This is a genomic window from Shewanella amazonensis SB2B (assembly GCF_000015245.1).
In the GTDB taxonomy this organism is placed as follows: domain Bacteria; phylum Pseudomonadota; class Gammaproteobacteria; order Enterobacterales; family Shewanellaceae; genus Shewanella; species Shewanella amazonensis.
Map to the genome: position 1 here is coordinate 1,478,086 of NC_008700.1, position 230,686 is coordinate 1,708,771.

Annotated in this window: 202 protein-coding genes, 3 tRNA genes and 1 other RNA gene (2 of these 206 running past the window's edge); 121 read left to right on the forward strand and 85 right to left on the reverse strand. The window is 53.4% G+C overall.

Going from position 1 to position 230,686, the window contains the following annotated elements; all coding sequences use genetic code 11:
- The 9 genes from SAMA_RS06310 to SAMA_RS06350 form a co-directional block, all read right to left on the reverse strand.
- Positions 1-421, reverse strand: the 5' portion of a protein-coding gene (locus tag SAMA_RS06310) for a M35 family metallo-endopeptidase (RefSeq protein WP_011759321.1). Its footprint begins 671 nt before the window's first position; 421 of the gene's 1,092 nt are visible here — the first part of the coding sequence; it begins with the start codon at positions 419-421; its stop codon lies off the left edge, out of view.
- A gap of 321 nt (positions 422-742) precedes the next feature.
- The gene (locus tag SAMA_RS06315; RefSeq protein WP_011759322.1) at positions 743-2,824 is read right to left on the reverse strand and encodes an MtrB/PioB family decaheme-associated outer membrane protein; all 2,082 of its coding nucleotides are present in this window, start codon (positions 2,822-2,824) and stop codon (positions 743-745) included.
- 12 nt (positions 2,825-2,836) lie between these two features.
- Entirely contained in the window at positions 2,837-3,763 is a 927-nt protein-coding gene (locus SAMA_RS06320) for a DmsE family decaheme c-type cytochrome (protein WP_232280541.1), read from the reverse strand.
- A 122-nt stretch (positions 3,764-3,885) separates the two neighbouring features.
- Positions 3,886-5,856 carry an OmcA/MtrC family decaheme c-type cytochrome gene (locus SAMA_RS06325; protein WP_011759324.1) on the reverse strand — a complete coding sequence of 657 codons (1,971 nt, stop codon included), beginning with the start codon at positions 5,854-5,856 and terminating at the stop codon, positions 3,886-3,888.
- Positions 5,857-6,173: 317 nt separating this feature from the next.
- Positions 6,174-8,363: an OmcA/MtrC family decaheme c-type cytochrome gene (locus tag SAMA_RS06330; protein WP_011759325.1), complete on the reverse strand. Its 2,190-nt coding sequence runs from the start codon at positions 8,361-8,363 to the stop codon at positions 6,174-6,176.
- A 327-nt stretch (positions 8,364-8,690) separates the two neighbouring features.
- Positions 8,691-10,874, reverse strand: a complete 2,184-nt coding sequence (locus SAMA_RS06335; protein WP_011759326.1) for an OmcA/MtrC family decaheme c-type cytochrome — start codon at positions 10,872-10,874, stop codon at positions 8,691-8,693.
- A 94-nt stretch (positions 10,875-10,968) separates the two neighbouring features.
- A complete protein-coding gene (locus SAMA_RS06340) occupies positions 10,969-12,888 on the reverse strand; it encodes an OmcA/MtrC family decaheme c-type cytochrome (protein ID WP_011759327.1) in 1,920 nt (639 codons plus the stop codon).
- A 26-nt stretch (positions 12,889-12,914) separates the two neighbouring features.
- Complete coding sequence (locus SAMA_RS06345; RefSeq protein ID WP_011759328.1) at positions 12,915-15,011, reverse strand: MtrB/PioB family decaheme-associated outer membrane protein; 2,097 nt, start codon at positions 15,009-15,011, stop codon at positions 12,915-12,917.
- Positions 15,012-15,021: 10 nt separating this feature from the next.
- Entirely contained in the window at positions 15,022-15,978 is a 957-nt protein-coding gene (locus tag SAMA_RS06350) for a DmsE family decaheme c-type cytochrome (RefSeq protein WP_011759329.1), read from the reverse strand.
- Positions 15,979-16,373: 395 nt separating this feature from the next.
- Here SAMA_RS06350 and SAMA_RS06355 point away from each other — a divergent pair, with 395 nt between their 5' ends.
- The 3 genes from SAMA_RS06355 (at position 16,374) to glnS (ending at position 20,743) form a co-directional block, all read left to right on the forward strand.
- Complete coding sequence (locus SAMA_RS06355; protein ID WP_011759330.1) at positions 16,374-16,628, forward strand: FeoA family protein; 255 nt, start codon at positions 16,374-16,376, stop codon at positions 16,626-16,628.
- Positions 16,621-18,915, forward strand: a complete 2,295-nt coding sequence (gene feoB / locus SAMA_RS06360) for a Fe(2+) transporter permease subunit FeoB (protein ID WP_011759331.1) — start codon at positions 16,621-16,623, stop codon at positions 18,913-18,915. Before SAMA_RS06355 ends, feoB begins: the two co-directional genes overlap by 8 nt.
- Before the next feature lie 160 nt (positions 18,916-19,075).
- Positions 19,076-20,743, forward strand: a complete 1,668-nt coding sequence (gene glnS, locus SAMA_RS06365) for a glutamine--tRNA ligase (RefSeq protein ID WP_011759332.1) — start codon at positions 19,076-19,078, stop codon at positions 20,741-20,743.
- 72 nt (positions 20,744-20,815) lie between these two features.
- Here glnS and SAMA_RS06370 read toward each other — a convergent pair whose 3' ends face one another.
- A complete protein-coding gene (locus tag SAMA_RS06370) occupies positions 20,816-21,412 on the reverse strand; it encodes a Yip1 family protein (RefSeq protein WP_011759333.1) in 597 nt (198 codons plus the stop codon).
- Positions 21,413-21,595: 183 nt separating this feature from the next.
- On the opposite strand from SAMA_RS06370, the gene miaE reads away from it, so the two are divergent.
- Complete coding sequence (gene miaE / locus SAMA_RS06375) at positions 21,596-22,363, forward strand: tRNA isopentenyl-2-thiomethyl-A-37 hydroxylase MiaE (RefSeq protein ID WP_041410194.1); 768 nt, start codon at positions 21,596-21,598, stop codon at positions 22,361-22,363.
- Positions 22,364-22,386: 23 nt separating this feature from the next.
- On the opposite strand, the gene SAMA_RS06380 is transcribed toward miaE, so the two are convergent.
- A complete protein-coding gene (locus tag SAMA_RS06380; protein ID WP_011759335.1) occupies positions 22,387-23,103 on the reverse strand; it encodes a UDP-2,3-diacylglucosamine diphosphatase in 717 nt (238 codons plus the stop codon).
- A 10-nt stretch (positions 23,104-23,113) separates the two neighbouring features.
- On the reverse strand, positions 23,114-23,608 hold the full coding sequence (locus tag SAMA_RS06385) for a peptidylprolyl isomerase (protein WP_041409708.1): 495 nt from the start codon (positions 23,606-23,608) through the stop codon (positions 23,114-23,116).
- A gap of 141 nt (positions 23,609-23,749) precedes the next feature.
- Here SAMA_RS06385 and cysS point away from each other — a divergent pair, with 141 nt between their 5' ends.
- A complete protein-coding gene (gene cysS, locus SAMA_RS06390; RefSeq protein ID WP_011759337.1) occupies positions 23,750-25,129 on the forward strand; it encodes a cysteine--tRNA ligase in 1,380 nt (459 codons plus the stop codon).
- A gap of 112 nt (positions 25,130-25,241) precedes the next feature.
- Here cysS and folD read toward each other — a convergent pair whose 3' ends face one another.
- On the reverse strand, positions 25,242-26,096 hold the full coding sequence (gene folD, locus SAMA_RS06395; RefSeq protein ID WP_011759338.1) for a bifunctional methylenetetrahydrofolate dehydrogenase/methenyltetrahydrofolate cyclohydrolase FolD: 855 nt from the start codon (positions 26,094-26,096) through the stop codon (positions 25,242-25,244).
- Positions 26,097-26,333: 237 nt separating this feature from the next.
- Between folD and SAMA_RS06400 the strand changes: the two genes are divergently transcribed.
- The 9 genes from SAMA_RS06400 to SAMA_RS06440 all read left to right on the forward strand — a co-directional run bounded on the left by SAMA_RS06400 (position 26,334) and on the right by SAMA_RS06440 (position 35,323).
- Positions 26,334-26,410: transfer RNA gene (locus SAMA_RS06400), tRNA-Pro, on the forward strand.
- Between the two features lie 64 nt (positions 26,411-26,474).
- Positions 26,475-26,551, forward strand: a tRNA-Arg gene (locus tag SAMA_RS06405).
- A gap of 12 nt (positions 26,552-26,563) precedes the next feature.
- Positions 26,564-26,639: transfer RNA gene (locus SAMA_RS06410), tRNA-His, on the forward strand.
- 252 nt (positions 26,640-26,891) lie between these two features.
- Positions 26,892-28,196 carry a trigger factor gene (tig, locus tag SAMA_RS06415; RefSeq protein WP_011759339.1) on the forward strand — a complete coding sequence of 435 codons (1,305 nt, stop codon included), beginning with the start codon at positions 26,892-26,894 and terminating at the stop codon, positions 28,194-28,196.
- Between the two features lie 89 nt (positions 28,197-28,285).
- Entirely contained in the window at positions 28,286-28,894 is a 609-nt protein-coding gene (gene clpP / locus SAMA_RS06420) for an ATP-dependent Clp endopeptidase proteolytic subunit ClpP (protein WP_011759340.1), read from the forward strand.
- A gap of 85 nt (positions 28,895-28,979) precedes the next feature.
- Positions 28,980-30,257 (forward strand): ATP-dependent protease ATP-binding subunit ClpX, encoded by a 1,278-nt coding sequence (gene clpX / locus SAMA_RS06425; RefSeq protein ID WP_011759341.1) that lies wholly within the window; start codon positions 28,980-28,982, stop codon positions 30,255-30,257.
- A 128-nt stretch (positions 30,258-30,385) separates the two neighbouring features.
- The gene (gene lon, locus SAMA_RS06430) at positions 30,386-32,743 is read left to right on the forward strand and encodes an endopeptidase La (protein ID WP_011759342.1); all 2,358 of its coding nucleotides are present in this window, start codon (positions 30,386-30,388) and stop codon (positions 32,741-32,743) included.
- Between the two features lie 259 nt (positions 32,744-33,002).
- The gene (hupB, locus tag SAMA_RS06435) at positions 33,003-33,275 is read left to right on the forward strand and encodes a nucleoid-associated protein HU-beta (protein ID WP_011759343.1); all 273 of its coding nucleotides are present in this window, start codon (positions 33,003-33,005) and stop codon (positions 33,273-33,275) included.
- 200 nt (positions 33,276-33,475) lie between these two features.
- Positions 33,476-35,323: a SurA N-terminal domain-containing protein gene (locus SAMA_RS06440; protein ID WP_011759344.1), complete on the forward strand. Its 1,848-nt coding sequence runs from the start codon at positions 33,476-33,478 to the stop codon at positions 35,321-35,323.
- 118 nt (positions 35,324-35,441) lie between these two features.
- Here the strand turns inward: SAMA_RS06440 and ung are convergent, their stop codons facing one another.
- The 8 genes from ung to pspF form a co-directional block, all read right to left on the reverse strand.
- Complete coding sequence (gene ung / locus SAMA_RS06445; RefSeq protein ID WP_011759345.1) at positions 35,442-36,098, reverse strand: uracil-DNA glycosylase; 657 nt, start codon at positions 36,096-36,098, stop codon at positions 35,442-35,444.
- Positions 36,099-36,192: 94 nt separating this feature from the next.
- Entirely contained in the window at positions 36,193-37,395 is a 1,203-nt protein-coding gene (gene fabV, locus SAMA_RS06450) for an enoyl-ACP reductase FabV (protein WP_011759346.1), read from the reverse strand.
- A 96-nt stretch (positions 37,396-37,491) separates the two neighbouring features.
- Complete coding sequence (locus tag SAMA_RS06455; protein ID WP_011759347.1) at positions 37,492-38,277, reverse strand: peptide ABC transporter ATP-binding protein; 786 nt, start codon at positions 38,275-38,277, stop codon at positions 37,492-37,494.
- Positions 38,258-39,265: a peptide ABC transporter ATP-binding protein gene (locus SAMA_RS06460; protein WP_011759348.1), complete on the reverse strand. Its 1,008-nt coding sequence runs from the start codon at positions 39,263-39,265 to the stop codon at positions 38,258-38,260. The genes SAMA_RS06455 and SAMA_RS06460 overlap by 20 nt, the downstream gene beginning before the upstream one ends.
- A 2-nt stretch (positions 39,266-39,267) precedes the next feature.
- On the reverse strand, positions 39,268-40,158 hold the full coding sequence (locus SAMA_RS06465) for an ABC transporter permease subunit (protein ID WP_011759349.1): 891 nt from the start codon (positions 40,156-40,158) through the stop codon (positions 39,268-39,270).
- On the reverse strand, positions 40,145-41,176 hold the full coding sequence (locus tag SAMA_RS06470; protein WP_011759350.1) for an ABC transporter permease: 1,032 nt from the start codon (positions 41,174-41,176) through the stop codon (positions 40,145-40,147). The genes SAMA_RS06465 and SAMA_RS06470 overlap by 14 nt, the downstream gene beginning before the upstream one ends.
- Entirely contained in the window at positions 41,176-42,804 is a 1,629-nt protein-coding gene (locus SAMA_RS06475) for an ABC transporter substrate-binding protein (protein WP_011759351.1), read from the reverse strand. Before SAMA_RS06475 ends, SAMA_RS06470 begins: the two co-directional genes overlap by 1 nt.
- A 70-nt stretch (positions 42,805-42,874) precedes the next feature.
- Positions 42,875-43,948, reverse strand: a complete 1,074-nt coding sequence (gene pspF, locus SAMA_RS06480) for a phage shock protein operon transcriptional activator (protein WP_011759352.1) — start codon at positions 43,946-43,948, stop codon at positions 42,875-42,877.
- A gap of 175 nt (positions 43,949-44,123) precedes the next feature.
- Between pspF and pspA the strand changes: the two genes are divergently transcribed.
- From pspA to ffs, 8 genes are all read left to right on the forward strand, one after another.
- Positions 44,124-44,807, forward strand: a complete 684-nt coding sequence (gene pspA / locus SAMA_RS06485; RefSeq protein WP_011759353.1) for a phage shock protein PspA — start codon at positions 44,124-44,126, stop codon at positions 44,805-44,807.
- A gap of 24 nt (positions 44,808-44,831) precedes the next feature.
- Positions 44,832-45,071: an envelope stress response membrane protein PspB gene (pspB, locus tag SAMA_RS06490; protein ID WP_011759354.1), complete on the forward strand. Its 240-nt coding sequence runs from the start codon at positions 44,832-44,834 to the stop codon at positions 45,069-45,071.
- Entirely contained in the window at positions 45,058-45,453 is a 396-nt protein-coding gene (gene pspC, locus SAMA_RS06495) for an envelope stress response membrane protein PspC (protein WP_011759355.1), read from the forward strand. The genes pspB and pspC overlap by 14 nt, the downstream gene beginning before the upstream one ends.
- An 88-nt stretch (positions 45,454-45,541) precedes the next feature.
- The gene (locus SAMA_RS06500) at positions 45,542-46,963 is read left to right on the forward strand and encodes a YcjX family GTP-binding protein (RefSeq protein ID WP_011759356.1); all 1,422 of its coding nucleotides are present in this window, start codon (positions 45,542-45,544) and stop codon (positions 46,961-46,963) included.
- Positions 46,964-46,987: 24 nt separating this feature from the next.
- The gene (locus tag SAMA_RS06505; RefSeq protein ID WP_011759357.1) at positions 46,988-48,076 is read left to right on the forward strand and encodes a TIGR01620 family protein; all 1,089 of its coding nucleotides are present in this window, start codon (positions 46,988-46,990) and stop codon (positions 48,074-48,076) included.
- A 111-nt stretch (positions 48,077-48,187) separates the two neighbouring features.
- Positions 48,188-49,366 (forward strand): trans-sulfuration enzyme family protein, encoded by a 1,179-nt coding sequence (locus SAMA_RS06510; protein ID WP_011759358.1) that lies wholly within the window; start codon positions 48,188-48,190, stop codon positions 49,364-49,366.
- A gap of 96 nt (positions 49,367-49,462) precedes the next feature.
- Positions 49,463-49,774: a ComEA family DNA-binding protein gene (locus tag SAMA_RS06515; protein WP_011759359.1), complete on the forward strand. Its 312-nt coding sequence runs from the start codon at positions 49,463-49,465 to the stop codon at positions 49,772-49,774.
- Positions 49,775-49,925: 151 nt separating this feature from the next.
- Positions 49,926-50,022: signal recognition particle sRNA small type (gene ffs / locus SAMA_RS19265), an RNA gene on the forward strand.
- A gap of 10 nt (positions 50,023-50,032) precedes the next feature.
- Here ffs and SAMA_RS06520 read toward each other — a convergent pair.
- The 6 genes from SAMA_RS06520 to dinG are packed head-to-tail and all read right to left on the reverse strand — an operon-like array spanning position 50,033 to position 55,481.
- Complete coding sequence (locus SAMA_RS06520) at positions 50,033-50,317, reverse strand: late competence development ComFB family protein (RefSeq protein ID WP_011759360.1); 285 nt, start codon at positions 50,315-50,317, stop codon at positions 50,033-50,035.
- Between the two features lie 13 nt (positions 50,318-50,330).
- The gene (locus SAMA_RS06525) at positions 50,331-51,248 is read right to left on the reverse strand and encodes a histone deacetylase family protein (protein WP_011759361.1); all 918 of its coding nucleotides are present in this window, start codon (positions 51,246-51,248) and stop codon (positions 50,331-50,333) included.
- Position 51,249: 1 nt separating this feature from the next.
- Positions 51,250-51,954: a DUF2057 domain-containing protein gene (locus SAMA_RS06530; protein WP_011759362.1), complete on the reverse strand. Its 705-nt coding sequence runs from the start codon at positions 51,952-51,954 to the stop codon at positions 51,250-51,252.
- Positions 51,955-51,963: 9 nt separating this feature from the next.
- Entirely contained in the window at positions 51,964-52,626 is a 663-nt protein-coding gene (locus SAMA_RS06535) for a primosomal replication protein (RefSeq protein ID WP_011759363.1), read from the reverse strand.
- The gene (locus SAMA_RS06540) at positions 52,623-53,396 is read right to left on the reverse strand and encodes a TSUP family transporter (RefSeq protein ID WP_011759364.1); all 774 of its coding nucleotides are present in this window, start codon (positions 53,394-53,396) and stop codon (positions 52,623-52,625) included. The genes SAMA_RS06535 and SAMA_RS06540 overlap by 4 nt, the downstream gene beginning before the upstream one ends.
- Positions 53,397-53,405: 9 nt before the next feature.
- Positions 53,406-55,481, reverse strand: coding sequence for an ATP-dependent DNA helicase DinG (dinG, locus tag SAMA_RS06545; protein ID WP_011759365.1), 2,076 nt, complete (start codon positions 55,479-55,481; stop codon positions 53,406-53,408).
- Positions 55,482-55,582: 101 nt separating this feature from the next.
- Here dinG and SAMA_RS06550 point away from each other — a divergent pair, with 101 nt between their 5' ends.
- The 10 genes from SAMA_RS06550 (at position 55,583) to SAMA_RS06595 (ending at position 69,568) form a co-directional block, all read left to right on the forward strand.
- Positions 55,583-57,988, forward strand: coding sequence for a DNA polymerase II (locus SAMA_RS06550; protein WP_011759366.1), 2,406 nt, complete (start codon positions 55,583-55,585; stop codon positions 57,986-57,988).
- 218 nt (positions 57,989-58,206) lie between these two features.
- Positions 58,207-59,415: a porin gene (locus SAMA_RS06555; protein ID WP_011759367.1), complete on the forward strand. Its 1,209-nt coding sequence runs from the start codon at positions 58,207-58,209 to the stop codon at positions 59,413-59,415.
- Between the two features lie 354 nt (positions 59,416-59,769).
- Positions 59,770-62,493 (forward strand): TonB-dependent receptor plug domain-containing protein, encoded by a 2,724-nt coding sequence (locus SAMA_RS06560; protein ID WP_011759368.1) that lies wholly within the window; start codon positions 59,770-59,772, stop codon positions 62,491-62,493.
- A gap of 69 nt (positions 62,494-62,562) precedes the next feature.
- Positions 62,563-64,344, forward strand: a complete 1,782-nt coding sequence (locus SAMA_RS06565) for a tetratricopeptide repeat protein (RefSeq protein ID WP_011759369.1) — start codon at positions 62,563-62,565, stop codon at positions 64,342-64,344.
- Between the two features lie 265 nt (positions 64,345-64,609).
- A complete protein-coding gene (locus SAMA_RS06570) occupies positions 64,610-65,392 on the forward strand; it encodes a DUF3450 domain-containing protein (RefSeq protein WP_011759370.1) in 783 nt (260 codons plus the stop codon).
- Positions 65,392-66,747, forward strand: coding sequence for a MotA/TolQ/ExbB proton channel family protein (locus tag SAMA_RS06575; protein WP_011759371.1), 1,356 nt, complete (start codon positions 65,392-65,394; stop codon positions 66,745-66,747). The genes SAMA_RS06570 and SAMA_RS06575 overlap by 1 nt, the downstream gene beginning before the upstream one ends.
- Positions 66,747-67,274, forward strand: coding sequence for a MotA/TolQ/ExbB proton channel family protein (locus tag SAMA_RS06580; protein WP_011759372.1), 528 nt, complete (start codon positions 66,747-66,749; stop codon positions 67,272-67,274). The genes SAMA_RS06575 and SAMA_RS06580 overlap by 1 nt, the downstream gene beginning before the upstream one ends.
- A 13-nt stretch (positions 67,275-67,287) precedes the next feature.
- Entirely contained in the window at positions 67,288-67,692 is a 405-nt protein-coding gene (locus tag SAMA_RS06585; protein WP_011759373.1) for an ExbD/TolR family protein, read from the forward strand.
- Between the two features lie 2 nt (positions 67,693-67,694).
- On the forward strand, positions 67,695-68,315 hold the full coding sequence (locus tag SAMA_RS06590) for an energy transducer TonB (RefSeq protein WP_011759374.1): 621 nt from the start codon (positions 67,695-67,697) through the stop codon (positions 68,313-68,315).
- 2 nt (positions 68,316-68,317) lie between these two features.
- Complete coding sequence (locus SAMA_RS06595; RefSeq protein WP_011759375.1) at positions 68,318-69,568, forward strand: tetratricopeptide repeat protein; 1,251 nt, start codon at positions 68,318-68,320, stop codon at positions 69,566-69,568.
- 42 nt (positions 69,569-69,610) lie between these two features.
- Here the strand turns inward: SAMA_RS06595 and SAMA_RS06600 are convergent, their stop codons facing one another.
- Complete coding sequence (locus tag SAMA_RS06600; RefSeq protein WP_011759376.1) at positions 69,611-70,120, reverse strand: GGDEF domain-containing protein; 510 nt, start codon at positions 70,118-70,120, stop codon at positions 69,611-69,613.
- A gap of 78 nt (positions 70,121-70,198) precedes the next feature.
- On the opposite strand from SAMA_RS06600, the gene SAMA_RS06605 reads away from it, so the two are divergent.
- The 10 genes from SAMA_RS06605 (at position 70,199) to SAMA_RS06650 (ending at position 80,677) form a co-directional block, all read left to right on the forward strand.
- Positions 70,199-72,028 carry a DUF885 domain-containing protein gene (locus SAMA_RS06605; RefSeq protein ID WP_011759377.1) on the forward strand — a complete coding sequence of 610 codons (1,830 nt, stop codon included), beginning with the start codon at positions 70,199-70,201 and terminating at the stop codon, positions 72,026-72,028.
- A 124-nt stretch (positions 72,029-72,152) separates the two neighbouring features.
- A complete protein-coding gene (locus SAMA_RS06610) occupies positions 72,153-72,431 on the forward strand; it encodes a peptidylprolyl isomerase (RefSeq protein ID WP_011759378.1) in 279 nt (92 codons plus the stop codon).
- 126 nt (positions 72,432-72,557) lie between these two features.
- The gene (locus SAMA_RS06615; RefSeq protein ID WP_011759379.1) at positions 72,558-73,100 is read left to right on the forward strand and encodes a GNAT family N-acetyltransferase; all 543 of its coding nucleotides are present in this window, start codon (positions 72,558-72,560) and stop codon (positions 73,098-73,100) included.
- A gap of 69 nt (positions 73,101-73,169) precedes the next feature.
- Entirely contained in the window at positions 73,170-73,400 is a 231-nt protein-coding gene (locus SAMA_RS06620; protein ID WP_011759380.1) for an RNA-binding S4 domain-containing protein, read from the forward strand.
- A gap of 11 nt (positions 73,401-73,411) precedes the next feature.
- Positions 73,412-73,813 (forward strand): ribonuclease E inhibitor RraB, encoded by a 402-nt coding sequence (locus SAMA_RS06625; RefSeq protein WP_011759381.1) that lies wholly within the window; start codon positions 73,412-73,414, stop codon positions 73,811-73,813.
- 253 nt (positions 73,814-74,066) lie between these two features.
- Positions 74,067-74,837, forward strand: coding sequence for a TSUP family transporter (locus SAMA_RS06630; RefSeq protein WP_041410201.1), 771 nt, complete (start codon positions 74,067-74,069; stop codon positions 74,835-74,837).
- A 99-nt stretch (positions 74,838-74,936) separates the two neighbouring features.
- Positions 74,937-76,082: an exonuclease SbcCD subunit D gene (locus SAMA_RS06635; RefSeq protein ID WP_011759383.1), complete on the forward strand. Its 1,146-nt coding sequence runs from the start codon at positions 74,937-74,939 to the stop codon at positions 76,080-76,082.
- Complete coding sequence (locus SAMA_RS06640) at positions 76,079-79,141, forward strand: AAA family ATPase (RefSeq protein ID WP_011759384.1); 3,063 nt, start codon at positions 76,079-76,081, stop codon at positions 79,139-79,141. The genes SAMA_RS06635 and SAMA_RS06640 overlap by 4 nt, the downstream gene beginning before the upstream one ends.
- A gap of 49 nt (positions 79,142-79,190) precedes the next feature.
- Positions 79,191-79,373, forward strand: coding sequence for a hypothetical protein (locus SAMA_RS06645; RefSeq protein WP_041409710.1), 183 nt, complete (start codon positions 79,191-79,193; stop codon positions 79,371-79,373).
- A 44-nt stretch (positions 79,374-79,417) separates the two neighbouring features.
- Positions 79,418-80,677: a peptidoglycan DD-metalloendopeptidase family protein gene (locus SAMA_RS06650; protein WP_011759385.1), complete on the forward strand. Its 1,260-nt coding sequence runs from the start codon at positions 79,418-79,420 to the stop codon at positions 80,675-80,677.
- A gap of 115 nt (positions 80,678-80,792) precedes the next feature.
- Here the strand turns inward: SAMA_RS06650 and SAMA_RS06655 are convergent, their stop codons facing one another.
- The 4 genes from SAMA_RS06655 to SAMA_RS06670 form a co-directional block, all read right to left on the reverse strand.
- Positions 80,793-81,221, reverse strand: a complete 429-nt coding sequence (locus tag SAMA_RS06655) for a hypothetical protein (RefSeq protein ID WP_011759386.1) — start codon at positions 81,219-81,221, stop codon at positions 80,793-80,795.
- A gap of 346 nt (positions 81,222-81,567) precedes the next feature.
- A complete protein-coding gene (locus SAMA_RS06660; protein WP_011759387.1) occupies positions 81,568-82,065 on the reverse strand; it encodes a M48 metallopeptidase family protein in 498 nt (165 codons plus the stop codon).
- Positions 82,062-82,499: a DUF3010 family protein gene (locus tag SAMA_RS06665; protein WP_011759388.1), complete on the reverse strand. Its 438-nt coding sequence runs from the start codon at positions 82,497-82,499 to the stop codon at positions 82,062-82,064. Before SAMA_RS06665 ends, SAMA_RS06660 begins: the two co-directional genes overlap by 4 nt.
- An 80-nt stretch (positions 82,500-82,579) precedes the next feature.
- Entirely contained in the window at positions 82,580-83,950 is a 1,371-nt protein-coding gene (locus SAMA_RS06670; protein ID WP_011759389.1) for a DEAD/DEAH box helicase, read from the reverse strand.
- A 235-nt stretch (positions 83,951-84,185) separates the two neighbouring features.
- On the opposite strand from SAMA_RS06670, the gene SAMA_RS19680 reads away from it, so the two are divergent.
- The 6 genes from SAMA_RS19680 to SAMA_RS06695 all read left to right on the forward strand — a co-directional run bounded on the left by SAMA_RS19680 (position 84,186) and on the right by SAMA_RS06695 (position 90,066).
- A complete protein-coding gene (locus tag SAMA_RS19680; protein WP_198134305.1) occupies positions 84,186-84,359 on the forward strand; it encodes a hypothetical protein in 174 nt (57 codons plus the stop codon).
- Positions 84,360-84,453: 94 nt separating this feature from the next.
- A complete protein-coding gene (gene rssA, locus SAMA_RS06675) occupies positions 84,454-85,389 on the forward strand; it encodes a patatin-like phospholipase RssA (RefSeq protein ID WP_011759390.1) in 936 nt (311 codons plus the stop codon).
- Positions 85,390-85,662: 273 nt separating this feature from the next.
- Positions 85,663-87,780: an anaerobic ribonucleoside-triphosphate reductase gene (nrdD, locus tag SAMA_RS06680; RefSeq protein ID WP_011759391.1), complete on the forward strand. Its 2,118-nt coding sequence runs from the start codon at positions 85,663-85,665 to the stop codon at positions 87,778-87,780.
- Between the two features lie 40 nt (positions 87,781-87,820).
- Complete coding sequence (gene nrdG / locus SAMA_RS06685) at positions 87,821-88,318, forward strand: anaerobic ribonucleoside-triphosphate reductase-activating protein (protein WP_011759392.1); 498 nt, start codon at positions 87,821-87,823, stop codon at positions 88,316-88,318.
- Between the two features lie 252 nt (positions 88,319-88,570).
- On the forward strand, positions 88,571-89,188 hold the full coding sequence (gene ribA, locus SAMA_RS06690) for a GTP cyclohydrolase II (RefSeq protein WP_011759393.1): 618 nt from the start codon (positions 88,571-88,573) through the stop codon (positions 89,186-89,188).
- A gap of 53 nt (positions 89,189-89,241) precedes the next feature.
- Positions 89,242-90,066: a hypothetical protein gene (locus tag SAMA_RS06695; protein WP_011759394.1), complete on the forward strand. Its 825-nt coding sequence runs from the start codon at positions 89,242-89,244 to the stop codon at positions 90,064-90,066.
- 71 nt (positions 90,067-90,137) lie between these two features.
- On the opposite strand, the gene SAMA_RS19925 is transcribed toward SAMA_RS06695, so the two are convergent.
- The 4 genes from SAMA_RS19925 to SAMA_RS06715 form a co-directional block, all read right to left on the reverse strand.
- Positions 90,138-90,773: a VF530 family protein gene (locus SAMA_RS19925; RefSeq protein WP_011759395.1), complete on the reverse strand. Its 636-nt coding sequence runs from the start codon at positions 90,771-90,773 to the stop codon at positions 90,138-90,140.
- Positions 90,774-90,896: 123 nt separating this feature from the next.
- Positions 90,897-92,330, reverse strand: a complete 1,434-nt coding sequence (locus SAMA_RS06705) for a carbon starvation CstA family protein (protein WP_011759396.1) — start codon at positions 92,328-92,330, stop codon at positions 90,897-90,899.
- A gap of 120 nt (positions 92,331-92,450) precedes the next feature.
- Complete coding sequence (gene btsR / locus SAMA_RS06710; protein WP_011759397.1) at positions 92,451-93,161, reverse strand: two-component system response regulator BtsR; 711 nt, start codon at positions 93,159-93,161, stop codon at positions 92,451-92,453.
- The gene (locus SAMA_RS06715; protein ID WP_011759398.1) at positions 93,158-94,867 is read right to left on the reverse strand and encodes a sensor histidine kinase; all 1,710 of its coding nucleotides are present in this window, start codon (positions 94,865-94,867) and stop codon (positions 93,158-93,160) included. The genes btsR and SAMA_RS06715 overlap by 4 nt, the downstream gene beginning before the upstream one ends.
- Before the next feature lie 128 nt (positions 94,868-94,995).
- Here SAMA_RS06715 and SAMA_RS06720 point away from each other — a divergent pair, with 128 nt between their 5' ends.
- Positions 94,996-95,238 carry a YecH family metal-binding protein gene (locus SAMA_RS06720; RefSeq protein ID WP_011759399.1) on the forward strand — a complete coding sequence of 81 codons (243 nt, stop codon included), beginning with the start codon at positions 94,996-94,998 and terminating at the stop codon, positions 95,236-95,238.
- Here the strand turns inward: SAMA_RS06720 and SAMA_RS06725 are convergent.
- The 6 genes from SAMA_RS06725 to suhB form a co-directional block, all read right to left on the reverse strand.
- Positions 95,235-95,582, reverse strand: a complete 348-nt coding sequence (locus SAMA_RS06725) for a ribbon-helix-helix protein, CopG family (protein ID WP_011759400.1) — start codon at positions 95,580-95,582, stop codon at positions 95,235-95,237. The genes SAMA_RS06720 and SAMA_RS06725 overlap by 4 nt on opposite strands.
- On the reverse strand, positions 95,569-96,237 hold the full coding sequence (locus SAMA_RS06730; RefSeq protein ID WP_011759401.1) for an AAA family ATPase: 669 nt from the start codon (positions 96,235-96,237) through the stop codon (positions 95,569-95,571). The genes SAMA_RS06725 and SAMA_RS06730 overlap by 14 nt, the downstream gene beginning before the upstream one ends.
- 75 nt (positions 96,238-96,312) lie before the next feature.
- Entirely contained in the window at positions 96,313-96,615 is a 303-nt protein-coding gene (locus SAMA_RS06735; RefSeq protein WP_011759402.1) for a PilZ domain-containing protein, read from the reverse strand.
- A 132-nt stretch (positions 96,616-96,747) separates the two neighbouring features.
- Complete coding sequence (locus SAMA_RS06740; RefSeq protein ID WP_011759403.1) at positions 96,748-97,152, reverse strand: phosphate-starvation-inducible protein PsiE; 405 nt, start codon at positions 97,150-97,152, stop codon at positions 96,748-96,750.
- Positions 97,153-97,251: 99 nt separating this feature from the next.
- Complete coding sequence (locus SAMA_RS06745; protein WP_011759404.1) at positions 97,252-98,421, reverse strand: NnrS family protein; 1,170 nt, start codon at positions 98,419-98,421, stop codon at positions 97,252-97,254.
- Between the two features lie 129 nt (positions 98,422-98,550).
- Positions 98,551-99,354 carry an inositol-1-monophosphatase gene (gene suhB, locus SAMA_RS06750; RefSeq protein WP_011759405.1) on the reverse strand — a complete coding sequence of 268 codons (804 nt, stop codon included), beginning with the start codon at positions 99,352-99,354 and terminating at the stop codon, positions 98,551-98,553.
- Positions 99,355-99,509: 155 nt separating this feature from the next.
- On the opposite strand from suhB, the gene trmJ reads away from it, so the two are divergent.
- The 12 genes from trmJ (at position 99,510) to ndk (ending at position 108,537) form a co-directional block, all read left to right on the forward strand.
- Positions 99,510-100,232 (forward strand): tRNA (cytosine(32)/uridine(32)-2'-O)-methyltransferase TrmJ, encoded by a 723-nt coding sequence (trmJ, locus tag SAMA_RS06755; protein WP_011759406.1) that lies wholly within the window; start codon positions 99,510-99,512, stop codon positions 100,230-100,232.
- Positions 100,233-100,264: 32 nt separating this feature from the next.
- Positions 100,265-101,086 (forward strand): serine O-acetyltransferase, encoded by an 822-nt coding sequence (cysE, locus tag SAMA_RS06760; RefSeq protein ID WP_011759407.1) that lies wholly within the window; start codon positions 100,265-100,267, stop codon positions 101,084-101,086.
- A gap of 192 nt (positions 101,087-101,278) precedes the next feature.
- Positions 101,279-101,740 carry a Fe-S cluster assembly transcriptional regulator IscR gene (gene iscR, locus SAMA_RS06765; RefSeq protein ID WP_011759408.1) on the forward strand — a complete coding sequence of 154 codons (462 nt, stop codon included), beginning with the start codon at positions 101,279-101,281 and terminating at the stop codon, positions 101,738-101,740.
- A 77-nt stretch (positions 101,741-101,817) separates the two neighbouring features.
- Positions 101,818-103,032, forward strand: a complete 1,215-nt coding sequence (locus SAMA_RS06770) for an IscS subfamily cysteine desulfurase (protein WP_011759409.1) — start codon at positions 101,818-101,820, stop codon at positions 103,030-103,032.
- Between the two features lie 30 nt (positions 103,033-103,062).
- Complete coding sequence (gene iscU, locus SAMA_RS06775) at positions 103,063-103,446, forward strand: Fe-S cluster assembly scaffold IscU (protein WP_011759410.1); 384 nt, start codon at positions 103,063-103,065, stop codon at positions 103,444-103,446.
- 12 nt (positions 103,447-103,458) lie between these two features.
- Complete coding sequence (iscA, locus tag SAMA_RS06780) at positions 103,459-103,782, forward strand: iron-sulfur cluster assembly protein IscA (protein WP_011759411.1); 324 nt, start codon at positions 103,459-103,461, stop codon at positions 103,780-103,782.
- Between the two features lie 9 nt (positions 103,783-103,791).
- Entirely contained in the window at positions 103,792-104,316 is a 525-nt protein-coding gene (hscB, locus tag SAMA_RS06785) for a co-chaperone HscB (RefSeq protein WP_011759412.1), read from the forward strand.
- A 54-nt stretch (positions 104,317-104,370) separates the two neighbouring features.
- Positions 104,371-106,230: a Fe-S protein assembly chaperone HscA gene (gene hscA / locus SAMA_RS06790; protein WP_011759413.1), complete on the forward strand. Its 1,860-nt coding sequence runs from the start codon at positions 104,371-104,373 to the stop codon at positions 106,228-106,230.
- An 8-nt stretch (positions 106,231-106,238) separates the two neighbouring features.
- Positions 106,239-106,574, forward strand: a complete 336-nt coding sequence (gene fdx / locus SAMA_RS06795; protein WP_011759414.1) for an ISC system 2Fe-2S type ferredoxin — start codon at positions 106,239-106,241, stop codon at positions 106,572-106,574.
- 157 nt (positions 106,575-106,731) lie between these two features.
- Positions 106,732-107,637: a 30S ribosomal protein S6--L-glutamate ligase gene (gene rimK / locus SAMA_RS06800; protein WP_011759415.1), complete on the forward strand. Its 906-nt coding sequence runs from the start codon at positions 106,732-106,734 to the stop codon at positions 107,635-107,637.
- A gap of 154 nt (positions 107,638-107,791) precedes the next feature.
- Positions 107,792-107,953 carry a hypothetical protein gene (locus tag SAMA_RS19685; protein WP_011759416.1) on the forward strand — a complete coding sequence of 54 codons (162 nt, stop codon included), beginning with the start codon at positions 107,792-107,794 and terminating at the stop codon, positions 107,951-107,953.
- Positions 107,954-108,105: 152 nt separating this feature from the next.
- Positions 108,106-108,537 (forward strand): nucleoside-diphosphate kinase, encoded by a 432-nt coding sequence (gene ndk / locus SAMA_RS06805; protein ID WP_011759417.1) that lies wholly within the window; start codon positions 108,106-108,108, stop codon positions 108,535-108,537.
- 141 nt (positions 108,538-108,678) lie between these two features.
- On the opposite strand, the gene SAMA_RS06810 is transcribed toward ndk, so the two are convergent.
- Positions 108,679-109,032 carry a TraR/DksA C4-type zinc finger protein gene (locus SAMA_RS06810; RefSeq protein ID WP_011759418.1) on the reverse strand — a complete coding sequence of 118 codons (354 nt, stop codon included), beginning with the start codon at positions 109,030-109,032 and terminating at the stop codon, positions 108,679-108,681.
- 187 nt (positions 109,033-109,219) lie between these two features.
- Entirely contained in the window at positions 109,220-110,173 is a 954-nt protein-coding gene (dusC, locus tag SAMA_RS06815; RefSeq protein WP_041410205.1) for a tRNA dihydrouridine(16) synthase DusC, read from the reverse strand.
- 280 nt (positions 110,174-110,453) lie between these two features.
- On the opposite strand from dusC, the gene SAMA_RS06820 reads away from it, so the two are divergent.
- The 14 genes from SAMA_RS06820 to tnpA all read left to right on the forward strand — a co-directional run bounded on the left by SAMA_RS06820 (position 110,454) and on the right by tnpA (position 125,024).
- Complete coding sequence (locus SAMA_RS06820) at positions 110,454-110,897, forward strand: HvfA family oxazolone/thioamide-modified RiPP metallophore (protein ID WP_011759420.1); 444 nt, start codon at positions 110,454-110,456, stop codon at positions 110,895-110,897.
- Positions 110,898-110,959: 62 nt separating this feature from the next.
- Complete coding sequence (locus tag SAMA_RS06825) at positions 110,960-111,796, forward strand: HvfB family MNIO-type RiPP peptide maturase (RefSeq protein WP_011759421.1); 837 nt, start codon at positions 110,960-110,962, stop codon at positions 111,794-111,796.
- On the forward strand, positions 111,793-112,551 hold the full coding sequence (locus tag SAMA_RS06830; RefSeq protein WP_011759422.1) for an HvfC family RiPP maturation protein: 759 nt from the start codon (positions 111,793-111,795) through the stop codon (positions 112,549-112,551). Before SAMA_RS06825 ends, SAMA_RS06830 begins: the two co-directional genes overlap by 4 nt.
- A gap of 313 nt (positions 112,552-112,864) precedes the next feature.
- Positions 112,865-113,236 carry a YbaN family protein gene (locus SAMA_RS06835; RefSeq protein ID WP_011759424.1) on the forward strand — a complete coding sequence of 124 codons (372 nt, stop codon included), beginning with the start codon at positions 112,865-112,867 and terminating at the stop codon, positions 113,234-113,236.
- Positions 113,237-113,400: 164 nt separating this feature from the next.
- Positions 113,401-113,946, forward strand: coding sequence for an adenine phosphoribosyltransferase (gene apt / locus SAMA_RS06840; RefSeq protein ID WP_011759425.1), 546 nt, complete (start codon positions 113,401-113,403; stop codon positions 113,944-113,946).
- Positions 113,947-114,071: 125 nt separating this feature from the next.
- Entirely contained in the window at positions 114,072-116,801 is a 2,730-nt protein-coding gene (gene dnaX, locus SAMA_RS19350) for a DNA polymerase III subunit gamma/tau (protein ID WP_011759426.1), read from the forward strand.
- A gap of 140 nt (positions 116,802-116,941) precedes the next feature.
- On the forward strand, positions 116,942-117,271 hold the full coding sequence (locus SAMA_RS06850) for a YbaB/EbfC family nucleoid-associated protein (RefSeq protein ID WP_011759427.1): 330 nt from the start codon (positions 116,942-116,944) through the stop codon (positions 117,269-117,271).
- 13 nt (positions 117,272-117,284) lie between these two features.
- Positions 117,285-117,884, forward strand: a complete 600-nt coding sequence (gene recR, locus SAMA_RS06855; protein ID WP_011759428.1) for a recombination mediator RecR — start codon at positions 117,285-117,287, stop codon at positions 117,882-117,884.
- 181 nt (positions 117,885-118,065) lie between these two features.
- Complete coding sequence (htpG, locus tag SAMA_RS06860) at positions 118,066-119,979, forward strand: molecular chaperone HtpG (protein ID WP_011759429.1); 1,914 nt, start codon at positions 118,066-118,068, stop codon at positions 119,977-119,979.
- Between the two features lie 70 nt (positions 119,980-120,049).
- Positions 120,050-120,925 (forward strand): tetratricopeptide repeat protein, encoded by an 876-nt coding sequence (locus tag SAMA_RS06865; RefSeq protein WP_011759430.1) that lies wholly within the window; start codon positions 120,050-120,052, stop codon positions 120,923-120,925.
- Positions 120,926-121,066: 141 nt separating this feature from the next.
- Positions 121,067-121,711, forward strand: coding sequence for an adenylate kinase (gene adk / locus SAMA_RS06870; protein WP_011759431.1), 645 nt, complete (start codon positions 121,067-121,069; stop codon positions 121,709-121,711).
- A 119-nt stretch (positions 121,712-121,830) separates the two neighbouring features.
- Positions 121,831-122,814 carry a ferrochelatase gene (gene hemH, locus SAMA_RS06875; protein WP_011759432.1) on the forward strand — a complete coding sequence of 328 codons (984 nt, stop codon included), beginning with the start codon at positions 121,831-121,833 and terminating at the stop codon, positions 122,812-122,814.
- Between the two features lie 251 nt (positions 122,815-123,065).
- On the forward strand, positions 123,066-124,370 hold the full coding sequence (locus tag SAMA_RS06880; RefSeq protein ID WP_011759433.1) for an inosine/guanosine kinase: 1,305 nt from the start codon (positions 123,066-123,068) through the stop codon (positions 124,368-124,370).
- 207 nt (positions 124,371-124,577) lie between these two features.
- Positions 124,578-125,024: an IS200/IS605-like element ISSham1 family transposase gene (gene tnpA / locus SAMA_RS06885; protein WP_011758714.1), complete on the forward strand. Its 447-nt coding sequence runs from the start codon at positions 124,578-124,580 to the stop codon at positions 125,022-125,024.
- 145 nt (positions 125,025-125,169) lie between these two features.
- Here tnpA and SAMA_RS06890 read toward each other — a convergent pair whose 3' ends face one another.
- A complete protein-coding gene (locus SAMA_RS06890; RefSeq protein ID WP_011759434.1) occupies positions 125,170-126,483 on the reverse strand; it encodes a dicarboxylate/amino acid:cation symporter in 1,314 nt (437 codons plus the stop codon).
- Positions 126,484-126,704: 221 nt separating this feature from the next.
- Between SAMA_RS06890 and SAMA_RS06895 the strand changes: the two genes are divergently transcribed.
- Positions 126,705-129,170, forward strand: coding sequence for an Ig-like domain-containing protein (locus SAMA_RS06895; RefSeq protein ID WP_011759435.1), 2,466 nt, complete (start codon positions 126,705-126,707; stop codon positions 129,168-129,170).
- Positions 129,171-129,410: 240 nt separating this feature from the next.
- Here the strand turns inward: SAMA_RS06895 and astB are convergent, their stop codons facing one another.
- The gene (astB, locus tag SAMA_RS06900; RefSeq protein WP_011759436.1) at positions 129,411-130,745 is read right to left on the reverse strand and encodes an N-succinylarginine dihydrolase; all 1,335 of its coding nucleotides are present in this window, start codon (positions 130,743-130,745) and stop codon (positions 129,411-129,413) included.
- A gap of 336 nt (positions 130,746-131,081) precedes the next feature.
- Here astB and topA point away from each other — a divergent pair, with 336 nt between their 5' ends.
- On the forward strand, positions 131,082-133,700 hold the full coding sequence (gene topA / locus SAMA_RS06905) for a type I DNA topoisomerase (RefSeq protein WP_011759437.1): 2,619 nt from the start codon (positions 131,082-131,084) through the stop codon (positions 133,698-133,700).
- Between the two features lie 98 nt (positions 133,701-133,798).
- Here the strand turns inward: topA and SAMA_RS06910 are convergent, their stop codons facing one another.
- A complete protein-coding gene (locus SAMA_RS06910; protein ID WP_011759438.1) occupies positions 133,799-134,572 on the reverse strand; it encodes a hypothetical protein in 774 nt (257 codons plus the stop codon).
- Between the two features lie 218 nt (positions 134,573-134,790).
- On the opposite strand from SAMA_RS06910, the gene cysB reads away from it, so the two are divergent.
- Complete coding sequence (gene cysB, locus SAMA_RS06915; protein ID WP_011759439.1) at positions 134,791-135,765, forward strand: HTH-type transcriptional regulator CysB; 975 nt, start codon at positions 134,791-134,793, stop codon at positions 135,763-135,765.
- A 57-nt stretch (positions 135,766-135,822) separates the two neighbouring features.
- On the opposite strand, the gene SAMA_RS06920 is transcribed toward cysB, so the two are convergent.
- Positions 135,823-137,199 carry an L-serine ammonia-lyase gene (locus tag SAMA_RS06920; protein WP_011759440.1) on the reverse strand — a complete coding sequence of 459 codons (1,377 nt, stop codon included), beginning with the start codon at positions 137,197-137,199 and terminating at the stop codon, positions 135,823-135,825.
- 339 nt (positions 137,200-137,538) lie between these two features.
- Here SAMA_RS06920 and nagZ point away from each other — a divergent pair, with 339 nt between their 5' ends.
- The 3 genes from nagZ (at position 137,539) to SAMA_RS06935 (ending at position 139,952) form a co-directional block, all read left to right on the forward strand.
- Positions 137,539-138,564, forward strand: coding sequence for a beta-N-acetylhexosaminidase (gene nagZ / locus SAMA_RS06925; RefSeq protein WP_011759441.1), 1,026 nt, complete (start codon positions 137,539-137,541; stop codon positions 138,562-138,564).
- 108 nt (positions 138,565-138,672) lie between these two features.
- A complete protein-coding gene (gene ycfP / locus SAMA_RS06930) occupies positions 138,673-139,215 on the forward strand; it encodes an alpha/beta hydrolase YcfP (RefSeq protein WP_011759442.1) in 543 nt (180 codons plus the stop codon).
- 461 nt (positions 139,216-139,676) lie between these two features.
- Entirely contained in the window at positions 139,677-139,952 is a 276-nt protein-coding gene (locus SAMA_RS06935; protein ID WP_011759443.1) for an acylphosphatase, read from the forward strand.
- Here SAMA_RS06935 and SAMA_RS19135 read toward each other — a convergent pair.
- The 3 genes from SAMA_RS19135 to SAMA_RS06950 form a co-directional block, all read right to left on the reverse strand.
- Positions 139,943-141,127 (reverse strand): peptidoglycan binding protein CsiV, encoded by a 1,185-nt coding sequence (locus tag SAMA_RS19135; RefSeq protein ID WP_011759444.1) that lies wholly within the window; start codon positions 141,125-141,127, stop codon positions 139,943-139,945. The two genes, SAMA_RS06935 and SAMA_RS19135, sit on opposite strands and share 10 nt — an antisense overlap.
- Positions 141,127-144,594 (reverse strand): transcription-repair coupling factor, encoded by a 3,468-nt coding sequence (gene mfd, locus SAMA_RS06945; RefSeq protein ID WP_011759445.1) that lies wholly within the window; start codon positions 144,592-144,594, stop codon positions 141,127-141,129. The genes SAMA_RS19135 and mfd overlap by 1 nt, the downstream gene beginning before the upstream one ends.
- A 68-nt stretch (positions 144,595-144,662) precedes the next feature.
- Positions 144,663-145,238: a hypothetical protein gene (locus SAMA_RS06950; RefSeq protein WP_157608312.1), complete on the reverse strand. Its 576-nt coding sequence runs from the start codon at positions 145,236-145,238 to the stop codon at positions 144,663-144,665.
- A 91-nt stretch (positions 145,239-145,329) separates the two neighbouring features.
- Between SAMA_RS06950 and SAMA_RS06955 the strand changes: the two genes are divergently transcribed.
- The 3 genes from SAMA_RS06955 to lolE all read left to right on the forward strand — a co-directional run bounded on the left by SAMA_RS06955 (position 145,330) and on the right by lolE (position 148,578).
- Positions 145,330-146,565, forward strand: a complete 1,236-nt coding sequence (locus SAMA_RS06955) for a lipoprotein-releasing ABC transporter permease subunit (protein ID WP_011759447.1) — start codon at positions 145,330-145,332, stop codon at positions 146,563-146,565.
- Between the two features lie 64 nt (positions 146,566-146,629).
- Positions 146,630-147,319: a lipoprotein-releasing ABC transporter ATP-binding protein LolD gene (gene lolD, locus SAMA_RS06960; RefSeq protein ID WP_011759448.1), complete on the forward strand. Its 690-nt coding sequence runs from the start codon at positions 146,630-146,632 to the stop codon at positions 147,317-147,319.
- Positions 147,316-148,578 carry a lipoprotein-releasing ABC transporter permease subunit LolE gene (lolE, locus tag SAMA_RS06965; RefSeq protein WP_011759449.1) on the forward strand — a complete coding sequence of 421 codons (1,263 nt, stop codon included), beginning with the start codon at positions 147,316-147,318 and terminating at the stop codon, positions 148,576-148,578. The genes lolD and lolE overlap by 4 nt, the downstream gene beginning before the upstream one ends.
- A gap of 197 nt (positions 148,579-148,775) precedes the next feature.
- On the opposite strand, the gene SAMA_RS06970 is transcribed toward lolE, so the two are convergent.
- Positions 148,776-149,285 (reverse strand): DUF2062 domain-containing protein, encoded by a 510-nt coding sequence (locus tag SAMA_RS06970; protein WP_011759450.1) that lies wholly within the window; start codon positions 149,283-149,285, stop codon positions 148,776-148,778.
- 30 nt (positions 149,286-149,315) lie between these two features.
- On the opposite strand from SAMA_RS06970, the gene SAMA_RS06975 reads away from it, so the two are divergent.
- The 5 genes from SAMA_RS06975 (at position 149,316) to SAMA_RS06995 (ending at position 155,685) form a co-directional block, all read left to right on the forward strand.
- On the forward strand, positions 149,316-151,613 hold the full coding sequence (locus SAMA_RS06975) for a DNA internalization-related competence protein ComEC/Rec2 (RefSeq protein ID WP_011759451.1): 2,298 nt from the start codon (positions 149,316-149,318) through the stop codon (positions 151,611-151,613).
- 33 nt (positions 151,614-151,646) lie between these two features.
- Positions 151,647-153,446 carry a lipid A export permease/ATP-binding protein MsbA gene (gene msbA, locus SAMA_RS06980; RefSeq protein WP_011759452.1) on the forward strand — a complete coding sequence of 600 codons (1,800 nt, stop codon included), beginning with the start codon at positions 151,647-151,649 and terminating at the stop codon, positions 153,444-153,446.
- A gap of 2 nt (positions 153,447-153,448) precedes the next feature.
- A complete protein-coding gene (gene lpxK / locus SAMA_RS06985; protein WP_011759453.1) occupies positions 153,449-154,498 on the forward strand; it encodes a tetraacyldisaccharide 4'-kinase in 1,050 nt (349 codons plus the stop codon).
- Positions 154,488-154,673, forward strand: coding sequence for a Trm112 family protein (locus tag SAMA_RS06990; protein ID WP_011759454.1), 186 nt, complete (start codon positions 154,488-154,490; stop codon positions 154,671-154,673). The genes lpxK and SAMA_RS06990 overlap by 11 nt, the downstream gene beginning before the upstream one ends.
- A 262-nt stretch (positions 154,674-154,935) precedes the next feature.
- Positions 154,936-155,685 carry a phosphotransferase gene (locus tag SAMA_RS06995; protein ID WP_011759455.1) on the forward strand — a complete coding sequence of 250 codons (750 nt, stop codon included), beginning with the start codon at positions 154,936-154,938 and terminating at the stop codon, positions 155,683-155,685.
- Here SAMA_RS06995 and SAMA_RS07000 read toward each other — a convergent pair whose 3' ends face one another.
- From SAMA_RS07000 to SAMA_RS07060, 13 genes are all read right to left on the reverse strand, one after another.
- Positions 155,686-156,156: a carboxymuconolactone decarboxylase family protein gene (locus SAMA_RS07000; RefSeq protein ID WP_011759456.1), complete on the reverse strand. Its 471-nt coding sequence runs from the start codon at positions 156,154-156,156 to the stop codon at positions 155,686-155,688.
- Positions 156,157-156,595: 439 nt separating this feature from the next.
- Positions 156,596-157,111 (reverse strand): arsinothricin resistance N-acetyltransferase ArsN1 family B, encoded by a 516-nt coding sequence (locus SAMA_RS07005; RefSeq protein ID WP_011759457.1) that lies wholly within the window; start codon positions 157,109-157,111, stop codon positions 156,596-156,598.
- A 532-nt stretch (positions 157,112-157,643) separates the two neighbouring features.
- Positions 157,644-158,060, reverse strand: coding sequence for a hypothetical protein (locus SAMA_RS07010; RefSeq protein ID WP_011759458.1), 417 nt, complete (start codon positions 158,058-158,060; stop codon positions 157,644-157,646).
- Between the two features lie 93 nt (positions 158,061-158,153).
- Positions 158,154-158,546, reverse strand: coding sequence for a hypothetical protein (locus SAMA_RS07015; protein WP_011759459.1), 393 nt, complete (start codon positions 158,544-158,546; stop codon positions 158,154-158,156).
- A 92-nt stretch (positions 158,547-158,638) separates the two neighbouring features.
- Complete coding sequence (locus tag SAMA_RS07020; RefSeq protein WP_011759460.1) at positions 158,639-159,121, reverse strand: hypothetical protein; 483 nt, start codon at positions 159,119-159,121, stop codon at positions 158,639-158,641.
- A gap of 71 nt (positions 159,122-159,192) precedes the next feature.
- Complete coding sequence (locus SAMA_RS07025) at positions 159,193-159,711, reverse strand: YcxB family protein (protein WP_041409713.1); 519 nt, start codon at positions 159,709-159,711, stop codon at positions 159,193-159,195.
- 114 nt (positions 159,712-159,825) lie between these two features.
- Entirely contained in the window at positions 159,826-160,278 is a 453-nt protein-coding gene (locus tag SAMA_RS07030; RefSeq protein ID WP_041409714.1) for a hypothetical protein, read from the reverse strand.
- Between the two features lie 92 nt (positions 160,279-160,370).
- The gene (locus tag SAMA_RS07035) at positions 160,371-160,901 is read right to left on the reverse strand and encodes a hypothetical protein (RefSeq protein WP_011759463.1); all 531 of its coding nucleotides are present in this window, start codon (positions 160,899-160,901) and stop codon (positions 160,371-160,373) included.
- Positions 160,902-161,002: 101 nt separating this feature from the next.
- Positions 161,003-161,764, reverse strand: coding sequence for a protein-tyrosine phosphatase family protein (locus tag SAMA_RS07040; RefSeq protein WP_011759464.1), 762 nt, complete (start codon positions 161,762-161,764; stop codon positions 161,003-161,005).
- A 23-nt stretch (positions 161,765-161,787) separates the two neighbouring features.
- Positions 161,788-162,117: a hypothetical protein gene (locus tag SAMA_RS07045; RefSeq protein WP_011759465.1), complete on the reverse strand. Its 330-nt coding sequence runs from the start codon at positions 162,115-162,117 to the stop codon at positions 161,788-161,790.
- Positions 162,118-162,142: 25 nt separating this feature from the next.
- On the reverse strand, positions 162,143-163,297 hold the full coding sequence (locus tag SAMA_RS07050) for a serine hydrolase domain-containing protein (RefSeq protein WP_011759466.1): 1,155 nt from the start codon (positions 163,295-163,297) through the stop codon (positions 162,143-162,145).
- Between the two features lie 458 nt (positions 163,298-163,755).
- Entirely contained in the window at positions 163,756-164,778 is a 1,023-nt protein-coding gene (locus SAMA_RS07055; protein ID WP_011759468.1) for a hypothetical protein, read from the reverse strand.
- Positions 164,779-164,859: 81 nt separating this feature from the next.
- Positions 164,860-165,342: a hypothetical protein gene (locus SAMA_RS07060; RefSeq protein ID WP_011759469.1), complete on the reverse strand. Its 483-nt coding sequence runs from the start codon at positions 165,340-165,342 to the stop codon at positions 164,860-164,862.
- A gap of 327 nt (positions 165,343-165,669) precedes the next feature.
- Between SAMA_RS07060 and SAMA_RS07065 the strand changes: the two genes are divergently transcribed.
- Entirely contained in the window at positions 165,670-166,629 is a 960-nt protein-coding gene (locus tag SAMA_RS07065) for an integron integrase (protein ID WP_408640219.1), read from the forward strand.
- A 477-nt stretch (positions 166,630-167,106) separates the two neighbouring features.
- Here SAMA_RS07065 and SAMA_RS07075 read toward each other — a convergent pair whose 3' ends face one another.
- From SAMA_RS07075 to SAMA_RS07110, 8 genes are all read right to left on the reverse strand, one after another.
- Positions 167,107-167,763, reverse strand: coding sequence for a CoA transferase subunit B (locus SAMA_RS07075; protein ID WP_011759471.1), 657 nt, complete (start codon positions 167,761-167,763; stop codon positions 167,107-167,109).
- Positions 167,764-167,773: 10 nt separating this feature from the next.
- On the reverse strand, positions 167,774-168,475 hold the full coding sequence (locus tag SAMA_RS07080; RefSeq protein ID WP_011759472.1) for a CoA transferase subunit A: 702 nt from the start codon (positions 168,473-168,475) through the stop codon (positions 167,774-167,776).
- 106 nt (positions 168,476-168,581) lie between these two features.
- Positions 168,582-169,472 carry a hydroxymethylglutaryl-CoA lyase gene (locus SAMA_RS07085; RefSeq protein WP_011759473.1) on the reverse strand — a complete coding sequence of 297 codons (891 nt, stop codon included), beginning with the start codon at positions 169,470-169,472 and terminating at the stop codon, positions 168,582-168,584.
- A gap of 1 nt (position 169,473) precedes the next feature.
- Complete coding sequence (locus SAMA_RS07090) at positions 169,474-171,495, reverse strand: acetyl/propionyl/methylcrotonyl-CoA carboxylase subunit alpha (RefSeq protein WP_011759474.1); 2,022 nt, start codon at positions 171,493-171,495, stop codon at positions 169,474-169,476.
- Positions 171,496-171,505: 10 nt separating this feature from the next.
- Positions 171,506-172,336 carry an enoyl-CoA hydratase-related protein gene (locus tag SAMA_RS07095; RefSeq protein ID WP_011759475.1) on the reverse strand — a complete coding sequence of 277 codons (831 nt, stop codon included), beginning with the start codon at positions 172,334-172,336 and terminating at the stop codon, positions 171,506-171,508.
- Positions 172,337-172,346: 10 nt separating this feature from the next.
- Entirely contained in the window at positions 172,347-173,954 is a 1,608-nt protein-coding gene (locus SAMA_RS07100) for a carboxyl transferase domain-containing protein (RefSeq protein WP_011759476.1), read from the reverse strand.
- Positions 173,955-174,071: 117 nt separating this feature from the next.
- Positions 174,072-175,241, reverse strand: coding sequence for an isovaleryl-CoA dehydrogenase (locus SAMA_RS07105; protein ID WP_011759477.1), 1,170 nt, complete (start codon positions 175,239-175,241; stop codon positions 174,072-174,074).
- Positions 175,242-175,325: 84 nt separating this feature from the next.
- The gene (locus SAMA_RS07110; protein ID WP_011759478.1) at positions 175,326-175,730 is read right to left on the reverse strand and encodes a MerR family transcriptional regulator; all 405 of its coding nucleotides are present in this window, start codon (positions 175,728-175,730) and stop codon (positions 175,326-175,328) included.
- Positions 175,731-176,102: 372 nt separating this feature from the next.
- Between SAMA_RS07110 and SAMA_RS07115 the strand changes: the two genes are divergently transcribed.
- Both SAMA_RS07115 and gndA read left to right on the forward strand, forming a co-directional pair.
- The gene (locus SAMA_RS07115; protein ID WP_011759479.1) at positions 176,103-178,037 is read left to right on the forward strand and encodes a propionyl-CoA synthetase; all 1,935 of its coding nucleotides are present in this window, start codon (positions 176,103-176,105) and stop codon (positions 178,035-178,037) included.
- 182 nt (positions 178,038-178,219) lie between these two features.
- Complete coding sequence (gene gndA / locus SAMA_RS07120; RefSeq protein WP_011759480.1) at positions 178,220-179,755, forward strand: NADP-dependent phosphogluconate dehydrogenase; 1,536 nt, start codon at positions 178,220-178,222, stop codon at positions 179,753-179,755.
- Between the two features lie 149 nt (positions 179,756-179,904).
- Here gndA and SAMA_RS07125 read toward each other — a convergent pair whose 3' ends face one another.
- On the reverse strand, positions 179,905-180,786 hold the full coding sequence (locus tag SAMA_RS07125) for a 1,4-dihydroxy-2-naphthoate polyprenyltransferase (protein ID WP_041410210.1): 882 nt from the start codon (positions 180,784-180,786) through the stop codon (positions 179,905-179,907).
- Positions 180,787-181,002: 216 nt separating this feature from the next.
- On the opposite strand from SAMA_RS07125, the gene SAMA_RS07130 reads away from it, so the two are divergent.
- The 5 genes from SAMA_RS07130 (at position 181,003) to ompW (ending at position 184,991) form a co-directional block, all read left to right on the forward strand.
- Positions 181,003-181,899: an SDR family NAD(P)-dependent oxidoreductase gene (locus tag SAMA_RS07130; protein ID WP_011759482.1), complete on the forward strand. Its 897-nt coding sequence runs from the start codon at positions 181,003-181,005 to the stop codon at positions 181,897-181,899.
- Between the two features lie 65 nt (positions 181,900-181,964).
- Positions 181,965-182,834, forward strand: a complete 870-nt coding sequence (gene tesB, locus SAMA_RS07135) for an acyl-CoA thioesterase II (protein ID WP_011759483.1) — start codon at positions 181,965-181,967, stop codon at positions 182,832-182,834.
- Positions 182,834-183,241, forward strand: coding sequence for a YbaY family lipoprotein (locus SAMA_RS07140; protein WP_011759484.1), 408 nt, complete (start codon positions 182,834-182,836; stop codon positions 183,239-183,241). The genes tesB and SAMA_RS07140 overlap by 1 nt, the downstream gene beginning before the upstream one ends.
- A 6-nt stretch (positions 183,242-183,247) precedes the next feature.
- Positions 183,248-183,835, forward strand: coding sequence for a nucleotidyltransferase family protein (locus SAMA_RS07145; protein WP_011759485.1), 588 nt, complete (start codon positions 183,248-183,250; stop codon positions 183,833-183,835).
- A 511-nt stretch (positions 183,836-184,346) separates the two neighbouring features.
- The gene (gene ompW, locus SAMA_RS07150; RefSeq protein WP_083766400.1) at positions 184,347-184,991 is read left to right on the forward strand and encodes an outer membrane protein OmpW; all 645 of its coding nucleotides are present in this window, start codon (positions 184,347-184,349) and stop codon (positions 184,989-184,991) included.
- A gap of 86 nt (positions 184,992-185,077) precedes the next feature.
- On the opposite strand, the gene SAMA_RS07155 is transcribed toward ompW, so the two are convergent.
- Entirely contained in the window at positions 185,078-185,818 is a 741-nt protein-coding gene (locus SAMA_RS07155) for an SDR family NAD(P)-dependent oxidoreductase (RefSeq protein ID WP_041409718.1), read from the reverse strand.
- Between the two features lie 121 nt (positions 185,819-185,939).
- On the opposite strand from SAMA_RS07155, the gene SAMA_RS07160 reads away from it, so the two are divergent.
- The 11 genes from SAMA_RS07160 (at position 185,940) to SAMA_RS07210 (ending at position 197,943) form a co-directional block, all read left to right on the forward strand.
- On the forward strand, positions 185,940-186,350 hold the full coding sequence (locus SAMA_RS07160) for a YbaY family lipoprotein (RefSeq protein ID WP_011759488.1): 411 nt from the start codon (positions 185,940-185,942) through the stop codon (positions 186,348-186,350).
- Positions 186,351-186,411: 61 nt separating this feature from the next.
- On the forward strand, positions 186,412-187,362 hold the full coding sequence (gene metA / locus SAMA_RS07165; RefSeq protein WP_011759489.1) for a homoserine O-acetyltransferase MetA: 951 nt from the start codon (positions 186,412-186,414) through the stop codon (positions 187,360-187,362).
- Positions 187,363-187,633: 271 nt separating this feature from the next.
- A complete protein-coding gene (locus SAMA_RS07170) occupies positions 187,634-188,812 on the forward strand; it encodes a thiolase family protein (protein ID WP_011759490.1) in 1,179 nt (392 codons plus the stop codon).
- Positions 188,813-188,926: 114 nt separating this feature from the next.
- Positions 188,927-190,420 (forward strand): CoA-acylating methylmalonate-semialdehyde dehydrogenase, encoded by a 1,494-nt coding sequence (locus SAMA_RS07175; protein WP_011759491.1) that lies wholly within the window; start codon positions 188,927-188,929, stop codon positions 190,418-190,420.
- Between the two features lie 109 nt (positions 190,421-190,529).
- The gene (locus SAMA_RS07180) at positions 190,530-191,687 is read left to right on the forward strand and encodes an acyl-CoA dehydrogenase family protein (protein WP_011759492.1); all 1,158 of its coding nucleotides are present in this window, start codon (positions 190,530-190,532) and stop codon (positions 191,685-191,687) included.
- Positions 191,688-191,740: 53 nt separating this feature from the next.
- Entirely contained in the window at positions 191,741-192,514 is a 774-nt protein-coding gene (locus SAMA_RS07185; RefSeq protein ID WP_011759493.1) for an enoyl-CoA hydratase, read from the forward strand.
- Between the two features lie 38 nt (positions 192,515-192,552).
- Entirely contained in the window at positions 192,553-193,659 is a 1,107-nt protein-coding gene (locus SAMA_RS07190; protein ID WP_011759494.1) for an enoyl-CoA hydratase/isomerase family protein, read from the forward strand.
- A gap of 83 nt (positions 193,660-193,742) precedes the next feature.
- On the forward strand, positions 193,743-194,648 hold the full coding sequence (gene mmsB / locus SAMA_RS07195; protein WP_011759495.1) for a 3-hydroxyisobutyrate dehydrogenase: 906 nt from the start codon (positions 193,743-193,745) through the stop codon (positions 194,646-194,648).
- Positions 194,649-194,657: 9 nt separating this feature from the next.
- Positions 194,658-195,416, forward strand: coding sequence for an SDR family oxidoreductase (locus SAMA_RS07200; protein ID WP_011759496.1), 759 nt, complete (start codon positions 194,658-194,660; stop codon positions 195,414-195,416).
- Between the two features lie 106 nt (positions 195,417-195,522).
- On the forward strand, positions 195,523-195,828 hold the full coding sequence (locus tag SAMA_RS07205) for a hypothetical protein (protein ID WP_332249032.1): 306 nt from the start codon (positions 195,523-195,525) through the stop codon (positions 195,826-195,828).
- Positions 195,829-195,882: 54 nt separating this feature from the next.
- The gene (locus SAMA_RS07210; RefSeq protein ID WP_011759498.1) at positions 195,883-197,943 is read left to right on the forward strand and encodes a S9 family peptidase; all 2,061 of its coding nucleotides are present in this window, start codon (positions 195,883-195,885) and stop codon (positions 197,941-197,943) included.
- A gap of 94 nt (positions 197,944-198,037) precedes the next feature.
- On the opposite strand, the gene SAMA_RS07215 is transcribed toward SAMA_RS07210, so the two are convergent.
- Together SAMA_RS07215 and SAMA_RS07220 are read right to left on the reverse strand one after the other, a co-directional pair.
- Complete coding sequence (locus tag SAMA_RS07215) at positions 198,038-198,718, reverse strand: Vat family streptogramin A O-acetyltransferase (RefSeq protein ID WP_011759499.1); 681 nt, start codon at positions 198,716-198,718, stop codon at positions 198,038-198,040.
- A 74-nt stretch (positions 198,719-198,792) separates the two neighbouring features.
- Positions 198,793-199,305: a GNAT family N-acetyltransferase gene (locus SAMA_RS07220; protein WP_011759500.1), complete on the reverse strand. Its 513-nt coding sequence runs from the start codon at positions 199,303-199,305 to the stop codon at positions 198,793-198,795.
- A gap of 182 nt (positions 199,306-199,487) precedes the next feature.
- Between SAMA_RS07220 and SAMA_RS07225 the strand changes: the two genes are divergently transcribed.
- Together SAMA_RS07225 and SAMA_RS07230 are read left to right on the forward strand one after the other, a co-directional pair.
- Positions 199,488-201,083, forward strand: a complete 1,596-nt coding sequence (locus tag SAMA_RS07225) for an ABC-F family ATPase (RefSeq protein ID WP_011759501.1) — start codon at positions 199,488-199,490, stop codon at positions 201,081-201,083.
- A gap of 176 nt (positions 201,084-201,259) precedes the next feature.
- Positions 201,260-201,640, forward strand: a complete 381-nt coding sequence (locus tag SAMA_RS07230; RefSeq protein WP_011759502.1) for a VOC family protein — start codon at positions 201,260-201,262, stop codon at positions 201,638-201,640.
- An 89-nt stretch (positions 201,641-201,729) separates the two neighbouring features.
- Here SAMA_RS07230 and SAMA_RS07235 read toward each other — a convergent pair whose 3' ends face one another.
- A complete protein-coding gene (locus SAMA_RS07235; protein WP_011759503.1) occupies positions 201,730-202,623 on the reverse strand; it encodes a LysR family transcriptional regulator in 894 nt (297 codons plus the stop codon).
- Between the two features lie 146 nt (positions 202,624-202,769).
- Here SAMA_RS07235 and SAMA_RS07240 point away from each other — a divergent pair, with 146 nt between their 5' ends.
- From SAMA_RS07240 to SAMA_RS07255, 4 genes are all read left to right on the forward strand, one after another.
- Entirely contained in the window at positions 202,770-203,210 is a 441-nt protein-coding gene (locus tag SAMA_RS07240; RefSeq protein ID WP_011759504.1) for a DoxX family protein, read from the forward strand.
- 9 nt (positions 203,211-203,219) lie between these two features.
- Positions 203,220-203,915, forward strand: a complete 696-nt coding sequence (locus SAMA_RS07245; RefSeq protein ID WP_011759505.1) for a pirin family protein — start codon at positions 203,220-203,222, stop codon at positions 203,913-203,915.
- Positions 203,916-204,085: 170 nt separating this feature from the next.
- On the forward strand, positions 204,086-204,679 hold the full coding sequence (locus tag SAMA_RS07250) for an NAD(P)H-dependent oxidoreductase (protein ID WP_011759506.1): 594 nt from the start codon (positions 204,086-204,088) through the stop codon (positions 204,677-204,679).
- Positions 204,676-206,601: a monovalent cation:proton antiporter-2 (CPA2) family protein gene (locus tag SAMA_RS07255; RefSeq protein ID WP_011759507.1), complete on the forward strand. Its 1,926-nt coding sequence runs from the start codon at positions 204,676-204,678 to the stop codon at positions 206,599-206,601. Before SAMA_RS07250 ends, SAMA_RS07255 begins: the two co-directional genes overlap by 4 nt.
- Before the next feature lie 48 nt (positions 206,602-206,649).
- On the opposite strand, the gene SAMA_RS07260 is transcribed toward SAMA_RS07255, so the two are convergent.
- Together SAMA_RS07260 and SAMA_RS07265 are read right to left on the reverse strand one after the other, a co-directional pair.
- The gene (locus SAMA_RS07260) at positions 206,650-207,210 is read right to left on the reverse strand and encodes a DUF1415 domain-containing protein (protein WP_011759508.1); all 561 of its coding nucleotides are present in this window, start codon (positions 207,208-207,210) and stop codon (positions 206,650-206,652) included.
- Positions 207,211-207,351: 141 nt separating this feature from the next.
- The gene (locus SAMA_RS07265; protein WP_011759509.1) at positions 207,352-209,493 is read right to left on the reverse strand and encodes a TonB-dependent receptor; all 2,142 of its coding nucleotides are present in this window, start codon (positions 209,491-209,493) and stop codon (positions 207,352-207,354) included.
- 252 nt (positions 209,494-209,745) lie between these two features.
- Here SAMA_RS07265 and SAMA_RS07270 point away from each other — a divergent pair, with 252 nt between their 5' ends.
- The 3 genes from SAMA_RS07270 (at position 209,746) to SAMA_RS07280 (ending at position 216,469) form a co-directional block, all read left to right on the forward strand.
- Positions 209,746-210,189, forward strand: coding sequence for a hypothetical protein (locus SAMA_RS07270; RefSeq protein WP_011759510.1), 444 nt, complete (start codon positions 209,746-209,748; stop codon positions 210,187-210,189).
- A gap of 512 nt (positions 210,190-210,701) precedes the next feature.
- Positions 210,702-213,353, forward strand: coding sequence for a family 16 glycosylhydrolase (locus SAMA_RS07275; RefSeq protein ID WP_408640222.1), 2,652 nt, complete (start codon positions 210,702-210,704; stop codon positions 213,351-213,353).
- A gap of 89 nt (positions 213,354-213,442) precedes the next feature.
- The gene (locus SAMA_RS07280; RefSeq protein WP_011759512.1) at positions 213,443-216,469 is read left to right on the forward strand and encodes a TonB-dependent receptor; all 3,027 of its coding nucleotides are present in this window, start codon (positions 213,443-213,445) and stop codon (positions 216,467-216,469) included.
- Positions 216,470-216,552: 83 nt separating this feature from the next.
- Here the strand turns inward: SAMA_RS07280 and SAMA_RS07285 are convergent, their stop codons facing one another.
- The 5 genes from SAMA_RS07285 to SAMA_RS07305 all read right to left on the reverse strand — a co-directional run bounded on the left by SAMA_RS07285 (position 216,553) and on the right by SAMA_RS07305 (position 224,480).
- On the reverse strand, positions 216,553-217,371 hold the full coding sequence (locus tag SAMA_RS07285; protein ID WP_041410220.1) for a DUF2797 domain-containing protein: 819 nt from the start codon (positions 217,369-217,371) through the stop codon (positions 216,553-216,555).
- A gap of 189 nt (positions 217,372-217,560) precedes the next feature.
- The gene (locus SAMA_RS07290; protein WP_011759514.1) at positions 217,561-220,464 is read right to left on the reverse strand and encodes a TonB-dependent receptor; all 2,904 of its coding nucleotides are present in this window, start codon (positions 220,462-220,464) and stop codon (positions 217,561-217,563) included.
- Between the two features lie 280 nt (positions 220,465-220,744).
- The gene (locus tag SAMA_RS07295; RefSeq protein ID WP_011759515.1) at positions 220,745-221,743 is read right to left on the reverse strand and encodes a LacI family DNA-binding transcriptional regulator; all 999 of its coding nucleotides are present in this window, start codon (positions 221,741-221,743) and stop codon (positions 220,745-220,747) included.
- 26 nt (positions 221,744-221,769) lie between these two features.
- A complete protein-coding gene (locus SAMA_RS07300) occupies positions 221,770-223,104 on the reverse strand; it encodes a glycoside-pentoside-hexuronide (GPH):cation symporter (RefSeq protein WP_011759516.1) in 1,335 nt (444 codons plus the stop codon).
- A gap of 17 nt (positions 223,105-223,121) precedes the next feature.
- Positions 223,122-224,480 (reverse strand): GH1 family beta-glucosidase, encoded by a 1,359-nt coding sequence (locus SAMA_RS07305; RefSeq protein ID WP_011759517.1) that lies wholly within the window; start codon positions 224,478-224,480, stop codon positions 223,122-223,124.
- Between the two features lie 227 nt (positions 224,481-224,707).
- Here SAMA_RS07305 and SAMA_RS07310 point away from each other — a divergent pair, with 227 nt between their 5' ends.
- The 4 genes from SAMA_RS07310 to SAMA_RS07325 all read left to right on the forward strand — a co-directional run.
- Positions 224,708-225,955 (forward strand): sugar MFS transporter, encoded by a 1,248-nt coding sequence (locus tag SAMA_RS07310; protein ID WP_011759518.1) that lies wholly within the window; start codon positions 224,708-224,710, stop codon positions 225,953-225,955.
- Positions 225,952-228,531 (forward strand): glycoside hydrolase family 3 protein, encoded by a 2,580-nt coding sequence (locus SAMA_RS07315; RefSeq protein WP_011759519.1) that lies wholly within the window; start codon positions 225,952-225,954, stop codon positions 228,529-228,531. Before SAMA_RS07310 ends, SAMA_RS07315 begins: the two co-directional genes overlap by 4 nt.
- 65 nt (positions 228,532-228,596) lie before the next feature.
- Positions 228,597-229,529, forward strand: a complete 933-nt coding sequence (gene mak / locus SAMA_RS07320) for a fructokinase (protein ID WP_011759520.1) — start codon at positions 228,597-228,599, stop codon at positions 229,527-229,529.
- A gap of 317 nt (positions 229,530-229,846) precedes the next feature.
- Positions 229,847-230,686: the 5' portion of a DMT family transporter gene (locus tag SAMA_RS07325; RefSeq protein ID WP_041410222.1), read on the forward strand. Its footprint extends 45 nt past the window's final position; the window shows 840 of its 885 coding nt (coding positions 1-840); the start codon lies at positions 229,847-229,849; its stop codon lies beyond the right edge, outside the window.

Here is a 230,686-nt window from a genome sequence, read left to right on the forward strand (position 1 = left end):
GGGCAAAAAGTTGCAGTGAACTGACTTGGTAAGCGATTTCATAATTGCCCTGTTCGGTCATGTCGTACAGGGAAGACAGCTCTACGTCGTAACTGACGCTCTCGCCGGCCTTGAGCTTGATGTAATCTTTGCTTTGTGGCGCCGGACGCTTGAAATGGGCGCCAAGGTAATGTTTTTCTTCACCATTAACCGACACTTTAAACAGTGACTCTTCCACACCGTCTGCCGCGGTGTACCACTTGAGTACCTTCACAGGCACTTTTTCATCGTTTGTCAGGGTAACGCGCACGGTCACGTCTTCGTTGGCGGCGAAGTTTTGCTTGCTCATTTCGAGGCTGGCACGGATCCCATCTGCCAGCGCTGAAGTGGAAAACAACATTCCTCCCAGCAGTGCGCCGGTCAGCAGAGTTGAGTGTTTCATGTTTGCGAGTCCTTTAGCTTGTTATCAGGTTTGTAACTTGCATTGTTATATATGTTATAAAAATGTAGCGCTGGCAGTGTAAGACTTTTGTCTTTGGCGATGCAACAGGTATTTTTGTCTTTTTGGCAGCTTATGGCGTAATTCGCTGTCAAACGATTGTTTTTATGGGTTGTCGTTCTGTAATGCATTCACGCACCACAATTGACCGTATCCGGTATGAGGAGACCAGGTTTGCAGAAACCCGCAGAGATTTGAGGGCGGAAAAGGTGGTGCCGGACCAATAAAAAAGCCCGCAGCAGCGGGCTTTTTCGGGCTTGCGCGTTAGAGCCGATAGCTCATGCTAAGCATAACCAGGTGGGCGTTGTAATCATGGTTCATGGAGCCAAAACTCACCAGATTCCAGATGCCATCCACGGCAATATCCCGGGCTTCATCGTTATCACGGTAGTTTTCCATGCGATAGTCGAGGCGCACGGCTATGCGCTCACTGGCCTGGAACTGGGCGTACAGGTTCAGATTGTGCACCTTGGCAAAATAATCGCCGTAGTCGCCGGTGATCCCCTGACGTACCTGAGTTGTACTCTCTGAATCCGAGAAGCTGTAATCGGCGCCGAGTTTCAGCCTGCCATCCATCAATTGGTTGTAGGCCAGACCCAGACCATAGACATCTACCTTGTCTTCGATATCGGAGAACCAGTTGGCGGTGGCAAAGTTGCTGCTGCCAGCCTGGGCCGAGTCGATGGTTTGGTGGGTGTAAAAACCACTCAAAAGCAGACGTTCAGTGAGCTGCCAACTAAGGCTGGCATCGTAGCCCAAATCCTTGGATTCGGTCAGACCAATCTGGGTAGCATCGTAATCATCGAGGGCATAACGCACTCCGAAATCGAGACTCAGGGTGTCGAGCGGTGTGTGGGACACGCGCATTTCAGCCTGGGTGCGATTGCGATCTGCCAGATAGTACTTACGCAGCAGGGCATTGTTCTCCGACGAGGTCCATTCGCTTGCCTGGTATTCACTGCCGCCGCGGGTGCCGTAACTGCCTTTGAGCGAGAAATCCCAGTGTTCGAAGTTACCCAGGCGCAGTCTTGCCCAGCCGGTGGTTTCTTCAGTGGTCTCTCTGTCCTGGTAGTTGCGCTCATCTACCCTGTAGTCCACACCGCCATCGAGCTTGATACCGCGGCTGACACGGTAATCGGCACCGGCCTTGAATCTGTGGCTGGTGTGGTCATAGGGGGTGTTGTACGCCACCTTGCCGGACACATTGTTGATGCTGATCTGCGTCCACTCTTCGACCTGAGTCTTGTTGTCACGGTCACTGTAATCGTAACTGCCTGACAGACGCAGGTCCTTGTTGACGCGGCTGGACGCTTTCAGGGTCATGCCAATGATGTCCACTTTGGCATCCACAGCTTCCACAGGCAGGGCATAACCATAACCCGTGGTGACCAGCGGCTCATCCTGGCTCATCTGACCTGCCATCAGACGTCCGGTAAGCTGACTCTTGCCATCGTTGTAGAGTCCCTGCAGCGACACCGTGTGGGCCTGATTATCAGGATCCAGCGCCATAGCGCCACTTCTGGCCGCACCAAAGGTGGGATGGAAGGGGTTGTCAAAACTCAGCTCGCTGTAGCCATTTGAGAAACGGCTGCCGTTGTACACCAATGCCAGGAAGCCATTATCGCCCTTGAGCTTGACACCGGCTTCCACTGTATCTGTGGTGTAATCCACAGGCTCTGGCAGCATGATGGACTGGTTGAAGAAACTGCCGGAGGCGGTTTTCAGCCCCGTCTTTTCTTCCCGCTGATAATGCACATAGGTGGCAAAGGCGGACTCGCTTTGATAGGCAAAGCCCAGGCCAGCCTTCTCGCGTTTGAGTGATATTTCAAAGGGATTGGCCGAGGCCAGACCGCTCATACCGTCACTGGAGCCTGAGTATACCCAGTCACTGGGCAGGGTTAGGGTACCCGAGCCAATGCCTTCAAATGGGCTGACCAGGGTATCAGACTCATAGGTCTTGATGCTGCGATAGTCCAGACTCACGTTGTAACTGCCGGGGCGACCGGTTTTCAGGCTGGCATTGGCGTTATCCATGCCAAGATTCTCGGCATTGAACTCGGTGCGATAGCCTGATTCCGTCACGTGGCGCACGTCGGCATCCACTTTGTACGGCACTTCCTCGTCGCTGCCAAAGCTGTTGGCGGAGCGAACATCATCTGTGTCCTGATAACCTACACCTATGCCGATGTTACCCTGAGTGCCTGTTTCCAGCGTACAGCCCTTACAGGCCCAGGCATCGAATTTCACCTTGTCGGTGTTGGCATTGTTCAGGCTGTAGCCACCGGCCAGTGCCGGAGCTGAGGCCGCCAGCAGCGCCAGGGTGATCATATTGAGTTGAAATCTCATGATGGCGCCTCCTTAACGTTGCAGCAGCTTGCCGGATGGATGATTGGAACCATGCACCTGGCTGTGACAATTCAGGCAGCTTCTGCCACCGGTGAAGGCGTTATCGCCCACTTCGCTGCCAAAGCCTGTGTTGCCCAGGTTGGCACGGCTGGCGTGGCCATCGCTTGCGTGACATTCCTGACACAGCATGGGGGCACGAGCCTTGAGCATGGCGTCATTCACACTGCCGTGGGGATTGTGGCAAGCGGCACAATTCTCAGTGACGGGCGCATGCTCCCACAGTTTTGGGCCCCGTTTCTCCGTGTGGCAGGCATAGCAGGTTTCGTTTACCGACGGTTTCACCAACGCGGCATCGCCCAGGCTGCCGTGGGGGTTGTGGCAGTCACTGCACACCATCTGGGCCCATTTGAGCGGATGGCTGGAGCGCTTGTTCAGTTCAGTCTTTTGCTTGGTGTGACAGCTGGTGCACACTTCCATCTCTGTGCTCTTGGACAGCACAGGGTCTTTGGCAGTGTGCACACTGTGGCATGAGGCGCAGGCTACATCGGCATTGTCGTGGTGACCGCCATTCCAGGCCATGCGCTTGTCATCCTGGTGACATGACATACACACACTGTTTTGCTTTTCGGCGCTCAGGGTGGAATCCTTGCCGAAGGTGATCATCGGTTCGTTACCACCCTTGTTGTGTTTGCCCATGGGGCCGTGGCAGGACTCGCACTGCAGCCCGGCCATGGGGCTTTTGCTTGAGTCAGTTGCACCATGGACACCCTTGAAGAGATCCATGACTTTTTCAGACTTTTTGTGGCACATCAAACAGGAATCGGCCCCTTTGGGCGAGTAGTCGCCTTCGGCGAACTTCTTGTCCAGTGTGGCCTCAACCTCGTCGGGAGTCATCTTGGCGTCCCATTTTGCGGCCTGTGCGGGGCTGTGCATCAGCATCCCCGAGACAAGCAGCGAGCCAAGGATGGCGCTGAGGGTTAGTGTTTTCATCATCTCGTTTCCTTATTTGACCGGTCTCCAGAGGGGAAGGGGAGAGCGGACTCTCCCCGGGATAGGGTCAATTACATTTTCACCACAGTGTGGTCGGTAACACTTGGCTGGTGACAGAAGAAACAGGTTTCCTGCTGCGCCGCCTGGTTGGCTTCCACATAGTCACCGTCGACGATGGCACCCATGTTGGTCAGACCGTGGCCAATGCTTTCCTGGCTGTGGCAAGAGGTACAGGTGGCCGTGATGGGCGTGGTGTACTTACCGGCAGATGTGGCCAGAGCACCCTTCATCTTGAAGGCATCCAGGTTGAAGTCGTTGTGACACTGACGGCAGTCGTTGAAGACGCCTTCTTTACCGTGCACCACGTGCAGCTTCATCTCGAACGCACCTTTGTTGGCGCCACCGGCATATGTACCGTCAGGGGTGTGACAGGCCACACAGGCATCGACGCCCACAGTCAGCTTACCGTTCACTTCGCGGCCCAGCTGCTCACTCATGATAAAGCCGGCGTGATAGCCCTTGTGAATGTCAAAGGTTTCACCGTGACAGCCCTGACAGCTGGCAAAGTTCACCGAGTCGATATGGCGGAAGTTTGCAGTCTCGCCTGCCTTGGTACCGTGGGCCAGTTGAGCCTTCATTGACTGGGTAGCAACACCGTCGCCACAGTCAACAAACTCGGTGCCGCTGACACACATTTCCAGACCAACGAAGGTAAAGGCGGTATTGGTATCGCCAGCACCGAAAGGCAGGGCAGGTATGGTGTATACCAGCTTGCCGTCAACCACAGTCACATCGGCTTGCAATGCGCCTGACTTCACCAGATCTTTGGTCACTTTCTTCTGACCATTTCCTGGGCTTGGGTTGTAGCCCATGATGGGGAAGTTAGGGCCCACGTTGGTGATGGTTTCAATACGCTGGATTTTGGTCATCAGGCTATTGGCATCTACCGCATTGCCGGCAGCATCGGTAATCACCAGAGTCAGCGTCGCGCTATTGTCCTCATTACCGACCAGAGTGGTGCTCATGCCAAGCTTGGCGACCAGCTCTTTTGCGGCCTTACCCTGAGCGGTGTGCAGCTCGGCGGTCCAGTCGCTGTTGTGACAGGCTACGCAGTTGCTGTTATCGGCCTGCATGGAGTGGCCTTTCCCGGCGGCAAAGTCGATATTGGTGTGGCAGCTGCCACAGCTTTGAGCGGTAGGGATACGGGTCCAGTTGGCCCAATCGGGGGCAACTTCGGTCTCAACGTGGCAGCTCTGGCAGTTTTCCAGTGCGGCAACGCCAAAGGCGGGTTTAATCTTGTTGTCGGCGTCATCCAGGTTGAAGTGGATGTCGTGGATGAAGACGTTGAACTCTTTGCCTTCACTCACGCGACCGGGGGTGTGGCAGCTGGCGCAGAAGTTAACATCACCAGTCATGTGGCCAGCTTCCTGTACGTCACCGTGACAGGCGTTACAGCTTTCGGTGGCAACAATTTTGCGGCTGTAGAAGGCATCAGCACCTGAGTCGCCCATAAAGTCGGTCAGGGCGGTGGTGCCGGGCACTGTGGTGCCATCTGGCAGGGGCACGTTGTAGTTACGGATCACCAGACGCTGGGCCAGCTGAGCCTTGTATTCTGAGCGGGTAGAGTCGGCCAGGTTGGCACCGAAGGTGTAGCTGTAGCGACCATTTTTGTGGTCTACGAAAGTGCCTGGACACTTGGCGGCTGGCAGGTCACAGGTTTCGTCCAGCAGGTATTCCCACTGGGAGCTGTTACCTGCACCGGTTGCACCTTCAGGTAGCAGCTGCTCGGCATAGAAGCGCATTTTTTGCAGACCAACAACGGGTTTGTCTTCTTCGTTGGTCACGGTGAATTCGACCTTGGTGATACCGTCGTTAATGCGGGTATCGTTGAAGGTGAAATGCAGTTCGGCAATGGAACCTGCAGGCTCTCCGCCCGGGTTACCTGGGTTGCCGTCGCTGCCATCACTGCCACCACAGGCGGTTAAGCCCAGGGCGCTGGCTGCTATCAGCAGTGCGATTTTGGTTTTTTGTGTGTTCATCATGATGTTCCCTGCATAGGTTGACATTGCTTCGCGGCCGGGCGGCTTACCATTTGGGGTGCCGTCTAGTGGGTTGGCCATCTAAGTCAATGTTGGAAATAGCATTCCCCAGGGAAAAGTTACCTCATAGGGGGTAGAAAATCTGTCTTGGCGTGTTCAATGTGTGAACTGGATCCGGCTATTTCAAAAGGGGTATCAGCGGCGGGGGAATAAAGCTGTTTCAGATCAAAAAATACGTGATTTTATTGCACAATTTGCATCAAGTTGCATCAAAAAAGGGGGAGCATAAGCTCCCCTTTTTTTCACATTAAGGCTAAGCCTTATTTGTTGTGCAGTCCACGTATCTGCTCTGCAGTGTGGCAGGTAGAGCAGCTTTCCTTGGCACGGGTGCGCACATCATCAGCACTGGTACCATCGACAATACCGCCGTTGGTTTCGATGTGTGCCTTGGCCGCGTCACCCATGTACTTCTGGTGACAGCTCATGCAGGCACCGGCATCGGAAGATACCCAGACATCCACGCCGCCGTTGTCCTTGTCGCCATAGCGCCATACACGGTCAGGTGCACGTCCCAGAGTAATACCCTTGTCGGTGTGACATGTGCTGCAGTCGGTCTTGAGTACAGTACCAGTCTGGGCGCCGGCATACTTAAGGTAGTGACCAGAAGCGCCGTGAGCCTTGTAGGCAAAGCTGGTTGGCTTCTTGCCACCTGGGTATGCAGCGTCATCTTTGGTCGTCTTGTCAGAGGTGTGGCAAGTCTGACAGTTCACACCGTTATCGTAGTGATACACCTGCTGGTTGTGACAACCCTGACACTTGGTCGAGTCGATAATTTCACGGCGCATGACGGCTTTGGCTGCATCGTCCACGCCACCGTCTTTCCAGACGAAGTGCAGTGGCGCGTCTTTCACTTCAATCTTACGCACACCGTCGGTGGCGCAGTCAGTCATCACCACGTCGGGACGACCATAACCGCCGTTGTTGAAGCACACCTTCAGTGCTGACCACAGCTCAAAGGTCTTGCCGTTGGCATCCGCAGGCAGGTTTATCTTGCTGGCCGTCAGGGTGTAGCTCTTGTCAGTGGCATCGTAGGTGCCTTCTTTCAAGGCGATACGACGGTTACTGTAGGAGCCTTCATAGTAGCCGGGGTAATCTTTGTCGCTGTCCCAGGCCATAACTACGCGGCTGCTGGTGTCGAGGAACTCAGTGCCAACGGCGTTGCCGTCTTTATCCAGCACCTGCACCTTGAAGGTGAACTTACCGTTAGTGTCTGCGCCTATGTTACTGAACTTGACTGACATCCCCTTGGTGGTGTCATAAGCCTTGAGCACATCACCGTGCGCTTCGGCGCCGCTGCGTGAGTAACCATCTTCGATGTGGCAACTCATACAGTCTGTGCCCGCACCGTACTTGTAGTGGGTGTCGGACGGCAGCTCGCTGTGACACGCAATACAGGCGGTGTTGCTGAGGTTGGCTTTAAAGAGATCCGCATTGGCAGGGGCGCCAGCACCTTCTACGTGACAGGCAGCACAGTCCGCGGCGGGTCCCTGTGGATACATGACCTTGCTGTAGTCATGCATACCGCCACCATATCCAATCACCTTGTATGGCGCCTGTACCATTTTCTCCTCGGTTGGAGAGTAGGTCATGCGATGTTCGCCTTTATGGATGGCGTGGATCATATAGGTAAAGTCGACACTGTTGCCTGACTCAGGATCGCCGGATGTGGCAGTGTGGCAAGAGGCACAGTTTTCAAGGTCGATACGACGACCACCGTGGAGCTTGAGGCTCTCAGGTTGGTGGCAGGTGTAACAGGTCTCAATACTGACCACATCACGGGTTTGAATGCCTTCGGTTTTGCCGGAGGCAGGCTGCCAGTCATAGTGGGCGTTGGCGGTGACCTGGGGCAATTCCAGCTCCAGGGTGGCTCTTTGAGTGTTATTGGCGTCAAACACAACCGGCAGAGGCTCGGTAACGTTGGCGATATTAATCTGGAAAGTATAGCTGTAGCTGCCGTCACCATGGTCAACCAAGCAGGTATCGCACTTATTGGCGGCTTCTACGTTGGCCTGATACTGAGCTGAGGGATTGATATCGGCATCGCCCTCTGGCAACCAGGCTGGATTGGGCTCTTTTTTGCTGTTGATGTAGGCTTGCCACTGGTAGCCGCGATTGGCTTCGGTGGCCTGGTCGCCTTCACCCACTGTCTCTGTCACTTCGGCGAGTTGGGCAATACCAAAGCGCAGGTCGTGATCCTTGGTCAGCCCCAACACGGCAACGCCGTTGGCGTTTTCCAGGGTGAAGTCAACGCTCAGTACACCGGCATCGATGCTGGCATTGGTAAAGGTGGCTTTGAGGGTTGATGTTTTGTCAATGCTGACGCCAATGACACCATCTTTGCCGTCTTCACCATCTTTGCCGTCGCTGCCGCAACCGACGAGCGTTAAAGACAGTAATCCGGCACCCAATATCGCTTTTGTCGCGGCATTGAAGTTGAACCGTTTCATCATAATATTTCCCTGCAAGTGTATTTGTCATCGCCATTAACTTGCGGTTAATCAAAACAAATCTCATTAACTACAGTGAATGGGTGGATTTATGTTTCCAAGGTTAAGGCTAACCAAGTGATGCAGAATAATCAGTCACTTTCGCCGGGTTATGTGATTGAGATCGGACTATTTCTTTAGGGGTAGAATGGGTGTCGGGGCAAAACATAATCTTGATCAATAAAAGCGGATTTACCCAGTGCGGATTACAAAAAGACACAACAAAAAGGGAGGCGATTGCCTCCCTTTTGGGTGTTTACCATTTAAGGGGTATCAAACTGCTGATACACCTCAGTTGCCGTGAACTTCCATTAGCTGCGTTGGCGTATGGCAGGTAGAACAGGTTTCTTTGGCACGATTGCGGACATCGGCCTCATCCATTCCATCCAGAATACCGCCGTTGGCCGTGATGTGTGATTTGGCGGCATCACTCAAGTATTGTTGGTGGCAGCTCAGGCAACTTCCTGCATCGGAAGAGACCCAGATTTCGGCACCATTGTTTTGAGTGTCACCATAGCGCCACACACGTTCAGGTGCTCGACCAAGGGTGATGCCGGTAACGCTGTTGCCAGCTTCGGTGTGGCAGGTGGCGCAATCGGTCTTGAGCACGGTTCCCGATTGCAGCCCGCCATACTTGAGATAGTGGCCTTCACGCTCGTGTGCCTTCCAGGCAAAGCTGCTGGGCATACGACCACCGGGATAGGTTGTACTGTTTCTCAGTGTTTTATCCGAGGTGTGGCATGTCTGGCAATTGACGCCGTTGTCATAGTGGTGAATTTCCTGACCATGGCACGCCTGGCACTTGGCGGTGTCGATAATGGCACGGCGCATAGCCGCTGGCTGCGAGCTGTCGATACCATTATTGCCCCAAACAAAGCGATAGGGGCTTTCTTTAATGGCAACGGTTCTGACCCCATCAGCACTGCAATCAGTCAGTTGTATATCTTCAACCCCATAACCACCGTTATTGAAACAGGCCTCCAGTGTGGACCAAATCTCAAAGCTCTTTCCGTCCGGCATTGCAGGCAGAGCCGCACTTGGCGTCAGCGTGTAGCTTTTCTCGGTGGCATCGTAGCTGCCTTCGCTCAAGCGAATGCGACGATTGCTGTAGGAGGCTTCATTGTAGGCGGGATAGTCTTTATCTACATCCCAGGCCACGACCATGCGGCTGCTTTGGTTGATAAACGTCTGGTCCATCGGTGCGCCATTTTTGTCCAGCACCTGCACCTTAAAGGTCATTTTGCCTGCATTGGCACTGACATCGAGTACTTTGACGCTCAGCTCGCTTGCCAGAGTGTAGGCCTTCATTACATCGCCGTGGCGTTTGGTAGGGCTGCCGGTGCCATGGTAAGTGTTGTCGGTATTGTGGCATGCCATACAGTCAGTGCTGGCGTGATGGGAGGAGGGCTTTTCCGAGTGGCAGGCCACGCAGGCGGTGTTGCTCTTTTCGGCTTTGAAGAGCGCGGCGTCTGCGGGTGCACCTGTGCCTTCCTGGTGACACACACTGCAGTCGGACGCCGGTTTTCTCGGGAAGTGCACCAAACCATAGTCATGCACACTGCCGCCGAATCCCACAATCTTGTACGGGTCGTCTACCTGATTGCCATCGGCATCAAAGGTATGACGTTCTGCACCACGGTGGATGGCGTGAATAAGGTAGGTGAATTCGACACTGTTGCCCGATTCAGGATCGCCGGAGGTTGCCGTATGGCAAGCAACACAGTTTTCCAGATCCAGCCTGCGTCCACCGTGTAACTCCAGGCTTTCCGGTTGGTGACAGGTATAACAGGCCTTGATGGTGACCACATTTCGGGTTTGAATGCCTTCGGTGTTGCCGCTGGAGGGCTGCCAATCGAAATGACCGTTTGCAACCACCTGAGGCAGCTTCAGCTCCATGGTGATCCTTTGGGTGGCATCCGCATTGTAAACTACCGCCAGTGGTTCTGTGACCTGGGCGATGTTCACCTGAAAACTGTAGCTGTAGCTGCCGTCGCCATGGTCAACCAAGCAGGTATCACAACCGTTGGCGGCTTCCACGCCCGCCTGATATTGGGGGGACGGGTTAAGGCCATCCACACCTTCCGGCACTGTGCCTGGCTGGCGAAGACTGTTGATATAGGCCTGCCACTGATAACCCAGGTCGGCTTCTCTGGCCTCGTCTCCCGTACCTATGGTTTGGGTAACCTGGGTTAACTGGGCGATGCCAAATCGGAGGTCGTGCGCCTTGGTTAACCCAAGCACAGCAACGCCATTGGCATTGGTCAGTATAAAGTCGGCAGTGACTTTGCCATCTTCGACCCTGGCATCGGTGAAGTTCACCTTAAGCGTGGCAGTAGAATCAATATTGACGCCAACAACGCCGTCCTCGCCATCTTTACCGTCCTCACCGTCGCTGCCACAGGCAAATAGTGTCAGCGATATCAGGGCGGCCAACGCCAGGCGGGTAGTCCTGTACACCTGTCTTTGGAAGTTCATCTTTGTATCCCTGCATTGCGTTTATTGCACGAATGGGACCGATGACAGCTGGCCCCCTAATTATCGCCGCCCAAAAAGGGCGGCTTTTTAATCATCAATGAATTGGGTGAACCTTAAGCACATCGGCCATGCCACCCTGGCTGTGACAGGTGTTGCAGCTTTCGGTGCCCGCGCTGGCATCGGCCTTGGTTCCGGCAAACACGCCACCCTGTTGGGTCATGTGGTTTTTGGCGCTGTCGGACTCGTGGCAGTTACTGCATATGGCTGCGGTGGGACTGGTAAAGCTGCCATCATTCAATGCCATGGGCTGCACCGCTGCAGAAAGCGGCAGCGCTATGCTGAGTACGCCATCGGCGTTGTTGGTGTGGCACTGGGCGCAGTTGCCAATGTTGCCGGGATAGTTGAGGGTCTCGAAGCCTTCAAATTTGCCCCTGTGCAGTGCATGAATGAGCTGCTTGAAGTCAGCCGTTGTATGGGCAGGGTTGGCGGCAGTGGCATCCGCCTGCATATTGTGGTTGTGACACAGCTGGCACTGGCCCTCCAAATCGTTGCGGGCACCATGGAAGTTAAGCTTCTGATCGCCATGACAATTACCACATGTTTCGTTGGTCACCACGGTGCGACGTCCGGCAGTGGTCAGCATGGAAGCATCAAAGAAGCGGTGCGATGATTTGATAACCAGCACATCTACACCATCACCACAGGCAACCAGCTTGCCATCGGCAGCGCAAACGCGGCCTTGAACAGCAAGGGTGCCGGTGTCTGCTTCTGTACCCGCAGGCACGGTCAGCCCGGTGATCTGATAGCTGTTTACTCCATTTTCAGAGGCCACAGCCGCCGTGCTTTGCAGTCTTATTGAGCGGGCGCTGCGGGTGGTGTAATCCATGCTGCCGCCCCAGTTGGCGTAGAGGCGCAAATCCGACACGAAGTCCAGGCTGTCGGCGGCGCCGTAGACTTCACCACTTTGCGGATTGACGAGTTTGACGCCCACAGTGACAGTACCTGCGGCCATGCTGGCAGATGTCAGCTGTACCTCAAAGGCGGCCAGTGCATCGTCGTTTGCTTTATCGGAGTGCACCTCGGCAGTCCAGTCTGCGTTGTGACAGGCTACACAATTGGCGTTGGTTGGCTGTGCAGGGTGTCCTTCACCTGCGGGGAAATTAATGTTGGTATGACAGCTCCCACAGGCCTCCATGGTGGGGATTTTGTGCCAATTCTGATTGTCGGCGAGCGCCGCATCGTTTTTGTGGCATGTCTCGCAATCGGCCAATGGCTGGGGAAACCCTGCCAGGTGTTTGCTATGCACCATGGGCGCAAACACATTCGCGGGATTGGATACCCGGGTGGCATTGTGGCAGGTGACACAGGTTTCGACTTGATTGTATCTGCTGCCATGGAAGGCCAGATTGCTGTGACAACTGTTACAGGTGTCGATACTGACAATATTACGGGTATAGGCAGGTTCGCCAGCGCTTTGCCAGTCCTTGTGGGCATTGGTAATGGGCAACGGCGTGCCGTCGGGCAGGCTATCGCCGCCAAGCTTGATCACCAAACGTTGGGTGGCGCCGTCTATCAGGCTTTGACCGTTCATGCCATCAAAGGGGGCGCTGAAACTGTATGTATAGATACCGGTTTTGAGGTCGGTATAGCTGCCGGGGCAGGTGGCGGCGCAGTTTTCAGAGCCGAAGTATTGCCAGGTGCTGGCATTGCCAGCGCCGGTATAGCCTTCGGGTACCAACTGGGCTGCGATAAAGGTGGCTGATGGTATGCCCACTACCACTTCATCATCCTGGTTGGTCACCCGGTATTTTACCGAGGCAACGCCATCGGTGAAACCGACGTCCATAAATTCCACGTGCAGGCTTTGAATCGTCATCGCCGGTTCGCCGCCCGGATCGCCGGGCTTTCCGGAATCGCCATCACTGCCGCCACAGGCGGTCAGTGCCAGCAGAGTTGCTCCCGCCAGTGGCAGGCGGCAAAGGCGTTTAATACTTATTCTTTTGCTGATACTCATGGTTGCGTTCCTTCCTTGCGTGCCTGTTACCACTGATAACTGAAACTGAATCCGAGATAGTGCGCCTGATAATCGTGGCTCAGTGAACCAAGCAGGATCAGGTTGGGTATGCTGTCCGGTGTGAGTCCGTCGTTGCCCCAATCCATGTCGCTGTAGTTCTCATAAAGCCAATCGATGCGGAGCGACATGGCATCGCTGAGCTGGTAATTGGCATAAGCACTGACGTTATGGCGGGTTGCGCTGTAGGGACCGTAGATGTTTGACAGGCCCAGGCTGACTTCGGTGTCACTGTTGCCATCGCTGTAACCATAGTCGAGCCCTAGGCTGAGTTTGTTGTCCATCAGGTTTTGCCATTTCAGCCCAAGGCTGGCGGATGTATGCTCATCCCGGTTTTCGCCGGTCCAGCGGCTGACGCCGGAGTTGCTGCCAAACTGGGTGGTATCACGCCAGTCCATGCCCAAAAATCCGTTCAATAGCAGATGTTCAGTCAATGGATAGCCGGCATTCATGCCAAAACCTGTGTATTGCACTTCGCCAAGGCCAAGCTCACTCTCGCTGTAGTCTTCGTTGCCCGAGTGGACATTGAATTGCAGCGATACATCCGCGAAATAATGGTCTGTCATCAAGCGAAGTTCGCGCTTGTCCCTGTCGGCAAGAAAATACTGGCGCATGGCGCTCTGATTTGGCATCTGGGTGTTGCTGCTGGTCTGGTAGCTATCACCACGACGGGCGCTGACTTCGCCTTTAAGACTGACGCGCCAGCCTGCCATAATCTGCCCCCGAACAGTGGCCTCGACGTGGTTTTCGAATACCGAGTCCCGGCTTAGTTCGCTGTAACTGTTGTGGTCGTAGCGGTATAGGGTGTCCAGATCCCATTGGCGGCTGAAGCGGTATTTTGCACCCAGTTTCAGCAGCTGGCGGGTTCTGTCGTAGCCTTTGTTGTAGTACTCACCACGATAGATGCTGTCGGTTGTGACCAGTGGGTAGAGGTACTCGGGGGTTTTATTGTCGCGGTCGCGAAAATCATATGAGGCGCGCACCGAGAATTCCCGGCTGAGCCTGTTGCTGTATGCAAGCCCCAGCTCCATCAGGTCCACCTGAGTATCCGGGCTCATGACAGGCAATGCAGGAGATGGGCCGGTTACTGTGGCATTCAGCAGCGGCTCATCCTGGGTCAGGTGGCTGAAGCGTGCTCGCATAATGGCCTGCTGCGCCCCTTCAAAAAACTGCAGGTCGGTTCCCAGGCTAAACGCCTGATTATCTGGATCAACCGCCATTTGCCCGTTATAGGCTGCACCAAAGGTAGGGTAGAAGGCGTTGTCGAATGCAAGACGCTGATGATCGTTACTGTATTTGCTTATCTGGCCGTTGATGCCACCCAAAAACCTGTCACCGCGCCAATATACCTTGGCATCGAGGGTGTCTGTGCTGTCGTCTATGGGTTTGGCAACCATGGCAGCATTGGTCAGCAGGTTAACGCTGCTTCGCTGGGCGCCTTCGCGGGTTTCGTGCCGAAAGTTGAGTTCACTGGTAAAACTGTCACCGGTAACGGCACCGCCAAGTTCAAAGCGCTGACGTTTTTTCTCCAGTTTCACCGTGTGTGCATCCTGCAGCCGTGTCATGCCTGCGGTGGTGCCGGCGGTTTGCCAGTTATCCGGCAATACCAGCAGGTCGCCCTCAGCGCTGTAAGGCGTTACGCCTTGATTGGTGTCGTACCGGGCGAGCGCACGATAGTCGAGATAAAACTGGTAGTGGCCGGGCTTTTTGATGGCGAGCCTGGCGCTGGATGCATCAAATCCCAGCTTGTCGGCCTGGAAGTCGAGTCGGTAATCCTTGTCGCCGCGGTGTTGAATGTCGGCGCTGACAAAACCGGTGGCTCCATCGGCGTCTGTGCCTGTGGTGTTGGCAAAGTGGCTGTTTTCGCCGTCCTGCCAGGCTACGCCGGCGGTGATGGCTGAGGTGGATTCCGACTTGATTTCACATCCTTTGCAAACCCAGGCTTCTTTTTTTACTGTGCTGCGGTTGGCGTCTTTCAAGCCGTAACCCGCCAAGACCTGTCCGGACATCCCCAGGAGTATGGCGGAAGCTATCAGGCTCAGCGTGGGGGAGAAATGGGGTTTCATTTGAGTCTCCTTAGCGCTGCAGCAGCTTGCCGGATGGATGATTTGAGCCGTGGACCTGACTGTGGCAGTTCATACAGCTCTGTCCGGCGGTAAAGGCACTGGGTGCCGTGCCGAACTGGGCATTGGCGGTGTGGCCAACACTGGCATGGCATTGCTGACACAGCTGAGGTGCCTTAATCGTCAGCATGGCTTCGTTGACGCTGCCATGCACCTGATGGCAACTGGCGCAGTTATCTGTTACCGGGGCGTGTTCCCAGAGTTTGGGACCGCGTTTTTCGGCGTGGCAGGCATAGCAATTCTCATTGATGCTCATCTGCTTAAGGCTGGACTCACCCAGGCTTCCGTGGGGATTGTGGCAGTCACTGCACACCATCTGGCCGTTTTCGACTGGATGACTGGAGCGCTTGTGGATATCGGCCTTTTGTTCGAGATGACACGCAGTACACACCTCGACTTCGGTGGCTCTTTGCTGAACCGGATCCTTGGCAGTATGGATCAGGTGGCAGCTTGCGCAGGGAATGTCAGCGCTGTTGTGATGGCTGCCTTCCCAGGCCATACGCTTGTCGTCCTGATGGCAGGAAAGGCACACGCTGTTTTGTTTGTCGGCGGCGACCGGGGCGTCTTTACCGAAGGTGATCATCGGTTCCTTACCGCCCTTGTTGTGGTTGCCCATAGGGCCGTGGCAGGCTTCGCATTGGAGATCGGCCATGGGGGACGCGCTGGAGTGGGTACTGCCGTGGACGTTGTCGAACAGCGCCATGACGGTTGCGCTCTTCTTGTGGCACATCAAACAGCTGTCAGCACCCTTTGGGGAGTACTTGCCTTCGGCGAACTTTTTGTCGAGCGTCGCCTCAACCTCTGACGGCGGCATGTCTTTCCAGGGCGTTGCTGCTGCCTGAAACGAAAACAGCAGGCTCAGCAGACACAGGGTCAGCATCCTGCATTGCAAGGGGATTTCCATCTTCATTCTCATACTTCCTGAGGCGCGTTCGGGTTTATAGTTATTTATGGTTCGCTAATTGAGTAATTGAGCGAAGCACTAATGCAAAAGTGTAGTTTAAATTTGCGACAAGTCATTAACACCGCCGCATCCAGTTATTAATAATTAGTCTGATTTTTCAAGGATTATGGAGAAAGTGTGATGAGTGTCACGCCGTGAATCTCTGGTTGGTCTAGGTGCTGTTCCGAATTAGTTCATATCAGGCATTTATTCTGCGTATCTTTTGCCGCATAATTGGCGACTAATTGAAAATTATTATCGTTACCAGTCAGAAAGTTGATCCAGGTACGATTATCCACTGATGGACTTGGTTAGAATGCCTGTCAGTCGATGATTGAGATTAAGCAGGGTGGACCTTGTTAATGAAATTGAGTGACCTTCGCCCGGGCGATAAAGCCGTAATCGCCGAAGTAGGGCATTTGGACCTGCCTCAAACAGTTAAACGTAAATTGCTGTCGATGGGGATAACACCCAACACCCGTTTGACTTTTATCCGTAAGGCACCCCTGGGCAGTGGTATAGAGCTCGATATCCGCGGCAGTAAGCTTTGTATGCGTCTGGAGTTGGCTCAAATCATTGAGGTCAATCCAATTGAGGCGGGAGTCGTTCATGGCTAAGCAATTTCACTGTGTCACCGTTGGTAATCCCAATGCCGGTAAGTCCACCCTTTTTAATGCCTTGACCGGTGCCAACCAACAAGTGGGTAATTGGTCAGGGGTAACGGTAGAAAAGAAAACTGGCCATTTCAGTCTGAGCGGCGCTGATGTATACCTCACTGATTTGCCTGGTATTTATGACATTCTGCCTGCGGGTAAGAGCTGCGATTGTTCCCTCGATGAACAAATCGCCCAGCAGTATCTGGCTGAACAGCATATGGATGGCATTATTAATCTGATAGATGCCACCAACATTGAGCGCCATCTGTATCTCACCGTGCAACTGCGCGAGCTTGGCATCCCCATGGTGGTGGTGGTCAATAAAATCGACATCGCCCTGAAACGTGGTGTCCATGTCGATATTCAAAAGATGTCTCAGGAGCTGGGCTGTCCCGTGATTGCCGTATGCGCCAGAGAAGCGAAAGACGTTCTCAAGGTGCAGGAGCAGGTTGTTGCTCTGTTGGAAGGCAAGGTCTCAGAAGCCCCCTTGATGCTGGGTTATGAGAGTGCCATTGAGCGCGCCGTCGCTGAACTTATGGAAAAAGATAACGGCCTTAGCCGTGGCCGTGCGCTTGCCATGCTGGGCAACGGTTTGGGCTGTGGCCAGTGCAAGAACAGCGAGTTTGAATCGGAAGTAAGCCGCTGCGCCGATGGTCTTAAGGCCAAGGGGCTGGACATCGAATTGATGGTGGCCACGACACGCTTTAATTTTGTTGAGCGCGTTTATCGTGCGGCTGTTGCCAATGATGACGCGCCTACCTTAAGTGACCGTCTGGACGGACTGGTGTTACACCCGGTGTTGGGCGTACCCGTGTTCCTGCTGGTCATGTATCTGATGTTCATGTTCGCCATTAACGTGGGCAGTGCCTTTATTGATTTTTTCGATATTACCGCCGGCGCCTTGTTTGTTGACCACTTTGGCGCCCTGCTTGGCAATTGGGGCGCGCCAGAGTGGCTTGTTACCCTGCTGGCCGGTGGTATTGGTCAGGGCATTCAAACAGTCGCTACCTTTATTCCGGTGATTATGGCGTTGTTTCTGGCGTTGTCGGTGTTGGAAAGCTCTGGCTATATGTCCCGCGCCGCCTTTGTAGTGGACGGACTGATGCGCCGCATCGGTTTGCCAGGCAAGGCGTTTGTGCCCATGATTGTTGGCTTTGGCTGCTCAGTACCCGCCATCATGGCTACCCGTACTCTGGGCAGTGAACGTGAGCGTATTGTAACCGGTATGATGGCACCCTTTATGTCCTGTGGAGCACGTCTGCCGGTGTACGCGCTGTTTGCGGCGGCTTTCTTCCCTGAGTCAGGCCAGAATCTGGTGTTCCTGCTTTATATCATCGGTATTATCGCTGCCATTGGCACCGGGCTTTTGCTGCGAAGCACCCTGTTGCCGGGTGTGAGCAGCGCCGTGGTAATGGAGCTGCCAAACTACGAGATGCCTAAATTTAAGGCTGTGGTATCCCGTACTGGCAAGCGTACCAAAAGCTTTATCCTTGGCGCCGGTAAAACCATTGTGCTGGTGGTCACCCTGCTGAACTTTATCAACGCCGTTGGCGTGGATGGCACCTTTGGCCATGAAGACAGCAGCGAGTCTGTGCTTAGCGTGGTGAGTCAGAAGGTTACACCCATTTTTTCACCCATGGGGATTGAAGAAGGCAACTGGCCTGCCACAGTGGGTATCATCACAGGGATTTTTGCCAAAGAAGCGGTAGTGGGTACCCTGAACAGCCTTTACAGCACCCCCGGTGCTGACGAAGAAGGGCTTACGCCGCTGTCTGAGTCTGTCAGTGAGGCGCTTGCCACTATTCCTGCAAACTTGCTGGGTATTGCTCCTGAAGATCCTATGTCCATGTCGGTGGGCGATGTATCCAGTGTGGATACTGCAGCAGAAGAGCAGGGCGTTGACCGCTCAACCTTCAGCGCTCTGCAGTCTGGATTCAGTGGTCAGCTTGCTGCTTTCTCTTATCTGGTGTTTGTGCTGCTTTACACCCCGTGTGTAGCAGCGATGGGCGCGCTGGTAAACGAGTTTGGTAAGGGGTGGGCTGTTTTTGCAGCAACCTGGACCTTTGGCCTGGCTTATGGCACAGCAACTCTGGTGTATCAGTGGGGCAATGTGGCCGTGCATCCACTGCAAACCCTGCTCTGGACTGCCGTTATTGCCGGTGCTTTGATAGCCTTCTTCATCTATCTGAAGCAAAAAGGTCGTAAGACCCAACAGATTATTCCCGGGATACGCATCATCACAGAATGATGAGCATCAACGCGAAATCAAAAAAGCAGCCCGCGGGCTGCTTTTTTAATAGCAACGCCCTGAAGCGGGCAGTTTTTTATGTGCGGGCATTGTCAGCGGCAGGTTTCTGTAGGATCATGCAGGTTTTGAAAAATTTGCCACTGTTTGCAAGAGGAACTCCATGAGTCACGTGGACAACGAAGTACGTCCCAGTAACTTCATTCGCAACATCATAGATGAAGATTTGGCCAGCGGTAAGCACACCAGTGTGCACACACGTTTTCCGCCGGAGCCAAACGGCTATCTGCACATTGGTCACGCCAAATCCATCTGCCTGAACTTCGGTATCGCAGAGGATTACAAGGGCCAGTGCAACCTGCGTTTTGATGATACCAATCCTGAAAAAGAAGACATCGACTATGTCAACTCAATTCAGGAAGACGTTAAGTGGCTCGGATTCCAGTGGGATGGCGAGGTTCGCTATTCATCCAACTATTTCGATGAGCTTTACGGCTATGCAGTTGAATTGATCAACAAGGGCCTGGCTTATGTGTGTTTTCTCAATGCCGAGGAAACCCGCGAATACCGTGGCACTCTGAAAGAGCCGGGCCGTAACAGCCCTTATCGTGACACCTCTCCCGAAGAAAACCTGGCGCTGTTTGAAAAGATGCGCGACGGTGGCTTCAAAGAAGGTGAGTGCGTACTGCGTGCCAAAATCGATATGGCGTCGCCCTTTATGTGTATGCGCGACCCTGTGATTTACCGCGTGAAGTTTGCCCATCACCACCAGACCGGTGACAAGTGGTGCATCTATCCGATGTACGACTTTACCCACTGTATTTCAGACGCGCTGGAAAACATCACCCATTCGCTGTGTACGCTGGAGTTCCAGGACAACCGTCGTCTGTACGACTGGGTGCTGGATAACCTCAATGATTTCCAGGCGCCTAACCGTACCCGTCAGTACGAGTTTTCCCGTCTGAATCTTGAATACACCCTGATGTCCAAGCGCAAGCTGAACGACTTGGTGGTACGTGGTCTGGTGTCCGGTTGGGACGACCCTCGCATGCCAACCATCGCCGGTCTGCGTCGCCGTGGTTACACGCCAGCGTCTATCCGCGAGTTTTGTCAGCGCATTGGTGTGACCAAGCAGGACAACCTGGTTGAAGTAGGCATGCTTGAAGCCTGTATTCGTGAAGACCTCAACGAAAATGCCCCACGCGCCATGGCCGTTATTCGCCCTATTAAGGTGATCATCGAAAACTTCACCGCTCCAGAGCTTGAGTATGTGAAGGCGCCTGTGCACCCCAACCTCGAAGAGATGGGTGAGCGTGAGCTGGCGTTCGGCCGTGAGATTTACATCGACGCCGCCGACTTCCGCGAAGAAGCCAACAAACAGTACAAGCGTTTGGTGCTGGGCAAGGAAGTGCGTCTGCGTAATGCTTATGTGATTCGAGCCGAGCGCTGCGAAAAAGATGCCGAAGGCAATGTCACCACCGTTTACTGCACCTATGATCCTGAGACTCTGGGCCAAAACCCAAGTGATGGCCGTAAGGTGAAAGGTGTTATTCACTGGGTAGAAGCCACCACTGCGCTGCCTGCTGAGTTCCGCCTGTACGATCGCCTGTTCATCGATGCGAATCCGGCCGCTGCTGAGACCGTGGATGAAGTGCTGAACCCAGCCTCGTTGGAAGTGGTGCACGGCTTTGCTGAGGCGCCGCTGGCCAACGCCAAAGCCTCTCAGGCATATCAGTTTGAGCGTGAAGGCTACTTCTGCGCCGACAGCAAAGACTCGGCTCCGGGCAAGTTGGTGTTTAACCTGACGGTGGCTCTGCGCGAATCCTTCTGATTATTGAGCAGATAACTTAAAAGGCGCCAATGGCGCCTTTTTTTTCGGTGAAAAACTCTCTGTTGCTTTAAATTACTGCAGCATTGGGCCAAAGCCCAGGCTCCACAAAATTACGCTGCCAGCCATCAGAGCAACCAGCAAAACAAGACCTGCGGTCACCACAGAACTCGCGTAAATAAAGCCTTTTTCTTCAGGGATGTTCATGATAATGGGTACGCCGGTGTATAGCAGGTAAACCGAGTAAGCCAGACCAATCAGGCCAACCACCATCATAAACCAAAGCACAGGATAGAGCGCCGACAGGCCCACCATAAAGAGGGGGGTGGCAGTGTAGGTTGCCAATTCGAGAGCTTGGGTAAAGTCAGGTTTGGCATCGAAGGTAATGGCCATCCAATGTGCCAGGTAGGCAAGTCCAAATACACCGGCTATCAAGCCAAAATACATACCAACGGACATATAAATGGCACTTTGACTGGTCAGGAATAAAGGCTCTCCTGCGCCCGGATTCCAGCCGATATGGGCCATGGCAAAGTAACTGCAAATAGGTGGAATGAGTGCGATGAGCAAAAGATGACTCATGCTGCTTTTCAGTGCTTCGTGGTTCTTTTCAATTGTGTGCCACTCTTCTTTTGGATGAGTGTATAGCCCCAATAAGTGATTCAGTACCATTATAATTATCCTTGTTCAGCAGTGATCCCCGTGCTCGCCAAACTGCAGACGAGCCTGTTACAGCTCTGAGATTATTTATTGAACAAAAATTGACATCCGTCAAGGTGGGTAAATCTTGCTACTGTTAACGCGCGAGCTAAGTCAGTAGAATGGCGGGTTTTAATAAATGAGGGAAATTGTGTGATAGAGCAGTTGTTGGCGCCAGTCAGAGGATTTCTAGCCTGCGAAACTCCTGATGCCTGGATTGAGAAAGCCAAAGACCCCGGTGTGTTACAGTCGATTTTGGTTGACCATTGCAACTGCGAGCTGAAAGCCGCACAAACTGCCCTGTTCTTAATCCGCAAATATGCGGTAGACCCTGAGTACAGTTCGGCGCTGCTTGCCTGGGCAAAGCCTTATGAAGAATTTGTCTATCACAAAGACAGGGATATGAAGGCCTTCCTGGCCCGCACCGGGAAAAAGAACGAACTGGCTACAGAGCTTAAACCCAAATCAGGCGTTGCATTTGGCGACGAACTAATCGCCAGAATGGTTCGCTTGATTAAGGAAGAGTTTCATCATTTCGAGCAGGTGCTTGAAATCATGCATGCCAGAGATATTCCCTATACCAATATCAACGCAGGACGCTATGCCAAGGGCATGATGAGTCATGTGCGTACCAGTGAGCCTGCAACTCTTGTCGATAAGCTTATCGTAGGTGCCTTTATCGAGGCCCGCTCCTGTGAGCGTTTCGCCAAACTCGCCCCCTTTATGGATGAAGAGCTTGAGCGATTTTACGTGTCGCTTTTACGTTCAGAGGCCCGGCATTATCAGGATTATTTGACCCTTGCCGAGATGATTGCGGGGGAAAATATAGACCAGCGCATCGCTTACTTCGCCGGGGTGGAAGCGGCGTTGATTCAAGGTGCAGATGACGAGTTTCGCTTTCACAGCGGGGTGCCGAATACCTGAGCGCTTTTAGTTGGCACCAGGTTTCAGCTGCCGCCAAGGGGCTTAGCCTGAAGGTTGGGTCCTTCGGCAGTCATTTCCAATACGCTGCTTTGGCTGTACCAGTCTCCCACGACAATACGGGTACCGGCACTTTCATGGTGTATGGCCGGTCTGTGAGTATGGCCGTGGATCATTTGCCTGCAGCTGTGCTTTTGCAACAGGTCTGCAACCGCATGGGGTTCGGCATCCATGATGTACTGACTCTTCAGCTGATTGCCAGCCTTGCTTTTGGCCCTGAGATTAGCGGCGATGCTCAATCGCTTACTTTGGGATAACTTGCTGTAAATCCACTTCACCCAGGGCTGGTTTCTGAACCAGCGAAAGCGCTGGTAACCCTTGTCGAGGGTGCAGAGGCTGTCGCCGTGAAGCAGCAGCGTGGGAATGCCGTAGAGGTTGATTTGATGCACTTCATCAAGTAGCTGCATCTTACTGATAGCTGCAAACTGCTTCCCAATTAAGAAATCACGGTTTCCGTGAATGAAATAAATTGGCAGCTTGTGGCTGAGCGCAGCAATATCGGCCGCGATATCCAGTGCGAAGGGCTCCGCAATATCATCACCCACCCACACTTCAAACAGATCACCCAGAATATACAGGGCATCCACATCATCGAAGGACTGTGAGAGAAAGCGACGAAAGGCCGAGGTAATATCGGGGCGATCTGCACTCAAATGCAGATCGCCGATAAAGAGGGTGCGCATCTGACCTGAATTAGCCTTCGATGCTGACCTTTTGAATAACAACGGCTTCCAGCGGAACGTCCTGATGCATGCCGCGGTTGCCGGTGTTTACGCCCTTGATGGCGTTTACTACGTCCATACCTTCAACTACTTCACCGAACACGCAGTAACCCCAGCCCTGCATGGATTCCGATTTGAAGTCCAGGAAGGTGTTGTCATTTACGTTGATGAAGAACTGGGCCGTCGCCGAATGCGGATCGGAAGTACGGGCCATGGCGATAGTGCCAACCTTGTTGGACAGACCGTTGTTGGCTTCATTTTTCACTGGCTCATGGGTGCGCTTTTGCACCATATCTTCGGTAAAACCGCCGCCCTGGATCATAAAGCCATCGATAACACGGTGGAAAATAGTGCCATCGAAGAATCCTTCGCTGGCATAGCGTTGGAAGTTTTCGGCAGTGACCGGTGCTTTTTCGTGGTTCAGGGCGATTTTGATATCGCCAAAGTTGGTGTGCAATGTGATCATCGTTGCGGTACTCATTTGAAAGTGTCGGCGGATTCTAACTTATCTGGAACGGCCCTGAAAGTGCAGTATTCAAGGGCTTTGGAGCATGATAGACTCACAGGCCTGATTTTACACCCAGTGCTTAGCGGAAAGAGAGCAAGAATGTTGAAGATATACAATAGTATCAGTCGTCAAAAAGAGGAGTTTAAACCCATACAGCCAGGCAAAATTGGCATGTATGTTTGTGGTGTGACGATCTATGACCTGTGCCACATCGGCCATGGTCGTACTTTTGTGTGTTTTGACATGATTGTGCGTTATCTGCGTTACCGCGGTTACGAGGTAAATTACCAGCGCAATATCACCGACGTGGATGACAAGATCATCAAGCGCGCCAACGAAAATGGCGAGAGCTGTGACAGCCTCACTGAGCGTTTAATTGGTGAAATGCATGCCGATTTCGACGCGCTAAACATGGTGCGTCCAAGCTTCGAACCCCGCGCAACCCTTCACATCGACGAAATCATCGACATGGTGACCCGTTTGCTCGACCGTGGTCATGCGTATGTCGCTGCCGATGGCGACGTGCTGTTTGATGTGTCCTCGTATGCCGCATACGGCCGCCTGTCAGGGCAGGACCTCGAGCAGCTGCAAGCCGGTGCTCGCGTTGAAGTGGATGAAAACAAACGTAATCCAATGGATTTCGTGCTGTGGAAGATGTCCAAACCCGGCGAGCCTACCTGGGATTCGCCGTGGGGTCCGGGTCGTCCAGGTTGGCACATCGAGTGCTCGGCCATGAACAGCAAACATCTGGGGCTTCATTTCGACATCCATGGCGGTGGCAGTGATTTGCAGTTCCCGCACCATGAAAACGAAATTGCCCAGTCCTGCTGCGCCCATGACACACCATATGTGAACACCTGGATGCACACAGGTATGGTGATGGTTGACCGCGAGAAGATGTCCAAGTCCCTTGGCAACTTCTTCACCATCCGTGATGTGCTTGCACATTACGATGCCCAAACCGTGCGCTATTTCCTGCTTTCCGGCCACTATCGCAGCCAGCTGAATTACAGCGAAGACAATTTGAAACAGGCTCGTGCTTCTCTCGAGCGTATGTATACCGCACTCAAAGGTCTGGATCTGACCGTCGAAGCCGCTGGTGCTGATGAGTTTGTCAGCCGCTTTATGGCCGCAATGGACGATGACTTCAACACCCCAGAAGCCTATTCAGTGCTCTTTGACATGGTGCGTGAAATTAACCGTCTGAAAACCAGCGACATGGCCGCAGCATCCCAATTGGGTGTGGCACTCAAAGAGCTTGCCGAAGTACTGGGCATTTTGTCTTCAACACCTGAGGCTTTTCTCCAGGGCGAAGGTAATGCCGACGAAGTGGCTGAAATTGAAGCACTGATCGTTGAGCGCAACCGTGCCCGCGCCGAGAAGGACTGGCCTGCTGCCGACGTGGCCCGTGACCGCTTGAACGCCCTCGGCGTAGTGCTTGAAGATGGCCCGGAAGGGACTACCTGGCGAAAGAAGTAAACTGCTTCTGAGTACCAATAAAAACGCCTGCAATTGCAGGCGTTTTTATTGGTACATCGTTATGTTGCTGCCGTTACGCTGGCAACTTTTGCCATAGTAAAGGTATCACCACTCAGTCGTGATAGTTCTCAGCGGCATAGAGGGTGTTTTCCAACAGACTCGCAATGGTCATTGGCCCCACGCCACCAGGCACTGGAGTGATAAAGGCTGCACGTTCTGCCGCCACGTCGAATTCAACATCCCCTACCAAGCGGCCGTCATCGAGACGGTTGATACCCACGTCAATCACAATGGCACCGGGCTTAATCCAGTCGCCGGGAATAAAGTGGGGTTTACCCACGGCCACAACCAGCAAGTCAGCCTGACGCACCTTATCTTCGAGGTTTTTGGTAAAGCGATGGCAGGTGGTGGTGGTGCAGCCTGCCAGCAGCAACTCCAGTGTCATGGGGCGGCCCACGATATTGGAGGCACCAACCACGACGGCATCCAGACCATAGGTATCCACGCCGGTAGAGCGGATAAGGGTCATGATGCCCATAGGGGTGCAGGAGCGCAGCACAGGAATGCGCTGTGCCAATCTGCCCACATTATAAGGGTGGAAACCATCGACATCTTTATCGGGGCGAATACGTTCAATCACCTTGGAAGAGTCAATGTGCGCAGGCAGTGGCAATTGCACCAGAATGCCATCGATGGCCGGGTCTTCATTGCAGCGGTCAATCAGCGCCAGCAGATCGTCCTCGCTGGTGGTGTCGGGCAGGTCAAAGGACTGGGATAAGAATCCGACCTCTTCGCAGGCCTTGCGCTTGGAACCAACATAGACCTGGGAGGCGGGATCCAACCCCACCAGGATTACGGCAAGACCCGGAATGCGCTGGCCGGCCTCTTTACGGGCTTTTACCTTGTCGCTGAGGGTAGTGCGAATGGCACGGGCAATGGCCTTGCCATCGATATTTTGGGCTGTCATGGGTGTAGGGCTTCCTGTATTCGACTGTGGTAAACCAGCCTGAAGTTTTTAGCGCGCACATTCTAACAGCCAAGGGCCACAGTGTCATTGTCCCCATTGGCGGCAAATCCCGATAACTCTGTATTGTTCTATAATTCGCCAGGCAGATTTTAGCCTTAAAAAAATCGTTGACGGGTGTCAGGTGAGGGGATAAGATGCGCTCCGTTCTAACGCAAGGCGTCGATAACAGAACGATTTCGGTGATTAGCGCAGTCCGGTAGCGCATCTGCTTTGGGAGCAGAGGGTCAGAGGTTCGAATCCTCTATCACCGACCAAATTATAAGTTGATGCAGGTATGCGTCGACTCCCCGGATAGGCTTCAACGATTGTTGATACCTTGCGCCCGTAGCTCAGTTGGATAGAGCATCCGCCTTCTAAGCGGATGGTCGCAGGTTCGAATCCTGCCGGGCGTGCCATAAAATTCAGTGGTGACTGTAGCTCAGTTGGTAGAGTCCCGGATTGTGATTCCGGTTGTCGTGGGTTCGAGCCCCATCAGTCACCCCACTTCTTCAGAAGGTTAAAAAGCGGCCAATGGCCGCTTTTTTTCTAGCCTTAATCGCCGGTTTCAGGCTCGACTCAAGCAATATCGGTGGCTATAATGTCGCGTCTTGATAACTGTCAACCATGAGCGACCAGTGCCGACGCGCCCGTCGTGACAGGCATTAAAGTCAATTTCAAAGATCAAGAAACGAACACCTTAATAGTTGAACACTCGGCTATTTACAAAGGACGTTAGACATATTTCGAGGTAAAACAATGCAAGTTTCTGTTGAAACAACTCAAGGCTTAGAGCGTCGCCTGACCATCTCTGTACCTGCCGAGCAGATCGAAAAACTGGTTAACGAGAGCCTGAAGCGCGAAGCCAAGCGTGCCCGTATCCCTGGTTTCCGTCCTGGTAAAGTACCTATGAGCGTTGTCAGCAAGCGCTACGGCGCCGCTATCCGTCAGGACGTGACTGGCGAAATCATGCAGCGCAATTTTGTTGAAGCCATCATCGCCGAGAAGCTGAATCCAGCTGGCGCACCTACTTTCATGCCAGGTGCAAGCGATGCCGACAAGTTTGAATTTGTTGCCACTTTTGAAGTGTATCCAGAAGTAGAACTCAAAGGTCTGGATGCTATCGAAGTTGAACAGCCAAAAGCTGATGTGACCGATGCTGACGTAGACAGCATGATCGAAACCCTGCGCAAGCAACATGCTACCTTCGACGCCGCCCCGCGCGCTGCTGAAGAAGGCGACAAAGTCGTTATCAACTTTGTTGGCAGCGTAGACGGAGAAGAGTTCCAGGGTGGCAAGGCCGAAGGCTTTGAGCTGCAACTGGGCAGCGGTCGTATGATCCCTGGCTTCGAAGAAGGCATCAAAGGCCACAAGGCCGGTGAAGAATTCGAAATCGACGTGACCTTCCCTGAGGAATACCACGCTGAAAACCTGAAGGGCAAAGCGGCCAAGTTCGCTATCACCCTGACTGAGGTGAAAGCGGCTAACCTGCCAGAAGTAAACGACGAGTTTGCCAAGCTGTTCGGTATCACCGATGGCGGCGTTGAGGCTCTAAAGGCCGAAATCCGCAAGAACATGAGCCGTGAGCTGGAACAGGCCCTGAAAGCCAACGTGAAAGAGCAGGTGATCAACGGTCTGCTGGCCGCCAACGACATCGAGCTGCCAAAGGCCCTGATCGACGGCGAAATCAACGTACTGCGTCGTCAAGCTGTTCAGCGTTTCGGTGGCAATGCTGCCAACATGCCTGAGCTGCCAGCCGAGTTGTTTGCTGAGCAAGCCGAGCGCCGTGTAAAAGTGGGCCTGCTGCTGGGTGAAGTTATCAAATCTACCGAGCTGAAAGTAGAAGAAGAACGCGTTCAGGCGCTGATCGCTTCTATGGCTTCTGCCTACGAAGATCCAGCCGAAGTGATTGAATACTACAACGGCAACAAAGAGCTGATGCAGAACATGCGCAACGTGGCTCTGGAAGAGCAAGCCGTTGAAGCTCTGCTGAAATCTGCAAAAGTGACCGAGAAGGAAGTTGCTTTTGAAGAATTTATGAACAAGGCTACCGGCCGCGCTTAACCGCAGCTTGACTTGATTGGCGTTAAGCCATTTATAATGGCTCGTATGAGGCTCCTCATGCGGGCCATTTTTATTTAGGGAAGGGATAAATGCATAACGCACCGGAATCAGTATTCAATGCGCTCGTGCCCATGGTGGTGGAACAAACCGCAAAAGGTGAGCGTTCCTACGATATCTATTCACGTCTGCTGAAAGAGCGAGTCATCTTCCTGGTGGGGCAGGTTGAAGAGCACATGGCTAACCTGATTGTTGCGCAGCTACTGTTTCTGGAATCCGAAAACCCAGATAAAGAGATTTATCTCTACATCAACTCACCGGGTGGCAGCGTGACTGCGGGTATGGCAATTTACGATACTATGCAGTTCATTAAGCCCAAGGTCAGCACCGTTTGTATCGGTCAGGCCTGCAGTATGGGCGCTTTCCTGCTTGCCGGTGGTGAAAAAGGCATGCGCCATTGTTTGCCCAATTCCAGGGTAATGATCCACCAGCCTTTAGGTGGTTTCCAGGGACAGGCATCGGATATCGCTATCCATGCGCAGGAAATTTTGGGTATCAAACACAAACTCAACCAGATGTTATCGCACCACACAGGGCAGCCAATGGAAGTGATTGAGCGTGACACTGACCGCGATAATTTCATGAGTGCAACCCAGGCCGTTGAGTACGGTCTGATCGATTCAGTGCTGACCAGTCGCTGATTTTTGCATCGCTCTGGGCTAAGCTCAGATTGAAAGGTTGAGATAGAGAGACAAGCGACTGACAGGTCGCAAACGGGGTAAACTAATGGGTGAGAACAAGACTGGTGATGGCGGCAAACTGCTGTATTGCTCTTTCTGCGGAAAGAGCCAGCACGAAGTGCGAAAGCTGATCGCCGGACCATCCGTGTACGTCTGCGACGAGTGTGTTGAGTTGTGCAACGACATTATTCGCGAAGAGATTAAAGAGATTTCGCCAAAGCGGGATCAGGACAAGCTGCCAACGCCTCACGAACTGAGAGCACACCTTGATGACTACGTCATTGGCCAGGAAAAGGCCAAGAAGGTGCTGTCGGTGGCAGTGTACAACCACTATAAGCGCTTGCGTAATGCTGGCCCCAAAGATGGGGTAGAGCTGGGTAAGAGTAACATTCTGCTGATTGGTCCAACCGGTAGTGGTAAGACCCTGTTGGCTGAAACGCTGGCGCGTTTCCTCAATGTACCTTTCACCATGGCCGACGCCACTACGTTGACCGAAGCCGGTTATGTGGGTGAAGACGTTGAGAACATCATTCAAAAGCTGCTGCAAAAGTGCGACTACGATGTGGAAAAGGCCCAGCGTGGCATCGTCTACATCGATGAAATCGATAAAATCAGCCGCAAGTCCGACAACCCCTCCATCACCCGTGATGTGAGTGGTGAAGGCGTGCAGCAAGCGCTGCTGAAACTTATTGAAGGGACCGTTGCTGCCGTGCCGCCACAGGGTGGCCGTAAACATCCGCAGCAGGAGTTTTTGCAGGTTGATACCTCCAAGATCCTCTTTATCTGTGGTGGCGCTTTCGCCGGCCTCGAGAAGGTGATTGAGCAACGCACCCATACCGGTAGCGGTATTGGTTTCGGTGCTCAAGTAAAGGGCAAGGAAGAAAAAGAGAGTATGTCTGACATTCTCTCGCAGGTTGAGCCGGAAGATCTGGTTAAATACGGTCTTATCCCTGAGTTCATCGGTCGTTTGCCTGTAGTCGCTACCCTGGCAGAGCTGGATGAAGACGCACTTATCCAAATTCTGTCAGAGCCCAAGAACGCACTTACCAAGCAATATGCGGCCCTGTTCGAGATGGAAAACGTTGAGCTTGAATTCCGTGAAGACGCCCTGAAGGCAATCGCTCAAAAGGCCATGTCACGCAAGACAGGTGCCCGTGGTCTGCGCTCGATTGTAGAAGGTATTCTGCTGGATACCATGTATGACTTGCCGTCCCAACAGGGTGTGAGCAAGGCTGTGGTGGATGAGTCCGTGGTGAAGGGCGAGTCTGCACCGATCCTGATTTACGAACAGACCGAATCTCAGGCGGCCAGCGGCGACCAATAATTGCCCATCTGCAATGAATGTACGAATAAAGGAGTCCAATTGGGCTCCTTTTTTACATTTATGCCATTGAAAGGGCCGAAACAGCCCCAATATACTCGAATATAGTCCATCTGATACGGAATCGAATTATGTCCCAAGAGCGTGAAGCGCATTTCGAATTGCCGGTATTACCCCTGCGAGATGTGGTGGTGTACCCCCATATGGTCATTCCGTTATTTGTGGGTCGTGAAAAGTCTATTCGCTGCCTGGAAACGGCCATGGCCCAAGATAAGCAGATCATGCTTGTCGCTCAGCGAGATGCCGATCTGGATGAGCCCGGTGCTGACGACATTTTTGAGGTGGGGACCATCGCCTCCATTCTGCAGCTGCTCAAACTGCCTGACGGCACAGTTAAAGTGCTGGTTGAGGGGGGGCGCCGTGCCCGCGTTGCCCGTTACACCCAGGAAGAGCCTTTCTTCATCGGCCGCATCGAAGAGCTGCCTTCGGCGCCGTTGGAAGACAAGGAAGAAGAGGTGTTGGTGCGCAGTGCCATCGCCCAGTTTGAAGGCTACATCAAGCTCAATAAAAAAATTCCACCCGAAGTGCTCACCTCCATGTCCGGCATCGACGAGGCTGCTCGCCTTGCCGATACCATGGCGGCCCATATGCCACTCAAGCTCGAAGACAAACAGTCTGTGCTTGAAATGGTGAATGTGGGTGAGCGCCTCGAGTACCTGATGGCCATGATGGAAGGCGAAATCGATTTGTTGCAGGTGGAGAAGCGCATCCGCTCCCGCGTGAAAAAGCAAATGGAAAAGAGCCAACGCGAGTACTACCTGAATGAGCAAATGAAAGCCATTCAGAAGGAGCTTGGCGATCTTGATGAAGGCCATGATGAATTTGAGACTCTCAATCGTAAGATTGAAGAGGCCAAGATGCCGGCTGACGCCAAAGACAAGGCCCAGGCTGAGCTGAACAAGTTACGTATGATGTCTCCCATGTCAGCAGAGGCCACTGTGGTGCGCTCCTATGTTGATTGGATGACTTCAGTGCCTTGGTTTGAGCGCTCCAAAATCAAGCGTGACCTCTCCAAGGCCGAGCAGGTACTTAATGCAGACCACTATGGTCTGGAAAAAGTCAAAGAGCGTATCCTTGAGTATTTGGCGGTTCAGACCCGGGTGAAACAGCTTAAAGGCCCAATCCTGTGTCTGGTAGGCCCACCAGGTGTGGGTAAAACCTCGCTCGGTCAGTCAATTGCCAAGGCAACCGGCCGTAAATATGTGCGGGTGGCGCTCGGTGGTGTGCGCGATGAAGCGGAAATCCGCGGCCATCGCCGTACTTACATCGGCTCTATGCCGGGCAAAATCATTCAGAAGATGGCCAAGGTTGGGGTGAAAAACCCGCTGTTCCTGTTGGATGAAATCGACAAGATGAGTTCCGACATGCGCGGCGACCCGGCTTCAGCCCTGCTGGAAGTTTTGGACCCAGAGCAGAACGCCACCTTTAACGATCACTATCTGGAAGTCGATTATGACCTGTCCGATGTGATGTTTGTGGCCACCAGTAACTCCATGGATATTCCAGGCCCGCTGTTGGACCGTATGGAAGTGATTCGTCTGTCGGGTTACACCGAAGACGAAAAGCTCAACATCGCCAAGCAGCACTTACTGCCAAAGCAGGTAGAGCGCAACGGCCTTAAGCCACAGGAAATCAGCGTCGATGATGGTGCAATTCTCGGCATTATCCGTTACTACACCCGTGAGGCAGGCGTCCGTGCCCTTGAGCGTGAGCTGTCGAAGATTTGCCGTAAAGTCGTGAAGCAAATACTGCTGGATAAAGCGGTGAAACACGTGGATGTGACAGGTGAAAACCTTAAATCATTCCTGGGTGTCCAGCGTCATGACTATGGTAAGGCTGAGTCCAACAATCAGGTAGGTCAGGTAACAGGTCTTGCCTGGACTCAGGTTGGCGGCGATCTCCTGACCATTGAAGCCACTTCCGTGGCGGGTAAGGGCAAGCTGACATACACGGGCTCTCTGGGTGATGTGATGCAGGAGTCGATTCAGGCCGCGATGACAGTGGTTCGGGCGCGCGCCGAGCAGCTGGGTATCAACCCTGACTTCTATGAAAAGCGCGATATCCATGTGCACGTGCCTGAAGGTGCGACGCCAAAGGATGGTCCATCAGCCGGTGCCGCCATGTGTACCGCACTGGTTTCAACCTTAACGGGTAATCCTGTTCGCGCTGACGTGGCCATGACAGGTGAGATTACTTTGCGCGGTGAAGTGCTGCCCATCGGTGGTCTCAAGGAGAAACTGCTGGCGGCTCACCGTGGTGGCATCAAGCATGTGCTTATCCCCAAGGAAAACGAACGTGACCTTGAAGAAATCCCCGCTAACGTGGTGGCAGATCTGCAAATTCACCCGGTTCGTTGGGTGGACGAAGTGCTGAAATTGGCGCTGGAGCGCCCGGTTGAAGGCTTCGAAGTGGTCAAAAACGCCGGATAAGGCAAAAAAGTGCGCTACAGGCTTAAAAAAAGTGAAAAAAGGGGCTTAACAAACCCTTGACCTGTGGTAGCCTAGGTTCGTGGAGAGCCAGTACCTCCCAAACCCTTGGCAGGGCTGGCTTTGAGCTGTATCCAACTTTAATTCTTTGCTTTTTCGTTGACGCTTGAACTTTGGTTTCAAGCTTGTTATAAAAGCCTCCGCAGACCGCTCTAGAGAAGGATTTGGTTGCGGCGCAAAAAACTACATTCAAGGGGATGACATGAATAAATCTGAACTGATCGAGAAAATTGCTTCTGGTGCCGATATTTCCAAGGCTGCTGCCGGTCGCGCACTGGACTCTTTCATCGCTGCTGTGACTGAAGGTCTGAAGGACGGCGGTAAAATTTCCCTGGTTGGTTTTGGTACTTTTGAAGTTCGTGAGCGTGCTGAGCGTACCGGCCGTAACCCACAGTCTGGCAAAGAGATCAAAATCCCTGCTGCCAAGATCCCAGCATTCAAAGCTGGTAAAGCTCTGAAAGACGCAGTCAACTAATACTGACTCGCCTTTGTAGGCTTTCGTTCTTCAAGCACTGCCACTGCAGTGCTTTTTACGAATTGAAGGTGCTGAGCAACCAAGCACGGCACCGGAGTGACGAAGCATTCAAGGTCATTCCTGAAAAGTTACATAAAGGCGCATCCTCAAAAAGATGCGCTTTTTTATTTCAATCACAAGAGTAACAAGCGGGACGTCTGATGTTAGAAAAGATCCGTGAAGGTGCCCAGGGTACCATTGCCAAGAGCATTCTGGTGCTGGTCATACTTTCTTTTGCCTTTACCGGTGTGAGCAGTTATCTCGGCTCATCCACCGAACCTGCGGCTGCCACAGTGAATGGAGAAGAAATTCCCGTCTCAGCACTGGAGCAAGCCTTCCAAAATGAAAAGGCACGTATGGAGCAGCAACTGGGTGAGATGTTCCAGACCCTGGCCGCCGACGACAACTACCTGCGCTCCATCAGACAGGGTGTGCTCGAGCGTATGATTGCTGACAAATTGCTGGATCAAACTGCCAGTGAAATGGGTCTGCGCATCTCCGATGAGCAAATCAAGCAAGCAATTATGGAAGAGCCCGCATTCCAAACAGAAGGCAAGTTTGATAACGAACGTTACCTGGCTATCCTGCGTCAGCTCGGATACCAAACCAACAGCTTCCGTGACATGATGCGTGTCGACATGACCCGTCGTCAGCTGGTGAACGCCCTGATTGGCAGTGAGTTTGTGCTGCCGTCTGAGAGCAAGGCGGTTGCTGAGCTGCAAGGCCAGACACGTGACCTGCGCTATCTGGTGGTTGAGTCTCAGCCCTTCGAAGCGGGTATCACAGTGGCTGACGATGAAGCCAAGAGCTTCTACGATGCCAATCCTGATCAGTTTATTAAACCTGAGCAGGTAAGCCTCGAATACCTGACGCTTTCTGCCAAGTCCCTTGCCGATGAGGTGAGTGTGACCGACGAGCAGGCCAAAGCCTACTACGACGAGCACATGAGCCAGTACAAGACGCCTGAAAAACGTTTGGCTGCCCATATCCTGGTGAATCTGGGCGACGACGAAGCCGCCGCAAAAACCAAAGCCGATGCGATTTATGCCAAGCTTCAGGCCGGTGCAGACTTTGCCGAGCTTGCCAAAACCGACTCTGAAGACACTTTCAGCGGTGAGCTGGGTGGTCAGCTGGACTGGTTTGAGCAGGGTGTAATGGATCCTGCGTTTGACGAAGCCTTGTTTGGTCTCGAAAAAGATCAGTATTCTGCTGTGGTGAAAACCGACTATGGTTTCCACATTATCAAGCTGCTTGATGTTCAGGGCGGTGCCCAGGCCAGCTTTGACGAAGTGAAGGATCGTATTTTCGCTCAGATCAAAGAAAAAGATGCGCTGGATAAGTTCTACAGTCTGCAGCAAAAACTGGCCGATACCAGTTACGAAGTCCCAGATAGCCTGACCGAAGCGGCCAAAGCCACCGGGCTTGAAGTAAAATCCACAGGTCTTTTCGCCCGAGAAATGCCTCCGGCTGAAATCAGCAACCCAGCACTCATCAAAGCAGCCTTCTCTGAGCAGGTATTGCTGAGCGGCATGAACAGCGACGTGGTTGACCTTGGCGACAACCAGGTTGCCGTGGTGCGCGTTAAAGAGCACAAGCAAGCCGGTACTTTGCCATTCGATGAAGTGAAAGCCGGCATTGTTGCCCGCTTGACCCAAGACAAGGCCAACGATGCAGCCAAACTGCAGGCGCAGGAACTGCTGGCCAAGTTCAAGGCCGGTGAAGCACTGGAGCTGACGGCCAAAGCCAAGGTTGCCCGTTTCGACCGTGAGTTGGATCCCTCCATCGTGAATAAGGGCTTCCAATTGGCCGTAGGCGGCGCTGATACCATCAGCATGGCTTCCGGTTATGCGCTGGTAGTATTGGATAAGGTTAATCCAGCTGAGGGCGTTGAAGACGCTCTGGTGCAGGCCCTCGCTCAGCGTCTGAGCAATCAGTATACAGAGCTTGCCTATCGCGGTGTTATCGACTCGCTGAAGGCGAAAGCCGAAATCAGTTACGCTGCCGAATAACGATAAGTTCCAGCATTAAAATGCCAGCCCTCGGGCTGGCATTTTTGTTTGCGAGTTCCAAGATGTTTCGTCATCAGGGCTAGGTTTAGCAGGCTTTATGAGGGTTGGATAAGCCGTTTCAGAGTTGCCACTCTATGGGAGATTTGCCCTGATGTCTCAGCATGTCATTGGCAATGGCAAAGTGATTGCAACCAAAAAAGCCTTTGTGTGCAGAGAACGGTGACGGGTGCGGCGCTTGCAGTACTCTGTGTCTGCTGCCGTCAATCAAGCCCGCTTTTTTGCCGGCATGGCTGCCCCAAAGCAAAAATATCACCCCGTGACAATGGGTACTGATGCCACGTATTACTGCATCGGTAAACCGCTCCCAGCCCAGGTGGGCGTGGGAATGTGCCTGTCCGCGCTCCACTGTCAATATAGTATTGAGTAGCAACACGCCTTGAGTTGCCCAAGGAGTTAAGTCCCCATGGGAAGGGGCAATAAAGCCCGGGATTGAATTGGTGAGCTCGATAAAGATGTTCTGCAGAGAGGGAGGGGGTGGACAGGGGGATTTTACTGAAAAGCACAGACCGTGTGCCTGATTGGGGCCGTGGTAAGGATCTTGCCCCAATATCACCACCTTAACCTGCTCCAGAGGAGTAAATCGAAACGCATTGAAGATATCGGCCTTGGCCGGATAGACGGTCACTCCGGCGCGTATGCGCTCATTGATGTACTTAAGGGTGTCCTGGAAGTACGCAGAGCGTTTTTCGTCTCCAAGAAGTTGTTGCCAGTCCACTTTGTGTCCTTAATTTTTAGCTGATTGTGTCTATTATGCTGATTTTCTGCCATAAAAAAACGCCGCAGAGCGGCGTTTTTCAATGCGTTTGTGCTTACAGCTCAATCACATCAAAGTTAACTTCAGGATTGACGTCTGCATCGTAGTCGATGCCTTCAATACCAAAGCCAAACAGCTTGATGAACTCGGCCTTGTACTCGAAGTAGTCGGTCAGCTCAGGCAGGTTTTCGGTGGTGATCTGAGGCCAAAGATCGCGGCAATGCTGTTGAATGTCATCACGCAGCTCCCAGTCATCCAAACGCAGACGGTTGTCTTCGTCTACTTCAGGCGCGCTGCCATCGGCTTTGTACAGGCGCTCAGAGAACATACGCAGGATTTGTTCCATACAGCCTTCATGCAGACCTTCGGCGCGCATCTTCTTGAATACCATGGCGATGTACAGTGGCATCACGGGAATGGCAGAAGAAGCCTGAGTGACCACGCTCTTGAGAACAGCCACGTTGGCGCTGCCGCCTTTGGCTGCCAGCTTGTCGTTCAGGGCGTGGGCGGCGCGGTCGAGGTCCATTTTGGCCTTACCCAGTGCGCCATGCCAGTAGATAGGCCAGGTCAGCTCAGTACCAATGTAGGAGTAAGCTACTGTCTTGCAGCCTTCGGCCAGAACACCGGCTTCATCCAGAGCGTTGAGCCACAGTTCCCAATCCTGACCACCCATTACGGTTACAGTGTCGGCAATTTCCTGCTCGGTGGCGGGTTCAACACTGGCTTCGATAATGGTGTCTTTGTTGGTGTCCACTGCGGTAGAGCTGTATGGCTGGCCGATTGGCTTCAGTGATGAGCGCACCAGCTCACCACTGTCAGGGAGTTTACGCACGGGCGATGCCAGCGAGTACACCACCATGTCGATTTGACCCAGATCGGCTTTAATCAGCTCAATCGCCTTGGCTTTGGCTTCATGGCTGAAGGCATCGCCGTTGATGCTCTTGCTGTACAGGCCTTCGGCTTTGGCAAACTTGTCAAAGGCGGCGGAGTTGTACCAGCCTGCAGTACCGGGTTTGGACTCGGTACCTGGCTTTTCAAAGAACACGCCTATGGTGGCTGCACCGCTGCCAAAAGCTGCCGCGATGCGGGAAGACAGACCGTAGCCACTGGAGGAGCCAACAACCAGCACGCGCTTGGGACCATTGACGATGGGGCCTCGGGCCTTGGTCAGATTAATCTGTTCCAGCACATTGGCTTCACAGCCTACCGGATGAGTGGTGGTACAAATAAATCCACGAATTTTTGGTTTGATAATCATGTTTATGCTTCTTCAGTCAACACTGGCAATAGAATAATGACTTGAGCGGCCGAAGGCAGCTCCTTTTTTACAATTCACCCCGGTGGTTGGATGAGTTCAGCGCTTTCTCACCTGCCGGGTTTGCTCGGCAATCAGCCTGGCGGTGTACTCATGCTCAGGGCTTTCAAAAACCTTTTGCACCGGCCCCTTTTCAATCAACTGGCCCTTGTGCAGTACCATGATTTTATCGCTCACATGGCGTACCAGGTTAAGGTTATGGGACACGAAGATGTAAGACAGGCCCATTTCCTTTTGCAGGTGTAACAGCAGATTGAGAATCTGTGAGCGAACGGAGAGGTCCAGTGCGGTCAATGCCTCGTCGGCAATAATCACCTTTGGGCTTAGCATCAGCGCCCGTGCCACGGCCACCCGCTGCTTTTGGCCTTCAGAAATCATGTGCGGATAAAAATCGGCATGCTCAGGCAAGAGTCCAACTTTGCGCAGGGTTTCGGTGACCTGAACACTGCGCTCATGTGCCGACATGCCGGTATTGAACCTCAGCGGCTCTTCGAGCAGCTCACCAATAGACAGGCGCGGGTTGAGCGAGGTGTTGGGGTCCTGAAATATCATCCGGATAAGGCGGCAACGCTGTTTTAAGTTGCGACTCTCCAGCGATTCGCCTTCAAACTGGATATCACCGCTGGAGCGCTGCTCCGCGCCCACCAATATTCGTGCAAGGGTACTCTTGCCTGAGCCAGCCTCACCTACAATGGCCAGTGTCTCACCACGGCCGAGTTCAAACGAAATGGGCGCCAAGGCCTCGTTATACTGGCGCTTAAACCTGTGATAGCCGGTGAAGTAGCGTTTTGACAGACTGGTGACCTTAAGCAGCGGTGTCGTCATTATTCGTCTCCGTGCGATAAGGGAAGTGACAGGCATAATATCTGTCTTTTTGATGTTGCAGCTGAGGCTGATGGACACACTCGCGTCTGGCTTCCGGGCAGCGTGGACCCAGGCGGCAACCTATGGGTAAATGCTGTAAGGCCGGCGCCGACCCGGGCAATACCGGCATCAGGCTCTTGTGAGGCAGGTTGCCACGGTAATCGGGAAGGTGATCCATCAGCGCCTTGGTATAGGGGTGCAGCGGCTCACGGATAAGCTCATCAATGGGACCGGATTCCATCACCTGACCGCAGTAAAGCACTGTGAGGTTATTGCACCAGTCCGCCAGGGTCTCAAGCTCATGGCTGATCATCATAATGGTTACCCCCTGCAGCTGATTGAGCTGTGCCAGGAGGCGGAAAATCTGGGCTTGGGTGCTGGGTTCCATTGAGTTGGTCGGTTCATCGGCAATCAGCAATCTGGGCTGATTGGCCAGCGCCATGGCAATCATCACCTTTTGGCATTCGCCTTCTGAGGTTTCCCAGGGATAGGAGGCCATCACCCGTTTGGGATCCTTGATACCCACCTTATGCAGCCATTTTTGTGCCGTCAGACGCCGCTCACGACCACGTCGCCAGAAGGGCACATTCTTGTCGGCGGGCATGGCTTCAATCAGCTGGGCACCTATGGTGATCACCGGGTCGAGGCTACCGGAAGGGTCCTGAAATATCATCGCCATGTCTTTGCCCATAAGATTGCGGCGTTCGACATCGCTCATTTCCATGAGGTTTCGGCCATCCCACATCATGCGATCGGCAGTAATGGTCCAGTTGGGACCCGGGATCCCCAGAACGGCCCGGGCAAGCAGACTGCGACCCGAGCCCGACTCGCCCACCAAGCCATGAATTTCTCCGGCATGGAGCATCAGGCTGACTTTTTCCAGTGCCTTGACCCGCCCGTGTGGGGTGTCGAGTTCGATGGTGAGATTGCGAATATCCAGTAGCGGCATAATCAGTTCTTTATCGGCGCAAGGGCCGAGCGTAATCCATCGCCCACCAAATTAACGGCAAGCACGGTAAAGAGTATCGCGAGCCCGGGAATGGTCATGGTCCAGGGGGCGGTAAGCAGGTTATCCAAGCCCTGAAATACCATGGCACCCCACTCGGGGCTGGGCGCCTGAGCTCCCAGATTAAGAAAGCCCAAAGCGGCTATATCCAGAATCGCGGTGGAAATGGCGAGCGTGGTTTGAATAATGACCACTTCCCAGACGTTCGGCATGATCACGTACCAGAAAATCTGGGCACTGTTGGCGCCATCGAGGCGAGCAGCAGTGACATATTCTTTTTGCAGTTCTTCATGGATGGCCTGATGAATGGCGCGCACAAATTGTGGGGTGAGGGCAATACCCACAGCCCAAAATACGTTGCCAAGCCCCGGCCCCAGTACAGCGACGACCAGGATGGCCATTAAAAGTGATGGAATGGACAAGAGCGCGTCCAGCAGGTGACCGAGAATACTGGATTTAAGCCCTTTCATCATGCCCGAAATGGCACCTATGACAAAGCCAAGCAGCAGCGCGGTAATCACCACGGCCAACGACATGCCGAATGTCAGCTGCACACCATGAAGGATGCGGCTGAATATATCCCGCCCCAGGTCATCGGTACCCAAAAAGTGTTCCACCGTACCTGCGGGATCCCAGGAGGGTGGCAATAGCAAGGCTTTGGGGTTTTGTGCTTCCGGACTGAAGGGCGCCAGCCAGGGGCCAAACAGGGTGAAAAACAGCAGCCCGATGATGACCCAAAGCCCCGCCAGGGCGAAGGGGTTGGATGCAAACGCCTGCCATAGCCGCCTCATGGGAGACGGAATGTCGTCTTCCTGATAAATCTTAATTTGAGGCATAAAGTTCTTTCCTGCTCAGCGGGTTGGAGGCTGTGTGTATCACTTCAATCAGGATGCTCAGGAAAATAATGAGCAGGGCAACCGCCAGAATTCCGCCCTGAATGACGGTGTAATCACGCTGATAGATACCTGACACCAGCCAGGAGCCCACTCCGGGCCAGGAGAAAATAACTTCCACCACAATGGCATAACTGGCGAATGCTCCGAGCATCAGGCCTAGGTGTTTCAGCACCGGGATGAGGGCATTGGGGAGCGCATGTTTCAGGATGATCATGCCCGTGTGCAGCCCACGTGCCTCGGCGGCACGGATATAGGTTTGATTCATCACGTTGACCATGGCAGCGCGGGTAATACGCACCACCACGGTAAAGGGCAATACCGCCAGAGTGACTGCCGGCAAGACAATGTGCGCCAGCGCATCCTTGAATGCTGAAATACGGTAGCTTGAATCTGACAGCAGGGTGTCTATCAGCATAAAGCCAGTGACGGGTTTGATTTCGTAAAGCAGGTTAATCTGGCCTGAGATGGGTAGCCATCCCAGACGCACGCCAAACCACAGCGACAAGGATAAGCCAAGCCAGAACACAGGCACGGAGTAGCCGGTGAGGGTAATGGCCATGATGGCATGTTGAGTCAATTTATGTTGGTTAAGGGAGGCCAAAACCCCGAGTGGGATCCCAAGGAGCAGCGCCAGCAAGCCTGAAAAACACGCCAGCTCAAAAGATGTCGGCAGCACAGTGGCCAGCTCTTTTGCCACACTTTGTTGAGAGGTGGTGGAAATGCCCAGGTTGCCGGTAAGCCGCTGCTGAACATAGGCGATATATTGGCGGAACTCCGATTTATCCAACTGATAATCTTCGATAATCTGCAGCGCCTGTTCGCCGGAGGGATTGTCGATGCCTGTCAGGGCATACACCCTGTCCGTTGGAAACTGGCTGGTTGCCAGAAACAGAATGCTCACCATCAATATGGAGGTCGCGATAAAGAGGTTCAGTCTGCGGATAAGGTAAATACCCATCAGTTCTTCTCCTCCGTTGCAGGCTGGATGTCGGCGAAGGCAATACCGCCAAAGGGCGTTACCGGCATATGCTGAATATTGTTGCGGTGCACCAGCGAGCGCTTGGCGTGTGCGAAGGCAAACAGGGGCAATTCCTTGGCAACTGTGGCCTGAGCCTCTTGATAGAGGGCGGTGCGCTCCAATCTGTCGGTGGTCGAACGGGCTTTGGACAGCAGCTGGTCAAATGCGGGGTTACACCAACGTGAACGGTTACTTCCCGATGCCATGGAGGCGCAGCTCAATAGTGGGCTGAAAAAGTTGTCAGGGTCGCTGTTGTCGGCATTCCAGCCGATAAGCACAGAGTCATAATCGCTCTGATTCAATTTCTGGGTAAACACCGACCAGTCATAGCTGATGATATTGGCCTTTACCCCGATGTTGGCCAAATCGGCCTGAATAAGTTCTGCTGTTTTCAGGGCATTGGGGTTGTATGCCCTGGCTACCGGCATGGCCCAGATGTCAATGCTGAGGTTCCGAATGCCGGCATCGGCCAGCAGGGTCATGGCTCTGGAAGGCGAATAGTCAATGTCGAGTTCATAATCCCTGGCATACGCCCAGGAGGAGGGCGGCAGCAGGCTTTGCGCCTCGACAGCGGTATCCTGGTATACGGCCGCAAGAATGTTGCGCTTATCTATGGCCAGTGACAGGGCTTTGCGTACCCGCACATCATTGAATGGCGCTTTTTGAGTATTGAATGCCCAAAAGGCCACATTGAGGCCAGGCTTGGACTCCAACGTAAGCTCAGGATGCGCCTCAATCAAATCAAGCTCACCGGCTTTGGGCAGGGCGGACACGCTGCAGTCACCCGTGATGAGCTTTGATAAGCGCACAGTGCTCTTGGAGGTGATGTCGTACACCAGCATGTCTATTTCAGGTGCCTTCCCCCAATAGTCTTCGTGGCGACGGTAGCGAATATATTCGTTCTTCACATACTCCACCAACCGGAACGGTCCAGTGCCTATTGCCTGGATGTCGAGCTGTTCGGGGGTGCCGGCCCTCAGTTGCTGGGCTGCGTATTCGGCTGACAGGATAACGGCAAAGTCCGTGGCAAGATTCGATAAAAACGACGCATCAGTGTGATTGAGTTTAAACACCACCTCGTTATCGCCAGCCTTGGTTACCGAGGCAACCTGATTGGCGAAATCGATGCTTTGGAAAAACGGATAGCCGCTGCGGGAAACCCAGTGAAAGGGATGTTCATCATCGAGAATGCGCTGGAATGAAAACAGTACATCGTCGGCATTCATTGGGCGACTGGGGGTGAACTTGGCAGAATGATGAAACTGTACGCCCTGGCGCAATACGAAACGATACTCCAAGCCGTCATCGCTGATGCTCCAACGTTCGGCCAGTGCAGGTACTATCTTGCCTTCTTCGGCGTCGTAATCCACCAAGCGGCTGTATATCTGCTGGGATGTGGCATCTATGGTGGTGCCGGATGTCACTGTCTGGGGATTGAATGATTCAGGGTTACCTTCGGAGCAGTAAACCACCCCAGGTGGCAATTGCTGATGGCCACAGGCCGCGAGCCAACCACCGAGAAGGGGCAGCAGTGCAAACCGATAAAGCCGGGTTGTCAGCGCATTCATTAAAGAATCGTTATTGATGTAAGCGGTAATGGTTGATTCTAACAGCCGCTCGCCGCCCCCGGCAATCCACTTATGCCTTATCCAGTAAATTGTATTTCTTCAGGATCCCGCGCAGCTGGTGATAGCTGAGCCCCAACATGTCCGCCGATTTTTTTTGATTGAACTGACTTGCTGCCAGCGCCTGTTGGATGAGGTCTTTTTCTACGGCCTCCAGGTGTTCTTTCAAATCCAGCGGAAAGCTTGGTGTTGGCGCACATTCACTGACTGCAGCAGTTGTTGCGAATGTGGGCTCAGACTTTGGCTCCGGCGCCAGCGCTGGCTGAACCTGGCGCTCACGGGTTTTAATCCGGCCTTTTGGCCGCCATGGGGAATCGAAGGGGTCAAGCACTATGTGTTCAATGGGCTCGCCATCGGCACCGCTGCGATACACAGAGCGTTCTATGACGTTCTTGAGCTCCCGGATGTTACCGGGCCACTGATGGCTCAGCAGCTGCTCAATGGCGTGTGGGGCAAACCCCGGAAAGTATTCGAGTTTCAGTTGCCGCGCCATGCCAACACCGAAATATTCAGCCAGCGGCATGATATCTTCTTTACGGCTTCTCAGGGGCGGAAGGGTGATGACGTCAAAGGCGAGTCTGTCGAGCAGGTCGGCGCGAAACTCGCCCGCTTCAGCCAGTGAGGGTAAGTCTTCGTTGGCGGCGCAGATCAGTCGGACATCGGCTTGCAGCGTTTTACTGCCGCCGACCCGTTCATACTCGCCATATTCGATAACTCTGAGCAGCTTTTCCTGGATAAGCCCTGAGGTGTTGGCCAGCTCATCCAAAAACAGGGTGCCGCCATCGGCACGCTCGAAGCGGCCTTCGTGACGCCCCTTGGCGCCGGTAAAGGCACCGGATTCATGGCCAAAGAGTTCACTTTCGAGTAGATTTTCGCTCAAAGATGAACAATTTAGTTTAAGAAAGCTCTGATCCCAGCGCTGGGATAGATAGTGCAGACGCTCGGCGATCAGTTCCTTGCCGGTACCTCGTTCCCCAATAATCAGCACAGGCTTGGAGAGGGGGGCGATTCGTGAGACATGTTCAAGCACTTCCAGTAGTGCATTGGACTGTCCTATGAGGTTATCCTGTTTAAATGCGTTGGGCACTTTTTGTTGGTCTTATTCGCTAACAAGTGGTGAAATTCATAATAGGTGTCTGCACTTATAAAATAAAGAGAATCTTAAAATTTCAGCTTTGTTGTTGAAAAATATATAAAAACCAAAGTTGGCACGCTCTGTGTATTACTCATAGCGACAACCAACTATATGTGAGGATTGAATTATGGGTATTTTCTCTCGTTTCGCGGACATCATTAACTCCAACATCAGTGCCTTGCTGGACAAGGCAGAAGATCCGGAAAAAATGGTTCGCCTTATCATTCAGGAAATGGAAGACACCCTGGTGGAAGTGCGCTCTACCTCAGCCAAGGTGCTGGCCGAAAAGAAAGACATCCTTCGCCGCATCGCCCGAGTTGATGCTCAGGTTCAGGATTGGGAAGAGAAAGCCGAGCTGGCCATCTCCAAAGAGCGTGAAGATCTGGCCCGTGCTGCCCTGGTAGAAAAGCAAAAAGCCTCTACCCTGGCCGATACTCTGCAGCGCGAGCTCGAAGTGGTCGAAGATCATATCCTGCGCCTGAAAGAAGAAGTAACTCAGCTTCAGGAAAAACTGGCCGATGCCAAGGCACGCCAGAAGACCATCATCATGCGCAAGCAGACTGCTTCCAGCCGTCTTGAGGTAAAAAAGCAGCTGGATTCCAGTAAAATAGACAATGCCATGCTGAAGTTCGAGCAGTATGAACAACGTGTCGAGAGCCTGGAAGCTCAGGTGGAGTCATACGATCTGGCCAACAAATCCAGTCTGAACGACGAGTTTGCCGCTCTGCAGGCCGAAGATTCAGTGAATGCCGAGCTGGAAGCCCTGAAGGCGAAAATGAAGGGCAAGACCAAAGAAAAAGCTGGCAAGTAACGAATTATTCGGGGGAGGTGAGTTATGGATATGGATGTATTGATGGCGCCCATTATTATTTTCATGGTGATAGTGGCACCCATATGGCTGGTTCTGCATTACCGCAGCAAGCGGCAGGTGAGCCAGGGACTTACCGACGAAGAGTTCAAACAGCTTCACGAACTCATCGCCCTGGCTGACAAGATGGATCAGCGTATCGAGACTCTGGAAGCCATTCTGGACGCCGAGTCTCCTGAGTGGAGGAACAAGCATGAGCACGCGTGATGGCAGGACCCTCTATCGCATTCCCCAGCAAGGCAAAATTGCCGGGGTCTGCGCCGGAGTCGCCGATTACTTCGGCTTCGAGACCTGGTTGGTGCGAGTGGTGGCCGTGTCCATCTTCCTCCTTGGCGGCTCAGGTATCATCTTCATTCTTTACGTGGCCCTGTGGATGATTTTGGATGTGAAGCCGGCATCGACAAAGGTCCACGATGACATCAGCGAAATTGAGGTCAAACGCAAGGTCTGGCAGGCCGGAGAACCCGCCAAACAGGCACTGGCCGATGTGAACAGTCGCTTCCGCTCCCTGGAGTCAAGGCTCCGGTCACTCGAGCGCTACGTGACATCAGACAACTACGACTTAAAGCGGCAAATCAATAACCTTTAAGTTAACTACGGGCGACTCGGTCGCCCTTTGTCTTTGTTGGCAACGAATAAAGCAAAGACGCTGTTAAGGGAATGACACAGGAGATTCTATGGCGAGCAGCCCGGTGGATAAACTCACACAAAAGGCACGCGATCTGCTGGCGAGGAGCACAGACCGGCATTTAAGACTGGCGGTAACCGGCCTCTCGGGAGCAGGGAAAACCGCCTTTATCACAGGCCTTGTCCATCAGCTTCTGAGTGCCACCGCTGCAAACGATAAAAATCTGCCGCTGTGGCAGGTGAGCCGCGATGAAAGACTGGTTGGTGTTCGCCGCGCCAGTCAGCCTGATTTAAACATTGCCAGTTTTGACCTGCAAGGAGCGCTGGCGGCCTTATCACAGACGCCGCCAGCCTGGCCTGCATCTACCCGCAACCTGTCTGAGATCAGGCTCGAAATCCGCTATCGCCCCAAAGGCGGCCTGTTATCAAAACTCTCTGATGTGTCCACCCTGTATCTGGATTTGGTGGACTACCCGGGGGAGTGGCTGCTGGATTTACCCATGCTGCGTCAGGACTACGCCAGCTGGAGTCAAAGCGTGTTTGCTGCCATCAACAAGCGCGCACCATCCGAGTCTTTGAAGGCTTTTATTGAGGCGGCAAGCCGGGTTCGCCTGGATGAGCCATTAAGCGATGAAGAGTTTGAACGTATCGCAGGCCTGTATCGCGCCTACCTTGAAGAGTCTGTGCATCGTCAGGGTTATTATTTCGCCCAGCCCGGACGCATGTTGCTGCCTGGAGAGCTAGAAGGCGCGCCCCTGCTGGCGTTTTTCCCGTTGCCGCTGGATGAGGCGGCACATAAGCGTGCCGCAGAAGCCGGTAAGGACAGCGCTTACAGCCAGCTTTGTCGCCGTTACCGTGAATACGTGGATGCCGTAGTCGAGCCCTTCTTTAAACGTCACTTTGCCCGTTTTGACCGGCAATTGGTGCTGGTGGACTGCTTCAGTGCCCTCAATCGTGGCCGAGCCCAGTTTGAAGACATGAGCCTAGCGCTGGATGGCATTCTTGAAAGTTTCAGGTTTGGTCAGTCCAGCCTGATCCGCAGGTTGTTTTCACCCCGAATCGACAAACTGCTGTTTGCCGCCAGTAAAATTGACCACGTGACCCGGGATCAGCAGGGCAGGGTGCTGGGGCTGCTTAAACACATGCTGGGGCGAAGTGAGCACTTCGCTCGCTTCGAAGGCTGTCAGGTGGAGGCCATGGCCATCAGCGCCATTCGTGCCACCCGTCCGGGGATGGTCAATACCGAAAAAGGCGAGGTCGAAGTGGTCACAGGAACCGAGCTTGCCACCGGCAAACCCATTACCCTGTTTCCCGGCGAAGTGCCGCAAAGCTTACCCATGCCGGATTTCTGGCAAAAGCAGGGCTTTGAATTTGTGCAGTTTGCGCCCATAGCCAGAAATGGCGAAAGCCCCATGTCCCATATCCGCCTCGATCATCTGCTGGAATACCTGCTTGGCGATAAGCTTGCCTGAGTGGGAACCAGTGAGTAGCAGGAGATGACTGAAATCATGAAAGACGAGACGCCGCTGGCGCCCGCACGCCGCTTTGAATCTGAGCGGCCAACCGACGATGCCCTCGCAGGCACTCAGCGTTTTGCCGTTGAGACCGAGGTGCGCAGCCTTGATGAAACTGAGCTTGAACAGGCACTGTCCCCCCTCGATGCCCACATCACTTTGCAGGGACTGAAAGGCCGCCGCTGGTCGCCCCTGGCGAAGTGGGCACTCACAGGCCTGGGTGTGCTTGTAGTCACTGAAACCGCTCTGGGCTTAATGGACGCTTATCGCCAAAGCCCTTGGTTGTTTGGGCTTTATGGCGTGGTGCTTGGGCTGGTGCTGACCTGGGGGCTTGGGGCGGCCTGGCGCGAGTACCTTCTGCTTAAACGTCTTAAAGCCACCGATGATGCCAGAGAGCAGGGCGCCAGAATTCGTGAGAGCGTACAAATCGGCGAGGCCGATGCCTTTATCAATAGCCTCAGCAGCAAGGCGCCAGCTGATGCACTCAGTAAATTCAAGACGTTGGTGCGTGATGAGCATAATGATGCGGAAAAGCTGACCCTGTACGAGGAGTGTGTACTCACAGCGCAGGATGAAGCCGCCAAACGCAAAGTCAGTCGCTATGCGATGGAGTCGGCAGCGTTGCTGGCGGCAAGCCCGTTGGCGGTGCTCGATATGGGGATCATTCTGTGGCGGAACCAGAAAATGATCCGGGATGTGGCGGACTGTTATGGTGTCGAACTTGGCTACTGGAGTCGCATCCGGCTTATCCGCGCCATTTTGGTCAATATCTTCTATGCCGGCACCACAGAGCTTGTGACCGACCTTGGCAGTCAACTGCTGTCGGTGGAGATGACAGGTAAGCTGTCTGCCCGCCTTGCCCAGGGCCTTGGAGGCGGGCTGCTCACTGCCCGGCTTGGCTACCAGGCCATGGCGCTTTGCCGGCCGTTGACCTTCAAAACGGAGCAGAAACCCAAGCTTTCACGTATCCATCAGCAACTGCTTGTTGAACTTAAGTCTTTGTTTAGTAGCGCTCTAAATGGCCAGGTGGATAGCCGTCTGCGTCGTAACAAAGATTTTACAAATGGCTGACGCTTAATTCTGCTGCGGCCCTTGGCGTTTGCGCCCGGGGCAGTCATGTTAGTGCCCACACCACCGCCACAACCTATAATTTCTTAAGGTGGTGCTTTTGGGAGAGCAGTTATGCAGGAGAAAAGCAAGTTAGCCACCCTCGTCGTTCATGGTGGCCACGAGCGTGATGCCATGGGGGCGCTGGTGAGTCCCCTCTATCAGAGTGCGACCTTTGTATTCGACAACGCCCGTCAGGGTGGTGCCCGTTTTGCCGGTGATGAGGCTGGCTATATCTACACCCGACTGGGTAATCCCACGACAGCTGAGCTTGAGCGCAAGCTGGCCATTCTAGAAGGGGCCGAGGAAGCAGCAGCTACGGCGTCCGGTATGGGCGCTGTGTCAGCGGCGCTGCTTGCCAATCTGAGCCAGGGCGATCATCTGGTGGCGAGCCGGGCCGTGTATGGCTGTACCTTTGCCCTGATGACTGATCTGATGGCCCGTTTTGGGATTGAAGTAACTCTGGTGGATTTTAAAGAGCCTGCCGCCATCGAAGCCGCTATCCGTGACAATACCCGGGCGATTTTCTGTGAAACCCCGGTGAATCCCCATCTGGATGTATTCGACCTCGATGCCATTGCTGCCATCGGCAAGAGACACGGTTTGCTTACCATTGTCGATAACACCTTTATGACTCCGCTGCTGCAGCGCCCGCTGGACCACGGCATTGATATGGTCATTCACAGCGCCACCAAGTACCTCAATGGTCATGGCGATGTGATTGCCGGCATGGTGGCAGGCAGCAAGGAACAGATTGATAAAGTGAAATATCAAATCATCAAGGATATAGGCGCTGTGATGTCGCCCCATGATGCCTGGTTGATACTGAGGGGCATGAAAACCCTAGATGTGCGTGTGCAGCGCCACTGTGATAATGCGGAAAAAATCGCGGATTTCCTTGAGGCTCACCCCAGGGTAGGGCGAGTCTACTATCCGGCGCTTAAGAGCCATCAGGGACACAGGTTCCTGGGAACGCAGATGCGCCGCGCCGGGGGCGTTATTGCCTTTGAACTTAAGTCGGATATCGAAGGTTCCATCAATTTTGTCGACAGTCTCAAGGTGTTCACCATCGCTGTAAGCCTGGGGGATGCCGAGTCCCTTATTCAACACCCGGCATCCATGACGCACTCACCATACACCCCCGAAGCGCGGCTTGAGGCGGGGATTACAGATACCTTGCTGAGAATTTCGGTAGGACTGGAAGATGTGGATGATTTGATTGCGGATTTATCTCAGGCTTTGGCAAAAATCTAACCGGAGATTTGCGCTTTTACAAAGGGTAACTAGAGTTATTGGAGTGGCAAGGAAAGGGAGCCCCGGCCACGTTAAACATCTCAATGGAGTGAACCTATGAACAAGCTACTTGTTACCCTTTTGCTTGGCGCCGCCTTCACGCATTTTCCGCTGCTGGCCGCCGAAGCCCCCAAAACAGACACAGCCCCTAACGCTGAGGTGCAGATGCCTCAGACCAGTAAAATCAACATCAACACCGCGACCGAAAGCGAACTGCAGTTGCTCAAAGGCATTGGGCAGGCAAAAGCCAAGGCGATAGTTGAGTACCGTAACCAATATGGCCGCTTTGCCAGTGTGGAAGACCTCACCAAGGTGGCTGGCGTTGGTCAGAAGGTGCTGGACGACAACAGGGATATCTTGAGTCTCTAACTGACAAAAGGCCTGCATTGCAGGCCTTTTGTTTATCTATTGTGCTGTTGTGCAGGGTAAAAGCGCTAATTTCCGGTTTTAACTTGATTTGCCGCTTGGCATTGGGGGATAATCGGCGCCGTTCCATCGCAGATGGAAATCTATGGCGGACCCAGGGTCCCCCCGCAATGATAACCTGTGAACTCGGCCAGGTCCGGAAGGAAGCAACCGTAGCAGGCGACTCGTGTGCCGGGGTGTGGCTCTGGGGACGTCACCAATCTAGTCATTTTCGCGTTCGCGAAGCCGCTCCAGATTTCGTTTCTTCAAAAATGCGCGGGACTTTTCCAGTGCCGTTTGTATTTCGTTGCGCATTTGCTTCAGCTCCTGATAGTCCTCAAAAAAATACGTGTCTACCAGATGGCGGATGTAACGCACGGGAAGCTGATTGAGGGTAATACAGGACAGGTCGGCCAGATAATCTTCAGGAAGCTCATCCATCAAGCCTTCGTCAGACAAAATTTCCATGAGCAGCACTTCATAGTAGTTTCGGATTTCGAGTTGCATAAGATGCTCCGCGTTATTCATTATCCCCTTGCCATACCTGATTGGCGGCAATAAATAATTGGCTGTGTCTTTCGCTCAAGTGTAGTGGATTTGCAGAGTATCCGCCGCCAATCACAGCAGCCAATGGCAACCCGGCGTTCCTCGCCATGGTGATAACCAATTTGTCTCTGCGAAGCAGACCTTGGGTACTGATATTAAGGTGCCCCAGCCTGTCATCATGATGAACATCGACTCCAGCATCATAGAGAATGACATCCGGCTTTTCCAGATGCAGAAGGTATTGGAATACTTGCTCCAATGCATCGAGATAGTCGTCGTCCTCCAACCCTTTTGGCAGCGGAACATCATAGTCGGACGCGGGCTTGCGACTGGGAAAATTACTATCGCAGTGCACAGATACACTGATGATATCGTCCATGTCTGCGCACAGGGTGGCGGTGCCATCACCCTGATGTACGTCACAGTCAAGGATCATCACACGGCTTGCATGGCCCTCGTCGATCAGGTGCCTTGCCGCCAATACCAGATCGTTAAACACACAATATCCGCTGCCAAAATCCCGGTGAGCATGGTGGTAGCCACCTGCAAGATGCAGCGCAATACCCCGACTCATGGCAAGCTTGGCCGTGAGCAGTGACCCGCCCAAAGAATGCAGGGTGCGTTCGACCAGAGCGTGGCTCAAGGGAAATCCCAACCTGCGAATGGCTTGCGGTGACAGAGTGCCATTGAGAAAGGCATCTACGTAATCTGAGTCGTGAACGCCTTTAATAAAGGTCGCGTCTACCGGGTCAGGTGAGACAAATTGCGCTTCCAAAGCATGCCCATACTCCAGCAAATGCTGCCGGAGATGGGCGTACTTGGTGATGGGGAACTGATGCTTTGGGGGCAACACCAGCTTGGAATAGCTGGTGTGATAGACCAGAGGGATCATGTCAGAGCTGTTTGATTGCCCAGCTCATAAACTCTTTGCGGGTTTTCTCGTCGGCTTGCAGCCACCAGTATTGCAGCATTTGCTGCGCATGGGCGCCACCAACGGCGGGCGAAACCGGGCTGGCTGCTGCCGGTACGGCAGTATCAGCGACTACGGGGGCAGTTGCTTGACTTGCCGGTGCTGAGGGCGCTGCGCTGGCTACAGCAACTGTGGCGGCGGTGGCGGCAGCGGCGGCTTCGTCAATATCCACGCCTTTGGAACCACCAAAGAGACGACCGACGAAGCTGTCTTCTTTGTAGTCTGTCTGGACTATTTTGTAGCTGACCTCGCCCTTGTCGGCACGGTTAACCACGACCTGAGGCGCTTTAGCAAACTGCTTGGGCTGTTTGACAACCTCACCACTGGCGGGTTTGAGGAAGTAATCATAATCACCATCAACCCTGAGCGTCAGAATAAAAGGGGCTGATTTAACAAAGGTTTGGCTGTCACTGAACTCATCGTCCACCATGTCGTGGTAACGGATGGCAATCTTGTGGGTGCCCGGAGACAGGTCAAGCTCGGCTTTGTGGGAAAAACTGTTGGTAGCAATTTCCTGGCCGTCCAGTGCCAGATACTCAAAAGACATAGGAATGGTGAGACTGCCGGCAAACACCGAGGATGAAGCGGCCAGCGCAAGCAGAGCGCCGACAGGCAAAACTGATTTCATTGTTGCTCCTTAACGATTGTGACTGTGATACGGCCGCTCGAATGCCTGGATACGATCTTCAATGTAACTGATTGCCTGACGACACTTTCCGAGCCTGCGGTGCATCAAAAGGATCTCATTTTGCGTTTTGATTTTGTCAGTACCGTGACAATTTTCAAGTATTGTTTCCATTTGCTCGATCTTTGACTCGATTTTTCTGGCCCAGTTCAAATGTTTATTTAACTCTTCATAGAGTTGATGGCTATTTTGCATGACGCCGGCCGCAATCCAGGCAAAGCCGCTATTGTCGTGGCGCCGCTCCTGACTGGCCAGTATACGCTTTCTGGCACTGTCTTTTGCCTGAGCCGCGGCCTTCACGCCTATCCCGGTGGTGGCCAGCGCCCGTTTAACGGCGCTGAATCTGTCGTTGATACGCTCACAGGCGGCGATGATGGTGGACGCGTTTAAATTGAGCTTGAGTCTCTGCTCCAGCTGTTTGATGTCTTTTTCAATCTGGCCTATGCAGGGATAAAGCTGGGCACCATGCTGGATAAACAGCTCATCGTTAAACCTTTCAGTGTCCTGCATCAATTTACGGCTATGGGCGGGCAGCGATGCATCGTGCTGAAGTACTTCCTGTTCCAGGGTTTTCAGCTGGCTTCGCAGGCGTGACAGTAATCCGTCATATTTCAAAACCAGGCTCTCCAGGCGAGTTGGGTGGATGCGGCAAACACAATCAGAATAAACACTGGCCGAATAAAGGGAAGCCCAAAATGAATGGCGCTGCGGGCACCGAGGTAGGCCCCTGCCATCATGGATGCGCCCAGAAACAAACCCACTGCAATGTCAACCTGGCCAAAGATCATAAACACTGATAAGGCGGTGATGTTGCTAATCAGGGTCATGGCCCTTGCCAAGGCACAATTTTGCAATACCGGTAAACGGTAAAGGCGGCTCGAACTCAAGGTCCAAAAGGCACCAATTCCGGGGCCGGCGTAGCCATCGTAAAATCCCAGAGGCACGCCCTGCATCCATTGGTGTTTGGTGCTGGCCGGCGCCTGTGGCTCCTGTGCTTTTGGGTGCTCAATGGCGGCGGGTTTGATCAGGGTGTAAAGGGCGATAGCCATGATGATGAGCGGCAGCAGCTTTTGCAAAATCCCGGCATCGGTAAGGTAAACGGCGATTGTCCCCAGCAGGGCGCCAATAAAGGTGGCTGCGGCACTGTGACGCCAAAAGGTCGGGGTCAATAGTTGCTGCCGGTAGTAGGTCCAAGCCGCGGTAGCCGAGCCAAAACAGGCCGACAATTTATTGGTACCCAGCGCCTGATGGGGCGGTAGTCCGAATGACAGCAATGCCGGAATCGACAGGAGGCCGCCACCGCCCACAACTGCGTCAATAAATCCGGCAATCAGACCGACCAGCGCCAACAACAGCAGGCTGGTGGGGTCTTGCAGTAATTCCACAGAGGGTTCCTATTCAATAACCCTGCGATAAGGGGGCAGGGCGTCCAGCAGAGACTTGCCATATCTTTTACTGACAAGGCGTCTGTCCAATATGGTGATCCTGCCATAGTCCTGCTCTTTTCGCAGCAAACGACCGCAGCTTTGAATGAGCTTGCGTGAGGCATCGGGAATGGTCAGTTGCAAAAAAGGATTGCCACCTTTCTCTTTTATGTACTCCGCATGGGCCTGCTCTACCGGTGATGTGGGCACCGCAAAGGGCAGTTTGGTGACTATCAGGTTGGTGAGGTACTCACCGGGTAAGTCAAGACCCTCTGAAAAACTGCCGGTGCCAAAGAGCAAGGATGGCTTACCTTCATCACAACGCTTTTTATGGCTGTCCAGCAAAAGCTGACGTGGCGAGTTGCCCTGGATAAGCAAGGGGATTTTCAGTTTTGGGCCGATGATGTCGGCAACCTTTTCCATCTGCCAGTAAGAAGCGAATAACACCAGACTGGCCATTTCATGTTCAGTAAGCTTTAAAATGTGCTCGGCCAGTTCATCGGTGTAATTGTCGTCGGTCGGTTCGGTGCGCATTTTGGGCAAATACAGGGTGGCGTTGTTTTCAAAGTCGAAAGGCGATTGCAACGCGAGATAGCGACTGCCATCGTGCAGCGACAAGCCTACCTGATGGGCGAAATAGTCAAATTGATTCAGTGCCCGCAAGGTTGCGCTGCACAGCACCACCCCAGCCGCCTTTTCCCACAGCATGGATTCCAGCATAAAGCCGACTTCGATAGGGGAGGCGCACAGCAGGTAGTCCACTTGTTTATTGGCCGGCAAGAGTTCAATCCAGCGCGCCGTGGGTGCGCCTTTTTTACTGTCCTCTTTGGCCATCATTTTCCAGAGTTTGTGCAGGTTCTCGAGCCGCTGCAGCATAAAGCCGGTTTCGGTTTGCAGCGTATCGGCCTGATGGCGTGGGATGTCGCCATCCTTGATGGCTTCACCCAGCAGAAGTTGCATCTTATTGAACTGCTTCAAGGCACCGCTGGTGGCCGTGGCCAGGTTTTCCGCGTGACGTTTAAGCACCTCCGGCAGTGCGCCATGGGTAAAGCGCAGGCGGTTTTCCGGGTTGTCGAAACGGGCCTTTTCGCCGTCGCAATAATGGGCAACCTGGTTGAGCATACCGGCGATGTCAGCGACATGGTCTTGCATGGCCTGTGACGGCGCTATGATGTTGTTGCTCTTGATTTGGTTTTGCAATTTGGCGGCGGTCTTGCCAATTTTTTCAAGCCAGTCAGCGGCCCCTCTCAATGTCGCCTGCGCGCTGGAAAAATCCCGTGCGACCACTGGCAGGTGATGGGCTTCGTCAATCACGTAAAACATTTCTTCAGGATCGGGCAGTATAATACCGCCGCCTAGCTCGAGATCGGCGAAGAGCAGGCTGTGGTTGGCTATAAGCACATCCCAGGTATCCACATCTTCCCGTGCCTTGTGGAACGGGCATTGGCGGTGACTGGCATTTTGCCTGTGACAGGAATGCTTGTCGCAGGCAATTTGTTGCCAAAGGTGATCGGGGATAGGCGTCTCCAGCGTGTCTATTTCGCCGTTCCAGAGGCCCTTGTGGAAATCGCTGTGCAGCTTTTGCAGCATCTCTACCTGCGCCGTGTCGGGCTTGGTCTGCCACATGGCCATTTGAGTGCCGTTATTGTCGCCTATGAGCATCTCGAGTTTGGCCAGGCACACATATCTTTGCCTGCCTTTTACCAGCCCAAATCGAAAGTTGAGCCCGGACTGCGCCAAAAAGAAAGGTAAATCCTTGTGCAGCAGCTGCTCCTGCAGGGCCACGGTTGCAGTGGCGATACAGACTTTCTTTTTTTGAGTCAAAGCCAGCGGAATGGTGCCTAAAATGTAGGACAAAGACTTACCAATCCCTGTGCCAGCTTCGACAACTATGATGCGCCTGTGCTTGTCATATTCCCCTGCCAGCGTCTTGGAGATCTCAGCCACCATATAGTTTTGCTCGCGTCGGGATCGGAAGTTTGGCAACGCGGCGGCAATATCTTTATAGATTGCGCGGATCTGGGTTTTGACTTTGTCTGGCAGCATGGGGCTCTCGGCAGCTCAATTATGCTGTACATAATAACAGTGATTGCTTAGGCTAAGAACCCTGCAATCATTGCTTATGTGTGTTTTTTACTCCTTTACCCATGGAATTGTCGTCCCCTTGCTACCCTGGCTTCAATGAATCACTGGCTCCGATACTGCTCAGGGGGCGGGTGCTCACGCGCGCCAATGTGCAGCGCAGCGGTGACACTGTGCTGGAATATCTGATTAAAACCGTCAACGGGCCGGTGAAGGTGGAAGTGCATAATCAAAGACCCATGGCCTTTTGCCATAGCGATGATGTAGAGCGCTTGCTCGTGGAGGGCGCTGAAACTGAAGTCTGGTCGCACCCACTCGAGCTGCAAAGTTTCAGCAGGCAACCCGTGCATGCAATCTATTGCCGTACAGGGCTTATGCTCAAGCGCCTCGTAAATCGAGCGCAGGAGTTGGGTATTGCGCTTTATGAGGCCGATATCAAACCAGAGCAGCGCTTCCTGATTGAACGTTTTGTGGCCCTTGATGCCGAGTTTTTCGGCCACTTCGACTCGAGCGGCCCAAGCCGGTTTGTTGCCAGCCGGGTGAGGGCAACCAGTCAACACATTCCCCTGAAAGCGGTTTCCCTCGATATCGAATGCAGTATGTCGGGGGAGCTCTATTCCATTGGTTTATATGGTGACTGCGAACCCAAAGTCATCATAGTCGGTGAGGGGGAAACCGAGCTCACTTGCCATCGGGATGGGGTGGAACATAAGGTCGCCGTGGAGTGGGCTTGTGATGAAGTGGCCCTGCTGTTATCGCTGCAGCGCTGGTTTATGGAGGTTGACCCCGACATCCTCTTGGGCTGGGCTGTGGTGACTTTCGATCTGTCGCTCCTGTGGCGTAGGGCAAAACACCATGGTATGCGGCTTTGCATCGGGCGGTTCGGTAAACCACTCGCTTGGAAAGTAGAAGACAAGCACAGACCGGAGACCCTGGACTTGTCCGGACGGGTAGTTCTCGATGGTATTGATTGGTTAAAGGCCGCATTTTACCAGTTTGACAGTTTCGCCTTGGACAGGGTGGCGGGTGAACTCCTGGGGGAGGGCAAAGCTATCCATAATCCTGATGACCGTGGCGAAGAAATCACCCGGTTGTTTCGTGAAGACAAAGCTGCTTTGGCCTATTACAACCTCACCGACTGCCGCCTGGTGTGGGATATTTTTCAAAAGACCGATCTCATCCATTTTGCCCTTGAGCGGGCGCGCCTCACTGGATTGGAATTTGGTAGGGTGGGTGCCAGTATTGCGGCTTTTAATCACCTTTATCTGCCCCATTTGCACCGGGCGGGTTTTGTGGCACCGGCAATGCAAACAGTCCCCGGGCCCGATAGCCCGGGTGGCTATGTGATGGATTCGGTTCCGGGCTTATATCGCAACGTATTGGTGCTGGATTACAAGAGCCTGTATCCCTCCATCATCCGAACCTTTTTAATCGACCCCAAGGGGCTCGTGCTCGGTCTATCTGAACCTGAGGCCATGTCTGTTGAAGGATTTCGCGGCGCGAGATTCAGTCGACAGTCGCCCATTTTGCCCAAACTTGTTGCAACACTGGCGAGTCGTAGAGAAGAGGCAAAAGCTAACCAGAACGGCCCCATGTCTCAGGCGGTGAAAATCATCATGAACTCTCTCTATGGGGTGCTGGGTTCCCGTGGATGTGTATTTCACGATTATCGTTTGGCAAGCTCCATTACCCTGCGGGGGCATGAGATCATGCGCACAACCAAGGCCTGGATAGAAGCGGAAGGATTTCAGGTCATCTATGGCGACACCGACTCTACCTTCGTTTGGTTGGGTGACGAGGCCGGGAATGCAAAGGCCACGGGGCGTGCGCTTGTGGACATGGTGAATCAGCGGTGGCGTGAGCAGCTGCGAGAGGATAAAGGACTTGAGTGCTTTTTGGAGCTTGAGTTTGAACGGCACTTCGAGCAATTTTTTATGCCCACACTCAGACACTCCACCGAAGGAAGCAAAAAACGCTATGTTGGGCTGTACGACAATGGCAATGAAAAGGTACTTGTGTTCAAGGGAATGGAGCAGGTTAGAAGTGACTGGAGTCCGCTGGCTCGCCGGGTTCAATACGAACTTTACCGGCGGTTATTCCAGCAGGAAAACTTGACTGAGTATGTGCAGGAAGTAGAGAAGTCGTTGTATTCCGGAGAGCTCGATGATGAGCTGGTGTTCCATAAACGTCTCAAGCGTGATATTAGCCAGTACACGGCAAAATCCGCTCCCCACGTGAAAGCCGCTGCCTTGCTTGTCAGTGCAACGGGTGATGCCAACCGGGGAAAGCGTGGTGCAGCTATCAGGTACCTCTTTACCAAAGCGGGGGCTGAGCCCTTGGGTTTTCAGTCTCAGCCAATTGATTATGACTACTACTACGACCGCCAATTGTTACCCATTTTGGAACCCATACTCGCCGTTTTGAAAATTAATTACCAAAAATCAGGCGCTGAGCAATTGTTGTTAATCTAGTATGTCGCCATGCAATCTTGAGTGTTTTAGGTTAATAGTCGGTTAATTGCTTATCTGATAGAGATTTCAATTGATGGCTGTTGTGATTTTTAACACGTTTGCTGCATTTTTTCTTTGTCGAGCGCTTCGTGGTTTGCTAATCTTCGGCGGTTCCAGGATGGAAATAAAATTACGGAAAATATCCTGCGACTCGATCTCCACAAATAAGGTTAGGCACCATGAACAAGACTCTCATCGCCGGCGCAATATTGGCCTCGCTGGTGGCTCCCACCGTTTCTGCCATCGAAATTTACAAAGACGACAAAAACGCCGTCTCCATCGGTGGTTTTATCGACGCCCGCGCAATTCATACCCAGGACACCACAGAAGTGGTAAACGGTGCCTCTCGTATTAATTTTGGCTTTGAGCGTGCCCTCAGCCACGACTGGAAAGCCTTTGCCCTGCTCGAGTGGGGGATCAATCCCTTCGGCAGCAGTGAGATTGTTTATAACAACAAATTCGAAACCGTACAGGACGAGTTCTTTTACAACCGTCTTGGTTATGCCGGTCTGAGCCATGACACCTGGGGTACCCTCACCATCGGTAAACAGTGGGGCGCATGGTATGACGTGGTCTACGGCACCAACTACGGCTTTGTGTGGGATGGAAACGCCGCGGGCGTTTATACCTACAACAAAGATGATGGTGCAGTAAATGGCACCGGCCGCGGTGATAAAGTCATCCAATATCGTAACAGCGTGGGTGACTTCAGCTATGCCATCCAGGCTCAGTTAAAAAACAGCACTTTCTTCACCTGCGACTTCGACGATATCACTCAAGATGACTGCCAAGCCTTGTGGCAGCAGGGCAAGCGCGAAGCCCAGCAGGTTGAATATAACTACACCTACGGCGGCGCAGTTACCTGGAAGGCAACTGACAAATTGGCATTGGCGGTGGGCGTAAACCGCGGTGAATTTGATGTGACCTATGGTAACGGCGACCAAATTACTGCGGTTGATCTGATCTACGGCGTGGGCGCGACCTGGGGTGATTTTGACACAGATGGTTTTTATGCCTCTCTTAATTACAACTACAACGAAAACCACGATACAGACAACATAGGTCGCTTGATTAAAGAGGCCTTTGGTATCGAGTCACTGTTCTCCTACAAATTTGAGAATGGTTTCCGCGCATTTGTATCTTATAACTTGCTGGACGCCGGTAACGACTACGTTATCCAACCAAACTTTAATGCCGACCCCAACGACGTATTCAAACGTCAATTTGTGGTAGCGGGTTTACATTATGTTTGGGATAAAGACACAGTGCTGTATGTGGAAGGACGTAAAGACTTCAGTGATTTCAGCAGTGCCGATGTCGAACAGGAAGCGAGAATGGCGCTTTCGGAAGATGACGGTATCGCAATAGGCATTCGTTACACATTGTAATAAAAATGTTACTGAAAAAGACCCGGTTAATCCGGGTTTTTTTATGCCTGATTAAACGCATAACCACCTGTTTGCTATTGACTTATAGACACTTATTCTCAGTCGGACATACTTAAGGATGGCCGTGTTGCTCTATTTATTTCGTTGGCAAACACGAAATTGCACTGGAAGATATGCTGTTTATTTAAGCACTCGCATCGAACAAATTGTATTTAGCCTGTTTTTGGATGTTGAAAAAATGTTTTTTATGTGTTTCCATCCACAGTTGAAAGTGACAAGGTGTTTACTTGTGTAACGCCTCTAACACAAGCCCACAGGGCAAATTATAAAAACTGAAATCCAGGGAGATAGACGATGCTTAAGAACAGCATGCTGGCAAAATCTGTGCGTTTTGCCTTAGTAGCAGGTGCGACGACTGCAGCGTTTACCGCGCCAACTGTATATGCAGCTGACGAGGGCGAAAAAGTCGAGCGTATCGAAGTAACTGGCTCTCGTATCAAGCGTACTGACCTTGAAACTGCCAGCCCGATCACCATGTTTTCTGCTGAAGACATCGCGAACTCAGGTGTAGCTACCCTCGAAGACTTCGTACAAAACATTCCTGCCATCAACGGTGGCGCCGAAGGTTCTTCTGTAAACAACGGTAGCCGCGGCTTTGCGACTGCTTCTCTGCGTGGTCTGGGTTCAGGCCGTACTCTGGTTCTGATCAACGGTCGTCGTTTCGCTTCTGGCGATTTGAACTCTATTCCTACTGCTTACGTTGAGCGTATCGAAGTTCTGCGTGACGGTGCTTCCACCGTTTACGGTTCTGACGCTATCGCCGGTGTAATCAACTTCATCACCAAGAAAGATTTTGAAGGTATTGAGTTCGGTGCTCAGTACGATATCGCCAGTGAAGGCGACGGTGAGAAGACTCTGCTGTCTGTGACCACTGGTACTTCCAGCGATCGCGGCAACGTGGTTATGTCTCTGCAATACACCAAGCGTGAAGCGATTTGGCAGGGCGATCGTGATTTCTCTGCTTGCCCAATATTTGAACGTGGTGGTGAGAAAGTTTGTGGTGGTTCAGGTACCATCCCTTACGGTCAATTCTTCTATACTGGCGCTAACAGCCCAGCCGGCGGTCACGTAATTGACCCATCAACTGGTGCAATTCGTAAGTTTGACCAAGCGGTTGATGGTTACAACTATGCCGTTGCCAGCTACATGGTGACCCCTCAGGAAGTGTTCAGCATCAACGGTGCTGGCCGCTACGAAATCAGCGATACCCTGACCGGTTTCATGGAAGGTGGTTTCACCAACCGTCAGTCTGACCAGTTGATGGCACCAGAAGGTACCTTCTGGGGACCAACCATGCCAGCCTCAAACCCATACAACCCAACCGGTGAAGACCTGATTGTGGTGCGTCGTCTGGCAGAGACCGGCGGTCGTGGTTTTACTCAGGACTTCTCCGACTACCGCATGGTATTTGGTCTGGAAGGTTCTCTGGGCGATTACTACTGGGATCTGTCATACAACTTCGCACGTTATGTTGACTCACGCCTGGACTTGGGCCGTGTAAACCCGACTCGTGCCGAAACCCTGCTTGACCCGGATCTGTGTGCTAAAGATTCAGATTGCCCAGGTATCTGGAACCCACTGGCCGAAGGTACTCTGACGCCAGAAATGCTGGCTTACGCCTTCGTACCTAACTCGCCAGTGGTTCGCGGTGAGACCCGTCAGCTGCAGGGTAACATCTCCGGTAGCCTGTTCGGTCTGGAACTGCCAGGTGGTGAAGTCATGTTCGCTGCCGGTTTTGAGAAGCGTTGGGATGAATACCAGAGCGTACCAGATGGTGCGGCTTCTATCGGCCAGATCTACTCTGTAGCTGGTGAGCCAACTTCCGGTGACTACTCTGTAAACGAAGCTTACGCTGAATTCGATATGCCAGTCCTCGAAGGCCTGCCATTCGCCGAGTCTGTACGCGTAACTGCTGCCGTACGTTACTCTGACTTCGACTTCCTGGATGATGGTTCTACCAACACCAAGTTCGGTCTGGAGTGGGTACCATTCGACGGTCTGATGCTGCGTTCTACTCTGGCTGACGGTTTCCGTGCACCAAGCGTGAGCGAACTGTATGCTCCTCAGTCTGAAACCAACCTGGCCTACGCAGAGCCTTGTAAGAACTACGCTACCGGTACTCAGAACGCGACCGTTAAAGCCAACTGTGCTGCCGAAGGTCTGCCAGGAAACTTTGAACTGTCTTCTAACCAGTCTTCTACTGTAGTGGGTGGTAACCCAGATCTGCAGCCAGAAGAGTCTGAAAGCTTTACTGCCGGTTTCGTATACAGCCACGACATCGGTTTCAGCGCCAGTGTTGATTACTTCAACATCGAAATCACCAACGGTATCGGTACTGCCGGTACTGACAACGTGGTTAGCGCTTGCTGGAACTCAGCCAACTTCTCAAGCCCACTGTGTGACCTGATCAAAGGCCCAAGCTTGACTGGTGATGCTCCACACCCAACTTCTCCATACCGTACTGCGCTCGGTCCAGTTGCAGGTATCCTGCTGACCAACGCCAACCTGTCTACCTTCGAGACTTCAGGTTATGACTTTGACCTGTCTTACAAGACTGACATCGGTGAAGGCCAGTTCTCTGCACTGCTGAACGGTACTTACCTGGAGCAGTATGACTACCTGCCATACGAGGGTGCTGACATCGTTTCTGCCGCCGGTAAAGTGGCTGCTGACCAGTGGGAAACCACCCTGGCTGTGTTCCCAAGACTGCGTGCCAACCTGTCTTTGAACTACACCATGGATAACTGGTCTGTAAGCTGGCAGACCCGCTACCAGTCTGAAGGTGAAGACTACTTCGCCAGCGAAGACAACCTGGACAACATTGCTGATTCCATCTGGTATCACGATGTACAGGGTACTTACTTCGCTATGGACAACCTGTCTCTGACTGTGGGTGTGCGTAACCTGTTCGATGAAGAAGCTCCATACATCTCCAACAACCAGGATATGAACACCATCCCAGTGTCTTACGACACTGCCGGTCAGTACTGGTACGCTCGCGTAAATGTTAAGTTCTAATTGAACTGACATTTATCGTAGCAACAAGCCAGCCTCCGGGCTGGCTTTTTATTTACAGGTGTAATGGTGATGAATACGCAACAGGTGTTTATCTCTGGAGTGCAACTCTTTCAGGCTGGAAATTTCGCTGGGGCTAGCCAGTGTTTTTCAACGGTCGTGCAGCAGATCCCGCACCATTTGGATGCGCACTTCCTATTGGCGCAGTGTCGCCGAAAGCTGAACGACCCGGACGGGGCCGAAAAAATACTTCGCTGGTTATTATCGGTAAGAAGAACTCCCGAGTATCTGATAATGTTGGCGAATATAAACATTGCCAAACAGGCTTGGATAGAGGCTGAAACACAACTGCGCGATGCGATTGAGCTGAAACCTTCATTTGATGCCTGGGTGAATCTCGGTAGACTTTACTTCGTATTGGAAAACTGGTCGCAAGCAAAAGTTGCTTTGCAGCGATCCCTTAAACTTCGCCCGAATGATGTGGGCTCGCTCATTTCGCTGATAGAGTGCTATCGAAGATTGGGGGAGGTTGAACAAGCCATTTCCGAGTTGAAGCTCCTGGTTCATAATGCCGACCTTAATCTTAGCCAACTCCATAAAATCGCTTTTTTGCTGCATTCCTTGGATCACAGTCAAGAGGCATTCGATCTGCTGCGATTCAGAATTCCTGTTGAGGGATTTAATGAAGGTTTGATGGGACTGCTGGCTAAACTTGTGCTGCAACACGAAAGCATTGACGGCGCTAAAGAGTTTATCACCGGCATGCTGAGCGTCCCATCCATTAAGCGAAGAGCCCTTGATTTACTCTTTAGACTTGAATGGGAAAGCGGGAAGGATTCTGCCTTTATCCATTATGAATCAGTACTTAAAAGTACTCCTTCAGAAGATGTTCTTGAAGACTACCTAAGAAAGCTCATTAAATGTGGCCGCTTTGAGTTTGCCTATCAACAACTGAACGGTCTAAATGAAGGGCAACCCAATAACCCCGTCCTTAAATTTCTTAAAGCGTTTATTGTCTGCGAGCTGGGGCATTTTGATGAGGCCCTGACTGAAATTAATGCGCTTATCGCACAATCCCCGGAAGACGGACAATTCATTGAACAGAAGGTTAAGACACTGCTCTCAATGAAACGGGCTGAGGAGGCTTTTGAACTGATGCAGCTCCGGTTAAAGCTACCGGATGTTAAACAGGGGACGTATGCGCTCTATGCCAGCGTTTTGAAATTGAGTGGTAGGGAACAGGAATATAGACGACTTTACGATTTCGATAAGCATATCAACTGTATTCAGATTGATCTGACATCAAACAACCTGCATGAACGGCTCAAGCAAAAGCTCACAGGAATGCATAGTGGCAATCGAGAGCCCTTCGAACAATCTCTGCGTGGAGGAAGTCAGACCACTGGTCATTTGTTCGAAAGCGGTGACCCGGATATTGCAGAGCTCAAGGAAAGATTGATGAAGCAGTTGGCGGAGCTGTTCTCGCGTGTAGACTTCAGTTCATCTGCTCCGTTGAACTCGTTGAATGTGGGTGAATTCACTATCACTGACTCCTGGTCAGTCCTGCTCAAAGACACGCACTTTCACGCCAATCATTTTCATAATGCCGGTGATCTCAGTGCTTGCCTATATTTGGATGTGTCCGGGGTGAACAGCCATCCGGGCGAAGGATGGATAAAATTTGGGGAGGCGGAACTGGGAGGTTGGGTGCAGGATTGTCCCGACTACTGTGTTAAGCCTGACACCGGGCTTTTGGTCGTATTTCCCTCTTATATGTGGCACGGAACTACACCATTCCTGAGTGACAAACAGCGGATGACTATCGCCTTTGATCTGCGCTTTTTAAGAGACTGAATCAGATGTTGGCTAGTCATCGGGTTTAGCATTACAGTTGCCTACAAACCCTGCCCACAGCCCATTCTCCCATGTTGACACAGGTCAACATTTTGTGAAATGATGCGAGCGGGTCTATGCCCTGCGGGGCATAGGAAAGGGAAGAAAACTCTAACAATCACAAGAGAAAGACCAACTTATGTGTGACAAACAGGCGTTTGACACCTCAAACTGCCTAAGTTACCTGTAAGTTAAACCTTTATTCACTTCAAATTGGTTGGGAACTATGTCCAAGGTAAGCAATAGAACCAAAATCGCTACTGCACTCGTTGGCGCGTTGGCTCTGGCCGGCAGCAACCTGGTGGTTGCAGACCCTCTGAAAGAGGTTCAAAACGCCGACGCCCAGATCCACGCCGATGCTGCTGCATCTCAGAAGAAAGTAGACAGCTACTTTGATCAAGCTCAGGACATGCTGTTTGAATACGGCTCTGTCGCTGATGAGCGTGAGGCTCTGAAAGCCTACAATGACTATCTGGCGTCTCTGGTTGCAGACCAGGAAAAGACCATGAAGTCTATTCAAGATGACATCAACGGTGTTGATAAACTGCGTCAGGGCGTAGTGCCTTTGATGTTCAAGATGGTTGAGTCACTGGAGCAGTTTGTTGCTCTGGACCTGCCATTCAACACTGAAGTTCGTAAAGAGCGTGTTGAAAATCTGAAAAACCTGCTCAGCACTGCTGAAGTTACCTTGGCCGAAAAATACCGTCTGATCCTGGATGCTTACAGCATCGAGCGCGAGTACGGTACTTTCGTTGCAGTTACTACTGGTAAGCTGAACCTGGATGGTAAGGAAGTTCTGGTTGACTTCTTCAACCTCGGTCGTGTTGCTCTGTACGCTCAGAGCTTGGACCAGAAAACCGGTTGGATGTACAACTCAGAAACCAAAGGTTGGGACAAGCTGGAAGACAGCCACCTGCGTGAGCTGACCAAAGGCATCCGTATCGCCCGTAAACAAGGCGCTCTTGACCTCTTTGCGTTACCAATCCCAGCTGCGGAGACTGCAAAATAATGAAGAAGTTAATTTCTACCGCCGTTGTTGCGGCCAGTCTGTCACTCACTGCCGGTATGGTTAGTGCTGCTGACGCGCCAAAGACTATTGATCAACTGCTTCAGCAAGTTAAAACTGAGCGTACCGCTGAAGGTAAAGTAAATGCCAAGCGCGAAGCTGAGTTCAAAGCTGAGCGTGGTGACAAAGCTTCTCTGCTGCAACGTGAAAAATCTGCTCTGGCTGCCGAAAAGCAGCGTGGCCAAGACCTGAACCAGGCCTTCATCGACAACGAGCGTAAAATCGCTCAGCTCGAAGAAGACCTGAAAACCGCTCAGGGTGACCTGGGTGAAATGTTTGGTGTGGTTAAAGGTGAAGCCGGTGATTTCGCTGGTAAGCTGGTAGGCTCTAACGTATCTGCTCAGTACCCTAAGCGTGACGTGTTCATCGCTGATCTGGGTTCTCGCAAGCAGCTGCCAAAAATCGAAGAACTGGAAAAGTTCTGGCAAGAACAGCTGTTCGAAATGGCTGAGTCTGGCAAAGTGGTTAAGTTTGAAGCTGCTGTAACCGACATCGACGGTAACGTAGTTAACACCACTGTTCACCGTATCGGTTCTTTCAACCTGACTGCCGATGGCAAGTATGTGGTATACAACCCAGAACTGGGTCTGATCCAACAGCTGTCTGCTCAGCCAGAAGGTTACCAGGTTGCGCCAATCGCTAAGTGGGAAGCCACTACCAGCGGTGCCGCCAAACTGTACATCGACCCAGCTCGCGGTACTCTGCTGAACATCTTCACCCAGAAAGCATCTTTCCAAGATCGTATCGAAGCCGGTGGCGTGATTGGTTACATCATCATCGGTCTGCTGGCCTTGGGTCTGCTGATTGGTCTTGAGCGTCTGCTGACTCTGTTCGTGATTGGTTCTAAAGTTAAATCTCAGGCCAAGAACGTAGCTAACCCAGGCAACAACGCACTGGGCCGTATCCTGAAAGTGTATCAGGACAACAAAGATGCCGACGTTGAAACTCTGGAACTGAAACTGGATGAAGCCATCCTGAAAGAAACTCCAGCTATCGAGACTCGTATCTCTATCATCAAAGTACTGGCCGCTATCGCTCCTATGATGGGTCTGCTGGGTACCGTAACCGGTATGATTGCAACCTTCCAGAGCATCCAGCTGTTCGGTACTGGCGATCCAAAACTGATGGCCGGCGGTATTTCTATGGCACTGGTAACTACTGTTCAAGGTCTGGTTGCTGCTCTGCCTCTGATGCTGGTTCACGCTATCGTTGTGGCTCGCAGTAAGACCATCGTTCAAACTCTGGAAGAACAGAGTGCAGGTATCATTGCTGAACACGCTGAGAAGAGGGCTAACTAATGATGCTATTCCTGATGGATGTATGGGATTCCGTCAGGGGCTTCATGGCCACCGGAGGCGACGTCCTCTGGCTTGTAGCGGTAGTGTTGTTTCTCATGTGGGTGTTGATGTTGGAGCGCTTTTGGTACCTTAACTGGATAGCACCAAAGCAGCATCTGGCGATCATCGCCTCATGGGAAGCCAGGGAAGAAACCACTTCCTGGTATGCACACCGTATCCGTGAAGCTTGGGTATCCCAAGCGAAGCAAGATATGAACGCACGTATGCTGATGATCAAGACCCTTGTGGCACTTTGTCCCATGATCGGTTTGCTCGGTACCGTAACAGGTATGATCACAGTGTTCGATGTGATGGCAGTACAGGGCACCAGTAACGCTCGTATGATGGCGGCTGGTATTTCTCAGGCCACCATGCCAACGATGGCAGGGATGGTTGCGGCACTGTCCGGGGTATTCTTCAGTACCCGTCTGGATGCCAAGATGAGAATTAGCCTTGAGCGACTGAAAGACAGTCTGCCTCACCACTAAAGAGAGATTTAACATGGCTCGTAAAAAGCATTCCAGCGTAGACGAGGAAGCTCAAATCGACATGACCCCGATGCTCGACATCGTGTTCATCATGCTGATCTTCTTCATCGTAACTACTTCGTTCGTGAAGCCATCTGGTTTGGACTACAACAAGCCTCCGGCAGCACAAGCGACTAAAAAGCCTTCAGCAAACATCTTTATCGGTGTGAGCAAGACTGGCGTCATCATGATGGAAAACCGTCAGGTTGACATCGAGCGTGTGACTGCAAACGTTGAGCGTATGTTGGCAGAAGCACCAGAAGCCTCTGTTCTGATCCAGGCAGACAAAGAAGCCCAACACGGCATCGTTGTTAAAGTTCTGGACCAGGTGAAGGCTGCCGGTATAGACAAGATCGCAGTATCTGCGGGGAACGACTAATTATGTTGAGAGCACTAGTATCTATCATTATTGGTGCTTTGGTGACATTTGGTTTGTTCTGGTTCATGGCTGCCTTGGTGGGGGGCGGTGCTCAACGCGCCGATACCTCCTCCGAAACCCCGGTGATTGAAATCACCATGGACAGGCAGGATGCGAAAGCGCAGAACAAACCAAGGGTGGTCCCAAAGCCGCCCCCACCACCAGAGCAACCGCCCAAGCCGGATACAACGCCACCAGACACATCGAGTAATATCGATACTGGCCTGACCTTTAACATGGGTGGGCTTGAGTCAGGCGGTGCCAGCACAGGGCTTAAATTGGGTAACATGATGACACGTGACGGTGATGCAACACCTATCGTGCGGATTGAACCCCAATACCCGATTGCTGCGGCTCGCGACGGTAAGGAAGGTTGGGTACAACTGCGCTTCACCATCAACGAGATTGGTGGTGTGGATGACGTAGAAGTTATCGCTGCAGAGCCCAAGCGCGTATTCGATAAAGAAGCGATTCGTGCACTGAAAAAGTGGAAGTACAAGCCTAAAGTTGTTGATGGCCAAGCCCAGAAGCAGCCCGGCATGACTGTACAACTGGACTTTAAACTGGATAAAGGAGGCAAATAAGGATGCGTCAAGTTAAACTTGCCAGCGCTTTGCTGCTGTCCTTGACTGCCGGTGCCCTGGTCATGCCAGTGGCACAGGCCGCCGAAAAATGTCCGATGGAAAAGCGTCAGTCACGTGCGGTTGGCGAGACGGTAGGTAAGAAGGTCCAAAAGTCCTTTGAAGCTTACACCAATGGCCAAGTCGACGAGGCGATCGCCATTTTGCTTGAAGCCAATGCCAAAGGCGACTTCGACAAGGCGTATGTTGCCCGCATGCTGGGTAACTTCTATGCCGAGAAAGGCAAAATGGATACAGCCATCAAGTACATGAAACAGGCCGTTGAGGCTGATGTACTGGGCGGTACTGACCATGCGGCTTCCATGAAGTTGTACGCCGATCTGCTCATCCAGGAGAAGAAGTGGAAAGAGGCAATCGCCGTTTACTATAAGTGGATGGACTTTGCCTGTAAGACTGATGATCCTGTGGTTTATCGTCGTATCGGTATTGCCTACAGCGAACTCAAGCAGTGGGATAAGGTATTGGAAGTGGCAGACCAAGGTCTGTCGCACGCCAAGGAGCCGGACAAAAACCTGTACCAGATGAAGCTGACTGCTTACTTCGAGAAGAAGCAGTACAAGAACGCTGTCAAGGTACTGGAAACCATGGTTCCCCTGTTCCAGGACGACAAGCGTTTGTGGATCCAGCTGGCACAGTTCTACCTGCTGACCGAAGACTTCCCCCGCTCATTGCAGACTTATGACCTGAGTTACCGCAATGGCTTCCTGAAGGAAGATGCAGGCAGTTTGGTCCGCTACTCTCAGCTGTTGGCGAGCCAGGGCTCTCCTTATCGTGCCGCCACCATCATGGAGAAATTCATGAAGGCAGGTGTGATTGAGTCCAACGCCAAGCACTACGAGCAGCTCGCAGGCTTTTTCCAGAACTCCAAAGAGATCGAAAAAGCAGCTGAATACTACGGTAAAGCGGCAGAAGAAAAGAAAGACGGTAAGCTGTTCCTCAAGCAGGGACGCATGTTGGCACTGGCTGAGAAATATTCTGCAGCCGTTCCAGCTCTGGAGAAATCTCTGGATGCCGGCATTCCCAACCCAGGCGAAGCGCACTTTGAGCTGGCGTTGATTCATCTGCAACTGAAACAGTATAAGTCTGCTTACTCACGGGCTAAGCTGGCCGCTCAGGACAAGAAAACTGAGCGCAGTGCCAAGAGCTACATCTCTTATATTCAAGAGAAAGCACGCATCAACAACGTGACGCTCTAACACTTATAAGCAATCGAAAAAGCCACCTTAGGGTGGCTTTTTTTATTGCAGGTTTCCCACGACACTGTGTTTGTCTCTTTCCTGCGTCAAGGTTTGGGCCATGGCTTCGGTATTGATAAATAGCTTTTCTATGCGTTTATCCCTGTTAGGCGAACAGATGCAGGCGGCAAGCTTGTAGTTCATCTGGATACTCGGGTCTTTATCGAACCCTTTAATAAAGCCCTGGATGTTTTCTTCAATGCGGTTTGCCACTACAGCCGTGCCCTCTATATCGATATTGAAAAGCCCCAAGGCAAAACATTCATTACTCATACGGGCAATTAAGTCGCTTGAGCGCAGTAAAGCCTTCTCCAATTCTTTGCTGAACAGCTCCATCAGACCTGGGTGTTTTCTTGTTTCACGAATGTTGGGGTATAGATACAATAGGGCCAGACTTTGATTGTCGCGGATATGTCTGTGCCATTCCCGGTTAAAGACTTCCATAAAGTAGGTTTGATTGTAAACGCCCGTTTCTGGATCCCTGAATCCGGAATTTCTAAATGAATAAATCATAAGGCGAACTCCTGCGTTAACTTAATTATCAGTATAGAAAACATCGCAGGTTACATCGTCATAGGGAGATGAAAGACTATGCAAAAAACGTTGTTGGCAATGGTAGTGGCTTCGGTATTCGCGCTGTCGGGATGTTCACAGGAAAATACGGCCGCAGTCTCAGGCACAAACGTTGATGCACAGGGCCGCGCTGCAGTCGCCTCGGAGGAAACAGCGCAGAGTCGCTATTTAGCCATGGTAGACAGCTACTTTAAGGATTTCCTTAAACTCGAACCGATTTATGCCACTTTTTTTGGAGTAAATGATTATAACGCCGAGTTTGGTGGCGATCTGTCCGACGAATACCTCAAAGCCCGCCACGACTATAATACCCGCTATCTGGCACAGGCGAGGAAGATAGATAAGTCAGCGTTACCCGCGGATTTGCAGCTCTCCTATGACTTATTTGTTTACGATCGCAACATGGCCTTGGTCGATGAGACTTTTCCGGCTCGTTTCCTGCCCATGAATCAGTTTTACAGTACAGTTATCACCATGATCCAGCTCGGCAGCGGTGAGGCTGCGCAGCCATTTGTGACCAAACAGGATTACCTGAACTGGGAGTCAAGGGTAGATGGCTTTATTGCCTGGCTTGAAAGGGCCCAGGCGCGCATGAATGAAGGTATGGCCAGCAAGGTAGTTCTGCCAAGAATATTGGTAGAACGCATGATCCCGCAGTTCACAGCCCAGCAGGTCACAGATGTCAAAGACAGTATTTTTTATGCCCCGGTAAAGTCCCTGCCGGAGACGTTCAGCGAGCAGGATAGAGCGGAAATCGAAGCGCGTTATCAGGCAATGATTGCCCAGCGTCTGCTGCCTGCATTGGCGAAAATGGAAGACTTCCTGAAAGACACTTATCTGCCTGCGGCCCGCGCGACAGACGGTTGGTCAGGGCTGCCTAACGGTAAGGCCTGGTATCAGCATCTGGCCAATCTGCATACCACTACCGGCAAGTCGGTTGATGAAATTCATGAGACTGGTCTTAACGAAGTCGCCCGTATTTTGTCCGAAATGGACAAGGTTCGGCAGCAGGTCGGCTTCGAAGGCGGCCTTAAAGCCTTTTTTGCTTCGCTTTCCAGCGAGCCTCAGTACTTCTTCACTGAGCGGCAGGAACTGATTGACGGCTATATGGCGCTTAAAGACACAATCAATCAGGTGCTGCCTCAGTATTTTAACGTGATGCCCAAGGCAGATTACGTCGTCAAACCCGTTGAGTCTTTCCGTGAGCAGTCGGCCGCGGGAGCCTCTTATGAATCTCCAGCGGTGGATGGCAGTCGTCCTGGGGTATTCTACATCAACACCTATAACCTTAAGGCTCAGCCAAAGTGGGGAATGACCACACTGTCACTTCACGAGGCGGCGCCGGGCCACCATTTCCAGATTGCCATTAAGCAAGAGCTGACTGGCGTACCCGAGTTCCAGCGCTTCAGTGGCTATACCGCATTTGAAGAAGGTTGGGCGCTGTATGCCGAGTATTTGGGCATCGAGATGGGGCTTTTCAGCGACCCTTATCAATACTTTGGTAAGCTCTCGGATGAGATGCTGCGTGCGATGCGCCTGGTGGTGGATACAGGTTTACATGCCAAGGGCTGGAGCCGCGAGCAGGCCATTCAGTATATGAAAGACAATTCGCCGATGGCCGAATCTGACATCATCGCCGAAGTAGAACGTTATATGGCCATCCCCGGTCAGGCGCTGTCCTATAAGGTCGGTCAGCTTAAGATCCTGGAACTGAGGGCTGATGCTGAAAAGCGCTTGGGAGATAAGTTCAGTCTGCCTGCTTTCCACGACCAGATCCTGACGTCGGGATCGTTGCCAATGGCTGTGATGGAGCAAAAGGTCGACCGTTGGGTTAAAAGCCAGCTGTAAGGAAAATCTTAAGCCCGGCTGTTAATTCGTACGCAAGTCCCTATACTGGAATTCCTGCCGAGGTTAGCAGGCCATAGGTTGTAAAAACGCCGGGCTTTGACCCGATAATGACAAGGAGCACTTTATGGTTCGTGCAACCGCCAGACATCTTCTGGTTAGCTCGCAAGAACAATGCGAAGTACTGAAAAAGCTCATCGAAGGTGGTGCCGATTTTGCCGACATCGCCAGAGAGCATTCTGCCTGTCCTTCAGGGAGCCAGGGTGGCGAGTTGGGCTCTTTTGGGCCGGGGATGATGGTGCGGGAATTTGATGAAGTGGTGTTTTCTGCCCCGCTGCATGTGGTGCAGGGGCCGGTAAAAACCCAGTTCGGCTATCACCTGTTGGAAGTGACCAGCCGGGGATGATAGATTAAAAAGCGGCTGCCTCGGCAGCCGTTTTCTTTTGCTCATTTTTTTCGTTCATATTTGGGTTCGGCCATTGTTGCCCGTTAGTTTGCCCCGCATTTTTGTGCGTAACAGGAAGGATACCCCGTGCATATTGAGCTCTTTACCGACCGCCTGAAACTCAGTACCCTCGTCCCCAACGACAAGGCCAATTTTGTGGCCATGCAAACCGATGTTGGTGTAAACCGATATGTGCGGGTGTGTGAGAGCCTGCCCCAGGTGGAAGCTAAGTTTGAAGCCCGCTTGGTGCCCTGGGAGTTCGAGAGCGGCGAATGGCTCACCCTGGTGATTGAAACCCTTGAAGGCGACTTTGTTGGCTACACAGGATTTCATCAGGACTGCGCACTGTCTCGGCGCGCCGAAGTGGGCTATATGCTGAGTCCGGCGATGTCCGGCAGGGGTTTTGCCACCGAGGCTACCCGTGCCGTGATCGATTGGGGCGCTCATCTTTTTGATATACATAAGTTTGTCGCCTGGTGCAGTGAGCAAAACCTCGGTTCTCGCGCCGTGCTTGAGCGACTTGGATTTCAGCTTGAAGGTGTGCTCAAAAGCCACAGCCTTATCGGGGATGAATGGCACAACGACTGTGTTTATGGCCTGCTGGCCGATGAGCGGGGCGATGTAAATTAACCGCAACTTCACGCTACGCGCAGCGGTTATGTGTATAATGCAGCGGTTTATAATCAGTGGAGAGCGGCATTGAGCGGTTCAGCATCCAGCCTCACCCTGCATGCGGGTGAAGACTATATCGAGCTTTATAAAGTACTTAAAGTAGAGGGCATGACCGGGGACGGCGCCGAAGCCAAGCGTGTAATTGCCGAAGGCATGGTGTTGGTGAACGGTGAAGTGGAAACCCGCAAGCGTAAGAAACTGGTTGCCGGTGACTCGGTCACCTTCAATGGCGAAACCGTCCAGATCCTGGCGGGCTAAGGAGACAGATAATGCATTTTCCAGAAGATGATAACGGCCAGATGCTCAAAGCAATGCACGAGTCCGGGATTGACTTGACCAAGCCACTGGATGTGGACTTTTTCCTGGTATTCGACGACAGACGCGATGCCGAGTCAGCGCTTGAAGATTTGACCGCTCAGGCAACCGAAGGTGAAGTGGAGCTCAATTTTAATGAAGAGCTCGACAAGTGGGAGCTGATTGTGTGCATCAATATGCTGCCAGAGTACGATGCCCTCGTGGCCAAAGAAATCGAACTCAATACCTTTGCTGGCCAGTTTGATGGTCAGAGTGATGGCTGGGGCGTTATGCAGCATCAGGAAGGCGATGATGAGTTTATGGACGACGAAGATGATGACCATGAGCATCACTGTGGTCCGGGTTGTAATCACTGATATTCAGTCGTTTATCATTAAAACCACCGCTTGCGGTGGTTTTTTATTAGGTTAAATGACAACAGGACATAGTGGTCATTCTGGAGTATGGCGCCTCGAGCGGTTCAGCGGGCGTTTGGTGCTAACGTTAATGGACGATATGAACCTTCGCTGAGCCTTTCCTTTTGCTGACAAAAGGCGTTAAATGCCACAGCCCCGTCTTATCTGATGGGGCTATTTTTACCGCCTTTTGATTTAGCCGATGGATGTATTCATGGACTTTGCCTTTTCGATTGAACTTGCCGCGCTGCTCTTCTTCGTGGCCATGTTGGCCGGATTTATTGATGCCATCGCCGGAGGCGGTGGCCTGCTGACCATTCCTGCGCTGATGTGGGCCGGTCTTTCACCCGCTGCGGCACTGGCCACCAATAAGCTGCAGGCGTGTGGCGGCAGTTTTTTTGCCAGCCTCTATTTTGTGCGTAAAAAAATGGTGGATTTGGCCAGCATCAAGCTCGATATTTTCTGTGCCTTTGTGGGCGCAGCGATCGGCACCATTGCGGTGCAACTGATTGATGCGAGCATGCTTAAAACTCTGCTGCCTTTTTTGATGCTGGCTATTGGCGGGTATTTTCTGTTTTCCAAAAAAGTCAGTGAAGATGACAGGCACAGGGTGTTAACCCCCACCTTGTTTGCGTTTAGCGCAGCACTCGGCATTGGTTTTTACGACGGTTTCTTTGGTCCGGGAACCGGTAGCTTTTTCGCGCTGGCCTTTGTGAGCCTGGCCGGATTTGGGCTTGCCAAGGCCACGGCCCATGCCAAGGTACTTAACTTTGCCACCAATATCTCATCGCTGATCTTCTTTGCCCTCGGTGGCAAGGTGGTGTGGATGTTGGGCGGCTTGATGTTGCTTGGCCAGGCCATGGGTGCAACCCTGGGCTCGCGTTTGGTGGTCAACAAGGGCACGGCCATTATCAAGCCTCTGGTGGTGCTGATGTCGGTGGTGATGAGCACCAAGCTACTTGGCGATCAGTTTCAGTGGTGGTGATTGGCTGAGCGCCCGGTGCTGTGGAGGTGGTTTGCGCCTTCACAGCGTCTTTGATATCCCCTAGTATGAGTCTCAATTTTAAAGCAAAAAGGCTTTTGCATGAGATTCATCCATACCTCAGACTGGCATCTGGGCCGCACACTGCACAATCAGTCGTTACTGGACGAGCAGGCGCAGATGCTGGAGACCCTGCTGACACTCATCGAGACCCACGAGGTGGATGCACTCGTGATAGCAGGCGATATCTTCGACCGCTCCGTGCCACCGGCCGCCGCAGTGAGTCTTCTGGATGATTTTCTCGATAAGGTTGTCCAGCAGCTCAAGGTGAGCGTCATTGCTATCGGCGGTAATCACGATGGCCAGGAGCGATTGGCCTTTGGAGCAAGGCAAATGGCCGGTGCCGGCCTTTATATTCAGGGGCCGGTCAGGGCCAGTATTGAACCCGTCCACATTGATGGGAAGCAAGGCGCTGCATTTTTCTACCCCATCCCTTATGCGGAGCCTGCGCTCGTTCGCCATCTGCTGAATGATGAGGATATTCACAGCCATCAGGATGCCATGGCGGCCTTGCTGGCAAAGGTTACGGCCCACAACAGTGACGGGCTGCCCAAGATAGTCATAAGTCACTGCTTTTTAGACGGTGGCAACGAGTCTGATTCAGAGCGCCCCCTGTCAATCGGCGGCGCCGACAAGATTTCACCGGCGCTGTTCGCACCATTCGATTACGCTGCCCTTGGGCATCTGCATGGCCCACAATATAAGGGCGCAGAGCATGTGCGCTACAGCGGCTCTCCCTTGAAATACTCCTTCAGCGAGCAGCACCAAAATAAGTCGGTCACCCTGGTGAATATATTGCCCGGCCAGGCACCGGATATCCGTTTGCTGCCCATCAAACCCCAGCGCGATGTGCGCATTATCGAAGGCTATCTGGATGCGCTCCTTACACGGGGAGCAAGCGACCCCGGCCGGGATGATTACCTGATGGTGCGATTGCTCGATACCCATGCCATTTTAGAACCCATGGCAAAGCTTCGGGCAATCTACCCGAATGTGCTGCACCTTGAACGTACCGGGCTGATGCAGGAAAGGGCACTGGAGGGGCCTGGCCGAGAGCGCATGCAAAAAAGCGAACTGACCATGTTTGAAGATTTCTTTACTCAGGTTCAGGGGGAACCCCTTTCCGGGCCACAAAAAACATTGATGTCCGAATTGATTGCCTCCTTGCACAGGGAGGGCGGTCAATGAAGCCCTTAACCCTTGCCATCACCGCCTTTGGTCCCTTCGTGGACACCCAAACCCTGGACTTCCGCGCCCTTGGCGAGTGGCCCTTGTTCCTGATTAACGGGCCGACCGGAGCGGGCAAAACCACGATCCTCGATGCAATTTGTTTTGCACTTTACGGCAAAACCACCGGCAATGAGCGCGAAGGCACCCAGATGCGCTGTGATGCCGCCCCCGATGATGTGTTGACCGAAGTAACCTTTGAATTTGGTCTGGGTGACAAGGTGTATCGGGTGAAACGGATGCCCGAGCAGCAGCGGGCCAAAAAGAGCGGCGAAGGCTTTACGGTACAAAAGAGTGACGCCCTGCTTGAGCGTATTGAAGGCGAACACACCACACCACTTGCGGCCGGTAAAGTCACTGAGGTCACGGCGCAGATTGAAGATCTGTTGGGGCTTGAGGTCGAGCAATTTCGTCAGGTCATGGTGCTGCCCCAGGGGCAGTTTCGAAAACTCTTGCTGGCAGACTCAAAAGAGCGTGAGGCTATTTTTGGCCAACTCTTTCAAACCGGCATTTACAAACGCATCGAAGACAGTCTCAAGCAAAAGGCGCTGGAGCTTAAAGCCAGGGCCAAAGAGCTTGAGGCCCGAAGAGCGGGCATTTTGGAAACCGCCGGCGCCGAGAGTGTAGAAGCTTTAAATGATGCCATTTCAGCCTTAGCCCCCGAGCTTGCCAGTGCCACCAAGGCGAAACAGGCTGCCGAGGCAAAGCTTACTGCCGCCAAAGCACAGCGTGAGGCTGCTGAGGCAAAGCTGCGGGAGTTCAGTGCCCTTAACGACACCAGGCTGAGGTTGGAGGCTGAAAACGCCAAAGCAGAGTCTATGGCGGCGCTTGGTATGCAGCTTGAGCGTGCCGCTCTTGCAGAATCCCTTGCCGGTACCTGGCAAGCGTGGGAAGAACGTGCAAAAGAGCGAAAGAGTGCTGAAGCCGCCGCAGTAATGGCGGCTGAGGCCGCGAAGCAAGCAGAATTAAGTTATGCCAATGCAAAAACGGCTGCCGCCGCTTTGCCGGAATTGGAAGCCAGACGGCATCAGCTGAAAAATGAAGCCGAGCGACTGGCAGAGTGGCGCCCGCGGATGCACCGGTTGTCGGCGCTAAACGAGGCTATCACCGGGCTCGGGCAGACGCTTAACGCCCTGGACGCCAATCTTGCCCATGTCCGAAGCCGCCTTGGTGACACTCAGGGGCGCATAGCGATGCTTACCCAGCAGCGACGAGACTTGTCTGCGCTTGCGAGCACTGCTGGCAGCCTTGAGGCCACCTTGGTGCAGCAAACCCACGTGTTTGAGCGGCATCAGCAATTGATTGAAAAAGAGCGTCAGGCGCAAAAGCTCGCCACCGAGCTTTCGCGGCTGGAAGCGGATGGACGTCAGGCCAAGGCTAATCAGGATAATCTGACCCGTGCCCGTGAACTGCTCGAACTCGCCTGGCATCAAGGGCAGGCGGCAATGTTGGCGGCAAGACTCTTACCCGGTGCTCCTTGCCCGGTGTGCGGCAGTGTGGAGCATCCCAGTCCAGCCCACCACGAGGGAGCGCTCCCAGGCGATGATGAGCTTGCTGCAGCAAGAGAAGCCGAGCAACAGGCTCGGGAAATGCTGAGCCGCGCCCGCTCTGAATACAAAGCGCAGAAGCAGCGCCTGGAGGTCATGCAGCAGGAGCTTGCCAATGACGCCGCCGCGCTCGGTGACGCGCTTGCCACCAGTCTTGAGCAAAAACAGTATGCACTTGGCCAAAGGCGCGAGGCCTGCCAAAACGCGAAGGCCGCCCAACAATCGCTGCAAGCGCTGGAGCATGAGCTTGAGCAACTCGACAACACGCAAAAGCAGCTACTTGCCGATATCGATGGCCTGCAGCGCCAACGAGATCAGCACTCTGGAGAGCTTCAAAAGGCCTGCGGCGAGCAAGAAAGCCTCGCTGGCGCCATGCCGGAACTTTGTCAGCGCCTTGGTAACGAGCAGGCGTTTGATGCCCACCTTGCGGCGCTCTCTCAGGACATTGAGGCCTTAAGCGGACAAATGGAAAAGCTGCAAACCCAGCTGAGTGACGCTCAAATCCGTCAAACCCAATGCAATGAGCGAAGGGCGGCGCTGCAGCAAACCTTGAGCGAGGCCCGCAGCCGTGAAGCGGCGGCCAAAGCGCGCTTTGATACTGAGCTGGCAGCAAAGGGCTTTAATGATGTGGTGAGTTTCAATCAGGCACGCATGACAGCTGATGACATGGGCGATGCCAAAAGCCGTATTGCCACCTGGCAGCAGCAGTTGGCTGGGCTTAAAGAGCGCATGGCTGCACAGCAAGAATCCCTTGGTGATGTGTTGCCACCGGATCTGACTGAGCTTGCTGCACTTGAAACGGCGGCGCAGGATGGCTTTAACCAATGCAACCAGCAATGGCAGGTACTCAACGATACTCAGGTAATGTACAGCCGCGCCAGGGCACAGCTTGGCACCGAAGCCGAGGTCGCCGCCAGGCTCGATGAGGAATATGCCGTGGTGGGCACCTTGTCGGATGCAGCCAGTGGTATGACGGGAGCCAGGATCAGCCTGCAGCGGTTTGTGCTGGGTGTGCTCCTGGATGATGTGCTTATCGAGGCGAGCGAGCGTTTGCATCGCATGAGCAAAGGCCGTTACCGTTTGCTTCGCCGTGAAGACAAAGCCAAGGGCAACCGGGCGTCGGGTTTGGATTTGGAAGTGGAGGATGCCTACACCGGCAAGTTGCGTCCCGTAGCAACCCTGAGCGGCGGCGAAAGTTTCATGGCCGCATTGTCGCTGGCGCTGGGCTTGTCAGATGTGGTTCAGGCCTATGCGGGCGGTATTAAGCTCGACACCCTCTTTATCGATGAAGGCTTTGGCAGTTTGGATCAGGACTCGCTGGAGCTGGCGGTGCGCACCCTGGTGGACCTGCAATCATCAGGACGCATGATAGGGGTGATATCCCACGTGACCGAGATGAAAGAGCAGATCCAGACCCGGGTAGATATCCATAAAGACACCGTAGGCAGTCAAATTCGCCTGACTGTAGCGTGAGCAAGGGCGAATAACGCTTGAGCAAGGGTGAATAGGGGCGGGATTTTCCATGAAAGCAGATGTCAGCTCACATTTTTCAATGCTGGCTTTTGCTAATGTCCGGTTGTTTAAAGCCCATTACATGGCGCAGTATCGCCTGAAAAGGCTTGTGTCCTGCGGCTTTTTTGGTATAAAAGAAACCAATCCCTGCAAAATGACAGGGAAATATACCAATAATAACGACTGGCATTAAGGGAAACTTCAGGGTTGCTTAATCAAATATATAATAAAAACAATATGTTTTTTTCGCATATTGCCAGTTTGCCCAGCTTCCACAAACGTCTGTTGCTGGTGGGCGGTTTACTGGTAGGTGTCTCCGTTATGTGGCCCACGGCGCAGCAGCCGGTTGTTGGCCGAATCCCTATTGCGCTCGATATTGAATCTCTCCTGCCACAGGTTTCCGAAGCACCTTTGCCATTGGCTGCCAGTGAGTCTGTGGCAGATTTCGACCATTTAATTGTTTCCGGCGACACGCTCAGCGGTCTGTTTTCCCGTGCCGGAGTAGACCAGCAAACCATGTACAAGGTGCTGGAAGCAGATATGAACATTCTGGCGCTGGATACCCTGATGCCGGATAACCGCATCAAATTCTGGCTGGATGAAAAGGGCGATCTACAAAAACTCGAACTCTATTTCAGTCCGGCCCGCCAGGTGGTGTTCAGCCGTTTCGAAGATGGCAGTTTTAACGTCGATGAGATTGTGGTCGATGGCCTTTGGCAAAACCGCATTGCCAGTGGCGAAATCCGCGGCTCCTTTTATGTTTCGGCACAGCGTGTTGGCCTGTCTGCCGCCGAAATCACCAAAATCGAATCTCTGCTGAAAGAAAAAATGAATTTTGCCCGCGATTTGCGCGCCGGTGATACCTTTTCTGTGCTGGTGAACGATCAGTACGTCGAGGGACTGGCCACGGGCACCAGTCAAATCCTCGGCATTCAGATAAAAAGTGGCAAACGGGAAATCACCGCGTTTCAGCATACCGACGGTAACTTCTATGATGCCAAGGGGCACAATCTTGCCCGGGCGTTTCAACGGGTGCCCTTGGACAAATCATTCCGCATGAGCTCTCGCTTCAACCCTGTGCGTAAGCATCCGGTAACGGGTCGTGTATCGCCCCACAACGGTGCCGATTTCGCGACCCCGATTGGCACCAAGGTGGTTGCGCCCGGTGACGGTGTGGTGACCATGGTGACCGATCACAAGTTTGCCGGTAAATACATAGTGATTGAACATGGCAACAAGTTCCGTACCCGCTATCTGCACCTGTCAAAGTCACTGGTGAGAAAGGGTGACCGCGTCAGCCGTGGTCAGGTCATTGCGCTGTCCGGCAACACTGGCCGTTCTACAGGGCCACACCTGCACTATGAATTCCATGTCAATGGTCGTCCGGTCGACCCCATGAAGGTGCCGCTGCCTACTTCAACCCAGCTGAATTCTGCCGAGTTGTCTGAATTCATTTCACTGGTGAGAAGCCGTCAGATGTTGATGGACCTCGGCTGAGGAATACGCTTTGCGCCGGGGCAAAATAAAAAAGCGACCTATGGGTCGCTTTTTTAATGCTTCGAATTTGATGCTTCGAAATCGGATAATCATGTTGCCTCAAATATTGAGGGTTTTAACCTGCCTTACGCTTGGCGAGCTTAAGGGCGCAGGCACACAGGCCACCGCGTTTGGCGGGGCAGCCGCCACAGGGCTTACGCTTAAGGGGTTTGAGGGCAAACGCCATGCTGCCAACGGCGGGGCGCAGTTTGCGCACCTGTGGTAACTGGTCATCGTTGGCACTGCTGCGCTTGGCCGTTTGAGAGAGCGCCAGGCGCTTAAGCTGTTGCGCCACGGCTTTTTTGTTAAATTTACCTGCGTCAGATGCGGCCTTATTGCTGTCCGGCAATTTACCGTTGGCTGCCAACTGCTGCCTGAGGCGGCTGGCAAAGACCTTTACGTCAGACTTGTTTGCCTTGTCTTTCACGGCATCTTTGCTCAGTCCAAGCGCCTTGCGCGCAACCTTACGACACAGCTTGTTGAGCTTTTTATCGACCTTGGCCATTCACATGTTCCAGCTGGGCGTTGTGTTGGATTGGATTTTAAATGAAAACCATTCTCAGTCAAGTGTCGTGGCCCTTCAGTGTGATACTTGTCCAGTGAGCTCGTCTCTGACTGTGCCCGGCACAATGAAGGCGACATCCCGCAGTAGAAGCGTGTCGCTGCGTCATTGAGCATTGGTACGCAAGGATGAGTCGGCATAGGGCTGACTGGAGCCGGTTGCCGGCGTGTTTCATAACAGTGGGCAAGGGCGCTGGCCCCCGGGTTTTGGGACGTAGCCAAGCCGTGTGCTGAGTGCGCTCGGGTGGGGTAATGGCGTGCCGTTAAGGCATGAGTCAAAAAAGCGGGGCTTAAAAGGGCGACTGACCCGCGTCTATCGCTGTCAGCAATAATCGTAAATCGAATTCCAACTGATGGTAGTCGCCTTCCATATGACAGCACAGCTGATAAAAGGCTTTGTTGTGGTCACGTTCTTTTAAATGTGCCAATTCGTGTACCACCACCATACGCAGCAAGGGCTCTGGCACCTGCTTGAGCATAGAGGCGATGCGAATTTCGCGTTTGGCCTTGAGCTTATTACCCTGAACCCTGGAAATGGCGGTATGCAGCCCGAGAGCCTGCTGACGCAAACTGATTTTATCGTCAAAGCACACCTTGGAAAGGGGTTCGCTGCGCTTGAGGTAACGATTTTTCAGCGCCATGGTGTAGTCAAACAGCGCCTTGTCGGAGCGGATATCGTGCTGCGCCTGGTAGCGACGGGCGAGCACATTGCCCAGGGTGCCAGCCTCGAGCAGGGCGGCCACCTGAGTGCGCACCTGCTCGGGGTAATGGGCCAGGTATTGGCTCACAGCTTGCCGTAAATGCGGCCGTTCAGGAAGGCATAGCCAGCTTCAAAGGCCGGCAGCTGGAAGCGCTTGAGCCCAAGCACGTCGTAATCTACCTGTGGGGGATTGCGCTTGCACAGCTCGCGGATAACCGTGGGCTTGAGCAGGGTCACTGGCAACTCACCCAGCTGGATAGCGGCTTCCAGTTTAAAGCCGATGGCACTGCCAGCCAGTTTACCTTTTTGCTCACGCTCGACGATGATGATGTGTTCCACCTTATAGTCGGCCATCAGCTTGGCAAAGGCGAAGTGGAATTCACGGATGGCTTCCTGATTATCGGCATCGTTCACCACAAACGAGTGCTTGCGACACTCGGGCACGTTGAAGGCTTCTTTATCGTAGCCCACCAGGCTGATAATGGCCTCTGCACCTTTCAGCTCTACGCCACATACTCTCATTTTTTTCCCTTATCTTTTCTGTCACTTAATTGGTTCGGTGCTTTCGCTCGAGCGAAAACGTGCGCCTTGATCTGAGTATCTCAGTCTTCGCCCAGCTCATCAGCGTCATCGTCCTCGGGCACAATCGGTGCCGGGAGGGGCTTTTTACGGATCATTGGCGCATCGCCCACATCCACGCCGGTGAGGAAGCGCTTGTCACGGCTGCGTTTCTCACCCTTGGGTGCATCTGCGGTTTGCCGTTTGGTCTTGCCCGCAGCTTTTGCCTTGGCACCGGCGTCTTTGCGTTCACGCTTGGGCGCCAGCCCCTTGAACTTGGCTTCCAGACCTTCAAGCACGCTGAACTCAAAAGTCTTTTGCAGCAGGATCTGGACCTTGAGGAAATTATCCCAGTCTTTTGGTCCCACCAGCGAAATGGCGGTGCCCTTGTTTCCTGCGCGGCCGGTGCGGCCAATGCGATGTACGTATTCCTCGGCAAACTTCGGCATGTCGAAATTTACCACCAGGGACACGTTGGAGATATCCAGACCGCGGGAAGCTACGTCGGTAGTGACCAGAATGCGGTGATGTTCACGGCTGAAGCTGTCCATGATTTGATTGCGCTGTGCCTGGCGCAGCTCGCCGGACAAGGCTGCCGTGTTGTAGCCTTTTTCGGCCAGCAGGGTGGCCAGGCGCTCTGTGTCCTGACGGGTGGCGGTAAAAATCATCACCTGACGGAAGTTATTGCCGCTGAGCAGGCGCTCAAGCAGGGCTTCTTTATGTTCCAGATGGTCGGCAAGCAGGATTTGTTGCTCGATATCACCGTGGCCCAGGTGCACGGCATCGATGGCAACATGTTCAGGCTCTTTGAGCAGTTCTGCCGCCAACTCGTGCACTTCGCCATGTTCCAGGGTGGCCGAGAACATCAGGGTTTGTCTGCGGCGATGGTCGGCGGCGGCGTTGATGGCTTTCAGCTGAGGTGCAAAGCCCAAATCCAGCATGCGATCGGCTTCGTCGAGTACCAGCAGTTCGAGCCCGTTTAAAAAAAGGTGCCTCTGCTGCAGATGGTCGGCGATGCGACCGGGCGTCGCCACAATGAAATGTGGCTCTCTTGCAAGGGCCTTGGCCTGATCGTTAAAGTTTTCACCGCCCAGTACGCTGATGGCCCGGTATTGGGTGTTGGCCACCAGCAGACGAAGCTGGGCATACACCTGCTGAGCCAATTCTCGTGTGGGCAGCAAAATAAGCACCCGAGGGTCTTTTTTCGACAGCGCCTTGCTGGAAATCACCCTTTGCATGGCAGGCAGCAAAAATGCCAGCGTCTTTCCCGATCCCGTCTTGGACGAGGCCATCAAATCTTTGCCCGCGAGGGCAACAGGAATGGCCTGACTCTGGATGGGGGTAGGCGTCTCTATGCCCATGTGCTTCAGGCTTTGCATGAGGCGCTTATCGAGGGAAAAATCAGAAAATTGCAAAGGATGGTCTCCGGAAAAATTCAAGCCGGGAATTATAGCGCCATCGGCAGCTTGGCGCCATGACAAGTGTGCGTCCGCCCGCGTTACAGCGCGCTCCCTATCGAAGATGTGTGTCAATATCCGTGACAATCGTCAAAAAACCGTTACCGGCGCTTTATTCGCCGGAATATTTGCCTTATGTTTGAGCGATTGAAAAATCTCAATCAACAACCACCCTGCCGCCCCGGAGGCGCAAATGGATTTTTGGATTGCACTCGCCATAGTCATTTTCGGTTGGATGATCCCGGTTTTGCACATCGGATTATCTGACGTGGTGACTGCCCGCCAAAAAAGTTGGTGGATACTGGCTGTGACTGTGGGGTCCTGGTTTGGCTGGCTGGGTTACCTATTTAAGGCCCGGCAACAATAGATTGTTTCCTTTCTTCCCAAGCGCTGGCTCCTGCCGGCGCTTGTCGTTTATAGTCAGAGTCATTCTTGCCTTCATCTTTGCAAAGGAGTCGTAGATGAGCCAACCCCGTATTGGAATTGCCCTGGGCAGTGGTGCAGCTAAAGGCTGGGCCCACATTGGGGTGTTCAATGCCCTCGATGAGTTGGGAATAAAGCCCGAACGGGTCGCCGGGTGTTCCATTGGGGCTTTGGTGGGGGCTGCTTATGTCAACGGTCGCCTCGGCGACCTCGAAGCCTGGGTCAGAAGTTTTTCGAGCTGGGATGTTCTTGGGCTGATGGACTTAAGCTGGCGCCGTGGCGGCCTTATCCGGGGGGAAAAGGTGTTTGATGTAATGCAAAGTCGCATCGGCAGTATGGACATTGAGTCCATGTCCATGCCCTTTATTGCGGTGGCGACTGACTTGTACAGTGGTCAGGAGATCTGGTTTCGCCAGGGCGATTTACGCCATGCGGTCAGGGCATCCTGTTCCATGCCAGGCATACTGCCGCCGGTGCGACAAGGGCACAGATGGCTGGTAGACGGCGCCGTAGTTAATCCTGTACCTGTGTCGGCCTGTCGTGCCCTTGATGTGGATTTGGTGATTGCGGTGGATTTGGATGGACAGCGTCGCAGCCGTATTCAGGCTGTGCCGGTTGACCTTCGCAGTGAGGCCATCAGTCCTCAGGAAGAAACCCGGGCCCTTGCCGAGCAAGAGGGCGGCTTTATGGACCTCTTTGCCCGCGGCCGCGACTATATCGCCAGCCTGTCGGATAAATTTGCCCTCGGTACCCGGGATGACCCCGGCATGCTGGCGGTGATGAACCAGTCCATGGAGATAGTGCAGCAACGACATAAGAGGGCACGTCTGATGGGCGACCCGCCCGATGTGTGCTTGGTCCCCAAGGTCGCCGACATAGGCACCATGGAGTTTCACCGCGCAGCCGAGGCCATAGATGCGGGCTACAGCGCTGTGATGGCCCAGGCCCATTTGCTGGAAGCTGCCCTCGGTTAATCCCGTTATTTCAGCGTAAAAGCCGCCAGTCTCTCAATGAGTCTGGCGGCTTTTTTGTGCCTGCCTAATGGTGATTTTTCTTCCGGTCAAGGGGCTAAATCGTGAAAGGGTTACCTGCCACAGGTTTTCAAAAAGGGGAAATTTATCTTTTTCCCAAACATGATCCATATCAAGGTATCGGTCTGGTATTTATCGCCTAATACACTACATTTTGTATCTGGATAAAAAATAAGCTCAACATATAGTGATTGGGTAAACGGAGAGGACCTGTATATGCCAGTGGTTATCAAGCGGGATGGTTGCCGCGCTGCCTTTGATGAAACCCGGTTGCGGGATGCTGTTATTGCAGCCCAGGGCGCAGCCGGTGTCGAGGATAAAGACTATGCGGCCACGGTGGCGTCGGTGGTGGCAGCCGAGGTGGCCCAGCGCGACGAAGTTGCTATCCACGAGCTGCAGGATGCAGTGGAAAACTGCCTGATGTCCGGTCCCTATAAAGAGGTTGCCCGTCACTATATCGAATATCGCCACGACAGAGACGTATGCCGCGAAGCAACCAGTCGACTGAATCTGGAAATCCGTTCGCTGGTGGAGCAAACCAATGCGGCGTTGCTGCATGAAAACGCCAATAAAGACTCCAAGGTGATCCCGACCCAACGTGACTTGCTCGCCGGCATTGTCGCCCGTCACTATGCCAAGCGCCACATTTTGCCCAAGGCGGTGGTGGCAGCCCATGAGGCGGGGGAGATACATTATCACGATCTGGATTACTCACCCTTTTTCCCTATGTTCAACTGCATGCTGATTGACCTTGCTGGCATGTTGACCAAGGGCTTTAAAATGGGCAACGCCGAAATCGAAACGCCCAAGTCTATTTCCACCGCGACTGCTGTGACAGCGCAGATCATCGCCCAGGTGGCCAGCCACATCTATGGCGGTACCACCATCAATCGCATCGATGAAGTGTTGTCACCCTATGTGGCCAAGAGCTATGACAAACACTACCAAACGGCGCTGCACTGGGGCATTACCGATGCGGTGGCCTATGCCCGTGCCCTGACAGAAAAAGAGTGTCACGATGCTTTCCAGTCGCTGGAATACGAAGTGAACACCCTGCATACGGCTAACGGACAGACCCCATTTGTCACCTTTGGCTTTGGTCTTGGCACCAGTTGGGAGTCGCGGCTGATTCAGCAGTCCATTCTTAAGGTGCGGATGGCGGGACTGGGTAAAAACCGCAAAACAGCAGTATTCCCCAAACTGGTGTTTGCCATCCGCGATGGCATCAATCACAAGCAGGGTGACTGCAACTACGATATCAAGCGTCTGGCACTCAAGTGCGCCACCGAGCGCATGTATCCGGACATTCTCAACTACGAGCAAGTGGTGCGTGTCACCGGGTCATTCAAAACCCCCATGGGCTGTCGCAGCTTCCTTGGGGTGTATGAAAAAGACGGTGAGTTGGAGCACGAAGGCCGTAATAACCTGGGGGTGGTCAGTCTTAACCTGCCACGTATCGCCATTGAAGCCGGTGGCGATGAAAGTCGCTTCTACAGCTTGCTGGAGGAGCGTTTGCAGGTGGCACGACAGGCCCTCGATAGCCGCATTGAACGCCTGAAAGGGGTGAAGGCCCGGGTTGCGCCGATTCTGTACATGGAAGGAGCATGCGGCGTTCGACTGCGCCCGGACGATGATATTGAGCCCATATTCAAAAATGGTCGTGCGTCCATCTCCCTTGGCTACATAGGCCTGCATGAAACCGTAAACGCCCTTTATGGTACGCAGGAGCATGTGTACGACTCCGAGGAGCTTCGGCAAAAAGCCGTTGCCATCGTGGCGCGCCTCAAGCAGGCCACCGAGCAATGGAAGCAGGAAACCGGGTACGGTTTCAGCCTGTACAGTACACCCAGCGAAAGCCTGTGCAGCCGCTTTGCCAAGTTGGATATCAAGGCCTTTGGCCTGATACAAGGGGTGACTGACAAGGGCTACTACACCAACAGTTTCCACCTGGATGTGGAAAAGAAAGTCTCGCCATTTGATAAAATCGATTTTGAGATGCCATACCCAGAGCTCGCCAGTGGTGGCTTTATTTGCTACGGCGAATATCCCAATATGCAGCACAATATTGATGCACTGGAGGACGTGTGGGACTACAGCTATACCCGGGTCCCTTACTATGGCACCAATACCCCCATCGATGAGTGCTACGACTGTGGCTTTACCGGCGAATTTGACTGCACCAGCAAGGGCTTTGTATGCCCGGTTTGCGGAAACCATGAGCCCAGTCGTGTGTCAGTAACACGCAGGGTGTGTGGCTATCTTGGCAGCCCTGATGCGCGTCCCTTTAATCATGGCAAGCAGGAAGAAGTCAAACGCCGGGTCAAGCATCTCTGATGGCAAGGCTTTATCATGGCAGCGCAAGGAGCATCCTCTTGTGAACTACCATCAGTACTATCCGTTGGATGTGCTTAACGGGCCGGGCACCAGGGCTACGCTCTTCGTGTCCGGCTGCGAACACCAATGCCGTGGCTGTTACAATCAATCCACTTGGGATGTGCGAAGTGGTCATCTTTTTGATGAGGTGATGCTGAGCCGAATAATCGATGACCTCAACGACTCGCGCATTCGCCGCCGGGGGCTTAGCCTCTCCGGTGGCGATCCTCTGCTGCCGGCCAATCTTGCCGGCATTGCTGAGCTGGTGGCGCGGGTGCGCTCTCAGTGCCCGGGCAAGGATATCTGGCTGTGGACGGGCTACCGACTGGAGACCTTGAGCGAAGCGCAGCTGGCGCTGGCCTCCCGTGTGGATGTGATTGTGGACGGCCCCTTTGAGCAGCAACTTGCCGACAGACGGCTTAAGTTTCGGGGCAGCAGCAATCAGCGTATCTTTTGTCGCAGCGGTGATGGATTTGTACCCTGGAGGGAACAGGATTAACCCGCAGTCCACGCCCGAATCGTTACGCAAATTGTGCCAATGAGGACCTGCAGCTTGGTTTCAGGCCGCAACCCTGATGTCGAATTGTCTATCTTATGCCGACTCAGATACCCCAGTCAGTCACTTGGGTATTCCTGCGGGCGACAAAAGCGCATAGAATAGGCCACCCGGTGAGGTTATCTTACCAAGGTTGTTGAGCTGTCAGGGAAAGTGCTGGACTCAGGGATTGAGCGTAGTCGTTAGGAATATTTCATGTCGATAAAGTATGTCGCCACCTCCAAGTTGCCAACGCCCTGGGGCGTTTTTGCCATGCACGGTTTTGAAGACAGTGAAACCGGAAAGGAGCATGTGGCACTGACCTTTGGCGATCTCAGTGGTGATGCTCCTGTACTGGGACGGATCCATTCTGAATGTTTGACCGGTGACGCCCTGTTCAGCCTGCGCTGTGACTGTGGTTTTCAGCTGCAAACAGCCATGCAGCGCATCGCTGAAACCGGCCGTGGCTTTATTTTGTATCTGCGTCAGGAAGGGCGCGGCATTGGTCTGCTAAACAAAATCCGTGCCTATGAGTTGCAGGATAAAGGAGCCAATACCGTCGAGGCCAACGAGCAGCTCGGATTTGCCGCCGATATGCGCAAGTACGATATGATAGCCCCCATGTTGGCGCATCTGGGTATTTCCCGGGTCAAGCTGATGACCAATAATCCCCGTAAAGTCAACGCCATGAAAGATGTGGGTATGGATGTGGTTGAGCGAGTACCGCTGCAGGTGGGGAAAAATCGCTACAACGAAGCTTACCTCAAAACCAAGTCTGATAAGCTCGGACACATGATGTCTGAAGAGCACTTCAAGGCTCAGCATCAGGACTGATTGTGCAAACTGGTGTTTAGTGGGGAAACCTTTTATAGTCGGGGCATTCATAGATGGATGCCCCGATTGCTTTGAAGCCTGCCAGAATTTTCGCCATCCTGCTTTTGTCTTCCCCCTGTGTGGCCCAGCAAGCCCCTGATGTCAGCCATTATGCCTTTGCCAACTATTTGGGCAGTGGTATCTACAGCTCTGCCGGTGACAGCGCTGCCGTGGTAAATATTCCCCTGTCCTTCGACATAGAATCCTCTTCAGAGCACAGTCTGTTGCTGCGTATGCCGTTGTCGCTGGGCTTTTTCAACTACAACTGGGATGAATTGCCGGAAGGTGATTTTCCGGATGCCGTGGGCACAGTTACTGTGACACCGGGGATTGAATACCACTGGCGCGCAAGTCCAAATTTGAAGATGGAGACCTATCTTGATATCGGATTTGGGCACAACTTCTCTGACAACAGTAATGTGGGGATTCTGTCAGCCGGGATCTCGACTTTGTATTCCTTTGGCAGTGAGACATATCAACCCTTGTGGGTCAGCCGGTTTTACTCAGCAGGTTATCGCAGCATACAGAGCGGCAGTGAAGAGCATTACTCGGCACTTACCTCGGGCGTGGAGTCGGGGCTGGGATGGGGCTTTAGCGCATGGGAGCGGCAGATGGAGCCCAGATTGTTCGTGGCCATGCACTGGTATTTTGGCCGGGGAGAGTTGGCAGATGAGTTTGTCGGCGCCCTCTTTGGTGAGAGCACTCTGGAGCTGGGATTGAGCCTGGTGTTCGACAAGCCGCTGGAGTTTGAAGTGGTATCGATAGAGCGGGTAGGGTTCAGCTACAGTAAAGCCGGTGGCGAAGACGTATGGCGGGTGTTCTTCAGCCACCCGCTTTAACATCTCGCTCTTAGCCCTGCATCTCGACTTTAGCCCGGCATCTCGCCCTTAGCCCAGCATCGTTGGGGGCGTTATTTTTTGCCCCAAATGTCGGCATTGGTGCCCATCGAATCGGGGCTCGCCGAACCCTTGCTCGTCGATTGAGTCTCTGCTGCAACCCTGTTGCCCGTGCGCTTGAGGCTCAGTGTGGGCTGACGTTTGGGCGCTTGGGTGCCTTTGTCTGTACTTGAACCTGCCGAATGGGCCCTTGCTCCCCCACGATTTTTGTTTTCCGAGGTCTTGCTGCCAAAGCTGGGTTTCTTGCCTTTATCGCCCGACGGGCGGTTGGCACTCTTGCCATAGGGCGACGGCTTGTCACCACCTGGCTGCCTGTTACCGCCATCAGGTTTGGCTGTTCTGGGCTTAGCCGCGCCTTTATTCGATGGCCTGTCCGAATTGTCTTCTTTGGGTTGGCGTACGGGGCGCTCCGGCACCGGAAAACCCATATGACTTAGGTACAGGTCTTCTACCTTGGCCCGGGCCCAGGAGGTACGGCGCAAAAACTTCAGACTGGAATCCAGACTGGGATCAACGGCAAAACAGCGGATGCGAATTTCGTCGGCAAGCTTTGTCCAACCGAGCTCTTCCACCAGATGTTCGAGAATGGCTTTCAGTGTCAGGCCATGGAGTGGATTGTTGGCCTGGGTTGGTGGAGTTTGTTGGGACATAGTGGCTCGTTTGAATGGCAATCAAGGCGATTGGGGGAGGCATTGTAACCTGCCGAATGGATAAAAAACAAAGGCCGGCGAACGCCGGCCTTTCAGTGAGTATGAGTTACCCGGGGGGGGGGATTAGGCTTCTTCAGCCAGTTCCACCGATTTACCCTTGATTTTAATCACCAGCAGCGTAGCCACTGCGAAGGCGACCAGCACACCCACGACCGTGGAGATGGTCATTGGCAGGCCTGCACCCAGGGTTGCGGAGTTCAGCAGGAAGGTCACTACCACTGAGGTCATGAACATGGCCGGAATGGTGCAAATCCAGTGCAGCTTGTTGTGGCGCAGCAGATAGGCTGAGGCAGTCCACAGCATCAGCACGGCTGTTGCCTGGTTAGCCACACCGAAGTAACGCCAGATCACACCGAAATCGACCTGAGTCAGTATGCCGCCCAGCACGAACAGCGGGATGGCCAGCATCAATCGCTTAGGCAGTTGGGTTTGTGGCATGTTGAAGAATTCAGCCAGGATAAGACGCGCTGAACGGAATGCAGTATCACCAGAGGTAATGGGCAGAATAATCACTCCAAGCACCGCCATAAAGCCACCCACTGCACCCAGCAGGCCGGTAGACGCTTCGTACACCACGTTGGCAGGGTTACCGGCCATACCGGTTGCCAGGCCTTCAACACCTCCGAAGAACGACAGGGCAATGGCACACCAAATAAGGGCGATGATGCCTTCACCAATCATGGCGCCGTAAAACACAAAGCGGCCATTGGTTTCGTTTTCCATGCAGCGTGCCATCAGGGGAGACTGAGTGGCGTGGAAGCCAGATACGGCGCCGCAGGCGATGGTGATAAAGAGAGCAGGCCACAGTGGCATGTCATTGGGGTTGAGGTTGGTGAGGAAATCAGAGGCTTCAACACCGGGCAGCAAGCTGTGCTCAGAAGAGACGATGAGTGCCACAGTCAGACCCACAGACATAAACAGCAACAGGGCGCCGAAGAAGGGGTACAGACGACCGATGATTTTGTCTACCGGCACAATGGTCGCAATCAGGTAGTAAACGAAAATGATGCCCACAAACAGGCTGACGCTAAGGCCAGTGAGTTTTCCAAGCAGGCCCGCTGGAGCGGAAATAAATACCACACCCACGAGCAGCAGCAGAATGGTGGCAAACACGTTCATAAAGTGTTTAGCACTTTTACCCAGGTATTTACCGGCAAGGTTGGGCACAGACTGGCCACCGTTTCGCACCGACAGCATACCGGAGAAGTAGTCGTGTACCGCACCGGCAAAAATACAGCCAATCACAATCCACAACATGGCGGCTGGGCCGTATAGGGCACCGAGGATCGGGCCGAAGATGGGGCCGACACCGGCGATATTCAGCAGTTGGATCAGATAGACCTTGCCTTTGGACATGGGCACATAGTCCACGCCATCGGTTTGGGCAAACGCCGGGGTTTGCCGTTTGGCGTTAATTCCGAATACCTTCTCGACGAAGGCGCCGTAAACAAAGTAGCCGACGAGAAGCAGGCCGACACAGAGTAAAAACCAAGTCATGTTGAGGATCTCCCCTTTTTTGAGTAGTGCCAGTCTACGAAAGGGGATGTCCAGTGTCTCAGTCTTTTGGGTGAACGGTCGATTTGGCAGGTTAAGCGGTTGTTATCAGACTTGAGCGGTTTACAGGAAGCCGAAGTGGGATTTAAGTTCCTTAAGATAACGGCGGGAAACCGGTACCCGGGCCCCGCTGCGGGTAACCACCTCGGCTCCGCCATCAAGCAGTACGATTTCTGCGATGGCCGCCGGGGCTATCAGATATTGGCGATGGCAGAATATCAGCGGGGTTTTTTCTTCCAGCAGTTTGAGGGTCATTTGGGTGTGCACCCTGCCATTGGCCGTCGATACATGGATGCCGCCGACATCGCTGAACACATACTCAACCTCTTCAATCGGAACCACTTTCAGACGATTACCGCTGAAGCAGGGAAGATGAGCGAGGCGCTCGGGAGCAAGCGATGTGACATCCTGTGGCCGCTGGTCTTTTCGCACCCTGTCCATGGTGTTCGCCAGTCGGGCATCATCGATGGGTTTGAGCAGGTAATCAAAGGCATGCAGTTCAAACGCTTTGATAGCGTATTCATCAAATGCGGTAACAAACACTACCCGGGGCATAGTGTCTTTATCGAGCATCGCCAGGAGTTCCATTCCGCTGATGCGTGGCATCTGAATATCCAAAAACAACAAAGCCGGCTTATGCTGGTTTATCGCCTGTATGGCTTCGATGGCGTTACTGGCCTGTGCCACGATATTCACATCTGGATGGCGTACCAATAGCTCGGCCAGGGCCTCCCTGGCGAAGGGCTCATCATCCACCAGAATGCATGAGATCATCTCGGCTTGTCTCCCGAATTGTCGGTGTCGATGGGTGTGTCGACGTTGATTGGCAGGCAAATTCTGACCCGGGTGAGCGTATCGGGTTCGCATTCAACCGTCACGCCGTACTGTTCTCCAAATTGATTTTGAATGCGTTTATGCACCAGATTCATCCCCAGACCTTCATTGTTGGGAGTGGGGCGATACAACCCCGCGTTGTCGGCGACTTCCAACACCAGCATCTGCTCCTGCTGCCTGCCACTCACGTCAATCACGCCCGGTGACAGCAATTGTGAGGTGCCGTGTTTTACAGCATTTTCGATAATGGGTTGCAGAGTAAAGGCGGGTAGCTTCTGGTGCATCAGTTCGGGGGGGATGGCGATATTCACGCTGAGGCGATCGATAAAACGGGCTTTTTCGATGCCAAGGTAGGCGTCGATATGCTCAAGTTCATCGGCCAGGGTAACCATTTCCGGGCTGCGTTTCAGATTAATGCGTAAAAACTGCGATAGCTTTTGCAGCAGTCCGCGAGCCATATCAGGGTCGCGGCGAATGATGGCGCCAATGGTATTAAGCGCATTGAACAGGAAATGGGGGTTTACCTGCGCCTGCAACAGCTTAAGCTCGGTTTGGGTGAGCAGGTTCTTTTGTTGCTCTACCCGACCATAGAGGATTTGGTTGGACAGGAGTTTGGCAATACCTTCGCCAAGGGTGCGGTTGATGTTTAAAAATAATTTGTTCTTGGGCTCGTAGAGCTTAATGGTGCCTATGACTTCAGTATCGCTGCGAAGGGGGATCACCAAACTTGAACCCAAACGGCATTGGGAGGAAATAGAACAGGCGTAGGGCACTTCCATCCCATCGGCAAACATTACCTTGTTGTCTCGGATAGCTTCGAGTGTGATGGCCGAGGCAATGGGTGTTCCCGGTATATGGTGGTCGGCGCCAATACCAATAAAGGCGAGCAGTTTTTCCCTGTCAGTGATGGCCACGGCGCCAACATTGGTTTCTTCGATAACAATTCGGGCGACCTGGGCGCTGGTTTTTTCGTTAAATCCCTGAGACAAGAGCCCAACACTGCGTTCCGCAATCTTCAGCGCCTTGGTGGAAAAGGTGGAGGAGAGCTTATCAAACATCGCTTTTTGATCTTTGAGCATGCTCATAAAGAGGGCCGAGCCCATGGAGTTCACCAGCAGCATGGGAGGGGCAATTTGCCTCACCAGTGCCCAGGCTTCGTCATAGGGTTTGGCGACCAGCAGTATGATGAGCATTTGCATGACTTCGGCATAGAAGGTAACAAAGCCAGCCACCAGAGGGTGGAAAATCAGTTCGGTTTTTCCGGCTCGGCGAAGTGTCAGGCTGATAAGCCCGGCAGAAAGCCCCTCGAGCGTTGTCGAGAGTGCGCAGGCGACATCGGTAAAGCCCCCCATGCTATACCTGTGCAGGCCGCCGGTAAGGCCAACAAAAAAGCCGGTCACAGGTCCACCGAGCAGGCCACCGAGTACGGCTCCCATGGCCCTGGTATTGGCTATTGCGCCGTGGGTTTGCTCGCCAAAGTAGGTGGCCATAATGCAGAAGGCCGAAAAAATAACATAGATGATGACCTTGTGGGGCAATCTGGGGGCGTTTTCGGTGAGAACCTTAAACAGAGGTGTTTTACTGGCGAGGTAAACAAACACCAAGTAGAGACACATTTGCTGGGTCAGCAGCAGGATAAGCGACATGAAGACTCCTGTGAGGCCTGTATTACCTGAACTTTGCGCTGGCGCAGAGAAACGCTGAGCAGGCTGGGTTATAAGATGCCAATGATTTGCCTTAAATCCCACATGTACCTGAAACAGCGGAGCTCCCAATGACCCAATCTGTTCACGGCCATCAAGTGATGGCTTTGATGTTAGCCCACGGTAAACCTCTGACTCAAGATGCACTTGTGTCCTTGATTGCGCAAACTTTTGGTGATTCGGCCAGGTTTCACACTTGCAGTGCGCAAGGGTTAACAGCCGGCGAGCTAATAAGGTTTTTGAAGCAAAAGGGGAAATTTATTGAAACAGAGCAGGGCCTGGTGACACTTCAAGCCCTGATTTGTGAGCACTAGTTGTCTTCTTCGCCACGACGAAGAATGTGATCCTGTTCACCTGCACTTTTTTCGTGGAATTCTTTGATGAGGATACGAAGCAGCTTGGATTTGGCGATGCCTGATTGTTTTGCCAACTCATCGAGTTGCTTAATCGACTTGGTGGTCAGGCTAAAGGTGGCGTGACGGTAGACCTTGGTGGTCGATTTATCCAGTCCCAATTTTACACGTGCAGCCAGATGCTCCTCATCGAGCAAAGTAGGCCGTCCGTGAGCATAATTGTTGGCATCATCGATGAAATCTTCCACCGATATTTTACCGCGGTCCTGTTTGGGCTTTTTACGCTTTAAGTCAGTTAAGCTCATAGGAATTTTCTGGTGGTATGGCCAAGAGTTCATCGGCAATGGCACGAATTTCTTCGGCGGCTTTGCCGTCGGGCTCGATTTCGATGACCGAGGATCCTTTTTCCTCACTGTCATCATAGATGTTGCGGCTGAAGGTGACAGAGTCCAGCACTCTCAAACCAAAGGATGTAACAACTTCCTTTGCTTCAATGATGCGTTTGGCCTGAGTGGGCAAAGCAGGGCACTGAGTCAGCACGACAGTTGCGACCATCTTGGGGTTAACCATCTTACAGGTACTGAGCATGTCTTCCATGTGCGGCAGTGTTTTGAGGTCACGCCGTTTTGGCCTCAGTGGCACAACAACGTAAGTTGCCACCGACATGGCGGCACGCATGGCGAGGTTATCCTGACCACCACAGTCCACAATCACATAGTCGAAACGTTCATTCAGGCTCAAGAGATCGTTACGGATTTTACCGTATAACTGGATGCAATTGATTTGCGGCAGGCTGGGATCGTTGTTTCGGGCCTGGATCCAATCAGAGGTTGTTCGCTGGGGGTCACAGTCCACCATGAGCACGTTGGCATTGAATTTTTGGGTGATATGCACTGCAATATTCTGCGCCAGGCAACTCTTGCCACTACCGCCTTTTTCACCACCAACCAGCAAAATCATAATGGACGCTCCGTAAAAGCCAATCTTTTCACATCAGTATAGAACAGTGTGTCGGAAACGATAGAAAAGCATCGCTTAAATCAATTGCATAGCAATATGATAACTCTGCGCTTTACTCTCTTTACAGCGGCAAACCTGCCCCTGAACAGTATTCTGTTTGTCTGTGCCTGGATTAAAGGTCACTTCGACCAGTTCTCCCAACGCGAAAGGCTGACGATATTCAAACAGTAAGCCACGCCTCGACAGGTCAATACAGACACCATCGTCATTTCGTTCAATACCATCTTTATCAACCCAGCTGACCAGCACGCGTTCTGCTTCTAAATCTACCCTGAGTGATCTGCGTCTTTCTTCGTAATCTTTTGGATTGTCATCCATCACGGCCTTCTCCTCTGGCACATTACAAGCGCTTAAAAATCAGCATAATTCCTTTTACTTAAGAATACCAATGCTCCATTAAGGTGAATGAAAAAAAGCCGGAAATTGACCGGCTTAAAGGCGGATACAGCGTCAGTTGTCGTATTCCTGATTTTTAGGATAGGGCATTTTCAATTGACCCCATCGGATGACTATCACGGTAGCCGCAAGCACCACGGTTGAGAGAGATATTGCCAAAATACGCCAGTCATCCATGCTCTTCATATCGAGGATGAGGTAACGCGCCAGCGCAACGATGGCAATGTAAAGCGGCATTCGTACCGGTAATTTACCCGACTCGGCATAATTGGCCACCATGGCCAGCACTTCCAAATAGATGAACAACAGCAGCAAGTCTGCCAGCTGTACTTTTCCCATGTTGAGGATGTGCGCGATCTCCTGGCCAATGGCCGCGACCGTGGCCACAGCAATGATTGCCAGCACCAGATTCTCGGTGAGCTTCAACAGCTTTGAGCCATATTTACGGTACAGATCCATCTCTATCTCCCTAGCATTGTTTAGAAAGATAGTAACAGTCTTTTGCCAGCACGGTGCATGACACACCGTGACTGGCTTCACAATTGAGAAAGGATGAGCCTAACCCGGACGGCCATCAGCTCTGGGGGAGGCCAGCATTGGGCCGTATTTGAGGATAAAAATACCAAACGCCAGCCCCCATGTGACTGCAGAGGCGATAAGCAGCGGCAGATATGCAGCAGGAATTAGCCCGGCCATCACCCTGAGTACAACGGCAAGCAGTACCAACACAAAACCGGCCACCATGGCTTTGGGGGGCTCAAGCATCCGGCCGGTATGGCCCAGAGAAACCCGTGCCATCATTGCCAGAATCATGCCACCCATGCCCCCGGCGGCCAGCGCATGAAACCCTGCAGAAAAGGGCAGACCCATGGCAATGATCCCGAGCCCGACCGGAATGCACAGGTAGCTTAAATGCAAAGACCAAAGCAGCGGGACACCCAGGGTGTGGCGCCAGCCCCAGCGATGCCAGCGAAGCAAAATAATGATGGCTGCTACAGCGGCGATTGGGCGTTGCAGTGCGGTCAGATCAAAAATCAGCGCCCCAATCAGCATCAACAGCGAGACAAAGGTTCCGGCATCGAGATACCAAAGATTCGTCTTGCGCTGATAGGCGCTGGCGCGTTCAGTGAAAAAGGGGATAACCCGGCCACCGAGGAGCGCCACTATCATGATTACCACCAACGCGGCTCCGTGCAGCGCCTTTTGGGCCTGTATCGCGTTGCCGTCGGTCAAAGCAAGGTAGGAGAGGGCGTTGAGGCTTGCCATCAACAGCAGCATGGGCACAAACACCAGATTACGCCATTGTTTTACCTTGGTGACACTGTGGCCCAATGCAAGGGCAACAGCGGGTAAAAAAGTGAGGTCCATTACCATCACCAGCTCGAACGGAACTGAGGTGATGGGAAGTGTGAGCCTGGGGGCAAGCCACAGCAATACCAGGGCCAGCAGCTTATTGCCGCCAAGCCCGGGCACTCCGGTCCAATTCTGGACAGCTGTGAGTAAAAAGCCGGCGATGATGGCCGTTACAAAGCCAAAAAGCATCTCATGACCGTGCCACCAGTAAGCGCCTCCATGGGGTTGGAAGTTAATGGCGCCGGATAGTGCCAATACCCAAAGGACAACGCCCAGGACGCTGAGGGCGGCGCCAAATAAAAAGAACGGACGAAAGCCCAGTCTGAGCAGTGGCGGGATGGATTCGGTCTTGCGGGGATCATGGATATTGAGCATGGCGCACCTAAACCTGAGTAAATTTGTTGGTTATTATAAGGTGCTTAAAATATGCATGTAAATTGATATGGTGCACAAAAACAAAAACCGCCGTGAGGCGGTTCTTGAATTAGGAATCTTTTCTGAATCTTAGCGCTTGAGGGCTTCGTTCAAAAGAGGACGCATGGTTTTCACCAGTGCGGTAGTCGCCTTGGGTGAGCCAGCCACTATGTTGCCGGACATCAGATAGTTGTGACCACCGGTAAAGTCAGTCACAGTACCACCGGCTTCACGCACAATCAGGTCACCGGCAGCGATGTCCCACGGCTTGAGACCAAGCTCGAAATAACCATCCATGCGACCGGCAGCGACATAGGCCAGATCCAGAGAGGCTGCTCCGGCGCGGCGAAGGTCAGCGCACTGGGCAAACACTTCGTTGAGCACGTTCATGTAGGTCTGGGTGTGTTGGCGTGACTTGAATGGGAAACCCGTGGCGATGATGGTGCCATTGAGGTCCTGAACGTTGCTCACGCGAACGCGGAAGTCGTTTACCTTGGCGCCCTGACCGCGGACGGCGCTGAACAGCTCGTCACGCACCGGGTCGTAGACTACGGCAACTTCAGTTTTACCTTTGTATTGCAGGGCGATGGAAACGGCGAAATGGGGGATACCACGCATAAAGTTGGTGGTGCCATCCAGAGGGTCAACGATCCAGATATAATCTTTGTTCGTACCGCGGTTTTCACCCTGCTCTTCACCAACGATGGTGTGGTCGGGATAAGATTTGCGGATCTGGTAAACGATAGCTGCTTCGGCTTCCTTGTCTACGCTGGTAACAAAATCATTGATACCTTTGGTACTCACCTCGACGCGGTCGAGATCAGTATAAGCACGCATAATGGTTTGGCCGGCGGCGCGAGCGGCGCGCACAGCGATGGTCAGCATCGGATGCATTGCAATCCCCTGGATGTTAAAGAACGAAAAATGAGCGGCGCGCATTATACCGCATCTGCCGGGTATATCAATTACAGATTTTCATATAAGGATTTAACCGCCGCTGTGGTAGACTGCACCGCTCAGGATTTTTATCAATTAAATTAAGTCGTTTCATGCTCAGTAATATCCGCGTCGTCTTGGTAGGCACTTCCCATCCCGGTAACATAGGCTCCGTCGCTCGGGCTATGAAAACCATGGGTTTATCAAATCTTTATCTGGCAGAACCTCGCTGTGAGCCCGATGGTCAATCGGTAGCCTTGGCCGCTGGAGCCTGCGATATTTTGAAAAATCTCACCCGGGTTGAGTCACTCCACGAAGCCATCAAGGACTGTGCCCTGGTCATTGGCACCTCGGCACGCAGCCGTACGCTGGACTGGCCTCTGCTTGATCCCCGTCAGGCGGGTGGCAAACTGGCAGCTGAAGCCGTCAGTGGCCCTGTGGCCATTGTGTTTGGCCGAGAGAATCATGGCCTCTATAACGAAGAACTTCAGGCCTGCAATTATCACGTCTTTATTCCAGCCAACCCCGAATACATGTCGCTTAATCTGGCGCAAGCGGTACAAATCATCTGTTATGAGACACGTATTGCCCATTTGGCGCTGGAAAATCAGGCGGCCGAAGTGACCGAATACCCCTTGATGGAAGAGAACGAGCGATTCTTTGAGCATCTCGAAAGAACCCTGACCGGAACCGGGTTTATTATTAAGAATCATCCGGGGCAGGTGATGACCAAGTTAAGACGGCTATTTACCCGCGCCCGGATAGAAAACCATGAGATGAACATTCTGCGTGGCATCCTGACTTCCATCGAAAAGGCCGTCGGCAGCAAGAAGTAACCGAGCCCCGGGCTCAATGACAAGGAAACGACATGGGTGTGATATCCAGGCTGAAAGAAGACATTGCCTCCATTTACCACCGGGATCCGGCGGCGCGCAGCGCCATTGAAATCCTGCTGAATTATCCCGGCATGCATGCCATTTGGCTGCACAGGATAAGTCATAAACTGTGGAAGCGGGATTGGCGTTTTTTGGCCCGATGTTTGTCGACTTTCTCCCGCTGGCTGACCGGCGTGGAAATTCACCCGGGAGCCACCATTGGACGTCGTTTCTTTATCGACCACGGTATGGGCATTGTGATTGGTGAAACCGCCGAGATTGGCGATGATTGCACCCTGTATCACGGCGTGACGCTGGGCGGCACCAGCTGGAATGCAGGTAAACGTCACCCAACCCTTGAGAATAACGTGGTGGTGGGTGCCGGTGCCAAAATTCTCGGGCCTATCACCATGAAAGAGGGCAGCCGTGTTGGCTCCAACTCAGTGGTGGTAAAAGATGTGCCAGAACACACCACGGTAGTAGGGATCCCCGGCCGTGCTGTGGCGCAGCCATCGAGCCAGTCCAAAGAAACCACGGAACGTCGCAGCGCCATGGCCAAAAAGTATGGCTTCGACGCCTATGCGGTTTCGCCCGACAATCCGGACCCCGTCGCCAATGCCATCGGACAGATGCTCGACCACATGCATCTGATGGACTCTAAGGTGCAGGACCTTTGCCAGGAGCTGCAGCGCCTCGGCGGAAACGTGTGCACCGAGCGCCTGCCTGAGCTCGATGTTGGCGAGTTCAGTGAGGCCGAAGCCGCCGCCGCAGAGAAACGCCAGAACGCGCTGGATGAGTTTGATCCCAGTATCTGATCCCAAGACCGCAAAATTGGCCTTTTTACATTGATAAAAAGACTGAAAAAAGGTTAAATACCCCAGCTTTGTGCGGGGGTATTCTGAGGCACACCAATCCAATACTTGAGTAAATTAGTTGGTTTTATAGTTGACTAAATTACTCAGGTATGGTGAAATTGCTCCCAGAATTACAGGGGAACCACGGTTGCTATGAAACTGACATCAAAAGGCCGCTACGCCGTAACTGCTATGCTGGATGTGGCGATTCATTCCGCCCAAGGGCCTGTACCGCTGGCTGATATTTCCGAGCGCCAGGGGATTTCACTCTCTTACCTCGAGCAACTTTTTGCCAAGTTGCGCAAACATGGACTGGTCGCCAGTGTCCGCGGCCCGGGTGGCGGTTATCGCCTCGGGCTTGAAGCGGACGATATTTCTGTCGGCATGGTTGTCCATGCTGTTGACGAATCAGTGGATGCTACCCGCTGTCAGGGTGCTGGTAACTGTCAAAGTGGCAGTCGCTGCCTGACCCATTCTCTGTGGGGCGATCTCAGCAAACAAATTTCTGACTTTTTGAACGGTATCAGCCTCGCTGCACTTATGCAGAAACGGGATGTTCAGTACATCTCTGTGCAGCAGGATCAGATACAGAAAGGGCACAGGGCATCGGCTTAAGTCCTTGTGAATCCATAATAATTAAGCATGTACGTTGTAAGTAGCCTCGGTTGAGACTGCGAAGTACGGAGTGTGTGATGAAGCTTCCTATCTATTTCGATTACGCCGCAACGACCCCGGTTGACCCGCGCGTTGCTCAAAAAATGATGCAGTACATGACGATGGACGGCATCTTTGGTAACCCGGCTTCCCGTTCCCATCGTTACGGTTGGCAGGCGGAAGAAGCGGTAGATGTCGCCCGTTCGCAGGTGGCAGATCTGATTAATGCCGATCACCGCGAAATCGTGTTTACGTCCGGCGCCACCGAGTCAAACAACCTGGCTATTAAAGGCGTTGCACACTTCTATCAGAAGAAAGGCAAACACATCATCACGAGCAAAACCGAGCACAAAGCCGTGCTGGATACGTGCCGCCAGCTGGAACGTGAAGGTTTTGAAGTGACTTACCTCGAGCCTGGTGTGAACGGCATCATTCCCATGGAGCGCCTTGAGGCAGCCATGCGTGACGACACCATTCTGCTGAGCCTGATGCACGTGAATAACGAAATCGGCGTGGTACATGATATCGATGCCATTGGTGAGCTGTGCCGCAGCAAGGGCATTATTTTCCACGTGGATGCTGCCCAGAGCGCCGGTAAACTGCCGATTGACGTGCAAATTACCAAGGTTGACCTGATGTCGATTTCCGGTCACAAGATGTATGGCCCTAAAGGTATTGGTGCGCTGTATGTGCGCCGTAAGCCACGCATCCGTCTGGAAAGCCAGATGCACGGTGGCGGACACGAGCGCGGCATGCGCAGCGGCACTCTGGCTACGCATCAGATAGTAGGCCTCGGTGAAGCGGCTGCCATTGCCAAAGCAGATATGGAAAGCGATAACGCCCGTATCCACGCTCTGCGTGACCGCCTGTGGAACGGTATCAAAGATATCGAAGAGACCTATGTTAACGGTGACTTCGAGCAGCGCTACTGCGGTAACCTGAACGTCAGCTTTAACTTTGTTGAAGGTGAGTCCTTGATGATGGCCCTGAAAGATTTAGCCGTATCATCGGGCTCTGCCTGTACGTCTGCCAGTCTTGAGCCAAGCTATGTGCTGCGCGCTTTGGGACTGAGCGATGAAATGGCCCACAGCTCAATCCGTTTTTCCATCGGTCGCTTTACCACCGAGGAAGAAGTGGATTACGCCATCGGCATTATCCAGGGCTCTATCGGCAAGCTCAGAGAAATGTCCCCACTTTGGGAGATGTTCAAAGATGGTGTCGATTTGAGCAAGGTTGAGTGGGTACACCACTGATTGGTGGGTTGAGAGATTTGGAGCAGTATCATGGCATACAGTGAAAAAGTGATAGATCATTACGAGAATCCCCGTAACGTGGGTTCTTTTGACAAGAACGATCCCAGCGTAGTGACCGGTATGGTGGGTGCGCCTGCCTGCGGTGACGTGATGAAACTTCAGTTGAAGATCAACGACGCCGGCATCATTGAAGACGCCAAATTCAAAACCTACGGCTGTGGCAGCGCCATTGCTTCAAGCTCTTTGGTCACCGAGTGGGTGAAAGGCAAGAGCATCGAAGAAGCAGCTGCTATTAAGAACACGGATATCGCCGAAGAGCTGGCTCTGCCACCGGTGAAGATCCACTGTTCTATTCTGGCCGAAGATGCCATTAAGGCAGCTCTGGAAGAGTACAAGCACAAGCAAGCCAAGTAATTCGGAGTTCGTATGGCGATTTCTATGACACCCGCAGCCAATGAGCGAGTCAAAGCCTTCCTTGCCAATCGCGGTAAGGGTGTAGGCCTTCGTCTCGGTCTCAAGACGTCTGGCTGCTCGGGTATGGCCTACGTGCTGGAATTTGTTGACGATCTCAACGATGACGACGAAGTCTACGAAATAGACGGTGTTAATATCATCATCGATGCCAAGAGCTTCATTTACCTGCAGGGTATCGAGCTCGATTTCGTCAAGGAAGGCCTCAATGAGGGCTTCAAATTCAATAACCCCAATGCCAAGGGAGAATGCGGCTGCGGCGAGAGCTTCACCGTATAATCCGGTTTTATGAATTACTTCGAGCTGTTTAACCTTCCGGTTGCTTTCGATGTGAATACCAGTGAGCTCGCGGACAAATACCGCGAGCTTCAGCGTACCGTACATCCCGATAAGTTTGCCGCCGCCAGTGAGCAGGAAAAACTGCTTGCGGTCAGTCGTACAGCCATGGTGAACGACGGTTTCCAAACCCTCAAAGACCCCATTCGCCGCGCCGAGCATATGCTTGCGCTCAAAGGGGTTGATATTCGCCATGAAACCCAAACCGTGCGCGATACTGCATTCCTGATGCAACAAATGGAATGGCGCGAGGCATTGGAAGAGATTACCCACGCAGACGATCCCCACTGCCTGATTGCTGACCTGTACCAGTCTTTCGGTGACTTCCAAAAGCAGGTGACTGCCAAGCTCAAGACGTTGCTTGTCAGCGAAGACGACAATGACTTGCAAGCTGCGGCAGATCAGGTTCGCAAACTCAAGTTTATGGCAAAATTGCATGTGGAACTTGAGCGGGCGGAAGACGCACTGCTGGACTGACACATTCCTTTTTAAGCCGGCGTCGGTCGCCGGCGTAAGTTAAGTTGGACACCTATGGCCTTATTGCAAATCGCCGAGCCCGGCCAAAGCGCCGCGCCCCACCAACACAGACTCGCAGTCGGTATCGACCTTGGCACCACCAACTCTTTAGTGGCCGCGGTGCGAAGCGGTGAAGCCAGAACCCTGGCGGATGCCCAGGGCCGCCACTCTTTGCCCTCTATCGTGCGTTATGCAAAGGAGGGTATTTCCGTTGGCCAGGAAGCCGAACTGCACAGCGCCACCGATGCCGCCAATACCATAGTCTCTGTAAAACGCTTTATGGGCCGCAGCCTGGCGGATATTGAGGCTGGCAGTCAGCGTTTCCCTTATCAGTTCAGCGCCAGTGAAAACGGCTTGCCCCTGTTTAATACCCCTCAGGGACAGGTGAACCCGGTACAGGTGTCGGCCGAAATTCTGCGTCCGCTTATCGCCCGCGCCGAAGATACCCTTGGCGGAAGCCTGGAAGGTGCCGTGATTACTGTGCCTGCCTACTTCGATGATGCTCAGCGTCAGGGGACAAAGGACGCGGCGCAGCTTCTGGGTGTGAAAGTCCTACGATTGCTCAACGAGCCCACTGCTGCTGCCATCGCCTATGGTTTGGACTCAGGTCAGGAAGGCGTTATCGCCGTATATGACCTCGGCGGCGGTACCTTTGATATTTCCATTTTGCGTCTGAACCGCGGTGTGTTTGAAGTTTTGGCCACCGGTGGTGATTCTGCCCTTGGCGGCGATGATTTCGATCATCTGCTTGGCGGATATCTTGCTCAGCAATGGGGGCTGGATCTGGCCGATACTGGCCTCGGTCGTAAGCTGATGATCGAAGCCCGCAGAGTGAAAGAAGCTCTGACAGAGACAGATACCGTCACTGCGACTCTCGAGTATCAGGGGCAGGCTTACCATCACGACATCGACCGCGGGACCTTCGATGCCCTGATCGCCGCCTTGGTGAAAAAGACCATCGCCGCCTGTCGCCGCGCGCTGCGTGATGCGGGTATCGATGCTGGCGAAGTGCTGGAAACCGTGATGGTAGGCGGCTCGACCCGGGTGCCGTTGGTGCGTTCAGAAGTCGAAGCCTTCTTTGGTAAGGCGCCACTGACCAGCATTGACCCTGACCGGGTGGTAGCCATTGGCGCCGCCATTCAGGCGGATATTCTGGTTGGTAATAAACCCGAGTCGGATTTGCTGCTGTTGGATGTGATCCCGCTGTCGCTGGGTATTGAGACCATGGGCGGTTTGGTGGAGAAAATCGTTTCCCGCAATACCACCATTCCCGTTGCCCGCGCGCAGGAATTTACCACCTTTAAGGACGGCCAAACTGCCATGGCCTTCCATGTGGTACAAGGCGAGCGTGAGCTGGTACAGGATTGCCGCTCATTGGCACGCTTTACCCTGAAGGGGATACCACCGCTTGCTGCCGGCGCCGCCCATATTCGGGTCACTTTCCAGGTGGATGCTGATGGATTGCTCAGTGTCACCGCCATGGAAAAGTCCACCGGGGTGAAATCCAGCATTCAGGTGAAGCCTTCTTTTGGCCTGTCTGACACCGAAATCGCCACCATGCTCAAGGATTCCATGAAGCATGCCAAGGAAGACATCAGTCGCCGTATGCTGGCCGAGCAACAGGTAGAAGCTGCACGGGTGCTGGAGTCCCTGCATTCGGCGCTCGCCAAAGATAAGGTGCTGCTGTCTGAGGAAGAGCTAAACGATATCACCGCGGCCATGGCCGAACTTGCCGAAGTGGCCAAAGGCGATGATGCCGATGCTATTTTGGCGGCCATTGAGCGACTGGACAACCAAACCCAGGAGTTTGCCGCCAAACGTATGGACAATTCTATCCGCAATGCCCTCAAGGGCCAGTCGGTCGACACTATATAGGTAACAACATGCCGCAAATCGTATTTTTGCCTCACGAAGAACTCTGTCCTGATGGTGCCGTGGTTGAGGCCAAGGTGGGTGAGTCCATATTGGATGTGGCCTTAAGAAACGGGATCCACATTGAACATGCCTGTGAAAAATCCTGTGCCTGCACCACCTGCCACGTGGTGGTACGTGAAGGCTTTGATGAGCTCGAGCCATCGGACGAACTGGAAGATGATATGCTCGACAAAGCCTGGGGACTGGAGCCGGAAAGCCGCCTCTCTTGTCAGGCCAAGGTTGTGGATTGTGACCTGGTGGTCGACATTCCCAAGTACACCATCAACATGGTCAGTGAAGGCTAATCAGCGCCTTTCGATGATGAAAGCCAGTCTTATGACTGGCTTTTTTTTCGGCCGTCTCGCTATAGTTATTGGCACCGGCCACAGCGGCAATTGGCCGAGATTGCTTTTATACAAAAGGCGCGTATGATGCGCGAGTTTTTCATTATCGGAGTCATGAATGCGGATCGCTGTTTTATCTCAGGGGCCAGAACTCTATTCCACCCGTCGTTTGGTGGAGGCCGCCAAAGAGCGGGGTCATGAGGTCAGGGTCATTAACCCCCTTGAGTGTTATATGAACATCAATATGCGGGCGTCCAGCATTCACATTGCCGGGGAAGAGCTGCCTATTTTCGATGCCGTGATCCCCCGCATCGGCTCGGCCATCACCTTTTACGGCTGTGCCGTGCTGAGGCAATTTGAAATGATGGGGGTGTATACCCTAAATGAATCTGTTGCCGTTACCCGCTCCCGCGATAAGCTACGTTCAATGCAGCTGATGTCTCGTCGCGGTATAGGGTTGCCCATCACCGGATTTGCCAACAAGCCGTCGGACATTCCTGACTTGATTGAGATGGTTGGTGGTGCCCCGCTGGTGATTAAGTTGCTGGAAGGCACCCAGGGCATAGGTGTGGTGCTTGCCGAGACCCGCAAAGCGGCAGAGAGTGTGATTGAAGCCTTTATGGGCCTTAAGGCCAACATCATGGTGCAGGAATATATCCGCGAGGCCAATGGCGCCGATATTCGCTGTTTTGTGTTGGGTGACAAGGTGGTGGCGGCCATGAAGCGTCAGGCGGCGCCTGGCGAGTTTCGCTCCAATTTGCACCGCGGTGGCAGTGCGACTCTCGTTAAGCTGACACCGGAAGAGCGCTCTGTCGCCGTCCGTGCCGCCAAGACCATGGGACTGAATGTGGCTGGCGTCGATTTGCTGCGTTCAAACCACGGCCCGCTGGTGATGGAAGTCAACTCATCTCCCGGACTCGAAGGCATAGAAGGCGCTACCGGCAAGGATGTTGCCGGTGCCATCATTGCCTTTATTGAGAAAGCCGCCCATAAGAAACCCAAGCAAACGGGTGCCCGAGGTTAAGGACATTTTGTGATCCAGGATGGATTTTAAGGTTAACTCTTTGTAAGCCCATAAGAACTTTGATCGCCGTCAAACTCGCCATTGTCCATGGGCGTAAGCTTGTCACATGGCCGCCCAGAGCGGCATTCATGCTTATAAATAAAAGGACGCTGCCATGAAATCTGTACTGCCTCTGCTCCTGCTTGTTCCTGCCGCTGCCATGGCCCATGAGGGGCACGGTGGAGTGGGGCTCTTTCACCATATGATGGACCTGCTGCCTGCCATTGCGCTGGTGGCTATTGCCGGTACCTGGTGGTGGGCCAAGGGCCGCAAATAAGCCCTCTCAAATATTTCTGAACCAAACCTTGCAGAGCCCCAGCTTTGCAAGGTTTGGTTGTGCCTGTCTATGTGATAAAGATAGGCTTTGTGAAATAAATCCCGTATAATCCGCGCGAATTTTACAAACTTGCTCATCAAAGGAAGCTAGTTATGGCGATCGAACGCACTTTTTCTATCATCAAGCCTGATGCTGTTGCCAAGAACCACATCGGTGCTATCTACAACCGTTTTGAATCAGCTGGCCTGAAAATCATCGCTGCCAAGATGGTTCACCTGACCAAAGAGCAGGCTGAAGGTTTCTACGCTGAGCACAGCGAGCGTCCTTTCTTCGGCGCCCTGGTGTCTTTCATGACTTCTGGCCCTATCATGGTTCAGGTTCTGGAAGGTGAAAACGCCGTTCTGGCCAACCGCGAAATCATGGGTGCTACCAACCCAGCTCAAGCTGCCCGCGGTACTCTGCGTGCTGACTATGCTGCCAGCATCGATGAGAACGCTGTACACGGTTCTGACGCTCTGGCTTCTGCCGAGCGCGAAATCGCTTACTTCTTCGCTGCTGACGAGCTGTGCCCACGCACTCGCTAATCAGTCGCAGAAAATAAAAAAGGAGCCGAAAGGCTCCTTTTTTATTCCCCGTCACTCAGGGATTGGCCATACTCACATGCCGTTTTTGCAAATGATGGCCATGCCTGAATCGCGAATCCGGTGTGTCAGTGTGGCCACTCCTCAGTGATTGAGCCGCAGCTCGTGTCTGTGTTCGTGGCGATAATGGTCGTCACAGGACAGGCAACGCTGAACGGTGGGATCCCGTATCAACCTATCCTGCTCTATTTCGGATTCGCAATCGGCACACAGGCCGTAGAGTCCTAAATCCAACTGACACTGCGCCGCATCCAAACGGGTTAACCTGTCATAGATGAGATCATCCGCTAGGTGCAGTCGGGTAAGGGTATCGATAAGCTCGCTCAGCGAGGCTTTCAAGGCCGAGCCTTGTAGCTCGGGGAAGGGGAGCGCCGCTATCTCTTCCCTGAGTGTGGCTTCAAGCTGTGATAAAGCTTGTCTGGTATTGGCTATAGTCACGGTTATCCCCTGTCGTTACAGAAGTCCAATTCAACATGGATTGGATTTCAGTCTAGTAGCCCCGGTGCGCGGGACTATGACAAGGATCAAAACACTGTTCGATTTTTCATTTCAGCAGCGTGTAAAGCCTTTGCAGATCAAAGATTGCCACTGTTGCAAGCGTGCGGCGCTGTTTAAGTACCGCCCATTATGACTTCATTGGCGCCAGCTTGGTGGCTGCCAGTTTGAGGCCATTCAGTATGTCCTCGGTGGTTTTGTGAATTCGTATTTCCCTGAACAGGTCGTCCGCTTCCGGATATTCCCTGCTCAGGTAACTGAACCACTGTTTGATACGTGCCGGATAATAAGTGGCCTTCAGTCCTGAGGTTTCCAGCTCTGAGTAGTGGATCATCAATCTCAGCGTTGTGGCCCAATCATAGGGTGTGTCACCCTTAATGCTGGCAGCCAGGTTTGGCATTGACAAGGCACCCCGACCAATCATGATGCTGTCGCAGCCCGTTACTTCCATGCAGCGCAGGGCATCGTCACGGTTCCAGATTTCGCCGTTGGCGATGACCGGAATGGGCAAGCGCTCACGCACCTCGGTAATGTACTCCCAATAGGCGGGCGGTTTGTAACCGTCTACCTTGCTGCGGGCATGAATGGCAAGCTCGGTGGCGCCGGCCTCGTATACGGCCAGGGCGTTTTCCATAAACAGAGATTTGTCTTCGTACCCTAAACGAATTTTGGCGGTGACCGGCTGCTCGCTGGGCACAGCCTGACGCATGGCTTTGACAATATCGTGAATTAATTCGGGATATTGCAGCAGCACGGCACCACCCTTGCTGCGGTTAACCATTTTGGCCGGGCAGCCAAAGTTGGCATCTACACCTCGGGAGCCCAGTGTCACCGCCCGCAGCGCGTTTTCAGCCATCCAACCGGGTTCCTGACCCAATATCTGAACCCGAACCGGGGTACCACTCTTGGTCAGGCCGTTGTTTTTCAGCTCAGGACAGAGGCGATAGTAGACCTTTTCCGGTAATAGCTGATCCACCACGCGCACAAACTCGGTAACCAGGAGATCGTAGGGGTTGATGGATGAGAGCAGCTCCCTCATCAAATGATCCAGCACGCCCTCCATAGGGGCCAAAATAATCCGCAAGCTGATATCCCGCATTCGTTAAAAATAAGCGCGGCATTTTACCGCGCGCCCGCAGCTTTACCAAGCATGGAAAAAGATTGGGACAACTCGTATTCCAAGAACTTGATACCCATGATAAAAGTGTCTAGCTTAAAGGCTCTGCCTTGCACTCTTTTTAAAAAAATTCTGTGAGTGCATTGGAAAATTGAAATAAAAACAGGCCGCCATGGGTCTGGTAAATCAGACTGGCAGCAAAAGGCGGCCGTCATAACTCACTGAAACACACAGAAGGAAGAAGACTATGAACAGCATCAAGAAAACCGCCGCCGCAGTTGCACTGGGAAGCGTTGTTGTGGGCGCAGCGTTTGCCGCCGAAGCGCAGGCCAACCCTTTTGGCTTCAATGAAATGCAAGCTGGTTACCAACTGGTGGGTGACGAAGGTAAATGTGGTGAAGGCAAGTGTGGTGAAGGCAAGAAGGCCAAAGAGGGTAAGTGCGGCGAGGGTAAATGCGGTGAGGGCATGAAGGCCAAAGAAGGTAAGTGCGGTGAAGGTAAGTGTGGCGAGGGCATGAAAAAAGGCCATGAGACTGCCGAAAAAGCCAAAGAAGGTAAGTGCGGCGAAGGCAAATGTGGCGAAGGCATGAAAAAAGGCCAGGAAACTGCCGAAAAAGCCAAAGAAGGTAAGTGTGGTGAAGCCAAGGGCACTGAAAAAGCCAAAGAAGGCAAGTGCGGCGGCGCTCACTGATATCAGGCTGCCACGCGGGAAATGACCCGCGTGGCATTTTATTCGCAGGCAGAGGTGAACACATGGCAGTATCCTCGCTGGCCGGACTGGGGCTAAGGCGCGAAATGTTGGCTGAATTCAGTCAATCGGTACCGGCACAAATCGATTTTTTTGAAGTCGCCCCGGAAAACTGGATGGCACTTGGTGGTAAATACGGCAAACAATTCCGTGCTTTAACCGAGCGTCATGCATTTTTCTGTCACGGCTTGTCCCTGTCTATCGGTAGCAGTGCGCCGCTGGACATTGACTTTATCAAGGGCATTAAAGCCTTCCTCGATTTGCACGGAATAGCAGTATATTCAGAGCACTTGAGCTACTGCTCTGGCTCTGGGCACCTGTACGATTTAATGCCCATGCCTTTTACCCCTGAGGCTGTTCGTCATATCGCCGGACGGGTGAAGCAGGTGGAAGACATCATTGAGCGGCCGTTAATCCTGGAAAACATCTCGTTTTACGCCGCGCCCGGCGCACAGATGACGGAGCTGGAGTTTGTGCTGGCCGTGCTGGAAGAGGCGGATTGCCAGCTACTGCTGGACGTGAACAACATCTATGTGAATTCAATCAACCACAATTATGATGCGGCTGCGTATCTTGCTGCCATGCCCACCGAGCGTATACGTTATCTCCATGTGGCAGGGCACTACGTGGAAGCCCCAGATCTGATAGTAGATACCCATGGGGCAGACATAGTCGACCCGGTTTGGCAACTGCTCTGTGACTGTTATGCGCTGCACGGGCCTCTACCTACCTTGCTCGAACGGGATTTCAATATCCCGCCGATAGGGGAGCTGCTTCAGGAAATTGATCGCATTCGGGATTATCAGGCTGCGGCAATTCGAACCAGCAGGAGGGCCGGATGAGCTTTAAGGATATTCAGGCCGATTTTATCGAGGCCATCCGCAGGCCGGACTTACCCTGTCCCCACGGGATAGCGCCCCAACGGATGGGGGTTTATCGGGAACTCTTTTTCAACAATGTCAGTGGCTTTGTAAACAGTGGCTTTCCGGTACTCAAGAGCCTCTATGGGGAAGCACAGTGGCAGGCGCAGCTAAGGCAGTTCTTTACTGAACATGACTGCCAAAACCCGCTGTTTATTGGCATTGCCGGCGAATTTCTTGCCTTTTTAAGCGCCCGGGAACGCCAGGTCGACGAGCCCCCATTTTTGTTGGAACTGGCGCACTATGAATGGCTGGAATTAGTGGTCGCCACGGCAATGGAACAGGGTGATGAAGCCGCTTTCGATGACACGGCGCTGGCGCAACAAGCTTACCTTGATGCCAGGCTGGGGTTGGCATCCCATGCCCGGGTGGCGCAGTACCATTTTGAGGTCGAGAAAATTTCACCCCAGTACCAACCGGACACACCTCTGCCATCACCTTGTTATTTTTGTCTCTATCGGGATAGCGATGATGAGGTGAGCTTTTTGAAACTTAACCCCATGACGGCGCAGCTGTTGGCGGTCCTGGAAGCCAATACCGGCATCAAGTACATCGAACTACTGCAAAAAATGCAGGCACTTTACCCCAACTTTGATGGACAGCAGCTCCGGGAGGGCATCGCTCAGGTGCTCGGGCAAATGGCCGTCCGGGGTGTAGTAGTGCAAAAGTTGCAATAACCCTACAGTTAGTTGGTTTTATCGTTCAGGACAAACCGCTAGAATGGCGCCCATTTTGTGAGCTGCATCACGGCAGTGGTCGTACATTTTGTAGAGGAGTCCACATGGACGCTAATTTCAAAGAGCCTTTCAACGTTTGGTATCTTATTGGTTTTCTGTTGGTTCTTCTGGTTCCAACCCTGCCTGCCAGCCTCTCTTGGCTCAAACTTGCCGGCTTAATCTAAGTTCGGAACAAGGGTATACTTGGCCACTCAATTGAGTGGCCTTTGTTTTTGAGGCTGCAAAGAAGGACTGAACCCAAGGGGGCGAAGGCGTGATAAAGCGCAGTGTGTTGCTGGTGATTGGTTTGATAAGCCTGGTGATGGGTGTAGCAGGCGTGTTTTTACCGCTGCTGCCCACGGTGCCCTTTGTGCTGTTGGCTGCCTTTTGTTTTGCCCGCTCCAGTGAGCGTTTGCACCGCTGGTTAATGACGCATCCCTGGTTTGCCGATGCTCTCAATAACTGGGATCAAAAAAAGGCCATCAGACGGGGGCTCAAACGTAAAGCCATGGTGCTGTCGAGCCTGAGTTTTGCTATCAGCATTGCCGTCGTGCCGCTGCTGTGGGTCAAGCTGATGCTGTTTTCGTTACTGGTGGCTCTGCTGGCTTTCCTGCACTCAGTGCCCGAACTTGAAGATACACCCTGAGTGCCGATTTTGTGACCACCGACACTGGCGGCCCGGTGTGCAGGCGGTTGCATCCACAGGCAAAGGAGCTTAAGCTTTAGCCGGATTAAATTTGAAGTCCACATTTCGTGGACTTTTTTGTTGTCAAAGTCCGGCGAAGCCGGCAAATCTAACGTGAATGTCCTATGAACACAGATAGCTTAGCGCTTATCAAGCAAAGCATTAAAACCATTCCTGATTACCCCAAAGCCGGCATTATGTTCCGTGATGTGACAAGCCTGCTTGAGGATCACACTGCTTACCAAACAGCTATGAAGCTGCTCGTTGAACGCTACAAGGATTCCGGCTTCACTAAGGTCGTGGGAACCGAATCCCGCGGTTTCCTGTTCGGTGCACCGCTTGCGTTGGAGCTGGGTGTGGGTTTTGTGCCTGTACGCAAGCCTGGCAAACTGCCCCGTGAAACCATCAGCGAAAGCTATGAGCTGGAATACGGACACGACACCCTGGAAATCCACGTCGATGCTATCAAGGCTGGTGACAAGGTGTTGGTGATAGACGATCTGCTGGCCACCGGCGGTACTATCGAAGCCACGGTTAAACTCATTCGCCGTCTGGGCGGTGATGTGGCCCACGCGGCCTTTGTTATTTCCCTGCCGGATCTGGGTGGTGAAAAACGGTTGCAGGCCATGGGCCTGGAAATCTGTAAATTGTGTGAGTTCGAAGGCGATTAATCCAACGCTTGAACCCTTACACTTCCTGCCCCGTCATGGCGTTATGGCATCGCCCCCCTCAGCGTGGTATGTTTGCCCCATGACGGGACACAGGCTCCCGACCGATTTTGTAAGTGGGGAGTGACATGTCCTATCAGGTGTTGGCCAGAAAATGGCGCCCTGCCAATTTTGCCGAAGTAGTGGGCCAATCCCACGTGCTTCATGCCTTGACCAATGCCCTCGGTCAGCAAAGATTACACCATGCTTACCTCTTTACCGGCACCCGTGGTGTGGGAAAGACCAGTTTGGCCAGGCTGTTCGCCAAGGGGCTCAATTGTGAGCAGGGAATTACTGCCACGCCCTGCGGGCAATGCAGTGCCTGTCGCGAGATTGCCGAAGGCCGCTTTGTTGACCTTATTGAAGTGGACGCCGCATCCCGTACCAAGGTGGATGACACCCGCGAAATCCTCGACAACGTGCAGTATCGACCCAGTCGCGGACGTTTTAAGGTGTACCTCATCGATGAAGTGCACATGCTTTCCAAAAGCTCTTTCAACGCGCTGCTGAAGACCCTCGAAGAGCCGCCTGAGCATGTGAAGTTCCTGCTCGCCACCACAGATCCGCAAAAGCTGCCGGTGACAGTGCTGTCCCGGTGTTTGCAATTCAATCTCAAAGCGCTGACACAACCGCAAATTCAGGCGCAATTGGCTGCCGTTCTCAGTGGCGAGGGTTTGGGATTCGATGAGGATGCTTTATCGCTGCTTGCCAAGGCGGCGGCCGGCAGTATGCGTGATGCCCTGAGTCTTACCGACCAGGCGATTGCCTTTGGCGGGGGAGAGGTGCGCCTTGCTCAGGTGCAAACCATGCTCGGGGCCATAGATAAAGGCCAAATACTGAACTTATTCGATGCCCTCTGCCAGGGCGACATTGAGACACTGCTCACCACTGCCCGTACAGCAATGGGTTTCGGTGCCGATGCCGACGAGGTCTTAAGGGCCTTGCTTGAACTGCTTCATCAAATCAGCCTCGCACAATTTGCCCCGGCCACTGCCAGCATCAGCGACAACGGGGCTGCCGTACTTGCCTGGGCCCAAGCATTGAAGCCCGAGCAGGTACAGCTTTATTACCAAATTTTGCTCAGTGGCCGTAAGGATTTGCCCTACGCGCCCGACCCAGCCTCCGGGCTGGAAATGAGTCTGCTTCGCGCCGTGGGCTTTGTGCCCGAAAAGCCGGTAAGCCGTTGGCAGTCAGGTGAGGGCGTGTCGGCTGCCGAGGCACTCAAGCTTGTTGCGCCATCGACAGAGGGAAAGAGTGCGCCTCAAGCGGACACTGCGCCTAACCACGCTGTTGTTACTGAAACGCCTGTGGCGGCTGCAGTGCCGCAAGCCGGTATTGCTTCCACCTTGGTGGCAGGTACCCACAGCCCTGTCAGGACGACTGAGGAGCCCGCTGTTAAGGCCGACAGTTCGGTTGCCACCGAAGAGGCACCAAGCGGCGATGACGATGTGCATGAGGCTGAGTCTGACGCCCTGTTTGCAGAGCAAAACCTGCTGATTTCCCAGGCCGAAAGCCAGGGGTTCAATCCCGGATACGACGCAGTTAACGCCGGTGACAACGACCTCCCGTTACATGATGCCCCACCATTATTCGATGAAATGGCGTATGCGGACTATCCCCAAAGCTATTCGGCCGATATCTCTGAGACTCCAGTGGAACGGGGGCTTGACGATGGCGCTGGTTTTCAGCTCCAAAACGAACAGTCCCAAAGCGATCATCTTCAAAGCGGTGCTACGGGGGCTCAGTCAAAGGTCGTGGCAGAGTCCCAACCTGTCAACACGCCGGCTTCTGCATTTGGTGATGACTTGCTCGATGCTGTTTTGGCTGCCAGAGAAGATTTACTCAGTGGTATCACCTCGGAGGCGAAAGAAGATGAGGCAAAAAAGCCGGTATCCAGTTTCGAGCGCCGCCGCATGGCGGTGCAGGAAACTAGCACTGTTCCGGTAACCACGGCGCCGACTGACAAGGGCACGCAGGATGAAATATCCCTCGGTGCAATGTCAGCCAATACCCAAACAGCTACGCTCACCCAAGCCACAGCAAGTGTATCGGGTGCGGATGTTGCTGCCGATTATGACAGGCCGCCTTGGGAAGATACGGCCACTCCTGATGACAGTTCAAAAGCGCCTGAATTGGCCCTGGATTACGCAGTAAACAGAGAGTCAGCTCCGGTTAACGCTGAGTCGCCAGACAAGGCTCATCCAGAGGAATACACATCGGCTGCGCCACATACGCAGACACCCCAACCTCTAAAAGCTGAATCTCAAACAGCGTTGCAGGCTAAAGGGCAAACACACACGGACGAAGTCTCGTCCAGTGACGGGGTGCATTGTGCCAATCACAGCGCCGCCAGCCCTATTGGCGGTGATGAAACTGACCTTCGCTGGTACAAGCTGATGGGAGCGTTGGAGATTGGCGGCCGGGTTCGCCAGCTGGCGGTCAATTCGGTTTGTCTGGCATGGTCTAATCCTATCCCCCTGGTGCTGAAACAGGACCAAAAGCATCTGGCAGCGCCCGTGGCCATTGGGCAGCTCAATGAGGCGCTGTCCAAAGCCCTCGGTCATGAGGCTGAAATCGCACTGGAGGTGGGTGAGGTCCCGGGGCGGGAAACCCCGCTGGATATCCGTGCCCGTTTTCACCGGGAGCTGCTGAGCGATGCCAGAGGGGCGCTCAATACCGATCCCGCAGTGCTGAGACTGATGCAGCAGGCAGGCGCCTGGTTTGATGACGACAGTATAAGCTATCCGCCCGATCTGCTTGCCCAGCGGGGCAGAGCCTTGCCAACACCACCGGCTTTGGCTCAGGAGCCTGTGGTCTGAGTCGCATTTAATGGCATCCCTGTGACCGGGATAATTGCCAATGCCTCAGATTTCAGTAAGATTAGCCAACTTCATTTTCACCGTTCACAAATTCATTTTGCCCGCATGGCTGCGGGCCTCAACCGAAAGAGATTAAGCGTATGTTTGGAAAAGGCGGAATGGGCAACCTGATGAAGCAAGCCCAGATGATGCAGGAAAAAATGGCCAAGATGCAGGAAGAAATTGCCCGCATGGAAGTCACAGGTGAGTCCGGTGCCGGCTTGGTGAAAGTGACCATGACAGGTACTCACAATGTACGCAAAGTAGAAATCGACCCAAGTCTGCTGGAAGACGATAAAGAGCTGCTGGAAGACTTGGTAGCCGCAGCCTGTAACGATGCAGCCCGCCGTGTTGAAGAAAACCAGAAAACCAAGATGGCGGAAGTGACCGGTGGCATGCAACTGCCTCCCGGCATGAAGATGCCATTCTGAGGAAACGCTTCCCATGAAATTCAGTCCGCTGGTGGATGAGCTTATTCAAAGTCTGCGTTGCCTGCCGGGAGTGGGGCCTAAATCGGCCCAGCGCATGGCCTTTGCGCTGCTGGAAAGCGATCGTAAAGCGGGCATCCGCCTGGCCGATACCCTGTCCCGGGCCATGAGTGACGTGGGCCACTGCCAAAAGTGCCGTACCTTCACCGAACAGTCTCTGTGCCCGATTTGCTCCAGCAGTAGGCGCGGAGAGGCCGACACCCTGTGTGTGGTGGAAACCCCGGCGGATGTACTGGCCATCGAGTCCGGTGGCCATTTTCAGGGTCGCTATTTCGTGCTGCAGGGGCACTTATCTCCCCTTGACGGCATAGGGCCTGAGGAGCTGGGGCTTTCTCTCCTTGAAGGCCAATTGGTCGGCGGTGGTATCAGTGAGCTGATTTTGGCCACCAACCCTACCGTGGAAGGGGACGCCACGGCACACTACATTGCCGATATTGCCCGCAGAGCAGGGGTAGCGGTGAGCCGGATTGCCCACGGTGTGCCCGTCGGCGGTGAGCTTGAGTACGTCGACAGCACCACCCTCGCGCTGAGCTTTAACGGCCGCTTGCCGCTTTAAACCCGTTAATGATGCAAAACGCCCCGCGTTACCGGGGCGTTTTTGTTGTTTTTTTGCCCGCTCAAATCTCGCTTGCACCCTTCCCCTTGAAAAGTGTTTCATCGCCCCCATTTCTGTTCTATCCGGGCAGTATGCCCCAATACCTGAATGTTTTTGTAACACTGAAAAAAAGGGAACTGAGATGTCGCATCAAGAAACCCATGGTTTTCAAACAGAAGTCAAACAGCTTTTGCATTTGATGATCCACTCTTTGTACTCCAACAAAGAAATCTTTTTGCGTGAACTGGTCTCCAATGCCGCCGACGCCGCTGACAAGCTGCGTTACCTGGCGCTGACCAACGACAGCCTGTATGAGGGTGACGGTGAGCTGCGGGTACGTGTGAGTGCCGATAAAGACAAGGGCACAGTGACCATAGAAGACAATGGCATTGGTATGACCCGCGATGGCGTTATCGAACACCTGGGCACCATCGCCAAATCGGGTACTGCCGAGTTCTTTAAAAACCTCTCCGGCGACAGCGCCAAAGACTCGCAGCTGATTGGTCAGTTCGGTGTGGGTTTCTATTCGGCCTTTATCGTCGCCAAGCGCGTTGAGGTGTTTACCCGCGCCGCCGGTCATAGCGCCGACGAAGGGGTGAAGTGGGAGTCGGAAGGTGAAGGTAACTTCAGCGTCGAAACCATCACCAAAGCTGAGCGCGGCACCAAAATCGTGCTGCACCTGCGTGATGAAGAAAAGGAATTTGCCGATGACTGGCGCCTGCGTTCCATCATCACCAAGTACTCAGATCATATCTCCATCCCGGTAGAGATGTATCAGGAAGGCACCCCTGAGCGTGACGGTCCCGATGGCGAGAAGATTCCTGCCACCGAAGGTCAGTGGAAGGCTATGAACAAGGCCACCGCCCTGTGGACCCGCAGCAAGTCAGACGTGAGCGACGAAGAGTACAAAGAATTCTACAAGCACATTTCCCACGACTTTGCTGATCCTCTGGATTGGAGCCACAACAAGGTTGAAGGTAATCAGGAATATACCAGCCTGCTGTATATCCCGGCCAAGGCCCCCTGGGACCTGTGGAACCGTGACCGCAAGCATGGGCTGAAGCTGTTTGTGCAGCGGGTGTTCATCATGGATGACGCTGAGCAGTTTATGCCATCTTACCTGCGTTTCGTGCAGGGCTTGATTGACTCCAACGACTTGCCGCTGAACGTGAGCCGCGAAATCCTGCAGGACAATAAAGTCACGCGCAATCTGCGTCAGGCATTGACCAAGCGTGTGCTGTCGATGCTGGAAAAGCTGGCCAAAGACGATGCCGACAAGTATCAGCAGTTCTGGGCAGAGTTTGGTACCGTGCTCAAAGAAGGTCCGGCGGAAGATTTTGCCAACCGTGAGCGTATTGCCGGTTTGCTGCGTTTTGCCTCAACCCACACGGGTGATGCGACGCCGTCAGTGTCGCTGGATGATTACATCGGCCGCATGAAGGAAGGTCAGGAAAAGATTTACTACATAGTGGCCGACAGCCACGAGGCCGCGGCCAACAGCCCACACCTGGAGCTGTTGAAGAAGAAGGGCATCGAAGTGCTGCTGCTGTCTGAGCGCATCGACGAGTGGCTGATTAACCACCTGCACGACTATAAAGAAAAGGCTCTGCACTCTGTGACCCGCGGCGATCTGGATCTCGGCGCCCTAGAAGACGAGGCCGAGAAGGCCGCGCAGGAGAAATTGGCCCAGGAGTCTGAGCCCTTGGTAGAGCGATTCAAGTCTGCTCTGGGTGATAAAGTCAGCGACGTGAAAATCACGACCCGTCTGACCGATACGCCCGCCTGTGTGGTGACAGGGGAAGGCGAAATGTCGAGCCAGATGATCAAGCTGATGCAGGCCGCTGGTCAACCAGTACCTGAATCCAAGCCAACGCTTGAACTTAACCCAACACACCCGCTGGTGGCCCGTTTGGATAAGGAGCAGGATGAAACAGCCTTCGCCGAGTGGGCTGAAATGCTGCTCGCACAGGCGACCCTGTCTGAGCGTGGCAGCCTGGCAGACCCATCTGCCTTCATCAAGCTGGTGAACCAGATGCTGCTTAAATCGGTTGGCTAAACTGATTGCGGGGGCGAATGCCCCCGTTTGTCTTTTTGATAATGGCTTTTTACATTCAGGGGAAGCACCTATGACTCAAGGGATACCTCAACAGGAAAGTGCTGCCATGGCTGGCGTGGCGCTGACCCGGGACAATATCCAGTCCGTGCTGGAACAATCGCTCGAAGCGCCCATCGTCTTGAGTTTTTTCGCGCCGTCACACCCAGACAGCGTGGCGATGAATACTCGCCTGGCGCAGGTGATAAAGGGTCGCGGTGTGCTGGCGACAGTGAACTGTGAAACAGAGATGGAAATCGCATCCTATTTTCGCATTCAGGCGTTGCCAACTGTGCTGGTGATAAGCCAGGGCCAACCGGTCGACGGTTTTGCCGGCGATAAAACCGATGCAGAGCTTGATGCCATGCTGTCTCAGCACCTGCCTCAGGCCTGGAAGCAAGTATTGCTGCAGGCGAAGCAAACACTGGCCGATGGACAAGGTGCGGATGCCTTGGCGCTTCTTAAGAGCATCGAAATGGATGCTGCAGCCATAGGCGCCGAGTGGACGCTGCTGATGGCAGAGGCGGAAATTGCACAGGGCGAGCTCAGTAGCGCTGAGCTGCGTTTGGCCGCTGTGGGTCTTGCCGATCAGGACGCCCATTACCACAGCCTCAAGGCAAAACTCGCGCTGGCCAGAGAGGCGGCGGATACCCCAGAGGTTAGGGAGCTGCAAAGCCGGTTCGCCAATGAATCCGACAATCAGGCGCTGCGGATTGAGCTTGCCAGGGCGTTGGCACAGGCCAAGCGTGAAGAAGAAGCGCTGGAGCTGCTCTTTGACGTGCTTCAACGGGATCTCGGCGCTGAAGGCGGTGAAGTAAAACAAGCGTTTATGGGTATTTTAACGGCCATGGGGCAGGGCAGCAGTATCGCCAATGGCTTCAGACGCAAACTTTACAGCCTGCTTTACTGAATAAAAGCCTGCGCCGATTTAGGCACTTTTTTATGCCAACTGAGGCTAAAGTCGAAAGAGCAGGCCTTCTAAAGCGCGGGTTTATGTGCGAAGATCGCCGCCCTAAGAAGAATATCGATGCGAATTTAAGAGGACTCCCCGATGCGCATTATCCTATTGGGCGCCCCAGGTGCCGGTAAAGGTACCCAGGCTCAGTTCATCATGGAACACTACGGAATCCCCCAGATTTCTACCGGCGACATGCTGCGTGCAGCGGTCAAAGCCGGTACGCCCCTGGGTTTGGAAGCCAAGAAAGTGATGGACGCAGGTCAGCTGGTTTCTGATGAACTGATCATCGGTCTGGTGAAGGAGCGCATTGCTCAGGACGACTGCGCCAACGGTTTCCTGCTGGACGGTTTCCCACGCACCATTCCTCAGGCCGATGCCATGGCTGCCAATGGCATCAGCATCGATCACGTGATTGAAATTGACGTGCCTGATGAAGAAATTGTGAACCGCATGAGCGGTCGCCGCGTACATCCAGGCTCAGGCCGTGTTTATCACGTTGTGTTCAATCCACCCAAGGTGGAAGGCAAGGATGACGTGACCGGTGAAGATCTGGTTATCCGTCCGGATGATGAAGAGAGCACAGTGCGTAAGCGTCTGGGTATTTACCACGAGCAAACCAAGCCATTGGTTGATTACTATGGCAAGGTTGCCGCCGAAGGTAACACCAAGTACACCAAGTTTGACGGTACCCAGAGCGTGGCCGAGGTCAGCAAGTTGATCCAGGCTGCCCTGAGCTGATAGCCAGAGATCGCACTTTGTAGAAAAGCCTGTGAAAACAGGCTTTTTTGTTTTTTGGCCTATGATAGGCTAAACCAAAGTTTGCCAATTTGAGGTGAGATGTGAGCCAGGAAAAGCCAATGTTTGGAGTACTCCTAGTCAATCTGGGCACCCCAGATGCCCCCGACGCCCCTTCTGTGCGCCGTTTTTTAAAGCAATTTTTGAGCGACCCCAGGGTAGTGGATTTATCCCCCTGGATTTGGAAACCGATTCTGAATGGCATCATTCTTAATACCCGTCCTGCCAAAGTCGCCAAACTGTATCAAAGCATCTGGTGGGATGAGGGCTCACCGCTGATGGTCATTAGCCAGCGTCAGCGGGAGAAGCTTGCCATCGAACTGAGCAGCCTCTACGGCCATGAAGTCCCGGTTGAACTTGGGATGAGTTATGGCTCACCGTCGCTGAGCCAGGGGTTGGAGCGCCTCAAAGCCCAGGGTATAGACCGTGTCGTGGTGTTGCCTTTGTATCCTCAGTATTCCTGCTCTACGGTGGCCAGTGTGTTCGATGGGGTTGCCGGCGTGCTCAAATCCTGGCGACGCCTGCCAGACTGGCGCATGGTGCGCGAGTATTACCGTCATCCGCTGTATATACGGGCGCTGGCTGATTCTGTTCGTCGTCTTTGGGACGCTGACGGTAAAGCTGAACTCTTACTGATGTCGTTCCACGGCGTGCCGCTGAGGTACATAACCGAAGGTGATCCCTATCAGGCCCAGTGCCAGGAAACCGCAAGGCTCGTTGCCAAAGACCTTGGCCTTGGCAATGACGAATGGCAGGTCTGTTTTCAGTCGCGCTTTGGCAAAGAAGAGTGGCTGACTCCCTATACCGACGAGTTGCTCGAGAGCCTGCCGGGCAAGGGCGTTAAGAAGGTGGACATTATGTGTCCTGCTTTTTCGGCAGATTGCCTGGAAACGCTCGAAGAGATTGCCGAAGGGGGTAAAGAGTCCTTCATCCACGCCGGTGGCGAGCAATATAGAGTCATTCCCTGTCTGAACGACGACGATGGCCATATCCGATTGCTGGCTGAACTGGTCAGAGAGCAGAGCCTCGGCTGGCAAGTTGGCTGATGGCGCTGCGCTCATCACTGGTCAGTATCTTAAAATATGATAGAATCTGCCGCCTTTGAGCCAGGCGGCGGTATTTGCAGCTTTCTTTTGCGTGGATCTCCCCGCCTTTTGGCGATGAATATCGCTCCGGCCTAAAATCAATTTTACTTGTTTAAGTGCGGTGCCAGGCATGGCTCCGGACCATGACCTGCATGGATGCGGCAAGTGCAACTCTGCCATAGTGCAAATAGGCAAAGAACAGAGATCCCGTTATGAAGTTTCCTGGCCAGCGCAAGTCAAAACATTACTTCCCCGTGAATACCCGAGATCCGCTGCTTGAGCAGTTGACTCAGCAACCTCAGCCAAAGCAGACCTATATCAGTGGTATTGACCAGACCCTGGTGGACATTGAAGCCAAGGTCGCCGAAGACTTGTTGGTGCGTTATCAGTTGCCAAAAGGTAATTCCACCCTGATTGATGACGCCACCGCCCACGCGCTCTATGAGGAGCTCAAGCGTGATAACCTTATCAGCGACGAGTTTGCCGGTGGCACTATTGGTAACACAGTACACAACTACTCTATTTTGGCTGATGATCGCTCAGTGCTGTTTGGGGTAATGAGCAAGTCTATCGAAGTGGGCAGCTACGCCTATCGTTACCTCTGCCACACCTCATCCAAGGTCGATTTGAATCACTTGCAGCCGGTAGACGGGCCTATTGGCCGCTGTTTTACCCTGATTTCAGATTGCGGTGAGCGTACCTTTGCCATCAGCAAAGGCGCCATGGACAAGCTGACGCCGGACTTTATCGATAAGGATGTGGTGCAGGGCAGTGCGGCGCTGGTACTGACGGCCTACCTGATGCGGGCGGCCGAAGGTGATGGCATGAGCCAGGCAGCACTCAAAGCCATCGAATACGCCAAGGCAGCCGATGTCCCAGTGGTGCTGACTCTCGGTACCCGCTTTCTTATTCAGGAAGATCCAGAGTGGTGGCAGGGCTTTATTCGTGACAACGTCACCATATTGGCGATGAACGAAGATGAAGGTGAAGCCCTGACGGGCTTTGCCGATCCCCTCCTTGCCAGTGAGGCTGCGCTGGAGTGGTGTGACATGGTGCTGACAACGGCGGGTCCCATAGGTCTTTATACTGCAGGTTACACCGAAGACAGTGACAAGCGTGAAACCAGCCATACGCTGCTGCCTGGTGCGATTCCCGAGTTCAACCGCTTTGAGTTTTCCCGTCCGATGCGTAAGCGTGATTGCCGAGAGCCCATAAAGGTGTATGCGCATATTTCGCCCTATATGGGAGGCCCGGAACAAATCCGCAATACCAATGGCGCTGGTGATGGTGCACTGTCAGCACTGCTCCATGACCTGGCGGCGAATAATTTCCACAAGGTTAATGTTCCCGGCTCCAGTAAACACAGAAACGAAGGCCTCTGCTATTCGTCATTCTCACAAATCTGCAAGTACGCCAACCGTGTTGCCTATGAAGTGCTGGCGCAGCACAGCCCGCGTTTATCCAGAGCTTTGCCGGAGCGGGAAGACAGCCTGGAAGAGTCTTATTGGGAGCGTTAATCCCAGAGCCCTGCCGTAGAAGAGATTTTACCGGGTGGGGTAGATAAATAGACAGAGATAAAAAAAGGCGCCATCGGCGCCTTTTTTATTGTCACTCTAAAACCACCTCCTATGGAGGTGGTGATCGTTCTAGTGGGGCTTTGCCCGTAGAATGCCCATGCTAAATACTCCCTCGGTTTGTTACCAGCAAATCAAGGAGTAAGTAGCATGAGCAGATATGAATCCGCGTCTCACGTGTTCTATCGCTGTCAGTATCACCTCGTTTGGACACCGAAGTACAGGTACAAAATCCTAAAAGGTAATCTTGGCAAAGAGCTTTATCGAAGTATCTATGTTTACTGCAACATGAAGAAATGCAGAGTCGTAGAACTGAATGTGCAGGAAGATCATGTTCATCTAGTAGTCAGAACTCCACCGAGTCTAAGCGTGTCGGACTTAATGGGTTTTGTAAAAGGAAGAACGGCAATCAGAATGTTTGCGAAATTTCCGTATTTGAGAAAGCAAAAGCTCTGGGGGAATCACTTTTGGCAAAGAGGCTATTTTGTTGACTCGGTAGGAGCGAATGAAGAGATAATCCGCAGATATGTACGGCACCAAGAAAAGACAGCCAAAGAAGAAGAGAAACGGCAGATAGCATTGGGGCTAGAAGGTTAGTTTTTAAGCCCCCTTTTAGGGGGCCGTGTCAAAGCCACCTGCTATGCAGGTGGATTTTTACATTTTGGGTTTAGCGGGGAACAGGGGTTTTAACTAAAAAGCAAAGGGGCGAATTACTCACCCGACACATTTTCTCAAAATGCGCTTATTCGCCGCGGTGAACCTCAGCATCAAAACTGCCTGCGGTTTTACCTGCCTTGGGGTCATTAAAGACGGCTTCGTTGAGGGCGCCTTCAGACTTGGCAATCACCACAGTGGCGACTGTATCACCCGTGACGTTTACCGCAGTGCGAACCATATCGAGCATACGATCCACACCCAAAATGAGCGCAATGCCTTCTACCGGCAAGCCAACCTGATTGAGCACCATGGCCAGCATCACCAGGCCAACGCCAGGCACGCCCGCAGTACCGATGGAAGCCAGTGTGGCTGTCATCACGACCATGGCATAGTCGGTGATGGTCAGGTCGATACCAAATACCTGAGCAATAAACACAGTCGCTACGCCCTGCATAATAGCAGTGCCATCCATGTTGATGGTGGCGCCCAGTGGCAGGGTGAAAGAGGCAACTTTGTTATCGGCGCCCAGACGGTGCTCAGATGCTTCCATGGTGACAGGCAGGGTTGCGTTAGAGCTGGCCGTACTAAAGGCAAACAGCTGCACATCACGCATCTTACGGATGAACATCAGTGGACTCAGGCCGGAGAACAATTTAAGCAGGGTTGGATACACCACAAATCCGTGGAACAGCAGCACCACCAACACCAGCATAAAGTACTTAATCACGCTCTCAAGGGTTTCCATACCCAAGGTCAGTGCGAGTTTCCCCATCAGGGCAAACACACCGTAGGGAGCCAGCTGCATAATGAGGGTTACCACGCGCATGATGACTTCGTTGAGGTCATCAAACAGGGCCGCCACACGGCGTCCGCGCTCACCAATGTGTGATATGGCAAAACCGAAAATTACTGCAAAAATAATTATTTGCAGCATATTTCCTTCGCTCAGCGCCTTCATTGGGTTGGATGGCACTATGTTGATCAGCACATCCGCCAGACTGGGGGCTTCCTTGGCCGAATACTGCATGCTTTCAGATGCCAGAGAGGCATTGCCGGGCTGGACAAGTACCGCAGCAGAGATTGCCACGACCAGTGCGATAGCGGTGGTAAACAGATAAAACGCGAGGGTTTTACCGCCCAGTCGGCCTAACTTGGAAGGTTCACTCAGAGAACAGGTTCCACAGACCAGTGAAATAAAGACAAGAGGCACAACCAACATCTTGAGACTGTTGATAAATATAGTGCCTATCACATGGAAAAAACCCTCGGTGATGTAGTCCTGAACCCATTCACTGCCGCCGAAAAAGTTACGAAGGAGCAAACCTATCAAAATACCGGCGCCCATGCCGATTAAGATCTTGCCTGTCAGGCCAATTTTACTGGATTGTGCAGCAGCCATAGATTTTCCTGTTTATTTTTTGTGCTTTTGTGTTTTGGCGCACAAAAGCCTAGCAAGAAAGCGGTGCCGAGGAAACGGGCAATTAACTAAAGTTTTCTGGTAAAACCACGAAATAAAAGAATCGGGTAATAGAAAAGTTACATGAAAATTGTGTATTGTTAGCCTATAAGTAAGAAGCGGAATGCTTAGGTATTTTAACTAGAGTAACAGGGAGTCTGACAATGAAGTCAGCGTTTAAGTTATGGTTGGCCACCTTCCTCTCGTTTTTATTAATAGCCTGCGGGGGCGGTGGTTCGATTTCAGATACAGGGGGAGGGGATGGTGGTACGCCTCCAACAGACACAATTACGGTCACAGCTGCTATAACATTTAGCTCTTCCAACAGCACCATTGGCATAGATACTCCGGCCACAGTGACAGCAAATGTTAAAGGATCGCTTTCTGGTGCAAAAGCTGGAAAATTGGTCACCTTTAAACTGAATAACGCATCTTTAGGCACTTTTACCCCATCCACAGGAACAGCCCTGACCGATGCAGAGGGTAATGCCACTATTACGCTGAGTACGGCAGATATTGCCGGAGCAGGAACAGTCACTGCGAGTGTCGACACCGGTGAGTCCAGCGACCCTGTTGGTTTTACCATGAAAGGTGACGGCGGAAGCTCAACCGGTGGTGAAGCCCAGGTGAGCTTGACGCTTACCGATGCAGATGGTGCCCCAACCGATACCATTTCGAGCACCAAGCCCGGCAAGTTGGTTGCCACTGTTTCAGGTATTTCCAAGACAGTCATTGTTACATTCAACTCTTCCCTTGGCGATTTGCCGATTAAAACCGCGATTACAGATGCAAACGGCAAGGCCAGTGTCGATATTTATGCAGGCAGTCAACCTGGTGCTGCCGAGGCTACAGCGACTCTTTCAACCGGTGAAAGCGGCCAGAAAGTGTTTGTGATTGGCGCCAGCAATGTGCTGATGGGAACTGCTGAAGGCGACTTTGTTGCGGGTAAGGCCTCTGTGAGCGCCAGTGCTATTTCTGCAGGCGGTACTGCGACGGTTTCTGTCAAGCTTCAAGATGACCAGGGTATCCTCTTTACCGAACCTGTCAGTGTCAGCTTCTCGTCAACCTGTGCGACCAAGGGGCAAGCTGAGCTAAGTAGCCCAATTACTGCCGTTGGTGGTATCGCGACCAGCACTTATTTGGCTAAAGGTTGTGTGGGTGATGACAATATCAGTGTCTCAGCAGATGTAGGTGGCAAGAACCTGTCAGCGACTGGCACATTGAATGTGCTTGCAGCAGATGCTGGCAGTATTGTCTTTGTCGGAGCAACTCCTGAAAATATCAGTATCAAGGGCACGGGTGGTGATGAGTCATCCACTGTGAAGTTCAAGGTACTAGATACCAATGGCAACCCGGTGGCCAACAAGGCTGTGTCTTTCACGTTAAACACCTCCGTGGGGGGCCTGACGCTAAGCCCAGCCACAGCCACTACCAATAGCCAGGGCATTGCCCAAACAGTGGTAACTTCCGGTGCAGTGGCAACTACGGTGCGAGTTACTGCATCGATTGACGGCACCAACCCGGTTATTTCGAGCCAATCCAGCGTGCTGGTGATTTCTACCGGTAAGCCCGATCAGGACAGCTTCTCTTTATCTGCCGAAGTATTGAATGCTGAAGGCTGGGATATTGATGGCACCGAAGTGAAGGTGACAGCGCGTCTTGCGGATGCCTTTAACAACCCAGTGCCAGATGGAACGGCGGTTTATTTCACCACTGAAGGTGGTTCAATAGACCCGTCCTGTACCACTGCTAATGGAGCCTGTACTGTCGTATGGCGCAGTCAAAATGCCAGGCCTGGCGGCGTGACGCTTATCGACGGTTCGGGCGCCATGGTTCGTAACCCAACGCCTGTGTTGGTAGAAGATGGTGGTCGCTATTACGGCTTCTATGGCCAGAAGTTTGGCGGCCGCGCAACCATTACCGCCACCGCTGTAGGTGAAGAGTCCTTCCCTGATACCAACGGTAACGGCCGATTTGATGCTGCGGAAATGGATGCCTTCTTAAATGGAACCGATGTTAGCGGCGACAGCTACGATTTGGCTGATGCCTTTGTCGACCATAACGAAGATGGCATATTCAACCCTCAGCAAGCGGGTGGTCAAACCGGTGGCGAAAATGAAGAGCTCGTTGATTTTGACGAAGACGGGCAATTTGATGCTGCAGATAGCAAATACAATGGCGTGCTGTGCTCAGTGCCTGCCCATGCCGGCTGCGCAAGTGTCGATGCTCAGTCACTCTTCGTCAGACGCAGTCTGGTGCTGGTGATGTCAGGCAGTGAGGCTTTTGCGACTGCAGCAGACGATGTGGTGATTGACGACCGTGATGGTGTGTCAACCGGCGGCAGCATCGACATTAACGGTAAATCGACTGCGTCTGTGGTCTTTGCCATCTCTGATTTGCACAATCAGCAGATGCCTGCAGGAACTAAAGTTCAATTCGCTACATCGACGGGTTCGATTGCCAGTACCGCCAGCTACACCTGGCCCAGCAGTAACTACAATGGTGCGAGACAATTCTCCGTGACCGTGAAGGGGGCAGACCAACCTGAGAGCGGCGTGTTCTCTGTGACTGTTACCACCCCAGGCGGTACGGCCACCGAGGTACTGACAGTCCCTGTAAACATCTATTGATTTAGAGTTCACAATTCAAAAATACGAAAAGGCCACTTCTAAGAGTGGCCTTTCTTTTTATTGATTCACAAACATCTGCAGAGGCTTTGGGGACTTTTGAGCACAAATCTGAGCCAGTGCACTTGATGGTCTTAGTGCTTACTGATTAACAGCCTGTGTGAGTTCATAAATGAGAAAAGAGATGTGATAAAAAAGCCGCTTCTGCAGCGGCTTCTGTGGGGCATTCAGCCAAAATCTGTATTAACGTTGGAATTGATACACGCTGCCAAGTTTCATGATTTGCGTCAGCTCATCCAGTGCAGTCCGTGATTCCATCAATAGCTGCGGGTCAGCCAAATCCTGAGTACTCAGACGGTCGCGATAATGTTTATCGACCCACTGATTCAGACGGGCAAAGAGCGCATCGTTCATCATTACCTGTGGGTTCACTGCCGCCAGTTCGGTCTCATTCATGGCTACCCGCAGGCGCAGGCATGCAGGACCACCGCCATTTTGCATGCTTTGCTTCACATCAAAATAATGTACCGCCTTAATGGGCGTATTCAGAGTGACCAGCTCATTAAGATAAGCATGGACTGCTGGATTTTCCTGGCAATCGGTAGGGGCTATGATAGCCATGTTACCGTCACTCAGGGTAATTATCTGCGTGTTGAAGAGATAGCTCTTTACTGCATCCTGTACACTCACCTTGGCAGTGGGAACTTCGATAAAATACATGTTGCCATGCATTTTTTTATCGATTTCAGCGAGTTTCGCCTGGGTCTCCAAAAAAGCCTGCTCATGGTAAAAGAGCACATTTTGGTTACCCACTGCAATCACATCGTTGTGAAAGACGCCCTGGTCGATAACATCGGGATTCTGCTGCATGTAGACGGTGCGATCATCACTGAGCTGATGCAATCTGGCAACGGCCTGCGAGGCTTCCAGCGTTTGCCTGGCTGGATATTTTACTGGCGCCGGACGGGATAGGTCGGCAACGCTGCGACCATAGACAAAGACTTCAACGCCAGCCTGGCCATAATCATGACACAGGCGGGTATGGTTGGCAGCGCCTTCATCACCAAAATGTGGGTGCTCGGGTAGATGTTGGTGATGAGCAAAATACCGCTCATCGGTAAAAATGGCTTTCAATATATTACCTGTGGTGACAGGCTCAATGCTGCGATGCAGTTTGTCTACCAGGTTTGCTGGTGTGAAATGGAGCTTTCCATCGTCACTGTCAGCACTCGGAGAAACTGTCGCCGCGTTGGCGGTCCACATACTGGACGCGCTGGCGCAGGCTTGCAGCAGCACAGGTGAGGCCTTTGCTGCCTGAGAGAGCACATCGGCGTCAGAGCCCGTGAATCCCACTCTGCGCAGTGTATGAATATCCGGGCGCTCCTGTGGGGCCAACATACCTTGCACCATGCCCATATCGGCTAATGCCTTGGCTTTTTTCAGGCCTTGCTTGGCAGCGTCTTTGGGGTTTGAAACTTGGGCGGCATTGCTTTGGGAGGCGACATTACCAAAAGACAGACCGGCATAATTGTGGGTAGGGCCAACCAGTCCATCAAAGTTTGCTTCAAAGTGCTTCATTGCTTGTCCTCAGTGGGGCTCGAGCTTGGTTCTTGTTTCGATTTTTTTTGTGATGAAGGCCTCAGTATACTGGGACAATCCTGCTTCACAAGTTGCCCAAAGACAGCAAAAGTCGTGACAATTGCCAGATTTGCATAACTATTGCTTGCTTGCTGGCGGAATATGAAATATTAGTTTTTAATTACGCAAAGTTATTTTTAAACATTTTTTTCATTATTGATTAAAAAGTGACTCGCTGGTCCTGATATCTGAGGGAAGCGCTTGAAACTGCCGTTTCAACCCTCTATATATGGGGCCAATTTCTACCTTCTCGAGAATTTTGGCGCAAATTAAGCTATGGGTAAATCGCTCGTTATTGTCGAATCGCCGGCGAAAGCCAAGACCATCAACAAGTATCTTGGTAAAGAATTTATTGTGAAATCGAGTGTTGGCCACATTCGTGATCTGCCAACCTCGTCTGCCGCCGAAGGCAAAGCCAGCACCAAGTCAGCTGCCGAAGTTCGCAAGATGAATCCTGAAGAAAAGGCCAAATACAAGGCTCAAAAGGACAAGCAAGCCTTGGTTGCCCGAATGGGTGTTGACCCCGAACATGGATGGCAAGCCAACTACCAGGTACTCCCCGGTAAAGAGAAGGTGGTCAAAGAACTGCAATCTCTCGCCAGCAGCGCTGACCAAATCTATCTCGCAACCGACTTGGATAGAGAAGGGGAGGCCATTGCCTGGCATTTGCAGGAAGTGATAGGCGGCGACGAGTCAAGATATAAGCGCGTGGTATTTAACGAAATTACCAAAGGCGCTATTCAGGAGGCCTTTAGCCGTCCCACTGATTTGAACACCAATATGGTTAACGCCCAGCAAGCTCGCCGGTTCCTAGACCGGGTAGTGGGCTTTATGGTATCGCCTTTGCTGTGGAAAAAAGTGGCCCGGGGCTTGTCTGCTGGTCGCGTGCAATCGGTTGCAGTGCGGTTGGTGGTTGAGCGTGAAGCTGAAATCAAGGCTTTCGTGCCGGAAGAGTTTTGGGATGTTCATGCTACCCTGAGTACACCCGCGGCGGCTGAGTTGGTGATGGAGGTCAGTCGCTATCGGAATGAGGCTTTTGAACCTGTTACTCAATCAGAGGCCATGGCGGCGGTTAATGCGCTTGAAAAAGCGGCTTTCACCGTCACTGACCGTGAGGACAAGGCTACCTCCAGTAAACCAAGCGCTCCCTTTATTACCTCCACCCTGCAACAGGCGGCGAGCACCCGTTTGGGCTTTGGGGTGAAGAAGACCATGATGCTGGCCCAAAGGCTCTACGAAGCGGGTCACATCACCTATATGCGTACTGACTCAACCAATTTGAGCCAGGAAGCGCTTGAAAATGTGCGAGCGCACATTGAAAAGGAATTTGGCAGTAAGTACTTACCCGAGTCTCCTATTCGTTACGGCAGTAAAGAGGGTGCACAAGAGGCTCACGAAGCCATACGTCCTTCAAACGTTAAGGTAGAGTCGGCAACCCTGATCGATATGGAAAGGGACGCGCAGCGGCTCTATGAGCTGATTTGGCGGCAATTTGTGGCCTGTCAGATGACGCCTGCCGTTTACGATGCGACCCGGATAACTGCCAAAGCCGGCGATTATGAGCTCAAGGCAAGCGGCCGTATTCTCAAATTTGATGGTTGGACCCGTGTACAACCTGCACTGAAGAAAAAGAACGAAGAAGATAATACCCTGCCGGATGTGCAGGTGGGGGATATGCTCTCGCTTAAGGCACTGGATCCCAAGCAGCACTTCACCAAGCCCCCAGCGCGCTACAGCGAAGCCTCACTGGTTAAAGAGCTCGAAAAGCGCGGTATTGGCCGTCCATCAACCTACGCAGCCATCATCTCGACCATTCAGGACCGTGGCTACGTGAAGGTGGAAAACCGCCGTTTCTACGCCGAAAAAATGGGTGAGATTGTCACCGAGCGTTTGGTCGAAAGCTTCAGCGAGCTGATGAACTACGACTTTACGGCGGGAATGGAACAGACCCTGGACGATGTTGCCAAGGGCGACAAAGACTGGAAAGGCGTGCTGGACGGTTTTTACAGCGGTTTTACTGCCAAGCTGGAGAAAGCCGAGGCTGAACCCGATGCTGGCGGTATGCGCCCCAATCAAATGGTGCTGACGGATATCCCCTGTCCTACCTGTGGCCGCCAAATGGGGATCCGTACCGGCACCACAGGTGTGTTCCTGGGCTGTTCAGGTTATGCCTTGCCCCCCAAAGAGCGTTGTAAGACGACCCTGAATCTGACGCCGGGTGAAGAAGCCATCAGCGACAGCAGTGAAGATGCCGAGACCGATGCGCTCAGAGCCATGCACCGCTGTGGCAAGTGCGGTATGGCCATGGACTCCTACTTGCTGGACGAAACCCGAAAACTTCACGTGTGCGGTAATAACCCCGAGTGTGACGGTTATGAGGTCGAAAAAGGCGCATTTAAGCTTAAAGGCTATGAAGGCCCTATTATCGAGTGCGACCGCTGTGGCAGTGATATGGAGCTGAAAAACGGCCGATTTGGCAAGTATTTCGGCTGTACCAATGAGAGCTGTAAAAATACCCGTAAGCTCCTTAAAAATGGTGAAGCTGCGCCACCGAAGGAGGATCCTATCCATCTTCCTGAGCTGAAATGTACCAAGTCTGACGCCTATTTTGTGCTCAGAGACGGCGCTGCCGGGATCTTCCTTGCGGCCAGTACTTTCCCACGCTCACGGGAAACCCGCGCGCCTTTGGTGGAAGAACTGAAGAAATACCGTGAAGCCCTGTGGCCCAAGTACCAGTATCTGGCCGATGCGCCTGTTGAGGATGCCGAGGGTAACAAGGCGCTGGTGAAATTCAGCCGTAAGACCAAGGAGCAATATGTGGCCACTGAAGTCAATGGTAAGGCCACCGGGTGGAGCGCTCACTTCAAAGACGGCAAATGGGTTGAGTCCAAGTAAGATGTTTTACCGGCCAACCCTTCTCAGGTTGGCCATATAAAAAAATCCCCGCAATGCGGGGATTTTTTTATGTGGGAGGGATGTAATCAATGATGGCGTTACCATTTCTTTTTGGGTTGGAACAGCATATCCAAATCGTCACCTTCCTTGCGGGAGCTGGGCGCGCTTGGCTGGGACAGCTTCTGGGCGCCCATGATTTCATCAAGCAACTGTTTGGCTTCATCCACTTTTCGACCAATAAAAGGATCGTTCGGGGTCTGTGCCTTAATCGCGTGCAGGGTTGATAGCGCCTTGGTCACCATTTGCTTGGCAGAGCCATACTGTTTCATGTAACAGGCCGCCCTTGCGCGCGAAATCATGGACTCGACGTTGATACGCAATTGCAGACTGTCTACCCGGGCCTCTTCATCGGCAAAAATCATGGGGTCTACTTTGCCTTTATTGTGCTCGGCTCTCAGTATGGCTTTAAGTTTTTTGAGGGTTTGCACAATCACCAGAATTTGCTTGTCGTTATCCGGTAAGCGAAAGCTTTCAACAGGTGGTACATTCACGGCGCCTTTCATGCCTTCGATTTGGCTTTGAACATCAATTAATCGACGTTGGTAATCGGACTTGGGTTGCCCCGTGCTCAGATCGACTGCCACCGCCAGGGCTTCCTGGATGCGTCGATAAAGCACCATGACGACATGGGTGCTGCAGGGAAACATACCTGTGTTGGAAAGTACGCCTTCGGTCTCATCGATAATCGCCCGTTGTCGTGCAACTTCTGTACGCCGCTCGGCCTCTGCACGTTCCTTTTGCTGCTGAACGACGTTGACTCCAATAATGAGCAGCAACAAGGCCCCACAGGCGAGCAGGATCATTAATAACATAGGTCGTCCATTATTGTTACAATTCAGCCAATGCTACAATAAATCAATAAACTAGCATAGATATCTTAGCGCAGCTTGGGGGACATGTCGCTCAAATTGGGCGAATGGGTTTTGTTATTCCTGTTTGATTTAATTTAATCGGTGTACTATAACCCATGATTATAGATAGCCAGCTTAAGATTAGCCTCCCACCCCTTGGGAGTGGCTAAGGAAGTGAGATGAAACTTCAACAACTCAGATACATTGCCGAAGTGGTTAACCACAACCTGAACGTGTCCGCCACGGCAGAAAACCTCTACACGTCCCAGCCGGGGATCAGCAAACAGGTTCGTATGCTCGAAGATGAGCTGGGCATCCAAATTTTTGGACGCAGTGGCAAGCATTTAACCCACGTAACACCGGCTGGTGAGCAAGTGATTGCCATCGCCAACGATATTCTGGGCAAAGTTGAAAGTATCAAAAAAGTCGCAGAAGAGTACACCAAGCCGGATCAGGGTGAGTTGAATATTGCCACTACCGATACCCAGGCAAGGTACGCGCTGCCGCACATCATCAAGGGCTTTATCAAACGCTATCCCAAGGTGAACTTGCACATGCATCAGGGTACGCCAACACAGATTAGTGAGTTGGCTGCCCGTGGCGAAGCGGACTTTGCCATCGCCACTGAAGCCATGCATCTTTATTCGGATCTCATCATGCTCCCTTGCTACCACTGGAATCGCTCCATCGTGGTAACCCGGGATCATCCCCTTGCCGGGCGCAGTCAAATCAGCATCGAAGAGTTGGCCCGTTATCCACTGGTGACCTACGTGTTCGGTTTTGACCGTGCATCAGAGATTGAACGGGCGTTCAATCGCGCGGGACTTGAGCCAAGGCTGGTCTTTTCTGCCACCAGTGCCGATGTGCTCAAGACCTATGTTCGCTTGGGACTGGGTGTTGGGGTGCTGGCGTCCATGGCCATTGACCCCAATATTGACCGGGACCTGGTGGCCATCGATGCCAGCCATCTGTTTGCCCATTCCACCACCAAGATTGGCTTTCGAAAGGGCAGTTTCCTCAGAAGCTATATGTATGACTTTATCGAGCTTTTTGCACCTCACCTTACCCGTGACGTGGTTGAGAAAGCCGTCGCGCTGCGCGATCCCATACTCATTGAAGAGATGTTTGCCGACAGAGAGTTACCAATCCGCTGAGTTGGCTTGCGCCCATAAAAAATCCCGCACCAAGCGGGATTTTTTATGGAGTGAGAATTAACACTCAACTATGTTAACAGCCAGACCACCCTTGGCGGTTTCCTTGTATTTACTGCGCATATCCCGGCCGGTGTCCATCATGGTTTTAATTACCTTGTCCAGAGACACCTTATGGTTGCCATCGCCACGAAGTGCCAGACGCGAGGCATTGATGGCCTTGACTGCCCCCATGGCGTTACGCTCAATGCAGGGAACCTGTACCAAGCCACCTACCGGGTCACAGGTGAGGCCCAGGTTATGCTCCATACCAATCTCGGCGGCATTTTCAACATGCTCAACCGTGCCACCCATGATTTCGGTGAGTGCTGCAGCAGCCATGGAGCAGGCAACGCCCACCTCGCCCTGACAGCCCACTTCAGCGCCAGAAATAGAGGCGTTTTTCTTGTACAGAATGCCAATGGCAGCGGCAGTCAGGAGATAACGTGCGCAAATATCCACATCGACTTGCTGCACAAAGGTATCAAAATAGCAGAGTACCGCCGGGATAATACCCGCAGCACCATTGGTGGGGGCCGTTACCACACGGTCGCCGGCCGCATTTTGCTCGTTCACCGATAATGCAAACAGGTCTACCCAGTCCATGGCATTCAGCGGGTCCACGTTGTTGCGGCCTTCGGCTTGCAGGCGACGATAAAGGCCAGGAGCACGACGGCGCAGCTTAAGCCCTCCCGGGAGCATGCCTTCTTTCTTGTAGCCTTTCTCAATGCAGGTTTTCATGGTCTGCCAGATATGCCACAAACGCGCCTTGACGTCGTCTTCGCTGGCCAGCGTCAGCTCGTTTTGCATCATCAGGGATGAAATCGACAAGCCATTGTCAGTGCACATTTCCAGTAGCTGTTGGGCACTGTTGAAATCATAAGGTGCTGCCTTGATGGGCGTGGCGGGTGACGGATTTTTACGCTCGATTTGATCTTCATCCAGCACAAAGCCACCGCCTACCGAGTAGTAGGTACGCTGATACAGGCACTCACCACCGGCAAAGGCATAGAGGGTCATGGCGTTGGCATGGGCGGGAAGCGTCTTGCGTCTGTGGTAGATGATGCCGTCTTCACGGGTAAACTTAACGGTTTTACCCTGTGCCAGCGTCAGGGTTTCCTGACTCGACACCTGGGCCAGAATGCCATCGATAGCGTCGGTATCAACGGTTTCAGGATCTTCCCCCATGAGGCCCAGGATCACGGCTTTGCCGGTACCGTGGCCTTTACCTGTTTGGCCCAATGAGCCAAACAGCTCGGCACGCAGTTCATCAACCTGTGCCAGCAACCCCATGCTTTCCACACGGGCAACGAATTCTTTGCCAGCCTTCATGGGGCCGACCGTATGAGAACTGGAAGGACCTATTCCAATTTTAAATATGTCAAATACACTGATCATAGCTTGGGCCCTGTTTGGATGTAGTTGTTATTTTAGTCGTCTGTCCGATGCTTGCTCGCTCACCGGAGTGCTTTGCGGTAACCTCGGCTGGTCTCCTCTGTAGTGAGGGCAGCATAATTCGGGATATGAGTCTCCGCAGCCGATAAGTATCCCACAATCCTTTGAGATAGTTTCATTAGTTATTTTTATGCAATATTGTTCGGATTAGTCTGACTAACGTCTGATGTTTGAGCCGGAATTGCCGTTAAGATAGCGTTATCGCTGTATGGATTTTTATTGAGCATGTATTGGCTCTGCTCAACTGGCCTGATATGTGATGAATTTTTATAGGGAGAATCTATGGGCTTTTTGATGCTTGATATTGCAGGCACCCAACTTAAGCGTGAAGAAGAAGCCTTATTGGCTTCCCCCATGACTGGCGGTCTTATTCTGTTCAGCCGTAACTTTGAAAATCGCGCCCAGTTAAATGCCCTGATAGCGTCCGTTAGAAGGGTACGCTCCGACCTCCTTATTGCAGTCGATCATGAAGGTGGCAGGGTTCAGCGGTTTCGCGAGGGATTCACCCAAATTCCTGCGATGGGCGACATATTGCCAGCGGCAGGCCAGGATTTAGGGTTGGCGAAACGCTGGGCCACTGAGCTGGGCTTTCTGATGGCTGTGGAGCTACTTGCCAGTGATATTGATTTAAGCTTTGCCCCCGTGCTGGATGTCAATGGGGTAAGTGACGTGATTGGCAGGCGAGCATTCAGCGCCAATCCAGATGAGATTACCGCGCTGGCTGATGCCTTTATCCGCGGCATGGACAGTGCTGGCATGAGGGCTGTGGGTAAGCATTTCCCCGGTCATGGCAGCGTTAAAGCCGACTCCCATGTGGCCATGCCTGTGGATAGCCGCGAGGCAGGTGAAATCCTGAACTTTGATATGCAGCCGTTTAAGCAGCTTATTGATGCTCAGCGTCTCGACGGTGTGATGCCTGCCCATGTGGTGTATGACAAACTGTGTCCCAATCCCGCCGGATTTTCATCTTTCTGGTTACAGGAAAAGCTCAGAGGTGAGCTTGGATTTGACGGCGTGATATTTTCCGATGATCTGGGGATGGAAGGTGCCGCTTTTGCTGGCGATTATCCGGCCCGGGCCCGTGCGGCGCTGGCGGCAGGTTGTGACATGATTTTGGTCTGCAACAACCGTGACGGGGCCTTGTCGGTATTGGCCGCTCAGGCGTCACTGAATGAGATTGACGGCAGGGCGCGCCGCAATGCCGCCACACTGAGGCCTGATCCAATTAAAGCCATCAGGGCATTGGATAACCACGAACGTTGGGAAAAAGCCCGGGAGCTGGCCTTGTCTATTGGTTATCAGCCTTAGTTCTGTCCGTCCAAGTTCGCAAAGTTTGCGCATTATTTGATGATGCGCAAGCTTTTGTGCCCCTTGCCCTGTTAGGGTTTAGCTATCACAGCACAGCGGGCTTCTCTGATGATTCTCTATTTCCACGGTTTTGACTCCACCAGTCCCGGTAATCACGAAAAAATGCGCCAGTTGCGATTTATCGATGCTGACGTGCGCCTGATTAGCTACTCCACCGAGCATCCCAGATACGATATGCAGCAGATGCTCAATGATGTTGCCCGTGAACTGGCTGAGGTAGATAAGCAGCAGGTTATTGCCCTTGGTGTTGGCTTGGGGGCGTTTTGGGCAGAACGTATTGGTTTCTTGAACGGTATCCGTGCGGTGCTTATCAATCCCAATCTCACGCCGGAGCACAACATGGTGGGACGCATAGACAGGCCGGAGGAGTACGCCGATATCGCCGCCAAGTGTGTTACCGAGTTTCGAAAGAAGAATCACGGGCGTTGCCTGTGTATTCTCTCTCGCCATGATGAGGTGCTCGACAGCAAGGTGGCTCAAGCCACGCTTTCACCCTTTTATCCCATCGTTTGGGATGATGAGCAGCCCCATAAATTCCCGGAGCTTGGCAGCCACCTGGCAACCATAAAAGCCTTTATGACAGCGTCTTGACCTCTGGGTCACCCTTCATTTTGTGTTCGCGGCAGCTCAGGCCGCTGGCTGTGTATTGGTCGCTTGCTGGGGTATAGAACCTAAGCCTCAAGCGCAGGAGTTAAATAGAACTTCCGTACCATATCGCGCCATTTAAATACAGTACGCAGTCTTGATAAAAGCGCTTTCATTTGTGACGTTGATCACAAATGAAAGCATTTTTGTATTTGCGCTAAATCCCGGCATTGAAAATTCACAGTCAGTCGGTAGAGTGACGGCCTTTCCCGATACGGTTTGTAACAAAACGTATCAATGAAAGTAGTTTTGGTCTTAACGGACCTACCGATTGCGTATGTCGCCCGATGCAGCTAACAGCAGTTTTGTTAGCTGTTTTTTTTGCCCCTCATAAAATCCCGCTTCGATTTTCCTTGTTCCGGTTGATGTCGTATGCTCATAACACAATCACTTAGGTGGAGGTCCACATGAGGCGTGTGCTGATTCGGGTCAAGGGCAAGGTGCAGGGCGTGTGTTTCAGGCGGTTTGCCCTGGAGCGGGCGAGGGAGCTGGGGGTTACGGGGTATGTGACCAATATGGATGATGGCTCAGTGCAAATTCTGGCCCAGGGAAGTGCGCCCTTGGTGGAGAAACTCATTGATTGGTGCTGGGAGGGTTCACCCGCCGCCAGCGTCAATGCGGTGGAAGTCAATGAAGACGAGGCAGATGAAATCTACCTCGACTTTTCAATCACTCAGTCCTGATTCTGCTGCTGATTTATCACGTCTGCCTCGGGGGTATCATCACCCTCGGGCTCGGTGCTTGGCTCTTCCACATCCACAGCGCCAGTGGGCTGCGTCATCTTGCGGATCTGGATCACCATGCCGAGTTTGGGGTGATCGAAGTAATGCACCTGTCCACTGCGTACCCGACGGTTTTGCGTCAGTGGAATGGCAAACAGGAAAGGCTGCTCTTCGAATGCAATTTGCTGGTCAGTTTTGGCTGTAGAAGCGCCAGCGGCCTGATTGTCACTCTGGCCATAACTCTGGCTCTGCAGCGCCTCATCTTCAACCGCCACTTTGCGGGTTCCCGGCGTTCTTAACACCAAATCAGTTTCAATGTAGAGGTAGTGGCTCAGATAAATGTTAAGCAGGCCGTCGAGTTGCCATACCGGCGCCGGAGGGCGGTTCCTGAGCATACTGGTGCCATCCAGACCATTCTCGGGCTGCTGAAGGCCGGATACCCCAGTATCGTCAGATGCAATCAGTACCTGAGGATCGGCGCCATTTGAGCCCGTATCCGGCGCAGCTGACTGCGCGCTGTCAGACGTAATAGCCAGACCAAAGGCATTGGTGCTTGCTCCGCCTTCCATTACCGGGTCCAGGGGGGGCCGCAGGGTGCCCATGGCGGTGAATCGGTCCGCAAAGTTTTCTCCGCCGAATAAGCGAACCGGAGTTGAGGCGTGTCTGGGTTGCATTGCCTGCTGCCAACTCATGTGCAGCAGTGGGGTGATGCCGGATTCCCGGGAAAGCTGTTGCACGGCGTCATTGAATTGCAGTTTGGTGCTATCCATCAAAAGAGCACCGGCCCCGGGCTCTGCCACCACCTGGGATGGTGCGACGACCTTAACTGGCATGGGGTTTGGGTAGCTGGGGGCAAAACTCGCTATCTGAATATCCATCGCATCGCAACGCAGGCTGTCGACGAGGCGCTCCTCCTCGGAGCAGGGCACCAATGAGGTATCCTGCGGTATCACAACCGGGCTGATAAGATCCCGTCCCTTGGCGAAGGCCGGCAAGCGGGTTTGCTCCGGCCATTCTTCGGCACTGGGCTGGTTGCGCTCAAACAGGAACACTTCGACCTCAAACCAGGACTCTGCCATGGCCTGACTCAGGGGCAGCAAACAAAAAGCTGCACTCATCGCAAGTTTGCGGATCATTATTTTCCTTCTCCAACGCTGTGTTGTTCGAGCTGCTCCAGCAGCAGTTCCAGGAGTTCCAACCTTTCCTTGGCGGTTTCGCAAGGCATGGTGAACCTGAGTTTATTGGGGCCGTCCATACGATAGACCTGGGGCTGTGACGAAAGCAAGCCGATGATAAAACCGGGATCGACCCTGTGCTCTTCACCAAATTCAATACTGCCGCCACGGCCGTGCATCTCGATTTTAGTGGCGCCCAGTCGGGTGGCCCTGTGCTTCTGTACTGTCATGGTTAACAGGTTACGGGTGGCATCGGGCAGGAGGCCGAAGCGGTCGATAAGTTCGACCTTCATTTCATCCACGGCCTTTTCAGTGTCACAGCCAGCTATCCGTTTATAGAGTGACAGTCGCATATTCACATCGTTTACGTAATCGTCGGGCAGCAGCGCCGGTATACGTAAGTCGATTTCACACTGAGCGCCCAGCATTTGCCGGAGTGACGGCTCTTTGCCCTGCTTGAGTGCCTTTACGGCGCCTTCCAGCATTTCCATGTAAAGGCTGAAGCCAATCTTGGAAATATGGCCGCTTTGCTCATCGCCAAGCAGTTCACCGGCGCCGCGGATTTCCAGATCCTGAGTCGCGAGCATAAAGCCCGCCCCCAAATCTTCCAGGGCATCGATGGCCTCGAGCCGTTTGCGGGCGTCCACCGTCATCAGCTTGGGATGGGGAGTCATCAAGTAGGCATATGCCTGGTGATGGGAGCGCCCAACGCGGCCCCTCAGCTGGTGCAGTTGTGCCAAACCGAAATGATCGGCCCTGTCTATCAAAATGGTGTTGGCACTGGGAACGTCGATACCCGTTTCTATGATGGTGGTACACACCAACACGTTAAAGCGCTGATGGTAAAAGTCCGACATGACCCGCTCCAACTCGCGCTCGCGCATTTGTCCGTGGGCGGTCACAACCCGCGCTTCCGGCAGCAGTTCTCGAATGTCCTGTGCGGCCTTCTCGATGGTTTCAACCTGATTGTGCAGATAGTACACCTGACCACCGCGGAGAATTTCCCGCAGAATCGCCTCGCGCACCGTGGCCTTGTCGTATTCACGCACAAAGGTTTTCACCGCCAGACGCTTGGCCGGCGGGGTGGCGATTATGGACAGATCCCGCATACCCGACATGGCCATGTTCAGGGTGCGGGGAATGGGGGTGGCGGTCAGGGTCAGAATATCCACATTGGCCCGCATGGCCTTGATACGCTCTTTCTGACGTACCCCAAATCTGTGCTCTTCGTCGATGATAAGCAGCCCAAGAGACTCGAAATTAAGCTCGGTATTCAAAAGCTTGTGCGTACCAATCACAATATCGACCTTGCCCTCACCCATGGCCGACAGCACCGCCTGTTGCTCTTTGGCGGTCCTGAAGCGTGACATCACTTCAATGCGTACTGGCCAATCGGCGAAGCGGTCTTTAAAGTTTTCAAAATGTTGCTGTGCCAGCAGCGTGGTGGGTACCAGTACAACAACCTGCTTGCCGCTGGACACAGCAAGGAAGGCTGCGCGCATGGCAACTTCGGTTTTACCAAAGCCCACATCACCACACACCAGTCGGTCCATGGCTTTGGGCTGGCACATATCGTCGATAACCGCCTTGATGGCGGTTTCCTGGTCCACGGTTTCCTCAAAGGGGAAACCCTGGGCAAACTGCGCGTATTCGGCTTCATCCAAGGTACAGGGATCGCCGGGGCGCGCTTCGCGGCGGGCGTAAACGTCCAAAAGCTCTGCCGCCACATCACGGATTTTTTCAATGGCCTTGCGCTTGGCCTTGCTCCAGCTTTCGTTACCGAGGCGATTGAGCGGCGCCGACTCATCGTTACCCACCGCAAAACGGCTGATAAGATGCAGCGCCGATACAGGCACATAGAGCTTGTCTCCACCGGCGTATTCGAGCTTGAGGTACTCGGCCACCAGGCCACCCGTGTCGAGGGTTTCCAATCCCTGATACAGACCCACACCGTGCTCAAGGTGTACCACCGGCTGACCCACCTTGAGTTCGGCCAGGTTTTTGATGAGCACATCCTGACTCAGTTGGCGCTGTTTGTCCCGGCGTCGCTCCTGAGAAACCCGCTCACCAAAAAGCTCGGTTTCACACACCACGGCGAGCTGGGATTTGCCCATTTTCAGCTGACAGCCCATAGCGAGTGGCGCCACTACCAGACCGTGAGGGCTGTCTGAGGCCAGAAACTCATCCAGATGGCCAAAGAGTTTGGGTTTTAAGCCTGCCTTGCCAAGGAGTTCCAGCAGTGCTTCCCGGCGACCTTCCGATTCGGCCACAAAGGCGATGCGCTGACCTCCCTGAGCCCAGTTGGCCAGGGATTCAAGCGGTTGCTTGAGTTTATGGTTGGCTCGTATATCGGGTAGGGGAGCTGCTTCAAGGGTTTTATCACCTTCGTCGCCGGACAAATCAATCCTGGGATACAGCTTAAAGCGGGCAAACAGCTCTTCTGTTGTCTGGTACAGCGTCTTGGGCGGCAGCAAGGGGCGCAGTGGGTCAACCTGTCGGTCTTCGTAGCGACTGTGGATTTCGCCAAGGTGATGTTCTGCTGCCTGATGCAGCGCACCCGTTGTGATGATTTGCAGCTCTTCGGGCAGATAATCGAACAGGGTGGCAGTGTCATCAAAAAACAGCGGCAGGTAGTTTTCAATACCGGCGGGCATCAGATTGCGGCTGACCAATTGGTACACAGATTCCGCCGCGTTGTTGACTGTCTCAAAGGTGCGGCGGTAGCGCTGACGAAAGCCTTCGATGGCCTGGCTGTCGGTAGGGAACTCCCTTGCCGGCAACATCCGAATACTGTCGACTTCGCCGCTGGAGCGCTGAGTCTCAGGGTCGAAATGGCGAATCGACTCCACTTCATCGTCAAAGAGTTCTATGCGCAGTGGCTCGCTCGCACCGCTGGGGAAAATATCCAGAATCGATCCACGGATGGCAAATTCACCGTGCTCATAAACCTGCTCAACCAGGTGGTAGCCCGTGTCCACCAGATGCTGGCGCATCTGCTGCAGCTGATAGCGGTCGCCTTTTTTTAGAATAAGCACATTGGCGGCCAGGAATGCCTTGGGTGGCAAACGCACCATCAGAGTTGTGAGGGGCACGATAACCAAACGCCCTTTGCCACGCTCCAGATTGGACAGGGTTTCGAGACGCTGGGAAATCAGATCCTGGTGGGGTGAAAAACTGTCATAGGGCAGGGTTTCCCGGTCGGGAAACAGGCAAATATCGATACCACGGGGCTTGAGCAAATAACCAAGCTCTGCCTCCAGCACCAGGGCTGTGGGGGTATCACTGGTCACTATCAGGGTGGTACCCGCGTAACTGCAGGTCATTTCGGCCAATGTCAGGGCGCGGGCAACGCCGCCAGGCAGCCTGACAGCAGACACCCGGCCTTTGGCCGGAGTCTTGGGAAGACGGTCTACCGTAAATGAACTCATTCGGATTGGATTGCCGGTTTTTTTACGAAAAATCAGGCGCTCATTGTAGAGGCAAGCACTAAGGCTTGTCACCTTTCCAAGGGACTTGGTGCTTGCTGTTTGCGCGCTTTTAACTGCTTTTGTTGTACGCTCAGGCTGGCTTTAACCAGATGTTCTACGTCGGCTTCGAGTATGCCTTCATAAACGAGTTCGGTAAGCTCACGCCCCTCTTCGTGGCTGACCGAGGTAACCCGGGCGATACAGACCAGGGCAATCAGCTCATCACGAATGTACACAGTGGTTTTGTAGAGCTCCCCGGGGCGCAAAGTCCCCTGGGATTCAATCACGATATTGCTGCCACCAAAACTCACGCCCCGGTAGCGTTTGCCATCGCGCTGCTCGTTTTCCAGCACGTAGTGCAGCACCATGTCCACCTTACGGGACTGTAATTTTAAAAAGTCCACCACGGCTTTGGCTTCGTTATCGAGTTGCCTTAAATGCAATAAGCACCCGGCTTCGAGGGTTTTGACGTCACTGAGCAGTTGCAGGCCCACGCTGCGCATACCAAGTAGCTCGGCATCACTTGGCATGGGGCCGTCAAACGGTTGTAAATAGGCATTGAAATCGTGCGTCACGCTGAAATAGGCGTTGGGATCGGCTAACAAGGACATGCCTCTTTATTTATAGGTGAGATACCCCTATTATCGTGCCCACTCAAATAAATACGCAAGCATAGCCAAGGCATCAGCAGCGCACATGTTTTCTTCCTCTGCCTTTCTTATCGGATATCGCTACTGGCGGGCCCGCAAAGCCAATGCCTTTGCCTCCTTTATTACCCTGTTTGCCGTGAGTGGTATTTTCCTCGGAGTTGCCGCCCTGATTGTGGTCAGCTCAGTGATGAATGGCCTGGAAGGGCAACTCAAAACGCGCATTCTTGGCGCCGTGCCCCAGGTGGTTGTTGAAAAAAACGATGGCTTCGCCGACTGGCGTCAAACGGCCGACCAGCTGCAAGCAACGTTGCCGGGCATTGTGGGCGTAAGCCCATCCACAGGGACCCAGGCCATGTTGCAATCGAGCAGCAACATCGGTGCCGTGCAGCTTTCCGGTATTCTGCCTGAGGTGGAGTCAGCCCTGGCGAGCCGAACTACCACTGTCTACTCTCCCGCCTTCGACAGCCTTATCAGCGGCGAATACCGGATAATCCTTGGGGTACAGCTCGCGTCAGAGCTGGATGTGGCCGTGGGGGACACCATCCGGGTGCTCAGCGGCGAAGGCGTGGTGTTTTCACCTTTGGGGCCCGTACCCAGCCAGCGTAAGTTTATCGTATCGGGGCTCTTTCAGATGGGGTCTCAGGTGGATGCCCAACTTGCTTTTATTCATTATGACGATGCCCGCCGTCTGATGCGAAAAGCACCGGACAAGGTGGATGGCCTCAGATTGTATCTGGACGATCCCTTTGAGGCCGAAGCCACAGGCAAGGCTGTGCCGCAGATATTGGCAGCTGAGGGCGATACGCTCAATGTTCATGACTGGCGCGACGGCTACGGCCACCTGTTTGGTGCAGTCAAAATGGAAAAGAATATGACGTCGCTGATGCTCAGCCTGATAGTGGCGGTGGCAGCGTTTAACATAGTATCGGCGCTGGTGATGATGGTGGTGGATAAAACCACCGATGTGGCCGTACTGATGACCCAGGGACTGACCCGCAGTGCCGTGATGGGGATTTTTGTGACCCAGGGTTCCCTGAATGCCTTACTGGGACTGGTGCTTGGGCTGATTGCCGGTTTAGTACTGACGCTGAACCTGAATCCGCTGCTCAGCGCTCTGGGGATTGCTGTGCTGGGCGCAGGGCAGCCTCTGCCGGTGATAATCGCTGCCGAGCAGCTCTGGCTGATAGTGATTGGCACTGTGGCCATAACTTTGCTGGCGACTCTGTACCCGGCACTCAGGGCGTCCCGGGTGGAACCCGCTTCGGCGCTCAGATACGAATAATTCAGGTACGAATAATTTATGCCCAAGGCATTCAGGCGCGTGGCGCCGGTGAGAGAGAATACAGATGCAAGACATACTGCTTAAGGTCGAAAACGTCAGCAAAACCTATCGGGAAGGCAAACTGGAAACCCAGGTGCTGTGCGGGGTGGATCTTTCGGTATACCGCGGCGAGCAATTGGCCATTGTGGGCGGCTCTGGCTCGGGTAAAAGTACGCTGCTGCACATCATGGGCTCTCTGGATAAACCCACCAGTGGCAAGGTGCTGCTGGAAGGTGAAGATCTGTACAGCTTGAGTGCGGCACGCCAGGCGCAAATCCGAAACGCCAGCCTCGGCTTTATCTATCAGTTTCATCATTTGTTGCCCGAATTCAGCGCACTGGAGAATGTGGCCATGCCGGCTCGTATCGCCGGAGTGGATAAAAAAACCGCCTTTGGCCGCGCAGAAGCCCTGCTGGAGCGGGTTGGTCTGAGTCACAGGCTGTCCCACGCGCCCTCAGAGCTTTCCGGTGGTGAGCGTCAGCGTGTAGCCATTGCCAGGGCGCTAATCAATCAGCCCAGGCTGGTGCTGGCTGATGAACCCACGGGTAACCTGGATGCCGCCAGCGGTGAAGCCGTATATGCCCTTATTCGCGAGCTGGCAGCCCAGCTTGGCACCGCCTTCGTGGTGGTGACCCACGACAATGCGCTGGCCGCGCGCATGGACAGGCAGTTATCGATGAAAAGCGGCAAATTAACCACCGGAGCCCGCCAATGAGTTCCAGGGCAGGTGCTGCATTGTCGCTGTGGCTGGGTTTCAGGTTTTACCGTGCCCGCCAGTCCAACAGTTTTATCAGCTTCATCTCCTTTGCCTCGACCGCAGGCATCGCTCTCGGGGTGGCAGTCTTGATTATTGTTCTGTCTGCCATGAACGGCTTTGAGCGTGAGCTCAGAGAGCGTTTTTTGGACGTGGTGCCCCACGCCGAGCTGGTTGGCGTGAATGAACCTGTACACAGTTGGCAGGCGATGGTTGCTGATGCATCAAAAATCCCGGGCATTCGTGGCGCAGCGCCTTTTATCAGATTGCAGGGATTGGCGCAGCGTCAGGGCGGTTTTCAGGGGCTGAGTCTGGTGGGCATAGACACATCCCTTGAAGGGCAGGTTTCGGGTATCGAGAGCTATATGCCCACCGATGCCTGGCAGGCCCTTGGTCAGGATGAAAATGCCATCGTATTGGGGCGATCTCTGATGGAAAAGCTTGGCCTGAACGAAGGCGATGCACTGGTGCTTTTTGTGCCGGATTTGAGTGGTCGCCAAAATGGTAAGCTTGGTGCCACCCGCAGCCACAAATTTGTGGTGCGTGGCAGTTATCATTTGGGCGGCGAGCTTGAACTGGTCACTGCCTATGCCTCCATGGCCCATTTGGCGCGGGTGCTGGAAATGGGTGAGGATGTCAGCGGCGTGCGCATCGCCGTGGACGATGTGTTCAAGGCTCCCAAGCTTATCCGTGAGCTGGGCTTTACCCAGAGTCAATACCTGTACATGAGTGACTGGACCCGCACCCAGGGGCACCTGTATCAGGATATTCAATTGGTGCGTACCCTGATGTATCTGGTGCTGGCATTGGTGATTGCCGTGGCCTGCTTCAATATCGTCTCTACTCTGGTGATGGCGGTGAGAGACAAAACCTCGGAAATTGCCATCCTGATGACCATGGGGCTCAGGCGCAGCGCCATAGTACTGGTCTTTATGGTGCATGGCGCCATCAGTGGACTCCTTGGCACCCTGCTTGGCGTCAGTGCCGGTGTACTGGTGGCGCTCAATTTGTCCGGGCTCGCCAAGGCGGCCGAAAGTGCCCTTGGTGTACAGCTGCTGTCATCCGACGTTTACTTTATCGATTTTCTGCCCTCTGAGCTTCATGGACAGGATGTTGCTGTGGTTGCTGCCATGGCACTGCTGATGAGTCTGTTGGCGACCCTGTATCCTGCCTACAAGGCGAGCCTCACTGAACCTGCGCCGGCTCTGGCAGGTCGCTGATGCAATCAGAATCGAACATAAAAAAACGCGCCTTCAGAGCGCGTTTTTTATGTTCGGAAACTGGGGTGGCTGGATGTTGAAACTGCAATTTTCGCCTGAGCATTCCATGCTGAATGTCGGTAAGCCCGATTGCCGGGGTATTAACGGTTCATCGTCTGTGGCTTAGCACCTGCGGCCAAAAAGAGCATCACAACGCGCTAGCGTGTGGCGCGATTTTTCCACTTAAAGAGCACCGAATACTTCCACAGGTTGCTTATCACAAAGAAGCCCACAATGGCGCTGATAACCCCAAGCACCAGGCAACCAAGCATAAAGGGCGGGCCTATGGTGGCAAGAGATGACTCCAGCCATTGCCAGCTGGCCTCAAAGGCAAAGGGCTGGGGTGTGTGGCCAAGCAGTCTGGCTCCCACCTGATAGGCGATATAAAACAGAAACGGCATGGTTACCGGGTTGGTTATCCACACCAGCGCCACAGAAACAGGCAAATTCACATTGAAGAAAATCGCCAGTGCCGCGGCGGCCACCATTTGAAATGGCATGGGCATCCAGGCCATAAACAGCCCAACGGCAAACGCACCTGGTGCCGACCGGCGATTCAGGTGCCATAGATTGGGTTTATGCAACAGGGTGCCAAACATCTTTAGATGCTTGTGATCTTTCAGTGCATCCGGGTGCGGCATAAACCTTTTGATGAGCTTTTTTGGCATAGGCGGATAATGCTGTCTTAACTTACTGCTGTGAAGAACCCATTTCTGCTGGGCTTTTGTGCCCTTGTCATCTCATCGCTGCTCTGGCCAGTGCTGCCGCCCTGGCCGGCCTGCCTGCTTTTGCTTGTGGCATTGGGGTGTTACCGCAAGTTGCCTGTGCTCAGTGGAGCCCTGACTGCCGTGGCGTGGGTTGCTGTGTACACCCATATGCTGTTCGATTACAGCCACCTGCAACAAGCCGGTGATTCCTGGGTGCGTGGCGAGATAATAGCACCTGTGTCTGACAGCGGCGACTGGCAGAGTATAGATATACGTCTTGTTAAACCAAAATTAATCTGGCCTGTTGAGGGCAATATCAGGCTCAACTGGCGAACAACTGACCAAATTCGTCCCGGGGAGCAGTGGGAATTTCGTCTTGCACCCCGTTCCATCACCTCGCCCCTCAACGAAGGCGCCTTCAACGGTCAGCGTTACCTGCTATCACGCCATGTGGGTATCAAGGCAAGAGTGCTGGAAGCAAGAAAAGTATCCGAGGCGTCAGGGCTTCGCGGGCTATTACTGGAGCACATTGGCCATGCCATATCGGAGAAACCCCGGCAGGCGCTGCTGTACCCACTGCTGACGGGGGAACAGCAGGGCATAGATGCGCAGACCTGGCAGCGGCTCAGGCAAACCGGCACCGGGCACCTGATGGCCATCTCCGGGTTGCATATGTCGGTGCTCGGAGCCTGGCTGTTGCTGCTGTGCCGCGCGCTGTTGACCTCGTTTGCGCCGCGCCAGGACAGGCGTAATTTGGTGATTGCCATGATAGTCGCCACTGTGGGGTGTCTGCTCTATGGTCTGCTGGCGGGCATGGGCATTCCTACCCGCCGGGCCTTTATCATGCTGGCATTGGTGGTGCTGCTGACCCTCAGTCGCCGTTTCGCCTCGCCCTGGGAGCGTTTGTTGTACGCCCTTGCCGCTGTGTTGTTTCTCGATCCTTTGTCGCCACTGTCTGCCGGATTTTGGCTGTCTTTTGGCGCCATCGTGATTATGTTACTGCTATTGGACCGGCCGCCCGCCCACCTTGAGGGTGTCCCCGGTCGATTAAAGCACTACCTGATGTCGCTGGTGACGCTGCAGTTGGCACTCAGTATCGGACTGGGAGTATTGCAGCTGGTGCTCTTTGGCGGTGTCAGTGTCCATAGCCTGTGGATTAATCTGCTGATGGTGCCCTGGTTTTCGCTGGTGGCCATTCCCCTGGCGTTGGCAGGGCTTGTGTTTTTTGTTCTCTTGCTGCCTTTTGGGATATTGGCCGACTGGGCGTTTACTCCCGCCCTCATGGCATTGATACCGCTGGATGGGCTTCTTACGTTCAGTGACCACTTACCCGGCGCCTGGATAAGCGTGCCGGCACAGTTGATTGCGCCCCTGTGTTTTGCCATTGCAGGCGCTGTTTTATTGTTTTTGCCTTTGGCGCGGGGTGTTAAGTGGGTGAGCGCCTCCTTACTGTTGCCGCTACTGATAACTCTGAGTGTGAAAGGCGGGCCCCAATGGCAGATGCATTTACTGGATGTAGGGCAGGGGCTGGCCGTCGTGGTTTTCAGCCGGGATCAAACACTGGTGTACGACACCGGATTGGCCTTTGGTGACACCTTCTCCCATGGTGAGCGAACCCTGGTGCCATTTTTGCGGGCCAAGGGACGTAATCACATCGATGTGTTGGTCATCAGCCATGAGGATAAAGACCATGCCGGTGGCGCCGCCGCGCTGGCCAGAGCAATGCCAGTCCACTTACTCATCAGCGATACCCGGGCTGCAAGGGATACACTGGCGATGGAACATGCGCCTTGCCGCCCTCAGGCATTCGCCCTTGGCAATCTGTGGGTAGAGGTCCTGTCGCCCGCAGACTCACCGGCTGGAAGAGTAGACAATAATGCTTCCTGTGTGGTGACAGTGGGCGATGGTCATTCGCGGCTGCTGTTGCCCGGCGACATTGAAGCCGAAGGGGAGACGCGGCTCCTTGGCAGTGGCGAGGCGTTGAACGCCAATGTCTTAGTGGCACCCCACCATGGCAGCCTGACGTCATCGACTCCGGCCTTTGTCGCGGGCGTAGCACCGGCCATCACCCTCTTTGCTGCCGGCGCCAACAACAGATACGGTTTTCCTAAAGACGCCGTGGTGCAGCGATACCTGGCCCAGGGCAGTCAAACGTTTACTGCGGCGGATACCGGCCAGATAAGCCTGTACCTTGATGATGAAATCACAGTGAAAACCTATCGGGGTTCGCTGGCCCCTTTTTGGTATAACCGGGTCTTTGGAGTTGGTGGCAGGCCGATTACAGAGTAGAATGCGGACTTTGTCATACTCTCAGATGAATCAATGACTACAGCTCATAATCAGGAAGTTTGGACTGTGTTCAAACGCCTCATGGGGTACCTCAAACCCATGAAGTCCATCTTTATCGTCTCGGTTATTGCACTTTTGGTCTATGGTGCAGTAGACGCAACCTTTATTGCTTTTATCCAACCCTTTATTGATAAAGGCTTTTCCGGTGTTGGTATGTCGGGAAGTGTCAATATGGGTACTACATCCGGATTTGATTCCGGCAACAGCGTACTCTTTTGGGCACCCTTTGTTGTCGTGGGGCTGTTTACCCTGAGGGGCCTGGCCAACTTTGTCTCCACCTATGGTATCTCCTACATGAGTGCCAAGCTCATCATGGACATGCGCCAGCAGGTGTTTGAGCATTATCTGACCCTGCCGGTGAGTTACATCGACAAGGAAAATTCAGGTAACCTTATTTCCCGCGTCACCTTCGATACCGAACAAATCGCCAGGGCGTCCGGCAGCGCGCTGATTTCCATCGTCCGTGATGGCGTGACCGTCATCGGCATGCTGGGGCTCATGTTTTACAACTCCTGGAAGCTGTCGCTCTGCATCCTGATTGTGGGCCCAATCATAGGATTGGTGATAGCTACGGTCAGCCGCCGTTTCCGTAAGATTTCCCGCCAAATTCAAAGTGCCATGGGCGGCGTCACTGCGGTGACCGAGCAGATGATCAAGGGCCATAAAAACGTGCTCGCTTTTGGCGGTCAGGAGACCGAGGCCAAGCGTTTTGCCCAGGTTAACGACCACAATCGCCACCAGAATATGAAGCTTGCCGTGGCTCAGGCCATCAGCCAGCCCACTATCATGATTATCGGCTCTTTTGCGCTGGCCTTTGTGCTCTATGCCGCCAGTTTTGATGCCCTGAAGAGTGAGCTGACCGCAGGTACCTTCGCCACTGTGCTTGCCGCCATGATGGCAACCTTGCAGCCCATCAAGAACCTGACCCGCGTTAACGCCGAATTCCAGCGCGGTATCGCCGCCTGTACCACGGTATTTGAGCTGCTCGATACACCCGCCGAACATGACAAGGGCACATTTGAAACCGAGAGAGTCAAGGGGCATGTCCGTTTTGAGCAGGTGGCATTTCGCTACGAAGGCCAGGAGGGCAGAGCCCTCGACGGTATCAGCTTTGATGTGCCGCCGGGTAAAACCCTGGCGCTGGTGGGGCGTTCCGGCTCGGGCAAATCAACCATTGCCAGCCTTATCAATCGCTTTTATGGCGGACTCGAACAGGGGGCTATCGAGCTCGATGGCGTCAATGTTGAGGACTATCGCCTTAAAAACCTGCGCAGCCAGGTGGCGCTGGTCAGTCAGCAGGTCACCCTGTTTAACGACACCATTGCCAACAATATCGCCTATGCCTGCCCATGGGCGGTGACCCGCGAGCAAATAGAGCAAGCGGCCACACTGGCCCACGCCATGGAATTTATCAGTAAGCTGCCCAGCGGCCTCGATACCCAGGTAGGCGAAAACGGCGTGCTGCTTTCCGGTGGTCAGCGCCAGCGTATCGCCATTGCCCGCGCCATGCTGCGTAATGCTCCCGTACTCATCCTCGATGAGGCCACCTCGGCACTGGACACAGAGTCTGAGAAGGCCATTCAGGAAGGACTTGAGAACCTGCGACAAAACCGCACTTCCATCGTGATTGCTCACCGCCTGTCCACCATCGAAAGTGCCGATGAGATTTTGGTGATAGAGCAGGGACGTATTGTGGAGCGCGGCAACCACAAGTCACTGTTGGCGCAGGATGGTATGTACGCCAAACTCTATCAAATGCAGTTTACCGGCTGATTATGCAAAGTTTTGTGCACAAAATCTGGTATCAGGGGCACCCGGCAGCCTGGCTGCTGTTGCCCCTGTCGCTGCTGTTTTGGCTGGTCAGTAGTCTGCGCCGTGCGGCCTTCAGGTTGGGGCTTAAGCGCAGCGAGCGCTTACCTGTGCCCGTGGTGGTGGTGGGTAATATCACCGCCGGTGGCAGCGGCAAAACCCCCACAGTGCTCTATCTTATTGAGCTGCTGCGCCGGGAAGGCTGGCGCCCCGGCGTCATAAGCCGTGGCTATGGCGCCTCCTTTGACGGTGAGTTGGACGTAGTCGCAGGCATGTCACCCGCCCAAGTGGGGGATGAGCCTGCCATGATAGCCATGCGCACCGGCATCCCTATGGTCGTGGGACGAAACCGTATCAAGGCTGCCCATAAGCTGCTGCAATGCCACGATGTAAACGTGATTCTGTGCGACGACGGCCTGCAGCATTACGCCCTCGAGCGGGATGTCGAAATATTGGTGATTGATGGCGAACGCCGCTTTGGCAATGGCTGGCTGTTGCCTGCGGGGCCGCTGCGAGAAGGTGCATGGCGTAAAAATTCGGTGAATTTTGTGCTCTGCAATGGCGCGAGCGCAGAAGCAGACGAATATGCCATGACCCTGGAACCAACTGGCCTTGTCGCGGTAGCCGCTATTCACGGCAAGTCTCAAGCCAAGGACAACAGCCACAATGCGCAGGATAATGCGACGCCGCGCCCCGGGGATACCGTGAACGCCATGGCGGGCATTGGCAACCCACAGCGTTTTTTCTCGACCCTGATGGCTCAGGGCTTTGTGCTTGAAAAGGCCCACGAATTTGCCGACCACATGGCCTTCAGTGAAACGGATATCGCCACCATCGACGATGGTCGCCCACTGCTGATGACCGAAAAAGATGCGGTTAAATGTCGCGAATTTGCCAAACAACACTGGTGGTATCTCGCGGTTGATGCGAATCTACCGCCAACATTTTCAACCAGGCTGCTCGATGCCCTGAACCGGGCGGCCACAGCCAAGCAAGGAAACACCCATGGCCTTTGATAAAAAACTCCTGGAAATCGTTGCTTGCCCCGTGTGCAAGGGCAAGCTGGAATACGACAAGGCGGCAGAGCAGCTGATCTGTAAGTTCGACCGACTGGCCTATCCCATCACCGAGGGGATCCCGGTACTGTTGGAAAACCGTGCCACGCCCTGGCAGGAGCAAACTGCCGAGTGAGCTTTAACGCCTTAAAAAGCCTCCCATCGGGAGGCTTTTTTTATGCTGATTGTGGCTGCGTCCCGTACCCGCGAGCCATTTCTCGATGACAGATTTACCCGGGCCGATATTGCCGGTTTGTGAGCAGTTGATTGCGGCCAGTTACAACTTTGTCGCTTTGCTGTCTGAATGCTGAACCGACGGCTATAACATACTCAGGTTTCATTGAAATTACACAGGGGCGCGGGGATAATGCCGCCGCAAACTGTGAGATGGGATACGAATGGAACACGAGATCAGTACGCCTGCAACGTCTTCTGCCTTCAGGGCCTTGGTTGAGGAGGTGTTGGCAACACATCAGGGGCACAGAGTGGTTCCCTTCGACTTTGAAGGACGCCGCTATTGGCTGAAACAGCCCGAGCGCCTGGAAGGCGCTATGAAATTGCTCAAACACAGCCCTGAACAGGCACTGCAAACCGAAATCCGCGCGCTGCAAACCCTTAATGAAAAACATGCGCCTGTGCCCAATGTGGTGCTGGCCGGTGAGGGGTATTTTGTGATTGAGGATGCCGGTAAAACGGTCAGTGATTGGTGGCATTTGTCACATCAGGACGGCAGTGTCCCCTTTGAGGATATTTTGCGTGACAGTGCGGCAGCGCTGGCCGAGCTGCATTCCCTGGAACTCGCCCATGGTCGCCCTGCGCTAAGAGACATAGGCTGGCAGGGCGGTGCGGTAAAATTTATCGACTTTGAAGCCAATCAGCGCCAAAAAGACATGGCATCCCAGCAGCTGCGCGATTTACTGGTGTATCTGCACAGTCTTTATCGGTATCTGGGGCCTTTGCACGAGCCCATTACCCGGGCGATGCAGGCGTACCGCGAGGCAGGGGGGGAGCCAACCTGGCAGGCCGCAAAACGTAAGCTAGCGCCCTGGCAGTGGCTTCGCCCATTACTGAAGCCCTTTCGCAGTATCGGTGGAAGGGACCTCAAGCCCATGTACTGGGTGTTGTGGCATTTTCACAACCACGGCTGATTAATCATGGGCCGCGGGTTTGAAACTGCCCACCTCGGGTTTAAAGGTCTTGGCGATACGGTTCCAGCTGTTGATGGCGTTAATGGCAATGGTTAAATCCACCAGGCCTTGTTCGCCAAAGGCCTCTGCTACCTGAGCGTACTTCTCATCATTCACCGGCAGCCCCTGCGTCAGATGTTCTGCCCAGTCAAGGGCCTTCATTTCGGTATCGCTGTAAAAAGGCATGTCGCGCCAGGCGCTTAAGCCTATCACCCGCTCCTGGCTTTCTCCCTGTTGCAGCGTTGCCTTGCTGTGCATATCCACACAAAAAGCACACTGATTGATTTGCGATACCCTGAGCTTGACCAGTTCCCACAGTGGCAGCGACAGCCGGTCTGAGCTGCTGAATTGGTGCAGCAAATAGCTTTCCTGAGTCATGAGTATCTGCATGCCCTTTGCGGCCAGTCCAAAGTAATTTGCGCGTAATGCCATGTTGTTTTCTCCTTCGTTGGTAATGTCACCAACATAGCCCTATGTCCTTGGGCGGCATTGTACGAATTCGACATGGGCTAAAAAATGGCGTTTCCCGGGGCTAAATCAGGTTGGATGCGGGATCTGGGTGATGCCTGATGCCTGATGCCTGATGGCAGTGGCTTTGACCGTTCCCCGAAACCTTTCCCTAAATGAGTACCAATCCGCTGACAGATGCACGACATAAACGGGGGATACAGGAAGGGTGATACTTGGACGCTGAAACACAGAGGCTGAAACGCTGAGGCTGAAGCACAGAGGCTGAAACACAGAGGCTGAAACGCACTGGGCAGCAGTCAGAAATTGAACGGGGCCTGTAACCATACCCGGGGAGATAACGCAGGGGATGCGTCACTTAAAAGGCTTAAAAAGCCAGCATTGAAAGTACGGCGTGGCGCAGTCAGGGCGATGAGTCCAGACCTGGCACTGTCTGCAAGTTAAGCTGCCAGTAACCAACGTCTTGCCATTGGCCAAACTTGTAGCCAATATTTTGAAAATGTGCGACTTTTTTCATGCCCATTTTTTCGTGTAGGGCAATGCTGGCCGGATTTGGCAGGGTAATGCCGCCAATCACGCTGTTTACTTTCAGGATTTTCAGCCGCTCGATAAGTGCCTGATACAAAGCCGTACCGACACCTTTCCCATGTCCGTTGGGAGCAACATAAACCGTGGTTTCAACTGTGAACCGGTAAGCACTTCGCTCTTTCCATTTGGTCGCATAGGCATAGCCGGTAAGGGCGTTGCCCTCCAAGGCAACCAGCCAGGGCAGGCCAGCTGCTTGCACATGCTGAATTCGAGCTGCTATCTCTGCTGCCTGAAGGGGTGTTTCTTCAAAGGTGATGGCGGTGCTTTCGATGTAATGGTTGTAGATGTCGGCAACGGCGCTGGCATCGTGTAGAGCGGCATGTCTTATCATCTGAACTTACCAACTAACTTCAGTTATGGATTGACAGGTGCGGCGGGGGAGGGGCTCAATCGCGGCCTTTTCTAGCCCGAGAAAATTTGTCCCGCAGGCGAAGCTGGCGAACTTGAGCGGCTTGTTAACGAGTACTGCGACTACACCAAGCTGTAACCAAGATGTACAGACTGTACAAGTACGTTAGCGGCCATATAAACCCGATAACTACTGCGATAACTTTACTTTTGTATTTAAAGCAATGAATTAATGAACAACCCCATAAATAAAGCAAAGTAAACAACGATATTGAAAGGAGCAGAAGTTCCAGTAAATGCATTTCTGAACCATCTAAACCTGAATCTGCTACTCGAGGATCTCCAACATAGCTTAGTAAAATCAGATACCCCCACATGGTCATACTAAGGACAATCAGCAAGAAAAGTGATTTTGGGTTTAAGAAATATTTCATAATGCTCGTTAACGCCCGCCTAAAAGGCGAGCAACTTGTTGCGAGTCCAGCGGCCAAAGGCCGCGATGTTTAAGGCGTTTGTTAGGCATTTTTGGGTAGGTTATTACGCAGAAAAAAGCCATTAATTCTTTTACTTACGCTGTACACCGTTGGAATGATGATTAAACAATCGACTACAAACAAGGCGAGAAATGCTAATAGCAGAGCATCTGATGACACTGTTTCACTGACTGAATAAATCGATATTATTCGAATTAGAGTCGCCCAAAATAGAAAATATATCGTTAAACGAATTTTTTCATTAGGGTTGAAATCACGGTTGAACCTCTTTGAAAAGAGCCAGCATATTGCGATCAAGGACATATAAATTACCAGCACAACACCAACAACACCTAAATCTACATTTAATGAAAAGTACAGAATTAAGAAACTTGCTGAAATCCAGAGCAGTGGCAGGAGTAAAGAGTAAACAAAAATTTTTGGTGCATCCTGATTCATAATCTGATTCCATTCAAAGCCTAACGCCCGCAGCAAAGGCGAGCAACTTGTTGCGAGTCGAGCGCCCAACGGGCGCGTTTTTGATGGCGCTTGTTAGGCATTTACAACACCTGAACTTTTTGTTGCATGCTTGCCTAAGGCAACACCAAACAAAAGCGCAATAAACATACATACATAATCAATTTGCCAGCCGTCCAAAAGAACCTCGCCAGTCAACAAATACAGAATACATGACGCAATTAAAGAGCTGAACAAAACAACTATAAGTGCATGTATAAAAGCTAATTTTTTCTGGTTCTTCACTAGAAAATAAATGATCGTTGCCTCAACAACCATAGAAAGGAAAATAAAGCTCCAGTAAATTGAGCTCGGAATCATTTCACCAGTTGAATCATAGCGCCCCATTACATAGCCCAATGGCACGCCTGAAGCTACGGAACAGATAAAGTAGAAGAATGTGTATTTAGCAATTCGTGCCCAGTTCACTTAACGTCCTTTTAAATGCCTAACGCCCGCCACAAACGCGAGCAACGTGTTGCGAGTCGAGCGCCCAAAGGGCGCGTTTTTGATGGCGCTTGTTAGGGGCTTGAAACATATTCACGCATACACTTTGTGAGACTTTCAGATACATTTCCATCATCCCAGCACGAGAAAAAATCACTTTGGTATATTTCGTTGAATGGCCTTATCGGCTTGCCTTTAGCTTCAGCCTCACATGCTGTTTCAAAGTAAACTCGATATATGACTGCCCTGGTTAAGAAGTTCATGGACACATCTGTTTCATCGATGATTTTTAGTACTTCTAGTTTAGTATCTTGACCCAAAGATTCGTATCGGTCATCTGTTTTGGTCGCTACGACCAAGATATCTTGTTTAGCCGAGACTGGGTCGTCTTTTTTTGGTTTTTCCGGTCGCTTTTTCAGTGCATGTAGGTACGCAAATTCGCCCACTAGCTCGCATTGTTTCAGTGAGCCTTCTAAGTCATTAACTGGATTAGTTTTACAACTAACTAAGCTAAGTAAAAAAACAAGGATACTTAAATGTATCTTCAACGAGCGCATCCGTATGCCCCTAACGCTTTAAACAGCGGAAAACGCGAGCGTAGCGAGTGGTTTTCCGATGGTTTAACTTGTTATACATATTTTTTAATTAACCCTTTGAATTGATCTTTTTCTTCTTCTGAAGTAAATGATTCAGGTGGCAGAATTAGTGCGAGTAGGTTATCTACGAATATGTATATGCTGCCTTCATATTCTTCTATCGCTTCAATAGCTTTCCATCTATAAAAGCAGTTACCAAGAGGATTTGTTTCCGTAATACCTTCAGCATTTACCTCAATTGTTTTTTCGCCAATCATTAGCCCATTTTCGTTTGGAATACAGAGCATCTTGAATTTACGCACATTCAAATAGTAAGCGACTATAAAAATTAAAAATGGGGCGATAGCTATTGCTGCAGACTGCCAATGAAAGCTCTCAAAAGTGGTTGCTTTGACCTGAAAAATAAACATGAAACCAATAGCTAAAAAGAACCATAAAATCATATTTCTCAAAAACCCGGTGCTTTTATTCTTTGATTTCCATAGCCTCTTTACCGCGTAGTTAGAGTATTTTAAGTAATCTTCTTTAGAAATATTTATAGTTTTAATCATAAATCTAAGCTACATCCCTATATGTAACGCTTTGCTAATGGGCAGCCGAAACGCAGTGTAGGCTGTCCCGTGGAGGCCACGCTGTTTGTGGCTGGAACGAAATTTAGCAACTTGTTATATTTCACTTAATAACCCATTGGCAGTGTAGTGCTTTTCAATTTCTAACAAATCACCAAAACTATAAAAAATTGAGTTCATAATTTGATTTTCACAACTGTATCTAGCGCCAATGGTAAAAATTAATCCTTCAGCTTTCGCCGCGATAATATGACTTGAGTAGTCCTTTGTTGACTCTGACATGTTGGAAAGAAAATTGTGAGCGATGAACTGGCCATCTTTTTCAATAGTTAGCTCAATATCAGAAACACTACAATTATTGCTATCAACTTTAGGAACACTAAAAAGCAAATTGAACGAATGTGCTCGGTTTTCTTTAATCCCCATCTGAGCAACATGCACACCAAAACCTGTTAGTTCAGATAAAGGAATTTCTTTAACATCGGAACTAGCACTACCCTGAAAAGGTATTATAAGAATTAAAATTAGTGCAGGCAGTCTACGCACCATTCCTCCGTGAAATATAACGCCCGCCACAAACGCGAGCAACGTGTTGCGAGTCGAGCGCCCAAAGGGCGCGTTTTGATGACGATTGTTAGCACTTAGCCACCGATGTATGCAATTTGATATGTCTGGTCAAAGTTTTCAATTAACCTGTCCAGAGTTGCCAAGTTCATTTCATTGGGTTTAAAGCCCTTACCGTACTTAGCAACGTTATCTCTATGAAACTTTAGTTTGGAAAGATCCTTTTCCAAAAAACCAGCTGTAGCCAAAACATAATCGTTCCAGAGAAAAGGCGAATTACGTTGCTGCTCGTCGGGTAACAGCACAGCTGAAACAATTTCAAGAGCTTTACTACTTTCACCAGAAAAAGCGTACATTTGCAATAAATGCGATTTAAGCGATGTTTGGTTAGCATTGTTTTCAAGAATATATTTGTCTATCAGAATGGCAGCTTCGCTGTAGCATTTCTTATTCTCTAACACCCGCCAACCCTTACCGGGCGTTTGATCAAATTGCTCATACGTCAGTTTCAAATCATTAGTTATTCCGTTTATCAGTAATGAGTTACATTCGGCTTTTACTTCTAATGCGGAAAAAATCAGTAGAGCGAAGATAATTGTTCGGCTCATGCGTAAATCCTTTTAGTGCTAACGCAAAGCACACGGGGGACGACCGCGTAGCGGTTGGCATCCCAGCGGCCGCAGGCCGCGAGTGCTGCGCCTTGTTAGCTTCAATTGAACTCGTACTCTTTGTCACCTAGAGTGATAATAGTCTTTATCCCTCGATTCATAAGTTCGAAGCCAAGATGAGTCGGCTTTTGAGCCCCTGATGGCATATAAGAAACAAATACATCGACATTTTGGTAAAAGCAAAGCTTGACCAAAAAAATGCCAAAATTATCAGGTTTAGTAAATTGGTAATAAAAAACTTCGAGATTGTCTCCATATTTCGGTTCGTCGGCCAGCTCAACTCGTACCTTTTCTTTTATAAAAGCCTTGAATGCCTTTGGGTTTTGCTCATTTGTATGAAGAAACCCTAGATAGGGCTTCAGCACACCGTAGAATTTCTGTTTGAAATGGTGATGGTAAATTCCATATGCGATGTGGCTGAAACAGTTAATTAATCTTTCATAGTCGGGAGTACCCCAAAGAATTTCGATGAATTTGTTTTCATCCCCTATTCTCACAAGCTCTTTTCGGAGAAACACTTTTTCCAATAACTTGTATGATGTTCTTCTTAATGCTCTTTGGATCTTCCCGCTGTAATGCTGATAGCCGATTGAGTTATTGCCAATTATTCCGGCGATGCTAACCATCAAGAATTCATCGTCATGTGATTTTTTTCCATTGTGCTCATCGCATGAAGGAACAGTAATTAAGTTAACCCTTAAGTTTTTCTTGGCGTCTTTAAATTCCGGGAATAAGCACTTTGGTGGAACATGCTCAGCAGATGTGGCTGATTTTTCACACATATAGCATTGTTCTTTTTGCATGCCGCCACTCCCTACGAAACAAGCTAAAGCCTGTAACCGGTGTATTGGACTTGCCCTATTTTCTGAACATTAAAAAATAGGTAACTTTTTTCTGTGTACTCGGAAATTTCAACGTTCAAGAAATCTTCTTTAGCTTTATTTAAAGAGTCCTCAATGTAGTGTCTAGTTGCATTCACATCAGGCGCTCTCTCGTCTTGACGTATATCGTAGCTATAGACATCGTTACCCGTAGAAATTTGTAGATCCACAATATCAATCGGAGATCCATCATATGTGCTTTTAACTGTTTTAACTTGCACACTGAATCCCGTGATTGCACTTCCATTTACTTTGAGTTGCTTCTTTCTTGGCATATAGCCTCCTTTTTTAGCTAACGCTTCAATCAGCCGACGCGTTAGCGGTCGGCTGCATTGACTTGTTAGCTTTCTCAGTCAGAAGGCTATTCATCAATTTCCTTCCAAGGAGCACAAATTCTCTGCCTCCACTAGATGTCAAAAGCACAATGCCAACTTTTGAGCTTGGTGAAAAAATATACTCACTGCCAAAGCCATCAAGATCTCCACCGTGCCACAGCACGGTTTCAGGATATAAACCTAACTCAGCCGTTGCCTCGAACATGCCAAAGCCATAGCTTAACCCTGGATAAAGTCCCGTTGCATAACTTGTTTGTGTTGAAACTAAAGGAGAAGCCTGTCTGTTTTTAAAGAAAACTTGGTACGCTGAAATTTGCTGCTCCATTAATTTCAAAAGAGCGTGATTAGATGCATACAAACCACCGTGCGGCGTAAGCAGGCCCATTTCCCAAGGCTTCGTTTTTATTAACCGGTTATCTTTCCTGTAGGGCGTAACAACAACGGAAGATCTATCAGCTTGTAACTGACTGTAGACTTCGGTGATACCAAGTCGTTTACGCAAATATTCATTAATAAGGGTTTCATATGTTTTCCCTGTTTTCTTGCTAAGAATGTACCCAATAAGTGCATAATTAAAATTCGAATACGAAAACTTGCTACCGGGTTCAAAATCTAAAATGGTTGATTTAAGCGCGATCAGCAGTTGAGCTTCGCTGTATCCTCCCTCCATAGGATCACCATCTATACGTGTGACATTTTTTGGGTAGTTTGGAAGACCTGAGCGATGACTTAGCAAGGTATCAATGGTTATTTTCTGTAGTGTATTTTTGTCTATAGAAGAGAACAAATCAGGAAGTAAAGTATCCAGATTATCATCCAGTTTTAGTATTCCGTCTTCCACTGCGGCGAGTGTAATTAAACTGGTAATCACCTTCGTTTGAGAACCTATCTGAAATAAGCTATCAGTTGTAACTGGCTTTATATTCTCTCTGCTGTATGTCCCGTAAGCTTTTTCAAACTGTATATCACCGTTCTCTATTACCCCTACAGTGACAGCTGGTATATCATTGTTTTTCATAAACAATGTGATTTCGTTTTCTAAAAACGCATAACGTTCTTCGGCATTCACAGTGCAAGAAAGAAAGTAGATAATTAATAAGGTTAATTTGAGTAGTTTCACGTTCCATCCTTGAAATTAAATTGAAAGCTAACGCCCCAAGCAGGGGCAAGTACATGCAGGCTAAAATACGGAACGAAGTGACGGGAGCCTGCATGTAATTGTCCCGCTGACTTGGTTTGTTAGGTGGCCTTGCTACTGAAGCATCCGTCCTAATCTATAAACTAACGCAAAAAATAAACCAGTAAACAAAGAAAATTGAACAGCCAAGTATACGTTTGAAAATGAAGCAAATGCTTCCTCCAAGCCAAGCGCAATTACAATGAACAAAGCTGCACCATTGAAAACAACAGCTAAACAAACCAGCCATAACATTACCACAAATGGAATCGAGTCTTTGATCGCAGGCTTTCTAGTCACTGAGCATGTGAATTTAAATGCGGATTTCACGGGGCACCTAACGCCCGCATTTGCGGCTGGTTTGGAGCGCAGCGGAAAACCAGTCCGACAACATGCGCTTGTTAAGAGGCATTGGCACGCTCTGCTTCGTCTAATTTCTTTAAGGCAAAATCACCCCTTTCAGATACAGCTTGTGAGCTATCTAAAGCAAAGCGTTCGGCAAACTCTTTGGCTTTTACACCCAGATTTCCCAGCTCTCGTATTAGAATCTCTGCTGAAACACGCCTAACGATGGATGAGCGATCTTCTGATGACCTTTTTAGTAAGTCTATTAGTGGAGTTTCAATTTCTAACTTCCGCTCACCAACGATAGGCTTTAGCCTGCCTTCACAGTACCTTATATCAGTCCACACCCATTTTCGGCCTTCTATCCAGATAACCCGCCCCTCAAATAAGCTGCGGTATGCCTTGGCCCGGACCGAAGGCTGAATAGCGGATTTTGCTATTTCTTCAATTTGCCCATCAAGTATTGGAGTGCGGCCAAGCTGAGAAAAGAGTGATGGCATAGGCCCTGAAGCAGAAAAAATTAATTTTGATCGAAGGGACTTTGCTATCTCTTTCTCACAGAGAATTTTTAGAAGAACCTCTTTATCTGCATCTTCAATCCTACCCCACGAATTCCAATTGGAAAGTGCTACACATAATGCGTCAACTACACATTCAGGAACTGTAGATTTTGCTATCTCAGGGAGCTTTTCCCTTGCGGCTTTACGGACTTGAGGCACCCAATCATTGAGCCTACGAACTGCAAGAGAAAAAAAGAAAGTATTTGGTGCAGCACCAGACAGGGCGCGCAGTGCTTTTTCGCGTTTGTAACCATCCCAGCTAATAAGGTCAAGCCAAGTTACTAATTCCTTGGGTTTTGACCATACCTTCCACTTAGGGGAATTGGATTCCCGTAGGGCTGTAGAGAATTCTGAACGAATAAATCGTTCCCAGTAATCAAAACTCGAAAGAGGCAACTGAGAAGTAACTTCAATTAGTTCAGACATATCAGCTACGACTTTGCCACCCGAGTTTATCGAGCTAGCAAAAGTTCTCACTGCTGAAATAATCTTATCTTCCATAATCTGTGACTGTTGCACTTACTATCTCTTGCCTCTTAACGCCCGCATTTGCGGCTGGTTTGGAGCGCAGCGGAAAACCAGTCCGACAACATGTGCTTGTTAGGGCTGACCTTTGCCATTGTAAACCTCCTTGTATTCAGGGTGCTTGGCTTTTTGGGAGAGAGTTAAAACTGTGCGTAAAGCATTTGCAAGCACCCACTTTAAATTCAAGTCTTGCTCTTTATAAAACTCAGACAATAAAGACTCGGACGCAACCTCATTAGCATCTTTTTCCGTGAGAGCACGAATTATACCCTCTCTAATTCTTGGGTGATGCTCAATAGTTAGGTGCTTTACCAAAGTTGGATAGGCTCCAGCATAGCTGCCATTAAACTTACGTAAAAACTCATGGCGATTATTATTGTTGACGAAGTCCCATACTGATTCAATTGCATAACCAATTAATGACAGTTCTTCTAATAAGCTTCGCTCATCCTCTGCCAGAACAGCTTCTCTCTCTTTTAACTCCAGAGCTCTACGCTTTTGCATCTCCTGATAATCGGGATCAGCTTCGAGCTTTTTTATTAAATCACTAGCTTTCATTCATAAGTACCAAGAGCCCTAACTTTGTATAGTGAGACGGCTCGTTTATCACCTCAGACCAGTGAAAAGCGTGCCGGTTTATGTTCAATAGAATTAACTATTTAGATGATCTTGTCCATATAAGTTGCCAGCGCAAAGCGTGCCGGCACACTTTGTTTGTGTTTTCGGCCTGTTATTCAAACTTAGTAAATTTTTAAGTTATTAATTTTTATAATAAATAGTGTTTTTAGGCTGGGTGATTCGTGCCAATCAATTGAGATAACCGTGCTTGCATTTTGAAAAACACCATTAATACTGTTTTTATATACAGTTGTTTTTTTGAGGTGTTTGATGACACACAGTCCCTTCCTGAATGCTGTCCGCGACAGTATACGTTTGAGAGGCTACAGCTTGCGCACGGAGAAAACTTACCTTCATTGGATTAAGTTTTACATTCTTTTCAATCAAAAACGCCATCCTGACACTATGGGCAGCGCGGAAATTACCGCGTTTTTAACCTATCTTGCTGTAGAGCGCCATGTGGCCGCGAATACCCAAAAAGTGGCCTTAAATGCGTTGATCTATCTGTATCAAAAGTTTTTACAGATTGAGCTTGGCGAGTTGCCTTTTTCATTGGCCACCAAGCAGCGTTCTTTGCCCATCGTCGTCACACAGACAGAGGTCGCACATATCCTCGCTAAACTGAGTGGGGTTCACTTACATGTGATTCAAATGCTCTACGGCAGTGGGCTCAGAGTGACAGAATGTCTCAGGCTTAGGGTGCAGGATGTCGACTTGGAGCGGTTATCTGTGACCGTGCATGACGGTAAAGGGAATAAGGACCGCCAAACGTTGCTCAGCCGAAGTTGCCTGAATTGGTTACCGGATCAAATTGAACATAGTCTGAATATCCAGCAAAAAGACAATCAACGTGGTATTGGACCATCGATGCCTACAGCACTTTCGGTAAAGTACCCGAATGCCTTTCGCGAACCTGGCTGGATGTATTTGTTTCCGAGTAGTGGATTATGCCCTCATCCTATCACCGGTGAAATTTGCCGCCATCATCTTCACGACAGTGCGATTCGCAAAGCGTTGAGAATCGCGGTGCGTCATGCTGGGGTGCGCAAAAAGGTGAATTGCCATACTTTCCGTCATTCCTTCGCTACTCACTTGCTGCAGGCCGGATACGATATCCGTACTGTGCAGGAGTTATTGGGCCATAACGATGTAAAGACAACCCAGATTTACACCCACGTACTGGGCCAGCATTACGCCGGAACAGTCAGCCCCCTTGATCGGTTGTGACTATGCCATCCCGACTCACCATCCCCGATTCACTATTCCCAATTCCCGATTCACCATCCCTGATTCACCATTGTGGCTACCGGTAAACGCCATGGCTACCGCATGACGCCCTTCATTTGGAAGGGCATCTAATGATGATATTTGAGCGGTTTGAGTCAGAGCCGATAGGCCAGGGCGGTAGTGGAGAGAATGGTGAGTTTATCCTTAGTCTCTACAGATTATGCGCTTCCCTGGCTGTTTTTTTGCTGAAGACTCAATACAAGTTGTTATCAGCTGACTATCAGTGTGACCAGTGCGACGCCTGTAATTATCATGACAAATTCGCACCTTATTAATGCTTAAGATACATAAATAACAACAGCTTAACAAGCGGGATGATGTCGCAAGTTTGGATTGGTAAATAGCAGCAGGCTATACATATAAAAACACCCGCAGCTGCGGGTGTTTTTATGGACTGGCCTGAAAGCGCTGGGCCGTTTAGAACTGCATCTCAGGTACGTGCTCGGGCACGATAAGCTTGCCTGCGGTCTTCTCGACGATTTCTTCCACGGTCACGCCGGGGGCGCGCTCCAGCAGGTGGAAGGCGCCATCTTTGATTTCGATAAAGGCCAGATCGGTAAGCACGCGTTTGATACAGCCAAAGCCGGTGAGCGGCAGCTCGCACTTGGGCAGCAGCTTGGAGTTACCGTATTTATCGGCGTGCATCATGGTAACGATAATATTGTCGGCACCGGCCACCAAATCCATGGCACCGCCCATGCCTTTTACCAGCTTGCCGGGGATCATCCAGGAGGCGATAGAGCCTTCAACGTCCACCTCGAAGGCACCGAGCACGGTTAAGTCCACATGGCCGCCGCGGATCATGGCGAAGCTTTCGGCGCTGGAGAAAAACGATGCGCCTTTTACCGCTGTTACGGTTTGCTTACCGGCGTTAATCAGATCCGGGTCGATAGTCTCTTCGGTGGGGAATTCGCCCATGCCCAGCAGGCCATTTTCCGACTGCAGCATCACCTGCATGCCGTCGGGGATATAGTTGGCCACCAAGGTAGGGATGCCGATGCCTAAGTTTACGTAGTAGCCGTCTTTAAGCTCTTTGGCGACGCGCTGGGCCAGTTGTTCTCTTGAAAGTGCCATGGCGGTCTCCTTAAGCCTTTTTCACGGTGCGCTGTTCGATACGCTTCTCAAAGCTGCCTTTGATGATGCGATCCACATAAATGCCCGGGGTGTGGATATGGTCCGGGTCAAGCTCGCCCGGCTCAACAATTTCTTCCACTTCCACCACGGTGATTTTACCGGCGGTGGCCATCATGGGGTTGAAGTTGGCGGCGGTTTTACGGAACACCAGGTTACCCATGGTATCGGCCTTCCAGGCGCGGATAAGGGCAAAATCGGCGGTCAGGGACTCTTCCAGCACATAGTGGCGACCCTTGATTTCGCGGGTTTCTTTACCCTCGGCAACCGGAGTGCCGTAGCCAGTGGCGGTAAAGAAAGCCGGGATACCGGCGCCGCCGGCACGGATTTTTTCAGCCAGTGTGCCCTGTGGGGTGAGGATAACGTTCAGCTCGCCGCTCAGCATCTGGCGCTCGAAGGTGGCGTTTTCACCCACGTAGGAGGCTATCATGGTGCTGATCTGCTTGTTTTGCAGCAACAGCCCCAGACCAAAGTCGTCCACCCCTGCGTTGTTGGAAATGGCAGTCAGCCCCTTGGTGCCAAGTTTTACCATCTGGTTAATCAGGCCTTCCGGAATACCGCACAGGCCAAATCCGCCCACCATAATGGTCATATTGTCAGTTAGGCCCGCCAGGGCCTGGTCGTAACTGTCGACGACCTTGTAGAGTCCAGCCATCTTGTCTTCCTTTTGTTCTTAACCTGCTGTGATGTCAGGTGGTGTGCTGTGCTTTATTCGCCTGCCCGCTGTGGGGCAGGAGATAGTTATTGTTATCTTGCAGTGGCTAGGTCAGAGCCCGTGCCACTTTGGCGCCGCTGTGCCGACCAAGGGCGGCACTGATGCGGTTTCCGGCCTCAATCAGCTTATGCAGATCAATGCCTGTTTCTATGCCCATGCCGTGGAGCATATACACCAAATCTTCGCTGGCAAGGTTACCCGACGCGCCTTTGGCGTAGGGGCAGCCGCCCAGGCCCGCCACCGAGGTATCCACGGTGCGGATGCCACTCTCAAGGCTGGCGAGGATATTGGCCAGCGCCTGGCCGTAGGTGTCGTGAAAGTGCAGCGCAAGTTTGTCCACTGGCACCCTGGCCGCCACGGCCTCCACCATTTTACGGGCCTTTAGCGGTGTGCCAACGCCTATGGTGTCACCCAAAGAAATTTCATAGCAGCCGAGTTTGTACAGAATTTCAGACACCCGCGCCACTTCGCTTGTGGCTATCTCGCCATCGTAGGGGCAACCCAGCACACAGGAGACATAACCACGCACCGGCAGGTTATGCTCTTTTGCTTTTTCTATCAGTGGGATAAACCGCTCAATCGACTCTTCAATCGAGCAGTTGATGTTCTTCTGGCTAAAGCCCTCGCTGGCGGCGGCAAATACCGCTACCTCAGAGGCGTTGGCGTCAAGTGCCAGTTCCAGCCCCTTGAGATTGGGGGTGAGGGCGCTGTAACGCACTCCGGCCACGCGGGAAATACCCTTGAGTACCTCGCCGGAGTCGGCCATTTGCGGCACCCACTTGGGCGACACAAAACTGGCTGCTTCGATACGTTTTACTCCGGCGGCGGCAAGGCTTTCAACCAGCAGAATTTTGTCCGCCGTGGTCACCTGCTTTTCGTTTTGCAGGCCGTCACGGGGGCCGACTTCAAACAGGCTGATATGGGTTGGCAGTGCCATCTCAGGCCTCCGTTTCTTTACTGTCGGCTGCAGCATCGGCCATCTCCAGCGCCAGCAGCAAGGTACCGTCCGACACCAGCTCGCCGGGGGCAAAGAAGAACTCGCTCACCACCCCATCAAAGGGCGCTTCTATGGTGTATTCCATCTTCATGGCTTCCATCACGAGCAAACCCTGACCGGCGCTGACTTTATCGCCCGCAGCCACCAGATGGGTCACCACAGTGCCGTTCATCGGTGCCTTGAGTTTATCTTCTGAGCTCGCGGTTTCTTCCAGCACCTGGCCGAGCACTTCACGGAAGTGGTAACTGCCGCTTGAGAGGAACACGGTGAGGCCGCCGTCTTCCAGCGATACTGTCACCTTCATTTTGTGGCCGTTGATTTCGCACTTAAGCTCGCTGTCTTCAATGCTGCCGCTTAGCTCAATCAGCTTGTCGTTAAGGCACAGCTGATAGCGGCCGTTTGACTCGGTGAGCTCTGCGCTGCGGCTTTGGTGAGCGTCATCCAGCAGGGTTACGCTGTGGCGTCTTGGGCTGCTTAGGCGAAAGCCTTTCAGGCTCGACCAGGGGCTGAAGGGGTCGTGTCCAGCCACGTCCTGAGACACAGCCTCACGTAAACGCAGCTGAGTGAGCACGGCCAGCACAAAGGCGGTGTCTGCTTCGTCGCGACTGTCGCCAATCAGCGCATCACCATAGCGGCCGATAAAGTCGGTGGAAAAGTTCGCCTGTGCAAACGCCGGATGCTCGGCGATGTTGGAGAGAAACTCGATATTGTGTTTAAGTCCGCCCACACGGTAATCGCCAAGGGCGCGGGTAAGGCGTGCCAGCGCGCGGGGGCGCGACTCGTCCCACACAATCAGCTTGGCAATCATGGGGTCGTAGTAGTTTGAAATCACATCATTTTCACGCACGCCAGAGTCGATGCGCACATGACGGCTTGGCTCTGGCTCACGCAAAAAGGTGAGCTTGCCACTGGCAGGCAAAAACTCGTTATTGGGATCTTCGGCGTAAATCCGCACCTCAAAGGCGTGGCCATGGATTTGGATTTCGTGCTGCTCCAGTGGCAGCTGGGCACCCGCAGCAACCAGCAGCTGCCATTTCACCAAATCCTGACCAGTGACCATTTCGGTCACCGGGTGCTCTACCTGCAGACGGGTGTTCATCTCCATAAAGAAGAAGCTCATATCGACGTCAAGCAGGAACTCCACGGTACCGGCGCCGCGATAGTCGATGGCCTTGGCAGCGGCAACGGCAGCTTCACCCATTTGCTTGCGCAGGCTGTCCGGCAGGCCCGGGGCAGGGGCTTCTTCCACCACCTTTTGGTGGCGGCGCTGAATAGAGCAGTCGCGGTCAGACAGATACACGCAGTTGCCCTGTGAGTCTGCAAACACCTGCACCTCAACGTGGCGCGGCTGACGCAGATAACGCTCCATCAAGAGTTTATCGTTGCCAAAGCTTGAGGCGGCCTCGCGGCGGGCCGAGTCGATGGCCGCTTTAAGCTCGCTCTCACTCTCGACAATACGCATGCCCTTGCCGCCACCACCGTAGGCGGCCTTGATAAGCAGGGGATAACCAATTTTTTTGGCTTCAGCAAGCAGGGTGGCATCACTTTGGTCGTCGCCGTGGTAACCGGGTACCAGGGGCACACCGGCTTTTTCCATAATCAGCTTGGCGGCGCTTTTGCTGCCCATGGCGTCGATGGCGTCTGAGCCCGGGCCCACAAAGGCGATGCCGCTTGCCTCACAGGCGCGGGCAAAAGCAGCGTTTTCCGACAAAAAGCCGTAACCGGGGTGAATGGCCTCGGCGCCGCATTTTTTGGCGATATCGATAATCAGCTCACCGCGAAGATAAGAGCTCGCCGGGGCGCTTTCACCCAGATAAAAAGACTCATCTGCCAGCGCCACATGGCGGGCGTCGCGGTCGGCATCTGAGTAGACGGCCACGGTTTTAATGCCCATGTCGCGGGCGGTGCGGATAACGCGGCAGGCAATTTCGCCGCGATTGGCAATTAAGAGTTTGTTAAACATGAAAAATCCCTTAGTCCTTGCTGCCGGTATCATTAACCCACGCTGGGCTGCGCTTATCAAAAAAGGCGTTGAGGCCTTCCTGTCCTTCGGCGGACACCCGAATGCGGGCGATGCGCTCGCTGGTGTAGTCACGGGTGTGCTCATCAATTACGCCGCTTTGCAAACGGGCAATAAGCGATTTGCACCACCCCAGCGCCTGGGGGCTGCCACTCAGCAGATTTTGGATAATGGGCGCGGCTGCAGCGTCCAAATCGTCTGCGATTTCATGCACTACGCCTAAGGCCAGCGCCATGCTGGCATCGAAGCGCTCAGCCGTGAGCATATAGCGGCGGCTCTGGCGTGGTCCCATGGCGCGCACCACGTACGGGCTAATCACCGCCGGAATGAGGCCAAGTTTGACTTCAGACAGGCAGAAACTCGCTTTGTGGCTCGAAATCGCAATATCGCAGCAGCAAACCAGCCCCAGCGCGCCGCCGTAGGCTGCACCGTTTACCAGGGCGATGGAGGGCTTGGGGAAGCGGTCCAGGGTATCCATCAGGTTGGCAAGCTCGCGGGCATCTTTGAGGTTGTCGTCAAAGTCCATGGCGGCTTGCTTGCGCATCCAGTTCAAGTCGGCGCCAGCGCTGAAGTGCTTGCCGTCGCTTTTAAGCACCATTACAGCGCACTCGCTCTCATGGGCGAAGGCGTTGATGGCCTGGGTCATTTCGCTAATCATCACCTCATCGAAGGCGTTGTGCACCTCGGGGCGATTTAAGATGAGATACCCCACCCTGCCGTTAAGCTCCAGGCGGATGCGGCTGAAGGAGGCAGACAGCTCGGCAATGGAAGTCATGGTTGTCATAGCCTTCTCCTTACATGCGGAACACGCCGAAGCGGGTCTCTTCGATGGGGGCATTGAGGGCGGCGGATATGGCCAGCCCCAGTACGTCACGGGTTTGCGCCGGGTCGATAATGCCGTCATCCCACAGGCGGGCGCTGGCATGGTATGGATGACCTTCTTTATCGTACTGGGCGATGATGGGCGCCTTGAATTTGGCTTCTTCTTCGGCGCTCATGGTTTCGCCTTTGCGGGCCAGACCATCTTTACGCACAGTGGCGAGCACACCAGCGGCCTGCTCTCCGCCCATCACTGAAATGCGGGCATTGGGCCACATCCACATCAGGGTAGGCTCAAAGGCGCGGCCACACATGCCGTAGTTACCGGCGCCGTAGCTGCCGCCAATCAGCACGGTGAATTTGGGCACAGTGGCGCAGGAAACCGCAGTCACCATCTTGGCACCGTGCTTTGCAATGCCTTCGTGCTCGTATTTTTTACCCACCATAAAGCCGGTGATGTTTTGCAAAAACACCAGCGGGATTTTGCGCTGGCAGCACAGCTCAATAAAGTGGGCGCCTTTTTGGGCCGACTCTGAAAACAGGATGCCGTTGTTGGCTACAATCCCCACCGGATACCCATGGATACGGGCAAATCCGCACACCAGGGTGGTGCCGTAGTTGGCCTTGAACTCGTCAAAGTCGGAGTCATCCACGATGCGGGCAATCACTTCCTTCACATCGAAGGGCTTTTTAAGGTCGGTACCGACTATGCCGTACAGTTCGTTGATGTCGTACTTGGGCGGTTTCACTTTCGAAAGTTGCAGCTCAACCTGCTTTTGATGATTAAGGCGCGATACTGCCTTGCGGGCGAGCTCCAGCGCGTGCTCATCGTTTTGCGCCAGATGATCGGCCACGCCACTGATTTTGGTGTGTACATCGCCGCCGCCAAGCTCCTCGGCGCTGACTTCTTCGCCGGTGGCCGCTTTCACAAGAGGCGGGCCTGCCAAAAAGATGGTGCCCTGTTCGCGCACAATAATGGATTCATCCGCCATGGCAGGCACATAGGCGCCGCCTGCGGTACACAGACCCATTACCACCGCGATTTGCGGAATGCCCTTGGCGGACATACGTGCCTGATTGAAGAAGATGCGGCCGAAGTGGTCACGGTCGGGGAAGACTTCGTCCTGACGGGGCAGGTTGGCGCCGCCTGAGTCTACCAGATAGATGCAGGGCAGATGGCAGCGCTCGGCAATGGCCTGGGCGCGCAGGTGCTTTTTCACCGTGATGGGGTAGTAGGTACCGCCTTTTACGGTGGCATCGTTGGCAATAATCATGCACTCGACGCCGCTGACCCGGCCGATACCGGCAATGATGCCTGCTGCCGGTACGTCTTCATCGTAGACTTCGAACGCGGCAAATTGGCTGAGCTCCAAAAAGGGCGAACCGGGGTCTAAGAGTTTTTCCACCCGGGCGCGGGGGGCGAGCTTGCCACGGGATAAGTGGCGCTCCATGGCCACCAGGCCGCCGCCCTGTTCGATATGGGCGAGCTTATCCTTGAGGTCAGCCACCAGGGCCGCCATGGCATCGTGTTTTTGTTTGAATTCGTCGCTGCGTGGATTCACGCGGGAGGTAAGTTGAGTCACGTCTTGTGTCCTCCAAGGGGCAGGCGTATTGCCTGCCGCAGTGTCCCTTTGCCCCGGCACTTCGCCGGGGAGTGGATGTGAAGAGTAGGGCTTATCCGCCTGACTTATCGGCTTTGCTTATTTAGTCTCGTTAAACAGCTCGCGGCCAATCAGCATGCGGCGGATTTCCGAGGTGCCTGCGCCGATTTCATACAGCTTGGCATCCCGCAGCAAACGGCCGGTGGCATATTCATTCACATAACCGTTACCGCCCAGCAGCTGAATGGCGTCCAGCGCCATCTTGGTTGCCAATTCGGCGGCGTATAGGATGACACCGGCGGCATCTTTACGGGTGGTTTCGCCTCTGTCACAGGCACGGGCCACGTTGTAAACGTAAGACTTGGCCGCATTCATGCCGGTGTACATGTCGGCAAGCTTGCCCTGCACCAGTTGGAATTCACCAATAGACTTGCCAAACTGCACCCGCTCGTGCACATAAGGCACGACTATATCCATACAGGCTGTCATGATGCCCAGTGGGCCACCGGAGAGCACCACGCGCTCGTAATCGAGGCCACTCATCAGCACTTTCACGCCGTTGTTGAGGCCGCCTAAGATGTTTTCTTCCGGTACTTCACAGTCTTCAAACACCAGCTCACAGGTGTTGGAGCCGCGCATACCCAGCTTGTCGAGCTTTTGCGCCTGGGAGAAACCCTTGAATCCACGCTCAACGATAAAGGCGGTGATGCCGTGTGGTCCCTTGTCGAGGTCAGTCTTGGCATAAATCACATAGGTGTGGGCATCGGGGCCATTGGTGATCCACATCTTGTTGCCATTGAGGATATAGCGGTCGCCTTCCTTGCGGGCATGCAGCTTCATGGATACCACGTCGGAGCCGGCATTGGGCTCGCTCATGGCCAGGGCGCCAATGTGCTCACCGCTGATGAGCTTGGGCAGGTACTTGGCACGCTGGGCCTCATTGCCGTTGCGATAGATTTGGTTAACGCACAGGTTGGAGTGAGCGCCGTAAGACAGGCCAATGGAGGCCGAGGCGCGGCTGATTTCTTCCATGGCCACCACGTGGGCGAGGTAACCCATGTTCACGCCGCCGTATTCTTCGGCCACGGTCACGCCAAGCAGGCCCATGTCACCGAACTTGGCCCACAGCTCGTTGGGGAAGGCGTTGTCGCGGTCAACCTTTTCCGCCAGCGGCGCAATTTCACCCTTGGCAAATTCGTATACCGCGTCCCGCAGCATATCCACGTCTTCACCGAGTCCGAAGTTGAGAGTAGAGTACAGGTGGCTCATGTGCTTGTGTCCTTAAATCTGCTTGTTGTCTTGTTATCTTTGTTATTGTGTCGGTCTGGTTTCAGTCTGGGCGTTGGCGTCAGTTCAGGAACTCCTGGATTGGCCATCCAGGGCGCCGCGGCATTGGGCCTCGGCGCTGGTGAGTTCCATCAAGACCACCTTGATATCGTCCATCTGTTGTTGCAGTGCCGCTTTTTTCTCTTCAATCAGCGCCAGCATGGTATTGAGCTGGGTTACGCTGGTTTTGTCGGCATCGTAAAGTTCAAACAAACGGCGGGTTTCCGCCAGGGAAAACCCGAGGCGCTTACCGCGCAGAATCAGCTTAAGGCGAACCCGGTCTTTCAGGCTGTAGATACGGGTTTGACCACGACGCTTGGGCTTGAGCAGCCCCTGATCCTCATAGAAGCGGATAGAGCGGGTGGTAATGTCGAATTCTTTCGACAAGTCACTGATTGAATAGCTGGTTTGCGCACTGTTGGTTGAACTCATCTCGACACCGGATTTTTCTTGTTTCAATTGGATGCAAGATATATGAAGTTTACGTAAAGGTAAAGTTGGGAGCTGTGTGCGAAATGTATTTTCATGGTGACCGGTGTCAGGCTTAGCTTACAGGCTCGCCGGGAAATGTTTTCAATGGGCTCGCGTGCTCTTTAGGGTGGGGGTATTTGCTTATCTTGATCATCCAAGCACCTAACCTACCCGTGTTTCCTGCCGTGATGGCCATCCTTGTGTGTCTCATACTCAAGCCGCCCTAGGCTTTTGTCTAATGGGGGGCGGGGCGACTCCGCGCAATAATGCCGAAGATAAGGAAGGGACCTTACCGGCGCAGATGTCGCCACTCCACCCCGGAGGACCATTACAATGACAACAATAAGCACAAGCACAAAGATGCCCGCGGATCCTGCTGAGGCGCTGCGCCAGGAAGCCAGGGATAACCCCGAGCAATACTGGCGAAAGGCTGCCGATATGGTGGACTGGCACAAGGCGCCATCGACCATTCTGGATTCGTCACAGGCGCCTTTATATCGCTGGTACACAGACGGCGAAATCAATACCTGCTATAACGCCCTCGACCGTCAGGTGGATGCCGGGCGTGGCAGTCAGACGGCGTTTCATTACGTCAGTCCGGTAACGGAAACCGAATATTCTATCAGCTACACCGAGTGTCTGGCCCAGGTGAAGCGCCTGGCTGGCCTGCTCAAGGCACAGGGTGTGAATAAGGGTGACCGGGTAGTGATTTACATGCCCATGGTGCCCGAGACGGCTTATGCCATGCTCGCCTGTGCCCGTATCGGCGCGATTCACTCTGTGGTGTTTGGCGGTTTTGCTGCCAATGAACTGGCCAGTCGTATCAATGATGCCAAACCAGTGATGGTGCTTTCAGCTTCCTGTGGGGTTGAGCCTTCGGGTGTGGTGGCCTATAAGCCGCTGCTGGATGCGGCCCTGGCTCAGGCGAGCCATAAGGTCAGTAAATGTTTGATCTTACAGCGCCCTCAATATGAGGCAGCGATGACCCCCGGGCGTGATCTTGACTGGCAAGAGTCTGTGGCCAGCGCAGCCGATGCCGATTGGGTGCCGGTCAAGGCAACCGACCCCCTGTATGTGCTCTATACCTCTGGCACCACCGGCCAACCCAAGGGCGTGGTGCGGGACAACGGCGGCCACGCAGTGGCGCTGGCGTGGTCGATGCGCTACCTCTACGACATCGAACCCGGTGATACCTTCTGGGCCGCCTCAGACGTGGGCTGGGTGGTAGGACACTCTTACATCGTGTACGGCCCTCTGATTGCCGGTGCCACCTCTGTGCTCTATGAAGGCAAACCCGTGGGCACCCCGGATGCCGGTGCGTTCTGGCGCACCATTAAAAAGTATGGTGTAAAGAGTTTCTTTACCGCGCCCACTGCCATTCGCGCCATCAAGCGTGAAGACCCTGAAGGCTTTTTCTGCCGTAACACCAACCTTGACTGCCTTAAGCAGATGTTCCTGGCCGGGGAGCGCTGCGATCCCGATACCCTGCTGTGGGCCCAGGAAATGCTTGGCAAGCCTGTGATTGACCACTGGTGGCAAACTGAAACCGGTTGGCCTGTTGCCTCCAACTTGATGGGGATTGCGCAAATGCCCATTAAGCCGGGCTCGCCCGCCCGGCCGGTGCCCGGATATCAAGTGGATGTGGTGGACGAGGCCGGTAACAGCGTGGGCGCCGGTGAATACGGCAACGTGGTTATTCGCCTGCCATTGCCACCGGGCACACTGCCGACCCTGTGGCAAAACGACAAACGCTACATCGACAGTTACCTCTCCATGTACCCGGATTGTTATCTCACCGGCGATGCGGGTTACATGGATGAAGACGGCTACCTGTACATCATGAGCCGTATCGACGATGTCATTAACGTAGCAGGCCATCGTCTGTCCACGGGCCGGTTTGAAGAGGTGCTCTGTCAGCATCCGGCAGTTGCCGAAGCGGCTGTGATTGGCGTGGAGGACAAGCTCAAAGGTCAGGTGCCCCTTGGCTTGGTGGTACTCAAGAACGGGGTAGACATCACCGATGAACAGCTCAATAAAGAGCTGGTTGCGCTGGTGCGAAGTGAAATTGGCCCCGTTGCCGCCTTTAAGCTGGTCAGTGCCATTCCCAAGTTGCCCAAGACCCGCTCAGGTAAAATCCTGCGTGCCACCATGCGCAAGATTGCCGACAATCAGGAATACAGTGTACCTGCCACCATTGAAGACCCGGCTACGCTGGAACTGGTGCGCAACACCCTGACCCGCATGGGCTATGGTGACGCCCGGGTCTGACCCCTGATACACCCAAAAAGCCTCCGATATCCACGGGGGCTTTTTTATGCCTAAGCTCGTCATTTAGCAACAGTTTTACACTGCAATCCTATGCATTATCTTGCATTACTGTAATTCAGTTACCAAAATCGCTATAATCCGCCGCGAAATTTGGCTCTTCCTGTACCCGTGGAATAAAAAGCATGCAAAACCACACCCAATTACACGACATCGGGGTTATCGGCCTGGGTGTCATGGGCAAAAACCTTGCCCTCAATATCGCAGACAATGGCTATCGTGTGGCCGCCTTTGACCTCGACGGTGCCAAGGTGCGCGCCGCCGTCAGCCAATCGCAGGCCGAAGTTGCCGCCAAACCTGCACACAGTAAGGCCACGCAGCTGACAGGTGTGGACAGTCTCAAGTCCATGCTCTGCGCCTTGACCTCACCCAGACTCCTGTTGCTGTCGGTACCTGCCGGTGCGCCGGTAGACGGCGTTTGCTCGGCCCTTATTGATGCCGGTATCAAGCCTGATGACATCGTTATCGACACCGGCAACAGCCTGTGGACCGATACTGTAAAGCGCGAGCAGGAGTACGCCGGCAAGTTTGTGTTTTTCTCTTCTGCCGTTTCCGGCGGCGAAGTAGGCGCCCGTTTTGGCCCTTCACTGATGCCATCGGGTAAAAAAGAAGCCTGGGACAGTGTGGCCCCCATCTGGCGCGCCATTGCCGCCAAGGTGGACAACACCACAGGTTTGCCCATTGAGCGCTTTGAGCCGGGTAACCCTGTACTGGAAGGCGAGCCCTGCACTGCGTACATAGGTCCGGCTGGCAGTGGCCACTACGTAAAAATGGTGCACAACGGTATCGAATATGCCGACATGCAGCTGATTTGCGAAGCCTATCAGTTGCTCTCTGATGTGCTTGGGCTGTCGGCGGTGGAGATAGCGGCTATTTTTGAACGCTGGAACCGCGGCAAACTCAACAGCTACCTGATGGGTATAAGCGCCGAAGTGCTGCGTCAGAGCGATCCCCTCACCGGCAAGCCGCTGGTGGAAATGATTCTGGATAAGGCCGGGCAGAAGGGCACGGGTTTGTGGACTGCGGTCAGCAGCCTGCAAATTGGCACCCCGGCGCCAACGATTGCGGAGGCTGTTTACGCCCGGGCGTTGTCAAATCAAAAGGCGCTTCGTACCGAGTTGGCAGGCCGTCTGGCCGGCGCTATGCCGTTGCAGGGCATAGATGCGACAAGCTTTATCGATGAGCTGGAGCAGGCACTCTTTTGCGCGAAAATTTGCTGTTATGCCCAGGGTTTCCAGTTGATGGCCATGAACGCCGCCGAACAGGGATGGGAGCTGGACTTTGCCGCCATCGCCCGCATCTGGCGTGCCGGTTGTATCATTCGGGCCACCTTCCTGCAGTCCATTACTGATGCCTTTGAGGCCGAGCCCAAACTCGCCAATCTGCTGATAGCGAAAAGCTTTGCCGAGGCGCTGAGTGAGGCCCAGCAATCCTGGCGCCACCTGGTGTCCAAGGCCGTCCTTGCGGGGGTGCCTGCACCTTGTATTACCTCGGCGCTGGCATATTACGACGGCTATCGCCGCGAAACCCTGCCCGCCAACTTGTTGCAGGGTCAGCGCGATTACTTTGGTGCCCACAGCTTTGAGCGTATCGATACGCAGGCGGGTGAAAAATACCACCTCAACTGGAGCAGTCCGGCGCGTGAGTTGCAAAAGCTCTGAAGTGTAATAGCGCTGAACTGCAATAGCTCTGAACTGTAAAAGCGCTGAACTGTAAACGCTGTGAGCGGCTGACGCTACGCGCTTCACACCAGTAAATAAAAAGGCTTCCCTCGGGAAGCCTTTTTATTTACTGACTTACAATGACGCCGTCAGGCCTGAGCCGGAATAAGCAGCCCAACGGAAAAGAGTACACTGAACACCAGCGTCAGCCTCGCGGTGCGGCCCAGCAAGGGGTTTAAGGCGCCGCCGCTGGTCTCGCTGAACTCCCGGGACAGGCGTCTTGCGATGACCAGAGACAAGCCGGACAGGAGCACAGGCCAGCCCGGCAGTAAGCCCATCAGAAAACTGCCGATAATCAAGCCAAAAGGCAAATACACCAATGCCTGATACAGCACCCGTGACTGGGCTTCGCCGATGCGTACCGCCAGGGTGCGCTTACCGGCGCGGGTGTCGGTGCGGATGTCCCGGGTGTTGTTGACCAGCATGATGGCGGCGTTGAAAAGGCCAATTGCTGCACCCAGTATCCAGGCATCCATGGAGGCGAAGCCCGACTGCAGATAAAAGCTGCCCACAACCGCGACCAAGCCGAAAAACACAAAGGCGGCCACTTCACCCAGACCGTGGGAGGCGAGGGGATAGGGCCCGCCGCTGTAACAAAGCGCACCCAAAATGGAGGCGGCGGCGAGCACGGCGATGGGGGCGCCTCCGTGCCAAATCAGATAAGAGCCGACCGCAAGCGCCGCCAGCAAAGACGCTATCATGGCCGCTTTAACCCTGGCCGGGGCTATCAGGCCACTTTGGGTTACCCGCACAGGGCCCAGGCGCTCTTCGGTATCCACGCCGCTTTTAAAATCAAAATAGTCATTGGCCAGGTTCACGGCAATTTGCAACAACAGGGCACAGATCATCGAGGCGATGGCAATAGTAATGCTGAAGCTTTCCAGACCGAGCGCGAGGGTATTTCCCACCAGGAGTGGGCCGATAGCCGCTGGCAGGGTACGGGGTCTGATGGCAAGGATCCAGGGGTTCATGGTGGCCTTTAAAAGATAAAAACGATTGCAGCCCATAGGATAACAAGAATTGCGTTGAAAGTTAGCACAATCGAAAACACGCATTTAGCAGACTGGGACAAGGCGCACACAGCCACTGGGGCCTTCGGGTAAATTTGCCGTCAAGGTCAAAGTTTTACCGTTAACGCTGTGCTTTATTTAATCGGCTGTTTGATTTTTGCGCCTAAGGAAAGCGAGATGCGATTCGATAACCAGACTGCCCTGATCTCCGGTGCCGCATCCGGTTTGGGACGCGCCTATGCGCTGGCACTGGCTGAGCGTGGCGCCAGCGTCATGCTGATTGATTGCTTGCCCGAAGAGGCCGCAGAAGTACAAAGTCTGCTTAAGGCGCTCGACGTCATGGGGGCCATGTCCCGCTATTGGTCCGTTGACGTGGGAGAACCCGACGCCATAGAGGCCTGGGCGGCGGCATTTGAAGCCAGCGGGGCTGGTGTGGATTTGCTTATCAATAATGCCGGTATGCACACCCACGGCAGCTTTGAGCATCAGTCAATTACCGCCATCCGTCGCCAGTTGCAGGTGGACTTGCTCGGCAGCATCGCCCTGACACACGCGCTGTGGCCTGGAATGATGAACCGGGGCTATGGCCGGGTTGTGATGTCCACCGGTGTCAGTGGTCTTTATGGCGATCTGCATCAAAGTGCCTTTGCCTGCAGCAAAATGGCGCTCATAGGCCTGGTAAATGGCCTGGCCGCCGAAGGCCTGCCCCGCAATGTGATGGTGAACAGCCTCTGCCCCCTTGCCCACACCGCCATGACAGACGCCCATTTGGCACCACAGGTCAAACCACTGTTCTCCAAGGAAATAGTGACGGCTTCCATGCTGTTTTTGCTGAGCGCTCAGGCGCCCAGTGGGCGCCATTTGCTCGCCGGAGGCGGCAGTGTCAGTGAACTTTGCATTGCGGAGCACAGGTATTGTTATTTTGAATCTGATCTACGCACCCCCGAAGTGATTGCCGCCCATTGGTCCGATATCGCCAACGCCTGGCCCATCCAAAAACACGCCAACGGTGAAGACCAGATCCTCGCCTTTGCCAGGCGTGCTGCCCACGAGCAGGGCATTCGACTCGACTGAGACTCGCCAGAGCATGGCGCTTTTTGTTACTCTCTTGGCAATTGACTTTAAATCAGAGAGATAACATGAGTCAGGTATTGAACGATCTATTGTCACTGCTGACCCTCGAAACCCTGGAGATTGGACTTTATCGTGGTCAGAGCCAGGACCTGGGCTTTGGTCATGTCTTCGGCGGTCAGGTGATGGGACAGGCTCTGAGCGCCGCCCGGGAAACCGTTGAGCCAACCCGTAAAGTTCATTCACTTCACAGCTATTTCTTACGGGCAGGCGATGAGTCTCTTCCCATAGTGTACGACGTGGAAATCATGCGCGACGGCGGCTCGTTCAGCGCCCGTCGGGTGAAAGCGGTGCAAAAAGGCCGCCCGATTTTTTACATGACCTGCTCCTTCCAGGGAGAAGAAGAGGGATTTTCCCATCAGATAAGTATGCCGGATGTGCCGGGGCCCGAAGGTCTATTGAACCAGCAGGAGTTGGCGGTGACCCTGAGGGACAAAATTCCTGAAAAAATGCTGGAAAAGTTTATGGCCGATGCGCCCATCGAGATGCGCATTGTCGACCCTGTCAGTCCGGTGGCGCCGCGCTCCCGCGAGCCCGTGCGCCATGTTTGGCTGCGTGCCAACGGTAAGGTGGAAGGCGACAGCCACGTGCACGATGCGCTTCTTGCCTATGCCTCTGATTTCAACTTTTTGGTGACAGCTGCCCAGCCGCACGGGGTGTCGTTTTTAACACCGGGCATGCGGATGGCCACCATTGACCATGCCATGTGGTTCCATCGTCCCTTGGATATGAATGATTGGCTGCTATACAGTATCGATAGCCCCAATGCCAGCGGCGGCCGCGGTTTTGTAAAAGGACATTTTTTCAATCGCCGTGGTGAGCTGGTGGCGTCGGCTACTCAGGAAGGATTGATGCGTATGAAAAAGGACAGCAACTGATGTGGAGCAAAATTGCCAAAGCGGGCCGGGTTATGGCCGCCCTGTGTATACTCGGCGCCCTGAGCGCCTGTGTGACGGTAGAGGAGCCCAAACCCATAATCATTAATGGCGCGGCGGGTTATCTTGAGTCTGTGGTGTTGCCGCCAAACAGCACCATTACCATTGCGGTTATCGATTTAGACACCCCCGGCATTATCATCGCTCAGAAAACCTTTAATGTGGTGCGCGCGCCAGTGCCCTTCAAGTTTATTTTGCCGGCCGAGACTATCAGCAGCAATGTGAACTACGGGGTGGTGGCACTTATCAAACACAACAACCAGGTGATTTTCCAAACCTACGATCGCTTTCCGGTGATCCACAACAACAAGTTCACCACCGAAGTGGTGATGAAGCCGGTTGGCAGGTAATCAGCCGTGTCATCGCCCATTTCTGCCAAGCCGCTGGCCACGGATGTCTTGCAGGACAGATTGGCCAGCTTGGTGCGGGAAGACGCGGTTGCGATGACCTGCCTTAAAGCGGCCAGAGAGGTGATGGCCAGGTTCGGTATCGAGGAGTATCTGCTGGCGGCTGGATTTGTGCGCCAGCGGGTGTGGGATAGCCTCCATGGTATTGAGCCTCGTCAGCTTGCCGATGTTGACCTGATTTATTGGGGGGCAGGGGAGCGTGCCCTGGAGGCGCAGCTCACTGAGGCGCTTTGCAAGAGACTCACCGGTACCCCTTGGGAAGTGAAAGACCAGCGCCGCATGCACCTGCGCCATGGTGATGCGCCCTACCAGAATTTGGTGGACGCCATGGCTGCCTGGCCGGAGCAGGAAACGGCCGTTGGAATCAGGCTCACCTGTGCAGACAGGCTTCACATTGAATCGGCCTGGGGACTGGAATCCCTTTTTGCCCTGAAACTCACGCCATCTCCGCGTCGGCCAGTCGAGGTGTTTTTGCAGCGCCTTCGCTCAAAAGACTGGCTTGCGCGTTACCCAAAACTGCAATTGGCTCAGCCATAAAGCAGCCTCGCATTCTCCTCTGAGGATACACTGCGCCAGCGACGGCACCTGCGCTGCGCCATTGCAGGATTTTCCAACTGGCGCGGCGCCAGGCATTCGCACATCTTCCTGCTTACTCACCTTTTCTTATCCTGACGATTTGCTTCGCACACCCCGCTCAATCGATGAATTTGGATGACTTTCCCGTTATTCGCCCGGAGATATTTTTGGCAATGACGTCGGTTGTCGTTGCAAAGCCGTGAAAGCGTAAACCGCTTTTCGATTGAAGTTGAATCGACGTCACTGTGCGTTTCTTTGAGTCTGCTGTGACGATGACAACACAATCTCGCTGAGCCACAAGACAAAATGCCCTAAAAGCGTGAGCGCGATCGCGCTCTTGCTACCCCAAAGTGGGTATCGCACAGTGGTGTTGATTTGGATCAAGAAAGTTAACGGGTTGCTCTGGCAGGCTAGGCCTCAATTGTTACGGACGTAACAGAAAATAACAAAGCCCACGTGGTTAATGGAGTAAATGATGAAGAAATCCTATCTGTCCGGTCTGATCGCTGCCTCCCTGCTGTCTGTTGTTTCTGCCTCTGCTTTTGCGCACCAGGCTGGCGATATTATCGTGCGTGCCGGTGCTGTTGTTGTTGCACCCAATGAGTCCAGCCCAGTCGTGGCTGATGTGGCCGAATTTGGTGTGAGCAACAACACTCAGCTGGGTCTGAACTTTGGCTACATGCTGACCGACAACTGGGCCATCGAACTCCTGGCGGCTACACCATTCACCCATGATGTGTCTCTTGGCGTGTTGGGCAAGATTGCCGAAACCAAGCACCTGCCTCCGACGCTGGTTGCCCAGTACTACTTTGGCAACGCCAATTCCGCCTTCCGCCCTTACGTGGGTGTGGGTGTGAACTACACCAACTTCTTTGACACCGAATTCACCAACGATTTGGACGGTGCCCTGACCGATTTGAGCCTGTCCACTTCAGTGGGTTGGGCCGCCCAGGTAGGTTTTGACTACAGTTTCAACAAAAACTGGATGCTGAACGCCTCTGTGTGGTACGCCGACATCAGCACAGACGTGAAATTCAACCTGGGTGATACCCCTGTTGTGGTTGAAACTGATATCGACCCATGGGTTTACATGGTGAGTGTGGGTTATAAATTCTAAGGTTGTTTCTTCCCTGCCAAACCTTGGATAAAAAAGGCGCCCACCGGGCGCCTTTTGTCATGCTGTTTTCTCATTGAACATTGCTGTCAATGTTTGCCCTTTTTCTTCCAGTGACGGGTGTTGTAGATGTATTCCGGCAGCAGACGTATCAGCCAGGCCACTAACGCCCAGCGACGGGTGATGTAGGCTCTGCGCTTACCTTTTTTCAGTGCGTGTAAAATCTGCGTGGCGACTTTGGGCAGTGGCTGTAACCAAAAGCGGCTTTGCTGCATGGCGGCTTTGTCCAGCAGTCCCAGTTGCAGATCGGTAATGGTGATGGGGAGTTTCAATCGCTGGGCATGCATCGATAAACCTTCGAGATAATTCTGCGCAAAGGCTTTGGACGCATGGTAAGCCACGGCAGGGCCACCTCGCTGACCGGCGATGGAGTTGATGGCAGCCAGTTGCCCGTACCCTTGCAGGCGCAGTAATCTGAACGCCGTATTGCAAATCAGCGCAAAGCCCTGCACGTTAACCTTGATGATATCGGCGTCTATCTGCCAGGGCAGATCCGGGTGATAGGAGTTGAGCCCTGTATTGACCAATACCAGATGGGCACCGCCCATACGCTGCCACAGGTTTTCAAAGGCAGCTATGGCGCGTTCTGGCTCTGTGATGGGTAGGGCTTCTATCTCAACGTTGCCCCCGAGGGACTGGATAAATTCTGTCATCAGTTCTGGCTCGGGTACCAGAACACCCACTCGGGTGCCTTCCTGTGTGAGTTGAGTCACCAATTCACGGCCAAGGTGTGAGCTGGCGCCCACAATTATTGCAGTTGCTTGAGTCATAAGGATATTCAGCAAAAGTACAGGGCTACCATGATAGGGTGAAAGCCCATGCTGAACAAGATTCAAACTTGGATGTATAGACATCCAGAAGTCTTTATGTATGATTTAGGAGATTATCACCATGAAGAAATGGTTATTGCGTGTTGCCCTGCCGATGGCGGCATTGGTGGGGGCGGTTGGACTGGGTGGATGTGCCAGCAGTGCCGACGACGTGGAGATCAGTGGCAGCGTTTGGTTCAGAGAGCGTATCGCGCTGCCCCAGGATGCGGTGTTGACGGTGCAGGTGCAGGATGTTTCCCGTATGGATGTGGCGGCCGAGGTGCTGGGAGAGTTCAAGGTACCCGTCACCGCAGTGCCCAAAGACTTTACGCTGCGCTTTAAGCCGGACACTTTTAAACAGGGCCACACCTACGCGGTGGGCGCACGCATCACCCAGGGCGATAAACTGCTGTTTATCAATACCCAAAGCTACAGAGTGGATTTCACACAGCCCACCGGCATGTCGGTGAGGCTGGACAGTGTGGGGCGCTGAACCGGGTTAAGTTTTACACTTACCGGCATCGCCCCGGAGTTAATCAAGGGAGAGGCGCAGTATGCCGGTAAAAATCCCCGACAATCTGCCCGCGGCAGAGATACTGTCGGCCGAAAATATCTTTGTGATGTCAGAAACCCGGGCGGCCCATCAGGACATACGTCCGATGAAGGTGCTTATCCTCAATCTGATGCCCAACAAGATAGAAACAGAAACCCAACTGCTGAGGCTCCTTGGCAATACACCCTTGCAGGTGGATGTGGACTTGCTGCGCATCCATGACAAGGAGTCCCGCCACACCTCGCTTGACCACATGAATACCTTTTACCGGGACTTTGAGGATGTACGGCATAAAAATTATGACGGCCTGATCATCACGGGAGCGCCGCTGGGGCAGCTCGATTTTGAAGAGGTGACCTATTGGGACCACATCCGCGAAATCATCGACTGGTCCCAAAGCCATGTCACCTCGGTATTGTTTTTGTGCTGGGCTGCCCATGCAGGGCTATATCATCTCTATGGTCTCAAGCGTGAATTGCTGAAAACCAAACGCTCCGGCGTATTTGTGCACAGTCGCAGCTGCGACCACCATCCGCTGCTGCGTGGTTTCGATGAGGAGTTTTTCGCCCCTCATTCACGTTATGCCGAAATTCCGGTGGCGCAAATTCATGCTCACCCGGCACTGCAGGTACTGGCAGAGTCTGATGAGGCTGGGGCCTATCTGGTGCTGAGCCGAAACAGCCGTAACCTGTTTGTGATTGGTCACCCCGAATACCAAAAATCCACCCTGAGCGATGAATATCACCGGGATTTGGCTGCGGGTATTAACCCCGAAATCCCCCAAAATTACTTTCGAAATGACGATCCGGCCCAGCCGCCGGTGGCGCGCTGGCACAGCCATGGCAGCCTCCTGGTGAGTAACTGGCTTAATTATTATGTGTACCAGTTGACCCCTTACGATTTGTCCGACATGAGTGCCATCACCCCCTGGGAGGCCAGCTCAAAATCTTGAAAATCAATGTGAAAAGGTCGCGATTCTGCGGCCTTTTTATGTAATGCGCAGGCCCTTGAAATCCGCTTCGGCACCCGTGTCAATCTCAGTTCCCGCCACTGTAAATCCAGAGTGACAAGTCGTAGCCAGAAAATGCGGCTTGTTAGACCAATTTCTACTTGCTTTACGTTCGCGTAAACGTCACATTCAATGCATCGGGTCGCAAACCGCGACCGCCATCACATTTGCACCGGGTTTTGGCCCCGGGCATCACAAGCAATTGGAGTGAGAAATGAGCGTATCGGATATCGTCATTGTTGCGGCAAAACGCACCGCCATGGGTGGTTTTCAGGGCAGCCTGTCTGAGGTGCCGTCACCCAAGTTGGCCGCGACTGCAGTCAAGGCTCTGCTGGATGACACAGGCCTGGATGGCGCCAGGGTTGACGAACTCCTGATGGGCTGCGTGCTGCCTGCAGGTCTTGGCCAGGCGCCAGCCCGTCAGGCTGCACTGGGCGCAGGTTTGCCGCTGTCAGTGGGCGCCACCACGGTCAACAAGGTGTGTGGCTCAGGCATGAAAACCGTGATGCTGGCCCATGACCTCATCAAAGCAGGCAGCGCCAAGGTGGTGATTGCCGGCGGCATGGAGAGCATGAGCCAGGCCCCATACCTGCTCGATAAAGCCCGCGGCGGTATGCGCATGGGCCACGGCAAGGTGCTTGACCACATGTTCCTCGACGGTCTTGAAGATGCCTACACCGGCGGCGCCATGGGCACCTTCGCCCAGAAAACGGCTGACGATTACGGCCTGACCCGCGAGTCCATGGACGCATTCGCCTTAAGCTCTCTGGAAAAAGCCAATGCGGCGATCAATTCCGGCGCCTTCGAAGCGGAAATCGTGCCTGTAACCGTGTCCAGCCGCAAAGGCGATGTGGAAGTGAAAGTTGATGAGCAGCCCGGTAATGCCCGTCCCGAGAAGATTCCGACGCTGCGCCCGGCCTTTGCCAAAGACGGCACCATCACTGCCGCCAACTCATCGTCTATCTCCGACGGTGCAGCTGCGCTGATGCTGATGAGCCGCGATCAGGCCGACGCTCTGGGTCTTAAGGTACTGGCCACCATCAAGGGGCACACTACCCATGCCCAGGAGCCAGCCATGTTCACCACAGCCCCAGTGGGAGCCATGACCAAGCTGCTCTCCAATGTGGGCTGGAGCAAGGACGAGGTTGATCTCTTTGAAATCAATGAAGCCTTTGCCATGGTGACCATGCTTGCCATCAGTGAGCTCAAGCTGGATGCGGCCAGAGTTAACGTGAACGGCGGCGCCTGCGCCCTGGGTCACCCCATAGGCTGCTCCGGCGCCCGAGTGCTGGTGACCCTCATCCATGCGCTCAAGGCCCGAGGCCTGAAGCGCGGCGTGGCCTCTCTGTGTATCGGCGGCGGCGAAGCCACAGCCATGGCCATCGAAGTTTAATTGCCAGGACACGGCAAACTGCAATCAACAAGACACTCGACAGAAGCGCAGGCGCGGCCATACACAATACCTACAAGGCTGCGCTGCCAACTCTGACCCTCAAAAGGAAGCGATATGATCACACAAGTTAAGCACTACATCGACGGTGAGTTCACCACAGGACAGGGTGAGCGCATCATTACGGTGACCAACCCGGCCAACAACCAGCCCATCGCCGAAGTGCGCTGTGCCAGTGACGAGGAAGTGCACGGCGCCATCGCCAGTGCCAAGGCTGCGTTCCAAAGCTGGAAAGAAGTGCCTGTATCCGAGCGCGCCCGGGTAATGCTGCGCTATCAGGCGCTGCTCAAAGAACACCACGATGAGCTGGCGACCATTCTGGCCAAGGAAACCGGTAAAACCTTCGAAGATGCCAAGGGTGATGTGTGGCGCGGCATTGAAGTGGCAGAGCACGCCTGTAATATCGCTTCCCTGCTGATGGGCGAAACCGTTGAAAACGTAGCCCGTAAAATCGATACCTATTCTTACACTCAGCCTCTGGGCGTGTGCGCCGGTATTACCCCATTCAACTTCCCGGCGATGATCCCGCTGTGGATGTTCCCCCTGGCTGTGGCCTGCGGCAACACCTTTGTACTAAAGCCCTCCGAGCAGGACCCCATGACGCCGCTGCGTCTGGCGGAGCTGTTTGAACAGGCCGGTGCCCCCAAGGGCGTACTGCAACTGGTCCACGGCGACAAGAGCGCCGTTGACATTCTGCTGACTCATCCTGACATCAAGGCCATTTCTTTTGTGGGCTCGGTGGGCGTGGGCCAGTACGTGTACAAGACCGGAACTGACAACCTCAAGCGGGTTCAGGCCTTTGCCGGCGCTAAAAACCACTGCGTTATTATGCCCGACGCCAACAAGCAGCAGGTAATCAACAATCTGGTGGGTGCCTCTGTGGGCGCTGCCGGTCAGCGTTGTATGGCGATTTCGGTGGCCGTATTTGTGGGCGCCGCCAAAGAGTGGATCCCTGAGCTGAAAGAGGCTCTCGCCAAGGTACGCCCAGGTCTGTGGGACGACAAAGACGCCGGTTACGGCCCACTTATCAGCCCAGCGGCCAAGGCCCGTGTACTCAAGCTGATTGAGCAGGGCAAGGCTGAAGGCGCCGAGTGTTTGCTGGATGGCTCTGACTTTACCGTGCCCGGCTATGAGTCAGGTAACTGGGTTGGCCCGACCATGTTCGACAAGGTCACCACCGACATGAGTATCTACAAGGAAGAAATCTTTGGCCCGGTGCTGTGCTGTATGGAAGTGGATGAGCTGGAAGACGCCATTGAGCTGGTGAACAAGTCACCCTACGGCAACGGCACCTCAATCTTTACCGCCAGTGGCGCCGCCGCCCGTAAATATCAGCACGAAATTGAAGTGGGTCAGGTGGGTATTAACGTGCCTATCCCGGTACCGCTGCCGTTCTTCTCCTTTACCGGTTGGAAGGGCAGTTTCTACGGCGATCAACACGCCTACGGCAAGCAGGCTATCCGTTTCTTCACCGAAACCAAGACCATCACCTGTCGCTGGTTTGAAGACGATATCCCCCATGGTCCCAACATGACCATCGCCCTGCGTTAATCACTTTCGGGTGCTTAACCTGGCGAGGCCGTAAACCAAAACCACCTTCAAGGCCGGCATTATGCCGGCCATCACATGAAGTGACCCCAGAGTCACGGGAGCAGTCAAGATGGATTTCAATTTCAACGAAGATCAACGTCAGTTTGCCGACCTGGCACGCCAGTTTGCCGCGGATGAGCTGACCCCCTTTGCCGCCAAGTGGGACGAAGAGCATCATTTCCCCAAAGATGTGATTCAAAAGGCCGGTGAGCTGGGTTTCTGTTCACTCTATTCCCCTGAATCAGAAGGCGGCATGGGCCTGTCGCGCCTGGATGCCTCGATTATCTTTGAAGAGCTGTCAAAGGGCTGTACCGCCACTACCGCGATGCTGACGATCCACAATATGGCCACCTGGATGGTGACGACCTGGGGCACTGAGGCGTTTCGCGCCGAATGGTCTGAGGCCCTCACAACGGGTGCCAAGTTGGCCTCATACTGCCTGACCGAGCCCGGTGCCGGCAGTGATGCCGCGTCACTCACCACCAAGGCTGTGCGTGAAGGCGATGAGTACGTGATTAACGGCAGCAAAATGTTTATTTCAGGCGCCGGTGCCACCGAGCTTTTGGTGGTGATGTGCCGCACCGGAGAAGCCGGTCCCAAAGGTATTTCTGCCATTGCCATCCCCGCCGATGCCGAGGGTGTCATTTACGGCAAGGCCGAAGACAAGATGGGCTGGAACGCCCAGCCAACCCGCCTTATCACGTTTGAAAACGTGCGCGTACCGGTGCAAAACCTGCTGGGTGAAGAAGGCCAGGGCTTTACCTTCGCCATGAAGGGCCTCGATGGCGGCCGTATCAATATCGCCACCTGCTCCGTAGGTACCGCACAGGCTGCCCTGGAGCGCTCAATCGCGTACATGAACGAGCGTAAGCAGTTTGGCAAGCCGCTGGCGGCCTTCCAGGCGCTGCAATTCAAGCTCGCCGACATGGCCACTGAGCTGGTGGCTGCGCGTCAGATGGTACGTCTTGCGGCCTTTAAACTGGATAGCCAGGACCCGGAAGCCACGGCCTACTGCGCCATGGCCAAACGTTTTGCCACCGACATCGGCTTTGCCGTGTGCGACGCTGCACTGCAAATTCATGGTGGCTATGGTTATATCCGTGAGTATCCGCTGGAGCGTCATTTCCGTGACGTGCGGGTACACCAGATCCTGGAAGGCACCAACGAAATCATGCGTCTCATCATTTCCCGTCGTCTGCTGGACGAAAACGCCAACGACATCCTCTGATTTGCCAGTGATTTCGATTGAATAGAGACTTCGACAGAAAAGGAATAACAGCCATGGCATTTTTGATTGAACGTATCGAAGGCAATACCGCCATCCTCACCATCAGCAATCCTCCGGCCAATACCTGGACCCGTGAGAGCCTGAATGAGCTGAAGGAAAAGGTACTCGAGCTGAATGATAACAATGAGATTTACGCGCTGGTGTTGACCGGCGAAGGGGAGAAGTTCTTTTCCGCGGGCGCTGATTTGAAACTCTTTGCCGACGGCGACAAGGGCAATGCCGCCACCATGGCCAAGGCCTTCGGTGAAGCCTTTGAAACCTTGAGCGCCTTCCGTGGCGTGTCCATCGCGGCCATCAATGGCTATGCCATGGGCGGAGGCCTCGAAGTGGCGCTGGCCTGTGATATCCGTATCGCCGAAATTCAGGCAGTAATGGCACTGCCCGAAGCCACAGTGGGCCTCTTGCCCTGCGCCGGTGGTACCCAAAACCTGACTGCCCTGGTGGGCGAGGGCTGGGCCAAACGCATGATCCTCTGTGGTGAGCGTATCGATGCCACCAAGGCGCTGAATCTTGGGCTGGTAGAAGAGGTGGTGGAGAAGGGCGAGTCCCTGAGTGCCGCCATCGCCCTGGCCGCCAAGGTTGCCAAGCAAAGCCCATCTGCCGTGGCCGTGTGCAAAAAGCTTATTCAGAGTGGGCGCAATATGCCACGCACCCAGGCACTGCCGCTGGAGCGTGAACTCTTTGTTGGTCTTTTTGATACCGAAGATCAAGCCGAAGGGGTGAATGCCTTCCTCGAGAAGCGTGCCGCCCAGTGGAAAAACCGCTGAGGCCTTGCCTTGGACATGACATTACGCAAGGAGCGAGCATGACACAGAAAGTTGTATTTCAAACCCTGGGGACCGCCTCGGGCAAGCAGATAGGTGTGGCGACGCTCAATGTGGAAGCCGCACTCAATGCGCTGGATTTGGATATGGTGCGGGCGCTTTCTGCCCAGCTGAAAGCCTGGCAGGCCGATAGTAATATCGCCATGGTGCTGCTCGATGGCGCCGGAGACAAAGCCTTTTGTGCCGGTGGCGATGTGCGAGCCCTGTATCAGGCCAGCAAAGACGCTCCCGGTAGCACTGAGACCCTGGCAAAAACCTTTTTCGAGGAAGAATATCGACTCGATTACTTTATTCATGAATTCGGCAAGCCATTTATGGTGTGGGGTGACGGCATTGTAATGGGGGGCGGTTTGGGCCTGATGGCCGGTGCCAGCCACCGCATTGCCACCGAGCGTTCCCGCATTGCCATGCCGGAAATCACCATTGGCTTGTATCCGGATGTGGGCGGCACCTTCTTTTTGGCCCATATGCCGGAAAAGACAGGTGTCTTCCTGGGCTTAACCGCATTTCAAATGAATGGCGCCGATGCCCTCTATGCAGGTACCGCCAACTTCTTATTGGAAAGTGATGATAAGGAGCCGCTGCTCGATGCCCTGGCCGAGGTCGCCTGGGATGACCACAGCGAAGCCAATCATCAGCGTCTGAGTGACGTGCTCGGCACCAGAGCCGTGCCTGAGCAGGCGAGCTTCCTTAAAGACAATGCTGAGCTTATCAGTGAGCTGTGCAGTGGCGATTTGGACACTGTGATTGAGCGTTTCAAAGCGTTGCCCGACGACAGCCACAAATCCCTGCTAAGAGCCCGCGACACCCTGCTGGCCGGCAGTCCACTCAGTGCCCATCTGGTATGGCACCAGGCCATCATAGGTGAAGAACTGTCGCTGAACGATTGCTTCCGCTGGGAGCTTGGCGTCAGCATCAACTGCTGCGCCCACGGCGATTTTGTCGAAGGGGTGCGGGCACTGCTTATCGATAAAGACAGAAACCCAACCTGGCAGTACGCCGATGTGGCCTCGGTACCCGCCGAGGCGATTGGCAGCCTTTTGAGTTCACCCTGGCAGGGCGAGCTGCATCCGCTGCAGGACCTCTGATAGATACCCTATTCACAGCCCGGCACATACCGGGCTTATCCGATTTTTGGCCCGGCCAGCCGGGCTTGGCAAGGAGCGACATCATGGCGAAGATAGCGTTTATTGGCCTTGGCAACATGGGTGGCCCAATGGCGGCCAACCTGCTCAAGGCGGGACACAGTGTATCGGTATTCGATCTCAACCCTGCTGCGGTTGAGTCACTCAAGGCCCAGGGAGCAGGCCGTGGCGACACGGCCCAGGCCATCGCCGCCGATGCGGACTTTGTGGTGAGCATGCTGCCAGCCGGCAAGCATGTACGCGGTCTCTATTTAGGCACTGATACCGCCAAGGGGCTGATTGAGGTGGTGAAAGCAGGTTGTCTCTTGATAGACTGCTCCACCATAGATGCCGGCAGCGCCCGCACAGTGGCCGACGCCGCGGCGGCAAAGGGCCTGGAATTTATTGATGCGCCTGTGTCCGGCGGCACGGCCGGCGCCGCAGCCGGAACCCTGACCTTTATCTGTGGCGGCACAGACGCGGCCTTTGAGAAGGCACGTACCGTGCTGGCCAACATGGGCGTGAACATTTTCCATGCCGGTGGTCCGGGTGCCGGTCAGGTGGCCAAAATTTGCAATAACATGCTTTTGTCAGTACTCATGGTTGGCACCAGCGAGGCATTGTCGTTGGGGATTGACCATGGGCTCGACCCCAAGGTGCTTTCTGACATCATGAAGGTGTCCAGCGGCGGTAACTGGACGCTGGAAAAGTACAATCCCTGCCCGGGTGTGATGGAAAATGTCCCATCCTCCAAAGGCTACCAGGGCGGCTTTATGGTCGACCTGATGGTGAAAGATCTGGGATTGTCGCAGGAAGCAGCCCTCGGCAGTCAGTCCAGCACCCCCATGGGCGCACTGGCTCGCAGCCTGTATGTGTCCCATGCCCGCGCCGGCAATGGCACAAGGGACTTCTCAAGTATTTTTGAACATTTTGCCAAAGGCGATAAGGCCTAAGGAATCACAATGGAATTGAAGGATAAGGTAATTGTCATTACCGGCGGCGCCGGTGGTCTGGGACTGGCCATGGCCAAAGATCTCGCCGCCCATGGCGCCAAACTGGCGCTTATCGATGTGGATCAGGAGCGTTTGGAGCGTGCCTGTGCCGATATCGGTGATGCCACCGAGGTGCAGGGCTACGCACTGGACATCACAGATGAAGAAGATGTGGTGGCTGGATTTCGTTATATCCTCGAAGATTTCGGCGTTATCCACGGTCTGGTAAACAACGCCGGTATTCTGCGCGATGGTTTGTTGATCAAGGCCAAAGATGGGGTGGTGACTGACCGTATGTCACTGGACCAGTTTCAGTCAGTGATCAACGTGAACCTGACCGGAACCTTCCTGTGTGGTCGCGAAGCCGCTGCTGCCATGATTGAATCCGGTCAGGGCGGGGTGATTGTCAATATCTCCAGCCTGGCCCGTGCCGGCAACATGGGCCAGACCAACTACGCGGCGTCCAAGGCCGGTGTTGCCACCATGGCGGTGGGCTGGGCCAAAGAGCTGGCCCGATTTAACATCCGCGCGGCTGCTGTGGCGCCCGGCGTGATTGCCACTGAGATGACCGCAGCCATGAAGCCGGAAGCCCTTGAGCGTCTGGAAAAAATGGTACCCGTCGGTCGCCTGGGCCAGGCCGAAGAGATTGCGTCGACCGTTCGCTTTATCATGGAAAATGATTATGTGAATGGCCGAGTGTTTGAAATCGACGGCGGTATCAGACTTTAAGTCTCCAGCCCCGGCCAACCCTGTTGGGCAGGGGCTGTTAACTTTTGTCACCCTTTATTTTGCGCATCAAGTTGACAGATACTGACGCAGATTGAACAATGCGGCTGTGAAAATTGCCGTTAAATTCTCTTTAAAAGCAACACGAAAGCCGTCTCTCGGTCAGTCGTTTGCCCTAGCAGGACCCGAGATGCCACGCCTGGAATTTGTGTTAAAAAAGCTGATGCTCTGGACAGGCTACGCGGGCGTTGTGGTGATTTACGGTGGTTTTTTGTTTCTGCTGCTGAGCGGACAGGACACCCGGGCACTCCCTTGGTATATCCTGTTATCGCCCTGGGTTTGTGTTTTTTTTGGCTTACCCTCCGCACAGCAACATGCGGTAGTCGGCTGGTTTATCAATAAATTCAGACGTTAACCTGCCTTTTGTAAACAGAACTTCGCGCACGAAGCGTTTTGGGGAATCAAGGACATGAGGCTTGGCATTGGGCACCGCGTTGCGGCGATTTGCTTAATGACACTGGCACTGCTGGGGTGTGAGCCCGGGCAGGAATCTGTGCTGCCCCAAGAGACCGACAACGAACCCATGGCCGCCCGCTATGGCACCTGGATTTCCCCCCTCACCGCCGAAGATGTCTATGCCAGCTCCGATGAACTGATTGAACTCAGGGCCGTTGGCGACCTGATGTATTTTTCTGAGTTTGATGGCAAAAGTGGCAACACAGGCATTAAGCGCCTTGAAGTCGATGGCAGCGTAACTCAGGTAGTACCAGCCGAATTTAATGTGGGCAGCCGGGTGCATGAATACGGCGGTGGTGACTTTCTCGGTATAGGTCAAAGCCTGTTTGCCACTGGCAAGGGCGATCAGCTGTTTTACCGTTTTGCCCCCAATCAAGCGCCTCTGGCGCTGACACCCAATGGCACCCGCCATGGGGATTGCATTTCCTACCCCAAGGGATCCCGCATTATTTGTGTGCGGGAAGATCACAGGCAGCAGGGCAGTCCGGCAGCCAGTTTGGTCACCATTAACCTGAATTTTGCCGGTGAAGGTGACACCTTCGTCGCCGGACACGACTTCATCAGCTCGCCCAGTATCAACAGTGACAATACTCAGCTGGCCTGGCTCACCTGGGAGCATCCCGCTATGCCCTGGGACAACACGCGTCTGTGGCTCGGGGAGCTTGACCGCAAGGGGCGGCTTCATTCGTCACGGGTAGTTGCAGGTGACGGTGGCAACGTGGCGGTTACCCAGCCCAGCTTTGGTCCGGATGGCAGGCTGTACTTTATTGCCGACTATGATGATTGGTGGAACCTCTATCGCCTCGGTGACGATGGCAAACCGGAACGACTTTATCAAAAAAATGCCGATTTTGCAGGCCCCGCCTGGCGTCTTGGCGAACGTACCTATGCCTTTGAAAGTGATAACAGCCTAATCGCGAGCTATGTACATAATGGTGAGGCCGGGCTTATCCGCCTCGATTTACAAACTGGCCATGCCGAAGATATCGCCGTGGACTTTGGTGAAATCAAGCAGCTCACCGGTGGTAAGGATGCCGTCTATTTTATCGGCAGCAAGGTAACCACTGAGAAAGGCATTTATAGGGTCAGTGGCCGGGGCGTGGAGCTGGTCTATGCGCCCAGACTCATGGTGCTGGACCCGCGCTTTATCTCCAGAGCCCAAAGCATCAGTTTTGCCACCGCCGACAATATGCGCGCCTGGGGCTATTTTTATTGGCCACGTAATCCGGCCTTTAAAGGACTGTCTGATACCCGCCCACCGCTGTTGGTGAAGCTGCATGGTGGCCCTACCGCCAAGGCCAACCTGGCCTATCGCGGTGATATCCAATATTGGACCAGCCGTGGCTTTGCAGTGCTGGATTTGAATTTCCGTGGCAGCAGCGGCTTTGGCCGCGCCTACCGCCAATCCCTCTATGGCAACTGGGGCAAGGCCGATGTGGAGGATGCGGTGAACGCCGCTCGTTTTCTGGTGAAAAAAGGCTGGGTGAATGGCGATGAAATGGCGATTACCGGTGCCAGCGCAGGTGGGTTAACGGCGCTTTTGGTGCTGGCCTATGATGACACCTTTAAGGCCGCCGTCAGTCGCGCCGGAATAAGCGATATAGAGCAGCTGGCAGGCGAGACCCATAAGTTTGAGAAAACCTACCTGGATCAGTTGATTGGCCCTTTGGCGACCCACAGAACCCTTTATCGAGAACGTTCTCCTCTTTATCAACTGGATCGACTTAAAGAACCTTTACTGCTGTTGCAGGGGCTGCAGGATACCGTGGTGTTACCCAACCAGGCCCTGACCATTTACGAGGCGCTGGAGAAAAATCAGATCCCGGCCGCCTTGCTAACCTTTGCCGATGAGAATCACAATCACTGGAAAAATGCCAACCTGGTGAAGGCGCTCGAGTATGAGCTGGGTTTTTACGGACAGGTGTTTGGCTTTAAGGTTGCTGATGAGGTGCCTTCGTTGGACCTCCAGCTGCGCACGCCCCTCGAAGTCTCTCAGCCACCGCTTAGCAAATAAAGTCGCAAATAAAGCCGCAAATAAAGCCAGAAACAATAACGATGCGGTTTTAGGGACAGTTTCCCCGGTCGGGTGTTTCAACATGGCCAGGTGATTACGGTTGTGCCTGCTTCAGGGCTTCAAGATTACCACTTTTGATATCGAGCAGGTGGGCGGTAATTTTCGCTACCGGCCAATCCCACCAGGCGATGGCTTCAAGCAGGGCGATGTCTTTCTCATCAAAGCGCATTTTCATCACCTTGGCTGGGTTGCCACCAACGATGGCGTAGGCAGGTACGTCAGTGGTGACCACAGCGCGGCTGGCGATAATGGCGCCATTGCCCACCTTTACCCCGGGCATAATCAGGGCCTCATAGCCTATCCACACATCGTTGCCGATTTCGGTATCGCCTTTATAGGGTAATTCCCCCGGCTCAGGCGCCGCTTGCTCCCAGCCGTTGCCAAAAATAAAAAACGGATAGGTGCTCACGCCAGCCATGGGATGGTTGGCACCATTCATGATGAACCTGACCCCGCGGGCGATGGCGCAGAATTTACCGATAATCAGCTTGTCGCCAATAAAGGGGAAGTGATACAGCACGTTGTGCTCAAAGTTGGCACTGTCCTCTGGGTCGTCGTAATAGCTGTAATCGCCCACCTGAATGTTGGGATTGCTGATGGTGTTTTTGATAAAGCACACCTGCGGGAAGCCTTCCATGGGGAATGGATTATCGGGGCTGGGGCCGGGTTGTGTTTTCGCTTGGGTATGGGCGGTGGTATGGGGGAGTTTTGTCATAAACAATCCTTGTGATAAACGGTCTTGCCAAGACGCTGGCACATGATTTGGCGATCTGGCTCATGGCGCCTTTTTCAGTCGAGCTTCAAGTACAGGATGTGCTGAGGCCCGGCGCTGCCGCCCAAATACTGGTTTTCGCTGTCGCTAAAACCGTTTTTTAGATAGAGATCCTGCGCCGGGGTATTTTTAAGATTGACTGTCAGCACCAGGCGGCGGAACTGCGGATAGCGCACTTTTACAAATTGTGGCAGCGCCTGCATCACGGCCCTGGCAAGGCCTTTACCCTGATGGTGCACATCAATCAGAAATGCCCTGAAACCCAAGTCGGAGGCCTCGGCGAAGTCATGCTCGCAGCTGTATTCCTTGTCCAGCAGAAAAAAGCCGACCAGATGTTCGCCGCTGTTTAGGTCGGCGATATCAGTCGTAGCAGAGGAAGCTCTGTGCCACACCAACACAGGCACTATGGCGCCACCAGCGGTGGCAAGGATTTCGTCCATGGTACCTACAAAGCGCAATTGTTCCGGTGCCACTTCAAGCGCTTCGGCGAGGGGGCGAGTTGACGCAGTCATCTTTTCCAGCCGGATCATTCGCTTCTCCTTTTTTCTGCTGCCTTATAGTGGCGGTTTTTGGCGCTCTTGGGCAAGTCGGTTGATAATTCACGCAGGGGTGTTATAGTACCGCGCTTTATCAGAGGGTAGGCTTAAACACTGCCCTTGGGATTTTTGCCGCAGGCGTCTGCCTCGGCCCTCAGACAAACGGAAACCAGCCCGTGATCACAACCGCCAATATCACCATGCAGTTCGGCGCCAAGCCACTGTTTGAAAACATCTCCGTCAAGTTCGGTGACGGCAACCGCTACGGCCTTATCGGTGCCAATGGTTGCGGTAAATCCACCTTTATGAAGATCCTCGCCGGTGAACTTGAGCCGTCCGGCGGTAACGTTCATCTGGATCCCAACGAGCGTCTGGGTAAGCTGAATCAGGATCAGTTCGCCTACGAAGAGTTCAGCGTAATCGATACCGTTATCATGGGCCACAAAGAACTGTGGGCTGTTAAGCAGGAACGTGACCGTATCTATTCTTTGCCTGAAATGAGTGAAGAAGACGGCATCAAGGTAGCCGAGCTTGAAATGGAATTTGCCGAAATGGACGGTTACACCGCCGAGAGCCGTGCCGGTGAACTGCTGCTGGGTGTGGGTATTCCTCTGGAGCAACATTTTGGTCCTATGAGCGAAGTGGCCCCAGGCTGGAAACTGCGTGTGCTGCTGGCACAGGCACTGTTCTCAGACCCGGACGTGCTTCTGCTTGACGAACCAACCAACAACCTGGACATCGATACCATCCGTTGGTTGCAGGACATGCTGAATCAGCGTAACAGCACCATGATTATCATTTCACACGACCGTTACTTCCTGAACTCTGTGTGTACCCACATGGCGGATCTGGACTACGGCGAGCTGCGTGTGTATCCGGGCAACTACGATGAATACATGATGGCAGCCAGCCAGGCCCGTGAGCGTTTGCTGGCCGACAACGCCAAGAAGAAGGCACAGATTGCAGAGCTGCAAACCTTCGTGGCGCGTTTCTCTGCCAACGCCTCCAAGGCCAAGCAGGCCACCTCCCGTGCCCGCCAGATTGACAAGATCAAGCTGGACGAAGTGAAGGCTTCCAGCCGTGTGAACCCCTACATCCGTTTCGAGCAGGAAAAGAAACTGTTCCGTAACGCGCTGGTGGTAGAGAACCTGAGCAAGGGCTTCGATAGCAAGCCGCTGTTCCAAAACTTCAACATGATTGCCGAAGTGGGTGAGCGTATCGCCATCCTCGGTGAGAACGGTGCCGGTAAAACCACCCTGGTGCGTACCCTCATCCATGAATTGCCACAGGACGAAGGCACTATTCACTGGTCTGAGAATGCCGCTATCGGTTACTACGCCCAGGATCACGCCAGTGATTTTGAAAACGATTTGACCGTATTCGACTGGATGAGCCAGTGGAAGAAAGAAGGCGACGATGAACAGGCCGTACGCGGTATTCTGGGTCGTATGCTGTTTGGCGCCGACGACATCAGAAAGTCGGTCAAGGTACTGTCGGGTGGTGAGCAGGGCCGCATGCTGTTTGGCAAGATGATCATGCAAAAGCCCAATATCCTGGTGATGGACGAACCCACTAACCACCTGGATATGGAATCTATCGAGTCGCTCAACAACGCGCTGGAAATGTACGAAGGTACGCTGTTTTTCGTGTCCCACGACCGCGCCTTTGTCAGCTCGCTGGCCAACCGCATTATCGAAATCACCGCCAATGGCGTGAATGACTTCAAAGGAACTTACGACGAGTTCCTGCGCAGTAAAGGCATCGAAGGCTAACCGACGCTTCAGTGCGAAAAGCCGGCAATTTGCCGGCTTTTTTGTGGCTGCAGCAAAGTCGCCAGTGTAAAAGTTGCTTGTTTCTTTAGCCTTTTTGGCCTTAACTGGGACCTTATGCCCATGTGCACCTGGGCACCTGAATTGTAATGTCATTCCCATCCACAAGGAGAACGCTGATGGCCAAAAACCCCATTGCCTGGTTTGAAATCTACGTGAACAACATGGACAGGGCCAAGGCCTTTTATGAGGCGGTGCTGGATATCAAGCTCGAACCGTTGCAGGTGCCGGAAGAGCCGGGCTTCTCCATGTGGTCTTTCCCTGCGGATATGGAAAACTACGGCGCCAGTGGTGCCCTGGTGCACATGCCGGGATTCGAAGCGGGTGGCAACAGCACCCTGGTGTACTTTGCCTGTGACGACTGCGCACTGGAAGAGTCTCGCGTTGCCGCGGCCGGTGGCACAGTGCAGCGCGAAAAGATGTCCATCGGTCAATATGGCTACATCTCGCTGGCCATAGACACCGAAGGCAATATGCTTGGCCTGCACTCAATGAAATAAGGTGTGTTCTCCAAAACCCTGACTGGTCTGGTTCACTTCATTGGGACTGCGTATGGTGCCAGTCATGTGTATTTGCGACTGATGGTGGCTTATATACCCCAATCGGCCTTACATAAATGTGCCACAAACCAGGCTAATGCCTTGCCCTGATGCTCTTTATGCCAGGCCAGAAACACCGGCTGGCTTGGCCTCGGCAGGGCGCAGGCTTTTTCCACCAGCGCGTCGCTGGCAATAAGCGGTGCCGCCAGATGGCGCGGAATAAAGCCGGTGCCCAGTCCGCGGCACTGCAATTCAATTTTTGCTTCCATTGACGCGACTCTCAGGGTCTGGCGACTGCTGAAAAGGCCGCTGCTCCTGGCCGGTAACAGCTGCGAGCTGTCAGACACCACCACCGAAGGGAAGGGCATTAGCTGTTCCAGCTGCAGCACGCCCTCAGCCTCTGCCAGCGGATGAAAGGGCGCCAGGGCAAACACAAACTCGAGCTGACCAATGCAATGGGTTTCAAATAGCCCCCGAGGCAGGTCGCCGTTGGCGCCAATCACCAAATCGGCACGGCGGCTGTGCAGCGCATCCCAGCCGCCACCGAGCGATTCTTCCGCAAGGCTGATGTCCACTGGTACCGACAGGGCCAGAAACGCGGTTAATGCCTCCAGCAGTGGGCCCGGCGGCATGGCCGTGTCCCTTGCGATGCGCAGCTCTCGCTCCCAACCTGACTCCAGCGCGGCAACTGCATCGGCGAGGCGCTGGGTGGATTGCAAAATTTCCCGCCCTTGCTCAAGCACCAGTCTGCCCGCGGCCGTTAATCTGGCCCTTTGTTTTGACCTGTCGAACAAAGGGGTGCCAAATTCCTGTTCCAGCTTTTGAATTGTGTAGGTGAGGGCCGAAGGCACCTTATGAAGCGATTCGGCAGCTGCAGCAAAACTTCCTTTTTTATCAATTGCATCCAGAGCTCTTAGCCCGTCCAGATCCAGTGTGTTTGCCATAAACTCTTAATGTTCAATAATTTTGAATAATTATATCGAAACATTCCGATTTTTTCTGTGAGTCTATCGCCATAAACTAAAATTCAATCAAGGCTGAGTGGAAGCTTGAGACCAATAACAGTGATTTGAAACATGAGGCACAGACTATGAACAGCACAATCAAAAAACTTGTACAAACCCAGGACAGCATCGCCCCATTGGCCCTGCGCATACCCGCCGGCATTATCTTTATGGCCCACGGTGCCCAGAAGCTCTTTGGCTGGTTTGGCGGTTACGGTATCGAAGGTACTGGACAGTGGATGGCCTCCATAGGACTGGAGCCAGGCTGGCTGATGGCAGCCATGGCGGGCGGCGCCGAATTTTTCGGTGGTCTGGCGATTCTGCTGGGGCTGCTGACACGTCCCGCAGCGCTGGTGCTGGCCGTAACCATGGTGGTTGCCATCGTCACAGTGCATCTGGGGAATGGCCTGTTTATGGCCAATAATGGTTACGAATTTGGTCTGGCGCTGCTGGCCATGAGTGTCTCTCTGGTGCTCTCCGGCTCGGGTCGATTCGGTATCGACAGGCTGCTGCAACAAAAAGGCTGAGGAGGGGACATGATAACGCTTCGCCCGGCCAATGAGCGGGGTCAAGCCAGCCACGGCTGGCTTGACAGTTTTCACAGCTTTTCCTTCGCCGAATACTACGATCCCAACCACATGGGCTTCTCGGCACTGCGGGTTATCAACGACGATACGGTGGCACCGGGCGCCGGATTTGCGCCCCACGGCCACCGGGACATGGAGATTTTAAGCTACGTGCTGGCAGGAAACATCCGTCATCAGGACAGCGAGGGCAACATTGCCACACTGCCTGCGGGCGAGTTTCAGTTGATGTCGGCCGGTAAGGGCATACGTCACAGCGAGTACAACGGCTCACAAACAGAGGCGCTGAGGTTTTTGCAGATTTGGATTATTCCATCGACTCCGGGCGGTGAGCCCGGCTATCAGCAAAAGCACTTTGGCAGCCGTGAGGGGCTCACCCTGATTGCCAGCCCAGATGGGCGCGACGAGAGTTTCACTGTGCGCCAGGATGCCTGTGTCTATCAGCTGCTGCTGTCGCCGGGTCAATCCATCGCCTTGCCGCTTGGCGCGCATCGTAACGGGTATCTGCACCTGGTTGAGGGCGCCTTATCCGTCGAGGCCATGGAGATGTCCCCGGGCGATGGCGCCAAACTGGAAGGTCTCGACAGTCCCATGGTCAGCAACACCGGTAAAGAGCCGGTGAGAGCCCTACTGTTTGAGTTACCCTGAAATCCCCCCGGTCAGTCCTTGAGTCTGGCCGGGGTGTCGTTTATGTTCTCTCTGGGGGCTGTGTTACTTCGTCATCAATGCAAACTGGTTTGCCAGGCTCCTTCAGACCCGTCTTTGCCCATTCCTCAATAACCCCAGGGTGTGAGAGTTCATCAGGGAGCTGTGAACCTATGTCATCTGTTTTGCTGCTGTTTGCCCATCCATCGCAACATAAATCGGAAGTGTGCATGCCCATGTACCGGGTTGCCCAGTCTGTTCCCGGCGTGACCTGTGTGGATCTCTATGCCGATTACCCCACATTTAACATCGACATTGTCACAGAGCAGCAGCGTCTTGCCGCCCATCAAGGGGTTATCTGGCTTTTTCCGCTTTATTGGTATTCCACCCCCGCCATCCTAAAGGAATGGCAGGATCTGGTGCTTGAGTATGGTTTTGCCTATGGCCCGGGTGGGACAAAGCTGCACGGGAAATCCCTGCTCTGCGCCCTGAGTGCGGGTGGCAGCGAAGGTTCATATTGTGCCGAGGGTTACAATCATTTTGGCCTGAGACAACTCTTGTCGCCCATCGAGCAGACCGCGTCCCTTATCGGCATGGACTACCTGCCACCTTTTGCGCTCTTTGGAGCCCGCTCGGCGGTGGAGGAGGGGCGGCTAGGGCCCCATCTCGCGCGGTGGCGACAGCTGCTGGAAGCGCTGGTGGCTGGTGAAATACCGGATACCGCTTGTGGGGCTGGGGTACCGGCAAAGCGGGAGACCTTGTCATGACCGGGATTTTTCTGCAGGCCTTTGTTTACCTGCTTGCGGCTGTGCTTGCGGTGCCCCTTGCCAAACGTTTGGGGCTGGGCTCTGTGCTCGGTTACCTGGTTGCCGGTGTGGCCATTGGGCCTTTGTTGGGGCTGGTTGGTCAGGAAACTCAAAGTATTCAGCATTTTGCCGAATTCGGTGTGGTGCTGATGCTGTTTCTGGTGGGGTTGGAGCTCGACGCCAAACAGCTGTGGCAGATGCGCCAGCGGCTCCTGGGCCTGGGTGGTTTGCAGGTGCTGCTGACCACGGGCGCAGTGGCGGGCCTGGCGCTGATTTTGAACCAGCCGTGGCAGATAGCGCTGGCCCTTGGAATGATCTTTGCCATGTCCTCCACCGCCATCGTGCTGCAATCCTTCAACGAGAAGGGACTGGCTAAAACTGAAGGTGGTCGCGGTGGTTTTTCGGTGCTCCTGTTTCAGGACATTGCGGTTATTCCGATTCTGGCGATATTGCCGCTGTTGGCCCTCAGCGCCCCGCAGCTCGATGCCGGCCATGAGGATATGTCGCTGGTGGCTGGTTTGCCCGCTTGGGCAAATGCGCTGGTGGTGCTTGGCGCCATCGCTGCCGTGGTGTTTGGCGGTCGCTTTTTAACAAGGCCACTCTTTGGATACGTGGCGCGTTCAGGGCTCAGGGAAGTCTTCACTGCGGCGGCGCTGATGATGGTGATTGGTATTGCCGCGCTCATGAGTCTGGTGGGACTGTCGCCTGCGCTGGGAACCTTTCTGGCGGGAGTGGTACTCGCCAGCAGTGAGTTTCGCCATGAACTCGAGTCCACCATCGAGCCCTTCAAGGGGCTGTTGTTGGGGCTCTTTTTTATCACTGTGGGCGCGGGTATCGATTTTGAGATGCTGCTGTCGCAGTTTGCGCTGGTGCTGGGGCTGGCATTGGGCGTGATGGTGATAAAGGCGCTGGTGCTCCTGCTGCTGGCAAAGATTTTCCGTCTATCCGGCTCTGACAAGTGGCTGTTTGCGCTGTCGCTGGCACAGGCCGGGGAATTTGGCTTTGTGCTGCTGGGCTACAGTCAGCAACAGGGTATCTTTGGCAGCGAGCTTGGCGGGCTTCTTTCCATGGTGGTGGCCCTCAGTATGTTTTTAACCCCGGGGCTCTTTATCCTGTATGAACGGATTATCCTGCCGAGAGTGACCCGCAGTACCAATGAACGTGAAGCCGATACCATAGATGAGCAGGGGCCGGTGATCATTGCGGGCATAGGCCGCTTTGGGCAGATAGTTAACCGCCTTTTGCGGGCCAACGGGGTGAAAACCGTGGTACTCGACCGCGAATATGCCCAGGTGGAACGACTGCGTGAAATCGAGATGAAGAGCTTTTTCGGGGATGTGAGTAACCCGGAGCTTTTACATACCGCGGGTATTGAGTCGGCCAAGATGCTGGTGGTGGCCATCGATGATGTGGAAGGGGCCACAGCGCTTGTGCGCCACGTTCGCCAACAATATCCGCAGGTGGCTATTCTGGCCCGGGCCTTTGACAGAGGGCACTTTTATGCGCTGACCGAAGCCGGTGCCGACTGGGTGGTGAGCGAGAGCTTCTACTCGGCGCTTAACATGGGAGGCGAGGCGCTGATACGCCTTGGTATGCATCCCTTTGCCGCCGAGCAGCGCAAAACGGCTATGGTGGAGCGGGAAAAAGCCCATGCAAGCGAGCTCTATGACGCCTGGCTTGAGGTGCGGGATAATATCGACCGCCGCGAGCGCTATTTGAAGTTATTCATCAAGTTGGAGGAGGCGCTCAAGGAGGATATGGGTAAGGACAGGATGGATGGCCATAGCCGCAGCTTGAGTGGCTGGACACCGCCGCCCAAGGGGTATGACAAGGCGTTGGCTGAGCAGGAGGAGAGCATGCGCCCTCAAGGTGCAAAGGATTGATGTGGGTTGGGCAAGTGATGCCCGGGCCTTAACACAAGAAAGCCGGACTCAGTCCGGCTTTTTGCATTCTTGCAGGAGGCGCAAAAAAAACTCGCTGCCCTTGCGACGGGCAAAGGCGATATTGCGCTCGGGGATGCTTTCGGGCTCGTTGTAGCTCGCCAGCGCCGCCGCCATGCCTTCTTCGCGGATGATATGCAGCGTGGGATAGGGCGCGCGGTTGGTGAAATTGGCCGGGTCATCCTGTGGCTCGCCGTCAAAACAGTAGTCAGGATGAAAGCTTGCCAGCTGATAGGTGCCCTCATAGCCTTCTTCAACCAGTAAGTCTTCTGCTATGCCGAGCAGGTCCAGATAGAGGTAAAAACCCTCAAAACCCCGTGGCAGGATAAAGAGGCTGGTTTCCACCTCGGGGTGTGCATCAAGAAACTGACATTCGTCCAGCAAGGCTTGCAGCACCAACTCCATGCGGGTTTCGTTGCACACCTGATAGCGGATACTGTTTCGCTCCACTTCGCGGCGGGCGAATGGGCAAATATTGTATTTCATGATCACCTTGGTGACCCAGGCGCGGGTCTCATCGGTGATGGCCTGAATTTCCTGCTGTTCGGACATCTCGGGTGGTCTCTTGGTGGCTCGGTTTTGCTCGTTGGTCGCACATGGTAGAAACCCTGCTGCCAACACGCAAATAAAAAAGCAGCCCGGCGGCTGCTTTTTTCAGTCAAGCGAAGATGTGGACAAAGACTCAGACTGGGCTTAGAAGGACCACTTCAGCCCCATATTCACCGTGGTACCCAGCCCCTTGGTGTTATATCCGGGGAAGGTAAAGGCCTGAGAACGGGCCGAGTAGTAGTCTTCGTTCAGCAGGTTTTCTACCCCGAGGGTAAAGAGCAGTTGATCGACACGATAATTACCGGCCAGATTGAGTAGCGAATAGCTTTCCACCGGTCCCTGGCTGCCGCTGTACTGACCATTGACCGGCTCGAAGCGTTTGCGATCGCCCACATGCAGCCAGGTCAGCGACACACTGCTGTTATCAGTGGTGGCCCAGTCAAGATAGGCGGCAAACTTGGGTGGGGTGATGGCCTGGCCATCCAGATAAATATCCTGATCAGTATCCTTACCTTCCATCCAGCTGTAATTCGCGCCGAGGGTCAGCTCATCATTCACGTCATAGCTGGCCGCAAGCTCTATCCCTTTGATTTCCTGAGGCGCACGCACAGGTTCATAAATGCCGCTGGCGGGATTCAGCACGGTACGGGTGCCAAGCTCTGACTTGCTCAGGAAAACCGCTGCTGAGTAGCTGAATGCCTCCCAATGGCCGTCGAAACCGGCTTCGTAATTATCAATGAGTGCCGCCTGTGACTGAATTTTTGCCAGGTCGTCCACCGTAGCGGTACGCAGCAGCAAGCCCAGATCCGATATATCCGCACCCTGTGAAAAACTGATAAAAGGACTGAAAACGGTCGAGCCTTTATATCTGAGCCCGATATTGTAGGTGTTGGCATCAAACTCAAGCTCACCGCCTTTTACCGCAACGGGGGTAGAGCACTGGGTTGCTGTACGGCACAGGCGCAGGGTCTGGTAGTCGTCCACTTCAATGGCCATCTGATCCCGGCGTACACCGGCCTTGAGCACCCAATCTTCGGCAAACAGCCATTTGGCCTGCAGATAGAAGGCGAGATTCTGCATGTCCATCTCGGGCACCCACATACGGCCATCCACCAAGGGCTGGCTGGATACATCCTGCAGATAGTCAATGCCATAGAGTAAATCCAGCTCGGTATCGCCCAGGGTGAAATCCGAGTTGAAGTTGGCGCGAACACCACGTTTTTCAGAGCGAATGATGGACTGACCGCCATCAAGTCCCTGCTCGGGATTGGCAAGTGTCAGGCTGTAAAAGAAGACGTTTTCGATTTTCTGACCATAGGCATCTATGGCGAGGCGGGTATTGTCGAACAGCGCCAGGTCCTCGTACTTCACCATCAGATTATGGTTTCCATCGACTCCCTGTGGCTCCCCGAGGATGAGAGTGTCGGGACCGGCTTCTATGGCGTAGGTTTTCTGACCACTGTTGACGCTGCCGGTGACATCCACCATGCGGGCGTCCTGTGCAGAGCTGAAGTAGTTGTACGTTAATTGCAGCGATTTTTCATCGTCGAAATTGAAATGGAATTTGGTAAAGAGGTTGTCCGTGGTGGTTTCTGACAGCCCGTACACCAGGCCAGGGACATCGCCTTCGGCATCCCGCTGCAGACCATAGTCATCACGGCTGGCGCTGATGAGATAGCCCAGCTGTCCCACACTGCCATTGAGCGCGCCTTCAACCCGGCTGCCAACACTGTCTTCAAATTTTACCGCACTGAAACGGCTGGACACGCCCAGGACGCCACCAATAGCGCCATCGGCCCCCGGTTTTTTGGTGATGTAGTTGATAATGCCGCCGGCCGCGCCATTGCCATAGATGGAGGTCGCTCCCTTGATGACTTCCACCCGCTCAATGGCGTTCATGTCGATGGAGCGAATGTCCAGCGAGCCGTTTCGCAGGGGCGTGGATTGAGGCACTCCGTCAATCAAAATCAGCGCTTTACGGCCGCGAAGGGTTTGGCCGGCGTTGCTGGAGGTACCGGTGGCGGGCGACATGCCAGGAACGCGGGTTGCCAGCATGTTTTGCAATTCAGAGCTGATGCTCATCTCTGTAGCGAGGGTCTTGCTGTCAATGAGGGTGACAGAGGAAGGCACCTCGTCAAGGCGTTCAGGTACCCGGCTGCCGGTGACTATCATGCGTTCAATGGCGATAGTGTCAGGGGAGGTGGTATCTTTCACCTCGGCAAAGGCAGGTGCAGCGGTGAGGGCCATCAAGGGAGAGAGCGCAATGGCAACTGGGGATAACTTCATTATTTTCAGTCCTTGGTCATACTTTAGTTTTGATAATGATAATTACTCTCAATGGTGAATTCAGATTATTTACATATGTATTAATTTTGTTAACTTGCGGCGCCAAGAACCCCGCCGTGAAAGTAAACTTTTGCTGACTGGTAATCTTCTGTGAGCGATATAAGCTTTTGGAGGCAACCTCTGGGGCACCGGCGCTCAGGCTTATGCCATAATCAGGCTGTTTTGATTGGTTATTTCAGGAGGAAATATCTCATGAACTTCAGAGTTTCATCGTTACTGGCTGTCAGCCTGTCGCTGTGTGGTGCGCTGTTTGCCAATGCTGCACTGGCCGATGACTGGTTTAAAATCGCCGATAAGGTGGTGGACTATAAATCGGAAACCGATGAGGTCACCCCGAAATTTGACGAGAAAAATGTTACCCATATCAGGCTTGTTTGCACTCAGGGCACGGTTAACCTGCATAAGATCGTGCTGCACATGAGTGATGGTTCCGATAAAGAGGTGGATAACCTCGGCGTGCTCACCGATGGTATGTCCAGTCGGGTGATCAGTGTGCCCAAGGGGGACGCCAAGCTGAAAAAAATCTCCCTTAAATACGACTCTGTGGGCAGCAAGGAAATGGCGCTGCTTGGACTGTCGAAAAAAGCCCATGTGGATGTGATGGGCAAGGATGATGACAAAGATAAATCGGAATGAACCAACGCCCGATTGCCGGTGTTTTGTTTAAGTTTGTAATATCGATTTCCTGCTCTCAGCCTGCCACCTGGCTGGCTGAGACTTGTAAGTTCTGCTCATCAAAGTGTGTTGAAGCGCAATCCGGGGCGCCGCGGGCATGCCGACGCCATACTCACAGCCCGCTACAGTTTATAATGCGTACTGCTTTTTCATGCTTCTTCACCTGAATACTCAGGATGCTGTTTCTGTTCTGCAAATAAAGCGTTTCTGCCGGTACCAGGCTGGCTTTCCCCGCATACCCCTTATTCTGCTGCTTTTCTAACGCCTTCAGTTACTCGTTCAACTCTCTCCAGGCAGCGCTTTCAGACGATTTCCTTCTGCGGCTAAATAAAAATCTGGTTGATCTTTACATAACCTTTACTTATTTTATACAAATGTAAGCGCTTACATTTGGTTTCAAAAGGAAACATCGGCAGTAGTTAGCGCTGACATGGCTATATTTATCCATAAAAACAGTGGGTTGGGCTGCAATGATGATGAAGAATTCTGGAACGAGCAAGTACCTTTCCCTTGGACTGCTTGCGGCGGCGCTGCAGGGGTGCGGGGGGGATACCAATACCAGCACCGATTTGGGCTCGGTCAACCTTGAAGGTCCGGCAACCGGTTGGGAGCTGGTGTGGAGCGACGAGTTTGACGGCAGCAGCATAGACGCGGCCAAGTGGGCGCATGACGTGGATTGTGCCGGAGGCGGAAATCAGGAGTCTCAATGCTATACCGCAGATGAAGCTAACTCCTTCGTTGCCGATGGTATGCTGAACATAGTGGCGCTGAAGGCGCCCGAGGGTGCTGAAAAGCCTTATACCTCAGCAAGACTGACAACCAAAGGCAAGGCGGATTTCACTTATGGCCGCTTTGAAATGCGGGCGAAATTACCGTCGGGGCAGGGCAGCTGGCCTGCCTTCTGGATGCTGCCTACCGACAATGTCTACGGCATCTGGCCCCGAAGCGGCGAAATCGATATTGTGGAAGCGGTAAATCTTAAAGCCGCCACCGTAGAGGGAACCCCTGAAGCCTACGTCCACGGAACCCTTCACTACGGCCGTGAGTGGCCCAAGAACGAGCAATCAGGCAAAGCCTATCTGCTGCCCAATGGCGTCAATCCTGCCGATGATTTTCATACCTATGCCATTGAGTGGCAGCAGGGGGAAATCCGCTGGTATGTGGACGACTACCTCTATGCCACTCAGCGGCGCTCCGAACTGAGGTACAACTCCAAGGGGCAGGCGGTTGGTCTGGCTCACAAAGGCTGGTTTACCGAATATTACGATCAATCCAGTGGCGACCTGCAGCTCAGTTGGACAGATGCGCCATTTGATGAAAAATTCCATCTCATCGTTAACTTCGCTGTGGGTGGCAACTGGCCAGCCTCGGTAAACGAAACCGGTATCGACGATACCGCCTTTAACGAGAACAACAGGTATCAAATTGACTTTGTCAGGGTTTATGAATGTGCTGCCAACCCTGATACCGGCAAGGGCTGTGAGACTGTGCGCCCGGGCTATGACAACCCAGATGATGCGCTGGTGGAAGGTAAAGCCCCCGTGCCTGTACCGCCTTCTGATGGTACGCCAAAAGATCTGCTGATTTTTGACAGCACCCCCAACCCCAACTGGGCTGCGTGGGATTGCTGCGGTGGCTCTACGCCAAGCCTGGTGGAAGATGCCGACAAGGGCGCCGTATATCGCTTTGTGGTAGGCGACAGCCCAACAGTCAACGGCTTTATCAGCCGCGCGGCCTTTATTACCGATCCGGCTGGCGTGCCCAGTCCTTTTGATGCAGCGCCCATTGAGGCAAGCGGCGTATTAAGCTTTGCCATGAAGGTGGTGAGTGCCCCGTCAAATGCAGACTCGACCTGGATGATGAAGGTCGAAAGCAACGAAGGTGCGACCGCCGTTGAACTGCCGCTCACCGCAAGCAGTGAAGGTGTGGCACCGGCAGTGGGCCAGTGGCAAACCTTCAGCTTCCCGCTGTCTGAACTTGCTGCCAAGGGCCTGGACTTGTCTGCCATTGATGTGGTGATGGTGTTCCCCGCTTGGGGCACCGGCAGCGGCGCCGAGTATCTGTTGGATGAAGTGAAGATTGCTCGTCCCGATACCAGTTTGCCGTCACTGACCATCTTTACCGACAACGAGAACCCCGATTGGCCGATGTGGGACTGCTGTGGTGGCTCGACCCCGCAAGTGGTATCCGATGATGCAGAGCACGGCATAGTGTCCGAGTTCAGCATTGGTGCCAGCCCGACGGTGATGGGTTATATCAATCGCACCGAGCTGGGTGGCGGTGGCAATCCCTTCGATGCCTCATCCCTGTATGACAATGGCGTAGTGCAATTTGACCTTAAGGTCGTCACCGCGCCCAATACCGTCGATGCGCCCTGGCTGTTCAAGGTGGAATCCAACAATGCGGCTTCTGCGGTGGAACTGCCGTTGACCAGCAGCGTTGAAGGCATGGCGCCATCCGCGCAGTGGCAAACCTTCAGCTTCCGCCTGTCGACCCTGGCCGATGCGGGATTGGATTTAAGCGCCATCGATGTGTTGATGGTATTCCCTGCCTGGGGACAGGGTGAAGGCGCTGTCTATCGCATTGATAACGTTAAAATCCATCAACCCGGATCCGGCGGCTCCATGAATGCCCTGAGTCTGTTTGCCGACACAGTGGCCGATGCCTGGTCAATTTGGGATTGCTGCGGCGGCTCAACCCCTACGGTTGAGGCCGATGATGCTGCCCATGGCGCCGTGGCTGAGTATGTGATTGGCGCCCAGCCAACTGTGGTGGGCTTCTTCGCCGATGATGGTGTCTATTACGATGCATCCGCTGCTGTAGAGACCGGCGTAGTGCGGTTTGAAATGAAGCTGGTTTCTGCACCAAATGACCCCGGCTCGGTCTGGAAGTTCAAGATTGAATCCGGTGATGCCAGTACTGCCGTTGAGCTTAACCTGACCGACAGTGTCGAAGGCAGTGCACCTGTTGTAGGCCAGTGGCAGACCTATACTTTCCCGCTTAAGACCTTGACTGACATGGGGCTGGATGCCAGCGCCATTGATGTGGTGATGGTATTCCCTGCGTGGGGTACCGGTGAGGGGGCGGTGTTCCGTTTGGATAACGCACTGATAGGCACGCCCTGATACACCTAACCCTTTGGCATGAATGGGAATGGCCCGCCGGACCTTGCGATTTGTCCGGTGTGGCCGCAGCGAAAGAATAAGAGGCAATTATGTTAGATAAGGCATTTAAGCGTAACCGGTTGTCTGCCACGCTGGCAGCTATCCTAGGCGTTGGCGCCATCCCACTGGCATGGGCTGCTGATGACGCAACACCCGAAGCCGACGGCGTTGTGGCAGCCCAGAACGCATCGGAAGAAGCGATAGAAGTTATTGAAATTCGTGGGATCAGGGGCAGTTTATATCGTTCCATGGACTTAAAGCGCGGCGCCAACGGCGTTGTGGATGCGATTTCGGCAGAGGAGCTCGGTAAATTCCCCGACACCAACCTCGCGGAATCCTTGCAGCGGATCACCGGGGTGACCGTCAGCCGTGCCAACGGTGAAGGCAGCCAGATCACGGTGCGGGGTTTTGGTCCGGAGTTTAACCTTATCACCCTCAATGGCAGGCAGATGCCGGGCACGGGCTATACCCGTTCCTACAATCTGGAGAACCTCTCATCCGAAGGGGTGAAGACCCTAGAGGTGGTTAAGACCGCCAGGGCCGATGTGCCCACTGGTGGGCTCGGGGGAACGGTTAACATAGTTACTCACAAGCCGCTGGATAACCCCGGCCAGGCATTTACCTTCTCTGGCAAGGGTATTTATGATGAGTCCAATGTGCTTGGTGATGATGTCACGCCAGAGCTGGCCGCCATTTACAGTAACACCCTGTTTGATGACCGTTTTGGTGTATTGGTATCTGTTTCTCATCAGGAGCGGGACTTCCAGCAGCAAACTGCCAACAGTCAGGGGTGGATTGCCCAGACCGACAATGGCCGCTTGCCAACACTGGCCGGCGATAAAGGCATAGACGGGCGTGAAACAGATGCCGACGGCAATCCGGTTGCACGCTTTCGTGATGCCGAAGGCAATGCAGTGGCACCGTTTTTCTTCCCCCGTGACATGAACTTCAGCATCAATGATGTGGAGCGTGAACGCACCAACGGCATGGTCACCCTGCAATTTGTCGCCACCGATAACCTGGTTCTGACCGCCGACTATGTGGCGACCCGCGCACTGACTGCTTCCAATGGTTTTGGTTGGGGGATCTGGAACTCCTCGACAGATGGTTCTCCGGTGATTGGTTATGAGCTCGATGCCAACGGCACAGCGCTTTATTCAGACATTCGCGGTGGTGATGGCTCCTTTACCGCCAATCGCAATACTACAGAAGTGAATGCCGAGTCCGTTGGCCTGAATATCGACTGGAGTCCCAACGAAGCCTGGCGCTTTACCCTGGACTATCACAACTCCTCCAACGAAATCGACAATGGTGCCGATACAGGCCTTGGCAGTGACGGACAGGTGATCCTGGGTTCAGATAAGCTGATTTCCAAGGTCTATGACTATCGTACCGGTGAGGTGCCCCATTTTCTGATTAACTGGAACAATGGCACCCATGTGCTGGATGCCGGCGATATTGACTCCAACTTCAGTCAGTTTATTCACTCACCGGGTGAGAGTGAGATTGAGCAGGTACAGTTCAACACCAACTGGTACCCCGAGTTCAGTGAGCATCTGGTGAAGATGGACTTTGGTGCGGCTTATACCAAGCAAACCATGTCGGGCACCAGTGCCTGGAGTGGCCTGCGTGGCGGCCCCGGATTTAATCCGTCCTATGCGGAAATTTTCCCTGATGCCATGTTTGTGTTGCAGGATGCCTCCGGCTTGCTGGACGCCCTTGGGGGGGGGGGCAGTGCACTCATGCCCGATTACTACTACACCTTCAACTTCGATGAGGCTGTGGCAAGGCAGCTTGCCTTTATCACCCCCGAGATAGCCGGTGACAACTATTACTCCATCGATCCCTATTTTGATGGCATCGACAGTGCCACCCTGGTGGAAGAAAAGACGCTGGCGCTGTATCTCACCACCCAATGGGGTTTTGACATTGGCAATGTGCCGGTGAATGTGAATCTTGGGCTCAGGTACGAGCAAACCGATGCCTCCAGTACGGTGAAGCAGCGGGTTGAGAATCAGGTGGTATGGGCCAGCCCTACTGAGTGGATCATGCAGTATGCTCCCGGTGGTGATGATAACTACTTCACTCAGGGTGGGGATTACGATGTCTGGCTGCCGATGCTGGATATCAGCGCCGAGCCACTGGAGGATGTCGTCGTGCGCTTTTCCGCCGGTAAAACCATCGCCAGACCGCTGCTGGGTGACATGGTGGCAGGCAGAAACCTGAGCGGTAGCCCCAAGATTGGTGCCCGCCGTGGTAGCCTCGGTAATCCCGGGCTGTTGCCGCTGGAGTCGGTCAACCTGGATCTGTCATTTGAGTACTACTACGGCGATGCAAGCTACGCCTCTGTTGGCTTGTTTAAAAAGTATGCCGATAACTATGTGTCTCAAAAAACCACTCAGCTGACCATCGAAGGCTTGCACGACGTCTATAACAGTCCCCGTTATCAGGAGGCCATCAGCCAGCTTGAAGCGGCAGGTACACCTGTCAGCGAAAACAGCATCTTCGCCCAGATGATTGCCAACGGACATGGCAATGCCGATGGGCAGATAGTGCCCCTTGCCAGCGACCCGCTGATTGTATGGGATATCACCAGTCCCTTTAACAGTGACAGCAAGACGGTACAGGGCATAGAGCTGGCGCTGCAGCATGTATTCGGTGAAACCGGTTTTGGTGTGGGTGTTAACGGTACCTTCGTCGAAGGGGATGTGACCTACGATCCCTATAGCCTGGCACCGCAAAATCCACTCAGTGGTATCGGTGATTCGGCTAACTTCCAGGCCTTTTATGAGAAAGATGGCCTGTCGGTGAAGTTGACCTACGCCTGGCGAGACAGCTACCTGATTGGTGTGGGTCAGTCCCAGGGTTCTGCCGATGCGCCACCACAGTTTGCCAAGACCTTTGGCCAGCTCGATGCCAGCATTAACTACGATGTGAACGAGCATCTGACGGTATTTTTTGAGGGCATAAACCTTAACAACGAAACCGAAGAAGGGTATGGCCGTTTCGAGGAGCAGTTCCTGTTTGCCCGCCAGTACGGCAGCCGTTACTCACTCGGCGCACGGGTGCGTTTCTAAGGTTATGACTTAAAACAGCGATAGATGAAAAACGCCGGGCATTGCCCGGCGTTTTTATTTGGCTGGTGGAATGGGAGCCAAGCTCAGCACTCAAAACTGATTTCGTAGCCCGTGTATTTGCGAATATTGATAACACCGGTATCAAAAATCAGGTATTGGCCCTTGATGCCGGTCAGCACCGCATCGATAAGCGGCTCCTTATCCAGATTGAATGACTTCACCTTGGTGGGGAACTCTGACACCGGAAACACAATGGGCTGTGGTTGGCTGACCAGTTCCTGCACCGCATCCTCACCATATTGGCGGCGAACCTCTGCAATCACCGGTGCTACTTCAGCCAGTAAACGGACGGCTTCTGCGGCCAGATCCATGTTGGCATTGTTGCCCTTGAGCATGGCCTGCCAGTGGGTTTTATCCGCCACCAGCTTGGCAATTTCCACTTCAATCAGTCCCGATATTTTGCGGGAGGCCACTTTCAGAATAGGCAGGCCCTGGGTCGCACCCTGATCTATCCAGCGGGTAGGAATCTGGGTGTGACGGGTAATACCCACCTTGAGCCCGGATGTGTTCGACAGGTACACAAAGTGGGGCACAAAGCAGTGGCTGTCGCCCCACTCAGGCTCGCGGCAGGTGCCCTGGTCGTAATGACAGGTCTCGGGTTTTAAGATGCACATGTCGCAGCTGGCGAGCTTTTGCATGCACACATAACAGTGGCCTTCGGAGTAGCTTTTCTTGGTCTTTTTGCCGCAATTACAGCAATAGATATTGCCCGAAAAGATGAGCTTCACTGGCTTTCCAATCAATGGATTCAGTGCGATTTCGCTGTCACCTATGGGCAGACGATAACTGGCCAGGCCCTGCTCATCGAGCCCGGTGCGCATTTTTCTTAATGTTCCTTGCATGACACTCTCAATTGCGTTGGAGCCATCCGCGGTGGCGTTGGCTCTTTCTGGTTTTGCCCAGAGTGTACCAGTCTTGACGGCGAAGATAAAAAAAGCCGCGGCAGATGCCGCGGCAAAGACCTCACCCTTGGGCCGCAACCTTGCGGTGTTGGCCCTGGGCTTTCCCACTTAAGTACACAAGCAAAGGTGTCAGAAGCTGTAACGTGCGCCTATGGAGTAACGGGCGGAGTTTTGCTGAGCCAGCAGCATCTGCTCTTCGTAACGGCCGTAAACGCGTTTTTCCTGTTCCAGAATGTTGATACCTTCAGCGAAGATAGACAGGTTATCGGTGAGCTGGTAGCTCACGCTGATATCCAGCTGACCAAAGGCTTCGGTAAACTGGGGTGCAGGACCACCGGCTTCTGCCTGACCCATGCCTGACAGGAAGGTGTCACGCCAGTTGTAGGCCAGACGACCCTGCAGGCCATCTTTCTCGTAGAATACGGAGAAGTTGGCGGAGTCTGACATGCCGGGCAGGGCAAACTGCTCATCCACACGCTCTACGTCATACTCGGTATCGCCATCCACCAGGGTGTAGTTGGCAGCAAAACCAAAGCCGGTGTCCCAGAACCAGTGCTGCCAGGCCAGCTCAACGCCGTTGATGTTCAGGTCTTCAACGTTGTTTGGCTTGCTGATATTCCAGTCTGCAACCGGATCGGCACCTGACTGAGGTACGCGGCCATCGGCATTGCCGTAACCGTTGTCAATCAGCCACTGGAACACGGCTTCATCACTTGGGGTTTCGTTGTTGGCAATCAGCTCGGCGCGGGCCTGCTCCGCCGCAGGACCAACATAGGGGTCAAGCAGGTGATCGTATTTCACGGTTTCGATGGTATTCATCAGGAAGTTTTCCACTTCCTTGTTGAAGTAACCCACAGATACGTAGCTGGCGTCGTCGTAGTAGTATTCCAGCGACAGGTCGATGTTATTCGAGCTGAACGGCTTGAGCGCGGGGTTACCGGCAAAACCCGTACGGGAGCCTACTTTAGGGATAGGTGTCAGTGCCGTGGTGGCGCGCATTGAGCCCAGCGTCGGACGGGTAATGGTGCGGCTGTATGAGAAACGCGCCATGACGTTTTCCATCACTTCCAGATTGATATCCAGATTTGGCAAAAACTCTTTGTAGTCATGGGTTTCATGGCTGTAAGAGAAATCATCCGCATAAACGGTTTGCCACTCAGTCGGGTTGAGCCACACCAGCTGCTGCGCTTCTTTTTGCATGGAGCTGGCAGTCACATCGGTTTGCTCATAGCGCAGACCGGCAACGATATTCAGCGGCATATTGTTGAATTCGCTATCGATGTTTACCTGCACATAGGCCGCAGTGGTGTCTTCTTTAATCCGGTGGTCATCCTGCCATGGGGCTGACACATACTCCACATCGTACAGGGCCTGGGCTTTGTCCATGGCCGCCTGCTGATCGTAGCTGTAGTAGTAAGGGATCAGCATGTCGTTGCCGCCGCCGCTGAAGTCAGACAGGAAGTCACTGCCCAGGCCAACGTAGCTCACATCATCCTTCCACAACCCCATGTTGCCATACCAACCGGCGCTGATGGGGCCGGTGTAAGAGCCCTGGGCATGGGTTTCCATGGAGGTGAAAGACACCCCAAAATCGATGGAGGACAGGGCGTCGCTGTTTTCGTTTAGCCAGCGACCGTCAAATTGATACTGGTTTACATCAGTCTCGTTGCGGCCTGCACGCACACCGGCAAACAAAGAGGCGTAGTGCTCAGGCAGCAGGTGTGGCTCCCCGTTGGGGTTCAGGGTGCCATAGTTGGCGCCAAGCAGTGGGATCTCGGTGCCGGTGGCATCGTAGGTTTTATCGGCTACGTTCAAGGCGCCGAGGATAAAGAAGATGTTATCGGCGTAGTTGCCCAACTTCCCTTCGGCGTTGGCGTTGGAGTCGTGGGCATCGAAGCTCAGCAGCAGGTTGTCCGTCGCTTGCCATTCGATGTTGAAACCCAGTGACTTGTTGATGTTGTCAGAGGCATTCTGCTGCATGGTGCCAGAGTAGTCACCGCCTACTTCGGTCACATAGTCAAAGGTGCCGTTTTCATTGATATGGGCATAGGTGGCGTTACCTGGACCCGAGAACCACAAACCCCAGGTGTCAGCGTTGGAGACATCCGAGAGCTTGGAATAGGTGTAATCCAGAGTCATTTCAATGGTATCGGACGGGGCATACTGGAACACCAACTGGGCGTTGGTACGCTCACGCTCGGTATCCTGACTGGCAAAGCCGATGTTACGGGCATAGAAGGTGTTGCCGTAGGGGTTTTTGTTCTCGTTTACCACAACGGCATTGGGGTTAAGCTCGCCATCGATGTTCTGGCGCCAGCCATCGATGGTGGCTTTTTTGATGTTGCTGTCACGTTCCTGATAAGAGGCATTTAATCCGAAACCCAGGGTGTCATCCAGGAAGGTGTTGCTGAAAATACCGGAGATTTCGGGGGTGATGGAGCTGCCATCTTCCACATTGGTGTCGTGATGACCTTTCACACCGACAGTGGCAACCAAACCGCGGGTATCGAAGGGGCGGGCGGTGCGGATATTGATGGTAGAACCTATACCACCAGAGCTGATATCAGCTTTGCCGGTTTTGTAGATTTCGACGCCACTGACGGCATCAGAGGCCAGATTGGCGAATTCAAATGAACGGGTAGATTCACCGGCCACCTGAGCCGTGGGCATGGTGCGATTGTTCAAAAGCACCAGGTTAAAATCCGGGCCAAAGCCGCGCACAGTTACCTTGCTGCCTTCGCCGTTAACGCGGTCGATGGACACACCGGTAATGCGCTGCAGAGATTCGGCAAGGTTAGTGTCGGGGAATTTACCGATATCTTCGGCAGAAATGGCGTCTACTACACCGGCAGACTGGCGTTTCAGCTCCATCGACTTGGCCTGTGAGCCGCGGATACCTTTCACCTGAATGACTTCGATATCGCCTTCGGCGATGGGGGCTTCCTCCGCCATCACAGGCATGGCTGTCAACAAGCCCATCATCAGTGAGACCTGAGTAGCCAACATGGATTTTTTGAATTGTAAGGGTCGCATCAAGTTCCTCTCCTTTATACCCGGAACCGCATCAGGGGTTCGGGACATTATTGTTGTGAAGCTTACTTGCTGGCATACAACTCTCCCTTGTCAGCACAAATGTAAGCGCTTACATAAATTAGGTTGAGTAAGGATTTATGTCAACCATTCTGATGGCGGATGTTGAATAAATGTTTGGTTTGAGTGTTTGAATTGGTTTCTTTCTTTTGTTTTTAAAAGAATTTTTTCTGCAATAAAAAAAGGTGAGCACGTTGGCTCACCCCGGTCATGATAAAAATGCTTAACGTGTGATAACAGAATCCCGAACCACCAACTCCGGCTCAAAGCGGTGGCAAAACGTCACGTCGGTTTGGTCGTACACTTCGCGCAGCACCCAGTGGGCCGCCATGCGTCCCATGTCCTGAATGGGGTTACACACAGTGGTCAGTTTGGGCGAGATATAACGGGGGAAGGGGATATTATCGAATCCCACGAAGGAGATGTCTTCGGGCACCCGCAGACCCCGCTCCAAACACTGGGCTATGGCACCCGATGCCATCTGATCGTTTGCACACACCACGGCAGTAAAGTCCCGCCCCCGTGAGAGCAACTGAGCCATGGCCTCATAGCCGCCTTCTTCACGAAAGTCCCCTTCATAAAAGAGGTTTTCGTCAAAGGCGATGCCTTGCTCTGCCAATGCCTGACGATGGCCTTCGAGACGTTCTCTGGCATCGAGCTTAAACAGCGGCCCGGAGATATAGGCTATCTGTTTGTGGCCCTTTTCCAGAACATGGCGGCTGGCGAGCAAACCACCCTGAAGGTTATTCAGGTGTACGCAGCGCTCATCGATACCATCCACATGCCGGTTTATGAGCACCACCGGGGTTTTCCCCTGACACAGCTCAACCAAATAGCCGTTGGAGAGAATTTCGGCATCCACAATCAGGGCATCACACCCCCGGGACAGCAGAAACTCAACACCATCTTTTTCCTGTGCCGCATCGCTGTGGCCGGCTGCGATGATAACGTGCTTATTGGCAGCGCGCAGTGCCGACTCCACCTCCCGCATCATGGGGCCGTAGAAGGGACCATCCAGCTGTGACACCAGCACACCAATACTGTTGGAGCGGTTGGAGGCCAAAGACTGAGCGATGGTATTGGGGCGGTAGTCCAGCTTTGCCATGGCATCGTGGACCTTTTGACGGGTCTTGTCACTGACTTTGCCGGTGTTGTTCACCACCCTGGAGACGGTCGCCAGCGACACGCCTGCCAGAAAGGAAACGTCATAAATTGTGGCCATACGCGCGGGCTTTCCTTGTACTACATCTATGTGCCTGAATGCTTTTGTTGCAAAGATACGCTGATCTCGGCAACGCGTTGGCTGTCCAGTGTATAGTGTCGCATCACAAAGGCAACAGCGATTGATGCCAGCGCTGGGTAGAGGGTAAAGCACAACAAGATGCCCGCCCGGGTCTCTTCGGTTTGCGCAACATCGGGTTGATAGCCGTATGCGGCAAGCAACCAGCCCCCCAGAGCGCCACCAATGGCAAGACCCAGTTTGATAAAGAAAATCACCGAAGAGTAAACCAAACCCGTGGTGCGCACGCCGGTTTTAAACTGGCCGTAGTCCACGGTATCGGCCATCTTCGCCCACAAGAGTGGTGTGCCCATGTTGATGGTAAAGTTCCAGGCGATGTAAAACACCAGCGCCAGCACATATTGGTCAGCCGGCACAAACCAGGCTGCCATGCAGAGCGCTGCGGCGATAAGCTGGAGCCGGATATAGGCTTTCACCTTACACATTTTGTCGGCCAGTTTTTTGGCAAGCGCGACCCCAAAAATATTGCCAACCACACCGCTGGTGACAAACACACTGATCATGTCTTCACGACCGAGGAAGTATTTGACGTAGTAGATGGCCAGGGTGGATTTAAGTACCAAGCCGGTCAGCAAAAAGATGGCTGCCGCGGACAATACCCGCCACTGGTCATTGGCCCACAGGGCCTTTGAGGCGGCCTTGAAGTTGCCGCTGTTGTCATCGCTGCTGAAGTCGCGCTCTTTGGTACCGATAAAGCACAGTAAAAACATCACAGTGCCGACGATACTCATCGCCAGTATGGTGAGCTGATAGCCTTTGGCTTTATCGCCCTGACCAAAAAAATCCACCAGGGGCAGGGTAAGGGCACTGACCATCACCCCACCGAGCATGGCAAATACAAAGCGATAAGACTGAACCGACACCCGTTCTGCCGGGTTGGTGGTCAAGGCGGCGCCCAGGGCACAGTAAGGAATATTGATTGCCGTGTAGGCCAGCATCAAGAGTGCGTATGTTGCAAAGGCATACCATTCCTTGCCACTTTCACTCAAATCCGGGGTGGTAAAGGCAAGTACACTGATGGCAGCAAAAGGAAAGGCAAACCACAGTAAGTATGGCCGGTAGCGGCCCCAGCGGGTGTTGGTCCTGTCTGCCAGATAGCCCATCAAGGGATCCGTGACCGCATCCATGATGCGTACAGCCAAAAACATGGTGCCAACATAGGCCGCCGATATACCAAAGATATCGGTATAAAAGAACGTCAGGAACAGCATGACGGTTTGAAAAACGATGTTGCTGGCGGTATCTCCCAGCCCATAAGCAATTTTTTCTCTGACGCTCAGCATGGCGACCTCCGTTATTATTATTGTTGGCTGGCCTCTTGGCGTATGGCAAGCATTCCCTGATAGGCTTTGGCGCTGGATTTGAGTATGCGCTGCTGGGTCCCATAGTCGACATAGACCAGTCCAAAGCGTTTGCGGTAGCCTTCCGCCCACTCAAAGTTGTCCATCAGACTCCAGGCAAAGTAGCCTTTGATATCCACTCCGCGTTCGATAGCCTGATGAACAGCCAGCAGATGAGACTGCAAATAGTCCAGTCGCATGGGGTCGTGCACAGTGCCGTTAAATGGCGCATCGTCTTCGGCAGCGCCATTTTCAGTGATGTAAATTGGTGGCAGGTTAAATTCCTGTGCCAGACCTGTCAGCAAGTCGGTAAAGGCCTGGGGGCAAATTTCCCAATCCATGGCGGTACGGGGCACGTTATCGATACGCACTTCTTCAAAGCCAAGCGGGCCGCCAGCGCGGTAGACGTTACGGGTATAGTAGTTGATCCCCAGATAATCGATTGGTGTACTGATGATATCCATATCACCGGGCTCCACAACCGGGCGTTCATGGGGCTCGAGTTGATTGATGATGTCCGGATAACGGCCTTCCATCAGTGGCATCAAGTACCAGGTGTTGTGATATTCATGGGCCAGTCGGGCGGCGTTGGCATCCCCGGCACTGGATGTGTAGGGATAAGCCGGGCTGAAATTAAGCACTATGCCCGCTTTGGCCTCTGGTGCTTCCCGTCGAATTTCAGTCATTGCCATACCGTGGGCCAGCAGCAAATTGTGGGCGGCTGTGCGGCCCTGCTGACGGCTCTTGTGGCCGGGAGCGTGAATACCTGCCTCATAGCCGAGAAAGGCGCTGCAAAATGGCTCATTCAGGGTTGAATAGGCATACACCCTGTTACCCAGGGCGTTGGCCACAATGGCGGCGTAGTTGGCAAAGGCCACTGCTGTGTCACGATTGAGCCAGCCACCTTTGTCCTCAAGATGCTGAGGTAAGTCCCAGTGGTAGAGGGTGACGAACACGTTAATGCCCCGGCGACCAAGCTCATCCAGGAGATTAATGTAAAAATCCATGCCGCGCTGGTTCACACTGCCATCGGGATGTAACACCCGTCCCCAACTGATGGACAGGCGGTAGGCATCCACCCCAAGGGAGGCAATCAGGTCAACATCGTCACGCCAGAGCTTGACATGATCGCAGGCAACCTGACCGTTCGAACCATCCGCAATTTTGCCTGGGGTATCGCAAAAGGTGTCCCAGATACAGGGCTGACGATGTTCAGCGTCGCCTTCAATTTGAAACGAGGCGGTGGCGACGCCAAATAAAAAATCTTTTTGCATCATTACTGAATCGCCCGGCAGGGTGAAATGCGAGAGTGTTGTCATCGTTATCCTTTTTCCAGATCTCAGCCTTGCGCCCTTTACCTTAGCTCCCTGTGACTGGGTGTCAGAGCAGGGTTTTACCGGTAAAACAAGTTGACAAGGGTTACCGCAATGTTAAAAATGAAAGCGCTTACATTAATCTAGTGGCAGAATAGCCAAAGGTCAATCGTCAAAGCGGTCGACACTGTAAATCCGAAAGAAGCAAACCCGAAAATACAAGGGGAGAACTCATGGCAACTGTACCTATTGCCAACGCTAATCACGCAGGCGCTGCCGGCGCAGAGAACTATCGTTTTGCGCTCGGCTCACTCACCACATTGTTTTTTATGTGGGGTTTTATCACCTGTCTTAACGACATCCTTATTCCGCATCTGAAAGCCGTCTTCAGCCTGAACTATGCCCAGGCGATGTTAATTCAGTTTTGTTTCTTTGGTGCCTATTTTCTGGTGTCGGTACCGGCTGGTGTCCTGGTCAAACGTCTCGGCTACCAAAAGGGCATAGTGGTTGGCTTGTTAACCGCAGCGCTGGGCTGTGGTCTCTTTTATCCGGCGGCGGTATCGGCCACGTATGGCGTGTTTTTGGGGGCACTCTTTGTGCTTGCCAGCGGCATTACCGTGCTGCAGGTGGCGGCCAATCCCTATGTGACGGCGCTGGGACCGGTGCAAACAGCCTCAAGCCGTCTGACCCTGACCCAGGCGTTTAACTCCCTGGGTACCACCATAGCCCCGGCCTTTGGCTCTGTGCTTATCCTGTCGGTGGCCGTTGGCGCCTCTGCCGAGGCCGAAGCCGATGCGGTCAAGCTGCCCTATCTGCTGCTGTGTGGCATGTTGATTGTGCTGGCGGTGGTGTTTGCACTGCTGAAATTGCCCCATATCCATGACCAGGAAGATGAGGTGGCCGCGACTGGCCAGAGCGCGCTTGCCCATCGCCATCTGGTGCTCGGCGCCATAGGCATATTCGTTTATGTGGGCGGTGAAGTGGCCATTGGCAGCTTTTTGGTGAACTTTTTGGGTGAATCCCATGTGGCGGGCATGGCCGAGGCCGATGCAGCCCATTACATCGCCTTTTACTGGGGCGGTGCCATGGTGGGGCGTTTTATCGGTGCGGCCGTGATGCAAAAAGTGGATGCCGGCAAGGTGCTGGGATTCAATGCCACCATGGCGGCCCTGCTGGTACTGGTTGCCATGAACAGCAGCGGCGCCCTGGCCATGTGGGCGATTCTGGCGGTGGGGCTGTTTAACTCCATTATGTTTCCGACCATCTTCAGTCTGGCGCTGAAAAACCTGGGCCCGGCGACAGCCCAGGGCTCGGGTATTCTGTGTCTGGCGATTGTGGGTGGCGCCCTGGTGCCTTTGCTGCAGGGGCTTCTGGCTGATTCTGTTGGCTTGTCTGCCTCATTCATTCTGCCGGTGCTCTGCTACGGCTACATCCTCTTTTATGGCCTGAAGGGCTCTGTACCCCGGGAGGCTGGTCAATGAAGTTTGCACTATCCAAAACTACGCTGGCCCTTGCCTGTGTCCTTGGTGGCGTCATGTCAGGCAAGGTGAGCGCAGCAGAATCCTCATCGCTGACCGAGCGGGATGTTAATCGCTGGCCAGAGGCCGTTTACCATACCCCAATTCAGGCGGATGTTGAGGCAAAGGTTCATAAGCTGCTGGCCGCAATGACACTTGAGCAAAAAGTGGCGCAAATTATCCAGCCGGAAATTCGCGACTTTGGCGTTGAGGATATGCGTCGTTATGGCTTTGGCTCCTTCCTCAATGGTGGCGGTTCATTCCCCGGTAATAATAACAGGGCAAAGGCGGCCGATTGGGTGGCGCTGGCAGACCAGATGTACCACGCCGCCATGGATGACAGTATCGATGGAATTGCCATTCCGCCCATGTGGGGCACAGATGCCGTTCACGGTCATGGCAATGTGTTTGGCGCCACCTTGTTCCCCCATAACATTGGCTTGGGTGCAACGCAAAACCCCCAGCTGATTAAAGCCATCGCGGCGGCCACGGCCAAAGAAGTGCGCGCAACCGGGATCGACTGGGTGTTTGCGCCTACCGTTGCTCTGGTGGATAACCTGCGCTGGGGTCGAACTTATGAAGGCTATGCCCGGGATCCTGAGCTGATTGAACGCTACGCCGAGGCCTTTGTCGATGGCATGCAGGGCGAGGGCAAAAGTTGGCTGGGTGACGATTACACCCTGGCCACTGCCAAACACTTTATCGGCGATGGCGGCACTGATAATGGTGACGATCGCGGTGACACCAGGGTAGATGAAAACACTCTGATAGCCCGCCATGGTCAGGGTTACGTGGGTGCACTGGGTCATGGCGTGCAAACCGTGATGGCCTCTTTTAACAGTTGGAACGGCGAAAAGCTCCACGGCAGCAAATACCTGCTCACCGATGTGCTCAAAGAGCGCATGGGATTTGATGGGGTTGTGGTTGGCGATTGGCTCGGCCATGGCTTTGTACCGGGCTGCAGTTACGAGCACTGCGCTGAAGCCGTGAATGCCGGGGTGGACATACTGATGGCCCCGGGGGACAGCTGGAAAGCACTGTACGCCAATACCATCGCGGATGTGAAATCCGGGGTCTTGCCGCTTTCCCGTCTTGATGATGCGGTGAAGCGCGTGTTGCGGGTAAAGCTGCGTGCGGGTCTGTTTGATAACAAGGCGCCGTCAGCGAACCCCTATGCCGGTAAACAGGAATGGATAGGGCATCCAGAGCACCGCGCCATTGCCCGTCAGGCGGTTGCCGAGTCTTTGGTGCTGCTCAAAAACAACCGCCCAGCCAATGGGGCGCGCCCTGTGCTGCCCATTGCCGCCAATGCCAGGGTCTTGGTGGTGGGCGAAGGCGCTGACAGCATTCCACAGCAGTCGGGTGGTTGGAGCATGACCTGGCAGGGGACCGAAGTCACCAATGCGGACTTCCCCGGTGCCACCAGTATTTTTGCCGGCATCAAGGCAGCGCTGAACGCCGCTGGCGGTGATGCTCTCCTGAGCTCCGATGGCACTATCCCCGTGGGATTCAAACCCGATGTGGTGATAGCCGTCTATGGTGAGCAACCCTACGCCGAAGGCAACGGCGATTTGGATAACCTCGAGTATCAGCGCGGTGACAAGCGTTCTCTGGCCATGCTCAGCGCACTGAAGGCAACCGGATTACCCCTGGTGTCCGTGGTTTTGTCCGGCAGACCCCTGTGGATGAACCCTGAAATCAACGTATCGGATGCCTTTGTGGCCGCCTGGCTGCCCGGCAGCGAAGGTGCGGGTGTGGCAGATGTGCTGATTGGCGATAAAAACGCTCAGCCCCGAGCCGATTTCAAGGGGCGCATGCCATTCCCATGGCCCGCCACTCCATCAGCCGATGGTTTTGTGTCTGATACGGGCAGTGCAGGGCAAGACCAGCCCAAGCCCCTGTTCAGCCTCTGGCAGGGCTTTGATTATCGGTCTGATGCCACGCTTGCCGCACTCAGCGAGGACAACGGCAGCTCGGAGGCAGACAACCGACTGGCGATTTTCGATAAAGCCATCAAGGCGCCCTGGCATTTGGCGGTAGGAGACGATAAGGGACTGCACCGTGTTGGTCCCGGTCTTTGGCAGCAGGGTCCATGGGCCGTGCGCAGTGTGAATCGCATTGTGCAGGAAGATGCCCGCCGGTTTGAGTTCGGCGCCGCCGGTACCCTCAGCTTCCGTGATGATTTTACTTTGGACTTGCGCCGCTTTGCGCCCGACTCATCACTGCTTTCTTTCGATATTGCCCTGACGGCCTTGCCCGGAAAGTTGCAACTGTCGATGGTCTGTGAAGGCGGCTGTCGTCAAGCCGTGGAGTTGTCCGGGCAGTTAAAAGCCGATGGTCAGTGGCAGCGTGTTGAAGTGCCGCTGTCATGTTTCGGAGTAACGGCTGATGAGCTGGCACGCACTTTCAGCCCCATGACCATGTCACTTCCTCAGGGGGGCACCCTGACGCTGGCGAATGTCAGCCTCGAAGGAATGGTCCAACGGGATGCGTCTGCCAAGGCAGTGGAATGTGGATTGCCGCCGGTCAGCGACAAATGACAGCACTGAGCATGACCGCGACATGCCGCGCTGAGATGAAAAACACCATCAACATGGAGAATGAGATGTATCGCTCTGGGATTGATTTGGGCGGCACCAAGATTGAATTGGTGACCTTGAATGAAAAGGGGGAGGAGGTATTTCGCAAGCGTGTACCTACGCCCAAGGACTACCGTGCGACCCTCGAGGCGGTTGCTGGCCTGGTGCATGACTCTGAAAAGGAAACCGGACAGGTGTCCAGTGTCGGGATTGGTATTCCCGGTGTGGTGTCTGCGGTCACCGGCAGGGTAAAGAACTCCAATGCCGTGTGGCTGAATGGACAGCCGATGGATAAGGATCTCGGTGCCATGCTGGGCCGGGAGGTGCGTATTGCCAACGATGCCAATTGCTTTGCAGTGTCTGAGTCTGTGGATGGCGGCGGCGCCGGTAAAACCCTGGTATTTGGTGCCATTCTGGGCACCGGCTGCGGCGCAGGTATTGCGATTAACCACAAGGTACATGGCGGTGGTAACGGCATTGGCGGTGAATGGGGCCATAACCCGCTGCCGTGGATGACGGCAGATGAGTTTAACTCCACCCGCTGCTTCTGCGGCAACGCCGATTGCATCGAAACCTTTGTTTCGGGCACAGGCTTTGTGCGGGACTTTCGTGCCCATGGTGGCGAGGCGGCAAGCGGTATTGAAATTGTGGCGCTGATGGGCAAGGGCGAACCCTTGGCTGAAGCCGCCTTTGGCCGCTTTATCGACCGTTTGGCCAGAGCGCTGGCGCACGTTATCAATCTGCTCGACCCGGACGTGATAGTCCTTGGCGGCGGTGTGTCCAATATCGATGAGATTTACGAGTATCTGCCCGCCTTGCTGCCCAAGTACGTGTTGGGCGGCGAGTGTGCCACCAAGGTGGTGAAAAACCATCATGGAGCGTCCTCAGGGGTACGGGGTGCAGCTTGGCTGTGGGCACCCGGTGAACAGGCTGCCTTGCCTGGTCTGCAGGAATTGTAATTAAGGGGGCTGTTAACTCCGAATAGGTGGGCAGTGTTGGTGCTGCCACATGAAATAGGTTTGTTGCTTATCCCTCATGGATGAGGGCTTTTATGTGCTTATGCTGTTTGGCGCCCCGGTTGTCATGACCGACATGGGCGCCGTTTTTTATTTTGCACAGGGTGTTTTTGAAAATGCCTGGTTGGCGTTGTAAAACGGCTGGCATGGGGTCAGAATAGCGCGCCTGCTGCCAGATTGGTTCGGCGCGGGCCTGATGATGGACCTTGTTGAATCTGTTTGTGGATATTGAGTGCCGGGGGGAGAAATTGGCCAATCTGATGTTATTGTTGGCGGCGGCTATTTGGGGCTTTGGCTTTGTGGCGCAGCGATTGGGAATGGAAAGCCTTGAGCCTTTTGCATTCAATGGGTTGCGTTTTGTTATCGGCGCGATGAGTCTGCTGCCATTGATTTGGTTTTTAAAGACTAAAGGCCGGGTAAAAGGGGCGGGTGAGACTGGTTTTTGGCGCCGGGCGCTGGTCGGTTCCCTTGGCTGTGGTGGCATTTTGTTTATCGCAGCATCGTTTCAGCAGGTTGGGCTGCTGCATACCACCGCAGCCAACGCCGGATTTATCACGGGCCTTTATATCGTGCTGGTGCCGGTACTGGGGATCATGCTGAAGCACAGTACGGGTCTCAATACCTGGCTTGGCTGCGCCATTGCTGTGGTGGGGTTGTATTTTTTAAGTGTGGGTGAGGATTTCAGTATCTCCTTTGGTGATGGTCTGCAGCTTGTCGGCGCACTCTTTTGGGCCATGCATATACTGGCAGTGGATCACTACGCCACCCGCATAGCGCCTGTGGTGCTGGCCTGTGGCCAATTCCTGGTGTGCGCGCTGGCAAGTTTTGTGGTGTCCTTAATGATGGAAACCACCACGCTGGCCGGTGTGCAGGCAGCCTGGGGATCACTGGCCTACGCAGGCCTTATCTCGGTGGGAGTCGCGTATACCCTGCAGGTGCTGGCGCAAAAACATGCCCATCCTGCCCACGCCGCCATTATTTTGAGTCTTGAAACCGTATTTGCCGCCATTGGCGGTATGCTGTTTCTCGATGAAACGTTGGGGCCGAGGGCCTTGTTTGGCTGCGGACTGATGCTCTTTGGTATGCTGATCAGCCAGATA

What these genes read in the sequence shown, in the direction of transcription:
- SAMA_RS07315 (WP_011759519.1), top strand. Translation starts at nt 225,952, where the DNA reads ATGAAGTTTGCACTATCCAAAACTACGCTGGCCCTTGCCTGTGTCCTT.
- cysE (WP_011759407.1), top strand. Translation starts at nt 100,265, where the DNA reads ATGGGTGTGATATCCAGGCTGAAAGAAGACATTGCCTCCATTTACCAC.
- SAMA_RS07110 (WP_011759478.1), bottom strand. Translation starts at nt 175,730, where the DNA reads ATGAGTTCAACCAACAGTGCGCAAACCAGCTATTCAATCAGTGACTTG.
- fabV (WP_011759346.1), bottom strand. Translation starts at nt 37,395, where the DNA reads ATGATTATCAAACCAAAAATTCGTGGATTTATTTGTACCACCACTCAT.
- SAMA_RS06530 (WP_011759362.1), bottom strand. Translation starts at nt 51,954, where the DNA reads ATGAAATCAGTTTTGCCTGTCGGCGCTCTGCTTGCGCTGGCCGCTTCA.
- SAMA_RS07235 (WP_011759503.1), bottom strand. Translation starts at nt 202,623, where the DNA reads ATGGCAAACACACTGGATCTGGACGGGCTAAGAGCTCTGGATGCAATT.
- rssA (WP_011759390.1), top strand. Translation starts at nt 84,454, where the DNA reads ATGAGCCAACCCCGTATTGGAATTGCCCTGGGCAGTGGTGCAGCTAAA.
- SAMA_RS07035 (WP_011759463.1), bottom strand. Translation starts at nt 160,901, where the DNA reads ATGAGCCGAACAATTATCTTCGCTCTACTGATTTTTTCCGCATTAGAA.
- SAMA_RS07265 (WP_011759509.1), bottom strand. Translation starts at nt 209,493, where the DNA reads ATGAAGTTATCCCCAGTTGCCATTGCGCTCTCTCCCTTGATGGCCCTC.
- SAMA_RS07190 (WP_011759494.1), top strand. Translation starts at nt 192,553, where the DNA reads ATGACACAGAAAGTTGTATTTCAAACCCTGGGGACCGCCTCGGGCAAG.
- lpxK (WP_011759453.1), top strand. Translation starts at nt 153,449, where the DNA reads ATGCAAAGTTTTGTGCACAAAATCTGGTATCAGGGGCACCCGGCAGCC.
- SAMA_RS06585 (WP_011759373.1), top strand. Translation starts at nt 67,288, where the DNA reads ATGGCTCGTAAAAAGCATTCCAGCGTAGACGAGGAAGCTCAAATCGAC.
- hscA (WP_011759413.1), top strand. Translation starts at nt 104,371, where the DNA reads ATGGCCTTATTGCAAATCGCCGAGCCCGGCCAAAGCGCCGCGCCCCAC.
- lolD (WP_011759448.1), top strand. Translation starts at nt 146,630, where the DNA reads ATGCAAGACATACTGCTTAAGGTCGAAAACGTCAGCAAAACCTATCGG.
- SAMA_RS06895 (WP_011759435.1), top strand. Translation starts at nt 126,705, where the DNA reads ATGAAGTCAGCGTTTAAGTTATGGTTGGCCACCTTCCTCTCGTTTTTA.
- SAMA_RS07095 (WP_011759475.1), bottom strand. Translation starts at nt 172,336, where the DNA reads ATGACAACCATGACTTCCATTGCCGAGCTGTCTGCCTCCTTCAGCCGC.
- tnpA (WP_011758714.1), top strand. Translation starts at nt 124,578, where the DNA reads ATGAGCAGATATGAATCCGCGTCTCACGTGTTCTATCGCTGTCAGTAT.
- SAMA_RS06465 (WP_011759349.1), bottom strand. Translation starts at nt 40,158, where the DNA reads ATGCCTCAAATTAAGATTTATCAGGAAGACGACATTCCGTCTCCCATG.
- lon (WP_011759342.1), top strand. Translation starts at nt 30,386, where the DNA reads ATGTCCCAAGAGCGTGAAGCGCATTTCGAATTGCCGGTATTACCCCTG.
- folD (WP_011759338.1), bottom strand. Translation starts at nt 26,096, where the DNA reads ATGACAGCCCAAAATATCGATGGCAAGGCCATTGCCCGTGCCATTCGC.
- SAMA_RS07270 (WP_011759510.1), top strand. Translation starts at nt 209,746, where the DNA reads ATGAACTTCAGAGTTTCATCGTTACTGGCTGTCAGCCTGTCGCTGTGT.
- SAMA_RS07025 (WP_041409713.1), bottom strand. Translation starts at nt 159,711, where the DNA reads ATGATTAAAACTATAAATATTTCTAAAGAAGATTACTTAAAATACTCT.
- SAMA_RS06715 (WP_011759398.1), bottom strand. Translation starts at nt 94,867, where the DNA reads ATGTCGCTTATCCTGCTGCTGACCCAGCAAATGTGTCTCTACTTGGTG.
- nagZ (WP_011759441.1), top strand. Translation starts at nt 137,539, where the DNA reads ATGGGCTTTTTGATGCTTGATATTGCAGGCACCCAACTTAAGCGTGAA.
- SAMA_RS06440 (WP_011759344.1), top strand. Translation starts at nt 33,476, where the DNA reads ATGTTAGAAAAGATCCGTGAAGGTGCCCAGGGTACCATTGCCAAGAGC.
- SAMA_RS06640 (WP_011759384.1), top strand. Translation starts at nt 76,079, where the DNA reads ATGAAGCCCTTAACCCTTGCCATCACCGCCTTTGGTCCCTTCGTGGAC.
- SAMA_RS06695 (WP_011759394.1), top strand. Translation starts at nt 89,242, where the DNA reads ATGGATGCCCCGATTGCTTTGAAGCCTGCCAGAATTTTCGCCATCCTG.
- SAMA_RS07300 (WP_011759516.1), bottom strand. Translation starts at nt 223,104, where the DNA reads ATGCTGAGCGTCAGAGAAAAAATTGCTTATGGGCTGGGAGATACCGCC.
- SAMA_RS07005 (WP_011759457.1), bottom strand. Translation starts at nt 157,111, where the DNA reads ATGATAAGACATGCCGCTCTACACGATGCCAGCGCCGTTGCCGACATC.
- SAMA_RS07230 (WP_011759502.1), top strand. Translation starts at nt 201,260, where the DNA reads ATGGCCAAAAACCCCATTGCCTGGTTTGAAATCTACGTGAACAACATG.
- SAMA_RS06505 (WP_011759357.1), top strand. Translation starts at nt 46,988, where the DNA reads ATGACTGAAATCATGAAAGACGAGACGCCGCTGGCGCCCGCACGCCGC.
- SAMA_RS07030 (WP_041409714.1), bottom strand. Translation starts at nt 160,278, where the DNA reads ATGGTGCGTAGACTGCCTGCACTAATTTTAATTCTTATAATACCTTTT.
- ndk (WP_011759417.1), top strand. Translation starts at nt 108,106, where the DNA reads ATGGCGATCGAACGCACTTTTTCTATCATCAAGCCTGATGCTGTTGCC.
- SAMA_RS06575 (WP_011759371.1), top strand. Translation starts at nt 65,392, where the DNA reads ATGAAGAAGTTAATTTCTACCGCCGTTGTTGCGGCCAGTCTGTCACTC.
- SAMA_RS06910 (WP_011759438.1), bottom strand. Translation starts at nt 134,572, where the DNA reads ATGTTATTAATGATCCTGCTCGCCTGTGGGGCCTTGTTGCTGCTCATT.
- SAMA_RS06865 (WP_011759430.1), top strand. Translation starts at nt 120,050, where the DNA reads ATGACTCAAGGGATACCTCAACAGGAAAGTGCTGCCATGGCTGGCGTG.
- mmsB (WP_011759495.1), top strand. Translation starts at nt 193,743, where the DNA reads ATGGCGAAGATAGCGTTTATTGGCCTTGGCAACATGGGTGGCCCAATG.
- SAMA_RS06635 (WP_011759383.1), top strand. Translation starts at nt 74,937, where the DNA reads ATGAGATTCATCCATACCTCAGACTGGCATCTGGGCCGCACACTGCAC.
- SAMA_RS07045 (WP_011759465.1), bottom strand. Translation starts at nt 162,117, where the DNA reads ATGCCAAGAAAGAAGCAACTCAAAGTAAATGGAAGTGCAATCACGGGA.
- SAMA_RS07240 (WP_011759504.1), top strand. Translation starts at nt 202,770, where the DNA reads ATGAACAGCACAATCAAAAAACTTGTACAAACCCAGGACAGCATCGCC.
- tesB (WP_011759483.1), top strand. Translation starts at nt 181,965, where the DNA reads ATGAGTCAGGTATTGAACGATCTATTGTCACTGCTGACCCTCGAAACC.
- SAMA_RS07310 (WP_011759518.1), top strand. Translation starts at nt 224,708, where the DNA reads ATGGCAACTGTACCTATTGCCAACGCTAATCACGCAGGCGCTGCCGGC.
- apt (WP_011759425.1), top strand. Translation starts at nt 113,401, where the DNA reads ATGAACACAGATAGCTTAGCGCTTATCAAGCAAAGCATTAAAACCATT.
- SAMA_RS06630 (WP_041410201.1), top strand. Translation starts at nt 74,067, where the DNA reads ATGGACTTTGCCTTTTCGATTGAACTTGCCGCGCTGCTCTTCTTCGTG.
- SAMA_RS06475 (WP_011759351.1), bottom strand. Translation starts at nt 42,804, where the DNA reads ATGAATGCGCTGACAACCCGGCTTTATCGGTTTGCACTGCTGCCCCTT.
- iscR (WP_011759408.1), top strand. Translation starts at nt 101,279, where the DNA reads ATGAAACTGACATCAAAAGGCCGCTACGCCGTAACTGCTATGCTGGAT.
- SAMA_RS06645 (WP_041409710.1), top strand. Translation starts at nt 79,191, where the DNA reads ATGAAAGCAGATGTCAGCTCACATTTTTCAATGCTGGCTTTTGCTAAT.
- SAMA_RS06330 (WP_011759325.1), bottom strand. Translation starts at nt 8,363, where the DNA reads ATGATGAAACGGTTCAACTTCAATGCCGCGACAAAAGCGATATTGGGT.
- SAMA_RS06515 (WP_011759359.1), top strand. Translation starts at nt 49,463, where the DNA reads ATGAACAAGCTACTTGTTACCCTTTTGCTTGGCGCCGCCTTCACGCAT.
- SAMA_RS06370 (WP_011759333.1), bottom strand. Translation starts at nt 21,412, where the DNA reads ATGGTACTGAATCACTTATTGGGGCTATACACTCATCCAAAAGAAGAG.
- SAMA_RS06600 (WP_011759376.1), bottom strand. Translation starts at nt 70,120, where the DNA reads ATGATTTATTCATTTAGAAATTCCGGATTCAGGGATCCAGAAACGGGC.
- SAMA_RS07255 (WP_011759507.1), top strand. Translation starts at nt 204,676, where the DNA reads ATGACCGGGATTTTTCTGCAGGCCTTTGTTTACCTGCTTGCGGCTGTG.
- hemH (WP_011759432.1), top strand. Translation starts at nt 121,831, where the DNA reads ATGTTTGGAGTACTCCTAGTCAATCTGGGCACCCCAGATGCCCCCGAC.
- SAMA_RS06650 (WP_011759385.1), top strand. Translation starts at nt 79,418, where the DNA reads ATGTTTTTTTCGCATATTGCCAGTTTGCCCAGCTTCCACAAACGTCTG.
- SAMA_RS06990 (WP_011759454.1), top strand. Translation starts at nt 154,488, where the DNA reads ATGGCCTTTGATAAAAAACTCCTGGAAATCGTTGCTTGCCCCGTGTGC.
- SAMA_RS06340 (WP_011759327.1), bottom strand. Translation starts at nt 12,888, where the DNA reads ATGAGTATCAGCAAAAGAATAAGTATTAAACGCCTTTGCCGCCTGCCA.
- SAMA_RS06730 (WP_011759401.1), bottom strand. Translation starts at nt 96,237, where the DNA reads ATGATTTTGCTGGTTGGTGGTGAAAAAGGCGGTAGTGGCAAGAGTTGC.
- SAMA_RS06570 (WP_011759370.1), top strand. Translation starts at nt 64,610, where the DNA reads ATGTCCAAGGTAAGCAATAGAACCAAAATCGCTACTGCACTCGTTGGC.
- msbA (WP_011759452.1), top strand. Translation starts at nt 151,647, where the DNA reads ATGACTACAGCTCATAATCAGGAAGTTTGGACTGTGTTCAAACGCCTC.
- clpX (WP_011759341.1), top strand. Translation starts at nt 28,980, where the DNA reads ATGGGTGAGAACAAGACTGGTGATGGCGGCAAACTGCTGTATTGCTCT.
- trmJ (WP_011759406.1), top strand. Translation starts at nt 99,510, where the DNA reads ATGCTCAGTAATATCCGCGTCGTCTTGGTAGGCACTTCCCATCCCGGT.
- SAMA_RS06920 (WP_011759440.1), bottom strand. Translation starts at nt 137,199, where the DNA reads ATGATCAGTGTATTTGACATATTTAAAATTGGAATAGGTCCTTCCAGT.
- ompW (WP_083766400.1), top strand. Translation starts at nt 184,347, where the DNA reads ATGATGAAGAAATCCTATCTGTCCGGTCTGATCGCTGCCTCCCTGCTG.
- pspC (WP_011759355.1), top strand. Translation starts at nt 45,058, where the DNA reads ATGAGCACGCGTGATGGCAGGACCCTCTATCGCATTCCCCAGCAAGGC.
- SAMA_RS06770 (WP_011759409.1), top strand. Translation starts at nt 101,818, where the DNA reads ATGAAGCTTCCTATCTATTTCGATTACGCCGCAACGACCCCGGTTGAC.
- SAMA_RS06745 (WP_011759404.1), bottom strand. Translation starts at nt 98,421, where the DNA reads ATGCTCAATATCCATGATCCCCGCAAGACCGAATCCATCCCGCCACTG.
- hupB (WP_011759343.1), top strand. Translation starts at nt 33,003, where the DNA reads ATGAATAAATCTGAACTGATCGAGAAAATTGCTTCTGGTGCCGATATT.
- clpP (WP_011759340.1), top strand. Translation starts at nt 28,286, where the DNA reads ATGCATAACGCACCGGAATCAGTATTCAATGCGCTCGTGCCCATGGTG.
- SAMA_RS06510 (WP_011759358.1), top strand. Translation starts at nt 48,188, where the DNA reads ATGCAGGAGAAAAGCAAGTTAGCCACCCTCGTCGTTCATGGTGGCCAC.
- btsR (WP_011759397.1), bottom strand. Translation starts at nt 93,161, where the DNA reads ATGATCTCATGCATTCTGGTGGATGATGAGCCCTTCGCCAGGGAGGCC.
- fdx (WP_011759414.1), top strand. Translation starts at nt 106,239, where the DNA reads ATGCCGCAAATCGTATTTTTGCCTCACGAAGAACTCTGTCCTGATGGT.
- SAMA_RS19685 (WP_011759416.1), top strand. Translation starts at nt 107,792, where the DNA reads ATGAAATCTGTACTGCCTCTGCTCCTGCTTGTTCCTGCCGCTGCCATG.
- recR (WP_011759428.1), top strand. Translation starts at nt 117,285, where the DNA reads ATGAAATTCAGTCCGCTGGTGGATGAGCTTATTCAAAGTCTGCGTTGC.
- SAMA_RS07155 (WP_041409718.1), bottom strand. Translation starts at nt 185,818, where the DNA reads ATGACTCAAGCAACTGCAATAATTGTGGGCGCCAGCTCACACCTTGGC.
- SAMA_RS06890 (WP_011759434.1), bottom strand. Translation starts at nt 126,483, where the DNA reads ATGGCTGCTGCACAATCCAGTAAAATTGGCCTGACAGGCAAGATCTTA.
- SAMA_RS06470 (WP_011759350.1), bottom strand. Translation starts at nt 41,176, where the DNA reads ATGGGTATTTACCTTATCCGCAGACTGAACCTCTTTATCGCGACCTCC.
- SAMA_RS06825 (WP_011759421.1), top strand. Translation starts at nt 110,960, where the DNA reads ATGGCAGTATCCTCGCTGGCCGGACTGGGGCTAAGGCGCGAAATGTTG.
- SAMA_RS06595 (WP_011759375.1), top strand. Translation starts at nt 68,318, where the DNA reads ATGCGTCAAGTTAAACTTGCCAGCGCTTTGCTGCTGTCCTTGACTGCC.
- SAMA_RS07250 (WP_011759506.1), top strand. Translation starts at nt 204,086, where the DNA reads ATGTCATCTGTTTTGCTGCTGTTTGCCCATCCATCGCAACATAAATCG.
- SAMA_RS07010 (WP_011759458.1), bottom strand. Translation starts at nt 158,060, where the DNA reads ATGAATCAGGATGCACCAAAAATTTTTGTTTACTCTTTACTCCTGCCA.
- hscB (WP_011759412.1), top strand. Translation starts at nt 103,792, where the DNA reads ATGAATTACTTCGAGCTGTTTAACCTTCCGGTTGCTTTCGATGTGAAT.
- nrdD (WP_011759391.1), top strand. Translation starts at nt 85,663, where the DNA reads ATGCCAGTGGTTATCAAGCGGGATGGTTGCCGCGCTGCCTTTGATGAA.
- SAMA_RS07060 (WP_011759469.1), bottom strand. Translation starts at nt 165,342, where the DNA reads ATGAAAGCTAGTGATTTAATAAAAAAGCTCGAAGCTGATCCCGATTAT.
- SAMA_RS06555 (WP_011759367.1), top strand. Translation starts at nt 58,207, where the DNA reads ATGAACAAGACTCTCATCGCCGGCGCAATATTGGCCTCGCTGGTGGCT.
- rimK (WP_011759415.1), top strand. Translation starts at nt 106,732, where the DNA reads ATGCGGATCGCTGTTTTATCTCAGGGGCCAGAACTCTATTCCACCCGT.
- SAMA_RS06550 (WP_011759366.1), top strand. Translation starts at nt 55,583, where the DNA reads ATGGAATTGTCGTCCCCTTGCTACCCTGGCTTCAATGAATCACTGGCT.
- SAMA_RS06880 (WP_011759433.1), top strand. Translation starts at nt 123,066, where the DNA reads ATGAAGTTTCCTGGCCAGCGCAAGTCAAAACATTACTTCCCCGTGAAT.
- SAMA_RS06500 (WP_011759356.1), top strand. Translation starts at nt 45,542, where the DNA reads ATGGCGAGCAGCCCGGTGGATAAACTCACACAAAAGGCACGCGATCTG.
- SAMA_RS06560 (WP_011759368.1), top strand. Translation starts at nt 59,770, where the DNA reads ATGCTTAAGAACAGCATGCTGGCAAAATCTGTGCGTTTTGCCTTAGTA.
- SAMA_RS06320 (WP_232280541.1), bottom strand. Translation starts at nt 3,763, where the DNA reads ATGCTGATGCACAGCCCCGCACAGGCCGCAAAATGGGACGCCAAGATG.
- SAMA_RS07220 (WP_011759500.1), bottom strand. Translation starts at nt 199,305, where the DNA reads ATGATCCGGCTGGAAAAGATGACTGCGTCAACTCGCCCCCTCGCCGAA.
- SAMA_RS06735 (WP_011759402.1), bottom strand. Translation starts at nt 96,615, where the DNA reads ATGGATGACAATCCAAAAGATTACGAAGAAAGACGCAGATCACTCAGG.
- SAMA_RS06580 (WP_011759372.1), top strand. Translation starts at nt 66,747, where the DNA reads ATGATGCTATTCCTGATGGATGTATGGGATTCCGTCAGGGGCTTCATG.
- SAMA_RS07275 (WP_408640222.1), top strand. Translation starts at nt 210,702, where the DNA reads ATGATGAAGAATTCTGGAACGAGCAAGTACCTTTCCCTTGGACTGCTT.
- SAMA_RS06665 (WP_011759388.1), bottom strand. Translation starts at nt 82,499, where the DNA reads ATGAGAGTATGTGGCGTAGAGCTGAAAGGTGCAGAGGCCATTATCAGC.
- SAMA_RS07125 (WP_041410210.1), bottom strand. Translation starts at nt 180,786, where the DNA reads ATGAACCCCTGGATCCTTGCCATCAGACCCCGTACCCTGCCAGCGGCT.
- SAMA_RS07170 (WP_011759490.1), top strand. Translation starts at nt 187,634, where the DNA reads ATGAGCGTATCGGATATCGTCATTGTTGCGGCAAAACGCACCGCCATG.
- suhB (WP_011759405.1), bottom strand. Translation starts at nt 99,354, where the DNA reads ATGCATCCGATGCTGACCATCGCTGTGCGCGCCGCTCGCGCCGCCGGC.
- ribA (WP_011759393.1), top strand. Translation starts at nt 88,571, where the DNA reads ATGTCGATAAAGTATGTCGCCACCTCCAAGTTGCCAACGCCCTGGGGC.
- astB (WP_011759436.1), bottom strand. Translation starts at nt 130,745, where the DNA reads ATGAAGCACTTTGAAGCAAACTTTGATGGACTGGTTGGCCCTACCCAC.
- tig (WP_011759339.1), top strand. Translation starts at nt 26,892, where the DNA reads ATGCAAGTTTCTGTTGAAACAACTCAAGGCTTAGAGCGTCGCCTGACC.
- SAMA_RS07160 (WP_011759488.1), top strand. Translation starts at nt 185,940, where the DNA reads ATGAAGAAATGGTTATTGCGTGTTGCCCTGCCGATGGCGGCATTGGTG.
- SAMA_RS07105 (WP_011759477.1), bottom strand. Translation starts at nt 175,241, where the DNA reads ATGAGCCACCTGTACTCTACTCTCAACTTCGGACTCGGTGAAGACGTG.
- lolE (WP_011759449.1), top strand. Translation starts at nt 147,316, where the DNA reads ATGAGTTCCAGGGCAGGTGCTGCATTGTCGCTGTGGCTGGGTTTCAGG.
- SAMA_RS19925 (WP_011759395.1), bottom strand. Translation starts at nt 90,773, where the DNA reads ATGTCCCAACAAACTCCACCAACCCAGGCCAACAATCCACTCCATGGC.
- adk (WP_011759431.1), top strand. Translation starts at nt 121,067, where the DNA reads ATGCGCATTATCCTATTGGGCGCCCCAGGTGCCGGTAAAGGTACCCAG.
- pspA (WP_011759353.1), top strand. Translation starts at nt 44,124, where the DNA reads ATGGGTATTTTCTCTCGTTTCGCGGACATCATTAACTCCAACATCAGT.
- ycfP (WP_011759442.1), top strand. Translation starts at nt 138,673, where the DNA reads ATGATTCTCTATTTCCACGGTTTTGACTCCACCAGTCCCGGTAATCAC.
- dnaX (WP_011759426.1), top strand. Translation starts at nt 114,072, where the DNA reads ATGTCCTATCAGGTGTTGGCCAGAAAATGGCGCCCTGCCAATTTTGCC.
- SAMA_RS06725 (WP_011759400.1), bottom strand. Translation starts at nt 95,582, where the DNA reads ATGAGCTTAACTGACTTAAAGCGTAAAAAGCCCAAACAGGACCGCGGT.
- gndA (WP_011759480.1), top strand. Translation starts at nt 178,220, where the DNA reads ATGCAAAACCACACCCAATTACACGACATCGGGGTTATCGGCCTGGGT.
- SAMA_RS06315 (WP_011759322.1), bottom strand. Translation starts at nt 2,824, where the DNA reads ATGAGATTTCAACTCAATATGATCACCCTGGCGCTGCTGGCGGCCTCA.
- htpG (WP_011759429.1), top strand. Translation starts at nt 118,066, where the DNA reads ATGTCGCATCAAGAAACCCATGGTTTTCAAACAGAAGTCAAACAGCTT.
- dinG (WP_011759365.1), bottom strand. Translation starts at nt 55,481, where the DNA reads ATGCTGCCAGACAAAGTCAAAACCCAGATCCGCGCAATCTATAAAGAT.
- SAMA_RS06325 (WP_011759324.1), bottom strand. Translation starts at nt 5,856, where the DNA reads ATGATGAACACACAAAAAACCAAAATCGCACTGCTGATAGCAGCCAGC.
- iscU (WP_011759410.1), top strand. Translation starts at nt 103,063, where the DNA reads ATGGCATACAGTGAAAAAGTGATAGATCATTACGAGAATCCCCGTAAC.
- SAMA_RS06820 (WP_011759420.1), top strand. Translation starts at nt 110,454, where the DNA reads ATGAACAGCATCAAGAAAACCGCCGCCGCAGTTGCACTGGGAAGCGTT.
- SAMA_RS06625 (WP_011759381.1), top strand. Translation starts at nt 73,412, where the DNA reads ATGCATTTTCCAGAAGATGATAACGGCCAGATGCTCAAAGCAATGCAC.
- SAMA_RS07215 (WP_011759499.1), bottom strand. Translation starts at nt 198,718, where the DNA reads ATGACAAAACTCCCCCATACCACCGCCCATACCCAAGCGAAAACACAA.
- SAMA_RS06935 (WP_011759443.1), top strand. Translation starts at nt 139,677, where the DNA reads ATGAGGCGTGTGCTGATTCGGGTCAAGGGCAAGGTGCAGGGCGTGTGT.
- SAMA_RS07080 (WP_011759472.1), bottom strand. Translation starts at nt 168,475, where the DNA reads ATGGCTGGACTCTACAAGGTCGTCGACAGTTACGACCAGGCCCTGGCG.
- SAMA_RS07305 (WP_011759517.1), bottom strand. Translation starts at nt 224,480, where the DNA reads ATGACAACACTCTCGCATTTCACCCTGCCGGGCGATTCAGTAATGATG.
- SAMA_RS07295 (WP_011759515.1), bottom strand. Translation starts at nt 221,743, where the DNA reads ATGGCCACAATTTATGACGTTTCCTTTCTGGCAGGCGTGTCGCTGGCG.
- feoB (WP_011759331.1), top strand. Translation starts at nt 16,621, where the DNA reads ATGGCTAAGCAATTTCACTGTGTCACCGTTGGTAATCCCAATGCCGGT.
- SAMA_RS07185 (WP_011759493.1), top strand. Translation starts at nt 191,741, where the DNA reads ATGGCATTTTTGATTGAACGTATCGAAGGCAATACCGCCATCCTCACC.
- topA (WP_011759437.1), top strand. Translation starts at nt 131,082, where the DNA reads ATGGGTAAATCGCTCGTTATTGTCGAATCGCCGGCGAAAGCCAAGACC.
- SAMA_RS07245 (WP_011759505.1), top strand. Translation starts at nt 203,220, where the DNA reads ATGATAACGCTTCGCCCGGCCAATGAGCGGGGTCAAGCCAGCCACGGC.
- mfd (WP_011759445.1), bottom strand. Translation starts at nt 144,594, where the DNA reads ATGAGTTCATTTACGGTAGACCGTCTTCCCAAGACTCCGGCCAAAGGC.
- glnS (WP_011759332.1), top strand. Translation starts at nt 19,076, where the DNA reads ATGAGTCACGTGGACAACGAAGTACGTCCCAGTAACTTCATTCGCAAC.
- SAMA_RS06380 (WP_011759335.1), bottom strand. Translation starts at nt 23,103, where the DNA reads ATGCGCACCCTCTTTATCGGCGATCTGCATTTGAGTGCAGATCGCCCC.
- SAMA_RS06350 (WP_011759329.1), bottom strand. Translation starts at nt 15,978, where the DNA reads ATGAAGATGGAAATCCCCTTGCAATGCAGGATGCTGACCCTGTGTCTG.
- SAMA_RS07280 (WP_011759512.1), top strand. Translation starts at nt 213,443, where the DNA reads ATGTTAGATAAGGCATTTAAGCGTAACCGGTTGTCTGCCACGCTGGCA.
- SAMA_RS07285 (WP_041410220.1), bottom strand. Translation starts at nt 217,371, where the DNA reads ATGCAAGGAACATTAAGAAAAATGCGCACCGGGCTCGATGAGCAGGGC.
- SAMA_RS06720 (WP_011759399.1), top strand. Translation starts at nt 94,996, where the DNA reads ATGACCCAATCTGTTCACGGCCATCAAGTGATGGCTTTGATGTTAGCC.
- SAMA_RS06335 (WP_011759326.1), bottom strand. Translation starts at nt 10,874, where the DNA reads ATGAACTTCCAAAGACAGGTGTACAGGACTACCCGCCTGGCGTTGGCC.
- SAMA_RS07085 (WP_011759473.1), bottom strand. Translation starts at nt 169,472, where the DNA reads ATGGCACTGCCAACCCATATCAGCCTGTTTGAAGTCGGCCCCCGTGAC.
- SAMA_RS06460 (WP_011759348.1), bottom strand. Translation starts at nt 39,265, where the DNA reads ATGCCGCTACTGGATATTCGCAATCTCACCATCGAACTCGACACCCCA.
- mak (WP_011759520.1), top strand. Translation starts at nt 228,597, where the DNA reads ATGTATCGCTCTGGGATTGATTTGGGCGGCACCAAGATTGAATTGGTG.
- SAMA_RS06995 (WP_011759455.1), top strand. Translation starts at nt 154,936, where the DNA reads ATGGAACACGAGATCAGTACGCCTGCAACGTCTTCTGCCTTCAGGGCC.
- SAMA_RS07210 (WP_011759498.1), top strand. Translation starts at nt 195,883, where the DNA reads ATGAGGCTTGGCATTGGGCACCGCGTTGCGGCGATTTGCTTAATGACA.
- SAMA_RS07140 (WP_011759484.1), top strand. Translation starts at nt 182,834, where the DNA reads ATGTGGAGCAAAATTGCCAAAGCGGGCCGGGTTATGGCCGCCCTGTGT.
- cysS (WP_011759337.1), top strand. Translation starts at nt 23,750, where the DNA reads ATGTTGAAGATATACAATAGTATCAGTCGTCAAAAAGAGGAGTTTAAA.
- metA (WP_011759489.1), top strand. Translation starts at nt 186,412, where the DNA reads ATGCCGGTAAAAATCCCCGACAATCTGCCCGCGGCAGAGATACTGTCG.
- SAMA_RS06345 (WP_011759328.1), bottom strand. Translation starts at nt 15,011, where the DNA reads ATGAAACCCCATTTCTCCCCCACGCTGAGCCTGATAGCTTCCGCCATA.
- SAMA_RS07200 (WP_011759496.1), top strand. Translation starts at nt 194,658, where the DNA reads ATGGAATTGAAGGATAAGGTAATTGTCATTACCGGCGGCGCCGGTGGT.
- SAMA_RS07130 (WP_011759482.1), top strand. Translation starts at nt 181,003, where the DNA reads ATGCGATTCGATAACCAGACTGCCCTGATCTCCGGTGCCGCATCCGGT.
- cysB (WP_011759439.1), top strand. Translation starts at nt 134,791, where the DNA reads ATGAAACTTCAACAACTCAGATACATTGCCGAAGTGGTTAACCACAAC.
- SAMA_RS06955 (WP_011759447.1), top strand. Translation starts at nt 145,330, where the DNA reads ATGTTTTCTTCCTCTGCCTTTCTTATCGGATATCGCTACTGGCGGGCC.
- SAMA_RS06455 (WP_011759347.1), bottom strand. Translation starts at nt 38,277, where the DNA reads ATGACGACACCGCTGCTTAAGGTCACCAGTCTGTCAAAACGCTACTTC.
- SAMA_RS06740 (WP_011759403.1), bottom strand. Translation starts at nt 97,152, where the DNA reads ATGGATCTGTACCGTAAATATGGCTCAAAGCTGTTGAAGCTCACCGAG.
- SAMA_RS07075 (WP_011759471.1), bottom strand. Translation starts at nt 167,763, where the DNA reads ATGGCACTTTCAAGAGAACAACTGGCCCAGCGCGTCGCCAAAGAGCTT.
- SAMA_RS07260 (WP_011759508.1), bottom strand. Translation starts at nt 207,210, where the DNA reads ATGTCCGAACAGCAGGAAATTCAGGCCATCACCGATGAGACCCGCGCC.
- pspB (WP_011759354.1), top strand. Translation starts at nt 44,832, where the DNA reads ATGGATATGGATGTATTGATGGCGCCCATTATTATTTTCATGGTGATA.
- SAMA_RS06385 (WP_041409708.1), bottom strand. Translation starts at nt 23,608, where the DNA reads ATGATCACATTGCACACCAACTTTGGCGATATCAAAATCGCCCTGAAC.
- iscA (WP_011759411.1), top strand. Translation starts at nt 103,459, where the DNA reads ATGGCGATTTCTATGACACCCGCAGCCAATGAGCGAGTCAAAGCCTTC.
- SAMA_RS19680 (WP_198134305.1), top strand. Translation starts at nt 84,186, where the DNA reads ATGGATTTTTGGATTGCACTCGCCATAGTCATTTTCGGTTGGATGATC.
- SAMA_RS06970 (WP_011759450.1), bottom strand. Translation starts at nt 149,285, where the DNA reads ATGCCAAAAAAGCTCATCAAAAGGTTTATGCCGCACCCGGATGCACTG.
- SAMA_RS19135 (WP_011759444.1), bottom strand. Translation starts at nt 141,127, where the DNA reads ATGATCCGCAAACTTGCGATGAGTGCAGCTTTTTGTTTGCTGCCCCTG.
- SAMA_RS07090 (WP_011759474.1), bottom strand. Translation starts at nt 171,495, where the DNA reads ATGTTTAACAAACTCTTAATTGCCAATCGCGGCGAAATTGCCTGCCGC.
- SAMA_RS06850 (WP_011759427.1), top strand. Translation starts at nt 116,942, where the DNA reads ATGTTTGGAAAAGGCGGAATGGGCAACCTGATGAAGCAAGCCCAGATG.
- SAMA_RS07000 (WP_011759456.1), bottom strand. Translation starts at nt 156,156, where the DNA reads ATGGCATTACGCGCAAATTACTTTGGACTGGCCGCAAAGGGCATGCAG.
- SAMA_RS06655 (WP_011759386.1), bottom strand. Translation starts at nt 81,221, where the DNA reads ATGGCCAAGGTCGATAAAAAGCTCAACAAGCTGTGTCGTAAGGTTGCG.
- SAMA_RS07175 (WP_011759491.1), top strand. Translation starts at nt 188,927, where the DNA reads ATGATCACACAAGTTAAGCACTACATCGACGGTGAGTTCACCACAGGA.
- SAMA_RS07115 (WP_011759479.1), top strand. Translation starts at nt 176,103, where the DNA reads ATGACAACAATAAGCACAAGCACAAAGATGCCCGCGGATCCTGCTGAG.
- SAMA_RS06520 (WP_011759360.1), bottom strand. Translation starts at nt 50,317, where the DNA reads ATGCAACTCGAAATCCGAAACTACTATGAAGTGCTGCTCATGGAAATT.
- SAMA_RS06830 (WP_011759422.1), top strand. Translation starts at nt 111,793, where the DNA reads ATGAGCTTTAAGGATATTCAGGCCGATTTTATCGAGGCCATCCGCAGG.
- SAMA_RS06590 (WP_011759374.1), top strand. Translation starts at nt 67,695, where the DNA reads ATGTTGAGAGCACTAGTATCTATCATTATTGGTGCTTTGGTGACATTT.
- SAMA_RS07290 (WP_011759514.1), bottom strand. Translation starts at nt 220,464, where the DNA reads ATGCGACCCTTACAATTCAAAAAATCCATGTTGGCTACTCAGGTCTCA.
- SAMA_RS06525 (WP_011759361.1), bottom strand. Translation starts at nt 51,248, where the DNA reads ATGATCCCTCTGGTCTATCACACCAGCTATTCCAAGCTGGTGTTGCCC.
- SAMA_RS07040 (WP_011759464.1), bottom strand. Translation starts at nt 161,764, where the DNA reads ATGCAAAAAGAACAATGCTATATGTGTGAAAAATCAGCCACATCTGCT.
- SAMA_RS06605 (WP_011759377.1), top strand. Translation starts at nt 70,199, where the DNA reads ATGCAAAAAACGTTGTTGGCAATGGTAGTGGCTTCGGTATTCGCGCTG.
- SAMA_RS06705 (WP_011759396.1), bottom strand. Translation starts at nt 92,330, where the DNA reads ATGACTTGGTTTTTACTCTGTGTCGGCCTGCTTCTCGTCGGCTACTTT.
- SAMA_RS06565 (WP_011759369.1), top strand. Translation starts at nt 62,563, where the DNA reads ATGAATACGCAACAGGTGTTTATCTCTGGAGTGCAACTCTTTCAGGCT.
- SAMA_RS07180 (WP_011759492.1), top strand. Translation starts at nt 190,530, where the DNA reads ATGGATTTCAATTTCAACGAAGATCAACGTCAGTTTGCCGACCTGGCA.
- SAMA_RS06610 (WP_011759378.1), top strand. Translation starts at nt 72,153, where the DNA reads ATGGTTCGTGCAACCGCCAGACATCTTCTGGTTAGCTCGCAAGAACAA.
- SAMA_RS07020 (WP_011759460.1), bottom strand. Translation starts at nt 159,121, where the DNA reads ATGCGCTCGTTGAAGATACATTTAAGTATCCTTGTTTTTTTACTTAGC.
- SAMA_RS06355 (WP_011759330.1), top strand. Translation starts at nt 16,374, where the DNA reads ATGAAATTGAGTGACCTTCGCCCGGGCGATAAAGCCGTAATCGCCGAA.